The organism is Sinorhizobium terangae (assembly GCF_029714365.1).
Lineage (GTDB): Bacteria > Pseudomonadota > Alphaproteobacteria > Rhizobiales > Rhizobiaceae > Sinorhizobium > Sinorhizobium terangae.
This window is the reverse complement of sequence record NZ_CP121660.1, coordinates 1,832,530-2,062,647: the sequence shown is the minus strand read 5'-3', so window position 1 is coordinate 2,062,647 and position 230,118 is coordinate 1,832,530. Positions and strand designations below refer to the sequence as shown.

Genomic DNA, 230,118 nt, shown 5'->3' with positions numbered 1-230,118 from the left:
GCTTCCACATTTGCCAGCGGCCTGATGATTCCGATGGGGTTCGAATATGGCGCTGTCACGCCGCTCGATCCGATGCATGGCGATGGAACCGGCCTGCTTGGCCTTCGCAAGCAGGGCTCGTTCGATCTTTCCGACGATATCCGCACCGTAAACGGCTGGCCCAACAAGACGGCCGCCGGCTTCGCGCGGCAGCCACTCAAGCTGATCTCCGCCAGCCAAACGCCGGCCATCGCTCTGATGCAGACGGACGAGGCCGACATTCGCTCCTCGCAGAAAGTCCGCGTCGTTGTGCTCAACCGCGACCTCAGGCGCGTCGTCAATGCACCGTTCAACGTGTTGCGGGAGGCAGCGTCCCTGTTCCTCCCGCTCTCCGACCCGCAGGCCAAAGACGAGGTTCTTGATGCCAATCTCAAGCTGAAGCCGGGTGAACTGCGCATTTTCGAAGGACAGTCATCCGTTCCGATCATCGACGCGGTTCAAGTAACCAGTGCCGACGAGGCCGCCGCGTCTTCGAGATTGGCAATCGAAAAGATCACGCCAGCGGTCGATGACGGCCGTTTCGTCGTCAAGCGCGTTGTCGGCGAGACGGTGAAGGTCGAGGCAGATATTTTCGGCGATGGCCACGACCCGCTTTCGGCCGCCCTGCTCTGGCGAGCCGTCGACGAAAGCGGCTGGAACGAAGTTCACATGGAGCTGATCGAAAATGATCGCTGGCATGCGGAGTTCACGCCCAGGCGCCTGGGAAGGCACGAATTCGTGATTGAAGCCTGGCGCAGTCAGTTTCAGATCTTCCGCTACGAGTTCACCAAGAAGCACGAGGCGCGGCTCGACCTCCGGCTCGAAATCCAGGAGGGCATCAACCTCGTGGTAGACGCGCTCGACTACGCGCAAGGCCAGCTCAAGAGGCAGCTCAAAACCCTGTTTGACAGGCTGACTGCGGCGCAGGATGTCCAGCGCACCGAAATCCTGCTGGCGGCAGAAACCGCCGAGCTGATGGCGGCGGCGGATCGACGACCCCATCGTCTCAGGTCGCAGACCATCCCTCTCGATGCAGAGCGTCCGGCCGCCGCCTTCGCAAGCTGGTACCAGGTATTTCCACGCTCACAGAGCGGCGATCCGACCCGCCACGGCACATTCGACGACGTCATCAAGCGGTTGCCGGCCATCCGCGCCATGGGTTTCGACGTGCTCTATTTCCCGCCGATTCATCCTATCGGCAAGACCAATCGCAAGGGCAGGAACAACAGCCTGCGCGCGGCGCCGGAGGATCCGGGCAGCCCCTATGCCATCGGCTCGCCGGACGGCGGTCACGACGCGATCCATCCTGAGCTCGGCACGTTCGAGGACTTCCGTCGTCTGGTGGACGCCGGCAAGCACGAGGGCCTGGAGATTGCGCTCGATCTCGCCATCCAGTGCTCGCCCGACCACCCGTGGCTGACACAGCATCCGGGCTGGTTCGACTGGCGACCGGACGGAAGCATTCGTTACGCGGAAAATCCACCCAAGAAGTACGAAGACATCGTCAATGTGGATTTCTATAGCTGGGACGCGATCCCGTCGCTCTGGATCGAGCTGCGCGATATCGTGCAGAAGTGGATCGACACCGGCGTCAAGCTCTTTCGCGTCGATAATCCGCACACCAAGCCCTTCCCGTTCTGGGAGTGGCTGATCGCCGATATCAGGTCGCGGCATCCGGATGTCGTCTTCCTGTCGGAAGCTTTCACCAAGCCGAAGGTGATGTATCGACTCGCCAAGATCGGCTTTTCTCAGTCGTACACCTATTTCACCTGGCGCAACACGAAGTGGGAGCTCGAGCAATACATGCGCGAGATCACCACGCAGGAACCGAAGGAGTTCTTCCGCCCCCACTTCTTCGTCAACACGCACGACATCAATCCCGACTTCCTGCAAAACGCGCCGCGTCCGGCCTATCTGGTCCGGGCGGCACTTGCCGCGACACTCTCAGGACTTTGGGGTGTCTACAATGGCTTCGAGCTCTGCGAGGGTCGGCCGGACGCCAAGCGCAAGGAATATGCCGACTCCGAAAAGTATGAGATCCGCGCCTGGGACTACGATCGGCCGGGCAACATCAAATCCGAGATCACAATGCTCAACCGGATCCGAAAGGAAAACCCGGCCCTGCATTCACATCTCGGCCTTGAGCTTCTCACCGCCTGGAACGACAACATCATGTTCTATGAGAGGATCAGTTCCGGACGTGAGAACGCTTTGCTCATCGCCGTCAACCTCGATCCCTACAATGCGCAGGAAGCGGATGTGGAAATCCCGCTCCGGTCGTGGAACCTCCCGGACCATGGCACGCTCGACCTCGAAGACCTGATCACAGGTCGCACGTTCAGCTGGACCGGCGGGGTCCAGCACCTTCGGCTCGATCCGCATGCCGGTCTGCCGTTTGCGATCTGGCGCGTGAGATAAGGCAGGAGAAAGAAAATGGACATGGCGATCACAAGCCGCGACCAGGGGCAGGATCAGACCAGCCCGCAAGAACCCGATTCCCTGTGGTATAAGGACGCGCTCATCTACCAACTTCATATCAAGTCGTTCTTCGATGCCAATAACGACGGTATCGGGGACTTCAAGGGCCTTCACGAGAAGCTCGATCATATCGCTTCGCTTGGCGCCAATACCATCTGGCTCTTGCCCTTCTTTCCGTCCCCGCGTCGCGACGACGGATACGATATCGCCGACTACACCAATGTCAGCACGGACTACGGCACGGTGGAGGAGTTCACGGCTTTCGTGGAAGCCGCGCATCGACGCGGGCTCCGGGTGATCATTGAGCTCGTCATCAACCATACGTCCGACCAGCATCCATGGTTCCAGCGGGCGCGGCGCGCGCCCCCCGGCTCGCCGGAGCGGGACTTCTATGTCTGGTCGGATACCGATCAGAAGTTCCCCGAGACCCGGATCATCTTCCTCGACACCGAAAAGTCCAACTGGACATGGGATCCAGTCGCCGGCGCCTATTATTGGCACCGGTTCTATTCCCACCAGCCCGACCTCAATTTCGACAATCCGTTGGTGCTGGAGGAGCTTTTGGGTGTGATGCGCTTCTGGCTGGAGACCGGCATCGACGGCTTCCGGCTCGACGCGATCCCTTACCTGGTGGAACGAGAGGGCACGATCAACGAGAATCTGCCGGAGACGCATGCGATCCTGAAGAAGATCCGTGCGGCCCTTGATTCCACCCATCCCGGCAAGATGCTGCTTGCCGAGGCCAATCAATGGCCGGAGGACACGCGTGACTATTTCGGCGACGGCGATGAATGCCACATGGCCTTCCATTTCCCGCTCATGCCGCGCATGTACATGGCGATCGCCAAGGAAGACCGCTTCCCGATCACCGATATCATGCGGCAGACGCCGGAAATCCCTGAGACGTGCCAATGGGCGATCTTCTTGCGGAACCATGACGAGCTGACGCTGGAGATGGTGACCGATGAAGAGCGCGATTATCTCTGGAACATCTATGCCACCGACCGTCGCGCCCGCATCAACCTCGGAATTCGGCGCCGTCTTTCGCCGCTCATGGAGCGCGATCGCCGTCGCGTCGAGTTGATGAACGCACTCTTATTTTCCATGCCCGGCACGCCTGTGATCTATTACGGCGACGAGATCGGCATGGGTGACAATATCTATCTCGGCGACCGCGACGGTGTGCGCACGCCCATGCAATGGTCGCCGGACCGCAACGGCGGTTTTTCCAAGACGGATCCGGCACGGCTTGTGCTTCCGCCCATCATGGACCCGCTTTACGGCTTTGAGGCAGTCAATGTCGAGGCACAGGGCGCCGATGCTCATTCGCTGCTCAACTGGACACGGCGCATGCTGGCGCTGCGCAGCAAGCATTCGGCATTCGGGCGCGGTTCCCTAAGGTTCCTCTCGCCCGGCAACAGGAAGATTCTTGCCTATCTCCGCGAATATCGCGAGGACACGATCCTCTGCGTCGCCAACTTGTCGCGCCTGCCCCAGGCCGTCGAACTCGACCTTGCGAACTTTGCCGGCCGCACCCCCATCGAGTTGACCGGCATGTCGCCGTTCCCGCCGATCGGGCAGCTCACCTACATGCTCACTCTGCCCCCCTATGGCTTCTTCTGGTTCCTGCTCGCGAAGGAGGCGGACGGCCCCGCCTGGCGCGCCGAACCACCGGAACAGATGCAGGACATGGTGACTATGGTGGTACGCCGCAACCTGCAGGAACTGGTCGATGAGCCGCGGCTATCAGGCACGCTCTCGAACGAGATACTGCCAGCCTATCTTGGCAGGCGGCGTTGGTTCGGCGCCAAGGGCGAGAAGCTGAGGCATGCCTCGCTCGTCGTCGCCACGCCAATTCCCTTCGCCCGTGACCTCTCGCTTGGAGAGGTGGAAGCCGAACTCGACGGCCGCAAGGACACCTATTTGCTGCCACTTGCGGTGTCGTGGGATGACGGGCAGCCAACGGCGCTTGCGCAACAACTCGCGCTTGCCCGCCTCCGCCAGGGCCGCCGCGTCGGATTTTTGACCGACGGCTTTGCGATAGAGGCGTTGGCACGCAGCGTCATCCGCGGACTGCGCGAACGAGCGGTGATCTCCGACCGGGCGGGCACGCTCGAATTCCTCGGCACGGATCTGCTCGACCGCATGAGCATGAACGACGACCTGCCGGTGCGTTGGCTCTCAGCCGAGCAATCCAACAGTTCGCTCATCATCGGCGAGATCGCGATGGTGAAGCTCATCCGCCACGTCCTGCCGGGTGTCCATCCGGAGGTGGAGATGACGCGCCATCTGACGGAAATCGGATATGGGAACACCGCACAGTTGCTCGGCGAAGTGGGGCACACGACGCCGGACGGCTGCCGTTGCACATTGATCATCGTACAAGGAGCGATCCGCAATCAAGGCGATGCCTGGAACTGGATGCTCAGCAACCTGCGCCGCGCGATCGACGAGGTGATGGTGACCGGTGTCGAGGCAGACATGGCAGATGAGTACTTCAGGCCGCTCGTGGATTTCGCCGCGACGATTGGCAAGCGGCTCGGCGAATTGCATGTGGCGCTGGCACAACCGACCGAAAACGAGGATTTCAAACCGGTCCGCATGTCCAAGGAGGATGCCGGACGGTGGGGCGATGCCGTGAAGAAGCAAATTCAGGAAAGCCTCGCCCTCCTCGAGGAGATCCAGGAAAGCCTCGCTCCAGAAGTTGCCCAGCAGATCGGACCGCTCGTCGCACGACGCGAGGAGCTTTTGAAGTTGGCCGGGCACCTGTCAAAGGCCGCGGCAGGCACGCTGATGACCCGCAATCACGGCGACTTCCATCTGGGCCAGGTTCTGGTTGCGGAAGGTGACGCCTATATCATCGATTTCGAGGGCGAACCCGCCCGCGATCTCGCTGAGCGCCGCGCCAAGACCAATCCGCTGCGGGATGTTGCGGGGCTACTGAGATCGCTGAGCTATCTTGCAGCGGCCGCCAATCTCGAGCGGGAGCTGGTGAGCGAGGTGGACGATCGAAGACATGCCGCGCTCGTGGCGCGCTTCGTCGAAATGGCGGAACCTGCCTTCCTCGAAGGTTATCTCGACGCCATCGGCAAGACGCGAGAACTCAGCTTACGTCCGGTTTCGCGCGGTCGCATCCTCGACCTCTTCCTGCTGGAGAAGGCGGCCTACGAGATCGCCTATGAAGCGCGCAATCGCCCCACCTGGCTGCCGCTGCCGCTTGCCGGCTTCTCGGCTATCGCATCGAGACTCTTGGAGACGTCGCATGAGATATGAGCGCGCAGACCTGATGATCGGCACCGTCGCTGAAGGCCTCCAGGCTCTCGTCGAAGGCCGGCATGGCGATCCTTTCTCCATCCTCGGTCGTCATCGATATGACGATCTCAACGTCGTAAGGGCCTTGCTGCCCGGCGCCGTCTCCGTGGACGTGGTCGAGTCCGATACCAACCGCGCGCTGACGCGGCTGGAGCTGATTCATGAGGGCGGCCTTTTCGCCGGTGCTATCGGCAGCGTGGCCAGTTACCGCCTTCGCATCCACTGGCCTGATGCCGTGCAGGAGACGGAGGATCCTTATTCATTCGGCCTTTTGCTCGGCGACCTCGATCTGCACCTGATCTCTCAGGGCACCCACTACGATCTTGGCCGCACACTTGGCGCCATTCCGATGGACGTCGATGGTGTGCAGGGCGTGCGCTTTTCCGTATGGGCACCGAATGCGCGGCGGGTTTCCGTCGTCGGCGATTTCAACAGTTGGGATGGCCGCCGACATCCGATGCGACTGCGGCCGTCAGCGGGCATATGGGAAATCTTCATTCCGCGCCTCACGCATGGAGAGCGCTATAAATACGAGCTGCTCGACGCTCACGGCAATCTCCTGCCTCAGAAAGCAGACCCGGTTGCCCGCGCCAGCGAAGCCGCACCCTCGACGGCTTCGATCGTCGCGTCGTCCAAACCTTTCCGCTGGAGCGACGAGGACTGGATGCGCGCCCGCCGCGCCGAGCGATCGATCAACGGAGCAATCTCGGTCTATGAGGTGCATCCCGGGTCCTGGCTGAGGATCACCGAGGAGGGAAACCGGCCGCTCGACTGGGTCGAGCTCAGCCAGCGGCTGATTCCCTATGCGCGGGATCTCGGCTTCACCCACATCGAATTCCTGCCGATCATGGAACATCCCTTCGGCGGCTCCTGGGGCTACCAGCCGCTCGGCCTCTTCGCTCCCACCGGTCGTTACGGCACGCCGGAGGATTTTGCCTACTTCGTCGACCGCTGCCATGCCGCGGACATCGGCGTCATCCTCGACTGGGTGCCGGCCCATTTTCCCACCGATGTCTGGGGGCTCGCCCGTTTCGACGGCACCGCGCTCTACGAGCATGAGGATCCGCGTGAGGGCTTCCACCGCGACTGGAACACGCTGATTTACAATCTTGGCCGCAACGAGGTGAAAGGATTCCTGATTGCCAGCGCGCTGGAATGGCTGGAGCATTATCACGTGGATGCGTTGCGCGTGGACGCAGTCGCCTCGATGCTCTACCGGGACTACAGCCGTGAGGAGGGTCAATGGATACCAAATCAATACGGCGGTCGCGAGAACCTCGAAGCAGTGGAGTTCTTGAAGCACCTGAACAGCATCATCCATCAGCGCTTCCCCCATGCCTTCACCGCCGCGGAAGAGTCGACCGCCTGGCCGGATGTGACCAAGGCGCCCGAGGAGGGCGGCCTCGGCTTTGATTTCAAGTGGAACATGGGTTGGATGCACGACACGCTGCACTACATGCAGGAGGATCCAGTCTACCGCAAATACCACCACGGCGCGATGACCTTCGGCATGATCTACGCCTATTCCGAACGGTTCATGCTGCCGCTCTCCCATGACGAGGTCGTGCACGGCAAAGGTTCCTTGCTCGGGAAGATGCCCGGCGACCAGTGGCAGAGGCTGGCGAACCTGCGCGCCTATTACGCCTTCATGTGGGGTCATCCAGGCAAGAAACTGCTCTTCATGGGCGGCGAGCTTGCCCAGGAAGCCGAATGGAGCCATGACGGCTCCGTTCATTGGGACCTGCTCGACCGGCCCGATCATGCGGGCATTCAGCAACTGATCCGCGATCTTAATGGGCTTTATGTGCGAGAACCTGCGCTTCAGTTCGGCGACCTTGACCCGGCTGGCTTCGAATGGGCGGTTGCCGACGACGCGGAAAACTCCATCTACGGCATGCTCCGCAGCTCACAGGACCGCTCCTCGCATATCCTCATCATGTCCAACTTCACGCCGGTGCCGCGGCATGATTATCGCGTTGGCGTGCCGATAGAAGGACGCTTTGAGGTGGTGCTCAACACCGATGCCGCGATCTATGGAGGATCCAATCTCGGCCAGGCTGAAGCCTGGGCTGAACGCCATCCGGCGCATGGCAGGGACTTCTCCATCCTTCTTACACTGCCGCCGCTCGCGACGATCTTCCTGCGGTGGAAGCGGTAGGAGGTCCGACCGGATGGGCTTGCGAAAGTCATCACGCACTTCAGCGAGGGATCGTCAAACGCGCGTTCGGCGCATCACGCCTTGCTCCTGCACATCATCCCGTATTGGCGAATCGTCTACCTGAATTCGATCGCGGCCGCCCCGCTGGAACGGGCGGTGGGGGCAGCGGTCCCGTCGTCAGCGCTCGCGTGCTTTTTCAGTTCGCTCATGAGATCCCGCACAATCTTCGAAGGCCGCCCGTTTGGCGGCAACAGCAGGAGTGTACGAAAATAGACGGCCCGTTCAAACGGGCGAATGACGATATTTTTGCCGAGAAATGGTTCGGCCGTGATCGGGTTCACTACGCCGCAACCCAGCCCCGCATTCACCATCGCGCATATCGTCGTCGAGTAGGGCGTCTCAAGCACGATCTTCGGCTTCACCGCCTCAGCCTCGAAGATCGCGTCAATCTGCCTCCGGGTGGTGTCCTCCGGGGCGAGTGCGATGAAGGCTTCGCCATGCAGGTCCTGGGGACATATGACCGTCCGCTCCGTCAGGTGGTGATTGGCTGGCAATGCAATGGCCGTGCGATAGTTCGCGAAAGGCTGAGCGTCGACACCGGCCAAATCGATCTCATCGGCCGCCAGGCCGATATCGAATTGCCCGGAGCTAACGAGATCCTTCACCATCGAGGACATTCGGGCCTGGAATGTAATCGCCACTTCGGGGTGCCGTTTTTGAAACGCGTAGAGCGCCTTTGGAACAACATTGGTGCTGAGTGCCGAAAGACTGGCCAGTCGAATTTCCCCGGAGCCGAAATCGCGAATGCGTGCCGCTGCGCTGCGCAGATGAATAAGTCCCGTGAAGGACTGCTCGACCTCGCGAAAGAAAAGCTGCGCCTCCGAAGTCGGCACCAGCCGTCCATTGATCCGATGGAAGAGTGCAAGCCCGGTGCCGCGCTCGAGTTCCTGGATGGCTTTGCTGACAGCCGGCTGCGAAATCCTCAGGACTTCGGCGGCGCGTGAGGCTGTGCCATTGGTCATCACTGCATGGAAAACTTCGATCTGACGCAGATTCATGGATTTCCCTATAACCCACAAGAATAGACGGCATCGATCTTAATATTAGACGGAATAGATAGCCAACTGCTTAAATCCTCCTTGCAACGAAGAGGAGCAGACAGGAATGAAGGATCACACGACGTGTGTGGTGACGCCGAAGGTAAAGACCGATGGCTTCGATCCGCTCGGGGTCGCAGTCCATCGCGGCTCGACGATCACGTTCAGGTCCGCCGAGGAATACGCCAACCGCGCTGCGCGCGGCATGGACGGTTATTCCTACGGCCTGTACGGAACACCAACGACACGCACGCTGGAGCGAAAGATTACTCAATTGGAGCAGGGCGCCAGGACGTTCCTGACACCCTCCGGACAAGCTTCAAATGCAATCTCGATGGTCGCGTTTGTTGGGGCAGGGGACAAGGTTCTCATTGCAGACAACTGCTACCCTCCAGTTCGCGATTTCGCGACCAATGACCTGAAACGTCTCGGGGTGACTGCAGGCTTCTATGATCCCTCCTCGCCGCGCGATCTTGAGCGTCGCATCGACGATCGGACACGAATGGTCTGGTGCGAGTCTCCCGGCTCGACCACAATGGAAATCCAGGACCTGCCAGCAATCGTCGAGATCGCCCATGGTGCAGGTGCGCTTGTCGGATGCGACAACACGTGGGCGACGCCGCTCAACTACAAGCCGCTGTGTCATGGCGTTGATATCGTCACGGAGGCTTTGACGAAATACGTGTCCGGCCACTCCGACGTCCTCATGGGATCGATCACAGTGTCCACAGAGGCCCTCGCCGGTTCGATACGCGGGGTGCTGGGACGATACGGGATCGGGGTGTCACCGGACGACGCGGCGTTGGTGCTGCGCGGCATGGAAACCCTCCCTGTCAGGCTTGCTTATGCATTCGAGTCTGCGTTGGAACTGGCAGCGATTTTCCGTGACCATCCGCTCGTCGATCGTGTCCTGTTCCCGCCGATGCCTGGCTGCCCGGGACATGAACTCTGGAAGCGTGACTTTCTTGGCGCAAGCGGCGTTTTCAGCGTGGTGTTCAAGCCTGAAGTATCCGCCCACGTCGCCGCAACGCTAGACACACTGCAGGTCTTCGCGATTGGGGCATCCTGGGGCGGCACGCGCAGTCTTGTTGCGCCGATGCAGGTGCGGGCAAATCGAAGCGCAACCGAATGGACGGATGACGACCTGCTTCTGCGCGTCAGTGCAGGCCTTGAGGCGCGCGAGGACTTGCGCGCTGACATCGAGCGGATGCTTGCCGCCTTGGAGGAGAAAGCCGCCGTGCGCGGCGCCTGGTAACCGCGCTGGAGAGAGCGCAATACACACTCAACAACAAAAGAGGGGAATGAAGATGAGTAAGAGGATTTCGTCGTTCACAATAAACCGACGCCATTTCCTGGGCGGATTGTCAGGGATTGTCTGTGTCACGGCGGGTGCAAGCTTGCTTCCCCGCATCGCATCGGCAGCAGTGGAGGAGGGCACACTAAAGGTGGCCATCGCCAAGGCTGCCGGCGATCTCAATCCGCACAAATACACCGGCCTCTTTGCCGTGCAGGATCTCCTGTTCGAGCCGCTGTTCAAATACGCTCATGACGGGAGCATCGAGCCCGGCCTGGCGACGGAATGGTCGGTGGAAGACGGCGGCAAGTTGCTGAACATTACGCTTCGCGAGGGCGTGACTTTCCACGACGGGGCGCCTTTTGATGCCGCGGCGCTCAAATGGAATCTCGACCGTTGGATCGGAATCGAAGCCAACAACTGGATGAACTCGTCGCGTCTTTTCGCCGGCCTTGACATCGTCGACGACCATCATGTGCGAATTCTGTTCCGCGAACCGGTGCTTGGTCTCCTGCAGGAGTTTTCCTATGTTCGGCCCGTCCGCTTCCTGAGCCCGCATTCGGTCGGCGAAGATGGAAGCTACAAGGAGCCCATTGGAACCGGTCCATGGCGCCAGGGCAGCAGTAGCAACGAGGCAAGCCTCTTCGAGCGCTACGAAGACTATTGGGGTGACAAGCCCGCCTTCCCGAAACTCGAAGTTAGAGTTCTGCCGGACTCCCGCGGTCGCATGGCAGCGCTCAGAGCTGGTGATATCGACCTGATCGGGGGTGCGTTCGCGTCGCCGCTCACCGCTACGGAGGCGCAAACCCTGAGTGCAGCGGGCGTCCAAGTCGTGATCGATCCGGGCACCACGACGATGGTGATGGCTTTCAATCCCGATCGTGTAGACGCTTTGAAGGATCCCACGGTACGCAAGGCTATCAATATCGGCATCGATCGAACGGCGATCTCCCAGGTTCTTTATCGCGGCCTTGCGGCTTCTACTGGAAACCTGTTCTCGCCGAACGTGCCGATGTCGGGCAACCGCTACGAAACGCCGGTCCGCGACATCGAGGCAGCGAAGGCCCTCCTTGAGGAAGCAGGCTGGACCGGTGAACCGGTGCGTTCGAAGAACGGCCAGCAACTGGCGCTCGAACTCGTCGTCAGCGAGGAGCAGATTCCGGGCTCTCGGTCCGTGGCCGAGGTCATCCAGTCAGAGTTGATGGAGCTTGGCATCCAGGTGACGATCCGCTCGGTCGATCACGCGTCACGGCACAGCGATATCCCCGAACGCAAATTCGATCTCGCCTTCTTTCAGACCTTCGGCGCTCCTTACGAGCCGTTCGGTACGATCGTCGGGCTGTTCCTTTCGACTTACGACAATGGCGTCGACGGAAAGCTGTTCATCGATGCGGAGCATCTTGACCCGCTGGTGACGGCCGCAATGTCTGCGTCGGAAGACGAAATGGGTGCAGCGCTTCAGAAAGTCTACGACTGGCTGCACGATAATGACGCGATCGCACCGCTCCTGCTTGTACCGGGCATCTGGGCCCATTCGGACCGCGTCAGCGGCTTCGAGGGTCCAGCGACCGAATACGACATGCCCTACGAGCACATTTCGCTGGTGGAATGAGGAGGAGACGGTGATCCGCTTTATCGTCAAAAGAGCACGCAATGCCGTCATCCTTTTGTTTCTGGCATCGCTGCTCTGCTTTACGCTGGTGGTTTCAGCGCCAGGCAATGTGGCAATCCTGATTGCCGAGTTGAGGACGCCGACGGCCACCAAGGAGGACATCGCCAAAGTGGCAGAGGAGATCGGCCTCAACAAGCCGCTTCTTATCCGCTACGCCGACTGGCTGACGGGCGCGGCGCAGGGAGATTTCGGGATCTCTTATAAAACCGGCGAGGAGGTCGGTGCGTCGCTCAGAAGCCGGCTATCGGTGACAGCGACGCTCGTCGCCGGAGGGGCGGCCGTCGCCTTCGTGCTCAGTCTCGTCCTCGGATTTGCTGGCGCGCTCGCTGCCCACCGGCTTCCCGACCACCTGACGCGGGGGCTGGCGCTTCTCGGCGCCTCCACGCCCTCCTTCTTCGTGGGAGCGTTGCTGGTCTATGCCTTCTCGGTGTCGCTGCGGCTCTTTCCTACTTTCGGCTACGACGGGTTTGCAAGCTTCATTCTTCCATGGCTCACGTTGGGGTTTCTGCCGGCCGCGGTGCTCAGCCGCGTAATCCGCGTCGGGCTGGAAGAAGTCATGGCGCGTCCTTTTGTCCAGACGGCCATGAGCAAAGGCTTCAGCCGCCCTCGTATTCTCATTCGAGACGCGCTTCCCAACATCGCCCCCACCTACCTTAACGCGCTCGGCACACAAGTGGGCGTCATGGTGGTCGGAGCGGTAGTGGTGGAGCCGCTGTTTGCCTGGCAGGGAATCGCGGACCTGTTTCTTACCGGTGTGCGATTCCGCGACTTCATGGTGGTGCAGGCCTGTCTGCTGATCTTCATCACCTTCTTCATCATTTTGAACGTGATCGTCGACATTGCGATGATGCTTACCGATCCGCGTCAGCGTCGTCAGAGGACTTAACCATGAATATTGCTTCCACGTTCCTCGGAGCGCTGAAACGGATGCCGCGCGCAGCGGTAGTGGCCATCGGCTTCTTCGTTTTTGCAGGCGCTTTCGCGCCGTTCCTTGCGCCACACGACCCGAACGCTCAAAACCTGCTGATTGCGGGAGAGGGCCCGTCAACGGCGCATTGGCTAGGCGTCGACCATCTCGGACGCGATACCCTGAGCCGCCTCATAATGGCTGCTCGCACTTCGCTCGTCGGCGTGTGCCTGGTGCTGGCCCTGGCCCATTCGATCGGCATCGCCATCGGCACGATTGCGGGTTATCGGCGCGGCTGGACGGATGAGGTCCTGATGCGCATCGTCGACGTCGGTCTCGCCATCCCCAGCTTGATTGTTTCGCTGGCGGTGATTGGCATCTTCGGGGCGAGCTATTGGAATATGATCCTCGCGCTGGCGCTCGCGTGGTGGCCGGGCAGTGCGCGCATCAGTCGAGCAGTTGCCGTGAACGCCATGAACCGGCCGCACATGGAAGCGCTGCGGGTGCTCGGTGCCAGCCCCTTACGCATCTATTTCGTTCATTTGCTGCCGGCGACTCTCGGCGCAGTGCTTGTCTATGCCACGGCTGATGCCGGCGCCGTTGCGCTCGCCATTGCCACCTTGAGCTTCCTCGGGCTCGGCATCCAGCCACCGACTCCGGAATGGGGACAGATGCTGGTCGACGCGCTTCCGTATCTGGAGGCCGATCCAAGACAAGTGATGCTGCCCGGAATTGCGCTGACCTTCGCGGTTATCGGGTTCAACATTCTTGGCGAAGCCGTTGCTCTGAACCGTGTGCCGAAACCGCTTGGCTCCGCTCTGCTCGCCAGCCGCCGCCGTGTAACGGCACTCTGGACAAAGGAAACTGCCGTATGACCAAGCAACCGCTTCTCGAGGTCACGAACCTTACCGTCGATCTTTTGACAGCACAGACAGCCGTGCGTCCCGTCGATGGTGTCAGCTACAGTCTCAATCGCCGCGAAACCTTGGCAGTCGTGGGGGAGAGCGGCAGCGGCAAGACCGTGATGAATTTCGCCCCGCTCGGCCTTGCGCCTATCGGTGTGGTGGCGGATGTATCGGGTTCGATCCGATTTGATGGAATGGAACTCGTCGGTGCTGGCGAGGACAGCCTTCGAGCCTTGCGAGGCAAATCGGTCGGTTTCATCTTTCAGGATCCGATGAGTGCGCTCAATCCCGCTCGTGCCATCGGAAGGCAGATTGCCGAGATGGCGGAATATCATCTCGGCATGACCGCAAGGGCGGCCGAAGCGCGGGCGCTCGACCTCATTCGCTTGGTCGGAATTTCAGATCCGTCCGCGCGACTGAGGCAATATCCGCACGAACTATCCGGCGGTCTGCGTCAGCGCGTCATGATCGCGATTGCCGTTGCCGCGGAACCCAAGCTTCTGATCGCCGACGAGCCGACGACCGCACTCGATGTGACCGTCCAGGCCCAGATCCTGAAGCTTCTCAAGGAGATCCAGGCAAAACTGGAAATGGCGATGGTGCTGATCACCCATGACATGGGCGTGGTCGCAAGTGCGGCCGACCGCGTCGTGGTGATGTATGCCGGACGCAACGTCGAAACAGGGCCTGTCGAAAAGGTTCTGGTGAGCCCACGGCATCCCTATACGATGGGTCTGATCGACGCGATTCCAAGTCGGTCGGATCCGGTCGGAGCGCCGTTCCGCGGCTTGCCCGGAATGCCGCCGGTGCTTTCTGCGCCCATTCCAGGCTGCGCTTTCGAACCACGCTGTCCACATTCAGTGCCGGCGTGCCGCACACATCGTCCCAAACTCGAACGCACCGTTGATGCGGCCATATTCGCTGCCTGTCCGGTGCTCAACACAAGCTGCAAGGAACGCATCGGATGAAACCTGTTCTGGAAGTTGACCATCTTGTTACGAGTTTCACCGGAACCGTCAGGGGTAAGCCGGTAAAGGCGGTCGATGATGTATCGATCGCTCTTCATCCGGGCGAGATCGTTGGACTGGTCGGCGAATCGGGATGCGGAAAGTCGACGTTGGGGCGCTCTATCGTCGGTCTTGAAACGCCAAGATCGGGAAAGGTCGTCCTGGATGGCGTCGATCTTGGTTCCCTGTCCGGCAAGCGATTACGCGAAGCACGTCGTGCGATCCAATATGTGTTTCAGGACCCCTATGCCTCCCTCAATGACCGCCAGACCATCGGTGAAGCCATTGAAGAAGCACTCATCATCGGCGGGATGACCTCTGCGGAGAAGCGCATAGCACGTACAGCGGAACTGCTCGATCAAGTCGGACTCGCTGCAGCGGTGCGTGACCGGTTCACACGCGAGCTTTCCGGTGGGCAGCGGCAGCGCGTCGCAATTGCCCGTGCGCTCGCGGTAGAGCCGCGAGTCCTGATCTGCGACGAGCCGGTCAGCGCGCTCGATCTGTCAATCCGTGCGCAAGTTATGAACCTGTTCTTGAGTTTGCGGCAGGACCTCGGCGTGGCCTGCCTGTTTATCGCGCATGATCTGGCGCTCGTCCGGCAGGCGGCCACGCGCGTCTATGTGATGTACCTCGGCAAGATCGTCGAGCTTGGTCCCTCGGCAGAACTTTATGAGCGGCCGAGTCATCCGTACACACAGCTCCTTTTGGCGTCGGTACCAGACGCGAACCCGATCGTGGAACGACAGCGCAAGGTTCCACTGATAGCGGGCGAAATTCCAAGCCCGACTAACCCGCCGTCCGGCTGCCGTTTCCGGACACGGTGCCCGCTCGCGGTTGATGCTTGCGCGCAAACGCCGCCACTGCACACGACCGTGTCGCCGGCGCATACTGCCGCCTGCATTTTTGCCAAGGAACTTTACGCCGGCCACGTGAGTGCGATTCAACTGCCCGCGTGACGGGGATTGGCGAAAAACAGTGCCGGCCTCGCGGGGCCGGCGCTTTTTTCGCTCCTCTGCGTCAGCGCCTGCGTGCGGACGCGTGCGAGAGCATCGCGGTCGTCCCCCGTTGGACCAGCGGCCCATCGACCTTGATCGTCATGGGACGCGGCCTTTTTCCATGGATCGCCATATCGATCAGAATTTCCGCCGCCTTCTGGCCCATTTCATAGTTCGGCAGCACCAGCGTCGAGAGTGGCGGATGCGTGTAGCGCGCAAGTTCCTGATCGTCGTAGCCCATCACCGACAGGTCCTCTGGCACGCGCAGCCCGCGCTCGGAAGCTGCCTCCAGCACGCCGATCGCCATCAGATCGTTGCCGCAGAAGATCGCGGTCGGGGGATTTTCCATGGCGAGCAGATCGAGGCCCGCCTCGTAGCCGCGTAGCGGCAGCCAGTCGCCGTCGCGCACCAATGCCTCGTCGAAGGCGACGTCGGCCGTGGCGAGCGCCTGCTTGTAGCCCTTGAGGCGGTCGAACGCGGCGTCCATCCACGGTTCGCCGTTGATGAAGCCGATGCGTCGATGTCCGAGGGAGGTCAGATGCGCCGTTGCCGCGAAGCCGCCGGCGACCTCTCCCGGCACGATCGCCATATGCTGGCGCGGCTCGGCATAGCAGTTCAACAGCACAGTCGGAATGTTTGCGAGTTCGGGCGGGACGCTGACCTTGCGGGTGAAGATGGTCGCGTAGATGACACCGGCGATCGCCGGGTCACGCAAAACGGCGCGCAGCACCGCGCTCTCCAGGTCAGGGTTGGAACGGGTCGCGTGGGCGGAGACGAGCAGGCCCTGCTCGAATGCATAGTCGCGAATCCCGTCGAGGCTGACGACCGGATGCGGGCTCGTGGAGATCTCATCGACGATGAAAGCGATCGTATCCTTCTCGATCGCGGGCGCCTGGGCAAGATCCTGTCTTGTGTTGGGCAGCCTGTAGCCGATCTTTTGCGCTGCCTCGCGCACGCGCGCCCTGGTTTCAGCCGAAATGCGGGCGCCGGACATTTCGTTGAGAACGAGGGACACGCTCGATTGCGACACGCCGGCGATGCGCGCCACGTCCGTCATCGTCGGCCGGCCACCGCTCGCTTCCTTCCGCGTCACGTTGCGTCCGTTGTCTTTTGCCATTTCGGTCCCCTGCCGGCGCTGCAGCGCCGCATTGATTTTTTGCAAGTGCTAATAACTTTAGCCTTGACTGCTAATATTATTAGCGCAAGGTTTGCCCATGTGAAGCACAAAGTGCTCGCATCCGGTAGAGGAGTACCGGCAAACCGGGAGGAGAACTCACGATGAACAGGATTTCACGTCGCGCCTTCATGCTTGCCGCTACGGCGGCCGGCGCAATCGCCGTTGCCGGCACGGTCGCCTTCGCTGAGCTGCCGACGCTGGCACAGAAGGAAACATACAAGGTCGGCTTCGCACAGACGGAGTCCAACAATCCCTGGCGCATCGCCCAGACCAACAGCATGAAAGCCGAAGCTGAAAAGCTCGGCCATCAGCTGGTCTACACCGATGCCGCGGGATCCGCCGCCAAGCAGGTGGCCGACGTCAACTCGATGATCGCACAGGGCGTCGATCTGATCTTCCTCGCACCGCGCGAAGAAAAGCCCCTGATCCCGGCGGTCATGGCCGCCAAGAAGGCCGGCATTCCCGTCATCCTGCTCGACCGTAGCGTCGACCCGGCGCTTGCAAAGGCCGGGGAGGACTATGTCACATTCATCGGCTCGGATTTCATCGAGGAAGGAAAGCGCGTTGCCGAGTGGCTGGTCAAGAATGCCAACGGCAAATCCAAGATCATCGAGCTTGAAGGGACAACCGGCTCATCACCCGCCAATGACCGCAAGAAAGGCTTCGACGAGGCCATCAAGGCGGCAGGTGGTTTCGAGATTGTTGCCTCGCAGACGGGCGATTTCGCACGCGACAAGGGCAGGCAGGTCGCCGAAGCCCTGCTGCAGGCACATCCCGACGCCGATATCGTCTATGCGCACAACGACGAAATGGCGATCGGCGCCATTGCCGCCATCGAAGCGGCCGGCAAGGTTCCGGGCAAGGACGTGCTGGTCCTGTCGATCGACGGCGGCAAGGAGGCGGTTCAGGCCGTGATCGATGGAAAGATCGCGGCGGTCGTCGAATGCAACCCGCGCTTCGGGCCTAAGGCTTTTGAGACGATGCTGCGCTATGCCAAGGGTGAGAAGATCGATCCCTGGGTCATAAACGAGGACAAGTTCTACGACTCGTCCAACGCGGCGGCCGAACTCGCCAACGCTTACTGACACCTGCCTTATCCCGGCCGGCGCGGCAATGCCGCTCCGGCCATTGGCGCGATGCAACGAAAGCTCGGCGTGATACAATCAGCTATGCCCAGGCGGCAATTGTCGGCGGTCGGCGGCAGAAGACAGATCGGCATCCGGAGGGACTAATGCTTCTGTCCATGCAGGGCATTTCCAAGTCGTTCAATGGCATTCCCGCGCTGCGCTCGGCGTCGCTCGAAGTGGGCGAAGCCGAGGTGATGGCGCTTGTCGGGCAGAACGGCGCCGGCAAGTCGACACTGATCAAGATTCTCACCGGCGCCTACCGGCGGGACGAGGGGTCGATCGTCTTTGGCGGAAACGAGGTCTCTTTCTCGATGCCTGCGGAGAGCCAGGCCCAGGGTATCGCGACCATCTACCAGGAGATCAACCTCGCGCCGCAACGTTCCGTTGCCGAAAACATCTATCTGTCGCGCGAGCCGCGCCGGTACGGCTTGATCGATCGCCGGGCAATGCGAGAGGGTGCCACTGCGGTCCTTAGAACCTTCAACCTGGAGATCGATGTCGAGGCGCCGGTCGCGCGCTTCAGCGCCGCCACCCGTCAGATGGTGGCGATCGCCCGGGCCGTCACGCAAAACGCGCGGCTGGTCATCATGGACGAACCGACCTCGTCTCTCGATGAGCGGGAAGTGGCCATTCTTTTCGAGACGATCCGAACGCTGAAGCGCCGCGGCGTCTCGGTCATCTTCATCGGCCATCGTCTCGACGAGCTCTACCGGATCTGCGACCGCGTCACTATCATGCGTGACGGGAAGACCGTCGCCACGAGCGCAATGGCGGACATGCCCAAGCTGGCCCTGGTGCGGCACATGCTGGGAAAGGAGCTTGCGGCTTTCGAGGCGATCGCGAAGGACGCCGACGAGAGCACGCAGAGATCCGTGCGATTGTCGGTAGAGAATGCCGGCTCCGGCGTCCGTGTCCGCGATGTCAGCCTTACGGTTCGCGAAGGGGAAATCTCAGGCCTTGCCGGCTTGCTCGGCTCCGGCCGAACAGAAACCGCGAACCTGATCTTCGGCGCCGATCGGATGGAACGCGGCGAAATCCGCTACGATGGCGAACCGCGCTCGTATCGCCAGCCCGCGGACGCCATCGCCGACGGCATTGGGCTCGTTTCCGAAGACCGGAAGGTCGACGGCATCATCCCCGACATGAGCATCCGCGAAAACATGACGCTCGCGCTTTTGCCGAAACTGAACCGCGCCGGCATCATCGACCATGCACGCCAGGACGAAATCGTCGAGCGCTATATCTTGGCGCTCGGGATCAAATGCGCCTCGCCCGACCAGCCGATCAAGGAACTTTCCGGCGGCAACCAGCAGAAGGTCCTGCTGGGCCGATGGCTCTGCACGGATCCGAAGCTCTTGATCGTCGACGAGCCGACCCGCGGCATCGACATCGGCGCGAAATCGGAAATCCTCCGCCTCTTGCGTCGGCTCGCCGATGAAGGTCTGGGGGTCCTGATGATTTCGTCGGAACTCGAGGAACTGTTGGCCGCAGCCGACCAGGTTACCGTCCTCAGCGACGGAACCTCGGTTGCCGTCCTCCCGCGCAAGGACTTGAGCGAGGCGGCGCTTTTCGCCGCCATGGCGCACCAGGTGGAATAGCATGACGACGATCGAAACGCAGGCCGGCGCAAACACCGTCCCCTCGGGCAAACGTTTCTTCAGTTTGGCCGGGCGCTACGGCACATTCGCCGCCTTCCTTGCGCTGATCCTGTTCAACGTCGTCTTCACGCCGAACTCCCTGTCGCTGCAGACGCTCAACGTCAATCTCACCCAGGTTGCGACCATCGTGATCGTCGCGATCGGCATGACGTTGGTGATCGCCACCGGCGGCATCGATCTCTCCGTCGGCTCGCTGATGGCGATTGCCGGCGCCCTTGCACCGATGATCTTCATGGGAACGCTCTTTCCGATTGCCAACATGCCGGTCGCGGTGGCGCTTGCGCTCGTTATGCCGGTCGCCGTCACCGGACTGCTCGGTCTGTTCAACGGCTTTCTGGTCACCCGCTTTGCGATCCAGCCGATCATCGCGACGCTCGTGCTCTTTATCGCCGGCCGCGGCATCGCGCAGGTCATGACCAACGGCAACCTGCAGGTTTTCAGGAACGAAGGTTTCCAGTTCATCGCGATGGGACGCGTCGCCGGCATTCCCGCGCAGGTGATCCTGATGGCGGTGATCGCGGCGATAGCCTGGGCGGCGATCCGCTACACGGTCTTCGGGCGGCAGATCATCGCGGTCGGCGGCAACGAGAAGGCAGCCCGGCTAACCGGCATTCCCGTGCACCGCGTCAAGCTCTTCGTCTACATGATCAGCGGCGCGCTTGCGGGGGTTGCCGGCCTGATCGTCGTCGCGCGCAATTCCGCGAGCGACGCCAACCTCGTCGGTCTCGGCATGGAGCTCGATGCGATCGCCGCAGTCGCCGTCGGCGGCACGCTGCTGACCGGAGGCCGGGCGAATATCATCGGCACGGTGATCGGCGCGCTGGTCATCCAGCTCGTGCGCTACACCCTGCTTGCCAACGGTGTCCCCGACGCCGCCGCGCTGATCGTCAAGGCGGCTCTGATCGTGCTTGCGGTGTTCATCCAGCAGCGCGCCGGAAAGTCGTGAAGGAGGTATCGATGAACGCGTTGCTCAAGGCTCTTGCGCTCAGATCTCCCGGCGACATGGCTCGTCTCGGCGTCATCCTGGCGCTGCTCGGCCTGATCCTGTTCGGAGCGCTGCGCTACGACAATTTCCTGTCTCAATACAACATCCTGAGCTTCCTGCGTTACAACTCGATGTTCGCCCTGATCGCGCTCGGCATGGCCTTCGTCATCATGACCGGCGGCATCGATCTCTCCGTCGGCGGCGCGGCGGCCATGGCGAGCGTTATCGCGGCGCTGTTGTCGCCCCATCACTGGGCGGCAGGTCTTTTCGGCGGTATCGCGGCGGGCCTTGCCGTCGGCGCGCTCAACGGCTTCATCGTCACCGCCATGCGCATCCAGCCCTTTATCGCGACGCTCGCGACCATGCTTGCGGCCTACGGGACCGCCTTGCTGCTTGCCGGCAATCAGTCGGTTTCGGTTTCCTACGACAGCGGCTTCACGGAGATTGGCCAGGGCGATTTTTTGGGCTTTCCCATCCCGGCCTGGATTGGCCTTCTCGCCTATATCGCCGGATGGCTGGTGCTGGAGCGCCTGCCCATCGGCCGTCACATGCTGGCGATCGGCGGCGGCGAGGCGACGGCTGCGCTGATGGGTCTCAAGGTCAGGCGAACGCTCATCGCCGTCTATCTCGGCTCCGGCGCGCTGGCGGGGCTTGCCGGAGTCATACTTGCTTCGCAGTTCGGCGCCGGTCAGCCTACCGAAGGTGTCGGCTGGGAACTCTTTGCGATCGCCTCCGTGGTGGTCGGCGGCACGCTTTTGACCGGCGGCTCCGGCTCCGTCGGCGCGACGCTGGCGGGCGCGCTGCTGCTGGCGATGGTGTTCAACATCCTGAATTTCGAGAACGGCCTCGGGTGGATTTCGCTTTCCGCCTATTGGCAATCCGTCATCCGGGGCGGCTTTCTACTCATCGTCGTTGTCCTTCAGGCACGATTAATGTCGCGCCGAGAGGAAAAGGCATGAGGCGTGGTCGAGACCGACGCTCCGCGCCGGGGAGACCCGAAACGAAGAGGAGATGCAATGCAAACGGCAAATACACACGAAGCTGACTTTGATTTCGCTGCGGCCGTCGAAACCCTGCAGCGGGACGGCGTCACCGGGCTGAAAGGTGCCTTCTCGCGTGAATGGGCGGAGGCGATGCGCGAGGACATGATGACAGCGTTCTGGTCCGCCATTCAGCGGCCGGGCGGCGCCGTCGGTCGTGGCCCGCGGCGTTGGTATGTCGAGATACATCCGCAGGATTTTTCCGGCTTCGTCGATCTCGTTACCCACCCCTTTGTCGTCGGCATGTGCGAGGCGGTTCTCGGCCCCGACTACCAGATCGTCGAAATCGGTTTCGACGTGCCGTTTCAAGGCGCCAAATACCAGCCGTGGCATCGCGACTTCCCTTCGCCGCCCGACACCTATGTCGAGCATCGCATCACTTCGCTTGCCTTCAACCTGACGGGCGTCGACGTCACCGAGGACATGGGCCCGTTCGAGGTCGCTCCGGGCACACAATGGCTCGACGGTCGCGAATGGAAACACGAGATGTTTCCGCCCAAGGAAGAGTGGCCCGAGTTTCAGAAGCTCGCGACCCGCAAATATCCGAAGCTCGGCGATATTTCGTGCCGCTCCGCGCTCACCATCCATCGCGGGACGGAGCACGGCTCGCCGATCGCCCGCCCCGTCATGGTTCTCGGCGCCGACGCACCCGGCGCAGGCCACGCGGAATTGCACGACATGATGGTGACCAAGGACTATTACGACGCCCTGCCGGAGGCGGTGAAGAAACATCTGGTGTGCAGGGTTGTCGAAGAGTTGATCCCGGTCACTCAGAAGCATGATATCGAAGGTTTGGTGATGGGTTCGACACCGACCTGATCGCCTTGCAACACGCAGCGCCGCGCGCCTTATCAGACGAGCGCCTTGAGGGCTTGGCGACTTCAACGGGCGATCGCGTGGTGCCCGTTTACGGACGCTGCGCGCCGTTCGTCTTCACATAGATCGAATAGAGCGACTGGGTGGCGGTGATGAAGAGGCGGTTCTTCTTCGGGCCGCCGAAGGTGAGGTTCGATACCGTCTGCGGCACCAGGATCTTGCCGAGCAGCTTGCCATCCGGTGCAAAGCAATGGACTCCGTCGGCCGCGCTGCACCACAGGTTCCCGACAACGTCAAAGCGGAAGCCGTCCGGATTGCCGCTGTCGATGGAGCAGAAATAGCTGCCGTTGCCCAGTGTGCCATCTCCGGCCACATCGAAAACTCGGATATGGCTCGGGACCTCATGCTCGGCCGATCCGGAGTCGGCGATATAGAGCCGCTTTTCATCTGGCGAGAAGGCGAGGCCGTTCGGCTGGATGAAATCGGTGACCACGGCGACGATTGCGCCCGACACGGGGTCGATGCGATAGACGTTACGCGTCTCCTGTTCGGGCTCTGCCTTGTGGCCTTCATAGTCCGAGATGATGCCGTAGGTCGGGTCGGTGAACCAGATCGAGCCGTCGGAGCGCACGACAACGTCATTTGGCGAGTTCAGCCGCTTGCCCAGGTAGCTGTCGGCGAGCACGGTAATGCGGCCGTCATATTCGGTGCGCGTCACGCGCCGCCCTCCGTGTTCACAGGAGATCAGCCGGCCCTGAAGGTCACGCGTATTGCCATTCACATAATTGGAGGGTGAGCGGAAGACCGAGGCGTGCCCTTCCGGCGACCAGCGCATCATCCGGTCGTTTGGAATATCGCTCCAGATCAGACAATTGAGGTCGGAAAACCAGACCGGCCCTTCCGCCCAACGGCAGCCGCGATAGAGCTCTTCCAGCGCGGCGCTGCCAACGATCAGGGAAATAAAACGTTCGTCGCGGATGTCGTAAAGCGGGTTTTCGGCCAAAGCGCTATTCCTCCCACGTCCTGCTGCCATTTCGCAGCGTCAAATCACACGGGGCCCACCGGCCCGGCTGCGCACAGCGATTGTGTCTGAGGAGTATCAATCTCATTGCTGACACTCAAGCAAGCGCGCGTGCGCCGCGCTCACTCATGGATATCTTTTTCCCCAGATGGTCGTCATGACTTCGAAGCCAGAGCAGTCGCCTCCTGTCTGATGAGCCGCCAGCGTTCCAACTCGAGCATGGCATCGGGGAGGGCGCGGTGGGGCCTTGTCGCTGGCTGCGTACGCGCCGTGACCGCTGACACGATTTCAGCAACGACCGTCTCGGCTACGTCGCGACCAAGCACAGCTCTCGCGGCGTCGGCAAAGGCGTCATCGGACACGTTGAGCCGAAGAGCATGCCGCGGAAAACCCGCGGCTCGCAGGAGCACGCTGAGCCACTTGCCATCCCAGGACGGCGCGCTCGCATACAACCGGTGGCCGGACAGGCTCTCCACCATTTCGGCCGCGATGATGTCGACGGATACACCCTCCGTCTCGAGTTGGCTTCTCGATATCCCGTGCACGGCTTCAGCCTCCGCGGCCCAATCGTCCCATGCGGCAGCCGGGCGGATAAGGCTCGTCCGCGCGTCGCCATTCTCGAACACCCAGGCGACTTCAATCGGAAAGCTGTTTTTCGCAAGCGACGATGCTTCGAAGTCCAGGAACACGATCATTCAAGCTACCTAGAGCCGTCTTGGCGCATGCATCCCCGCATTAAGCCCAACCGGCGCGGCTCGGTCAGGGCACGCAACTGAGCACATCGCTTTCCGGTTCGATCAACCATTTCCGCAAATGATGGTGGCGAGGGAACCCAAGAGGCCATCAAATGGAAATGTGCTTCACGCCGGCTGTTGCAAGCGCTTGATCATCGACAGCATAGTCAAAGTAGTGCGCAGGATACGCGGCGAGCTGGGGAAGCACCTCCCGCCAGTCCCGGTCTTGCGTCGCTGCGATCAGCCAGCGCACGGCGCGCCCGACTCCTTCTGCATAGGTTGCTGTGCTCGGAACAGAAGAGGCGCAGACGATCGGCTTTTCGACCGACCACGGCGTTACGCCGCGGGTCGGAGGATAGGGCACGTCGGGAAGCCCCAGAAGATCGGCATGCCGGTCCATGGAATCCATGATCGCGCGAGCAATTTCAGCGACCGTCGGCGCGTCGGCGTCCACGACGTTCAGCACCTGCGACTGGTCGGAGTTCAGCGAGAAACACACCGCCTCAGCGATCGCCTGCGTCGAGGTCGTCTGAAACCGGCTACGCCCGCCATAGGCAAGCGGGATGCGCCTGCGACCATCGAGCAGACGCTTTACGAACCACCATTCCCTCGCGTGCTTGCTGTAAGGCCCGTGGATCGCGCAGGGTCGCAAGATCGTGACCTTAGAGCTCGCTCCATGCAGGATACGACGTTCGATCGCGGCTTTCTCGTTGAATAGGTCTGTGGTCCCGGTTCCACCGTGCGGTGATTCTCGTAGATCGGCACCGGAAAGGCGGGAAAGCCGCACTGACTTGCCTCGTCGAGCGTCCGGCCCTGCGCGTCGCAGTAAACGCTGGCGCTGGAGATCACAGCCAGGCGCCCGAAATTATCCTGTAGCTCCAGCAACTGATCGGCATGTCGTTGGTCAAAGGCGATGCAGTCGAGTAGAAGATCCGCTCCGCCCGAAAGCGCTTTGCGAAATGCATCGCGGTCCTCGCGATCTACGCCAACGTGCTGCCACGGACCAGAGATTGGCGGCGGCGCTCGACTGACCAGCCGAACCTCCCAACCGTCGCGGGCGAGGCGCTCCGCCACGGCAAGCCCGATCTGACCGGCCCCTCCGATGATGGAAGCAGTGGACATGACCATATGATTTCATACTGCGGGATTGGCGTCCATGCATGGTAGTTCCGATTGTCGTTATCATGCGGAAGCGGTCGTGAGCTTGCGCCGTGTTATCCTTGGACACGGCGCAGCACCCGCTCGAGCGCATCGGTCAGCACCCGTGTTCCGCCGCGGTCGAAATCTTCGAAAACCTGCTCGTTCAAGCCGCCTGGCGTCGAAAACTCACGCCTTAAAATGTCCAATGGCGTTTGATCGGCGCTGACCGCTGTCTGCGCCAGACTGGCAAAGAGCGGCGCCAGATAGCTACGTGCCTTCTCGCGGGCCATACCCTTCTCAGCCAGCCAATCGGTCGTGCGATCAAGGATGCCGAAGTAGGTTCCCATCAGGGAACTGGCGACGGCGAGCAGGTCATATTCGTCCTTCGTCTCGCATTCCACTGCACGGCCGATCGCGGCGAAGATCGCGGCAATCCGGGAGTTGGGCGGGTAGATCGCGGTAACGCCTTGCCGATCGGCGACGAAGGGGAGCGGGATCGCCTGGGTGAGTTCGACCTCTTCCCCGATCCAGGTCACGAGCTTCGAACGATCCGTTGCCGCGATGACGCTGACGATGGTCTGGCCCTGCCGGAACGCCAGTCCGCCGATAACCTCTTCCGCGATCTGCGGCCGGACGGCGAGAAACAGGATGTCGGTGTTATCGACGACTTCCTGATTGTTCTTGGCGATCCGCACCGACGGAAACCGGCCCGCGAGCCGCGCGGCGGTCTCGCGGTTGCGCGGCGAGACGAGGATCTCCGCGACATCAAGATCGGAGCCGGCGATACCCGTTACCATCGCCTCGGTAATCGCACCTGTGCCAACGAAACCGATACGCATCTATTCCGCTGCCTTTCGCCGCCCGAGTGAGACGCCCGTCGTGTAGTTCTCGCGCATGAAGTCGATGAAGTTCTGCTGGAATTGGCGCGTGTGGGCGTGGGCCAGCTCGTCGGCGAGGTCGACGTTCTTCGCCCGGATCGCCTCGAGCATCTGGTTGTGCTCGTCGGTCAGGAGATAGCCTTCATGTGTCCGCTCCAGATATTCGAAATGCAAGTGCAGCATGCGCTGGCCCTGGTTCAACAGCCGCTCGTAGAACGAAGCAAGGTAGAGATTCTTGCCGGCATGGGCGATCGCCAGGTGGAATTGCTTGTTCGCTTCCGACATCTGCAGGTGGTTGCCGGTTTTCACGGCCGCCTCGAATTCCTTCTGCCGCCTGGCGATCGCCTTCAGATCGGCGTCGGAGATGTCGGTGCCAAACACGTTACCTTCGAATCCACCTTTCCAAACGTCCTCCTTTTCAGCCCATTGAGCACGGTTCAGGAGTGCCGGTTTCTTTTGCATGCATGTTCCTCTTGATGTCTCGAAACCTCTTCAACATGACAATGCTTCCTAAAGGTACGTTGAGGTCAACGGCTGATTTCAACGTTCCGGTCACTTGGTCGGAATTCCAGTCGCTGCGTGCCTCCGCCGCCAATTTGAGGCTTCTGAGGTAAAGCCGAGTCCCACAGGAGCCGCCACCTGAGGTGAAGGTCCACATCGGGGCCTGGCTGCCGAGCGGTTGACAGAGGGGATGCAGGTGGGCGCGGGATGGCTTGAGAACTGTGGCTCCGCGGCGACCGCAAGATTTTATCAGGAAAGAGATCGGGTCGGGCGGAGCTCTTCACATCTTGATGGGGAGAAGGCCATCGCAGCTTCCAAGAGGCACCTGACGGCCTCTCAGGCGGGAAGTATCGCCGCAGCCGCAGGCGTCTCGAGATGCGTTCCATGCATTTCTCGCCCCGCTATCTCGGTCGAGAGCAATTGTTGTTGGACGAGTTTCGGAGGGGACTTACCACAGGACTCGCCACCCTCTGACTACAGCGCCGCGCGTCTTTTCAGACGCACAAAGGACGCTGTAGCCCTTTGAGAAATCATGCTGTCTCATGCATGTCGCCCAAAAGTATGCAGCCGTGTCGGGACAGCGACATGCAAGAAAGCCATGGCCTAACGCGTCGCATCAGTCCGATTGAACGCGACGCGCTTCAGGCATGCGACTGTGGGTGGCGATAGTCCCAGACAGCCCAGGCCGACAGTGCCGCGACGAGCACGCCAAGAATGACGTGTGTCCACATCGCGTTCATGTTTGCCATAAAGCCGAGCAGCCAGGGAGAAACGATCAGCCAAAGGCCGATCACCATGTTCACCCATTCCTCCCATTCTGCGAAGGCTGAAAGCGCAGCAATCGCCAGCGCGCCGAGTACGATGCCGGCGATCCAGGCATTCCAGGTCGGCACGGCGTCAACCGCAAAACCGATGACCCAGGGAGAGAGGAACAAGCACACCCCAAGGACCAGGTTGGCCCAGTCCTGAGCCCTTTTTCCCGCAATGAGAGTGTTTGGCATGACAACCTCCACGTATGAAGTTTGGCCAAAGCGTCACCCTCGCGTGCGCCTGACGTTTCAGCTCCGCTGCATCGGTCGCACGGTCGCTGTAACGCTTTGAATTGCTAGGTTAATTTTACGCTCAAATCGAGCTCAATTCAAGAATCCCGCAACCCACGGATTTTATGGATTGTTCACCCGAAACCCGCGGCTCAGTTCCCTGATACCGTGGTTGACGTGTTTGTCCCGGCGGATAACCATCGCCAGCGAGCACAGCGGCCGCACCGTTCAGAGACTCGCCAACTTCCTCAGGTCGTCGATCGCGCCCGGAGCCGCGGCGAGAACGGCGGCGCCCTTGGTCAGACGCTCGCCCGCGACGGGGAAGGACAGGTATCAGCCGCCCGCTGATGATGGCAATGCCGAACTCCTTGAAGCCGATTGACCACATCGCCCAGCCGGCCGAGCGATCGCCCGGGAGGCGGTGACATGGCTCGGCAAGGAGAGCGCGGAAGATCCTTCCGCGCCAAATCATCGGTTTGACTGAACGCCGATCTCGCCTGGCGCTCCTCCGTCTGTGGCGGGTAGGCTCCGCAAATTCCGAACGCGCCGGCTGGCAATCGCGATCTAACGGGCGCATGCTGGCCGCTATCGCCCTCGATGATTGGCGATGTGAGCGCGCCGTCGCACTCTTCGCTGCTCGAGGGCGGTCTTCGGAATACTGCGTGTTTAAATCGGAGCCGATTTAAACATGCAGCAATTCAGAGTGCTGCAGCGACCGTTCTGCGCCTGAAAAGGCGCACGGCGCTGCAGGATCAATCAGAACCCGAGGAGGTTGCTGTGAGCGGGCACGTCTACAAGAAGATAGAGTTGATCGGAAGTTCAGAGGCCTCGGTTACCGACGCCATCGAAACGGCGATTTCACGCGCCTCGAAAACCATGCGCAATCTCGACTGGTTCGAGGTCGACCAGATTCGGGGGCAGATCGTCAACGGGGAGGTGGCGCATTATCAGGTCGTTATGAAGGTGGGCTTCCGCCTCGATGATTGATGCGCGCGGCCGATGGCATCCGGTGCCGGCGACCCTTGCTTAAAAGAGGGCCCTCCCCAACCCAACAAGGGGGGAGGGGCTTACGATGCAGCGCCCGCTCCGTCTCGGCCCTGACGGTTCCATGGTTTGAGGGTGCTGGAAATTGGCACCTGCGTTGGCCGCGCGTGCCAAACTCCTCCCCCCTTGTGGCCCCTTGTGGGGAGGGGTCTCGATTTCGGACGTACCGTAGCCGGTCCCCTTCCTTTACATTTCGGCTTCTCATGCGCACACTCCCGCCCCAGGAAGGCGTTCCGTTGGGAGGCGGTCATGTTTTCACATTCCGACCATATCCGCGAAATCGAGCGCGTCGGCCGTGGCCTTCCGAGCAGTCGCGACGATATGGTCGTCAAATCCTGGCGGCGCTGCCTGGAACATCACCGCCTCGACCCGGCGCAGGCTTGCGAGGCCTATATCGTACCGGAGACGCGGCTCAAGGAGCATCGCCAGCAATCGGAAGACCTGATCACCATCGCCCGCTCCGGTCTCGAGCATCTGTTCCGGCAGGTGGCGGGGCAGAACTATGTGCTCCTGCTCTCCGACCGGCAGGGCGTGACCGTCGAGTTCCTTGGCGACCCGCTCTTCAACAACAGCCTTCGCAAGGCGGGCCTCTATCTCGGTTCCGAATGGTCCGAATGGCGCGCCGGAACTTGCGCCGTCGGCGCCTGCATCGAGACGGGCGAGGCGTTGACGATCCATCAGACCGACCACTTCGACAACACGCACACGCCGCTCTCCTGCACGGCGGCGCCGATCTACGACATCCACGGCGAACTTTCGGCCGTCCTCGACATCTCGCTGTTGAGCTCACCGATCCTGAAGGCAAGCCAGAACCTGGCGCTTCATCTCGTCACCGCCAGCGCAAGGCGGATCGAGCTCGCCAATCTCATGGCTCAGGCTCGGCACCAATGGGTGCTGCGTTTCTCGCGCTCGCCGGAATTCCTCGACGTCGATCCGGAGGCGGCGATCTCGATCGATGGTCTTGGGCGGATTGCCGGCATGACCCATGGCGGGGCGAAGATCCTCGCCCGATCGACCGGGCTTGACTGGCGTGATCCGCGCCAGCTCATCGGCGAGCCGGTATCGCGCTTCCTCGACCTGGAGATCGACGACCTTCCCGAGCTCACGCGCCGCCGGCCGACGCAGGAGCGGCTCGTTTTCGCCCGCGACGGCAATGCGCTCTTTGCCCATGCCATCGAGCCGCATTCCGGCATCCGCGCGCCGGGCGTCTCGCGCGCCCAGATCCCGCCGCCGCTGCGCCGGCTCGGCGGCGATGCGCCCGAAATCGTCGCATTGCAGGCAAAGGCCGCGAAACTCGCCCGCACGGGGCTGCCGATCCTCATCCAGGGCGAGACCGGGACGGGCAAGGAATACCTGGCGCGCGCCATCCACGAGGGCAGCGGCCTCAACGGCCGATTCGTCGCCATCAATTGCGCGGCAATCCCCGAGCAACTGATCGAGAGCGAGCTCTTCGGCTATCTGCCGGGCGCCTTCACCGGCGCGTCCGCCAAAGGCCGCAAGGGCCTGATCGAGCAGGCGGACGGCGGCACGCTTTTTCTTGACGAGATCGGCGACATGCCTCTTGGACTGCAAAGCCGCCTGCTCCGGGTGCTGGCCGAGCGCGAAGTGCTTCCGGTCGGAGGCACGGTGCCGCGACCGGTCCAGATCAGGATCGTTTCGGCCTCGCATCGGCCGTTGCAGGCGCTGGTCTCGCAAGGCGCCTTTCGAGAGGATCTCTATTACCGGCTGAACGCTGCAACGCTCTCGGTCCCGCCGCTGAGAGACAGACGGGATTTCGACTGGGTGCTGGAGCAGATCCTGAAGCGGCATTCCGGTGCTCAAGGTGATCTGGCGTTCTCTCCGGCCGCGTTGGTCGCCCTCAAGGCGCATGATTGGCCGGGAAACATTCGCGAACTCGACAACGCCGTCGCGGTTGCGGCGGCGCTAGCCGAAGGCTCTGTCATCGAAGTTTGCGATCTTCCGGACTATCTCGTAGCGAAGATCGAGCCGGACGAGGCTGGCAATGCGGGGACGGCGTTGAGCCTGATGCTCGACGCCTGCAACTGGAACATTTCCGAGGCGGCCCGCCGTCTAGGCCTCGATCGCTCGACGGTGCATCGGCAGATCAGGCGCTATCACCTGAAGCCGCATCGGTAAGAGTGGCGTCACCCGATCCTGGAGGGCACCTGCAACAGGTCGGGCGCCTCACTTGTGGCGACTGCATCGAGGCGTGCAACAGTCCTAATTCCTCCTGTTCCTGAAAACATTGCGGTTTTCCTGGCTGCGACGCTTGGCACGGCCATTGCACATCGCTGTTCGACTGCAGCGGCAGCGCTGCGCAGAAGCACCCTCGCCGGCGGATGAGGAGTCGCCCGCGAGCCAGGCCAAACGAAGAGGAGGAGATCTCATGCTTGAAGAAAGTCCCAGCACCCGCATCGACAGCGCGCTCGCCAAGCTCGGCAGGGCGATCGAACAGGGCGATATCGAGGCCGCCGTCAACCTGTTCCAGGCGGATTGCTACTGGCGCGACCTCGTCACGTTTACCTGGAACATCAGGACGATGGAGGGGCGGGACCAGATCCGCGACATGCTGACGAGCCAGCTCGCAGTGGTGAAGCCGGCGCAGTTTCGTCAGGACGCGAACGAACAGGCGAGCGGCGCAGACGGCGTAACCGACGGATGGTTCGAATTCGAGACGGACGTGGCGCGGGGCTACGGCCATATCCGGTTGAAAAACGGCCTGATCTGGACGCTTCTCACGACGATGACAGAGCTTAAAGGGTACGAGGAGCCGAAAGGCCTCAGGCGACCACTCGGCGCCGAGCATGGTCACGACCCCAATCGCCGGACGTGGAAGGAAAAGCGCGAGCGGGAGGCGGCCGAGCTCGGCTATGCGGCGCAACCCTATGTCGTCATCATCGGCGGCGGCCAGGGCGGCATCGCACTCGGCGCGCGGCTGCGGCAACTGAACGTGCCCGCGATCATCATCGAGAAGAACGAACGCCCGGGCGACAGCTGGCGCAGGCGCTACAAGTCGCTCTGCCTGCACGATCCGGTCTGGTACGACCATCTGCCTTACATCCCTTTCCCGGAGAACTGGCCGGTCTTCGCGCCGAAGGACAAGATCGGCGACTGGCTGGAGATGTATACCAGGGTGATGGAGCTCAACTACTGGGGCTCGACCACCTGCAAGTCCGCCAAGTACGACGAGGAGGCGAAGGAGTGGTCGGTGGTCGTCGAGCGCAACGGCGAGGAAGTCCTGCTTCGGCCGAAGCAGCTCGTGCTCGCGACCGGCATTTCGGGCAAGCCGAACATTCCGAAACTCAAGGGCCAGGACGTCTTCAAAGGCGAACAGCAGCATTCGTCTGAGCATCCGGGTCCGGATGCCTATCGCGACAAGAAGGTGGTCGTTATCGGCTCCAACAATTCCGCGCATGATATCTGCGCGGCGCTTTGGGAAGGCGGCGCCGATGTCACGATGGTGCAGCGTTCGTCGACGCACATCGTGCGTTCGGACACGCTGATGGATATCGGGCTCGGGGACCTCTATTCCGAGCGGGCGGTTGCCGCCGGCATGACGACGCGCAAGGCGGACCTGATCTTCGCATCGCTGCCCTATCGGATCATGCACGAGTTCCAGATTCCGCTTTACGAGAAGATGCGCGAGCGCGACGCCAAGTTCTATGCCGATCTGGAAAAGGCCGGCTTCATGCTCGACTGGGGCGCCGACGGTTCCGGCCTGTTCATGAAATATCTGCGCCGTGGGTCCGGCTACTACATCGACGTCGGCGCCTGCGATCTCGTCATCGACGGCAGCATCAAGCTGAAATCGGGCTCTGACGTCAGCCACCTGACGGAAGATGCCGTCGTCCTGAAGGACGGCACCGAAATTCCGGCCGATCTCGTTGTCTACGCCACCGGTTATGGTTCGATGAACGGTTGGGCGGCCGACCTCATCTCCAAGGAGGTCGCCGACAAGGTCGGCAAGGTCTGGGGCCTCGGCTCCGATACGCCGAAGGATCCGGGTCCCTGGGAGGGCGAGCAGCGTAACATGTGGAAGCCGACGCAGCAGGAGGCGCTCTGGTTCCACGGCGGGAACCTGCACCAGTCGCGGCATTATTCGCAGTATCTTTCACTGCAGCTGAAGGCCCGCTGCGAAGGCATTCCGACGCCGGTCTACGGTCTCCAGGAGCGTCATCACCTCGGTTGATTGGCGATGCTACAGCCTAACTGTCCAGATTGAGCGAAAGCTGTGCGCCGCCACGCTTCAGCACGGGCAGGGGCGGGCTCAATTGAATCCGCCCGAAGATCTGTCTGCGCCGTTCTTCCTCGCGCTCTCGCCGGACGCGAGAAGCAGCAACGACGGCCATGGCGCGGTTTATAACTTCTTCGGCATGGGTCATGATAGCACTCCGAATGTTCACGTTATGTTCTCATTCGGGAACCGCGTTGTCAACCGCCGTCTACAAGCCGCGCGTGAGAATGCCTATCCAGTGGAGCTTTGGTTCAACTTTTCTGGGCTGGTTCACAACCCGATTTACGGGTCCCGGCGAATCGCCGGGACCCGTCCCTCATATTTTTACGCACCGACCCGTACACCGGTACGGCCGATTCGACCCGGATCAGACGAGGTCGAAGCGATCGGCGTTCATCACCTTGTTCCAGGCTGCCACGAAATCGCGCACGAACTTCTTGGGCGAGTCCTGCTGTGCGTAGACTTCCGCGATCGCGCGAAGCACGGAGTTCGAACCGAAGACGAGGTCGACGCGGGTGCCGGTCCACTTCACCTCGCCGCTCTTGCGGTCGCGTCCCTCGTACACGCCCTGGGCATCCGCAGACGCCTTCCACTCCGTGCCCATGTCGAGCAGGTTCACGAAGAAGTCGTTGGTGAGCGTCCCGGGGCGGTTGGTGAAGACGCCGTGCTGGGACTGTCCGACATTCGCGTTCAGCACGCGCAATCCGCCGACGAGAACCGTCATCTCCGGGGCGGTCAGCGTCAGCAGCTGTGCCTTGTCGACCAGCAGCTCCTCTGCCGAAACGGCATATTGAGCCTTCTGGTAGTTGCGGAAACCGTCGGCGATCGGTTCGAGAACGGCGAAGGATTCCACATCGGTCTGCTCCTGCGATGCATCCGTGCGGCCCGGCGCGAAGGGAACTTCCACATCATGTCCGGCGGCTTTGGCTGCCTCCTCGATCGCGGCGGCGCCGCCGAGGACGATCAGGTCGGCGAGCGAAATCTTCTTGCCGCCGGGCTGCGCCTCGTTGAAGGTCTTCTGGATGCCTTCGAGAATCTCCAGCACTTTTGCGAGTTGGACGGGCTGGTTGACTTCCCAGTCCTTCTGGGGCTCAAGGCGGATGCGCGCGCCGTTCGCACCACCACGCTTGTCGGAGCCGCGGAAGGTCGAGGCCGACGCCCAGGCTGTCGAGACCAGTTCGGAGACGGAAAGGCCCGACGCGAGGATCTTGGCCTTCAGGCCGGAAATGTCCGCCGCGTCGACCAGGGGATGATCGACGGCGGGAACCGGATCCTGCCAGATCAGTTCCTCTGCCGGAACCTCCGGGCCGAGATAGCGCGAGCGCGGACCCATGTCGCGATGCGTCAGCTTGAACCACGCCCGGGCAAAGGCGTCAGCGAACTGATCCGGATTCTCGTAGAAGCGCCTTGCGATCTTTTCGTAGGCCGGGTCGGCCCTGATCGCAATGTCGGTGGTCAGCATGGATGGCGCGCGACGCTTCGAGGGGTCGTGCGCATCGGGTATCGAACCGGCGCCCGCACCATGCTTCGGTTGCCACTGATGCGCGCCGGCCGGGCTCTTGGTCAGTTCCCACTCGTAGCCGAACAGGTTCCAGAAGAAATTGTTGCTCCACTTCGTCGGCGTCGAAGTCCAGGTGACTTCAAGGCCGCTGGTGATGGTGTCGCCGCCTTTGCCGCTGCCGTAACCGCTCCTCCAGCCGAGGCCCTGCTCTTCGATGCCGGCGCCTTCGGGTTCCGGGCCGACAAGCGTGGCATCGCCCGCGCCGTGGGTCTTGCCGAAGGTGTGGCCGCCGGCGATGAGGGCGACGGTCTCCTCGTCGTTCATGGCCATGCGGGAGAAGGTCTCGCGGATGTCGCGGGCGGCCGCGATCGGATCGGGGTTACCGTTCGGTCCTTCCGGGTTGACGTAGATCAGGCCCATCTGCACGGCAGCAAGGGGATTTTCCAACTCGCGATCACCCGTGTAGCGCTTGTCACCGAGCCACTCGGTCTCCAAGCCCCAATAGATGTCTTCCTCCGGCTCCCAGACGTCGGCACGGCCGCCGCCGAAGCCGAAGGTCTTGAAGCCCATCGATTCCAGCGCACAGTTCCCGGCGAGAATCATCAGGTCGGCCCAGGAGATGCTGTTGCCGTATTTCTGCTTGATCGGCCAGAGCAGCCGCCGCGCCTTGTCGAGGTTGGCGTTGTCCGGCCAGCTGTTGAGCGGCGCAAAGCGCTGCGTGCCGGAGGACGCGCCGCCGCGGCCATCGCCGGTGCGGTAGGTGCCCGCGCTATGCCAGGCCATGCGGATGAGAAGCGGACCGTAATGACCGAAGTCGGCCGGCCACCAGTCCTGGCTGTCCGTCATCAGAGCATAGAGATCCTGTTTGACGGCATTCAGGTCGAGCTTCTTGAACTCCTCGGCATAGTTGAACGCCTCGTCCATCGGATCGGAGAGCGTCGAATTCTGGTGAAGAATTTTGAGGTTCAACTGGTTGGGCCACCAGTCGCGGTTCGACGTGCCGTGCACGACTGGGCAGCGGCCCGTTTTTTCGGCTTTTGCGTCCATCTTTGTCTCCCATTGCGATTGCGCGAATTTCGCTGGTTCGGTTTCATGGCCAGCGCGAGCGCCAGGCACATGGAATGTTCTCTGCTTGAGGCCCCTCTGGGAAAAGGCCCTCTGACAAAACAGCCTCGGGTACCTACGTTCTGAAGGGTCAGGACGCCGATAACCGTCCCGCCGTCGGAATTCGAGGCGGTGATGCGGCTGCATCTCCTCTGAAGCTTAATCACTCTAGCAAAAGGGTTCCATTAATTTAAGTTGGATTTCCTGATCGCTGCGATAAGGTGAAGTTATGATCAATTTCACACTCAAGCAGCTTCGCTATTTCGAGGCATTGGCGCGATACGGCCATTTCGGGCGCGCGGCGGATGCCTGCGCAATCTCTCAACCCGCATTGTCGGTGCAGATCAAGGAACTGGAGGAAGCACTGGGCACGGAGCTCTTTGAACGAGGCGCGCGCCAGGTGCGGCTCAGCAGTTTCGGAGAGGTGCTTGCCCAGCGCGTGCGCGACATCCTGCGCTTGGTCGATGAACTTGCCGACCTGGCGCGCGCCTCGCAGGACCGGCTGGCAGGACGGCTGCGGATCGGCGTCATTCCGACGGTCGCGCCCTACCTGCTGCCCAGGATTATAGGCAATCTCACCCGCATGTATGACGGGCTCGATATCAACGTGCGCGAGACGCTGACGTCGAAGCTGGTTCAGGACCTGTTGGAGGGCCGGCTCGACACAGCCATCGTGGCACTGCCGATATCCGAACCGTCCTTGACCGAGGTTGCGCTCTTCGAGGAGAATTTTGTGCTGGTTCGGCCGGATGACGACGATGGAAAGCCGGTGCCCAGTCGCGAAAGCTTGCGTGAAATGCGACTGCTTCTGCTTGAGGAGGGCCATTGCTTTCGCGACCAGGCCCTGTCCTTCTGCAATATGCGCTCGGCGCTGCCGCGGGAATTGCTGGACGGCAGCTCCCTGTCCACGCTGGTCCAGATGGTCAGCGCCGGCATCGGTGTCACGCTGATCCCGGAGATGGCCGTACCGGTGGAAACGCGCTCGGCGTCGGTGTCTGTTGCCCGCTTCGAGAGCCCCCAGCCCTCGCGCACGATCGGCATGATCTGGCGCAAGACGAGCCCCTTGGCCAAGCAGCTCCTGCAGATTTCAGAAGTCGTTCGCCAATGCGCGGATACGATGCCGGCGAGATCCGGATCGGCGATGAGAGCAGCGTCTGATTGAATCGTTGTTACGACTGCGATCACCGGGCGACGCCCCCTCTGCCCGGCAGGGCAGAGGGGGTGTCAACGCCGCCGCGTTCCAAATTTCCGCCGCTGCAGCATGATCCGATTGCGTTTGGATTGCGCCGATGCCCGGCCAGAGTGGCGGCCGGGCATCGGAGACTATGCGTTGAGCGATTTTGAGAACGGCATGACGCGGATCCGCTTGCCGAGCGCCTTGTAAGCGGCATTGGCAACGGCCGGGCCGATCGGCGGAACCCCAGGTTCGCCGATGCCGGAGGGCGGATTGGCCGAGGGCACGATATGAACTTCGACCTTCGGCATGGAGTCGATCCTGAGCGGCGTATAGACGTCGAAATTGCCCTGATCGACCTTGCCGTCCGTCAGCGTGATTTCCTCGCCCAGAATGGCGCCGAGCCCGAAGCCGATGCCGCCCTCGACCTGCGCGCGGACCTGGTCCGGGTTGATCGCCAGACCGCAATCAACGGCGGCGACCACGCGTTCGACCTTGATGCCGCCATTCCCGTCCGGCGATACCTCGGCGATCTGTGCCACCACGGAGCCGAAGCTTTCTGCGAGGGCGACACCGCGAAAGCGGCCTTCGGGCAACGGCTTCTGCCATTCCGCCTTTTCCGCCGCCAGCTTGAGCACGGTTGCGTGGCGCGACTCTGGCTCGAGCAAGGACAGACGGAATTCCACCGGATCGCGTCCCGCCGCTTCAGCTACCTCGTCGAGGAAGGTTTCGGCGGCAAAGGCGGTATGCGTGGAGCCGACCGAACGCCACCAGAGAACGGGAACACCGACGTCGGTGGTCGTGAGGCCGACTGTCTGGTTCGGGATGCCATAGGGCAGGTTGCTCGCCCCTTCGACCGACGTCGGGTCGACCCCGTTCTTGACCATCCCCTCGAACGCCGTCTTCGCCATGATGGACTGGCCGACGATGTGATTGTTCCAGGCGACGAGCTTTCCGTCCGCATCGATGCCAGCCTTGAGGGTGTGTACATAGGCGGGGCGATAGCGGCCCGCGCGCATGTCGTCCTCGCGCGTCCACTGCACCTTTACCGGGGCACGGAAGCCGATCGCCTTCGCCGCATGCACGGCCTCGACGACGACATCGCCGTCGAAGACGGCCCGTCGGCCGAAGCTGCCGCCCGACTTCATGACGTTCAGGCGGACCTTGTCGGGGGCGATCCCGGCGATCTCGCCGGCAAGCTTCTGGTAGACGTCCGGGAACTGGTGCCCGCCCCAGACCTCGAGCGTGCCGTCCTCATTCATGCGCGCGACGGCATTCAGCGGCTCCAGGGCGGCGTGCGCGAGATAGGGGAACTCGAAGCTCGCTTCGATGACCTTCGCAGCCTGGGCAAAGGCGGCATCGGCGTCGCCCTCCTTGCGGGCAACCGCCGCCGGGGTCTTTTTCGCGAGATCACGGTACGTGGACATGACCGCCTGCGTGCCGCGCTTTTCCGCAGCCGTGTCGTCCCACTCTACCTTGACCGCTTCGCGTCCCTTAATCGCCGCCCACATGTGTTCGCCAATCACCGCGATGCCCCGCGGGGTTTCGACGACGTCGACTACGCCCTTGATGCCGCGGGCGGCAGAGGGGTCGAAGGACTTCGCCTTCGCGCCGAAGAGGGGCGGGTGGATCATCACGGCCGTCAGCATGCCGGGCAGCTTGACGTCGATCGTGTATTGCTCCGTCCCGTTCGTTTTGCGGGCGCTGTCGAAACGCTTCAGGCCGGCATTGCCGATCAGCTTCCAGTCGCCCGGCTGTTTGAGCTTCACATCTGTCGGCGCCGGCATCGCCGCCGCCTTGGCGGCAAAGACGCCAAAGCCGCCGCTCTTGCCCGAGGGATGAGCAAGAATGCCGTTCTCGACGGTGATTTCCGCCGCATCGACGCCCCACTCGGAGGCCGCCGCAGCGACAAGCATGGCGCGGGCCGCGGCACCCGCCTTGCGATAGCGCTCCCACGAGGATGCCATCGAGGTCGAACCTCCGGTTGCCTGGATTGCACCGCCGAAGGCGAGATTGCCGTAGGCCTTGATATTGCCGGCGGCACCCTTCACGTCAATCGCCGACCAGTCGGCATCGAGTTCTTCCGCTACCAGCGTGGCGAGGCCGTTATAGGATCCTTGCCCCATCTCGAACTGCGACGAAAGGACGGTCACCTTTCCATCGCCGTCGATTATCAGATAGGGCGAAAAGGAATGCGCGCCCTCTGCCGACGTTGTCTCGGCGGCCGCCGCCGGCGATGCATGCAGGAGGTGGAAGCCGACGGCGATGCCGGTGCCGGCAGCGAGCGCGCCAATGAGGAACTGCCGCCGCGACGCCTCAACCCGTGCAGCGGGGAGGGTAACCGATTGCATCAGTCTCGGGATCATGGCTCAGCCCTCCAGGCGCTTTGCGGCTTCATGAATGCCGGCTCGGATTCGATGATAGGTGGCGCAACGACAGAGATTGCCCGCCATTGCGGCGTCAATGTCCTCGTCGCTGGGCTTCGGATTGCTGGTCAGAAGATCTGTCGCTGACATGATTTGTCCCGACTGACAGTAGCCGCACTGCGGCACGTCGAGATCGGCCCAGACGGCCTGGACCGCTTCCGCGACCTTGCCCTTGAGCCCCTCGATGGTGGTCACCTCGGCTCCTTCGATGTCGCCGATGAGCGTCTGGCAGGACCGGACTGGCGCGCCATCGACATAGACCGTGCAGGCGCCGCATTGCGCCATGCCGCAACCGAACTTCGTACCTGTCAATCCCACAAGGTCGCGGATCACCCAAAGAAGCGGCATATCCGCCTCGGCTTCGACCGAGTGCTTGACGCCGTTGATCGTCACAATTGCCATGGTGGTCTCCTCGCGTTGGGCGCAACTCTCGGCTTGGGAGATGCCGGTTCATGCGCCGCAGCCATTCGCCAGGCTGCGGCCAGAGCTTAGAAGACCATCCCGCGGCCCGGTAGAGTCGATCCTGTCGGATTGTTGCCTATTCCTGTCGACTTGACGCAATTGTGATCATGGTGACGCCGCCACGTCGAGCCAAGCGAATCGATTTGGGTGCCGCACCGCGCCGTTTCTAGTCGATCGAGTCGCGCCTGTTCGGCTCGCTTGAGTTCAGGATCGACCTGATGTCCCTTATCGGCGGATGGCCGAAAGCACGTCGATATTCCCGGCTGAATTGCGTCGGGCTCTCGTAGCCGACGCGTGTGGCCGCCGTCGCTGCGTCGACCGACTGCGAAAGCATCAGTTCCCGCGCGTGATGCAGCCGAAGGTGCTTCTGGAACTGCAGCGGACTCATCGCGGTCATCGCGCGGAAGTGGTGATGGAGCGTCGATACGCCCATGTTCGCGACTTCCGCCAACTCCTCGACGCGCAACGGCCGGGCATAATTTTCCTTCAGCCATGCCACAGCCTTTGCCACGCGGTTGCTGTTGGTGCCGGCGAGCGCGAAGCGCCGAAGCCGCGCCCCTTGCTCGCCGGTAAGCAGCCGGTAGAGGATCTCGCTATGAATATGATTGGCGAGGAAAGGGATGTCTGCCGGGGAGTTTATGAGCGAAATCAGCCGCAACAGGGCGTCGAACAATTCCGGTGTCGCTTCGCCGACGACGACGCCGAGGTCGCGCTCGGATGTATCCGCCGGCTGTATGTCGTGATCGGTGATGATCCGGCGAAGTTTTTCGAGATCGAGGCGCAGCGTCGCGGCGACATAGGGTTCGCCCTCGCTCGCCTCGCAGATCTGGCCGGTCATCGGCAAGCCGATGGCGGTCACGAAGAAGCAGGACTCGTCGTAGAGGAGCGTTTCGTTGCCGACCTTGACGCGCTTGCTTCCCTTGACGATCAGCGACAGGCTCGGCTCCGAGACACTGGAAAACGGCCCGGCCGGCTCGATGACGCGGTAGAGGACGAGCCCCGGAATCGGGTGGCTATAGCGAGAACCATCCCAGGGCAGTTGCGAGAGCTTGTCGAGAATTCGCGCGCGGAGGGGCGCCGTTTCCTCGCGCAGGTCGCGTTTATGCATGGTTGCGTCGCTCATTGCCGTATCTTTGTTGGGCCGTCTCTTCATTGGCTTTCGATCGTAAAGCTTATCACAGTATTTTGAACTCGACACGATTAGGCAACCGGCGCAAAACTGCCCGTATCGCTTCGGGGATCATCGGGCTTCAGGCGCGATTGTCCGACGGCGCCGGCCGCTCGACATAGTCGGCCCGGTTGATGCCGTGGCGCTGCAGCTTGTCGTAGAACGTCTTGCGCGGAATGCCGAGCGCTTCCAGCGTTTGCTTGACGTCGCCCCGATGCGCCGTCAGGGCTTCCTTCAGGATCTCGGCCTCGTATCGCTCCAGCCGTTCCGGAAGCGAGGTCCCGGCGTCGGCCGCAGGCGGGAGCGGGTTGCCGAGGTTTCCTTCAACACCAAGCGCCACACGCTCCGCAAAATGCGACAGCTCGCGCACATTGCCGGGCCAGGCATGCGACATCAGGTGCTGCTGGACAGCCAGAGACACCGACGGAACGTCACGCTCGAAACGTTCCGCCGCCCGGCTCAGGAAATGCGAGAAGAGCAGCGGAATATCCTCGCGCCGCTCGCGCAGTGGCGGGATCGAAAGCGTTACGACATTCAGCCGGTAGTAGAGGTCTTCACGAAAGTCGCCGCGCTCCGCGGGATCGCCGAGGTCGACCTTGGCGGCGGCAACGACCCGGATGTCGACCGGCCGCGTCTCGTTGGTGCCGAGCGGAGTGATCTCCCGCGCTTCGAGCACGCGCAGCATCTTTACCTGCGTTGCCGGCGGCATCGCCTCGATCTCGTCGAGGAAGAGCGTGCCGCCGCTTGCATGCTCGATCCGGCCGATCCGCTTTTTCACGGCTCCGGTGAAGGCGCCCGGCTCGTGACCAAAGAGCTCGCTTTCGATCACCGTTTCGGGGAGCGCGCCGCAGTTGAGGGCTACGAAATTGCCGTTCCTGCGTCGGCTCCACTGGTGAAGCAGGGTCGCGACCACCTCCTTGCCGCTGCCGGTCTCACCGGCGACAAGCACGTCGACGTCGGTGTCGGCAATGTGTTTCAGCGTCTGTCGCAATCGTTCCATCACCGCTGTCTGGCCGATCAGCGGCAGGCTGTCGGAGGCGGCTTCCGCCGCGCGGCGCAGCGCCCGGTTCTCCATCACCAGGCGGCGCTTCTCCTCGGCGCGGCGCGCGCTCTGGACCAGCCGATCGGCGGCAAAGGGCTTGGCGATAAAATCATAGACCCCATCCTGAATGGCCTGCACGGCCATCGGAATGTCGCCGTGTCCAGTGACCAGAATGACGGGAAGATCCGGGTCGAGGGCCGCCACCTTCTGGAAGAAAGCGAGCCCGTCGAGGCCCGGCATGCGGATATCGCTGATGACGACCCCGTCGAATTCGGGGTTGAGCGCGTCAAGCGCCTCGATGGCGCTGGCGAAGGGCGAGACCGTGAATCCGGCGAGCTCCAGGGTCTGCTGCATCGCCTTGCGCAGGTCGCGGTCGTCGTCGATGAGGAACACGGAAGCGGCGTCGCTCATTGCGCTTGAGCCTTCTTCAAATGGACTGTGAACGTGGTTCCGGAGGCGCTCGTCTCGACCGCGATGTCGCCGCCATAGTCGGCGACGATCTCCTTGGAGATCGCGAGCCCAAGGCCGAGGCCCTCGTCCTTCGAGGTGTTGAAGGGTGTGAAAAGCTCATCGCGGATATCCTCCGGAATGCCGGGACCATTGTCCGCGACCGTCAGTTCGATGCCACGCCCGGTTTCCGCGCACCGCACGCTGATCTCGCCGTTCTCGGCGCCGCCGAGCGCTTCCAGCGCATTCTGGAGAAGGTTGATCAGCACCTGTTCCAGGCGAATGCGATTGCCCATGGCTTTGAGCCCATTCGGGGGAAAAGAGATCCTGATCGTGTCCATGCGACCGGCAAAGCGGCTGCGAAGCAGAAGCATCGCCCCTTCGATGACGTCGCGCATCTCGGTCGGCTCGGCGACGAAGTTTCCCTTGCGGGCGAACCGGCGCAACTCGTCGGTGATTGTTCCGACGCGCTCGGTAAGCTCGGCGATGCTGGTGAGGTTTTCCGCCGCGGTCGCGCTTTGGCCGCGATCGAGAAAGGTGCGGGCGTTGTCGGCATAGGCGCGGATCGTGGCGACGGGCTGGTTGATTTCGTGCGCGACGCCGGCGGCGACCTGCCCGAGGATCGCCAGCCGGTTGGCCTGCACGAGGTCCTGCTGAACGGCCTGCAGCTTTTCGGTCGTCTGCCGATGATCGGCGATTTCCGTTTCGAGCCGATCGCGGGCCATGGTGAGGTCACGCGTCCGCTCCTCGACGCGCGCCTCCAGCTCGTTGCGTGCTGCGCGTTCCGTCGCCGAACGCAGAGCGATCGTCTGGCGCCGGCGCATGAGAAAGGCCGCCAGCGCAAGCAGGGGAACCAGGATCGCGAGCATTTCAAGCCTTGCATCGCGTGCGCCGGCCGACAGTGCCGGGGTAAGCGGCGACAATTGCTCCAGCCGCCAGTTCGTCGACGGCACCATCGTTTCGACGCGCAGGAACATCTCGGGGCGGCTGCCCGGGAGCAGGGCATTGAGGGTGGAGGAACCGTCGGCCTCTGCTTCGACCTGGCTGAAGGGTAGCGGCAGCAAGGGCGCATCGCCGAATTGCAGGCTTTCGCGGATCGATGCCAGACGCTCCTCGGGAATCTGCTTCGTCGTCATGAAGCGCCAGGAGGGGATGCTGGTGATGATGACGATTCCTCGCCGGTCGGTGACGTAGACGGGCTTGCCCGTGCCCGCCCAATCCGCTTCGACTCCGTCGAACTCGAGCTTGGCGACGATCACTCCGATCGGCCCCGCCGGCCCGTCGATCCGCCGCGAAATATAGAGGCCCGGCCGCTTGCTGACCGTACCCATGGCGAAATGCTCCGCCTGGCCATCGCGGATCGCCAGCCGGAAATAGTCGCGAAAACCATAATTGCTTCCGACGAAACTCGTCGGCTCCCGCCAATTGCTCGCGGCGATAGCGACGCCGTCCAGCCCGATCAGATAGACGACCGCTGCGCCGGCACTTGCGGCAAGCTCTTCGAGCTTGCGGTTGATCTGGTCGAGTGAGCGCGCGTCCGGCGTCAGAAGCGACTGGCGGATCGCCGTGTCGTCGGCGAGCACCAGCGGCAGCGCGCGCTGTTTTTCGACGACGGCACGCAGCAGCGATGCCTTGAGGCTGGCATCGATACGGCTTTGTTCAGCGAGCGCGCCGAGCGCATTTGTCCGGCCATATTCGCCTGCGGCGAGGAAGCCGAACGCAAGTAGCGCGACCGCGACGAGCGCGAAGATCGACCACGACCGCCGGGCGCGGCGCTGGAGATCGCCCAGATCATTTTTGAGGGGAATGGTCATGGCGACATTGTGCATCTTTTCGCCCAGCCTGCCAATTCATCTGTGCGGATTTCCGCCCACTTCAGTGTGGATTCACGGACGCTGAGAATTAAAGAGCTTAAGAATCAACAAGTTGTTCGCGCGCCTCCAATTTGGCACGCCCATTGCAGTTCCCTCCGCATGACAGCGGGTGCTGTCGTTCTTCGGAAAAGTGGCCTGGGAGGCCCGGCCCGTTGCCGGACTAGGCCCGTGGAGGATTATCATGATCGCAGAACATTCCGCGGAGGTCCGCGGCAAGACACCCCTTTATCGGCATCTCTATGTCCAGGTCCTCGCGGCGATCGCTGCGGGAATCCTGCTCGGGCATTTCTATCCGGACATTGGCACCGAGCTCAAACCGCTCGGCGACGCCTTCATCAAGCTGGTCAAGATGATCATCGCGCCGGTCATCTTCCTGACGGTCGCGACCGGCATTGCCGGCATGACCGATCTCGCCAAGGTCGGGCGCGTCGCCGGCAAGGCGATGATCTACTTCCTGACCTTCTCGACCCTCGCGCTCATTGTCGGTCTCATCGTCGCGAATGTAGTTCAGCCCGGCTCCGGCATGCATATCGATCCGGCCTCGCTCGATATGAAGGCGGTCACCACCTATACCGAGAAGGCGCATGAGCAGTCGGTCACCGGCTTTCTCATGAACATCATTCCGACGACGCTGATCAGCGCTTTCGCCGAGGGCGACATCCTGCAAGTGCTGTTCATCTCGGTCCTCTTCGGCATCGCCCTTGCGATGGTCGGCGAAAAAGCCCAGCCGGTCGTCGATTTCCTGCATGCGCTGACGTTGCCGATTTTCCGTCTGGTGGCGATCCTGATGAAGGCCGCCCCGATCGGCGCCTTCGGTGCGATGGCCTTCACCATCGGCAAGTACGGCGTGGCGTCGATCGCCAACCTCGCCATGCTGATCGGCACTTTCTACCTCACCTCGTTCCTCTTCGTCTTCCTCGTGCTTGGCGCCGTGGCACGCTACAACGGCTTCTCGATCGTCGCGCTCATCCGCTACATCAAGGAAGAACTGCTGCTCGTGCTCGGCACGTCCTCCTCGGAGGCGGCACTGCCGGGCCTGATGAACAAGATGGAGAAGGCAGGCTGCAAGCGCTCCGTCGTCGGCCTCGTCATCCCGACCGGCTATTCCTTCAACCTCGACGGCACCAACATCTACATGACGCTTGCCGCGCTCTTCATCGCGCAGGCGACCGATATTCCGCTCTCCTTCGGTGATCAGATTCTCCTGCTGCTCGTTGCCATGCTGAGCTCGAAGGGCGCTGCCGGCATCACCGGCGCGGGTTTCATCACGCTGGCCGCGACGCTTTCGGTCGTCCCCTCCGTACCGGTCGCCGGCATGGCGCTGATCCTCGGTATCGACCGCTTCATGTCGGAATGCCGGGCGCTCACCAACTTCGTCGGCAATGCGGTCGCAACGGTCGTCGTGGCGAAATGGGAAGGCGAATTGGATCAGGCGCAGCTTTCCGCCGCACTCGGCGGTGAGACGGCAACTGACACCATTCCGGCGGTCATCCAGCCCGCCGAATAAGTTGCCTCCCAGGGCAACGCACGACAAGTGCGGCTTGGCGCGGTCTGGTTTTCCAGGCCGCGCTCTTTTTGCGCAAGGCGGACTGTTGACGGCAAGCGACCGCCTCTGGAACGACCCCTCCAAAGGGTCCATGCAGCTTCCTCAAATCCCGTGCAGCACCTGCGTCGCCTTGACGGCGGCTGACGCGCGGTTTTCGACGCCGAGCTTCACGTAGATCTGTTCGAGATGCTTCGTCACCGTGCGGGCGCTTAAGCCCAGGATCTCGCCGATATCGCGGTTGGACTTGCCCTTGGCGATCCACGAGAGCACCTCGGACTCGCGCTGCGTCAGCAGGAAATGCTGGCGCAGCATCTCGTCGTCGCTGATGCCGTGCTCGGCGGTCAGGCGGAAGAGATATTCGTTCGCGCCGATGGCGCCGAGATAGGAAATCTGCAGGCCCGTCTGGCCCGCCTGCTGCAGCGTGAAACTACCCTGACCGGAGCCTTGCTTTTCCCGTTGCCGCATCCATTCGGCGATGCGGGCGGTCACGACCGCAAGCCCGTCGTCGCTTCCCGTTGCGGCGTTGACGAGTCGCGTCGCCTGCGGCGTCGACCAGCGGACGCCGCCGTCGCCGCGCACGGCAAGCAGGTGCCGCCCGGCCGCATCGAGCGCAACCCGTGCGCTCTGGGCGGAACGGGCATTGGAGAGATGGACGCGAATGCGGGCCCTCAGCTCGTCGATGTTGATCGGCTTGGTGAGATAGTCGACGCCACCCGCTTCCAGCGCCCGCACCACGTGCTCCGTCTCGGTAAGCCCGGTCATGAAGACGACCGGAACCTGGGTGACGGAGGCGTTTGCCTTCAGCCGGACGCAGGTATCGAAACCGTCCATACCGGGCATCACCGCGTCGAGCAGGATGATGTCGGGGGTGATGCGGTCGGCAATATTCAAGGCGGCGTTGCCGGAGGTGGCGATCAACACCGAAAAGCCGGATTGTTCCAGGGCTTCGGTCAGGAAGCCCAGCGCCTCTGGCGAATCGTCGACCAGGAGGACGATGTCGCGCGGATTGGTAGCTTCAGCCAGGTGCCTCGGCCTCCCCTGCCGTCATCTGTCTCAGGAAGGCATCGTAGCCGGAAAGGTCGAAGGCACGGACATAGGCGCGCACCGCTTCCGCAAAAGCCTCGTTCTCGGGGTTCAGGGCAATCTCCGTCAGCTTCGCCTCAATGCCCCGGACGTAGCCGATTTCCCCGAGCCGGATCAATTCCTCCACATGGTGGTGTCCGGGACTGGTCACGGGATCGGCCTTGCTATTAGTCTGTCCGTCGTCCTCATGAATCCATTCCAGGCCGAGATGGATCGCCAGCTTGTCGACGAGCTGGCGAACCCCAAAAGGCTTGGCGAGCGTGTCGTTGTGACCGCTTGCGGCACCGGCGGACGATCCGTCACCGATATTGGCCGACAGCATGATCGCCGGCGCGGTCTGGCCGCTCTCGCGCAATCGCGTCACCAGTTCCCAGCCGTTCATGCCTGGCATGGAGATGTCGATCAGGAACAGGTCGGGCGCGATGTCCTCGATCAGCGCCAGGCAGTCCCGGCCGCTCGCTGCCGTCAGCACGACGAAATCGAGCGGGGTAAGCACCTCGCGCATCAGATCGCGATGATCCTCGTTGTCATCGACGACGACGACAGTGCGGCGCGCGCCCTTGTAGGAGCGGATCCGGCGCACCGGGTCGTTGAGCGCCGCCGGCCGATCGACGGCGGAGAGCATCAGGCGGACGCGAAAGGCGGTACCCTTCTCCCTTTCGCTGGTGACGGAGATCTCGCCGCCGAGCGTCTGGGTGAGCAGGCGCGTGATGGTCAGGCCCAGCCCGAGCCCGGGCATGCGATGTTCCGCCTCGCCGCGCTGGAACGGATCGAAGATCCGCGGCAGGTCCTTGTCGCTGATGCCGCGGCCGCTGTCCTCGATCGTGAAGGTGGCAACCTGGTTGCGGTAGCCGATGTCGAAGCGGATGCGGCCGCGTTCGGTAAACTTCAGCGCATTCGAGAGGAGATTGACGAGGATCTGTCTCAGCCGCTTCTCGTCCGTCCGCACATATTGCGGTAGCGACGCTGCCCGGTCGTGTTCGAAGGCGATGCCCTTGGCCTGGGCTTGCGGGCGGAACATGTCGACGATCTGGTCGAGGAAATCGTGAATGTTGATCTCGTTGGAATAGACCTGCAGCTTGCCGGCCTCGATCTTGGATATGTCGAGCAGGCCGTCGATGAGACCCGAAAGGTGATCGGCGCTGCGCTTGATCACCTTGATCGCCCCCTGCCTTGAGGGCGGAATGGTTTCATCGCGTTCGAGGATCTGCGCATAGCCGAGCACGGCGTTGAGCGGCGTGCGCAGTTCGTGGCTCAAGCCCACGACATAGCGGCTCTTTGCCCGGTTCGCCGCCTCCGCCGCTTCCTTGGCGTTCTGAAGCGCCGCGTCGGTCTTCTTGTGGGCGGCGATTTCCTTCAGAAGCAGTGTGTTTTGGCGCGAGGACTCTTCCTCCGCCACGACGCGGCTGTCATGGGCGAGCACGTAGAACCAGCAGACGACGCCGGCGAAGATCGCGAAGACGAAGAAGACGATCGCCACCGTCCGCTCCACGACGGCGGCGGTTTCGGGCGAGGCGGCGGTTGTCTGATGGGCGATCATCGCGAGGACGATGCCGATGCCGGTGATCGACAGGAGGGCGGAGATCGCGTAGCGCCCGAGCCTCGTGGCGAGCTTTGCTGTCACCGCCTCCGGCAGAATCGTCTTTGCGATCGTCGCGATCTGCGTGTTCAGCCGCGCTTTTGGCTTGCACATGTCGTGGCAGCGGCTGTCGAGCGAGCAGCAGAGGGAGCAGATTGGCGCGGCATAGGCCGGACACCAGGCCATGTCTTCCGGCTCGAATGGATGCTCGCAGATCGAGCAGGCGATCTCGCTCTCCCGAAACCAGCTCTTGCGCGGCTTGCGGGCGAGATAGAATTTGCCTTCGGTCCACCAGGCGATCAGCGGCGATGCGATGAAGGCCGTGACGAGCGCGATATAGGGGGCGAGCGAGGCGGCGATATCGCCGAAGGCACCGAAATGAGCCGTAAGCGCGAGGACCGCCGAGATCCCCATGGTGCCGAGACCGACGGGATTGACGTCATAGAGATGTGCGCGCTTGAACTCGATTCCGGGCGGTGACAAGGCCAGCGGCTTGTTGACGAAGAGATCGGCCGAGATCGTGCAGAGCCAGGCCATGGCGATGATCGAGAAGATGCCGAGCGTCTCCTCCAGCAGACGGTAGATGCCGAGTTCCATCAGGAGGAGCGCGATTGCCACGTTGAAGACCAGCCAGATGACGCGACCGGGATGGCTGTGGGTGAGGCGGGAGAAGAAGTTCGACCAGGCAAGCGACCCGGCATAGGCGTTCATCACGTTGATCTTAAGCTGCGAGATGACCACGAAGGCGACCATCAGAAGCAGTACTGCCGTATCCGACGGAAAAATGTAGCCGAAGGCGGTGTAGTACATCTGTGCCGGGTCGGCGGCCCGCGTCGACGGCACGCCAGCGCTGAGCGCCAGCACGACGAGAAAGGAACCGGCAAGCAGCTTCGGCGCGCCGACGACCACCCAACCGGAACCGGCGAGAAAAATCGCGATACGATGGTGCAGCTTCCTCTGGCCATCCGGCGGCAGGAAGCGGAGGAAGTCGACCTGCTCGCCGATCTGCGCCATCAGCGCGAAGATCACCGCGGAGGCGGCGCCGAACTCCACGAGATCGAAGGGAGCGATGGTGCCGGAAGGACCGGAGGTGTGGTGGATGCCGGAATAGGCAAGCCACAGCCCCACCTTCTCCCAATCGGCGAGCGCAATAAAGGCGAAGGGCAGGATGTTGAGCACGATCCAGAAGGGCTGCGTCATCAGCTGGAACTTGCTGATGAGGCGCACACCGTGGGTAACGAGCGGGATCACCGCGACGGCGCTGATGATGTAGCCGATCCAGAGCGGCACGCCGAGGGCAAGCTCCAGCGCCCCGGACATGATCGACGCCTCGATCGCAAAGAGGATGAATGTGAAGCTCGCATAGATCAGCGAGGTGATCGTCGAGCCGATGTAGCCGAAGCTCGCGCCGCGCGTCAGAAGGTCGATGTCGACGCCGTGGCGGATCGCGTAACGACTGATCGGCAGGCCGACAACAAGGATCATGACGCTTGCCACCAGGATCGCGACGATCGCATTGGTGGTGCCGTAGGACATCGTTATGGCGCCGCCGATTGCCTCCAGCGCCAGGAAGGAGATGGCGCCGATCGCCGTTTGCGAGATGCGCTCGGAGGAAAAGCGCCGCGCGCTCTTGGCGGTAAACCGCAGCGCATAATCCTCGAGCGTCTGGTTGGCGACCCAGCGATTGTATTCTCGTCGAACGGGAATGATGCGCTGGCGTGCGGCCATGTTGCCTCGTCGTCTCTCACATTGCCGGCAGGCGTATGCCTCTTTTCACGGCACATTCGGCCAGTGCGTGAAATTTATGCAATGGGGAAAGGGCGAAAGCAAGCGTCAAACGGTCATCCGCTCTGGGCGGCCGTGTCGATGACGACAAAATCATGTGTGATCGTCGCGGTCTTGGCGAGCATCGCCGACGCCGAGCAGTATTTTTCGAGTGACAGGGCGATCGCCCGCTCCACTTTTTTCTCCGCGAGGCCGCGCCCCTTCACCACGAAGTGCATGTGGATGCGGGTAAAGACCCTTGGGTCGGTATCGGCTCGTTCCGCTTCGAGCTCGACGGTGCAGTCCTCGACTGCCTCGCGGCCTTTTTCGAGGATGTGAACGACGTCATAGGTCGAGCAACCGCCTGCCCCGATCAACACCAGTTCCATCGGGCTCGGTCCGGGTGTCCGCCCCTCCGACCCGGAAGCCGTTCCGAATACCAGTTTGTGACCGCTTCCGGACTCGCCGACGAACGTCCGTTCTTCAACCCATTTGATTCGTGCTTTCATGATTTTTTCCTTTTGTTGATGTGCCCATCATAGCCGCCGGCGCTCACGGATTTCCAATAACCGGAAAAATCATGCTGCGGCCAGACGGAATGTCTGATTCGCCGTCAATCGTCTTCGCGCCATGTTTCGCGCATCGCTGTCAACTCCGGCGCGACCTTGAGCGCTGCTTCCTCTCTCCGCCCGTTCGTCTTGGTCCGCTGGCGGAACTAACGCCTGTGGGTCGAGTTTTGTGTCCGTTGCTACTCGACCAAAGGAGTGCTGCGATGGCCAGGAAAGCCGCCAGGCCGAATAACGAAAGACCTGCCACCATTTCCGACCATAACGCCGGTTGCGGCAAAGCAGGCATCGCGGAATCCCTCGACCAGGAAACGACCGACTTCGCCGACCTTGCCAGCCGCGGCCTTCCTCTGGCAGCTTGGCAAGTCTCACGGCTGAGCGAAGGAACGCGGCGTCAGGCTGAACCAGCGGGGCTGGACGATGGCGCTGCGCACGCGTGAAAGACCAGCGAAGCGGGCCAAGGCATCGCGGCCAGCCCGAAAAGTAAGCGCCACCGGCGCAGTGTTACCTGTCGGCGGCTTCGTGTTGCCCGTCAGCACCGCGCCGATGGAGGCGCGTTCGGCTCAGGAGCTCCCGGCTGATGGTGCATGGCAGTACGAGCCGAAATGGGACGGGTTTCGCTGCCTTGCCTTCAAGTCCGGTGAAGAGGTCGATCTCCGCGCGAAATCCGGAAAGCCGCTCGGGCGCTTCTTCCCGGAAGTCGTCGCCGTGCTGAGGCAACTGGGCGCCGCGCAATTCGTGGTCGACGGCGAACTGGTAATCGAGGTCGATGGACGGCTTTCCTTCGACGCGCTGCAGATGCGCCTGCATCCGGCGGCGAGCCGCGTTCGAAAGCTCTCGCAGCAGACGCCCGCCAAGCTCATCCTCTTCGACGTGCTGGTTGGCGCCGACGGCGCGATCCTCACGGGCGAGCCGCTTGCTGTCCGGCGAGCTGCGCTCGAAGCCTTCGCAAGGGAGAACGCCATTACGGACAAGCTGGAGCTTTCGCCATTCACGCTTGACAGGCATGAAGCCGAGCGCTGGCTCACCGGGTGGGAAGCAGGCGCCACCGATGGCGTTGTCGCAAAAAACCGTGACGGCCCTTACGAATGCGGAGAGCGGGCAATGGTGAAGGTCAAACGCCTGAAGACGGCCGATTGCGTCGTTGGCGGCTTCCGGTACGAAAGCGACAGTGCGGAGGTCGGCTCGCTCTTGCTCGGCCTATACGACGCGGACGGAACGCTGAACCATGTTGGCTTCACCGCGACGATCTCCGACACGGAACGGCCTGCGCTGACGCGCCGGCTCGAGGCCTTGCGCGAGCCACCGGGCTTCACCGGAAAGGCTCCCGGCGGCCCGAGCCGTTGGAGCAGCGAGCGGAGCGGCGAATGGGAGCCGGTACGTCCGGAACTCGTCGTGGAGGTAAGATTCGACCACGTCAGCAACCGGCGCTTTCGCCACGGTACAAAGTTGATGCGTTGGAGACCGGACAAGGATCCGCGCCAGTGCACCTATGAACAGATCCTGCCGCGGTGAGGGCGGGGAAGCGCTCCTGTCCCGTGTCATCGTCTGAAGATGTGAATCGCACCTCCGGCGTCGTCGGAAACGAGGACGGAACCATCCGGCGCTTCCTTGACGTCCACCGGCCGGCCGACGTTTCTGAGGAAAGTCGTCGCCGAGACGGGCCGGCCGCCCCGGAAGCGCACCCGCACCACCTGATACCCGACCGGAACCGATCTGTCCCAGCTGCCGTGCTGGGCTACCAGAGCGTCGCCGCCGAGGCTGCGGAAGAAATGGATGCCGAGGGCGGCGACATGCGCCTGAAAGTCGAAGACGGGCGGAATCTGGCGCTCGGGCGGCGATGCGTCCTCAAACCCTTCGAGCCGCGTCTGGCCTCCGAAATACGGAAAGCCGTAAAAGCCGCCCGGCCGAAGCGCGTTGAGCTCATCGGGCGGGATATCGTCGCCCATTCCGTCGGCGCCGTTGTCGGTAAAGTACATGGTGCCGCCGCGCCAGTCGAAGCCGACCGAGTTGCGCACACCCCAGGCGACGCGCCGAAGGTCGGACCCGTCCTGGTTCATGCTGACGATCGTGCCCTGCAGCCCGCGCGGCCGGCAAATGTTGCAAGGCGAGCCGAACGAGACATAGAGCCGGGAATCGGGGCCAACGGCGATATAGCGATAACTATGGGCCCCCGAATTCGGCAGGCCGCGGCGAATATCGCGCCTGCCGGTCAGAGCGCCCCCGCGTCCGATGTCGAACGCGGTTACGCTGTCCCTCGATGCGACGAACAATCGATCGCCAGTGCATGCGACACCGTTCGCAGCGGAGAACCCGCGGGCGACTCGTCGGGCGCCGCCGCCGGACAACGGCACGGCATAGACCGAGGACCCCTTGGTTCCGACGAACACTGTGTCGCCGCAGACCGCCATTTCGCGCGCCGCGGGAACGCGGGCGAGAACGTCCGCGCGTGCCGGGCCGAGAGCGACGCCCGAGGCGAGCACCGCCAGCGCGAGAAACCGCATTCGACCAGAGAAAGATCCGGCTTTTGAGGAAAAGACGTCCATCGGCGCCCTCCGGATGCAGGCTGAACTTGCTGGAGGGAATTGGAGCGGCTTGCTCTCGATTCAAGCCGGAGCCTGCTGCACGGTTCCTTAGATCCAAGCCGATTAGAGGATAAAACATGCAGCAATTCAAAATGCTACAGCACGTCTCATTAGGCGCGGGGCGCCGTAGGCCTCACGGCGAAGTGATCCGGTGATGCTAGGCCCCCAATGATGCTAGACCCATTGTCGGATCAGCTGTCTACAGCGCCTGCGTCCTTTGGGACGCACAAAGGACGCTCTAACTCTTTGATTCCACGCATCGTGCTTTCCGAAAATCGGGTCCGATTTTCGGGCCGATGTGCCAGGAGGAGCAATGTGATGCCTGTCCCCTCGATAAGATCGATACTCGGATTAGAGGCCATACTGTTTGCAGCCGCCTCACTCGTCCACGCCGGCATTCTGTATCAAGGCTACGAGCATTCGCGCGCCGCGACCGCGGAGGGCGTGATTGCGGCAGTCCTGATCCTTGGCCTGCTGGCTTGCATCTTCGCGCCAAGGCGGACGCGCCTCATCGCCCTCGCGGTTCAGGGATTTGCGCTTCTCGGGACGTTGGTCGGCGCTTTCACCATCGCCGTGGGGATCGGCCCGCAGACCACGGCTGACAAGACATTTCACATCATCCTGCTCGTGGTTCTGGTCGTCGGTCTCGTTGTGATTTTCAGATCTCCACGCTCTGAACAGGGAGCTTCCTGAATTACTCGGGCAAATCTTCCTTCTTCCCCCCGCCACCTACGTAGAATGGCGTATGTGCAGCGCAGCACGAACATCGGATGATCGGTAAAGCAACGGCCAAGAACAAGCACCGCCCCGTTGCGGCGACCAGAACTAGAGGGGTTCAATCCGATGACTATCAGGGCACGCGTTTGCGGCGCATTCCTCGCTGCCGCCCTTGCGACGACCGCGTTTAATGGCGCCTTCGCCGCCGAGGACACGATCAAGGTCGGCATTCTTCATTCGCTTTCCGGCACCATGGCAATCTCCGAAACGACGCTGAAAGACGCCATGCTCATGCTGATCGATGAGCAGAACAAGAAGGGCGGCCTGCTCGGCAAGAAGCTGGAGGCCGTCGTCGTCGATCCGGCTTCCGACTGGCCGCTCTTTGCCGAAAAGGCGCGTGAGCTCATTTCCGTCGACAAGGTCTCGGCCGTCTTCGGTTGCTGGACTTCGGTCTCGCGCAAATCCGTGCTGCCGGTTTTCGAGGAATTGAACTCGATCCTCTTCTATCCGGTCCAGTACGAGGGCGAGGAAAGCCAGCGCAACGTCTTCTATACCGGTGCTGCGCCGAACCAGCAGGCGATCCCGGCCGTCGACTATCTGATGGAGAACGAAGAGGTCGAGCGCTGGGTGCTCGCTGGCACGGACTACGTCTATCCGCGCACCACCAACAAGATCCTCGAAGCCTATCTGATCTCCAAGGGCGTGAAGCCCGAGGACATCATGGTCAACTACACGCCCTTCGGCCATTCCGACTGGCAGACGATCGTTTCCGACATCAAGAAGTTCGGCTCGGCCGGCAAGAAGACCGCCGTCGTCTCGACGATCAACGGCGACGCCAACGTGCCCTTCTACAAGGAACTCGCCAACCAGGGCGTCAAGGCGGAGGAAATCCCGGTCGTCGCCTTCTCGGTCGGCGAGGAGGAACTCGCCGGCCTCGACACCGGGCCGCTCGTCGGTCACCTCGCCGCCTGGAACTACTTCCAGTCGGTTGACAATCCGGCCAATGCCGAATTCATCAAGACCTGGAAGGCCTATACCAAGAACGACAAGCGGGTCACCAACGACCCGATGGAAGCCCACTATATCGGCTTCAACATGTGGCTGAAGGCGGTCGAAAAGGCCGGCACCACCGATACCGACGCCGTGCTCGATGCGATGGTCGGCATCTCCGTGCCGAACCTTTCCGGCGGCTATTCCACGATGATGCCGAACCATCACATCACCAAGCCGGTGCTGATCGGCGAGATCCAGGCGGACGGCCAGTTCGAGACGGTCTGGGAGACCCCCGGCCTCGTGGTCGGCGACGAGTGGTCGGATTACCTGCCGGATTCGAAGGACCTGATCGCCGACTGGCGGGCGCCGATGTCCTGCGGCAACTTCAACATCGCCACGGGCAAATGCGGCGGCAAAGGCTCCTGATTTCATGACGAAGAACTTGTTCTCGGAAAAGACCATATCGGCCTTCTTCGACAACGTCGTTTCATGACGAACCGATAGATCGAAATACCCTCCGTCCGAAAGCGTCCATTCGGACGGAGGGGCATTTTCACCGATGCCGCGCTGCAAACCGACGCGAAACCATGCGAGGGGCGAATGTACCGCATCTTACAAACCGTCCTTGTGGCCCTGATCCTTTTGACCGTGATTCCGACTGCGGGGCTGAGGGCTGAGGAGCCGTTGCGCGATCTCGTGAACGCGCTCGGTACAGCGAAGCTCTCCGACATGGACGAACATATCGCGGCACTCGCGAAGAGCGGCGATCCCAAGATCGTGCCGGTCCTCGAAGCGCTCGGCGACGGCAATCTTTATGCCCGCAAGGCCGATGGCCAGGTGTTCGTGACGCATGAAAGCGGGGCGGACCTGGTGCTGACGGATCCGCTTTCCGGCGAGAGCGTCGGCGGGGCGCCGAAGAGCGCGCTGCAGAAGATCAAGGTCAACAACAGCGTGCGCCGTGCCGTGCGCACGGCGCTCGGCGGTTTGACGCTGCTGAGCCCCGATCGCGGTCAACGCTTCAAGGCCGCGCAATCGGTATTGCAGTCGCCCAATGCGGACGCGCTCCCGACCATCGAGAACGCGCTCGCTGCCGAGAAGGATGCGGCTATCCGCGGATTGCTCGAACGAGCGCGCGCGACGGCGGTCCTCGCTTCCGAGCGGTCCAGCGAGGAGAAGCGGCAGGCCGTTCAAACCCTGAAGCAAAGCGGTGGCCGCGAGGCGCTCTCGATTCTGTCGGCCGCTCTCGGCACCGCCGACAAGACCCTGAAGCCAGAGATCGAGGCGGCGCTTGCGAGCATCGAACAAGTCCAGGCGCTTTGGGCGGCCGGCCAGAACGTTTGGTACGGGCTCTCGCTCGGCTCGGTGCTGCTGCTTGCCGCAATCGGCCTTGCCATCACCTTCGGTGTCATGGGCATCATCAACATGGCGCATGGCGAAATGGTCATGCTTGGTGCCTACACGACCTTCCTCGTCCAGGACGTCGTGCGCACATCCTTTCCGTCCCTTTTCGACTGGTCGCTTGCGATCGCGCTGCCGCTTGCCTTCCTGCTCACCGGCGCCGTCGGTCTGGCGATCGAGCGGGGCGTCATCCGCTTCCTGTACGGCCGCCCGCTCGAGACGCTGCTCGCCACCTGGGGCATATCGCTGATCCTGCAGCAGGCGGTGCGTTCGATCTTCGGTCCGACAAACCAGGAGGTCGGCAATCCCTCCTGGATGTCCGGCGCCTTCGAGCTTGGCGGGCTGACGATCACCTGGAACCGTCTCTGGATCATCCTTTTCGCGCTCACCGTCTTTGCCGGCTTGCTCTTCCTCCTGAAGAAGACGCCGATGGGCCTTCAGATGCGGGCCGTGACGCAGAACCGGCGCATGGCATCTTCGATGGGCATCCGCACGCCCGTTGTCGATGCGCTCACTTTCGCGCTCGGCTCCGGCATTGCCGGCATGGCGGGTGTCGCGCTCTCGCAGATCGACAACGTCTCGCCGAACCTCGGCCAGGGTTACATCATCGACAGCTTCATGGTGGTGGTCTTCGGCGGCGTCGGCAATCTCTGGGGCACGCTGGTCGGCGCCTTCTCGCTCGGCATCCTCAACAAGTTCCTCGAGCCCTATGCCGGCGCCGTGCTCGGCAAGATCCTCGTGCTCGTGCTGATCATCCTCTTCATCCAGAAGCGGCCGCGCGGGCTGTTTGCACTTAAAGGTCGGGCGGTGGAAGCATGATCACCTCGTTCCTCGTCAAGTCGCTCGACCGCACCATCCTCATCGCCGTGGCGATCCTGATCGCTCTTGCCGTTCTGGTGCCGGCGTTGAACCTGCTGACCGCGCCGGACCATCCGCTGCACGTGCCGACCTATCTGGTCTCGCTCTTCGGCAAGTACCTGACCTATGCGCTGCTGGCGCTTGCGCTCGATCTCGTCTGGGGCTTCTGCGGCATTCTCTCGCTCGGCCACGCCGCCTTCTTCGCGCTCGGCGGTTATGCCATGGGCATGTACCTGATGCGCCAGATCGGCGCGCGCGGCTCCTACGGCAATCCGCTGCTGCCGGATTTCATGGTGTTCCTCAACTGGAAGGAACTGCCCTGGTTCTGGTACGGCTTCGACATGTTCTGGTTCGCGGCGCTGATGGTGGTGCTCGTGCCGGGGCTCATTGCCTTCGTCTTCGGCTGGTTCGCCTTCCGCTCGCGGGTCAACGGCGTCTATCTATCGATCATCACCCAGGCCATGACCTATGCCCTGCTGCTCGCCTTCTTCAGGAACGACATGGGCTTCGGCGGCAACAACGGCCTCACCGACTTCAAGGACATTCTCGGCTTCAACATCCAGGCGGACGGCACGCGCGCCGCCCTCTTTGCCGCCTCCGCCCTGGCGCTCGCCATCTCGCTCGTCATTACCTCGGGCATCGTGCGCTCCAAGTTCGGCAAGGTGCTTGTGGCGCTGCGCGACGCGGAAAGCCGCACCCGCTTTCTCGGCTATCGCGTCGAACACATGAAGCTCTTCGCGTTCACTGTTTCGGCGATGATGGCCGGCGTCGCCGGCGCGCTCTACGTGCCGCAGGTGGGCATCATCAATCCCGGCGAGTTCGAGCCCGGCAATTCGATAGAGGTGGTGATCTGGACGGCGGTCGGCGGCCGCGGCACGCTGATCGGCCCGATCATCGGTGCAATCCTCGTCAACGGCGGAAAGAGTATCTTCACCGCGGCCTTCCCGGAATTCTGGCTGTTTGCGCTCGGCGGGCTGTTCGTGCTCGTCACGCTCTTCCTGCCGAAGGGCGTGGTCGGCACCGCACAGCAATATCTTGCCCGCCGAAAGGCCTATCGCGAGGCCGCCCGAAAGGAAGGCGAGAACGACAAAGTGGCGAGCCTTGCCGCCGCCGAACCTATGGCCGCGGAGTGATTGTCATGACCGAGAAGAAGCCCAGGAGCCTCCTCTATCTCGACGGCGTCTCCGTCTCCTTCGACGGCTTCAAGGCGTTGAATTCGCTGTCCTTTGTCATCGAACCCGGCGAACTCAGGGCGATCATCGGTCCGAACGGTGCCGGCAAGACGACCATGATGGACATCATCACCGGCAAGACCCGGCCGGACGAGGGCGAGGTCTTCTTCAAGGGCGATATCGATCTGACACGCAAGGACGAGGCGGAGATTGCGCAGCTCGGCATCGGGCGGAAGTTCCAGAAGCCGACCGTCTTTGAGAACCACACGGTCTGGGACAATCTGGAACTGGCGCTGAACCGCAGCCGCGGCGTCTTCGCGACGCTGTTCTATCGCCTGACCGGCGAGGACAGGACCCGCATCGAGGAGATCCTTTCGACCGTGCGGCTCGCGGCGCGCCGCGACGACCTTGCCGCTAACCTCTCACATGGCCAGAAACAATGGCTGGAGATTGGCATGCTGCTCGCGCAGGAGCCGGAGCTCTTGCTCGTCGACGAGCCGGTGGCCGGCATGACCGATGCGGAGACGGTAGAGACGGCCGTGCTGCTCAAGGAAATCGCCAGGACCCGCTCGGTCGTCGTCGTTGAGCACGACATGGGCTTCATCCGTGAACTCGGCGTCAAGGTGACCTGCCTTGCGGAGGGCTCGGTGCTGGCGGAGGGCTCGATCGAATTCGTCAGCAGCGATCCGAAGGTGATCGAAAACTATCTCGGCCGATGATCGAGAGCACGTGGAAGGAACAACCCATGTTGAGCGTTGAAAACGTCAGCCTTCACTACGGCGCAGCACAAGCCCTGCGCAACGTCTCGATCAGGGCGGAGATGGGAAAGATCACCTGCGTGCTCGGGCGCAATGGCGTCGGCAAGTCGAGCCTACTCAGGGCGATCACCGGCCAGCATCCGGTGACGAGCGGCACGATCTCCTTCAGCGGCACGCGGCTCGACGGCCTGGCGCCGTTTCGTCGGGCAAAGCTCGGCGTCGGTTACGTGCCGCAGGGCCGCGAGATTTTCCCCTTGCTCAGCGTCAGGGAGAATCTCGAAACCGGCTATGCGCCGCTGAAGCGGGCCGAGCGCTCGATACCCGAGGACATCTTCAACCTGTTTCCGGTGCTGAAATCCATGCTCAGCCGGCGCGGTGGGGATCTTTCCGGAGGCCAGCAGCAGCAGCTTGCCATCGGTCGCGCGCTCGTCACCCGCCCCAAGATCCTGGTGCTCGACGAGCCGACCGAGGGCATCCAGCCATCGATCATCAAGGATATTGGCCGCGCGATCAGATACTTGCGGGATTCGACCGGCATGGCGATCCTCCTCGTCGAGCAATATCTCGACTTCTGCCGCGAGCTTGCCGATCACGTCTACATCATGGACCGCGGTGCTTTCGTGCACGAGGGACCAGCCGAGACGCTGGATACGCCGGAGGCGCGGCGACATCTGACCGTGTGACTGTTTTCCACTGGGTAAATTATTCCAAAAAATTCAGCTCCTTGTCCGTTCTTGAAGCATGCCTTGCCTTCGGAGACCGGGAAAAAATACAGTGTTTCAATCGATTGTGTTTGCGCTACCCGTTGCTTTGAACCATACTGCCGCTGCACTTTTTGTGAAGGCCCATCACAATCCGTTACTGCTGACAGAATTGGCCATTTCGCGTTTCCGGCCTATCCAATCGGAGGAGACCCTAATGACGAATTTCCTGCCCGCCCTTTACGAAGGGCACGCCCCCATCACCCTGCAGAATCTGTTTCGAGATGCACTCGAGGCCTATGACGACTGGGATGAGGGGATGCCTGAACCGACCGTACGCTTCGAAGGCAAGGTCCTGTCCATCAGCGAGGTTTTCGACTGGATGAAACCTTGCACCGATATCATGCCCGCCAACATGATCGGTATCGTCACCGATCGGCTTAGCAAGCCCTGGAGCGGCGATGGCCCGCTCGACGAGATGACCTTTTCCACCGCCGCCCGCGTCATGTCCGTTCTGGTCAGGCGCCGGCTGAGGCGCTTCGGGCGCGGTTCGATCGAAGCGTTTGCTGGTCGCTTCAAACCGTCACTTCACGCTGAGTGACAGTACCGACATTGGATCGCACAAACAGCGCGGCCGTCGTGCCGCGCTGTTTCGTTGTCCGGCTGTCGCTGCTTGACCAATGCCTACCGGCAAGGCGGTCGCCGCACGCCAGAGAGTTCTTTCTTTTGATGCCAAGCCGTAAGATAGTCGGATGAGGGGAGCGCTAGGCCATGCGCAATTCTCCCGCGCGGCAAGCATCGCCGATAGGCCAGATTGAGGCGGGGTGTGGCGTCGTCCAACGACAGCGAAGTCAGGAACCGATCGCGGCGTGGCAGCGGCCGTCCGACGCTCGCAGATGTTGCGGGTCTGGCCGGCGTCGGCAGCATCACGGTTTCGCGCGCGCTGCGCGATCCCGAGCGCGTATCGCCGGAACTGCGCCAGCGCATCGCCGCGGCCGTCAATGAACTGGGCTACGTGCCGAACCCGAGCGCGCGTGCGCTGGCCTCGGCGCGCGCCGATGTCATCGGTGTACTCGTTCCGTCGCTGACGAACAATGTCTTTTCCGAAGTCTTGCGCGGCATCCACGATGGTCTGGGGAATTGCCCGCTGCAGATCCAGTTTGGCAACACGCATTATTCCGATGAGGAGGAGGAGCGATTGCTGAGGGTCTTCCTCGGCCAGCGTCCGTCGGCGCTGATCGTTTCCGGCATCGATCAGGGGCCGACGACACGGCAGATGCTGCAAGAGGCCGGCTGCCCGGTTGTGCAGATCATGGAAATTGGGCCGGATCCGGTCGACATGATGATCGGCTTTTCCCACCTGGAGGCCGGCAAGGTGGTGGCGCGACACCTGATCGATGTCGGCTGCAAGCGGATAGGATTTCTCGGCGCCCGCATGGACCCGCGTTCGCGGCGGCGCCTCGCTGGCTACGAAGCGGTGATGCGCGAGGCCGGACGCTTCGACACAGTGCTCGTGACAACAACCATTTCGCCCTCGAGCGTGTCGATGGGCGTAAGTCTGTTCCACAAGGCGCTCGAAAAGACCCCTGATCTCGACGGCGTCATTTGCAACAATGACGATCTGGCGCTCGGCGTACTCTTCGCCTGCCATCGCGCAGGCTTGAAGGTTCCGGCGCAAATCAGCATCGCCGGCTTCAACGATCTGGAAATGATGGAGGTCGCGTCGCCTTCCATCACCAGCGTGCGCACCCCTCGATACGAGATCGGGCAGCGCGCCATCGCCATGGCGCGGGCCGCCATTGACGGCGAGCGGCCACGGCGAGCAGTCGTAGACCTCGGCTTTGAGTTGAAGATTCGCGAGAGCACCATGCGCGCGGCTGTACCTGCATTCTGACCGCCATGCGCCCAGAATGCGCCGCTTTACAACGCCTGTTGGTAGCGCTACCATCCCCGCTTGTGACGTTTCGGGAGGAGACCTGTCTGACGTCACTGGACTCGCGTATCGACATGTCGTGCCGGATTGGCAACGAGCGTAGGCGCTGTCTGCGGCGAATGCTCGACGTCTCGAGCCTTGTGCGTTCTACTCCATGTTTCCTTAAATCCTAGCCGATTTAAGGGTAAAAACATGCAGCACTTCAAAGGGCTACAGCGTCCTTTGTGCGTCCGGTAAGGCGCGCGGCGCTGTAGTGAACGTACCAGGACGCTTTTCGTGATTCCACCCAAAGCGGGATGTTCTAACGGCCCCTGTTTCGATGCCCTGTCCCGCATAACCACAAATGGGAGGGAATTCGATGACCAGAACATTCGTCAGCGGCATCCTCACGGCCGCTGCGCTCACGCTTCTATCGACGACAGCATATGCCGAACCCGAAATCGTCAGCGGTCCGGCGGCCGAACCGGATTGTTTCGTGCCCTGGACGCCCGAAACGAAGTTCTTCAAGTTCCCGAAGAAAGACGGTCCCTATCGGATCGCGCTCGCCAACGGCTTCATCGCCAATACGTGGCGCATCCAGATGATCCAGACGGCCAAGGCCTATGCCGCGCAACCGGACGTCGCGGCGAAGCTCAAGGAGTTCAAGGTCGTTTCCACCGGTGAGGACGTACCGGCGCAGATATCGGCGATCAACAACTTCATCGACTCCGGCTATGACGCGGTCATCGTCAACGCCCAGAACCCGACCGCCTTCGGACCGGTCATCAAGCGCGCCAAGCAAGCGGGCGTCGTGCTGGTCGCCTTCGACAACATTCTCGATACGCAGGACGCCATTAACGTCAATGTCGACCAGAAGGGCCTAGGCGTGCTCTGGGCAAACTGGCTCGCCAAACATCTTCCGGAGGGCGGCAAAATCCTTGAGGTGCGCGGCGTCGCCGGCACGTCGGTCGATACCGACCGCCACAACGGCATTCACGAAACCTTCGCGGCGACCGGCAAGAAATGGGACGTCGTCGAGGTGATCGGCAAGTGGGACGACCCGACGGCGCAGAAGGCGACCGCCGATGCGATCGCCGTGCACAAGAAATTCGACGGTATCACCGCACAGGGCGGCGACACCGGCGTGGTGCAGGCGATGATCGATGCCGGCCATCCCTTCGTCCCCTTCGGCGGCGAGACGGAGAACGGCTTCCGCAAGTTCTGCGCCAAGCATGCCGGAGAGGGGCTGAAGTGCTCGTCGGCCGGCACCGGCCCGGCTCAGGTGGCCGTTGCCATCAAGACGGCGATCGCCGCACTCGAGGGACAGGTGGTGCCGCAATCGATCAAGCTGCCGCTGGCGATCGTCGAGGATCCGAACTTCAAGGAAGGCCAGGATTTCTATCCCGACCAGTCGGACAACTTCTTCGTCGGCAACGCCTTCCCGACCTGCGGCATCAACTTCACTGCCCAGGAGATCATGGGACAGACGAAGGAAAACCAATAGAGGCCCTTCCTGATCCGCATGCCGCGCTCGGGCGCGGCATGCGCGAAAATTGCGGCAGCCGAGGCGACGGATGACAACGGCAGAGACACAGGCGACGTCCCCGCTCTTCCGGATGGAAGGGGTATCCAAGCGTTATGGCGGGGTGCGTGCCCTCGACAATGCCAAGCTCGACGTCGAAGCGGGCCATATCCACGCGATCCTCGGCGAAAACGGCGCGGGCAAGTCGACGCTGATCAAGATCATGGCAGGCGTGGTGGCAGCGGATGAGGGGCGTATGCTGCTCGATGGCCACGACATCACCTTCCGTTCGCCGGCGGCAGCCTCGGCCGCGGGCATCGCCTGCGTCTTCCAGGAGCTGTCCCTGATCCCCGACCTTAGCGTCGCCGATAATATCGCCATTGCCAATCCGCCGCGCCGCTTCGGCCTGATCGACCGCCGGGCTCAGCGCGCGATCGCGGAAGAGGCACTGGCGCGCGCCGGCGCCGAGGACATTCACCCGCGTGCGGCGGTGAAGGACCTGCCGCTCTCCCGCCGGCAGATGGTCGAGATCGCCAAGGCGCTGGCATCAAAGCCACGCATCCTGATTCTCGACGAGGCGACTTCGGCGCTGACGGCCGGCGATGTCGCCAAGGTGTTTGCGGTGCTGAAGCGCCTGCGCTCCGAGGGTCTGGCGCTCCTCTATATCTCGCACCGCATGCATGAGATCGCCGAACTCGCCGACACCTGCACCGTGTTCCGCAACGGCCGCAATGTCGCAAGCTTTCGCGCCGGCACCCGCAGCAACAGCGAAGTCGTCGAGATGATGATCGGGCGTGAATACAGCAACGTCTTTCCGCCGAAGCCGCAGCGTGCGGCCATCGCCAAGCCGCCCCGCCTCGAATGCCGGAATCTCGGCTGGGGCGACCGGCTGCGCGACATTTCGCTCTCGGTCGCCGAAGGGGAGGTGGTGGGCCTGGGAGGGCTCGACGGCCAGGGCCAGCGCGACCTGCTGCTCGCTCTCTTCGGCGTATTGCGCGGCACCACGGGCTCGGTGCTCATCGACGGCGCACCGATGACGATCGCCAGCCCCGCAGTCGCCCGCACCTCGCGCAGCGCCATGGCGCTTATTCCGGAAGATCGCAAGACTGAGGGACTGATGCTGCCGATGACCGTGCGGGAGAACCTCTCCTTCGCCGCACTCGACCATGTTTCGCGCGGCGGGATTATCGACCGCACTGCAGAAGAACAACTGATCGATGAAATGGTGCGGCTGCTGGTGATCAAGACGGCCGGGCTCGACATCCCGGTTGGCGCGCTATCGGGCGGCAACCAGCAGAAAGTGGTGATTGCCAAGTGGCTGATGCGCAAGCCGCGCATCGTTCTGCTCAATGACCCGACACGCGGTATCGATGTCGGCACCAAGCAGGAGATGTACCAGCTTCTGCGCCGGCTCGCCGACGCCGGCGCGGCGATCCTGTTCTATTCGACCGACTATGACGAGTTGATCGGCTGCTGCGACCGGGTCCTCGTTCTCTATGACGGCCGCATCGTCCGCGAGCTTGAAGGCCGGGATATCACCGAGCATGCGCTGATCGCGAGCGCTCTCAACGTCGACGACGGCGACCGGGAGGGAACGGCGGCATGAGCGAGTGGCGCTACTGGTTGAACGAGCAACGCGGGACACTCATGGGGCTCGCGATCTTTCTTCTGATGTTTGCCGTCTACATCGCGAACCACCCGGCCGGGCTGACGGCCAACGTGGCTCAGACCGCGGCCAACAAGGGCGTGCTGTTCGCCTTCGTCGCCATGGCCCAGACGCTGGTGGTGATCACGGCGGGCATCGATCTGTCGGTCGGCATGATCTTCATCCTGACCAATTGCCTGGCATCATGGATCGTCGTCGGCGAACCGCTGCCGACCGCCTTGGGTGTCCTTGCCGTCCTGGCAGTGGGCATGATTTGCGGCGCCATCAACGGGCTGTTGGTGATCTATGGACGACTGCAGCCGATCGTCGCGACGATCGCGACCGGGGCGGTCTATTTTGGCCTGGCGCTGCTGCTGAGACCCTTTCCCGGCGGCTCCGTCAACGAGGACCTCGCGGATGCGCTGACCGGTCGCCTCTTCGGCGTGATCCCCTCGAGCCTGGTGGCGCTGGCGGCGGCGGTTCTCCTGGTCTGGCTGCCCTTCCGGCGATCGAGACTTGGCAGGGCCGCCTATGCCGCCGGTTCGTCCGAGCAGGCGGCCTTCATGTCCGGCGTGCCGATCCGGCGCGGCAAGTTTGCAGCCTATACGCTCGCCGGATTGCTCGCGGCGATGGGCGGACTGTTCCTGACCTTCTTCACCTATACCGGCGAGGCGGCCTATGCCAGCGGCAGCGGCTACACGCTCTGGTCGATCGCGGCCGTCGTGCTCGGCGGCGTCTCGCTCTATGGTGGCCGCGGTAGCGCCGTCGGCGCGATCTTCGGTGCCTTCGCCGCCCGCACGACCGGTGATATGCTCTTTGTCTTCGACGTCGATCCGCTGTGGCAGCCGCTTCTCCAGGGTGTCGTCCTGATGATCGCGGTCAGCATCGGCTCCATCGCTCTGCTGCGGGTGCGCAACCGTCTGGACTGGTTCCAATGAGCGACACATCCGAGGACCGTATCTCGATCAGGACGCGCCTGCCGGCATTCCTCCGCCGCGCCGATCCGGCCGTGCTCACCGCCTTCGGCTGCATCCTCCTGCTGCTCTTCCTGAGCAGCCTTTATTCCAGCAATTTTCTGTCACTCGGCTACCTCCTGCAACAGCTCAAGGTCGCTTCATTTCTCGGGGTCGTGGCCGCCGGCGTCATGGTGGTGATTCTTCTCGGCCACATCGATCTCTCCATCCCCTGGGTGATGACGACCGGCGCGATGATGGCCTGTGCCGCCGCCAGCTTCGGAGGCATCGGACCGGTGATCGCCATTCCTTTCGGGATCCTCTGCGGCGCGGCCTTCGGCCTGCTGAATGGCTTTGGCGTCGCCTATCTGCGCATCCCATCGATGATCGTCACGCTTGCGAGCAATGTCGTCGCGCAAGGATTGATGGTCGTCTACACCGGCGGCTTCTCGCCGCAAGACTCCGCGCCGCCGGCGGTGCGCTGGCTCGCGACAGGGTTCGTCATCCCAGGCCTGCCGAATGCCATCCTCGTCTGGATCGCGATCAGCGCCATGATGGTGTTCCTGTTTACACGCACCTCCTTCGGCCGAGCGGTTTATGGTATCGGCAACAGCGAACGCGCGGCCTACCTTTCGGGGATCGACACGCGGCGCGTCGTCATGATCGCCTTTGCGATTTCGGGAGCGCTGAGCGCGTTCGGCGGCGTGCTGCTCGCCGGCTATTCCTCGAAGGCGGCACAGGCGATGGGCGACGCCTATCTTCTGCCGGCGATCGCCGCCGTCGTGCTCGGCGGCACCTCGATCCTCGGCGGTCGTGGCTCTTATCTGGGCACGGTCGCCGGCGTGATCCTGATCACGCTCCTGCAATCGATCCTCTCGGTGATGCAGATGCCGGAAGCCGGCCGCCAGATCGTCTACGGTGTGGTCATCATCCTCATGCTGCTCCTTTACGGCCGCACGCCGCCGAACCGGTGAAGCAACAGCAATTCCAGGAAAGCGCGTAGCGGCTTCCCGTCCGGCATTTTCCGAAATGGCTTGACGCGAATCAGAGGATGAATCACCTTCTAACGGAATTGATCGCATATCCCGCATTTCAGCGTAGTTCAGCGACGGGTCTGTAAGGAAATGTTGCGGCCGCATTTGCGCTGCCGCAAGACGGACACCGTTGATCGCCGCCGCAAATGCGATGCGAAACGCGAGAGGGTATTTGGGAATGGACATGGCGGGATCAACGGCGGCGATCGGAGAAGCAGGCGGCTTGAGCGGGGGCTATCGACGACCGGCGGATGAGGCGATCGCGGCGGATGCGCGGGCGCTTTCCGAGCAGTTGAAGGCGATGCGCGAGCGCCTGTTCGCGCCGACGGCGATGAAGACGCTCAGAAGCTTCACCTCCGGCGAGGCCGCCAAGCTGATTGGGGTTTCCGACGGTTATCTTCGGCAACTGTCGCTGGCGGGCGAGGGGCCCCAACCCGACACCGGGTCCGGCGGGCGGCGCTCCTATTCGCTCTCCGATATCAATGCCCTTCGTCGCCATCTCGCCGACCAGGCACTCGCCAAGGGCAATGGTGCCAAGGCGCGCAGCTACCTGAAATGGCGCGACAGTGCCAAGGGCGAACACCTGCAGGTCATCTCCGTCACCAACTTCAAGGGCGGCTCCGGCAAGACGACGTCGTCGGTCCATCTCGCCCAATATCTCGCCCTGACCGGCCACCGGGTGCTGGCGGTCGACCTCGACCCGCAGGCCTCGCTTTCGGCGCTGTTCGGCTATCAGCCGGAACTGGACCTGACCGGCAACGATACGCTTTATGGCGCCATCCGCTACGATGCCGAGGCGCGACCGCTGAAGGACATCATTCGCAAGACCTATTTCGACGGCCTCGATCTGGTGCCGGGCAATCTCGAACTGCAGGAGTTCGAGCACACGACGCCGCAGGCACTGAGCGCCCGCCAGAGCGGCGCGGATGCCGGTCCGCTGTTCTTCGCCCGCGTGCAGTCGGCGCTTGCGACCGTCGCCGACGAGTACGACGTCGTCGTCATCGACTGCCCGCCACAGCTCGGCTATCTGACGCTTTCGGCGCTCTGCGCCTCCACCTCGGTCATCGTGACGGTGCATCCGCAGATGCTCGACGTCGCGTCGATGAACCAGTTTCTCTACATGACCTCGGACCTCCTCGGCGTCGTGCGCGAGGCCGGCGGCGAGCTCAACTTTGACTTTCTGCGTTACCTCGTCACCCGCTTCGAGCCCAATGACGGACCGCAGGCGCAGATCGTCGGCTTCATGCGCTCGCTCTTCGGCGATCGCGTGCTGACGTCGGCGATGGTGAAATCGACGGCGATCTCGGATGCCGGCCTGACGAAACAGACGCTCTACGAGGTCGGCCGGGAGAATTTCACCCGCGCGACCTACGACCGGGCGATCGAGTCGCTGAACGCCGTCAACGGCGAAGTCGAGGCCCTCATTCATGCGGCCTGGGGGCGCTAAGACATGGCTGGCAACAACCGGAAGAACGAATTGCGGGCGCTGTTTGCGGGCGGTGCTCCTGCGGCGGAACAGAAGACCGAGAGCGAGTTGACACCTGTCAACGCGCGGACCGTCTCCACCCCGGATGCGCCGCGTGCCGCATCAGGAGCGGTCCGGGCGATGGGGCTTTCGCTCGGCAACATCACCCGCGAGGCGGAAGAGGCACGCGTGCTCAGGGAAGCTCTAACGCAGGGTGAGCGCGTCGTGGCTCTCGATCCGGCGTTGATCGAGGGCTCCTTCGTCGAGGACCGACTGACCGACGGCGAGGTGGACGATCCCGATTTTCTGGCGCTGGTCGAAAGCATCCGCGAGAACGGCCAGCAATCGCCGATCCTCGTGCGTCCGCATCCGGAAAAGCAGGGTCACTACCAGACAGCCTATGGCCATCGGCGACTAAAGGCCGTGCGCCGGCTCGAGCTGCAGGTGAAGGCGATCGTCCGGCCGCTTTCCGACAACGAGCTGGTGCTCGCCCAGGGCAAGGAAAATGCGGAACGGCGTAACCTATCCTTTATCGAGCGGGCGCTGTTTGCCGCCACACTCGCAGCCCGCGGCTTCGATCGCAAGGTGATCGGCGATGCGCTTGCGGTGCAGAAAAGCGAGCTCTCGCGCCTCCTCCAGGTGGCCGACAGCGTGCCGCACCATCTCGCCCGCGCCATCGGCCCGGCGCCGAAGGCAGGGCGGGAACGGTGGCTGGCGATCGCCGCGCTGCTCGAAAGGGAAGAGGCGCGCGGACTGGCGGATGAGGAAATCGGTTCGCCGCGGTTCCGCGCCGCAGACACCGACCAGCGCTTCCAGCTTGTCTTCAATCGCCTGTCCGAGGGCGACAAGCCGGAGCCGGAGAAGCCCGAGGAACTGAGAGACGAGGCGGGCCGTGTCTTCGCGCGGCTGCGGCTCGACGGAAAAGCCCCGAGAATCGAGTTCCTGCCCGGCACCCATCCAGCCTTCCTCAAGGAGGCGGTATCGATGCTGGCAAAATGGCACGCGACGTTTGTGAAGAACCAGAAGTTTTAGTTTCTCGACCGGCTTCCCCCGAAAATGCCCCTCGCCAACCCCTCCCCACAGGTGGGAGGGGCTTGGCGCGCGCTGCGATCGCGGCCTTCTTTTTCAGCCTTTGCGCTCGTGGAGGGGCTAAGACAGAGGCGGAAACGGTGCGACAGTTTAAGCCCCTCCCACCTGTGCGGAGAGGTTGGGGAGGGGCTTCCCACCGTACCGTCAGCCGCGTTTTATCACCCAGGACGAATACGGGCCGACACCAAACTCCGCGTCCGGAGCCTCGTCGAGCGTGGAAAGCATCTCAAGGCTGTGCCCATCGGGATCCTTGAAATAGACGGAAATGGCAGGCACCCATCCAAGCACCACGGGCTCCACAATCGGTTCCCCATTGAAACCGAGCGGTTGGATGCCGGCCGCGCGCAGGGTTTCGCAGGAAGAGACGATCGTCGCCGCGGGCGCTCGAAACGCGAAGTGCAATTTCATCTGCAGTGGTGCCGTGCCCGTCTCCCAGAGCCCCAGCATTCCTTCCGCTTTTGTGCCGACCCAGAAAAAGGCGCCCCTCCGTTCCGAGAAATCTTTCGCAAATTCGAGCCCCAGTTGGTCGCGATAGAATGCTACCGAGCGGCGCAGATCCCGTACCGGCAGGTGGGTCTCGTAAATGCCTGTTATCGCTGCGCCGATGCTCTCACCTGGATGAAGTTTCGTAGCCATGATGGTCGTTCCGCCCTCTTATTCGTTCGAACAGCATGACAGTGCTTCCTCAAGTATGGTTGAGGTCAAGGGCGATTTTGCCGGAGTTTTCGTCTGCCGATCAGGCGCTTAGCGGGCCTCTGACCAGGTCGCTCTCGACCCGCAAAGCCGACCCTTAAGGGCTCTACGCTTCGGGGTCGTTGAGGCTCGGAACATTTAGCCTTCGATGATGTTGTGCGTTAATTGGCCCGCATGATGGAGGTGCCAAAACAGACGCCGGGCGGGCTTCAAGGAGAAAGCCATGATACGTCCGCTTCCTTCGCTCTTTCTTCCGCGCCGTCGCGTCTTGCAGCTAGGCTTTGGAGCAACGCTTGCCTCGAGCGCAGGCCTCGTGCCAGTTTCTCGTGCCGACGAGCCGACCGACATTATGGACGAGGATATTTTCCAGTTCGCGCTCAACCTGGAGTACATGGAGGCCGAGTATTATCTGCGCGGTACGACCGGAAAAGGGATCGATGATTCTGATGCGGGCGCGGAAGCTGGCCCGGTAACGGGCGGCAAGCAAGTTTCCTTCGATACACCCGCGATCAGCGAGTTCATGCGCGAGGTGGCGGAAAACGAACTGGCGCATGTCCGATTCTATCGCAAGACTCTCGGAGATCAGGCGGTGCCCAGACCAGCCATCGATTTCGATGCGGGCTTTACGGCGGTCGCAAAAGCGGCGGGCCTCGGCGAGAACTTTGATCCATTCGGGAACGAGATGAACTTTGTGCTTGGCGGGATGCTGTTCGAAGATGTCGGCGTAACCGCCTATGCCGGTGCCGCCACAGTATTGAAGAACAAGGATTTTCTGGCCGCTGCCGCCGGTATCCTGGCTGTGGAGGCCTATCACATGGGGATGGCTCGATCCACGCTCTACAGAATGGGCGAGCAAGCCTGGGAGGCGGCGAATGCGGTTTCCGATGCTCGTGACAAAATCGATGGATCGGAAGATAAGGACCAAGGCATCCAGATGGACGGCAAGGCCAACTTCGTTCCTTCGACGCCGGATGCGATAGCCTTCACCCGGACTCCGCAAGAAGTGTTGCGTATCGTGTATCTCACCGACCAGGAAGGCGCGAGCAAGGGTGGCTTCTACCCGAACGGGATGAACGGAATGATCAAAAGTACCTGAACCGGTGCCGCTCAGGCACGAGCAAGATGGCTCCTGCCGTAGCGGCCTCTCGGTCCGGCTTCTGACGATTACGCCTGAGAACCTATCACGACTCTCCTCCGGCGGTTATGCCCCGGCCGGTTGCAGTTTTCGTCGGTTGATAAAGCGTTTGGCGAGCCTCTGCCCAGGTTTTTCGACCGCAAAAAACGTCATGCAGGCAGCCGCGTAGACCAAAGGCACCAGGATGGCGGTCACCACGGCAAACCGTGCAGCCGGTGTGAGAGTGTCGCCGAAAGCGGTGATGAAATAGGCCGCGATCGGTTGCAGGAAGATCAAGTGCCAGAGATAAGCCCCGAATGAAAGTTCGCCGAGCCAATGGAAGAACCTGTTGCCGAGCGACGAGGAAAACGCGCGAAGCCTGACGCCCACGGTGCTGCCGATCAGGCGATGATAGAGCAGCGCGAAGAAGACGGCGACGAGCGTGACGCGCATCACCATTTTAGTGATGGTCATATCGCCGCCGATCGGCAGAAGAGCAAGCGCCATGGCGGCCCCGCCATGGAGGAAAGCTTTCGACCTGTCCGCGTGAAGGCCAAGAGCCAGCAGCATTCCGCAAAGAAAGATATGCATCTTCAGCGGCAGGAACGCCGGCATTGGGAAGTGGACTCCTAGCAGGCTCGAGATCGACACGATCGCGAGGGCGATAATGGCTGTAAAGAGCGCGCCCTTCAGCCACCCGCCTTTCTTGAGCAAGAGCATGATGAAGGGAAAGGCCGCATAGAATTGCATTTCGAGCCCTATGCTCCAGTCCGGGAGCGGTGTCCGGTACGCGTAGTCAGGAGAGAGGCCGAAAAGAAAGCTCGCGTGCATCAGCCCGTTGGTCAATCCGTTGTCGAGATAGCGTTGCGGCGATTGCGGCGCTCTTCCGAGGAATTGGTCGATGACCATTCTCGAATCGAACAGCCAAGCGCCGAGCGCGAAGGCGACGGCCAGAAGAACGTAGTAGAGCGGTGCAATTCTGAGAAAACGACGGATCCAGAAGCGTCCCCAGGTCGAGGTCAGGTCCCACGGCTCCTTGGCGGCACGCAGCTGATAGTGAAACACCATCAGGAAGCCGGAAAGCATGATGAAGAGGTCAACACCGAGATCGGGTTCCGACAGTACCGGCAAGCGCCAACCCGTCAGCAACAGCGCATGGCCGATCATTACCCAGAGCGATGCGAGCCCTCGAAGTCCATCCAGGCAATCGATTCGGATTTTGCGGGGATCATAGTCAGCCATCAGCAATCTTCGTCCTTTTAGCAACTAAAGGTTACTGCCTGCGTGCTATGTTGCGACGCACAAGGGACTGCCTAGAGGCTGACTAAGGCGAGAGTAAGTAATCGGCGAGCGTTGAAAGACCGCCGCAGGCCGCCTGGCCCTGCTTCTGCTCAGACGCGGCTGGCGCGTCTGTCGAGGCTGAAGGCACCCGCGCCAAAGGCGGCGATATGCAGGAACCCGCCCGTGATGGCGAGATTTTTCATGAAGTGGATCATCTGGTTCTGGTCTGCGAAATTGGTGTGAAATCCGAGAGCCGATGCCAGGGTGAAGACCGCCATGGCGAGTGCCGCCAAGCGGGTCTGATAGCCGAGGACGAGAAGGATGCTGCCGCCGAGTTCCACCACGAGAGCGATTGCATAGGCTACCGTGGGCAGGGGCAGATTGGCTGCCCTTATATATTCGATCGTTCCCGCGGGATCCGCCAACTTTTCGAAGCCGGAAGAGAGGAAGATGGCGGCGAGAAGCAGACGACCGATGAAGGCCAGGGCGCTCTGAAGTGCGAGGTTGTCGGTCATGTCGGGTGCCTTTCTGAGATCAAGAGACCGGCATGCGGGCGGAAACCCTGCACACCTTTCCTCATTCAGCTATCGCGGCGGCAGGTGAAGCGGGTCAGGCGCCGGAGGATTTGCAACTGCCGCGCGTCACCGCCGCCATTGAGCCTTCCGCCGATCCTAGCAATCTGCGTTTGCAAAGATAGCGCGGACGCTTCGAAAATCTTCCCGGTCTGAAACAGAATTTGAACGCTGGCAAAACCCGCCGCGGAAGCCCTGAAAAGCCTCGGTTGCGGTCGGCTTGAAGGGCTCTCGCGGAGCTCCTCGGAGGGTGTGCGGCTCTTCCGGCGACGTGCCTGGAAGGGAGTTGTTAACCTTCATTTCCTATGCGCTTAAGGCAGCCCCTTCGATAATGAATTTCGAGTTTTCAGGCCATGCGTATTCCCCGGACAAATTTCTCGACGGCAGTTTTGTATGATGCAAACCAGGCGGACGAATTCGAGGCTCCGCATCCGGGTGCCCTGAGCAGTGCTCATGGCCACGCGGCAGGGCCAAGCGAACATGACCACCTGTTCGAGGCGCCGGTAGCGCCGCGGCGGGCGGTGAGCCAGGAAGCCCATGACACAGGCTATGCCGGGCGCGCGGCGCGGCTCTATGGGCAGGGCTCGGCCTATGCCCCGGCCCAGGTCACGGCCTCCACGCGCGATCCGCTGCCAACGCTTGCCGAAATCACCGGTCATGACGGTGATACGACCTGGGAAAGCCATTTCTTCCTGTCGCCCAATGTGCGTTTTACCCGCACGCCCGAGCGCGAATTCATCAAGCGCCGCGCCCCGGCGATCGAGGAGGGCGAAGCGGAAGCAGAGGTGGCGACCGAGGTCGCCTTGACGGATGTCGGGGCCATGGAGCAGGTCAGCGAGGCGGCGGTCGAAACGACCGCGGCGAACGATGTGCCCGCGGTCGAACCCGAGACGCCAAACCACAGTCCGTCCGAACTTCTGCGCGTCCTGATGCAGCAGCTTCCCTCGTGGAGTTCCCGGCAAGTCAACGACCCCGGCGCGCCCGAATCAGCGTTGGCTTCGGTGCCGGCCGCCGCACAGCGACAGACAGTCCCGGCAATGCAACCTGGATCCACACAGGAAGCAGTCGACGTGAAGTTTGGCGACGTACTGCCGGAGGCGCCAGCGGTCACTGTCGGTGCGGCTGCGGAGACAGGCGTTCAGCCCGACTCGCGCCTGGCCTATCTCTCCGATCACGCCTTCTTCGAATTCATGCAGCCCGAGGTCGTGGTCCCCGCCGCTCCCGCGGTTGCCGCGCCCATAGCCGTTGCCCCTGCCGTGGCAACCTCGCCTGAGGTCGCAGTGGAGCCGCAGATATCTGCGCGGCCTGTGGAATTCGCCGCGCAGCCGACGACCGCAATCACCTCGCTGTTCCGGGTCGTCGAATGCCGGCGTCCCGCGCTGGCCGCTGAACTGCCTGCTTCTGCTCCAACGCCTGACGTGATCGACCGGGTCCCGGCCGAGGAAGCTGCGGCGGCAGCCGCACTGGCAGCACAGGCATCCACGCCGGCACCTGCGGAGCCGATCGTGTCGACTGAGGTGCCGGAGACGGTTTCCGAGACGCCGGTGGCAAAAACCATGGTCACCATGCCGGCCGTCGTGCAGCGCTCCTCCCCGTCGCTGCCGCCGATTGGCGCAATCGAGCGGGTCCAGGCAACCGACGCATACGAGTTTCCGTCCGAAGAACTCCTGCAGGAGCCGCCGGAAGGCCGAGGCTTCTTCATGACGCAGGAGCAACTCGAGCAGAACGCCGGGCTCCTCGAAAGCGTGCTCGAAGATTTCGGCGTCAAGGGCGAGATCATCCACGTGCGGCCGGGTCCCGTCGTGACGCTCTATGAATTCGAGCCGGCGCCGGGCGTCAAATCCTCCCGCGTGATCAACCTGGCCGACGATATCGCCCGCTCGATGTCGGCACTGTCGGCCCGCGTCGCGGTCGTGCCTGGGCGCAACGTCATCGGTATCGAACTGCCGAACGCCACACGCGAGACGGTCTATTTCCGCGAACTGATCGAGTCCGCCGATTTCCACAAGACCGGTTACAAGCTGGCGCTTTGCCTCGGCAAGACCATCGGCGGCGAACCGGTGATTGCCGAGCTTGCCAAGATGCCGCACCTGCTCGTCGCCGGCACCACCGGTTCGGGCAAGTCGGTGGCGATCAACACGATGATCCTGTCGCTGCTCTACCGGATGAAGCCGGAGGAATGCCGGTTGATCATGGTTGATCCGAAGATGCTCGAACTCTCCGTCTATGACGGCATCCCGCATCTGCTGACCCCGGTCGTCACCGACCCGAAGAAGGCCGTGATGGCGCTCAAATGGGCGGTCCGCGAGATGGAGGACCGCTATCGCAAGATGTCGCGCCTCGGCGTGCGCAACATCGACGGCTACAACCAGCGGGCGGCCGTAGCGCGCGAGAAGGGCGAACCGATCCTCGCGACCGTCCAGACCGGGTTCGAAAAGGGGACCGGCGAGCCGCTTTTCGAACAGCAGGAAATGGACCTGGCGCCGATGCCCTATATCGTCGTCATCGTCGATGAGATGGCCGACCTGATGATGGTCGCCGGCAAGGAGATCGAGGGCGCGATCCAGCGGCTGGCGCAGATGGCGCGCGCGGCCGGCATCCACCTGATCATGGCGACGCAGCGCCCGTCGGTCGATGTCATCACCGGCACGATCAAGGCCAACTTCCCGACGCGCATCTCCTTCCAGGTGACCTCGAAGATCGACAGCCGCACAATCCTCGGCGAGCAGGGCGCCGAGCAACTTCTCGGCCAGGGCGACATGCTGCACATGGCCGGAGGCGGCCGCATCGCCCGCGTCCACGGACCGTTCGTCTCCGACCTCGAGGTCGAGCATGTCGTGGCACATCTGAAGACGCAGGGACGCCCGGAATACCTCGAAACCGTGACCGCGGACGAAGAGGAAGAAGAGGCCGAAGAGGATCAGGGCGCCGTGTTCGACAAGAGCGCGATCGCGTCGGAGGACGGCAACGAGCTCTACGACCAGGCGGTCAAGGTCGTGCTGCGCGACAAGAAGTGCTCGACCTCTTATATCCAACGCCGCCTCGGCATCGGCTACAACCGTGCCGCGTCGCTGGTCGAGCGCATGGAGAAGGAGGGCCTTGTCGGCCCCGCCAACCATGTCGGCAAGCGCGAGATCATCTACGGCCAACGCGACCATTCGGGCACGCCCGACAGCGACGATATGGAGTGAGGTGAAGCGTCGAGGACGTGGCGATCAGAAGTCGTTTGCGAATTAACATCTCGCCGGCCACAGCCTCGAAGCGGGGCATTGCTTGAAATCTGCCCACGGGAGTAATACCTTATTGACAGAGAGTATTACCGAGGTGCCCAGATGACCACGACGGTCACAGCAAAAGGCCAAGTGACGATCCCGAAACCTGTCCGCGATCTGTTGGGGATCGGACCCGGCAGCAAGGTCGACTTTCGCCGCGCCGCCGACGGGAGCATCGTGCTGATGCGTGCCGACAAGGAAAAACCGGCGAGCCGTTTTGCAAAGTTGCGCGGTCACGCAGGCAAGGGGCTCGATACGGACGCCATCATGGCGTTGACGCGCGGTGAGGCATGACGCTCATCGACACCAATGTCTTGTTGGACGTTGTCACAGACGACGCCAAGTGGGCAGATTGGTCGATCGCACAGCTTGAAGCGGCAAGCCTCACTGGGCCCCTGCTGATCAACGATACGATTTACGCCGAGTTGTCGGTTCGATACGACCGGATTGAGGATCTTGATGCGTTTCTCGACGAAGCTGGACTCGAGATGACGCCGATGCCTCGAGCGGCTCTTTTTCTCGCAGCTAAGGTCTTTACGCAGTATCGACGGGCGGGAGGATCAAGGACCGGCGTCTTGCCCTATTTCTTCATTGGCGCACACGCCGCGGTCAGCCAGATCCCGTTGCTGACCCGCGATACCGCACGGTACCGAACCTACTTCCCTTCGCTCGCGCTGATCACACCACGCGCATAGGCGACAATAAGGCATGCAGGAAACCGCCTCTCGCAGCGTCGAAGATCAGGCCTTTGTTCCTGATACCGCATGCCGTTGCGATCGGCCGGCGCGGCAGCAGCTCTTGAAGGTCTTGCCCGAACCGCACGGGCAGGGGTCATTGCCGCGCAGCTGCAACCGGCCGATCAGCGGCAGGAGGGCCGCGGACGGCAAAAGGCCGGCGACCAGGATCGCCAGCCTGGCGGAGATGCCCGGGATCACAAGACGCCGGCCCGCCTTGAAGCCGCGCCAGGCGCGTTCGGCCACGTATTCCGAATCCACTTTGGGCAGGATCTTGAACAGCGCCGCCCTGTTGGCGCCCGATTTTTCGAGGAACTCCGTCGATACCGGCCCCGGGGCGACGCAGGTGACGGTTACACCGGCCGGGCGCACTTCCTGATGCAGCGCCTCCGAAAAGGAACGGACGAAGCCCTTGCTTGCATAGTACAAGGCCATGAAGGGGCCGGGCGTGAAGCTTGCGACGGAGCCGAGATTGATCACGCCCCCCCTGCCGCGCGCGACCATTCCGGGCAGGAAACGGAGCGTGAGTTCGGTCAAGACGCGGATATTGAGGTCGATCATCCCCATCTGCTCGTCGAGCGGCAGCATTGCTGCCCCGCCGCGCAGACCATAGCCGGCGCTATTGACGAGAACGTCGCATATCAGACCCTCCTCGGAGAGGAAGTCTTCCAGATGCACCGCCGCATCGCCAGCCATGAGATCCAGAGCGAGCGTGAACGCCTCGCCGCCTGCCTTCCGCACGGAAGCCGCGGTCCCCTGCAGACCTTCTGCCGAACGCGCGACCAGGACGACGGTCGCGCCGTCCGTTGCCGCAGCCTCTGCGATCGCCTTGCCGATGCCGCGCGAGGCGCCGACCACGACGACGGCTGGCCGGAGCTCCTTGCTCGACGTCATGCTGCTGATCCCGATGCGGCCGCATTGGGGGTGGCTCCGCTCTCGGAAAGACCGGCCACTTCATCGGCGACTTCGCCGTTCAGGATTTTTTCGAACCGCTCCAGCGCTCGTGCGACATTGGCTCCGTCCATGACCCGGTGATCATAGTGGATGCGGACGGTCACCAATCCATCCGCGCTGATCGGGCCGTAATTGAAGATCGTCGTGAGCGGCGTCAGGGGATTGAGGGACTCCGCGCCAAGCCCGGAATAGACCGACAGCTGGAAGGTGCCGAAATGGCGTCCGCGCTGACGCCCGATATTGAGGCCGAGCCACATGAGCAGCCACCGGAGCGGCGCCGGTGCGCGGGCGAGCTTCAAGGCGCGGCGGAACTGCTTGATCTCCAGAACGGGCCGTGATCGCGCCGACTGGATCAGCGCGCACAATTCGGTGATCGAACGCTGCTCGGGGGTTTTGATCGTGCTCAAGAGCACGACCCGTTCACCTTCATATTCGCGCTCGTGCGCGATCGAGGCGACGCTTCCCGGATATTCGTAGAGCTGGGGTCTCGGGAATTTGACGTAGGCGCGGCGAAACTCCGGCGTCTCCTGGGAGAGGAGCGCATATCCTTTCAGGAAAAGCACTGTCCAGGACGGCCGGCTTGGCTGTGCCAATCTGGCTTTTTGCAGAGCGCCAAGGTCCATCTGGCGCTGCACCGTGACCCTTGGCACGCCGATCGAAAATCTCATCAGATCCCCGACAAGGCGTCGTGCCGCCGAAAGCTTGAGGGCTCGGCCTCGCATCATGCCACCTCTAGTAAAGATAGGGGATAATTCGCTTGGTCCGGTCCATGTAGTCGCGGTACTGAGAGCCGAAAATTTCCAGCATCATGCGCTCCTCCTTTTCCACTCGGAGGACAAAGAGGACGGCAAAGCCCACCAGACCCGCAAGGCCCGCCACCCAGTTCGACAGCAGAAAGGCCTGGCCGACGCCCATCAGCAGGAAGGACGTGTACATCGGGTGACGGACGAGGGCATAGGGTCCGCGGCAAATCAGCTCATGCTTGTCGCGAATCTCCAGCGAAATCGACCAGTTGCGGCCGAGTTCCTTGTGGGTCCTGCGGAAGACCCACATCGCCAAGGCAAAGGTCAAGGCGCCGACGACGACCGCCCATGCGTGCGCTGGATAGTCGGCTGCCTCGGGCTTGCCGGTGGCGACATAAAAGCCGGGCACGATCGCAAGGCCGAACAGCGCCGCTGCAAGGCCGATCGTCTCGGAACGCGAGCGGCGGTTGCTGACGACCCGCACGCGCTTTGCCCGACGCTCATAAGGACGCCGAATGAAGTACCAGGCGATGATGCCGAGGACCCAGATGATTTCGCCGACAGAAGCGACCGTTATGTTCACGCTAGCTCACCACGCTTCGTTGCGATCGCGGCGATCGCAACGGCTGTCAAACATGTGGCCGTACAGTTCCGCTCCGACCGATGAAAGTGCTGCGGCGGCATGATTCCAACCACCGGACGAGCGGCGGAAGGTGCCGGTAGCACTCACCCGCCGTTCATCTGCCGTAGCTTTGTAATGAATTCTTGCGGCCGGAGCCAGATGCCGGGCGTCTTATACCCCATTGAACGCGCAATCTCCGCCACGAAGGCGTTGCAGTTATAGAGGGACGCGTGCCAGAAGCGGGACTTCGCCTTGAGCTTGCGAATGTTCGCGACGACTTCCTGGTACTCGTCCTCCGTCAGCAGAACGCGCCAGCTTGCCGACCGGTATTCTTCTTCCAGGTCGCCGTCGCTCGCTCCGGTCTCGGCTGGGACCGGCAGGAAATGGCCCATGACGTACGGTGCGGTATCGAGCGTCGCCGGGGCGAGTCCCGCAACCTCCGGATTGATCATTGCTCCGGCCTTGTTCGTGCGCCCGAAAATCACATAGGAGTGACCATAACTGAGCGCGTAGCGGGAGCGGAATTCGATGAAGTAGCCGTGCTCGCTCTGCTGGGACTTTCGGGCCAATTTCGACCCGGTCGCGTCGATACTCGAAACAAAACGCGGTTGGGGAGCCTTGTCTTCGGTTTGACATGCTGCAGTGGCCATTGCGAGCAGGACCACAAGCGATATACGACCTCGTTTAAGCGTCATTACTACGCTCTATCTCCCGAGCTCTGATGAGCGCAAAGTTGAAAGCCAACTCCTGCGAGTCTGTGGCTTCCGCGCTGTAAATCTTAAGCCGGTGTGGCCATGAATAAAAACGTGGGAAGGGTCGCGAGACCCTCCCCGCGCAAAGATCAAATTTACTTATAGACTGGTGCCTGTTCTACCGGCGCTGCCGGTGGCGGGGCCTTCCCCTTGCCTTTGCCAATCGTCCCGCAAGCGCTCAGGCTGGCGACCGAAAACAACGCAATCATCACGATTAGAATTCTGCTCATCAAGAAGTCCTTTCCTCAATACTCGGAATGGGTTATCGAAGGCAACATTTGAAGTAATAGTGGCGATTTGCGACTCGGCCTAGTGCAGAAAGGACACAGTTGCCATCCGGTTTGTCGTTGTCGGACTTTCAACGGTGTCCCAAAAACACACAGCTTCATCATTTATACCGAAAATTGAGGGGAAACACCATCAGATGATCAATACCTCCGTGCCGACGGGCGTGCGGCTGTAAAGATCGACGATATCCTCGTTCGTCATGCGGATGCAGCCGTTCGAAACCGCGTGGCCAATCGTCCACGGCTCGTTCGTTCCGTGCACGCGGAACATGGTGTCCTGCCCGCCGCGGTAGAGATAAAGGGCCGAAGCGCCCAGCGGATTGTGGGGTCCGCCGGAGACGCCGCCTGCATATTGCGCCAGGTGCGGCTTGCGTTTGATCATGCTGGCGGTCGGTGTCCATGAGGGCCACTCCGCCTTGCGGCCGACGACCGCCCTGCCTTTCATCGTCAGGCCCTGTTCTCCGACGCCGATCCCGTAACGCGTAGCCCAACCGCCCTCTTCGACCGCATAGAGGTAACGCTCGTTCGTGTCGACGACGAGCGTTCCGGGCGCTTCGTATCCCTCGTAGCGGACGTGCCGCCTTCGATAGCGCGGATCGATGCCGGAGGAGTCTCCGAACAGGGATGGAACGGGCACCCCCATTCCTTGCCAGGTTGTACTACATCCAGAGGTCAACAGAGCCAGACCGCTCAAAACGAGCATCCGGCGCGTAATTTGGTCATTGTCCATCTTTACCTGCTGAGCAATTCGGTGCGCCCCGGATTCGTCTTTAACACCGCGGCGCGCGCCGGCCAAGTCTTGCGCATCGATTAAGGCGGCTGGAGAGGATAGAAAGTTGGAAAGGACTACATCTTTGCTTGCGGGCGAAAGCATATGTGGGGCAAGCGTGGTATATCTGTAACGGGGCCACTGGCTGCTTGCTTAAATCCGAGCCGATTTGAGGATAAAACATGCAGTAATTCAAAGCGCTAGAGCGTGCGTTGCGCGTCTGATTTGAGGCGCCACACTGCTGGTCGGGCGAATGTACGGGAGCGGGATCAACAGGCGTGTCTCCGGAGCTTGCCAGGATTTTCGGGTCGTTGAGGCGGATGCTGCTCTTCAGTGAAACGTCTTGCGGCGCTGTGCCTACTCGATTAGGTCGGGGCAAAACAACAAGGATAGAGAAATGAAACTTGGCTTCGAGGGGAAGGTTGCGGTCGTGACCGGTGCGGGTTCCGGAATTGGCGCGGCTGTTTCCCTGCAACTCGGTAGTGAGGGGGCTGAGGTCGTCGTTGCCGACCTGGATGCTGACGCCGCGCGCCGAACCGCCGCCGAGATTCGTTCGCATGGGGGCAAGGCCCACGACTTCGTCGTCGACGTGGCCGATGCCGAAGCGGTGGAAAACTTGGTGAAGTTCGCCGTCGAGAAATGCGGCGGCCTGCATCTGGCTGTCAACAACGCCGGCATCGATGGCATCCGCAAAGCGACGGCCGACTATCCGCTCGACGAGTGGCACAAGGTGATGAACGTCAACCTGAATGGCGTCTTTTACTGCATGAAGCACGAGATCGCCGCGATGCTGGCTGAAGGCGGCGGCGCGATCGTCAACATGTCTTCCATTCTCGGCTCGGTCGGCCTGCCGACCGCAGCCGCCTATACTGCGGCCAAGCACGGGATCGTCGGGCTGACGAAGGTCGCAGCGATCGAATATGCGCGGATGGGCATCCGCATCAATGCCGTCGGTCCCGGTTGGATCGAAACGCCGCTCCTGTCGGAACATGCCGACATCGCGAGCACCCGGCGCATGATGTCGCTGCAGCCGATGGGGAGGCGCGGCAAGCCGGAGGAGGTGGCGTCCCTCGTGTGTTTCCTCCTGTCCGAACAGGCGAGCTTCATCACCGGAAGCATCCATTTGGTGGATGGCGCTTACACCGCGCACTGAGGGGCGGCGCGGTTTCGGCCGTTCCGCCAACTTCTCAGTTGATGCGTACGACGCGAAGCAGCGAAGCGGACCTTGCCTCAATTTGATTGCCGGCTCCTGAGGCGACGGTGCTGACCGCGATTGCCATTCTGCTTTCTCCGACGGCGACCAGAACGGTGCGGCCACTGTGGGCCCATCGCGGTCGTCTCGCCGCCTCGTCATCAATAAAAACGTTTATATTTTCGTTGAAATCGTTTTTATTGCCTGCTAGTGATCATCGAGTTGCCAAGGTCGGGGGAGGAGCATGGCCGCGGACAATCGCACAGCGCGCCGTAGCGCGCCGCCGACCATCAAGACGCTCGCCGACATCACCGGCTATTCGATCGCCACCATTTCGAAGGCGCTGCGTGGGTCGCCCGTGGTCGCAGCGGCGACACGCGAGACAATCTTCAGGGCGGCGCGCGAGGTTGGTTACCAGGCCAATGCGCGCGGCATGGCGCTCAGAACCGGCAGGACCCGCCAGGCGGCGGTGCTGATGCCCGTAACCGCCGCGCAGAACTACGAATGGGACGGCGTCGAATATACCCAGATCCTGAGCGGCATCAGCCAGGCGCTGGAGGGCAGCGATTATCGCATGTCCGTCCATGTCGTCCGGGACGCGGCCGATGGCTGCGACGTAGCGCGCCGGGTTATTGACCAGGGCCTTGCCGACGGACTGATCTTTTCAGGCATCCTCGTCGACGATCCGCGCATCGATTTTCTGGTGGAGCGCGGCTTTCCCTTCGTGTCGCTCGGACGTTGTCGCAAGACGCTCGACTATGCCTCTGTCGATATCGACAACGAATGGGCCGCGCACGCCGCGACTGCGAGACTGATTGCCGGGGGGCATCGCCGCATCGCCCTCGTCAATCCCGAGCGGCGCCTTTCCTATGCCCTTGACAGGATAGACGGATTCGCGCGCGCCTTTTGCGAGGCGGGGCTGCGGGCGTCGAGCGACCTTGTTGTCGAAGGGGATCTTTCGACGCATTTCGGCAGGGAAAGCGCCGTTCGTCTTTTGCAGGCGGCGGAGCCGCCGACGGCTTTCGTCTGCATCAACGAATCGACAACGCTTGGCGTGCTCTCGGCGCTCGGCAGTCTCCGGCGGCAGGTCGGCGCCGACATCGACGTCATCGCCTATGACGACATCAATGTCAGCGTCTATTTCACCCCGCCCATCACCACCTTCTACCAGCCGATCGAGGTTCTCGGGCGTACGCTCGGCGAATTCCTGCTGCGGCGCATGGCGGGCGAGGAGCCGAACGCGCTCAGGCAGGTCTTCAGGCCGACGCTGATCGAGCGCCAGCCGGACAATCTCGGCGGGCGTCTCGTCGGGTAGGCAAATCAATTCACAACGGAGGAGAAAGACGTGAAGACATTTGTGATTGCGCTAGCGCTGTCGGCCCTGGCAACCGGCGCCGCTCATGCCGCCGACCTCGGCGGCAAGCTCCTGAAAATCGGCTCGGATACCACATCGCCGCCGATGGAAAGCGTCGACCCGGCAACCGGCCAGATCGTCGGCTTTGATGTCGACGTCGTCAACGCGATCTGCGCCAAGATCAACTGCCAGGCGGAATTCGTGACCACGGGTTGGGACGGCATCTTCGCGGCACTCGACCAGGGCAATTTCGACCTCGTCGCCTCCGGCGTCTCGATCACGGACGAGCGCAAGAAGGCTATGGATTTCTCCGAGCCCTACATCGTCAACAGCCAGGCCGTGCTGGTGCGCGTCGAGGATCAGGCCGCGTCCCTCGACGATTTCAAGGCCAATGGCAAAAAGCTTTCCGCCCAGGCCAACACCACCGACGCGCAGGTCGCCGAGGGTGTCGTCGGCAAGGAGAACGTCGTTGCCTATGACAGTTTCAGCGCGGCGATCATCGCGCTCAAAAACAGGGATGTGGACGGCGTCGTCATCAACGGCGCCAATGCGGCGGCCTACGAGCGTGAATTCGCCGGCGAGCTCGTCGTCGGCATCAAGGACCTCGAATCCGACCCGCTCGGCCTCGTCTTCCGCAAGGGCGACGCCAATGTCGCGGCCTTCAACGAAGGGCTGAAGATGATCAAGGACGACGGCACGTTGGCTCAACTGGTCGATAAGTACTGGGGCCTCAAGTAAGCAGGCCGCCGACACACCGTCCCGGAGCGCCTTTCCGCTCCGGGACCACCCACAACATCCCCCGGAGGAATGAATGTCGTTCCTGAGAAGCGTGCGGCCCAGCAACCTGATCATTCTGACCGCGCTGCCATTCATCATCTATCTCTTTGCTTCCTCCGGCGACTACCAGCGCTCGCTGAGGGCGATACTCGGCGTCGAGAATGGTTCCTCCGCCTTTGTTCCAGGCTTCCTGGCGTTGATGATTGCGTTTTCGTCCGGCGTCGCCGTCCTGCTCTTTTCGCGGGCGAAGGCGCGTTATGCGCGGCTGGCGACGGCAGCCGCCATTCTCAATCTTGTTGCCGCCATCGTCCTTGTCCTGAGCGGCGCCATTCATCCCTTTATTGCCTCCGTCGCCGCTAATGCCGTCGATCCCTTTACGTCGTCAATCGTGGTCAAGGGCGTCACGCCGCGCCAACTGACGGAGGCGGCCGATCTTGCGGTCCGCAGCGTCGAAGCCATGCTTTTTCCCGCCTATTTCGCGGTGACGCTGCTGGGGCTCGCCCTCTTCTTTGCCGGCATGCGCAAGAGCCTCGCTGCCGATAATCGCCTGCGGCGAGCCGGCGGCTGGATCCTCGGTCTCGTCAACGGCGCGGGTTTGATCTTCGTCCTGTTCTTCGCTCACATCGCCTTTGCCGCCGGCGTCGCGACGACGATCCGCGCAGCCATCACCGCCTATATTCTCGCGGCGATCATAGGGCTCATCTGGGTCGGCTTGCTGCAGCTGCACTATACCGCGCGCACCAGCCTGCTTTTCGCACTCGCGACGCTCGCCCTCGCCCTCGTCTCCGCCTGGTTTCTGCTGCAGCCGCGCCAGGCCTATGTGCTTGCTGGCTCGCTTGACGGCAAGGTAGCGATCGTCAGCAGGACGCCATCCAGCCTGATCACCGCCGTGCGCTTCGGCCAGTACCCGGGCGCACCCGAAAAGGAAAGCGCGGTCAGGACTTTCCTTGGGCCCGCCGAGGCGATCGCGGCGGCGGAAAACAAAGAAGTGACAGCAGCGCTTCTGCCGCGGGCGACGGTTCCGGCCGGCTGGCCCGTTCTCTGGGAGACCGAAACCCTGAACGACAGCGATCGATCGGCGGGCATCACACTTGCGGTGCTCGCGATCATCGTCGGCCTGCTCACCTTCGGCGGCTATCTGCATCGCCGCCACCCGCTGGCGATCGGCTCGGAATTCGTCGTCGACACAATTCGCGGCATACCGATGCTGGTGATCGTGCTCTATGTCGGCCTGCCATTGAGCGGAGCCCTCAAGGACGCCACGCAAGGGGTGCTCGATCCGCCCAACCTGATGCGCGGCATCGTCGCGATGGCGCTTGCCTATTCGGCCTATCTTGCTGAAATCTTCCGCTCGGGCATCAACGCCATTCCCATCGGCCAGATCGAGGCGGCCCGCAGCATCGGCCTCAACCGCTGGCAGACGGCGCGCCTCGTCGTGCTGCCGCAGGCCTTCCGGATCATCATCCCGCCCCTCGGCAACGAATTGATCGCCATTTTGAAGGACACGTCGCTGCTGTCGATTCTGTCGATCCGCGACATCACCCAACGTATGCGCGAGTTCCAGTCAGCGAGCTTTCTGCCGTTTGCGCCCTATAACTCGGCGGCGATCTTTTACATCTTCCTGACGCTGGGCGCCGCAAGTCTCGTCAACGTGATCGAGCGGAAATATGACATCAAGCACCGATAGAGCCGACCGGATTGCGGCGGGGAGGCGCGTGGCGTTACCCCCCTCTGCCCGGCAGGGCAGAGGGGGGTGCATCGGGCGCGAGCAAGGGAATCTCCCATGACCGGCCAACCCACCGTTCTCATCACCGGCGCCTCGCGCGGCCTTGGCCGCGAGCTGGCGCGGCAATATGCGGCGGCCGGCTGGCCGGTAATCGCCTGCGCCCGCGCGGCTACCGCGCCGGATGGCGAGGGGATCGAGCATCGGCAGCTCGATGTTGCCGACATGGGATCGATTGCCGCTCTCGCCGCCGGTCTCGGCGGACGGCCGATCGATCTCCTGATCAACAATGCCGGCATTCGCGGCGATACGGGCGGTCTCGCGACAATCGATCCGGACGACTTCCTCGAGGTCATGCGGATCAATGCGCTGGCGCCGCTTCTCATCGTCCAGGCGCTTCTGCCCAATCTCCTCGCCGGAGAACGCCCGATCGTCGCCAATATCAGCAGCCGGGCCGGCTCGCTCGCCGAGGGTACGCTCGACGATGACGACGGCGACTATGCTTATCGTTGCTCCAAGGCGGCGCTGAACATGGCGACGGTGAAGCTCGCCCAGGATCTGCGGAAACACGGAATTGCGGTTCTGTCGTTGCATCCCGGCTGGGTGAAGACCGACATGGGGGGCGAGGGCGCGAGAATTCGAGTTGCCGAGAGCGCGATCGGTCTCAAGGCGATCATCGATGGCGTCGGGCTCGCCGACAGCGGCAGCTTCCGAGCTTTCGACGGCAAACAGGTATCATGGTGAGAAGGCGAGCGGGATCATGACGAAAGAACTGAGCGGACAGGAGATCGCGGCAATCAACAAGCTGCTCACTGAGACCTATGGGATAGAAGGAGAAATCTCCGCGCTGCCGGGTGAACACGACCTCAATTTCCGTGTTCGCACGAACGACGGCAGCGCCTTTCTGCTGAAGCTGCACGCAGCGGGGGCGCCGGAAGAGCTCGACATGCAACTCGCCGTTCTCGAACACCTGGCATTGGCAGCGCAGGCCCTGCCCATCTCCCGCGCCCTGCCGGATCGCTCCGGCGCGCTTCTCAGGCCGGTCGACTTCAAGGGCGAGCGTCTCGCCCGACTTCTTACCTGGCTGCCGGGCGAGACCTGGGCGCATGCTTCGAACCGCAGCGCCGTTAGCGTCGAGACCTTGGGAGCATTGCTCGGCACGCTGGACCGCGCCCTGACGGGCTTCGATCATCCGGGCGCAAAGCGTGTTTATGGCTGGGATGTTGCCCGGGCCGATATGCATCTCGACCATGTCGGGCTGATTGACGACGAGGAAAAGCGCAATACGGTCCGCGGCATCCTCGATCATTTCGTTTCTGCCGTTCTGCCGCGCCTCGCAGCCTGCCCGCGGCAAATAATCCACAACGATGCCAACGACTATAACGTGCTTCTCGACGCCGAGGGCCGCGTCAGCGGGCTGCTCGACTTCGGCGACATGGTCGAGACTTTTCGCGTCATCGAGATTGCGGTCGCTTCCGCCTATGCGCTGATCGGCGCAGAGGATGCGGTGGGCACCATGGCTCGCCTTGCCGGTGCCTATCACGACGTCAATCCGCTCACGGAAACCGAAGTCGAACTGATCTTCGATCTCGTGCGCACCCGCTATGCCGTCAGCATGTCAATGGCAGCAAAGCAGATCCGCGAGAATCCTGAAAACACCTATCTGCTCGTCAGCCAGGAGGATGTCTGGAGCGAACTGCAGCGGATCGAGCGGGAAAACCGGGCAATCGCCGTCGCCCGCCTTCGCGATGCCTGCGGCTTTGCGCCCATTCCGAAAGCCGCGAGGATCGTGCGCTGGCTGGAACGCAATGCGCATGGTTTCTCGGGGATCATAAGACCGACTGTCCTGAAGCCGAAGGCGGCTGTCTTCGATTTCTCCGCAGGGGGGCCCGCTGCCAACGACTGGGCGACGCTCGACAAGGTCGAGGCGGAAGCGCGGATCGAGGCGCGTATCCGCGCCGAGGGCGCGGATTTTGGGCTCGGCCTCTATGGTGAGGACCGGGCGGTCTACAAGGGAGATGCGTATAGCACGACGGTCGCGAGCCAACGCCGCACCGTTCACCTCGGTGTCGATATTTTCGCGCCCGCCGGCGAGCCGGTGCATGCGCCGTTCACAGGCAAGGTCGCCTTCTACCATGATGACGCGGTCGCGCATGGCTTCGGTCCGACCGTGCTGATCGAACACGCAACCGGCGACGGCGACGTGTTCTGCACGCTCTACGGCCATCTGTCGCGAGAGAGCACGGAAAAGCTTGCGATCGGCCGGTCGATTGCCAAGGGAGAGGCTTTCGCGACGCTTGGTGCCCGCCACGAAAACGGCGGCTGGGTGCCGCATTTGCACTTCCAGATCGTCACCGACCATCTCGGTCTCGAAGGGCGCATGCATGGCGTCGGCGTGCGCGACCAATGGCAGGTCTGGCGGGAGGTCAGCCCGGATCCGAGTGTCGTGCTCGGGCTTTCGGTGCCGGCCTCGGTGATCGTTGCGCGCGACAAGGAATTCCTGGTGCGCGAGCGCCATCGCCGGATCGGCCGGTCGCTGAGCATCGCCTATGGCGCGGCGCCGCTGAAGATCGTCGGCGGCGAAGGCGCCTGTCTGATCGACGAGGAGGGCACGCGCTGGCTCGATATGGTCAACAACGTCTGTCATGTCGGCCATTGCCACCCGCGCGTCGTCAAGGCGGCCGAGACGCAGATCGCACGGCTCAACACCAATTCGCGCTATCTGCACGACAGCCTGGTCGAATATTCGCGACGGCTGACCGCACTCTTCCCCGATCCCCTGAACGTCTGCTTCTTCGTGAACTCCGGCAGCGAGGCGAACGATCTCGCGATCCGGCTCGCCCGCGCCTATACCGGCAACCGCGATATCATCACCGTCGATCACGCCTATCACGGGCACCTCACGAGCCTGATCGACGTCAGCCCCTACAAGTTCGCCGGCAAGGGCGGCGAGGGCAGACCCGCGCATGTGCGCGTTGCCGAGATGCCGGATCTTTACCGCGGCCGCTACCGCTATGGCGATGCCGATGCGGGCGCGAAATATGCGCAGGACGTGAAATGCCAGATCGAAGCGCTGGCAGCGGAAGGCCGCAAGCCGGCGCTCTTCTTCAGCGAGGGCATTCTCGGCACCGGCGGCCAATTGGTCCTGCCGGAGGGCTATCTCAACGAAGCGTACGCCCATGTGCGCGCCGCCGGAGGTCTATGCCTGGCGGACGAGGTGCAGGTGGGCTTCGGCCGCGTCGGCAGCCACATGTGGGCGCACGAGACGCAAGGCGTGGTTCCCGACATCGTCACCATGGGCAAGCCGATCGGCAACGGCCATCCGATGGCGGCGGTCGTCACCACCGAAGCGATCGCGGCCGCCTTCGCCAACGGCATGGAATATTTCAACACCTTCGGCGGCAATCCGGTTTCCGCCGAGATCGGACTTGCCGTACTCGACGTCATACGCGACGAGCGGCTGGTTCACCATTGCGCAGTCGTCGGCAAGCGTTTGATGAATGGCGCCCGCCGGCTTGCGGAGCGGCACCCGATCATCGGCGACGTGCGCGGCCACGGCCTCTTCAACGGCATCGAACTCGTGCGCGACCACGAGACCCTGAAGCCAGCCGCTGGCGAACTCGACTTCGTCATCGCCGAGATGAAGAGGAAGCACCGGATCCTGCTTTCAAGCGAGGGACCGCATCACAACGTGCTGAAGATAAAGCCGCCGGCGCCGTTCAGCGCCGAGGATTGCGACTATTTCCTCGATGCACTCGACGAGGTGCTGGCAAGGGTTCCGATGGGGTGATCTACTGCCTGTGAACGCCTCGGCCTACCTGAAAACGACGCGATTCTTCGTCTTCCGATCTAGGGTATGAGAGCTGGAGTAGGAGCGTGGAGTGACGATCTACCTGACCGGGAAACGGGATTTTCGGATCGCGCTGAGTTTAAAAAAGTCAGCCATCTAACGGGAACTCTTCACGTAGAGCTTTGTTTGGCTCAGCAACGGACGCATTGCGTCAAACAGCGAGCGAGAAGAACAATGTTGATACGTCTCATGGCAGCCACCGCCCTTCCCATTCTGCTGGCTGTGCCGGCATTTGCGGACTGCCGTCAAGAACTCGAGAAACTCGGGCCAGCTATCGTTTCCGCAGAAACGGGCGCAGCCGGCAGCGGGTCCGGCGCGCCTGTTACGAAGCACCAGGAAGAAGTCATGCCCGGCAAGCAGAAGAAGGCTGTCGGAACGGAAATAACGGGATCAACCGGCGCCCAGACGAAAGCGACTTCGCCTCATCAGGAGCAGGTCACCGGCAAGCGGACCGGTGAAAGTGGCGACAAGCCAAGCCAGCTCGAGGCAGAAGCCAAGAAAATGGCCGAAGCCGGCGATGAGCAGGGATGCATGAAGAAGCTGGGCGAGATCAAGGACCTGATTGGAGCAAAGTGAGAGCGTCTTCGTGGAAGGCAGCCTGTTCGACATGGAGGACCATCTCACGGCGAGCGGATCGCGGGCGGCAGCCATGGCCGTCCGGAGTCCTGGCTTATCGACATGCCGAAGAGGCTCTCGAGCAGTCGCGGGCCTCCTTCGCTTGGCGGCCATCAAGCCGGATCAAGTCTCGTCATCTTGCTGAGCATATCTCGGCAGGAGATGGCGTCCTCCCTGACGTGAAGAGCCACGCGAAAGCAAGAACACGAACAGGCACTGATCATTTAGGCGGCGCGTGAGCAACTCCCTGGCGCTCAAGCCGCGGTGGCGGGCTTACCTGCTCTTGCGCGGTATCGCTGGTTGTTCCGGCCGGAACATTTCCGGAAGCGGGAGGTTCGTTGGACGGGCCAAGCGTAAGAGAACGCTTGGAAGCAACAAATGGAGCTTAGATATGAAACTTGCCATATCGGCTGCCTTAGCGGCAGCGCTGTTCTCGGCGGCCAGCCTGACTGCTTCCGCGCAGTCCGGCACGAGCGCGACCGGGGATCAGCCTTCCATGAATATGGAAAAATGCGATCCGGGCAGCCCGAATTGCAAGGCGGGGCAACGCGGGGACAAGCCCTATTCCAGCGAGACCACCGGCAGCGTGAAGAGCAATGATAACAGCGCAGCTGGGGACGCTCAGGATGACGCCCCGAACAAAGATTGCCCGCCCGGTCTCGCCAAGAAAAAGATGAACCCCAGCGAGGGACGCGATACAACGGGCTGCTGAGGAGCCCGAACCAACGAAGAAGCCCCGCGTTGTTGCGGGGCAGCGTCGCATCCCTTTGGCGCGTAAGATGCGGTAAGATAGTTCCGAAAGGCACTGCCGCGGCCAACGGGGAAGGCCCGAATGCGCGTTCTGGCACGCCGCTGCGAAAAGTGCACGAAGGCCAGCCCACCGATCAGGTGCATGCTGCAGCCCGCATCTCCTGACACTGTCCACGCCTGAGTTCTTCACTTGAAGCCCGCCGATTCCATCGATCGGCCTTGTCTCCGCGCCAGGAACATCCCGTTGAATTGAGCATCCTTTTCTCAGCTCGCGCGTTCGGAATAGAACAGCCGAACGATTGAAGGCATCTGCGGCATGGAGGACGAAGCAGAGACCCATCACGAGGATGGTGATGGCAAGATCGGTGAGAATGTCAGCTTTCCATTCGATCGGATGACCGTCCAACGCTTTCGCGAAACGTTTCCGCGGGCTCGATGGAGCGAGGAGCGTAAGGCCTGGTTTGTTCCCGGGTCCACAGCGGGGCGCAGGATCAATCGCTGGCTCGCCAGAGAAGCGTCGAGAAGAGATCCCTACGCGGATCAGAAGGGCCGTGATGCCTACGCGTTCGAACCCATTCTCAGCCCTTACCTGAAGGTCGACAACAACGGCTTCCGGGTCCGCACGCCGTATTCACGGAAGATAGTCGATGAACTCCGTCAGGTGCCGTTTGCCCAATGGCAGCCGGAACTCAAAACATGGCGGGTGCCGTTCGCCTCCTACGACGACCTTCACCGGCATTGGCAGGTGATCGAGGAAGAGGCAAAGCGCAACGAACCTGAGGAACGGCGCAAGCGCGCCGTGGCGCGCAAGGGAACGGAGGAGGAGAGGGCGGCACGACGCCGATCTGCCGAGAGACGGCGTCGCCGTATCCCGCTGCCGGCCGACGATTTGCCACCAATCGGCAAGCCGGTCTCGACGACCAGCTATCGGATCATTGTCATCACTGAGGTCACCGGCGAAATCGTCGATCCAGATCGCGTCGCCGATGTCTATCGCGACGTCACCCGTGAGCACATCTGGGGAAGATGGCGCGCGCCCAATCTGGACGAGCTCGTTCGAACCTGGCCTTCGAAAACCGAGCCCGGAACCTACGAGGTTGAACGCGGCTGGTGGCAACCAACGATCGAGGAACTACGTGAGGCCAGGAGGAAGGCGAGGGCGAAGGAACGAAAAACTGGAACTCCGTAGCGGTGGGATAGGGTTTTCGAAATGGAAAGCTACGGAGTATTGACGGCGGTGCCAGATGGACCGCGACGTTTAAAGCCGGTCAAAGTCCGCCAGCAGGTACCCGCGACGTCCTGCACAGCCAACAGCGCGGCAGTCAATCTAAGGACGCGGCGGCTTCACATTGCCAAAGCGGATCTCTTCGCGCGATGGATTGTCGGCAATCGACTGCTCTTCCTCGTCGTCCGGAAGAACATCTTCAGGATCGATATTCGCCTCATCGGTGCTGCGGACCGGTGGTATCCGGCCCTGGTCCACCGGCTTCGCATCCTCCGGGCGCGATAAACTAGGCCCGGTCTCAGCGCTTTCCTCGTCGGGTGTCTCGGCCGTTTGGCGGACAGGTTCTTTCGGGCTTGCAATCATGGTTTTCCCTTTCGTCTCCGGAGAAAGCGAGTAGCGGCGTTTTGTTCCACGCCGTGTTCCCAAGTCTGCCGTCATCTTTTCGCGCAAAGTGAATGCTCGCGCGGGCATATAGCGTGAAGTAGACGACGTTGATCTTCCGGTTGAGGAACAATTGTCATCCACGACGATTGGGGTGCCTTTCGAAGAAGCAGGAAGCCACACCCTCTTTTTCCGTCAGTCTCCTGCTTCATCCCCCGGTACCGGGGGTGACCGTCGGAGGTATGATGTCCAAAGCAGTCACAGCGACGGTGATTTTCGTGCTGGTGGTGATCGCCTTGATCTGGGTGCTTTTTCCGATTGACTGGACGCCGGAAAACGGCCAACCGCCGCCTCACGCGATCGATCAATCCGACTAGCTTCTTCCCCGCGACGGTGCATCCCGTAACAGGTACGCGATGCGCCGGCTGACCCCTTACAGTGCCTGTGAAGGCGTCGTGCGCTGACGCCGGAACATGTTCAGCTTCTGCCGGTTCCTTCGTGACCTCGTTAGAGCGGGAGGATCCAATATGAAGAAAGCTTTGAGAGATGCGGTGGTGGTCATCACTGGTGCCTCGTCCGGCGTGGGAGAGGCCGCGGCTGAGGCATTCGCGCGATGTGGCTCGAAACTCGTCCTCGCCGCGCGCGATGCCGCCGCGCTTCAGCGTGTGGCGAAGACCTGTCGCGAATTGGGGGCCGAGGTCTTGGTCGTGCCGACCGACGTGACGGATGCGGACGCCGTCAAGGAGCTGGCAGAGAAGGCGATGAGTTTCGGCAAGATCGACGTCTGGTTCAGCAATGTCGGTGTCGGTGCGGTTGGTCGCTTCGTCGATACGCCGATTGCAGCCCATGAGCAGGTCATTCGCACCAACCTGATCGGCCATATCAATGATGCACATGCGGCCATTCCGATCTTTCTCAAGCAGCGCCACGGCACCTTCATCAATATGATTTCTCTCGGAGGCTTTGCTTCCACCCCTTTCGCTACTGCCTACAGCGCCAGCAAGTTTGGCCTTAGAGGCTTCTCCGAAGCACTCCGTGCCGAGCTCGCCGATGAACCCGACATCCACATTTGCGATGTCTATCCGACGTTTATGGATACGCCTGGCGTGGGGCATGGGGCGAATTATACCGGTCGGAAGCTCAGCGTTCCTCCGCCCGTCTACAACGCGCGTCGTGCCGCTCGCGCCATCGTCCGTCTCGCGGAGCGTCCACGCGCCTCGACTACCGTTGGCCTCGTCGCTGATCTTGCCCGCTTCGTCCATTTTCTCGCCCCCAACACCACGACGCGGCTGCTGGCGCAGCTTACGTCACGTTACCTGAAGCAAGCGCCGCGGGCGGAGAACAGCAACGGCAATCTGTTCAGAGCGCCGGCCGTGGCCGGTGGCATCGACGGGGGGCTGCGCTCATCCCACAGGATTCCCGTCGCAACTATGGCGGCTGTCGTTGTCGTCGGGTTCGCCATCGCTGCCCTGATCGCCGGCAAATCGCGTGTTTCATACAGAGGAGTCCTGAGATGAAGGCTTTGACGTGGCACGGCAAGGGCGATATCCGATGCGAGAGCGTGCCTGATCCGAAAATCGAGAACGATCGCGACGTCATCATCAAGGTGACTGCCTGCGCGATCTGCGGCTCGGACGTCCATATTTTCAACGGTCTCATCCCCTCCATGGAGCACGGCGACGTCCTTGGCCATGAAACGATGGGGGAGGTCGTCGAGGTGGGTAGGAGGGCGACCAGATTGAGCGTCGGCGACCGTGTCGTCGTCCCTTTCACCATCGCCTGCGGCGAATGTTTTTTCTGTCAGCGCGGCTTCTATTCGGGCTGCGAACGCACCAATCCCGATTGGGAAAAGGCGACGAAGTTGTGGGGGAATTCTCCTGCCGGACTGTTCGGCTATTCACACCTTCTCGGCGGTTACAGTGGTGGACAGGCTGAATATCTTCGCGTGCCCTATGCGGATGCGGGGCCGATCAAGGTTCCGGATGAACTCACGGACGAGCAGGTGCTGTTTCTTTCCGACATCTTTCCAACCGGCTACATGGCCGCCGAGTTCTGCGACATCAACCCTGCGGACACGATCGCAATCTGGGGATGTGGCCCTGTCGGCCAGATGGCGATCCGCTCGGCGTTCCTGCTCGGCGCCGAAAGAGTCATTGCCGTGGATACGGTTCCGGAGCGGCTAAGGCTCGCCGAAGCAGCCGGCGCGATGACCCTCGATTTCATGCAGGAGGATATCTATGAGCGGATCATGGAGATAACCCATGGTCGGGGAGCCGACGCCTGCATCGACGCGGTCGGCACCGAGGCCGATAGCCGGGCAAGCCTGGATTCCTTTGTCGACCGCGTGAAGGTGGCCACATTCATGGGTACTGATCGCCCGCACGTGTTGCGGCAAGCGATCCATTGCTGCCGAAATTTCGGAACGGTCTCCATTGTGGGTGTCTACGGCGGATATCTCGACAAAATACCGATGGGATCGGCAATCAACCGCGGACTGACCTTCCGTATGGGCCAGACGCCGGTCCAACGGTATCTTCCGTCGCTTCTCGATCGGATCCGAAAAGGGGAGATCGACCCGTCCTTCGTCATCACCCATAGGGGCGGCCTCGACGAGGGGCCGGCGCTCTACAGTACCTTCGGCGAGAGGAAGGATGGTTGCGTAAAGGTAGTTTTGAAGCCGTGAGAGGATTTGCAACGCAGGCTGACGCTGTCGCGGTCCGGGCCGCAGACCTCATGACCGTTGCTGCGTCAGCCGTGCGGTTCGCAATGCTGCCAAGGCTTCCTCCGCGGAATGGCACAGCAGGTTGAGTTCGGTCGGCCGGCGCAACGCTATCTGGATGTGATGAGGTCCGAACATCCGGATCAGGCCATATCCGGGAAAACGGCCGTTGCCGGCCGCGCGGTTGTTCCAGCGTGTGATCCTACCGTACGGCCATGGTGTATAGGAATGTTCCGCGTCAAGGATGCGGGCGCATTCCTCGTAGAATGTCTTTTTGCTGAATTCCGTGCCGGCGTCCATTTCGGGAGGTCCTCGCTCGCGGAGTCTCGGAACCGTTCCCGTCCCGATAATGTTCCCGATTCGTCGCAGTCCGCTGCGGAACAATCAAAAGCAACGGCGGTTCGAACCTCGTGAAGACATAGGAGGAAAAAAATCATGAGCGCTTCTGGTATCGCCGCCTTTGACAAGACACTTCAGGTCACCAACACATGGTTGGATGACATCATGAAACAGCAAGGGCCAGATCGCCAAGCCGCGTGGCATATCCTTGGCGCCGTCTTGCACACGATCCGAGATCGCCTGCCGGCAGACCTGTCCGCCCATCTTGCCGCCCAATTGCCACTGCTGGTGCGCGGTGCCTATTACGAGCAGTACCAGCCGTCCAAGCAGCCCGCGCGGTTGCATTCCCTCGATGAGTTTCTCACTCAGGTGAAGGAAGAACTCGCCTTCACGCGGCCAGTGGATGCGAAAGATGCGGTACAGACGGTTTTCGCCGTCCTCTCGCATTATCTCGATCCCGGTCAGGTCGCGAAGGTGCGGGAAAGCTTGCCCGAAGACATACGTGCTTTGTGGCCGGACCCCCGCTCCAGACATTGAACAAGTGATCGGAGTGTGACCGCTGGCGAAAGCGGAATGCTCGCAAGCGAACTCAGGGGCGGTCATCTATTCGAAGATCGCTGCAGCCGCGGCCGATCACCCGGCGCGGGATGAGGAAAAGTGTGTACGGTTTCCGCTCGCATCCCCGCTCTAACTGATTGGAATCGGTCGCGTTTATGATACTAGGTCGATCGGATCTAAAATCATCGTGATCTAGTCGTTCGCGGATGCCATCGGATGCATCGGCCGCGACTCGACGGTCGCAAAGTATGTGGCAAGCGCTGCGATGTCGTTGTCGGAAAGCGGTCTCGCTACCTCCCGCATCACGTGGCCATATCCGCTGTCTCCACGTTTTCCATCGCGGAAAAGGCGGAGTTGTTGCTCGATATAGGGAGCCGGCTGCCCGGCGAGCGACGGGAATGCCGGGTTGCGATCTCGGCTTGCATGGCAGACAAGGCAAGCGGGAATGCGCCTCGACGCGTCCCCTTCGGTCGCAAGTTTCTTGCCTGGTTCGAGAAGCGCCGTCGCGGCGCCTGCTCTCCCTCGTGATGCGGGCAATGATGCGAAGTGGGCTGCAAGGTCTCGCCAATGGCGACGATCGATGGCCTTCGCGACAACACTCATGACGCCACCCGGTCGGCGGTCCTCGGCGTACGCTGCGAAACTTTGGAGAAGATAGGACTCCCTTTGACCGGCGATGACCGGCGTCGCCATACTGCGGCCCCGGCCGTCAACTCCATGGCATCGCGTGCACTCCGCGAGAGCCTGTTGAAAGGTCGCGGGCCGGTCAACGAGCGAGCCCGCTGGGCCGTAGGCCAGGTCACGATAGGCCTCGGAGCCGAGCGCCGGCAACCGGCGCAGGAACGCGACCATCGCCCAAACCTCATCGTCGCGCCTTTGGCTGGGCCAGGCCGGCATTCCCGTAAACCGCACCCCATGCTTGACGATGCGAAAGAGTTCGGCGTCGCTCCAGCCGCTGACGCGCTCGGCGAGATCCGGTGGTTTCGGCAGCATGCGCAAGACGGCAGGCGAGCGCGGCTCTCCCGGCGCGCCGTGGCAAATGGCACAACCGCGCGCGAAATGGCCCGCCGCTGTCTGGACGGCGTGGTGCGGGAGTTCCCGCGGGACGTCGACTGCAAGCGCGTAGGTTCTGATCGCGGACTGCATCGCGAAGTGCAAGAACCAGTCGGTGATCTTCCAATGCCCGCTGGATGCGCCGACGTTGAAAAAGCCGATCCATGCGGCGAAAACCACCGCGAACGGAAGGATCGCGAGGGTGACGGCCACATGTTTCCAGTCGACGTGCATCAGGCCTCGGCCTCCCTCTGATCGCCTGGCGCCAGATGGCGAGCGAGAAGCGTCAATCCCCCAACGAGATAGGCCACCAAAAGCGTTACGCGTGAGAGGAGCGAAATTCGCCTCATCGCGAGCACTCCGTCATGAAGAGGACAGGCAGTGCGACGAAGATCACCGCAATGAAACTCAGGCCCGAGAGCAACAGCGTGGCGAAACCTTGGAAGAGGGTACGGTCATGGCGCGTCGGCTCGTCATGCGGTGGGTCGTGGGCGCCGAAGCCCCACTGACGCCAGGCAAGCCAGGCGGATGCAAGGATAGCGACAAGCGCGAATGCAGTCGCAATTCCTATCGCAATGCGAAGGGCATCGAAGCCGATCGAGAACCGCTCCTGCTTGGCGCAATAGATCGCCACGCTTAGATAACAGATCAGGAAATGGGCGGCCCAAACGACCGGAGCCGTGAAGAGTGTCCAGAGCGATTCCGGACCGCTCGGTCGGGGGAGCATCGTGCGCATCGCTATCTCCACCCTGCTTGCGGAAAGAGCCCAATCACCGGAAAAGTGACCGCGGCCGTGATGACGAGGAAATGCCAGAAGAGCACGACGTTGCTGAGATCAGCATCGTATCGATGCGTCAGCCGGCCTGCCGAACTGCGCGCCAGGCAATACGCCTGCATGACTGCACCGACCGCGGCATGAGCGAGGACCCATATGACCAGGATCCAGACAATCGCAGGATAGACATGCGTCGTCGGCTGCATCGCGTGCGTCCGCGGCCCCTCGAGGGCGGCGACGCTTGCGATGCAGGTCAGCGCGAAGGAGGCCGTAAGGCAAAGCCGCATGATGAGCACATAGCCCCTGGCGTTATATCGTCGCGCCAGAACAATCAGCGCCCATGCAAGCGCGAAGAATGCCAGCGCAAGCAGCGGCCAGAATACGCCGGGACCAGCCGTGCTGCCGGTGAAATCCGGGTGGATCGTCCAATAGAAAAAATATCCGAAGACGAGGCTTGCGAATGCTGTGCTGTCGCCGACCATGGTGATGAACATTGCCCACCAGCCGACGGAGGCCGGGCCTGAGGCATAAATGGGCAATGTGAGCCCCAGGCCGACGTCCTTCGCCGGTTTTTCCGGGATCTCGGCCGTTCCGGTCCAAAGCCACCAGATGATGGCTGTGAAGGCGGCCATCGCAGCCACAAAGGAAGCGACCCACCAATGAAAGGTGAGGGCGACGAAGGTTGCACCGAGCGACGCAGCCGAGATGATCGCGAGATAGGACGTCCCGCCGACGCGCAGGACTTGCAGGGGCCTGGCATCGAGGACGGAGGTGACCAGTCCCTCTCGCCGGCCCTCCTCTGCGTCGGGGAGATAGCCGCGGCCTTCGCTGATGTCGCGCATCAATGTTTTCTGGTCCCACAGCGGATAACGGCTCGTGATCGTAGGAATGGAGCGTACGCCCCAGTTCTCCTCGGGTTCCGAAATCCATTCGAGCGTGCCAGCCTTCCACGGGTTCAACTCGCCGCGACGATAGCGATGCTTGGGACGCAGCACGTCGAAGACGACAACCAGCACGCCGGAGGCAAAGACGAAGGCGCCTGTGGTGGAGGTTAGATTGAGCCAATCCCAGCCGAGTTCGGCTTGATAGGTGAACACCCTGCGCGGCATGCCGCGCAGGCCTGTCAGGTGCATTGGAAAGAATGCGATGTTGAAGCCGGAAAACATCAACCAGAAGGCTGTGCGTCCGAGTATCTCGGAAAGGTGCTTCGCGTCGATGAGAGGATAGTAATAGTAGATCCCGGCTGTGACCGGAAACAGCATGCCGCCGATCAGCACATAATGGAGATGCGCGACGACAAAATATGTGTCGTGTGCCTGCCAGTCGAATGGTGCGAGCGCCACCATGACGCCTGTGAAGCCGCCGATGACGAAGATGGCGATTCCGCCGGCGCCGAATAACATCGGGACCGAGAAGATGACTCGGCCGGCGAGCATGGTCGCGACGAAGACGAAAATCTGCACACCCGTCGGAATGGCCACCGCCTCCGATGCCGCCGAGAAAAAGGCCAGCGAGATCTGCGGCAGCCCCGTTGTAAACATGTGGTGGACCCACAAGCCGAAGGACAGAAAGCCGGTCCCGACCGCGGCGAGAACGATCCAGGAGTATCCGACGATCGGGCGCTGCGAAAACGTAGGTACGATCATGGCCATCAACGCAATCGCCGGCAGGAAGATGATGTAGACCTCCGGGTGACCGAATATCCAGAACAGGTGTTGCCATAGAAGCGGATCGCCTCCGCGCTCTGCATCGAAGAACGGCCAGTCGAACATTCGCTGCATCTCGAACAGGATGTCTCCGGCAATCAGCGGCGGAAAGGCGAACAGGATCATTCCCGCGACGATCAGCAGGTACCAGGCAAACAGCGGCATTAAATTGATGCGCATGCCTGGCGCGCGGCATTTCATGATGCCGACGATCAGCTCTACCGCGGCTGCTATCGATGCGATCTCGATGAACGAGAGGCCAAGCAACCAGATATCCGCGCCGATGCCCGATAATTTCGGATCGGTGGCGAGCGGCGGATACATGAACCACCCGGACGACGGCGCCGCGTTAAAAAAAATGGAGCCACACACAAAGACGCCGCCGATCAGGAAGCTCCAGAAACCAAACGCACCGAGCCGCGGAAACGGCAGTTCTCTGGCGCCCAGCATCGGCGGCAGCAGGAAGATCGCCGCAGCCTCGAAGATCGGCACGGCGAAGAGGAACATCATCACGGTTCCATGCAGCGTGAAGGCCTGGTTATAGAAGTCCGCCGAAAGCAGGCCGTTCTCCGGCGTCGCCAGCTGCAAACGTACCAACAGTGCCAGAACGCCGCCGAAGAGCATGAACGCGAACGCCGCAGAGGTGTACCATAAGCCGACCTGAAAGTTGTTGACCGAAGTCCAGTAACGCCAGCCGCTCGGATTGGCCCAAACGGCACGCAATCGTTCCTCTTGTGCCTTGAGGGTCTGACGCGAGTGTGTGTCGGGCCGAGCGCTCATCTGAGCTCCTTCAGATACCGGGCGATGGCTCGGATCTCTTCTGGTGGCAACATCGCAAAAGACGGCATTCCGGTTCCCGGCTTGAGGACCTCCGGCTCGGTGATGAAGCGAGCAATCGTCTCCTCGGTATTGGGGAGGATTCCGGCGCCAACGGTCTCCCTTCCGCCAAGATGAGACAGATCCGGTCCCACCAGTCCGCGCGCTTCCGTTCCGTCGATGCGATGGCAGCTTCCGCAACCATGTCTCATGAAAAGATCCTGGCCGGGGGCTGGCGCAGTCGCGGCGGGGCTTGACTGGGTGGCCAGCCAACGTTCGAAGTCGTCCGGCATCATCGCCACGGCTGAAAAGGCCATCAGCGCATGCGACGTGCCGCAAAACTCCGTACACGCGCCCCCATAGGTACCTGCCCTGTTCGCGAGGAGGGGGAGTGTATTCGTGCGCCCTGGTATCATGTCCATCTTGCCGCCGAGGGACGGTATCCAGAACGAGTGGATGACGTCGTCGCTGCGCAGGACGAATTCGACGCGCTCGCCCACCGGCAGCCTGACCTCGTTGGCCGAGATGGCCGGCGGCCCCGGCGACTTGTGATAAACGACACGCCACCAGAACTGAGTACCGGTTATTTCGATGCGCAAGGCGCTGCCAATTGAAGGGCGTAAGCCCGGCATCAACCAGAACGTGTAAGTCAGCAGCCCGAACAGCACCGTCGAGGAAAACACCGGTCCTCCCCACAGGATGAGCTTTCCAGCCGCATCTTCGCTCCACATGCGCCGGCGATCACGTATGGCGTAAACAAGCAGGCCGACCACAGCGAGCCATATGAGCGCACCGGTGCCCACAAGGATCCAGAACAGGAACGAAGTGGCGTCGGCTTCCGATCCGGCGGCATCGAGCGCAGATTGGTGCCCTGCGCATCCGCAGCAAAGAAGCGGCGAGCCCGTCGCAAAGCGCGCGAACGCCGAGGAGCGCTGGCGCTGCTGGAGATGGCGACCAAAAATCACGACGATGTCCGTCTTTCAACGCGTGAACCAATCCGCGAAGGAACCGCTGATTGCGTTCAAAGTTCCGCTACTAGCCTCGGAGCCGAAGGGGAATGTCTCCGGCACGCCGGTGCTTACATGGTCCGGCATCAGAGGGGTTACCGGCGTCGGGCGGCAGTTTTTGGCTCTCCGCGATCTTTCTTGGGAACCAAGCATCGTCGCATAGGTTTGTCGTTCGTCCCATTGCCCGATCTACGGAGAATTCCCATGGCCAAGAGAAATGCGCGCCCGGCAAACTCCAAGTCGGCCATAATCCACGAGCAGAAGCTGACGCGTGGCAACGGAGGGGAGCTTCACCAAATTGCCGGGGACGGCACTGCGATACTGACGACAGCGCAGGGAGGCCCGGTTGCGGACGACCAAAACAGCCTGCGCGTGGGCGAGCGGGGTCCGACGCTCATCGAAGATTTTCATTTCCGCGAAAAGCTCTTCCATTTCGATCACGAACGCATTCCCGAGCGCGTCGTGCATGCGAGAGGCTATGGCGCGCATGGCTATTTTGAAACCTATGAATCGCTATCTGCAATTACACGTGCGGATGTCTTCCAACGCGCCGGAGAGCAAACACCCGCCTTCGTGCGATTTTCGACCGTCGCTGGCAGCAAGGGATCTTTCGATCTCGCGCGCGACGTTCGGGGGTTCGCGGTCAAGATCTACACAAAGGAGGGGAACTGGGACATCGTCGGCAACAATATACCGGTCTTCTTCATCCAAGACGCTATCAAGTTCCCCGACGTCATCCATTCCGTAAAGCCGGAGCCGGACAGAGGTTTTCCGCAGGCGCAGTCGGCGCATGATAATTTTTGGGACTTTATCAGCCTCACGCCGGAAAGCATGCACATGATCATGTGGGTCATGTCAGATCGCGCAATCCCACGGTCGTTCCGGTTCATGGAAGGCTTTGGTGTTCACACCTTTCGTTTCGTCAATGCCAAGGACGAATCGACCTTCGTCAAGTTCCACTGGAAACCGAAGCTCGGACTTCAGTCCGTCGCCTGGAACGAAGCCGTGAAGATCAATGGCGCCGATCCCGATTTTCACCGGCACGATCTTTGGGAGGCGATACAGGGCGGCAATTTCCCCGAATGGGAACTGCAGGTCCAGCTTTTCGATCAGGATTTTGCCGACGCCTTCGACTTCGACGTCCTGGACCCCACCAAGATCATTCCGGAAGAGGTCCTGCCGCCGAAGGCGGTGGGAAGACTGGTTCTGGACCGGATGCCGGACAATTTCTTCGCCGAGACCGAGCAGGTCGCCTTCATGACCCAGAATGTGCCGCCGGGCATCGATTTCAGCAATGATCCGCTGTTGCAGGGGCGAAACTTCTCCTATCTCGATACGCAGCTCAAACGGCTTGGCAGTCCCAACTTCACGCACATTCCGATCAATGCGCCGAAATGTCCTTTCCACCACTTCCAGCAGGACGGGCACATGGCGATGCGCAACCCGGTCGGGCGCGTGAACTATCAGCCGAACTCCTGGGGCGAGGGGCCACGCGAGTCGCCCGAGGATGGATTCCGGCATTACGCTTCCGACGAACAGGGCGCCAAGGTTCGGCTTCGCGCCGAGAGCTTTGCCGATCACTACAGCCAGGCCCGCCTGTTCTTCGTCAGCCAGACGCCGCCTGAGCAACGTCACATTGCCGACGCACTCACATTTGAACTGAGCAAGGTCCAGACCCCGGCGATACGAGAACGTATGGTGTCGCATCTCCTCAACATCGACGAAACCCTCGGGAAAAAAGTTGCGCATGCGCTGGGCCTCAAATCGGTTCCGAAGCCGGCGGATGCCGCCATTCCGACGCGCCAGGATCTCGCTCCCTCGCCAGCGCTCAGCATTATCGAGCGCGGGCCAAAACGCTTCGAAGGCCGCAAGCTTGGCGTGTTGGTAACCGACGGGACCGATGCATCGATCTTGAAGGCCCTGACGACGGCGATCACGCAAGAAGGGGCCGTGTTCGAGCTCATCGCCCCGAAGGTCGGAGGCATTACTGCCTCGGATGGCAAATGGATCGAGGCGCACCAAATGATCGAAGGGGGCCCATCGGTCTTGTACGATGCGGTGGCCCTACTGCCTTCGCCTGACGTTGTCTCGGAACTGGTTAACGTTGCAGCGGCGCGGGATTTCGTTGCCGATGCCTTCGCGCATTGCAAGTACATCGGTTATGTCGAGGCAGCCGTGCCTCTGCTCGCGAGAGTCGGCATCACCGACGCTCTCGACGAGGGAACCGTTAGCCTCGGTGATGGCAAGAGCGCCGAGGCCTTTGTCAAAACTCTCGGCAGCTTGCGCGTTTGGGCGAGAGAGCCATCGGTCAAGCTCAAGTAGCCGCGCCCACCGGAAATGAGAGCAGGGGCGACGGTTGGTGCTCGTGACTGCTCTCGGATGCCAACAGCATGGAGAGAATGATGGAGGACTCGCAAGCGATTTCCCGTCCCCGGCAAACTTCCGACTATCCGGGCCGCCAGACAGACTGCATTGCGGCGTTGAGGCCGGCCGTATCCGATCTGGCCGCAACCTCTCAAGACAGCATTGTTGCCGCACTCGGCGGAGGGATGACCGACGAGTTGGTCGCGCTCGCCCATAGGGCGGAAGAGGCGGGCTGGACATTCGATGAGGCATCGGCAGCGATTGAGACGCTTGCTCGGGAATATGAGGGTGCCAAGGGCACGATCTTCGACTGAGATGGGGTTTGGCCCCGATCGGTTGCGCGGTGGAACCTCCCCTGGCCCGGCTGGTTAGACGAACCGAGAGGTAGAGGCCGTTGGCAAAGCTTGGTGTCCTGACGTTTCACCGCTGCATCAACTACGGGTCGTTTTGGCAGGCACACTGCCTCGTGCAGGGCCTTCGCTCGCTGGGCGCCAAACCTGTCGTCCTCGATCATCGTTCCGACCGCGTCAGCCGTGCCGAGTGGCGTTGCGCACTGCAGCCGCTGCTGCCCGCGAGGACTACCCGACCAGACAGGTCGCTTTACGCCTCCAAGATCAGGAAATTCGTGAACGCTTTCGCCTCATTTCCGCTCAGTGCAGCGTTTGCGCTTGACGAGCCGGTTGCGCTTGACGATTGCGACCTGGTCGTCGTCGGTAGCGACGAAGTCTGGAACTTTCGCCATCCCTGGTACGGCGGGGTCCCGCTCTTCTATGGGGAGGGGATATCCGCAAAGAAGATCGTTTCCTACGCAGCGACGTTCGGAAGTCATCCCGCCGCGAACGGGCTGGAGAGCTACTGGGCAGATAAACTGCGGAAATTTCATGCCATTTCGGTGCGCGACGAGAATTCAAAGACGATCATCGAAAGGGCACTTGGACGCGAGGCGACGCTTGTCCTCGATCCATGCCTGCAATTCCCAGAGACGCTCGCGACTTGGCCAGCCGTTACCCATCGCCGTCCCTACGTTGCCGTTTACGGTCACTCGTTCCCGTCCTGGTTTCAACAGGGGGTTCGCCGCTGGACAGCATCACGCTCGCTTCGTCTCGTCAGCATAGGCTATCGGAACGAATGGGCGGACGAACAGTGGCTCGATGGCGGACCCTACGAGTTCGCTGGTTTTATCGCCGGTGCTGACGCGGTCGCAACCAACTTCTTCCACGGCTGCGCATTCGCGCTTCTCAACGCCAAGCCGTTTGCCTGCGTCCTGTCCGACTACCGTTCCAACAAGGTTCGCGACCTCGCGCGCCTCGTCGGTGCTCAACGACACGTGGTGTCGCGGACGACCCCCTCAGCGCGCTACGACACCATTCTTGGCGACGTGCCGGACCCAGCCATCGCTGACCGACTTGCCGAGCTTCGCAGCCAATCGTGGAACTATCTGATCGATGTCCTCGACTGAACACCAAACGCCACCAAGTGGCACCGCGCTCGCACCGGGACAGATGCACGCATCGGGGCTGTGCATCGGCTGTGGCGCCTGCATGGCGCAATCTGACGCCGGCCCGGATGCGATGCGGCTGGACCGTTATGGGCAGTTCAGACCAGAGGCATCCCGATACCCGCGCGGCTTCGCCCAGCTATGCCCGTTCTCGCCCGATGCCTGGAACGAAGACGATATCGCTCGTGAACGGTTTGCGTCGGCAAGATATCGCGATCCGCGCATTGGTCGCTTCGAAGCCGCCTATGTGGGATATGTCCGTGAACGCAGCTTTCGGAACGTCGGCAGTTCCGGCGGTATGGCAAGCTGGACGGCGGTGGCGCTTCTGAAGGAGAACCTCGTCGACGGTGTCGCGCATGTCGTTCCTCGTTGCGAGGACGCCAAGCCCCTGTTTCACTATCGCATATCCCGTAGTGCAGAGGAGATATGCGCGGGCGCGAAATCGCGCTACTACCCGGTGGAGCTGTCCGAGGTCATCGATGAAATGAGACGCCGTCCCGGTCGCTATGCGGTCGTCGGGATCCCTTGCTTCATCAAAGCGCTGCATCTTCTGTGCTTGCAGGATCCGCTGCTGCGCGAGCGTGTTGCCTTCACGCTCGGGCTCTTCTGCGGACACATGAAGAGCGCTCGCTTCGTCGAGAGCATCGCCTGGCAGCTGGGAGAAAGAATCGAAGCTGTCGCGGATATCGATTTCAGGCTGAAGGACACCCGGAGGCCCGCGAACTGGTACACGGCGCACCTCGTCCTTAAGGACGGGAGCACCCGGAGCAGGGACTGGTGGCATCTGGCTGACGGAGACTGGGGAGCCGGCTTCTTCCAGAACGCCGCATGCAATTTCTGCGACGACGTCGTCGCCGAAACCGCCGACATCTCCTTTGGTGACGCCTGGGTCGAACCCTATGCGTCCGACGGTCGCGGGACGAATGTCGTCGTCGTTCGCTCTCCGCTGCTACGACGTCTCGTCGACCGCGCCCGTGAGGAAGGAAGGCTCGAGTTGCAGGAGGTCGACAGCGCATTCGTGGTCAGAACACAGGCTGCGGGCTTCAGGCAGAGACGCGAAGGTCTCGCCTTCCGGCTGAGCCGGCCTCGCCAGGGCGTCACGCCGAAAAAGCGTGTAGCCCCGCAACGAGCCGGTCTTGATGCCCGGCGGGTGGCGATTTACTGGTTGCGCAGCTTGGTCAGTGCGCAAAGCCACCGCGTGTTTCGACTTGCCAGGATATTGCACTCGCCGGCGGTCTATATCCGCTGGGCCTCGGCGATGCTCGCCTTCTATCAGGGCGTGACCTATTCGCGGGGCTGGATCGGAAAACTTGTCTCCCGCATCTGCCCGGACACGACCGACTCCGGCAAGCCTTCGAGCGATGAAGGACCGGGCGCATAGCGCGCCGTCATCTCCGCGCAGAAATCGGCAAATTCCTCCGGCACGATCGGCGCGCTCGTATGGTGCGGCGCGATGCCCCGGTGCTCGGGGGTGAAGCAGAACGTGACTGTGACCTCGAACTCTTCAAGAGCCGCCATTTGTCGATCGAACCAGGCCAACGCACTAGGCTGGAAGCGGTCGGCCCAGGACAGGCCGGTGCGCAGGTGCGTGACGCCGAGGCGCTTCATCCATGAAACGGCGTCGTCAAGCCGGGGATCCTCGAAATGGAACCATTGCACGAGTCCGATCTCAGGCGTGTGGCGGGCAAACTCGTCAACTGCCAGTTTTGGTGCGCCATCCTCACGCAGGAGACCCATATAGAAATGCCGGTAATAGGACGAGCCCTCGGCTTCCTTATGTCGCGTGGTCGCGCCCCAAGCGCGCGGCAGGTCGTAGAGGCTGTACCACTGGATCCGCTCGACTTTGCCTTTGAGCAACTCAGCCGTTTTCCGTAGTCCCCAAAGCTGCACTTCCTCGGCGCCGAAGGTCGAAACACCAACCTCACTGATCCACATCGGCAGATCGGTCACGGCGCGTATTTCCTCGAGCCTCAGTGGCCATTCCCCGATTTGCCAAAGGTTCCAGTCAAGCGGAAAGCCATGCACCGCCACGGCATCGATGTGGTCGAGGACGCCATAGGATTTCATTAAAGCCATGAAATCTGGATCGATCGGCGAAATTCCGCCAAGCACCCGCCTGAGGCCGGGATTGATATCTCGGATCGCATCCGCGGCCAGCTTCGCCATATTTGCAAAACGACTCCAGTCCGGGTCAATCTCCGGATCCCAATGCGACTTGTTGTTCGGCTCGTTCCAGATCATGGCCGCTTCTATCATCAGTGCCCTCCGTGCTTCTTCCGTTGCATCATCGTGCCGTGTCCTGGGTTTCGTTCAGTTGCAGGACCTTCGCGCCCCAGCCACCTGCCGACACGGCGGAGATGGAGGCAGGTGCGATATCGAAGCGCGCCCAGGCGTCAGTCGATAGGCCGAGCACTTGGCAGATCAGGGCCTTGATGACGTCGGCGTGGCTCACGAATACAACCTTCCCGCCGCCACTCTGCGGACACAGCGTTTCGACAAGCGCCATGATCCGTTGCTGGACGTCCAGCATCGTCTCGCCGTCAGGGGCGCGCACCAGGCTCCTTGTGTGATTCCATTGGCGCCAGAGCGGGTCTGTGTTGAGGACTTCGAAGGTCTTGCCTGACCAAGTGCCGAAGTCCACCTCGTCCAGCGCATCGACTGTGTTAATCTCGCCGAGCCCCGAAACGGCAGCGATAGCCGCTGCCGTTTCCTGCGTGCGTTTGCGGGGGCTGGCATAGATCGCGGTGATGTCCTCGCGCGCGAGACGCGCTGCCAGGCGCGTGGCCTGTTCGCGGCCGGCGCTGCCGAGCGGAACGTCCGCGGATCGTCCGGCGAGAAAGCTGCCAACACTATCGTGCGCGGCGTGCCGCACCAGCAGAAACGTGGTCGTCACTCTGCCGCCCCCAGGAGTGCGTCGCTATCTCCGTCGATGAACTCCTCCAGCCGCCTGCGCGCCTCGGCATCGGTGAATTGCTGTGGCGGAGACTTCATGAAGTAGCTCGACGGCGCAATCAACGGACCTCTGATGTCGCGGTCGATGGCCAGTTTCGCGCAGCGGATAGCATCGATGACCACGCCAGCCGAATTGGGTGAGTCCCACACTTCGAGCTTCAGTTCGACGTTAAGGGGGACGTTGCCGAATGTCGTGCCTTCGACGCGGATGTAGGCGAACTTGCGGTCGGCAAGCCAAGGCACGTGATCGCTGGGACCTACATGAATGTCGTTGGCGGCCAATTGAACGTCCATCTGGCTGACGACCGATTGCGTCTTCGAAATCTTCTTCGATTCCAATCGTTCGCGCTCCAGCATGTTGAGAAAGTCGGTATTGCCGCCAAAATTCAGCTGATAGGTCCGGTCGATGCGCACTCCCCGGTCGCGAAAGAGATTAGCGAGCAGCCGGTGCACGATGGTTGCCCCGACCTGGCTCTTTATGTCGTCGCCAATGAGCGGCAGGCCGCGCTCGGCGAATTTGCGCTGCCACGACTTGTCTGAGGCGATGAAGACGGGAATGCAGTTGATAAAACCGCAGCCGGCTGCGAGCGCCTGCTCCGCGTACCAGCGGGTCGCAACTTCCGAGCCGACCGGGAGATAGGAGACCAGGACGTCCGTTTCCGTCTGCCGCAAAATCTCCGCGACATCAGCCTCCGGCGCGTCGGATTCCGCGATTTCTTCGCGCAGATACCTCCCGATGCCGTCGAGTGTTCTGCCGCGTTGGACAACGATGCCGGTGGCGGCGACATCGGCGAAGCGAAAAGTGTTGTTTGGAGGAGCGTAGATGGCTTCTGCCACGTCACGTCCGACCTTTGCGGCGGCAACATCGAAAGCAGCGGAAACTTCGATGTCATGGACGTGGTAGCCGCCAAGACTGACATGCATCAGTCCTGGAACCGGCTCATCTTCCCTCGCTCCACGATAAAACGTCACCCCTTGAACGAGGGAGGACGCGCAGTTCCCGATCCCCACCAGCCCGACCCGAATTGATTTCGATCGCATCTGTCCGCTACTCCTGGTCAGTATCTACAATGCTGGCCAAACCAGCGCGCGACGGAATGGTTCCTTCTCTGTTTCCCGCGCCGTGGATCGAATTCGGTCTGCGGCGCGTTGAAGGGCGAATGTGAAGCAATGGGCGGAGTCATGCTTGTATACGGTGACGTCACGCGTATGGAACGCGCCGACGCTTTGTGCGCGGCTATCGCTGCACAGTTGCGAGGGCTCGAACATCAGCCGCCGGGGGTCGAACGCCACGCCGCCCTCGTCGGGATCCTGCTCAAGGCCGGCGAACTCGTACAGGGACTGTCGGACATCGAGTTCGAAAAAATGACGGCCGATGACCTCTCCGCGCGGCGCGACATCGGCAGCCTCCTTCTCCTCGACCTGGCACGGCTCGTCCTCCGGTCGTGGCGTCAGGGGCTGGCGGGTCCCTTGGCCGTGCCCCCGCGTGTCACGGCACTGCTACCGGACCTGCGGGCACCGTGTTCGCTTTGCGTCAAGGAGGCGGAAGGCTACAGCTTCTACGGTCTCTATCCGGAAAGCTACGCCGAAGCTGCGATGCGCTCCGGGCTTGCGGCAAACACGACGGTGATCGGCATACGAAGCATCGGAACGAGCCTCTCCGCAATGGTCGCCACCGCCATCGGAGCCCCCGGGCCGGTCACGCTTCGGCCGGCGGGCCCTCCTTTCCAGAGGCGCATTGCTGTCGCGCCACGGCTCTCGCACCGGCTGCTGCGCGATCCGGCGGCGTGTTTTGCGATCGTCGACGAGGGGCCAGGCCTTTCCGGCAGTTCGTTCGGAAGCGTAGCGGACTGGCTTGAAGACCATGGCGTCGGCGATAGGCGCATTCATTTTTTCCCCGGACACAAGGGAGGGCTTGGGCCGGAATCCAGCAGCTGCCACCGAAAACGTTGGGCCGCAAGTCCTCGCCATGTGCTCGACGTAGACCATCTCCTCTTCGAACGCTGCCACGGTCTTGCCTCCTGGGTCAGTGAGCTCATCGGCCCGCTCGAAAGGCCGCTCGAAGACATTTCCGCGGGCGCCTGGCGGAAGGCGCTTCTTTACGGTCACCATGCCTGGCCTGCGGTCGATCGCAGATTCGAGCGCAGAAAATTCCTCGCCCATACCGCCGATGGTACATGGCTCGTCAAATTTGCCGGGCTTGGCGATGTGGGCACGCGCAAGCTGCTCAAGGCGCGTCTCCTGGCGGAGGCCGGCTTCACGCCTCCCGTCGCAGGATTGCGCCACGGCTTTCTCGTCGAGAAGTGGGTAAGGGGGCGACCGGTTGCGCCAGGCGAGTTTCGTCAGAAGACATTCATCGAGCACCTTGGGCGGTATCTCGCCTTTCGGGTACGCCGCCTGCCGCCGCCGGCGACATCTGGAGCGCCGCTTTCGAACCTGTGCGAGATGGCGATGGTGAATACCGCGGAGGCCCTGGGCATGGCGGCGGCATTGCGGCTGAAGTGCCTGATCGGCAACGCGGAGCGCTATGAGCGCTTCCTGCAGCCCGTCGATACCGACAATCGTCTGCATCGCTGGGAATGGCTTGTGGCAGGCGAACGGAGCTTTCTCAAGGCTGACGCGCTCGATCATAGCGCCGCCCACGACTTGATAGGCCGCCAGGACATCGCCTGGGACATTGCAGGGGCGGGTGTCGAGTTCAGGCTATCGGCGCGGCAATCGGCCCATTTGCGTGCGGTTGTGTCGGAAGGATGCAAGCGCGCGCTGAACCCGGACCTCCAGGCCGTTCTCGAACTTTGCTATCTGGCGTTTCAGCTCGGCCTTTGGATTTCGGCAAAGCCGGCAGCGTCGCCGGAGGAAATTCCTCGGCTGGAGGCGACGGCGGCACGCTATGCGAAACTTCTGCTGCGCCGCATAGCAGGCGACAACTCGTGATCAGGCCGTGCGCGGACGCGTGCCTTCTATCGCCCATAAATCCTGTCGAGGACATCCGCCACCGCGACCAGGCGGCCGTTGTCCGGATCGAAACGCTCGCCTGCGGCAAGGCGCTTCGCCCAGGCGGCTGCCGCGCGTCCCCCCCAGGCGTCAGGAGGAAGCGTCAGCACCTCCCGTTGCGTCCCGCGATACCGTTCGGCCGAAAAATCGAGAAAGGACCCGTTCACGTTCCTGAAGCTGGCGCCGCCTCCGGTGCCGTGAAAGTCAGCGGTAATCACCGCATCGCAGCCAGCCTGCAAATGCCACGAGCACGCGATACGGGCGACAACGCCGTTAGCCAATTCGAGGGTCACGACGGCATAGTCCTCGACCTCGTCGCTGTCGCGGCGGACTGAGGCGCCTTTGCACATCAACCGGCTTTTGACCGAAACGACGTCCGGGAAGTCTAAAACCCAAAGGAGGAGATCGACCAGGTGCACGCCCAGGTCGATCACGCAGCCGCCACCTGAAAGCGCCTTGTCATAGAACCACGGCTTGCTCGGGCCATAGGCGTTGTGAAAGGTGAGGTCCGCCGCGAAAACGGTGCCGAGTTCACCGGAAGCGATCAGATCGCGGATCTGTTGCATCCCATCGGTGTGACGGTAGGAGAGGTCCACATCCAATAGCCGGTCAACGCGCCGGGCCGCGTCGACCACGGCTGCGGCCTCATCTCGCGTGCGGCCGAGCGGCTTCTGGCAAAAAACTGCCACGCCTTGCTCGAGAGCCACGATCGATTGGGCAGCGTGGAGTGCGCTTGGCGAAGCGATCACGATGCCTTCCAGCTGCTGGTCGAGCAAGGTCTCGAAGGAACTTACGACCGAGGCTTCGGGCGTCAATTCACGGGCCGCAGCGGCCATTTCCGGTGAGGGATCGAAGATCGCGGCGGTTTCGACGGCTCCGGTGTCGACGATCGCTCTCATGCGATGGAGGCCGATCCTTCCGACTCCGAGGAAGCCGACGCGGGGCCGGCTGACGGCATTTCGGGTCGTTGCAAGCGGCGTCGCGTCACTCATCGTAGATCACCAGCGCTTTGATGAAACCTTCCGGCCGGTCGCGGGTCATGTTCAGCGCCGCGCCGAGCTGCTCGAGCGGAAATCTGTGCGTGTAGAGCGGTGAGGGCGACATCCGCCCCGCGGCGGTCGCCGCGATCGCCTCATGGATGCCGCGTATGTATACGGCGGGATCACGCTCGTGTGCATTGATCACATCGAGGCCGCGCCAGTTCCACAGCTGCATGTTCACCTGCCGCGGGCCGTCCTGGTGATAGCCTGCAATGATAAGCCGCCCCCGCTCCTTTGCCAGTTCGCCTGCAAGGTCGAGTGGCCATTGCTTGCCGACGGCTTCGATAACGCAGTCGCAGAAACTGCCAGAGGTCAGGTCCTTCACTTCTTCGATAATTCGCCAATGATCGTCCATGGCAACCACATGGCTCGCGCCGGCGCGCTCTGCCGAAGCAAGCGATGAAGGTCTGCGCGAGATGGCGATGACTTGCGCGCCCGCAGCGCTCGCAAGCTCGGTCAGAAGGATTCCGAGAAAGCCGATGCCGACGATCGCCACTGTCTCCCCCGGCTTGATCGCGCTGCGCCGGAAGATGTTGAAGGCGCAGCCGAGCGGTTCGCCGGGAAACGGCTGATGCGCAAGTGCCGGAGGTAAGGGTGCGATCGCCGTCTGGTCAGCGATGTCGTGGGTGGCATATGCATGGTAGGAAAGTGCGGCGACACGGTCGCCCGGCGCGAAACCCTGCACGTCCTCACCGATCGCATCGATAATTCCCCACCCTTCATGGCCCAGTCCACCGGGTTCTGTCGGAAAGCGCATCCATTCCGGCCCCGCCCAGGGAACGAGGTTGGAGGCGCAAACACCGCAGCCTTCAAGGCGGATGCGAACCTCGCCGCGGCCCGGTCGTGGCAGCGGAAGAGTTTCGATGCGCACCTCGCCGGGTGCCGTGATTATCGCGGCGGACATCGTGTCCGTCTCCCCAGATACGCTGATGTTCATTCTGTTCCCTCCCGTGGTGAAGACCTATCCGGCCGCCGAGCATCGCGTTTCAGATACCGCGGACCCCGCGAAAGCCCCGGCAAAGCAGCCTTGATCCACGCTCAGCAGCCATCGCGCCCTTAACTTGATGTTGCAGCTTTTGTTCCTGCTGCTCTCGGTTCGCGTGGAACACTCACGCAAGTGAGAGGTTTGTACCTTCGGACGGACAACGTCCCGCTGCAAGGGATCAATGAAGAACAACAAAGAAGAAGAAGTCATGGATGAAGGAACATTTGCTACCGAGGCTTGTTGGAGCTTTGTCACTGTCTCCCATGGAACGTCGTCAGGTACGTCATGACAAAGATTCTTGTTACCGGCGGATGCGGCTTCATAGGCCAGCATGTGGTCGAGGAACTCCTCTCAGCGAACTACAGCGTGCGCGTGTTGGACGTTCTCAGTGAGCAGGTTCACGCGGATGCACAGGTCACGTTGCCATCGGACGTGGACGTACGACGGGCAGACGTTCGCGATGCGGTTGCGGTAAAAAGCGCGCTTATGGACGTCGACTGCGTCGTCCATCTTGCAGCTGAGGTCGGGGTCGGTCAGTCGATGTATGAAATCGCCCGCTACGTGGGCGTCAACGACTTCGGGACCGCCGTCCTGCTTGAGGCGATCATCGGAATGCCGATCCGGCGCATCGTCGTCGCATCGTCGATGAGCGTCTATGGCGAAGGGCTCTACGCAACGATAACGGGCGAGCACTGTGCCCACGTCCGCCGTTTCCCGGCCGCTATCAGGGCAGGTTCATGGGACCCAACCGGACCCGACGGGGAGCGTCTCAGGCCGGTTCCGACGGATGAGCAGAAGTCGGTCGATCTCGCGTCCATCTACGCGCTCACGAAGTTTGCGCAGGAACGCCAGGTGCTGATTTTCGGGGAAGCCTATGGCGTGGAGGCAGTGGCCCTGCGCCTGTTCAACGTGTACGGCGCCGGTCAGGCGCTTTCCAATCCCTATACCGGCGTGCTTGCCAACTTTGCCTCGCGGCTTGCCAACGGACAATCGCCGATGGTGTTCGAAGATGGCAGACAAAGACGGGATTTCGTTCACGTCCGCGATGTGGCGCGAGCCTTCCGTCTGGCGCTCGAACAGCCGGCAGCCGCCGGCCACGTCATCAATGTCGGCAGCGGTCAGGCCTATGCTATCGCCGATGTTGCTTTGCTGCTCGCCGATGCAATGGGAGTACCCGAGCTTATGCCGGAGATCATGAATAAGGCTCGCTCTGGCGATATCCGCAATTGTTTCGCCGACATTACCGCGGCACGGGATCTGCTCGGCTTCGAACCCGCGCATCAACTCCAAAATTCGCTCACCGATTTCGCGCAATGGGTCGCCAGCGTCGGCGCGATCGACCGCGGACCCGAGATGAAGCGGCACCTGGAAGCCCGGGGGTTGGTACTGTGAGCGCCGGTTCTCAGGGCAGGCGTGCTCGCCTGGCCACACCCAGCCTTTCCAGAAAGACGACAGTAATCGTCGTGGTGGGCGGCAGCGGCTTTGTCGGCTGCAATCTCGCCGATAGTTTCCTCCGGGACGGCGAGGAAGTGATCGTTCTCGACAACCTCAGTCGCGCCGGCGTCGAGCGAAACCTTGAATGGTTGGTGGACACTTACCGCGGCGCCGTTCACCCCGTACTCGCCGATGTGCGCGAGTTCACCGCAATAGAGCCGGTCTTCAAGGATGCCAAGGCGGTCTTTCATCTCGCGGCACAGACAGCCGTGACGACCAGCCTGCAGCAGCCGATCGACGATTTCGAGACGAATGCGCGCGGCACGCTCAATGTGCTCGAAGCCGCGCGTATGGCCGGGTGCCGGGCGCCTGTCATTTTCGCCAGCAGCAACAAGGTATACGGCGCGCTGGCGCACCTGCAGTTGAACGAGATCGGGGCACGACATCTGCCCACTGACCGGGCGTTGCGCAACCAAGGCGTCAGCGAGGCGCAGCCGCTCGATTTCTGCACTCCCTATGGCTGCTCGAAAGGTGTGGCGGACCAATACGTGCTGGACTACGCGAGGTCGTTCCGGCTTCCGACGGCCGTGCTACGGATGAGTTGCATCTACGGTCCAAGGCAGTTCGGCACCGAGGATCAGGGATGGGTCGCGCATTTCCTCATTCGCGCGCTCGCGGGTGAGTCGATATCGATCTATGGCGACGGAAAGCAGGTCCGTGACATCCTCCATGTCAGAGATGCGGTCGCCGCCTACCGAGCACTTCTCAACTCGATCGATCGTCTCAGTGGGCGGCCCTTCAATCTCGGCGGCGGGCCGGAGAATGCCGTCAGCATCTCCCAGGTCCTCAGCGAGATCGAACTCCTGGTGGGCCGCCCGCTCTCGACAGAGAAGCACGACTGGCGGGCTGGCGACCAACTGTTTTTTGTCGCCGATACGCGCGCGCTTGCCGATGCGGTCGGCTGGAAGGCTCGCACGCCGTGGCGCGCGGGACTGCGCGATCTGCATGACTGGCTTCTGGAAGATTGGGGCGGGGTTCGCAGCGCCCGCGATCAAACAAAGAGGATCACCGCATGAGCGATCGCGCCGGTTCCGCCCTCGGCACTCTCGGTCATGACGGCACCGGCGGTCGGCTGCCGCGGCGGATCATCATGAGCGTCGATGCGGTGGGCGGCGTGTGGCGCTACGCCATGGACCTCTCCGATGCCATTCGAGCTGCTGGGGTGGAAACGCTTTTCATAGGCTTCGGCCCAGAGCCTTCCACGCATCAGCGGCGCGAGGCTACGCGCATCGGCACGCTCGAATGGTTTGCTGCGCCGCTCGATTGGATGGCCGGCGAAGAAAGTGAGCTCGATGTGGTGGCGGACCTACTGACCGAACTTTCGCTCCGGCATTCGGTCGATCTGCTGCATCTGAATCTGCCTTCGCAGGCGGCCGGTCTTCCGGCGCAAACGCCTGTCGTTGTGGTCTCGCATTCATGCGTCGCCACCTGGTTCGATACCGTGCGTGCTTCCGGTTTGCCGCGGGAGTGGTTTTGGCAAAAACGGCTGAACCGGGTGGGCTTCGACCGCGCCGACGTGGTTCTGGCCCCGAGTTCCAGCCATGCTGCGGGCCTCGTGCGCTGCTATGGCCAGATCGACAATCTCAAGGTCGTCCATAATGGCAGCCGAAACTCGTATCCTGTCATGCCCAAGCAGAATTTTGTTTTTGCCGCAGGCCGGTGGTGGGACGAGGGCAAAAATGGCGCGGTGCTGGACCAGGCGGCTGCGTATATCCGCTGGCCGGTACTGATGGCCGGGGCATGCGATGGCCCAAACCGCGAGCGTTTGGCGATTCAACACGCCGATTATCGCGGAGAACTCAGTCACGATCAGACCTTGGCATTGATGTCGAAAGCCGCGATCGTCGTCTCACCGTCGATTTACGAACCGTTCGGACTTGTTGCGCTGGAGGCGGCGTGCGCCGGCGCAGCCTTGGTGCTTGCAGACATCGACACCTATCGCGAGCTTTGGGACGGCGCTGCCATGTTTGCCGATCCTGGTGATCCGGTTGCCATCGCGAATACGGTAAACGCTTTGGCGGAGGATGCGGTACTGAGGGCCGAGCTCGGGCAGCGGGCACGACTGCGGTCGAGCGACTTCTCCATCGAAGCCCATCGCGACGCGGTGCTTGCCGCCTACCGGCAAGCCATGCGCGGATCTCCTCGATTGACGGCTGCGGAGTGACCGATGCGATTTGTCTTCTACACCCATTCACTTGTTTCCGATTGGAACCACGGCAACGCCCACTTCCTGCGTGGTGTCATGCGGGAACTGCTGCAACGGGGTCACGAGGCGCTGGCGCTCGAACCGCGCGATTCCTGGAGCCGCCTCAACCTGATCGCGGATCAGGGTGTCGGGCCGATTGTAGCGTTCCGCAAGCACTTTCCCGATCTGCGCGTCGAGATCTATGGCGCCGATTTCGACCACGAGTCTGTTGTCAGCGAGGCCGATCTGGTCGTCGTGCATGAATGGTCAGATCCCGAGCTGATCGCCGGGCTCGGCCGCATCCGTCACGCGGGCGGCAGCTTCACGCTCGCCTTTCACGATACACATCATCGCGCGGTCACCGCCAAGCACGCTGTCGCCCGGCTCGACCTTTCCGGATACGACTTTGTCCTGGCCTTCGGCGAGGCGCTCCGCGAACGGTATCTCAGCGCGGGCTGGGGAAGACACGTCTTCACCTGGCATGAAGCCGCCGACACGTCACTGTTCCATCCAATTCCGCACGCCGACAAGAAAGGCGATCTCGTCTGGATCGGTAATTGGGGCGATGATGAGCGCAGCGCCGAGCTCTCGTCCTTCCTCATCGAGCCTGCGCGACAACTGAAGCTTACGGCAACCGTGCGGGGCGTGAGATATCCCGACGCCGCGCGCAAGGCGTTACGTGCGGCCCGAATAGACTATGGCGGCTGGCTCGCGAACGCTGCCGTTCCCTGGGCTTTCGCACAGCATCGGGCGACAGTGCATATTCCCCGGCGGCCCTATGTCGAAGCCTTGCCGGGCATACCGACCATCCGGGTCTTCGAAGCGCTTGCCTGCGGCATTCCGCTGATCTCGGCGCCATGGAACGATGTCGAAGGTCTCTTCCGCCCCGGCACCGATTTCCTTTTTGCCGGCAACGGCAAGGAAATGACCCGCCTGCTGCGCCAGGTGCTCTCAGAGCCAGCCTTCGCACAGGAACTGGCCGCCTCCGGCTTGGCAACGATCCGGGCACGCCATACCTGCGGCCATCGCGTCGACGAACTTCTCGACATCGTTGCTTTGTACCGGCCGAAAAAGGCCGAGGACGATCGCATCACATCAAGGGAGGTCGCGATATGAGGGTCGCTTTTTATGGATCGAGCCTCCTTTCGGCCTATTGGAACGGTGCGGCAACTTACTATCGCGGGTTGCTTCGTGCGCTTGCGGCGCGCGGGTATGAAATCACTTTTTATGAGCCGGACGTCTACGACAGGCAGAAATACCGCGATATCGAGGTGCCGGACTGGTGCAGGGTTGTGGTTTATCAGGGAACCGTCGCGGCATTGAAGCGTGTCGCGGCGGAAGCCGTCGATGCCGATGTCGTTGTCAAGGCAAGCGGTGTCGGCTTCGAGGACGACCTGCTGCTCGCGGAGATTATGGGGTCGGCAAATTCGGCTGCGCTGAAGATTTTCTGGGACGTCGATGCACCCGCCACACTTGCGGAGTTGAGGGTCGCGCCCGATCATCCTCTCCGGCGCGCGCTTTCGTCGCTGGATCTCGTGCTGACCTATGGCGGCGGCGATCCTGTGGTCGAGTCCTATCGTGCCATCGGTGCCAGGGACTGCGTCCCCATCTACAATGCCGTCGATCCCGAGACTCATCACCCCGTACCCGCGGATCCGCGTTTTGCTGCTGATCTTGCCTTCCTCGGCAACCGCTTGCCGGATCGGGAGACGCGGGTGGAAGCCTTCTTCCTCGATCCCGCTGGCAAGGTCGGAGATCGGCGGTTCCTGCTAGGCGGAGCCGGCTGGGACGACAAGCCCTTGCCTCAGAATGTCAGGCACATAGGCCACGTTCCTACCGCCGATCACAACGCGTTCAACGCGACGCCGACTGCCGTCCTGAACATTTCGCGCGCAAGCATGGCAGAGAATGGCTTCTCGCCGGCGACCCGCGTCTTCGAGGCGGCAGGGGCGGGCGCCTGCCTGATCACCGACGCATGGGAAGGCATCGAACTCTTCCTTACACCCGGAGAGGAAGTGCTGGTCGCCAGAGACGGACAGGACGTCGCCGAACTGATGCGCATGCTTACGCCCGCCGGCGCCAAAGAGATCGGCAAGCGGGCGCTTGGTCGCGTGCTCGCCGAGCACACCTATGCGCATCGCGCCGAGGAAGTGGACCGTGTTTTGCGGAATCGGGCACGCCAGATGGAGGCAGCCGAATGAACCGTCCGCTCGATATCGTCGTCCTCGGCCTCTCGCTGTCCTCGTCCTGGGGCAACGGTCATGCGACCACCTATCGGGCATTGCTTCGCGGTGTCCACGCAGCCGGGCACAAAGTGACCTTCCTGGAACGGGACGTACCGTGGTACGCCCGCCATCGCGACCTGGTTGCGCCGGACTTTTGCGACCTCGTCCTCTATAGGAGCATCGACGAACTGCTCGCGCGGCATGCTGGCACGCTGGCCGGGGCTGATGCCGTCGTCATCGGGTCTTATGTGCCGGAAGGGGTGAAACTCATCGACGCCGTTGTCGATCTCGCCCCCAAGCGATTGTGTTTCTACGACATCGACACGCCCGTGACGCTCTCCAAGCTCGCCGGCGGCGACGAGGAATATCTCGCCCGTCGGCAGGTTCCGCTCTTCGATCTCTACTTTTCCTTTTCCGGTGGCAGGACGCTCGATCGGCTGCGAGGCGAGTTTGCCGCGAGACGCCCGGTGGCACTCTACTGCGCCGTCGATCTCGACCTCTATCGCAACACTGGCGCGCCAAGGGAATGGGACCTTGGCTACCTCGGCACGTTCAGCCGTGATAGGCAGCCGACTCTCGAACGTCTGTTGTTCGAACCCGCGCGGCAATTGCCGGAGATGCGCTTTGTCGTTGCAGGACCAAGCTATCCCGCTGACATCCGCTGGCCGGAGAATGTGGTGCGTATCGAGCACCTGGCGCCTTCCGAGCACGCTGAATTCTACAGCCGCCAGCGATTCACCCTGAACATAACACGTGCCGACATGGTGGCGGCCGGTTGGTCCCCGAGCGTCCGGCTCTTCGAGGCGGCCGCGTGCCGGACGCCCTTGATCAGCGATTGGTGGGAAGGCATCGACAGCTTCTATCCGCCAGGAGAGGCTGTCGTCATCGCACAGGACAGCCGCGATGTCGTCGTGGCACTGACGCACCTCACAGAACAACAGCGCCAGGCGTATGTCGATTGTGCTCATCAGCGCGTCGTGCAGGCGCACAGCGCAGCGGCTCGCGCCACGACCTTTGTGGAAGCAATAGAAACCGTCGCACCCAAAACCAATCTCGCCACGAGACACTCCGAACGGAGATTTCCTGTCTAACACCGAAAGGAGAACGGCCCATGGCAAGAAGAAACCGAGCACGTCGAGGAAAGGTCATCCTCGTCGCCGGCGGGGCCGGTTTTGTCGGATCCCATCTCTGTTCAGCGCTTCTGGACGCCGGCAATCGGGTGATCTGCCTCGACAACTATCTCACTGGTTCCCCTGCCAATGTGCGCAGTCTCAACGGAAATCCCTATTTCACGGTAATCGAGCAGGATATCTGCGACGATATCGCGGTCGATGAGCCGCTCGACCAAATCTATAACCTGGCATGCCCCGCCTCGCCGCCGTCATATCAGGCTGATCCGATCCACACGATGATGACCAGCGTGACGGGAACGGGCAACCTCCTACGGCTCGCCGAGCGGCATGCAGCCGTCTTCCTTCAGGCGTCCACGAGCGAGATCTACGGCGATCCCGAGGAGCACCCGCAGCAGGAGGACTACTGGGGGCACGTCAACTGCACCGGGCCGCGGGCATGCTATGACGAAGGCAAGCGCGCGGCGGAGGCTTTGTGCTTCGACAATCTGAGGGTCGGAAGCGTGGACGTGCGTGTTGCTCGGATCTTCAATACCTACGGTCCGTATATGCAGCCCAATGACGGCCGGATCGTCTCGAACTTCATAGTCCAGGCGCTGAAAAACGAGCCGCTCACGGTATATGGCAGCGGTGAGCAGACGCGTTCGTTCTGCTATGTATCCGACCTCGTCGAAGGATTGATCAAGCTGATGAATTGCCAGCCTAATCCGGGTGTTCCGATAAACCTTGGAAATCCAGGGGAGTTTACGGTCAGCGAGCTGGCCGAACTGGTGTTGTCTAAGGTCGCGAGCGCCTCGACAATCGTCCATGCGCCCTTGCCTCCGGACGACCCGCAGCGCCGCCGACCGGATATCGCGAGGGCCAGAACGCTGCTTGGCTGGCAACCGAAAGTGGCGCTGCACGACGGGCTGTCACATACGATTGCCTGGTTCCAGAGGACGCTCGCGAAGCAGCGCGCCGTGCGCGGGCCAGGTCGCACTCGCCGCCGTCCGCAACAACCTGTCCTCTCACAGGATCTTTGATCATGGCCCAGATGCAAGACTGCATGACCATCGAGGATCAGATCGCAGCGTTGGGGCCCTGGTTTCACAACATGCGGATCAGTGGCGTCGAGACATCGCCCGACCACTTTCTCGGAGATTATCCCGCGATCAAATGGAAGGCTTTCAAACATATCGTTCCGGATGATCTCGAAGGCAGGAGTGTCCTCGACATCGGTTGCAATGCGGGGTTCTACGCGCAGGAAATGAAGCGCCGCAATGCCGGCCGCGTGGTCGGCATCGATTCGGATCCTCACTATTTGCGGCAAGCGAAATTCGCGGCCACACAGAACGGGATCGACATCGAATACAGGCTGATGTCAGTCTACGACGTTGCTCAATTGCGCGAGAAATTCGATCTGGTTCTCTTTATGGGTGTTCTCTACCATCTCCGCTATCCGCTGCTGGCTCTCGACCTTCTCTACGAGCACGTCGTCGGCGAGGAGATGCTCTTCCAGTGCATGCAGCGCGGCGCGGATGCTGTGGGGCCGGTGGAGGAAGACTACAATTTTCAGGAGTGGCAGGTCTTCAATCGCCCCGACTATCCCAAGCTGTTCTTTGTCGAACACCGTTTCTCGAACGATCCTACAAATTGGTTCATTCCGAACAGGGCTGGTGTGGAAGCGATGCTTCGCAGTTCCGGCTTCCTCATCGAAGCCAATCCCGAACGGGAGGTCTATCTCGTGCGGCGAGGGCAGCGTCCGTACATGAACGAAACCGTTCCACGCGTCGGCGCTCTTTAGATTGTTTCACACGCTGGAACAGCGAAGATCCGGGACATAGCGCAAGGCGGACGGGAAACCTGCATACTTATGCTGAATTACTCCCGGCTGGCGGATTCTTCGAAGCGAACTCACCCGTGCTGCCGAAGCTGTTTGGCCTCCTGCTCAAGCAGTTCGGCCACTTCGCTGAGCGTCATGTGGGTCACGCAGAGGTGAATGGCGCACTCGAGAAAACGGGTCGACGAACGGCGCAGATAGAGGGCTTCTTCCTGGGCTGCCAGCCTCGATAGCGGATTGCTTCTGTCGTTGTGGCGATCAGGCATTCGAAAACTCCTCCGCTTGCCTTGAGTTGGTTGTGCGGCAACGGGAGCATTTTCTCCGCGCGGCCGTTCGACCTTGCCGTCACCCGGCGCCGATCGCGAGAGCAAGCACACCGGCTATGACGACAATGCCTGCTATCAGGAGGACCAGACGATAGTTCGGCAATTGGCCTCGCTCGGCAGCGGACAGGGGACGCATGGCGTCTCCGTAATCCGTGGAAGTGTCAGGCCGCCCGTTCGGCCGCTGTCCGGTTCTCGCTGTTCCCGCCGCGTCCGGCGTCAGGGGCATGCCGGCTGCCTCGTCGTCCGTTTCCAACGGTGCCGCCGAAGGATCGAAGCCGCGCTTCTTGTCTCCTGTCCGCCCGTGCTGGATATCGCCGCGCACCTGCGCAGGATTGCTCTCAGGCAGTTTGGACATGATCGCTCCTTTCTACCGCAGCAGAACAACCGGCTTGCACTTCGTTTGTTCCGACAGTGTCGCCGGCGCACTCTGCAACAGTAGCCAATCTCAGGCAGGGAACATCGGCAACGCCGAAAAGTTCGGCCACAGAAGGCGGCTGGCAGAAAGTGAAGCCCATCCCGCAGACATCATCGCTCGACAGCACGCTGGCGCTGCTTCGCGAAGGTTACGCGTTCATCTCGAACCGCTGCGACGAGACAGCCAATCGAGAGAGGGCTCATTGGGACCGATCTTCCTGCGATTCCTCGTAGAGCTTACGGACCTTCCGATCCTGTGCTTCCTTAACAGCCGGTGGAAGCGGCCTCTGCCGCATGACCACGTAGACGAGAGCGGCCCCAAGAGCAAAAGCCCCGCCCGCTGTTACCACTAGCCAAAGATAGTCCATCACCATTGCTACGCCTCCTCAATAGGCGAACCGATGTGACCACCGAAGGTTCCAGCGCAGACCGCATTTCATCTGCGCGGTGTTCGCGCGTGGGGGATCGTGAATACCGATCGCCTGAAACCGGAACAATTCCGACGCTTGGCGATTAGCCAAACCGCGGCTTTGCAGGTTATCTGAATTGGCACCGCGTGGTGCGGAGGCAGCTCATGAAGGAAGAACTGAAAATATATCGCCTGTCGCCCCTGGCGAAACCCGACGATCCGAACTGGCAGAACGCCACGTATCAAGGCGAATTAATCGTAGTTGCAAGGTCGAGTGGGGATGCCCGAATTGTTGCCGCTGAAGCAGAACTCGATTTCCGCGAAATCGACGCGAAGCCCGCAGAAGGTGTTACGACCGACATGGCAAGCGCCTTCCGAAACGACAAGCTCTATACGGTTGTCGAGGAGGGGCCGGCACCTGCGGAGGCGAGGCGCGGAGTGATCGGCGGTAAGGTACGAGTCGACAACATCATTTCGACGCAGCTCTGAGCATCAGCCATCGGTGGCGTTCCGGGCATAGTATTTTCGGCAGCGGCTTACCGGCGTCAGACCGTACCGTCCTACCACGCCGTTACAGCAGCCTCGGCTGCTGCTGCGGCCGCGCAGAGCCGGATTGGCATCAGGGAACAACTTCGATCCTCCTTTGTTCGAATGGTCGCATAAAGGAGAAAAACCAATGCGAGAGATTGCTCTAATGGCCGCCGTTATGATGGTGGCGACATCTGCCCTAGCGCAGTCTGCGGCCGAGAAGTCGGGCGTAAACACCTTGGTTGGAGTGCCCCCCAAAACGGAGGACTTCGTAAAGGAAGTCTCCATGAGTGACATGTTCGAAGTCGAGTCCAGCAAGATCGCCGCTGAGCGAGCCGCCGGTCCGACAAAGACATTCGCTGAGCAGATGGTGCAGGATCACCAGAAAACGACGACGGAGCTTAAGCAGCTCATCGATGGCGGAAAGGTCAAAGCTGCGCCGGCCACAGCTATGTCTGAAGATCAGCAGGAGACGCTCAATGAGCTTAAAGGCCTGCAAGGGGACGAGTTCAACGAGCAATACCGTGATGACCAGGTTGAAGCGCATGAGGATGCTGTGGATGTCTTCAAACGCTACGCCGAGGAGGGGGATAACCCCGACCTAAAGGCGTGGGCGGGGAAGACGCTTCCGGCCCTCGAGCATCATCTTCAGATGGCGCGTGACTTGGCCAAGTAAGTTCGGACCGCGTCGTCCTTCGGTGTCCGACAAACGGCAGCCTGCCTTCCGGCATGGGCCGCGGCCGGGGCCGTTGCTGAGCCTGGGCTTCTTGTAATCCTGCCGAAATCAGATTGGATCGGTCCCGCTATGCTGCGACGCGCCTCCACAAGGAGGAGTGGATGTACTTTGGCGACGCCGCGATGCCATACACAGCAGACAGATCGAACTTGCGCCGACGGAATCGCACAATGTGATTGCGGCATTCGGCGGCAATCGTCGCAACTGAATGCGCCGCTGCGACCGGCCAAACGCCAACCATAAAAAGGAAACCCCGCCGAGGCGGGGTTTCCGACGATCTCCATTGAGGGCATCGTCAATTCCATGTCTGGCGGCGATACCAATCGTCAATATCTCGTCTTACAAGGTCCTTTTCGATGCCGTAACGTTCCTGGATCTTGCCCTCCAGTTGCTCGCGCTTGCCCGCGATCTCATCGAGATCGTCATCACTAAGCCGTCCCCATTGTTCCTTGATTTTCCCCTTGACTTGCTTCCAGTTACCTTCAACACGATTCCAATCCATGACTATCTCCTAGTCGTTTTGTTTGCCCAATGCTGGAACTCGCTACGGCGCATTTGGGTTCCTGCGGCCAGTGAGAGCTGCCTTCCTGCTGGAGAGGGGACGGTCGCCTGCGACAGGCCGCGTGTTGCGATCCTGCCTGCACCTGATCCCGGAACAATCATTTTGGTCGGTGGTTAGCCAGAAAATGCTGGAGGCAACTGATGGAAAATGCATCCGAGACAGAAGTGGCCCGGCGTTCGCCTGGGATTGAGGAAGCATTGCTAATTCTCATCGAACGGTTGGCTTTGCGCGGCGTGGTCAGCGCAGACGAGGCTGAAGGGATGCTGAAGGTGATAGCGAAGAGCTGCGACGCCTCGGCCGCTCGCGCGTCTAACCACTTTCAGCTTATCGACCAGCTTCGCAGGCTCCGGAGAGACGACGGCTCGTCAGCTATCGGCGCGCAATCATTCGATCCATCCTGAGCGCGCACAACACATGGAAAAGCGGTTCCAAACGGGTTCTCTTGGCAACTGGCGACATCTCTGTGTTGATATGCAGAAGATGTTCGCTGAAGACACGCCCTGGCACGTTCCGTGGATGGAAAGGGTATCTCCGGAGGTTGTTGAGGTGGCCGGGCGTCATTCCCAGCAAACAATCTTCACCCGTTTTATTCCCCCCGTGAACGCCGCTGGAATGCCTGGAACGTGGGGGGCATATTACACGAAATGGTGGATGATGACCGGCGAGCATCTGCCCGCCGGCATGGTCGAGTTGATTGAACCGCTCGCGGCGCTTGTTCCGCCAGCCGAAATACACGACAAGCGCACCTATTCACCGTGGGTTGACGGCACTCTCCACTTGAGGCTTCAACGCAATCGGGTCTCGACGCTCGTTATCAGTGGCGGTGAAACCGACGTCTGCGTTCTCGCCGCTACCCTCGGCGCAATCGACCTCGGCTACCAGGTAATTCTCCTAAAGGACGCCGTTTGCAGCAGCGCGGATGACACACATGACGCCTCGTTGGAGCTATTGGGCGAGCGCTTTTCGGTGCAACTGCAACTCATGACAACCGAGACGTTTCTCGCCGAGGCGAGCTAATGCGCGGCTTGATTGCCGCCGCCACTGTATGCCGACGATCGGCTGAGATCCGTTAGCGATGGATGCGGCCACGATCTTGCCTCCTGACGTCGCACGAAGCGGTCACTATCCCCGAAAGTGAGCAATGCTCGCCAGCATTGCCGTAAACTGCCCTGTCAAGAGAGGTAGCGTGTGAACCGGCATCTCACAAGCAACCTTTTCCAACCATGCCGGATGGTCCTACTGTTGAGGTCGAGTTGTCGGCCTGCTGGGGAGCGGCGCTCATAACGGAGCCGCCCGCTTGCTAAAGCGCGGGTTGTCACTCTTGATGTCTGTCGCCGTTGTCCTCGGCCGCTTGTTCGCCCGCAAGCGTGGGAAACACCGACCACGCCGCCAGGAACAGCGCGGCGATCACCGGACCGACGACAAAGCCGTTGGGACCAAACGTGGCGATGCCTCCGAGCGTCGAGATCAGCACCAGGTAGTCGGGGATCCTGGTCTCCTTGCCGATGAGCGTCGGCCGTAACAGGTTGTCCACAAGCCCAATAACCAGCATTCCGTAGACGAGCAGAACAACGCCCTGCCATATCGCCCCCGCGGCCAGCAGGTAGATCGCAATGGGTCCCCATACAAGACTGGTCCCCACCACCGGCAGAAGTGCGAAAATGACCATCACCGTGCCCCAAAGAACGGGGGCTCTGATATCGAGCATCCAAAGGATCAGTGCGCCGAGCGTCCCCTGCACGAGCGCCACCACGATGCTGCCTTTGACGATGGCGTTGATTGTCAACGCGAAGCGGCTGAACAGCGCTTGGCGGACTCCGCCACTGAGCGGCATCGCTTCGCCGACCAGCCGCAACAGTTCGCGCCCATCACGCAGCAGGAAAAAGAGCAGGTAGAGCATCACGAAGAAACTCGCGATGAGGTGGAACGTTGACTGTCCGATGTTGATCGCCTTACCCGCCACGAATTGACCGCTCTCCACAAGCGCATTCAGCAGCCGCGCGCGCAGCGCGGCAGCGTCAGGCAGCTCTATGCGGTTGAGGAGGCCGTCCAGCCAGTCTGGCAACATGTCGCGTAGCGCTTGGACGTCGATGTCGATAACGATCTGACCCGCTGCGATGCTCTGATAAACGGAGGCCGCCTCGCGGAAGATGAGGTTCGCGATGAGCAGAAAGGGCAGGATCACCATCACCAGAATGATCACCAAAGTGATGAGCGCAGCGATGTTGCGCCGGTCAGGAATTTGCCGAAGGATGCCGCGGTTCAGGGGCGCGAACAGCACGGCGAGTACGATCGCCCAGAGGATGGCGCCCGAAAATGTCCACAGCACCGACACGAAGGCCAACGATACCGCGGCGGTCAGCAAGATAAAGGTCTTGTATTCGACTTGCCGCACGATCAGCGTTCCGATTGCACCTGCACGATCGAGCATAGCTGAGCACGGGACGCTCTTGACCGCCTCATGAACCGCGCCTTCGGGACGGTCGGGACCTTGCCCTTGTTATAGCCGCTGGCCCGCTTTGATGACCCGAAGCCCATACTTTATACCTTTGTGCATCAGTCGTGTTTCTTGGAGAGATCGATCTCCAGTTCTGCGACGAGAGGTAGATGATCGGAGGCGACGCGCGCCAAGGCGGTATTGTGCACCTTGCAATGCGTCACGTCTATTTCTTCACCGACGAAGACGTGGTCTATCCGCAAGAGCGGCAATCTCGAGGGAAAGGTCGGTCGCGGCCTTGCATTGACCTGGAGTTGCACGTCCCTAAGCTGTCGAGCCACGAGCCTGTAGGACGCCGACCTCGCCGTGGCGTTGAGATCGCCGGCCAGGACCACGGGCGCCTCCCGCTGATTTATTCCGCCGAGCCAACCTGGTCCCAAAAGCGTCGTTGCCTGGCGCACGCGCTCGGAACCACGCAGTCCGAGGTGCGTGACGAAGACTTGAAGCTTGACGTCAGCCAGATCGACTTCCACCCAGAGCGCCCCTCGTGGCTCGCCGACGGACGGCAGGGCGGCGGCTTTGACCAGGCGCATGGGCAAGGCAGTCAACACCGCATCTCCGTACTTTTCGTCCTTCAGGTGGAGAGCCGGATGAAATTCCGCCTGCATCTGCAGATGCGCGGAAATCATGTGTGCCTGGTCAATTCCGCCGCTGCGTGCACGGCCGACATCCACTTCCTGCAGGGCGATAATATCCGGCCGGCATTCGTTGATGACTGCAGCGATACGGGCGGGGTCGAGCTTGCGGTCGGTGCCGAAGCAACTGTGCACGTTGTAGGTGAGGAAACGTATCCGCCGTCGCATGATCTCACTTCGGTGGTCTCGCGTTTTGGAACACGCGGGAGCTGCTTTTCGTTCCGGTGGAGGTGTAGGAACAGCACGGATGACCATGAAGCTTTTTGCAAGATTGATTGTCGTTGCCGCCATCATGCTTGCGGGCTGGTTGATCTATCGCACCCTCAGCAGGTATAGCGTTGACGAGATCACGACCTCGATCATGCAAATTCCTTCGGGACATCTGCTCACCGCTGTCGGCTTTGTCTTTCTGTCTTATTTTTGTCTGACGTTTTTCGATGCGCTTGCCGTGCGTTATGTCGGGCGAGAGCTTGCCTACACACAAGTCGCCGTCGCCTCGTTCACCAGCCTTGCGATCGGCCACAATGTCGGAGGCGCGGCTTTAAGCAGTGGAGCGGTCCGATATCGCTTCTATTCGCGCTGGGGGCTGAATGCCGAAGAAGTCGCAAAAATCATTCTCTTCTGCGGAGTCACCGTGGGTCTGGGTCTTATCACATTGGCTGGTCTTTGTTGTCTGGTCATGCCGGCGGGTCCCGCGCGGATCATCGGATTGTCCCAAACCGGCGTCCTCATCCTCGGCGCGACCTGCATTGCCGCCTCGAGCGGTTACTTGCTTCTTGCATGCTTTCTCAAAGGGTCGGTTCGGGTATTTCGCTGGAGCTTCGAAATGCCGTCGGTGCCGATCGCGGTCTGCCAGCTAATCGTTGGCACAGTCAATTTCCTTTTTGTCAGTGCGTGCCTGCATCAGTTGTTGCTCGCTTTCGGAGATCCAAGCTTCTTCGATACGGCGACAGCGTATGTAAGCGCCAATGCGGCTGCACTCGTCAGCCATGTTCCGGGAGGCATTGGTGTGATCGAGGCAACGGTGGCATTCCTGCTCGGCGGTTCGGCGAGCATCGGTGCTTTGATCGCCTTTCGGGCAATCTATTTCTTCCTGCCGCTGCCGCTCGGGTTGCTTTCGCTTTCGATTGCCGAGCTCGTCGTTCGTCGGGACGACGGGAGAAACCTGGCGAGCAAGGCGAAGACCTGACCTCCCCAGCGTCTTATCAATTTATGCATGCGGTAAAACGGTCGTATCGGCCTGCGCGGATCGACAAGGTCTGTACCCCAGACAAGGTTGGTCGCTCCACCGTTGTCGACGCCATCGAACGCCCGTATGCCACGACGGCGCGTGTTTAATCTATCGACAGCCGCGACCAGAGAGCCAGTGTCCCTTAACGTGCTCTCGATGTCGCTCGTGTCAACGCCGAGATGTTCCGCCAAAAGCCCGTTGCGAACACTGACGATTGCGGCACTGTGCTCTTCGTTCGTGGCTTCCACCGCGACGTCGCATTCCGTGTCGAGGCTTTCGGAGCGATGATTGAAATTCGATGAACCGACGCGGAGAAACCGGTCGTCGATCGCGACCACCTTGGAATGGATCAAGACCTCCTGTTCCGAACCATCGCCCGCAGGCACGACCGGGTAGCCGACCCGCAGCCTGCCATAACGGTCAGCCTGCTTCAGCCGTCGAATGAGGCGGTCGCGATTTCCCCCCATGAAAATCTTCTCGAGGAAGCCATGCGAATTGCGGGTGGTGACAATGACGATTTCAGGACCATCCGGCTCCTTCAGTCGTCGGCACAGCAATGCGCCGATCTTCCGCGAGGCAAAATATTGGTTCTCGATGTAAATGTGGCGTCGCGCGCTGCGTAGAGCGTCGAGTGTGAGGCGCAGCGCTTCTCGCCGACCTTTTCCCTTTCTGATCGCAGGCTCGGTGCGTGCAATCGCAACCGGACAGTTCTTCAGCATCGGGATTTCGCCGGCGGGCCACGCACCTCTCGCTGCGCGTGGCGCTTCAATTTCAGCGCCGGTTGACGCCTTCCAGCGGGAGCGGCAGAGGTCTCCAATCGCGCGGCTGGCGTCCCCATCCAGCACCACTTCGATGTCATGTACGGGATCGTAGGATTGACCGTCGGGATCGCGGCGGATCTCATTATCCGCCAGGTGAGCTGGTGTATCCCAGCGCCGCGCAGTCAGGTCGATGCCCCCGACGAAGGCGATGCCGTCGTCGATGGAGATGAGCTTCTGGTGATGCGAACCGCGGAGCGCACGATGGCTCGCGAAGCGAAGTTCGATCTGGGAATGGTCGGCCCATTTCTGCTTGCGAAACAGCCGCAGCGACTTTCCAGAATAGATCGGCCCCATCGCCCAGACGAGAATGCGAATCTTGAGGTTCGGCTTTTGAGCGGCCAAGCGCTCCAGCAGATTGCCGAGCGATTCCGCATGCGGATCGTCTGGGCGCAACTTGATGCGTGGATCAAAATCCCACCCGGTAATCCAGATTTGCTCTTCCGCGTCCTCGAATGTGCGCTCGAGACAAGCGTAGTAGGCAGCGGCATCGATGAGAAAGGATATGCGTCTTGCCGGCACGCTGCGCCAGGCATTTTCCGCCTCCTTGACAATTGGTTCGCCCGCCCGACCCTCTCGGTCAGTTTTCCTTCCGCTAAATACGCTTTTCCAAACCAAGATTTTGCATCCCGTCGGTTGCGCCTGCAAAGGAATTGATTTCAACCGCGATTTGTTCCTGCGGCGGCGGAACAAGGGGCGCTCAATAGCAAAGCCAAACGTCGCAAGATGTTATCGGAGCGATGTGGCGGGGCTTCAGAAGCAACTGGGAAGTCGAGTCCTGGACGAATGACGGAAAACTGCGTCACCCCTCGTTCGAGGGGATAGGGGAGGCGGCTGATGGTGCGAGCATGCGTCAGAAGAATACTTAGCCCGAACTAGATCTGCCTTCGCGCGTTAATGAGAGCACCTATGTATGGGAGAATTGATAGTGGATCGCTTCCTTTTCCGAACGGCCGATTTTCTTTCTCGCCCCCCGGCTTCTATTTCGTAATTGCCGCAATGGTTGTCAGCACCGCTTTGGTGCCCTTCGGCTTCACTAACGTCGTCACCTATGCATTGTCAGTCGCAGCAATAGTGATCACCAGCGTCGTTTTAATCCAAGGCTACCGTGACGCGGCGGCAATCCACGCCAAGCTTGACGAAATCATCGTATCGATGCGTGAGACCCGGAACGAGGCGGTCGGCCTCGAGCACGAACATCCAGAGTACATCGAGGCGACAATCGCGCGGCTCGAAGGGGAAGCTGAAAACCGTGCAGAGGCCGATCGAGAGACAACAACTCCATAGGGGAGTTTGTGTGTGCCCACGGCTGGCGACGTTGACCGTAATCGCGCCAGAGGTCGTGGCGACGACAACTGCTTTGATCGCTGCGCTAATGTCAGTGGAGGGTCTTGTGACTCTCACCAGCACTACGAAGCGAGGATACTCTTGCAAGCGAACGGCATTTACCAGGACTGGCGGTTGCACCAATCATTGACGTCCTGGCGCACCCGGTCGCGTTCGATGCCGTAGCGTTCCTGGATCTTGCCTTCGAGCTGATCGCGGTTGCCAGCGATTTGATCCAGATCGTCATCAGTGAGCTTGCCCCACTGCTCCTTGAGCTTGCCTTTGGCCTGCTTCCAGTTGCCTTCTACGCGGTTCCAATCCATCGTGGATCCTCCTGAACTCACTAAACCGTAGAGCCCAACCAGCAACAGACGATTTTGTTCTCCATAGCTCTTAAGCCGGCGTCCAAAGTGCTCAATCCGGCCGCCCGGCATGCCTTCGGAAACTTTTTTCGCTCGGAGACCGGCTCTCGGGCCAACGCCGGTCGACCCGTTCAAAGAACGCTAGCGTTCGACATGGACGTGCAGAAGGGAACGACGCGATCAGGACCGATACGCCGGGGAAGCTGCGGACGGGGCGGAGGGGTGGCCGAATACGTCGCCGCGGGCAGACTTGAGCGTGCGCTCGAGAATTGGTACGCCCCTGCCTCCATTATCCGCGCCGTCGCCAGACGCGTGCCGCGCGCCAGGCCTTCATCGATTTCTTCCGGGAGGTGGAGTGACGGCGACCGGCGTCTACAGCGCCGCGCGTCTTGTCAGACGCACAAATGACGCTGTAGCACTTTGAACCGCTGCATGTTTTTATCCTTAAATCGGCTACGATTTACGGAAACATGCAATAGCGCCGGCCGCCGCGAACGATCATGCGGCCTTCTTGTTCGCTTGCGCCATGGCGAGTTTCGTCAGGTTCTCGTCGGTCGCGAATTCTTCCTTCAGCGTCTTGTCGAGAAGCGATACGGCGTCCTTCAGACCGATCGTTTGTGCCCAGGTCTTCAAGGTGCCGTAGCGAGCGATTTCGTAATGCTCGACGGATTGCGCGGCGGAGATCAGGCCGGCGTCGAGTGCAGGAGTGCCCTTGAACTCCTCCATGATCTCCTCACCTTCGGCAATAATGCCTTCGATCGCCTCGCAGGTTTTACCCTGTGCGCGTTTGCCGATCATGTCGAAGACCTGCTGCAGCCGCTCGACATGGGTTTCCGTCTGTTCCCGGTGCTTCTCGAAAGCGGCCTTGAGTTCCGGTGTCTGTGCGCCGCGTGCCATCTTCGGCAAGGCCCTTAGGATCTTTCGTTCGGCGTAATAGATGTCTTTCAGGGTATCGTGGAAGAGGTCGTTCAGCGTTTTTTCCTTGGCCATTTTTCGGCGTCCTTTCGGGTCGTGATTTGCGGTAGCGCCAAGGAAACACCGTCGAACGGTGTTTGTTCCGGGCGGGCAGTTTGTCGCGGAGCTGCGCTCCTCACCTCGAATACCCGGAGGGACCGGGCCTGTCCAAGCCTCGGAAATCGGGTGGCCGCGTGGCGCCGGATCTGGGCTTCCTTTGTCGCGATCGAGAAAGGAATCCGTGATGCCAAGACGGCAGGCCGCGTTCGATGCGGGTGTCCTTGCCGTGGCAATGGTGTATTGCCGAACCAGCGCGCGGGCGGAGGCGATCGGACCCGCCCCATCCACATCAGATGCGACGGGTCGAGGTTCATCCCGACCGTCGGCCCGACCTCATTGCGCAGGCGGAAAAGAGTCTCGGGATTCCAGACGAGCATCGCCTCGAAGTTTTCGAGCGCGTATCTCTCGACGTCGATCAGTGGTGCCAAAGCGGGAAGGCAGGGCAGTGGGGGTGCCGGGCCTTGGCTGCGACTTCACCGGCCGTTCACAGTGATTTCTAAGATGGCTTAGTTTTCGCTTTACAAGGAAATTAAACGTTTTTATCGTGAATAAAAACGTTTAACAAAACACTGGTGGCGTCGATTTGCCTCATGCGTTCGGGGAGAGACTTATTTGGCAGCAATCCGCATCGAAAATCTTCGCAAGGGCTTCGGCTCGCTGGAAGTGTTGAAAGGCATCGACCTCGACATTGCCGATGGGCAGTTTGTCTGCTTCCTCGGGCCGTCGGGCTGCGGCAAGAGCACGCTGTTGCGCTCGATCGCCGGGCTCGAAAATCTCGATGGCGGCTCGATCCGTCTCGGCGAACGCGACATCACCGACCTGCCGTCGGCCAAGCGCGACATCGCGATGGTGTTTCAGAACTACGCGCTCTACCCGCACATGAATGTCCGAAAGAACCTCTCCTTCGGCTTGGCGCTGAACGGCATGAGGCGCGAGGAGATCGATCGGCGCGTCAATAACGCGGCCGAGATTCTCCGGATCGCTGAGCTCCTCAACCGCAAGCCCCGTCAGCTCTCCGGCGGTCAGCGCCAGCGGGTCGCGATCGGGCGCGCCATCGTACGCGAGCCGAAGCTTTTTCTGCTCGATGAACCGCTCTCCAATCTCGATGCGGGGCTGCGCGTGACGATGCGCGTCGAGCTCTCAGCGCTGCACGAGCGCCTCGGCGTGACGATGATCTATGTGACGCATGACCAGGTCGAGGCGATGACGCTCTCCGACCGCGTCGTCGTGCTCGACAAGGGCAAGGTCAGCCAGTTCGGCACGCCGCTGGAACTGTTCTACCAGCCGGCAAATCTCTTCGTCGCCGGCTTCATCGGGTCCCCCCGGATGAATTTCATTGCCGCCAATGTCGTGGGCGAAAGCGCGGCGGCCATCAGGCTTGCCGGTGGCGGGCTCGCGCGCGAGCTTTCGCTCGATACGCTTTCACCCCGGTCGATCCGCCGCGATCGCCCCGTGACGCTCGGAATCCGTCCGGACAAGCTGGAGCTGACTTCACCCGAGGAGGCGCACCTTGCCGGCAACGTCCGCCTCGTGGAGCGGCTCGGCAGCGAAAGCCACGTGCACATCAGCCTCGACGGCGGCGGCGAACTCACCGCAGTCGTGCGCGGCACACATCCGGTTTCGACCCGCGAGCGGGTCCATACCCGCATTCCTTCCGAGCATTGCCATCTGTTCGATGCCGACGGGAATGCGGTCGCGCGGCGGCTCGATGCCGAGACTCAGGCGCTCATCAATCAAGAAAAGGGAAGGGCCCCGCGTGGCCCGGTTTTGGAGGAGAGACATGCATAACGTGACGAAGTCGATGATCGGCTCGCTTTTGGCGCTGTCGCTGACCGGTGCTGCGGCCGCGCAGGCGGAGGAGACCCTGCGGTTCGCGACCTGGGACACGGACGAGAGCCTTGCCATCCAGCAGGCGATCGCCAAGAAATTCGAGGAGATGCATCCGGGCGTGAAGGTCCAGGTCGAGCCCTATGCTGACGGCTACGACCAGAAACTCGCCGCCGCCTTCGGTGCCGGCAACCCGCCGGACGTCATGTACATGTGGAATTTCCCGCAATATTACACGTCGTTGATGCCGCTCGACGACCTGATCGCGCGCGACGCCGCCGAGATCAAGCCGGACGATTTTCCTCAAGGCTTGATGAACACGACGCGCGTCGAGGGCAAGACCTATGGCATGCCCTCGGGCTTTACCACGCAGGTCGTTTTCTACAACAAGGAGATGTTCGCGAAGGCAGGCGTCGAGGAGCCGAAGGACGGCTGGACCTGGGACGATCTGCGCGCCAAGGCGGCAAAATTCCGCGATGAGGCGAACAAGGTTTACGGCTTTGCCGTCGACGCCAAGCCCGATCCCTACGACTTCGAGCAGTTCCTGTGGTCGAACGGCACCAAATACATCTCCGACGACGGCAAGGAAATCGACGGCTACATGAACAGCGACGCGGCCGCGCAAGTGCTCGACATGTTTGCCGATATGGCCAGGACGCAGGAGGCGGTGACGCTCAATCTCGGCGACGATACTTCGGGCGCGACACTCTTCAAGGGCGGCAAGATCGCCATGTTCCAGAGCGCCATGTGGTCGAAAGCGGGCATCGATGCGGCCGGCTTCAGCTATGGCGTGGCGCCGCTGCCGAAGTTCGGCGCTCGTGTCGCTCATTCGGCGCTTGGGGTATCGGCGATCTCGATCGCCAAGGACGCCGCCCATCCGGATCTCGCCTGGGAATTCGTAAAGTTCTTCTCGTCTCCGGAAGCGGTCGCCATGCGCACCAACGACCTGCCGGTGCGCACCAGCGTTGCCGAAGAGAAGGGCATGACCAAGGATCCGATCTACAAGCCGTTCTTCGACATCCTCGCGACGTCGAACACGGAGACCCATGCCTATTTGAAGAACGCCAATTGGGGCAAGATCCAGGACAATTTGGCGCGCGCCATCGAGGCGACGATGATCGACCAGGGCAACGCCAAGGCGCATCTGGACGATGCCGTGGCTCGCTCGAAGCGTCTGTTGAAATAAGCTGAGGAGCGCGGGGAAATGGACATGGCCTATGCCGGAACGAAGGCAGGAGTTGCGCGTCGTAAGCGAGTGACCGCCGGGCGTCATATGGCGCCTTATCTGTTCATTTCCCCGTGGATCCTCGGCTTTCTGTTCTTCACGCTCGGGCCGCTCATGTTTTCGCTGACGATGAGCTTCTACGACTGGCCGGTGGTCGGCGAGCGCACTTTTGTCGGCCTCGACAACTACCGTTCGATGTTTACGGAGGATCCGCAGTTCTGGGAAAGCCTCTGGATCACGGTGAAGTTCGCGGCGATCTACGTGCCGTTCAATATCGTGATGTCGTTCCTGCTGGCGTTGATGTTGCACCACGTGACCTTTGCCAGCGGCTTCTTCCGCACCGCCTTCTACCTGCCGAGCGTCATATCCGGTGTCGCACTGGTGACGATCTGGAGCTGGATCTACAGCAAGGAATACGGTCTCTTGAACTTCATGCTGTCGCTCGTCGGCATCGACGGCCCGAACTGGCTCGGCGATCCAAACCTTGCGATCGTCGCGATCATCATCGCCAGCCTCTGGGGCCTCGGCGGCACGATGCTTATCCTCCTGACCGGCCTCAAGGCGATCCCGAAGGAGCTTTATGAGGCGGCGACCGTTTCGGGTGTTCCCGGCTGGGCGCAGATGCTGTTCATCACCCTGCCGATGCTCGGGCCGATGCTCATCTTCACCTTCATCACGTCGATCATCTCCGCATTCCAGCAACTGACGATCGCGCTGCTTCTGACGAAGGGCGGCCCGCTCGGCTCCACTTATTTCTTCGCCATGTACATCTACGACAACGCCTTCAAGTATTTCGACATGGGTTATGCCGCGGCCGGCTCCTGGGTGATGTTCGTCATCGTGCTTGCCTTGAGCCTCCTGGTCATGCGCTGGTCGGCCGCCTGGGTCTACTACGAAGGCGAGATCCGCCAGACCGACGGAGAGCGCAATGCGTAAGACCTTCCTCTATTCGGCGCTGATCCTTGCCTCGGCGCTCTTCATCGCGCCGTTCTACTGGACCTTCATGACGGCGATCAAAAGTTCGGCTGAACTCTACCAGTTTCCGCCGGTCTTCTGGCCGTCCGAGTGGCACTTCGAGAATTTTGCCGCCGCCTGGAATAAGCAGCCTTTCGGTACCTATCTCTCGAATTCGGTAATCGTCGTCGTCCTCTCGACGGTCGGGCAACTCTTATCGAGCTCGCTCGTCGCCTTCGGCTTTGCCCGCTTCCGCTTTCCCGGGCGCGATGCGCTCTTCATCCTGCTGCTCGCGACGATGATGATCCCGTGGGACGTGAAGATGATCCCGCTCTACATGGAGTTCAACATGCTGGGCTGGATCAACACCCTCAAACCCTTGATCGTGCCCGCCTATTTTGCCGACGCCTTCTTCGTCTTCCTGCTCCGGCAATACATCATGACGGTGCCGATGGAGATCGACGAGGCGGCACGCATGGACGGGGCGAACAGTTTCGACATCTATTGGCGCATCCATCTGCCGCTCATGATGCCGGCGCTGGTGCTGGTCGGGACCTTCCACTTCATGAATGCCTGGAACGACTATCTCGGCCCGCTGATTTACCTCAACGACCAATCGAAATACACGCTGACGCTCGGGCTTTCGATGTTCAAGGGCCTGCACGAGGTGGACGTGACCTCGATCGCCGCGATCACCGTGATCCTCTGCCTGCCGCCGCTCGTGCTCTTCTTCCTGGCGCAGCGCTACATCATGGATGGCGCAGTCGGTTCGTCGGTGAAGGGATAAGCCATGCTTTTCGACATCGAGCATGTTCCCTTCAGCCGGAGGGGATGCTTCCTGACGCTTTCGATGATGCGGGTGCCGGGCCGCGAGGGTGACCGGGCGCTCTATCTGAGGCATGTCAGCGGTGGCGACGAGCGTGCCTCGCTCGGCCGGCTCTGCCGCGTCGAATTCCTGGACTTGGCAGGCGAGATCGCCGAAGCGCGGTTCGATCTCTCGCCGGACCAGCTCGTCGCGCGGATCGGCGGTGGTTGCGTTCGCTTCGTCATCGGCGAGGGGGAGCGACTGCATCTCCAAGGCGGGCGCGCGGGCGTTCGCTTCCGTCTCGAGGGTTCGCGCTACGACTACGTCTATCGCACGCCCGCCGGCGAGGATTGCCTCGTGGCGGCCGCTGAGAACGTAAAATTCATCCCCCGGGCAGTCTCGGGAGACCTCGCGATCTCCGGTGAATGGCAACGCGATCATTCGAGCGAAGTCTCCTTCACTTTCTCTGGTGATGGCGGGTTCGAGGGTAATGTGGATTTCTTCCGCGCCTTGCCGCCGGCGGAAACGCCAGGCAGCTTCGACGAGGCGCATGCGGGTGCGATGGCGGAGTTTGTCGCGTGGCATCGGTCCGTTCCCGCCGGTGTGCCGGGCGGGGAGGAGGCGCATCGGCTTGCCGCCTATCTGCTCTGGACGAACGGCGTGCCCGTCGGCGGTGCGCTGACGCGCCCGGCGATTTACATGTCGAAGAACCACATGATCAACATCTGGAGCTGGGACAACGCCTTCTCGGCGTTGGGCGTTGCAGCCTTCGACGAAAATCTTGCTTTCGACCAGTTCGCCGCGATCTTCGATCACCAGCATCCCTCCGGCCTGCTGCCCGACTATGTGAACGACCGCGACGTGCTCTTCGCCTTTACCAAACCGCCGGTGCACGGTTGGGCCGTGTCCTGTATTGCCGCGACGCAGCCGAATTTCCTGACGCCCGAGCGCAAAGTCTATCTCTCAAATGCGATCGGCCGGCAGGTCGCCTATTGGCTCACCTATGCTCGAGCCGCACAGCACGAACTGCCGAGCTATTTCCATGGCAACGACAGCGGCTGGGACAATGCCAGTTTCTTCGCCGAAGGCGGTCCGGTTCTTTCTCCCGACCTGCCGGTATTCCTGATTCTTGCTTGCGAGGCTCTCGCCACGCTTCTCGAGGGCAATCCCAGCCGAGCCGCCATTTGGTCCGAGACGGCGGACAGGCTGCAGGCATTGCTGATCGAGAAGCTTTGGACCGGTGAGACATTCGGCGCGCGGCTTGCCCGCGAGCCGGGACGCATTCTTGGCGGGGAAAGCCTGATCCAGTTCATGCCGCTGCTACTCGGCAAGCGTCTTCCGGCTGCGATACGCGACAAGCTTGTCGCGAGGCTCAGGAAGGGCGGGTTCATTACGGAATGGGGGCCGGCGACGGAGAGCCCGCAAAGCCGCTTCTACGAGGATGATGGCTATTGGCGCGGGCCGATCTGGGCGCCGACGACTTATCTCCTGTGGGACGGTTTGCGCCGGCAGGGCGAGCGTGCATTGGCGCGGGAAATCGCGCAAAAGTTCTGTGCACTTGCCAACAAAAGCGGTATGGCCGAAAACTTCGACGCACGGTCGGGGAGGGGCTTGCGCGACCGGGCGTTTGCCTGGACGTCGGCGGTCTATTTGCTGCTGGCGCAATCCCTCCACGACGAAAATCGGATCAAGAGCTGAACGCATGTCGCGACCGACGATCAAGACCATTGCGCAGGAAACGGGACTGTCGATCGCCACCGTATCCAAGGCGCTGAAACATTCGCCGCAGGTTCGCCCGGAAACGCGCGCGATCGTCTTCGATGCCGCCGAACGGATCGGCTACGAGCTCAACCTTCACGGCGTGCAGTTGCGTACCGGCAAGACCTTTCAGGTCGCGGCGATCATGACGGCACCGGGGCCGAAGCAGGACGAATGGGAGGGTGTCGAATACGCCCAGCTTTTGAGCGGCATCTCCTGGGCGCTGGAGGAAAGCCCCTATCGCGTCTCGCTCTACGCGGTGCGCGACTTCGAGGAAAGTCTTGCGACGCTGAAACAGATCGTTTCGCTGAAAAAGGCGGACGGCATCATCATTTCCGGCACGCGCGCCGACGATCCGCGCATTCGTGTGATGCAGGAGGCGGACTTTCCCTTCGTCACCTATGGCATGAGCATCGACAACGAGCCGCACGCCTATGTCGATGCCGACAACGAGCAGATGATCCGGGTGTCGATGGCACGGCTGATCGCGCGCGGCCACCGGCGGATCGCTCTGCTCAATCCGATGGAGCAACTGACTTACGGCATCGTCCGGCTGAAGAGTTACCGGGAGGCGCTCGAGACCGCCGGCCTGCCCTTCGATCCGGTCCTTGTCGCGCATGGTCGGCTGACGCCCGCTTTCGGTCGGGAGAACGTGATCGCGATGTCCGGTCTGGCCGACCCGCCTACCGCCTATATCTGCGCCAACGAAGCAACGGCGCTTGGCGCTTTTTCGGGCTTTCACGCGCGCGGCCTCGTCCATGGGCGCGACGCCGTGATCAACGCCACCGACGACTTGAACGTCAGTCAGTATTTCGCGCCGCCGATCACCACCTTTTACCTGCCGATCGGCGAGCCGAGTGCGCTGCTTGGCAAATTCATCCTGCGCCGCATGGAGGGGGAGCCGCCGGAGGCGCTGCAAACCTTGCTGATGCCCGATCTCATCGAGCGCTGCGACGATCGCCTGAGGCCGGAGCGCTGATTCATGTCGCGGGAAAGTGTGCAGCGGTTTTGGGAGAACGACATGCATAAAAGCAATGACCTGAAGCGCGTCGCATGAGTCCGATTGAACGCGACGCGCTTTAGGGAGAGAAGCGAGCAGCCGTTTTCCCGACCAGAAATGTAAACGTTTTTATTCCGGCTTCGGCCGGTCCGTACTGCGGCGAGGGTCCTGCCTGATGTCGCCCTATTCAGAGAAGTGACAAAGGAACTCACCTTGCATCTGCCGCTGTCCAAACCCAACCGCTTCAATCCGGACCATCAGACTTCCGACATGCTCGAACTCGGCGTCTGCTACTATCCGGAGCAATGGCCGCGCGAGAAATGGGAGCAAGATGCGAACCGCATGGTGGAACTGGGGCTCGCCTGGGTTCGCATCGGCGAATTTGCCTGGGCGCGAATCGAGCCGAGGCCGGGCGAATACCACTGGGAATGGCTGGACGAGGCGATCGACGTGCTTGGCGGCGCGGGGCTCAAGGTTATTCTCGGTACGCCGACCGCGGCGCCGCCGAAATGGCTGGTCGACCGTCACCCGGATATTCTGCCGGTCGATGCCCGCGGCGTCGTGCGCAAGTTCGGCGCGCGCCGGCACTATTGCTTTTCGAGCCGGCGCTACCGCGAGGAGGCGACCCGCATCACCGAAGCGATGGCTGCGCGCTACGGCGAAAACGCCTACGTGCATGCCTGGCAGACGGACAACGAATACGGCGATCACGACACGATCTACAGCTATTCCGATGAGGCGCTGCGTGCCTTCCGCCTGTGGCTCGCCGAACGCTATGAAACCGTCGACGAGCTGAATCGCGCCTGGGGTACCTCGTTCTGGGCCATGCATTACAACAGCTTCGACGAGGTGGAACTGCCGAACAATCTCGTCGAGGAGCCGAGCCCGACGCACATCGTCGATTTCATTCGCTTTTCCTCCGACCAGGTGAAGAGCTTCAACAGGGCGCAGGTCGATATCATCCGGGCGCATTCGCCGGGTCGCCCGGTGACGCACAACTTCATGTCGCAGAACACAGATTTCGACCACTACAAGGTCGGCGAGGACATCGACATCGCCTCCTGGGATGTTTATCCGATGGGCGGGCTGTTAAACGGCCGGCTCGCGGTGGAAGACAAGGCGCACTACATGCGCGTCGGCGATCCCGACCAGCCGGCGTTCAACCACGACCTCTACCGCTCCGTCGGCCGCGGCCGCGTCTGGGTGATGGAGCAGCAGCCGGGGCCGGTGAACTGGGCCGCGCACAACCAGTCGCCGGCCGACGGCATGGTGCGGCTCTGGACCTGGCTCGCCTATGCCCACGGCGTCGACATGGTGTCCTATTTCCGCTGGCGGCAGGTGCCCTTCGCGCAGGAGCAGTTCCACGCGGGGCTTTTGTTGCCGAACAGCGAAGCGGACCAGGGTTATCTCGAAGTGGCGCAAGTCGCCGAAGAGATGAAGGGGCTGCCGAAGGGCGAGAGGCGCGACAAGGCACAGGTCGCGATCCTGCTCGACTACAATTCCCGCTGGGCGACGCGGGCACTGCCGCAGGGCCGCAGCTATTCCGCAGCCGCCACGGCGCTCGACTGGTATTCAACCGTCTCGAGGCTGGGCGTCGATGTCGATTTCATCGGCCAGCATTCCGACCTCGACGGCTACCAACTGGTGCTGGCGCCCGATCTGGTCATTGCGGATGCGGCCTTTGTCGAGCGGCTGGCGAAATCGGGTGCAAAAGTTCTCTTCGGCGCGCGCAGCGGCAGCAAGACCGAGGATATGCACATTCCCGAGGGGCTGCCGCCGGGGCCGCTTTCAGCACTGATCGATGTCAGCATCGCCCGCGTCGAATCCCTGCCGGATTTCCACAAGGAAACCGTGCTCTATGGCAACGAGACCTTCGAGGCCGGCGTCTGGCGCGAGACCATCCGAACCAGCGAGATGGTGCTTGCCACGTTCGACGGCGAATACCGCAACGGCGCGCCGGCGCTTGTCGGCAACGACAAGGCGCGCTATCTCGCGACCGCCGCGCGTGGTGCCCTGCTCCAGAAGGTAATCGGCGACGCGCTCGGCTGGGCCGGGGTGGAAAGCCTGAGCGACCTCGGCGATCTGCGGGTGACACGCCGCGGACGGCTCCGCTTTGCCTTCAATTTCGGCAAGACGACGGCAGAGGTTCCGGCGCCAGAGGCGGCCACGTTCCATGTCGGCGGACGAAGGCTTGCGCCGGTCGGCGTGGCCATTTGGACGGAGTGAGAGGAGGCCGGGTGGCCCGGCACTCCTGGCGTGTGGTTTTCAAGGGCGTACGGTGATGTGCCCCTTCATGTTGGGGTGGTAGCGGCAGATATAGTCGAAGCTGCCCGGCTCCTGCAGCCGGAGGCGACCTGATTTCTTCGCGGGGAGGAGCACTTCCGCGCCTCCCGTCACCGTGGCGGTGTGAACGAGCGCATCCTTGTTGATCCACTCGACTTCATCTCCCACCTTGGCCTCGATCGCCGCAGGCGCGTAGGCGAGGCGGTCGATCGTCACCTCGATGGTTTCTGCCTGCGCGGGAACGGCGATGGCCGCCGTTCCCAACAACAGGGCGAGAAAAGCCGGTCTCACCGCGTTCGTTGCCGCGTTCATTTCAGCTCCGTCGCGATATGCTCGGCATGCTGCTGATGGCCCTGGAACAGCTTCAGCCCGGTCTCGAGCAGAGACTTGAGCTCGGCATTTTGCGCAGACGGGATCAGCAGGGTTTCCAGCGCGCCATTGACCTGCTTGTGATAGGCGACTTCGTTCTCGACATAGGCCTTGTCGAAGTCAGCGCCCGTCAGCTTCGCCAGCTCCGAACGCTTGGTTTCGGCCGCCTGCGACAGGGCCTTGCTGGTGCCGTTGTCCTCGGGCGTAACATTGAGCTTCTTGACGAGATCGAGTGCCTGCTTGTTCACCGACTCGTGGTCGCGCACCATGCTCTCGGCGAATTCTACGACGGCCTTGTTTTTCGACGTCGCAATGGCCTGTTTTGCCGCTTCGATATCGATCACACCTGCGGTGTAGGCGATATGCGCGATCTGTGGATCCGTCGGCTTGTCGGCGGCGAGCGCCCAATTGCCCCCGATCAACAGGGCGATCGCAGCGGCTGCGGTGGTTAGGCGGATGGTCATCGGATGTTCCTTTCCTCGAAGATCAAAGCGTGATGTGCAATTGACGTGCTTTGGATGCTTCGCGGGTCGAAACGTTCCCGATTACTTGCCGCCGCCCTCCGGTTCCTGTTGCGAGATGCGAGCGAGCACGGCCTCCGTCAGACGTTCACAACGTTTACCCGCGAAGGGGAAGGCATCGAGCAGAAGCGGACCGATCTGTTTCTCCAGTTGCTCTTTGATGAGGTGTCGCGCGCGAAAGAGCCGTGTTCGGACGGTTTCGGGGCGAAGCGCCAGCAACTCGGCGGTCTCTTCATTGCTGAGACCCTCGATCACCCGCATGACGAATACGGTGCGGTAGATGTCCGGGAGCTGATCGGTCGCCTTTTCGACAAGGTCGAGAATCTGTCGCTGTGCCATTGTCTTTTCCGGATCGTCCGTGTCTGCGTTGCGCGGGAAGGCGATGATCTCCGCCTGATGGGTCTGCAACATGTCTTCGGCAAGCCGCCTCCGTCGCCGCCCCTGGCGCAGCCGCCCCAAGGCCTCGTTGATCACGATGCGCGAGAGCCATGTGGTGATCGCCGAGTCGCCGCGGAAGTCGGAAAAATGCGTGAAAGCGCGGACATAGGCCTCCTGGAGAACGTCCTCGGCATCACTGTTGTTCTGCACAATGCTGCGGGCAATGCGGTAGAGCTTGCGATTGTGCGTCCGCATAATGGCGCGGAAGGCGTCAATGTCTTGCGGCGATGCCTCGCGTTTTCGGGATGGGATCTTCTTAGTGATGGGCATGGTCAGGCCTCCTTGTCGCACATTGGATGCCGGACCCGCTGAAACGTTCCCAGATGTGCAGCAGAGCCATCTTATCGCGATCGCCCGCGCGCTTCGACCCCACAGCGCCGGGCGCCGTCTCAGACGCGCAAAGCACGCGTCCAGCAGCCAGCAAAAAGAAAGCCCGGCGCGGGGGGAGGGGCGCCGGGCTTCCGAATCTGATCGGCAACTGGGAGGAGGATGGTTGCCGATCCCAAGACAGGGCCGGGAGGAGGAGGCCCTGTCGATGATTCATACAATGGTATTGCGATGCAGCGCCTTCAAGTCCGAGGGGGCAGATTTTCTGAACGGCAACGGTGTCGGGCATGACGGCGCGCACGCGCATGGCCACCGTTCACCCCAAGCGATCCGCTTGCATTCGCCGCCGTCTGCGCCAGATTCAGAGGACCGAACAAGGAAGGAGGCGACCATGGCGGAGGATCGCAAAGCGGCTCTGGTCCGGATCACTGGAAGGGTGCAGGGCGTCGCCTTCCGCGTCTGGACCCGCGACGAAGCGGTACGGCTCGGCTTGGCGGGCTGGGTCCGCAACGAGCGCGACGGCTCCGTCACCGCCCTCATTGCAGGACCCGCGGCGGCGATTTCGGCGATGCTGAGCCGGTTCTGGAAAGGTCCGCCCGCGGCACGGGTTTCAAACGTCGAGAGCGAAGATGCCTCGTCCGTGCATGAGCCGGTGGGGTTTCACATCACCGATTGACGCAGCGGCCTTAATATCGGCCCACTGCATGTTTCCCTAGGTCGGAGCTCGATTTATGGAAAACATGCAGCAAATCAAAGTGCTACAGCGCACTCCGTTCGTCTGAAAAGACGCACGCAGCCGTAGGCGCCGGCGCGGGTCATACCCGCTCCAGCGCGACGGCGATGCCCTGGCCGACGCCGATGCACATGGTCGAGAGCGAATAGCGCCCGCCGGTTTCGGCAAGTTCCAGCGCTGCTGTACCGGTGATGCGCGCACCCGACATGCCGAGCGGATGACCGAGCGCGATCGCGCCGCCATTGCGGTTGACCCGGGCATCGTCGTCGGCGATGCCGAGTTCGCGGAGTACGGCCAATCCCTGGCTCGCGAAAGCCTCGTTGAGTTCGATCACGTCGAACTGCTCCTGCCTCATGCCGAGCCGCGCCATGAGCTTGCGGGAAGTGGGGATCGGGCCGATGCCCATGACCCGCGGCGGCACGGCCGCACTGGCGCCGCCGAGGATACGGGCGATCGGAGTCAATCCGTGCTTTCTCGCGGCTTCCTCCGAGGCGATGATGAGCGCCGCTGCACCGTCGTTGACGCCCGAGGCGTTGCCGGCGGTGACCGTGCCGCCTTCGCGGAACGGCGCCTTCAGCTTGGCAAGGGCTTCCATCGTTGTTGCCCGGGGATGCTCGTCCCTGTCGACAATAATGGCCTCGCCCTTCCTCTGCGGAATGGTGACCGAGACGATCTCCTTGGCAAGGCGGCCGTTCGCCTGTGCTGCTGCGGCCTTCGCCTGGCTGCGCAGGGCAAAGGCATCCTGGTCCTCGCGGGAAACCTTGTAGTCCTCGGCGACGTTCTCTCCGGTCTCCGGCATGGAATCGACGCCGTATTGCTTCTTCATCAGGGGATTGACGAAGCGCCAGCCGATCGTGGTGTCGTGGATCTCGGCATGACGCGAGAAGGCACTTTCGGCCTTCGGCAGCACGAAGGGCGCGCGCGACATCGACTCGACGCCGCCGGCGATCATCAGTTCGGCTTCGCCCGACTTGACGGCACGGGCCGCCGTGATGACCGCGTCCATGCCCGAGCCGCAAAGGCGGTTGATCGTCGTGCCGGGAACGGAAAACGGAAATCCGGCGAGCAGCAGCGACATGCGAGCGACGTTGCGGTTGTCTTCACCCGCCTGATTGGCGCAGCCGAAGACCACGTCGTCGATCGCTTCCCAGTCGACCGAGGCGTTGCGCTCCAGGAGACTCTTAAGCGGGATCGCACCAAGATCGTCTGCGCGCACCGAGGACAGCGAGCCGCCGAAGCGGCCGATCGGCGTGCGGATATAATCGCAGATGAAAACGTCGCGCATCAGGCCGCCTCCTTACCCTTTTCGGTGCCCTGATGGGCCTTCTTGGTGCGGGCGTTGATGTCGCGCAGCACCGCAAGTTCCGTTTCCGTCGGCACCGGAGTCTCGATGACCGTATCGGCGAACTTGATCGCCCAGCCGCAGTTTTCGACGATTTGTTCGCGCGTGACACCGTGGTGGATGGAGACGACGGTCAACTCCTTCGTCTCGGGATCGGGCTCGAGGATGCAGAGATCGGTGATGACACGGGTCGGACCCTTCGTCTTCATGCCGAGGCGTTCGCGGTGGTTGCCGCCTTCGCCGTGGCCCATGGAGGTGATGAAAGGCAGCTTCTCGACGAAGCCGCGTTTCGAGAGCGCCATGGTGATGAAGATGCGGCCGCAATTCGAGGCGATCTCCGGCGCGCCGCCGCCGCCCGGCAGGCGGACCTTCGGGTGGTCATAGGGGCCGACGACGGTCGTGTTGAGATTGGCGAAGCGGTCAATCTGCGCGCCGCCGAGAAAGCCGGTCGTGATGCGCCCGCCCTGCAGCCAGTAGCGGAACATTTCCGGGACGGAGACGGTGAAGAGCGCGGTGTCGCAAAGCTCGCCGTCGCCGATCGACAGCGGCAGCACGTCCGGCTTGGTGCCGACGGTGCCGCTCTCGTAGATCAGCGTTATGTCCGGCGCATGCGTCAGCCGCGCGACATTGCAGGCGGCCGAGGGCGCGCCGATGCCGACGAAGCAGACGTCGTCGTTGGAAAGCGCGCGCGCTGCCGCGATCGTCATCATTTCCGTGGGGGTGAAATCCGTCATCGTCGCCTCCTTACGCGGCCTTTGCCGACTTTGCGGCATGTCTGGCGAAGTCCTCGGGCTTCGCGTCGAGCACGTTTTCCTTGATCCAGGCGGTGAACGTTTCCCTGTCGCGGGCGATCTCGTCCCAGGCGATATAGAAGGCGTTTGAGCGCGGATAATAGCCATGCGCATAAGAGGGGAAGGCGCCGCCCGGCACGTGGACGACTGCCGTCACCGCCCAGGTCGGCAGCACGACCGAATTCGGAGAGGGAGGGTTAAGCTCGTCGACGATCTCCTCGACGGTCACGATCGAGCGCTTGGCGGCAAGCACCGCTTCCTTCTGCACGCCGACGATGCCTTCGAGGAGTACATTGCCCTTCCGGTCGGCGCGCTGCGCGTGGATGATCGTCACGTCCGGACGGATCGCCGGCACGGCGGCAAGCACCTCACCGGTGAAGGGGCAGGTAACTTGCTTGATGTTGGCGTTCACCTTGGGCAGGTCGGCGCCGATATAGCCCCTGAGCGTTGCGAAGGGCAGGTTTGCGGCGCCCGCCTCATAGGCGTTCGCCATCGCCGCGTGGGAGTGTTCCTCGATTTCCAGCGGCCGCGGCCATTGATTTTCCACCGCATCGCGGAAGCGGTGCAGCGAGCCGACGCCGGGATTGCCGCCCCAGGAGAATTTCATGCCTCGTGCGGCGCCGACGCCGATCAACTGGTCATAGAGGATGTCCGGCGTCATGCGGACGAGGAAGAGATCCTTCCTGCCCTGGCGGATCACCTCATGGCCAGCGGCATAGGGAATGAGATGGGTGAATCCTTCCATGGCGACGGTGTCGCCATCCTTCACGTTTTCGGCGACCGCCTCGGCGAGCGACAATATGCGAGCCATCCTGGCCCTCCTCCGTTGATGTTGCCGAACTGTCGATCAGGGGACCCGCGGTCCCGCCTGGCTTTCGTCATCGGCGATGGCGGGAATAAGCGCTCGTTTGAGCCGCTCGTCAAACATTTTTGTGCGATATTTGACTTTTGTTCGCATATCGCACAAAATGGCCAAAAATAGACGAGGAGCGAATCATGCGGGAAACGGATTTCGTCAGCGGCTTCGCGCGGGGGCTGAAGGTTATCGAGGCCTTCGGGGAGGCGCAGCCGCGGCTGACGATTGCGGAGGCTGCGAAAATCACCCATCTTGACCGTGCGACGGTGCGGCGCTCGCTGCTCACGCTTTCCGAGCTCGGCTATGCCGACTACGACGGCAAATTCTTTACGCTGACGCCGAAAATCCTGCGGCTCGGCCACGCCTATCTGTCGGCGACACCCTTGCCGGCGCTTGTCCAGCCATATCTCGACCAGCTTTCGGAAAAGGCCGGCCAGAGCGCGTCGGCCTCAGTGCTAGACGGCACCGAGGTCGTCTATGTGGCGCGCGCCTCGCAGCGGCGGGTGATGTCGATCAACCTCATGCCCGGGTCCCGCCTTCCCGCCTATTGCGCCTCGATGGGCCGCGTGCTGCTGGCAGCACTTCCTGAAGAGGAAGCGCGCGAGATCCTGAACCGCACTGAGCTCAAGGCCAACACGCCGCGCACGAAGACCGATCCGGAAGAGTTGATCGAGGAACTGCGCCGGGTTCGCGAGCAGGGCTATGCGGTCATCGACCAGGAGCTCGAGCTCGGACTTTGCTCGATCGCGGTGCCCGTGATGAACGCGCGCGGGCAGGTGGTCGCGGCGCTCAATATCGGCGCGCCGGCCGCACACGTCGCGGCCTCGGAACTCGCAGAGCGCTACCTCTCCATGCTCAAGGAGACGCAAGGTGCATTGCGGCCGCTTGTGCAGTAGGCGCGGGTGAAAAATCTGGCGCTTTCAGGTCTGTCCGTTAGGAAGCCGGCCGCCACCGTGCTGGTGACCCGTCTTGATGGACGCACAAGTTGCGGGTTGCTTCACTGCGTAGTTCCAGGTGAAGCGAGCAAGCAAGGGAGTTGACCACGTCGAACGGTCATCAGCTTATTTTCAGCTTGGAATGAACTACTCTTTGAACCAACTCGTCTGCCGCTTCGAAGGACCGATCCATTCGGGCCAACTCCTCCAATATTCGGGACAGCGTATCAAGATCCAGATTCCTCGTCTTCATCCAGGTACCGACGTCTCCTCCCGGCACCTGTTCCAGGAAGAATTGGACGGTCTCACCGAGCGAACGAACCGGAACTGGGCCTTGAGTGGCCCGATCTATTGCCAAGGCGGCCGCGCTCGTGGCCCCGGATGCGTATACGGACGATAAACCCGCTCTCGTATCGGAACCCAATTGAATCAGCCTGTGGGCAACCTGGCTTCCCAGCGGCAATCCTGCCGCGGTGCATCGTACCAGTTGAGCGAATGCGTCGGTGAAGACGAATCCGATGCTCGAGTGCCCATGTTCACCGGGCGGGTGCAGGATATCGGCGGTCGCGCGGGCAAGGCAAGCCACTGCATCCATGCGCTTCTGGTCCAGCCTCCCACGCGGTAACCAGCTTGCGAACCTCGCCGCTTGCACGCGGTCTGCGTGTTGCTCCAAGTCGCGCAACAGGCGACCGAAACTGCGCTCCGGGTAAAAGGCCGCTATGGTCCGGTTGATCAGGGTCTCGGCAATCTCTCGATCGACAACTCCCGATTCCAAAGCGAACGACAGCGTCGATCGAATATTTACGAGAGGCTCTGAAAGCGGCTCATAGTTGACTTCCGCAGGTCCATGAACCAAGGCGACCTCATCGTCGCGTTCGAGCTCCCCCGACTCGAAAGCTTCGAAGATCTTTCCCACGCCGATCATTCCGAACGAGCTCAACTCCGCCGCTCGGAGAGCCCCGATGGAGGAGGCGCCGTACACGGCAATGCCCTTGTCAAGCGCCCATAGGATCTCCTTATGGTGCACTGCAGGCACATGTTCGAAATAGCCGTCGATCAAGACGATGGCTTTCGGACCGTCAACCGCGGCCGCCAAGAGGTCTCCTTGGGAAGCGGGCGGGCGATAGTCAACCTCGAGACCGTGGTAGGTAGGGCGATCACGTCCGAGCGACGGGCCCACGAAGACGGTTACTTTATCAGCCATGTTCGCCAACGCCATGTCGGTGGGCGGTTTGTCGCCTGGCACGCGTTCCTGCCATATAGCCCGGCGCATCGCACGAACCTTCAAGACCGGGCGCGATGACGCGCACCACGGCGGCAGGAATGCCACCATGCGATAGGTCAACGATAAGCGGTTCATCGATGCCGGCAAGGCGCATTCTGCTAAGGAGCTCGTCGAGCGCATCGTCGACGCTGGTGGACGCCAACGCACTGGGAATGTCGCTGAAGGCCTTGCCTGGGCAGATAGTCGGTCCCTCACGCGGCGATTGTGGAGGGCCGCGCACAAACATTTCGCGCGTCAAGTCATCCCGCGTTCCGGAAATCATCGTCAATCGGCTTTGGGCTGCCTCGAGCACAGCTTTCCCGAGCGCGATGCCACTTATCGGATGGCATGCACTACCGGCGGCGGGACCTACGCTCCGGAACGTGGAAGAGGCATCGGACCATATCTCGCAAAAGAAAGCGGGTACGCCGAGATCACTCGTCATGTCCCAAACTGCGGTTCTCACCCCGGACCGAGCGAGTGTGGTCAGAATCTCAGAGCACCACGGATCATTTACAGATTTCAGATCGACGGCCGTTTCCTGAATCCCGGTGCCTCTGGGTCGCCACAGAGTGAGCGCGTCCCTTTCGAGCAGTTCGCAGATCGCATGGACCGCAGCTTCCTTTATCGTGTTCCCGGATGCCAGTCCGCCGGAATTGATAAGCAGGCATTCAAGGTTTGGCGGCAGCGGAAGGGCATAGTCCAGGTGAACTGCCTCAAAAGGGACCCATACGCCTTCGCCGGTCATCATCCCCGTTGAGCGCGTCCAGAGCGTTCGGCGTGTCCGGCAAGGGGGTGCCTCAACAAACCTGGGGAGAATATCCACGTCAACCACGCGGCCTTCCTCCAGCAGTTCATTGAAGGATGCGTATCTCAAAGCCAATTTGGGGTTTTCGGCACAGTGGCGTTCAACTGCCTCCATGACAGCCGAAGTTTTCGCCTGGGTCAGCGTCACCCCCTTGCCGTGGCAGGTTGTCAGCGACCGAGCGTTCGGCCTGTACGCAACCGCGACGGGCAATCCGATGGAATCGAGGCCGCTGATGTCGGCGATGCGCGAAACGCCGATTTCGCGCAGGAAGGGGGCCATTCTGGTCAGAGTCTCAGCCGGGTTTAACTCGCGAATGAAACGAGGCCAAGACTCGACCTGTAAGTCTTCCGCCGTCACCGAACATGGAACTTCGTAGACTGCTTCAACCCTTCTATGTTCACGAGCCAGCAGGTGCCAAGTGGCTTTGGATCGTCCAGTGGCGATGGAAGCTTAGGAGGAACGGCTGCGAGCATTACGCCGCACTGCAGAAGCTGGCGAACAACCTTCCAGCCGTCATCGTTTTGGAACTCCGTCGCATCGACGACGTAGTCTTGGTGATCCCAGTATTCGCGTTTGATGTGGAGAATAGTTCCATCGTCTTTGGCGATTATAAGATCGTGGCGAAATTCCTCGCTGTTACCATCTTGGGGCATGGCGTCCCTCCCTCCGGTTGCAAACTTCTACGATATCACCTCAATGTTTGGTCTTTGACTTAAGCATCCCCTTGCGCGGCCACCGCATCGACGAAAGTCTTTCCGGCTGCAAGTTATAGGAGGTTCCGCCTTCTGCACGCAGAAATCAATAGCTGAAGTATAGATGATCGGTTGGCAGCGGAACTCGCCGCAAGCTTCTCTAACCCCGTGCGTACGACTTTTGGCAGCTCTTGTTGCGTGCTCTTAAGGAGACGATCGCATACTCGCTCGCAATCTTGATCGTCGGTCGCCAGCAGGATCAACAACGCCGTCCACTCGAATGGGTAGGCAATCTTGGACTTGTCAAACTCCCGCATGGCCCGTTCCGCTTCCGAGCGGGCGTCCCCCAGTCGACCTCGCCTCCAGTAACCCCATGCGAGGTTTGCACTGGCGAGTCCGACATACTCCGACATCGCCTCGATCCTGGCTGTCTCCGCCGCTTCCTTGGCTGTTTCAATGGCAGCCTCGACCTCGCCCTGCAGTCGGTAGGCCAAGCCTAGATATACGCGACAGCGAAGTTCAATCGCCTTGTGACCGGACCGCTGAGCAGCTTGCATCCCGCTTAACAGCGTGCGCGCGGCAGTCCGCAACCTGCCGCTATGAAGATAGGTAAATCCAAGAATGAACTTAGAAGATGAGATGGTCGCCAGATTGTGGGTTCGTTTGGCAGCCTTCACGTAGTCTCGCGCATGCTCGATTGTCGCCAATGAAGCACGATAGCGTTGAAGCCTCAGATCGCGAAGGACGCACTGGTTGAAGAATTCTGCCAGTTGCTCAGCCGAGCAGTCATCCAGATGAGGCGCGATCTGGTCCAGCAGAATGCTCATCTCGTTGCCGTTACCGCTCCAGTAATTTGCGTTGCATCTTGAGAGTTGAATTTCGATCCACTCTCCGAGCGCGTCCTTCGTCGACGTATCCCCGAGTTTCTTGAGCGCCTGCTCTGCTTCGTCGAGAACTTGCAGGGACCGGTCTCGGTCTTGCTGAAGCGCGACGCCTAGCTTCCGAAGCAGCCGGGCGCGTTGGAGAGGCTCATTGGGCGCGAGCTCCATAGCTTCGCGCAAGGCCGATTCCGCTTTGTCGATATTGTGCGAAAGAAACTGTACCTCGCTCAATTGCTCAAGCAGGGTTGTCTTCAGTTCGGCGGCTGAAGAATCTGATACATCCGCCGCCAAGCCCAAGTGATGAAGCGACGCACGGAAGTACGCGATGGCCTCCTTGTTTGCGAATTTCCCCTTTGCGAGGGTGGCGGCCTGCGAGTAGTACTCGAAGGCCTTGATGTCGTTTCCACCTGAAGCCCAGTGGTGTGCAAGGACGTGGGGTGATCCGGCTGCGGAATGTGTGTTCTCCAGGGCAACGGCAATCTGGCAATGCACTGTCTTTCGCGCCTTCGACAGCATACTTTCGTAAATAGCGTCGCGCATCAGTGAATGCTTGAAAATGTAGTGGTCCGGCCTTCCCGGATCTGCCTTCACGACTTGGGCACTGATCAATCGACGCAGTGCGTTCTCCACCTCGCTTCCACGATATCCGAGTGCGGTCTTCAACACGTGAGAAGAAAATTCCCGGCCGATCGCCGCGGCTGCCTGCGGGATCTCCATCTTTATCGCTAGGCGGTCTATCCTCGCGATGAGCGAGTCATGCAAGGTCATCGGGACAGATGTCAGATTGACTTCGCGTTCCTGTTTCGCCTCAGACAGGTGCTTGCCGTCCAATACCGATTTCGCCAGTTCTTCAACATAGAGAGGAACGCCGTCGGACCGGTCCGCGATGGCAGCCCGGACAGACCGAGGCAGCGCAGCGCTGCCTGTGATTGCTTCGATCAGTTGATTCACTTCGCCGTTTGAAAGGCGCGGGACGTCGACGATCGCATCGAAGCGCATATCCGACAGTTGCGACGTAGCTTCGCTGCGGCAAGTAAACACGGCGAGGGCGTTTCGTCTTGCCGGATCGTGAACGAACCGCTGGAAGAACTCGATCGTGCTTGGGTCCGCCCAATGGAGATCTTCCACGACTATTAGGAGCGTACGAAACAGGGAGAGGGTGTCGAGCACTGACTCTATGGCGGAGAACGTTCTTTCCTTCCGTCCACGTGCTGTAAGCCCTGCAAAATGACCGTGGGGATCACCCGACAGGAGAGCGATGAGGGCCTGGGCCGTGTCCCGGCGCTCCTGGCTCGTGTCTGTAACCAGCGCCTGAAACAGAGCCGACGTGCCAATAGATGCCTGTGGAAGGATCGCGCGTCGGAGTTGGTCCAGCACCGGAAATAGTGGCTCATGGCTGTGAAAGGGTGAGCACTGAAACTCCAACAGCACCGAGTCTTGGCCCGGTTCGGCGTGCGTCAGCACCTCTGCGACCAGGCGCGACTTGCCGATGCCCGGATCCCCTTGCACCAACACGGAGCGCCGCGCGCCGCACTTTGCCTCGTTCCACAGCCTCATCAAAGCATCGAGCTGTCCAACGCGGCCAAAAATGGGCGTGTCCCAGTGGGCGAAGTGCTTCACGGGTCCGCCCAGCCTCAGCCCATCGACGCGCCAAAGCCTTACCGACGATGCAATCCCCTTCATCGTTCGAAGACCGAGATCGCTATAGACAAACTCCTCGCCAGCCAGCTCCCGAGTCTCGCTTGAAACAACGATCGTGTCGGCTTCCGCTTCCACCTGCAGGCGGGCCGCAAGGTTTGGCGTCCGGCCCACGACTTGGTCCTTCAGCCTGAGGTTGTCGCTTTCGATGTCGCCAACCACCACAGGACCTGTGGCAATTCCAATGCGGCAGGACAGCCCTGATTCCTTGACCGCTCTGCCGAGTTCGAGCGCTGCCCGAACCGCACTTTCCGAGTTGTTCTCTCTCGCGCTGGGCCAGCCGAAGTAGGCCAACACGCCATCGCCCATGAACTGGCTTATCCTTCCGCCGTACTTCTGTACTACTCGGACGGCCGTTGATTGGTAGCCGGCAACGATATCGCGCAACTCTTCGGCGTCCATTTGCTCCGACATGTGTGTCGAGCCCACGAGGTCGCAGAAGAGAACCGCGAGGTTCCGTCGCTCTGCTCCACCGGTCCAGTTGCGCGACGCCTCTGCTTGATCCCTCCGATGTGACCCGGCGGACACCGCAGCCGCCTCGACACGGAACTGCTTCGCTGCAGCGATCAATCGCCTCCGATCGCCGACGGCTTTGATCCCGATCTCTCGAAGATCGCTGCTGGTCAGTTGGCTAAGCACTCCGAAATCAATGTTGTTTTCCTCAAACCGGTCCGCATATTCCTGCAAACCTATCTGTTTGAGCCATTGTCGGAGGGTAAGCGGCATGGGCGTCTCCAATCGGGAATACTGGGAGCCTTGGGCCTTAACAAACGGAGTCAGCATAGTACGAAAACGGATGCGCCCGTCACAGAATCTACTTGACCGGCGATGGCGGAGCGAACAATCTTCAACATGTTCAGCGATCATTGCGAGGCTGCTATGTCCGGCCCAACATTGACACTCTTGATCGTGGGTACGGGCAATGTCGGACGCGCCCTAGCGAAGCGGTTTGCAAAGACGTCGCATCAAGTCTTGCTGGGATCTCGAGACGACGAGACGGGCCGCCTTGCGGCCGAAGAACTCGGTGTGCGAGGCGGGGCCGCAAACTCCTTCGTGGCCGAGGCAGATGTGATTTTTCTCGCAGTTCCGTTTGTTAATCTGTCCGAAACATTGGACCGGTTGGGAAACCTGGACGACAAGATCATTGTCGATTGCACCAACCCATTAACTGCGGACTACATGCAGCTCACACTCGGGCACTCTGATTCGGCCGGAGAAACATGCCAAAGGCTTGCGCCACGCTCGAAGGTGGTGAAAGCGTTCAATGCTATCTTCGCAGATGTCGTGTTCGCCGAGTTGTCGTTCGGCAGCATTGCTCCTCAAGTCTTCCTAGCCGGAGACGATACTGAGTCAAAAAATCGGGTGGCGGCTTTGGTCCGCGACATCGGATACGATGCCGTGGACACTGGTGGTATCGAATGCGCTCGGTATCTCGAACCGTTGGCTGAGCTGATTATCCAGCTGGCTTACACTCAGGGCCAGGGGACTGTGGTCACGCCAGTAATCCTGACCGCAAGCGACGCTCGGGGCGACAATCATTGACAGCACGTCTTGTCCGACGGGACATCACTCGAACACCATGGGCGTATCGACCGATCTGACCGCGTTAATCGGGAAGGACACCTGCCCGCCGCAGAGGCATGTCCGACAGACGGAAAGCGCGAGCTTGTGCAAACTGCGTTCACGGACTCCATCGCTTCCGGTATTTCGACGAAAGCGGTACCTCGCTCAGCAAATCTCACTCATCATGAAGTCTGCTTCCTGGCTTCGCCGTGTAATGCTCGATGACCGCGCGCTTTTGAATCTTACCGGTCGGCCCCTTGGGAATCGTTGCCCAGACCTCGATCGACTCCGGTATCTTGAAGGCGGCAATCCTATCCCGGCAGAACTCACGCAGTTCGTCTGACGTGACGGTTCTTCCCGAAACAATGCTGACAACTGCATGGATGCGCTCGCCGCATCGCTCGTCCGGTAGGCCGACCACCGCTACCTCGTTGACTGCCGGATGCTCGGCCAGGGCATTTTCGACTTCTGTCGGAAACACGCTGTACCCCCCGGTCTTAATTCTGAACTTGACGCGATCTCTGAGATACACGTAGCCCGTCTCGTCGATCCTTGCCATATCCCCGGTATATATCCAGCCGCCCTTTACAACCTCGGCGCTTTTTTCTGGCGCGTTCCAGTAACCTGAGAACGACGTGTCGCTACGGACGATAAGTTCACCCGTCTCGCCGGAGGGAAGAGGACCGCCATTCTCATCCACCAACTTGACATCGACGAACGGGAGGGATTTGCCGGCGGAAGCCAGGATCTCCGGGCGAGCGGTGATGCCGAGTTCGTGGTCTGAGGGGAACAGCATCATCGACATGCCCATCAACTCCGTGGTGCCGAACATCTGGAGAAACGGCCTGGCAAAAACTCTCATCGCTTCCTTGAGCGTCTTCGGCGGAAGCGGAGAACCTCCGTAACCAAACAACCGCATCGAACTCATGTCCGTGCGTCCGATCATGCTCGATTCGAGCAGTGCATTCAGCATGGTGGGCACGAGGACGACATTGGTGGTACGCTCGCGCTCGATCAGAAGAAGCGCTTGCTCTGCAGACCAGGGGCCGACAATCACCGTGGCGGCAGCATGAAACAGGTTGCGGATCATGTGCATCAAGGGAGCTCCCGCCGCAGGCATCACGTGGAGCCAACGGCTTGATGGATCGATCCCCTCCAACAAAGCGGTATAAAGGATCGACTGAAGGAAGGCTCCGTGTGGGTAGACAGCCCCTTTGGGAAGCCCTGTCGAGCCGGTCGTGTAGGCAATCATCGCAATCGGATGTGGCGTCTGAACAAGCTCTGGCTGGTCGCTTTCGGCAAAGATGAGCTTTTCGTATTCGCTGGAAAGCGATCCGAACTCGATGACGCGCATTTCGCCACGAACATCTGGGGTCGGCACCGCCGCTCTTGCCGTCCGGTCAATCAGGGGAAGATGGTCGCAATGAGCAAAGATCACGGCAGGTGAGCAGTCCGCGACGAGCGCGGCGATCTCCGGCGGAGCGAGGCGCGGATTCAGCCCGATCCGCACGCACCCAACCTTCATGCAGGCACCGAATGTCTCCGCAACCTCGATGCGGTCGGTCGATAGGACAGCCACACGGTCGCCGGCAGTAACGCCAAGACGACGCATGGCGTGACCTAACGCATCGGTGCGCGCATGGAACTCACGCCAATTGCGACGTCGATCCATTTCAACGAATGCATCCTTGTCGCCCCAATTCAGGCCGTTGCGGCGGATCAGGTCTCCAAAAGTGAGCATGCCTTCCTCCCATACAAAGGCGAGGTTCCGCTTGGTCTCGCGTTGCCAAGGCACGACCAGGCGCGCCGATTGCCACGCACCGGCAGGCAGTGAGGCCGCAATCCCAGACCCGTAAACGGCGTCCGTGAGGCTCGATCCGGCCAATATTTCGATCGCCAGACTAAGCGGTTGGTTTGCCACCGCAACGGCCCAGAGCCATTTCCCGCTGCTTTCGAGTTCATAGTCGCTGCCCAGAGCCAGACTCCGTTGCCGTTAGCGCCTCAGGCCGCCGCCTTGTTATGAGGCCCACCCCTTATGCTGCATTGCGGCAGAAAACGCTTCCCCGGCCATGAATTCACCAAAACTTCGCGACAGAACGCCATTGCGGGTTGTCCGTCGGACACGGGCGCCGCTGCGAGCGGCAAGTCGGCCGACACTACCCTCCCATGTCTGGCGAGACTTTCACACGGGGATGACGGAACATGAAAGTTGTAGTCGAAAATACCGTCTGCTTGAACACGGGCGACGCGGCCATTCTTTTCGCGATCAGGCATATCCTGAAATCGATACTGGGCGAGAAGGTCGAATTCCTGGTGTTCGACAGCCAGCCGGAAGTCGCGGCGCGACTGTATCCGAAGGAGCAGTATCCCGACATCGAACTGCGTAAACTCCCCTCGGAATCGATCTTCAAGTACAAATACGACGACAACACCGTCAAGAATGCGCTGAAGCAGGTCTATAACCAGGCAGCCTTCCAGGCGCTCCGCCATCTCGGCAGCGGCAACTATCTCGACAGGCGCTTCTTCAGCGACGAGGACCGCAAGAGCCTTGCACTCTACAAGGACGCCGATCTGGTGATCACTACCGGCGGCACCTATCTCGTCGAGAACTATTCGCTCGAGCGGCGCATCAACCAGTTCAAGCTCGGTGAGATGCTCGGCAAGAAGACGATTTTCTTCACCCAGTCGCTTGGCCCGTTCGAGAAACCTTACAACCTCAGGATGCTGCCGCCGATTTTCGCCCGCAGCCCGCTGATTCTCCTGCGCGACGCCCGCTCACGCGACCATATCCTCGGTCTCGTCGACGATCCGTCGAAATGCCACGTGGTTGCCGATTCCGTCTTCGCGCTTGCGGACGTCGAGCGGATCAAGGCGCTGCTGATGATCGGCCGTCCGGCACCGACCGGCCGTGTCGGCATCTCCGTGCGGCACTGGCACTACGTCAAGGGCGGCGACGGCGGCATGGGGCGATATATCGATTCCGTTCGCGAGATGGCGACGAAGCTCGTGCGCAACCACGGCAAGAAGGTCACGTTCATTTCGACCTGTCAGGGCGTGCCGGAATATGCGCATGACGATTCGAAGACGGCGAACCTGATCGTCTCGGGACTGGCGCCGGAGATCGCCGAGCACGTGAGCGTCGACGCATCGTTCCACACGCCGGAGCAATTGATGGCAATCGCCAAGGACCTCGATTTCGTCGTGGCGACGCGCATGCACATGATGATCATGTCGCTTTGCACCGGCACGCCGGTTCTGCCGATCGCCTACGAGTTCAAGACCAAGGAAGTCGCCAAGCGCGTCGGCGTCGACGAAGTCCTGCTTGATATCGATACGGTGACGCCGCAAGAGGCGAGTGCGAAGCTCGACCGCTTCATCGGCAACCTCGACCTTTATCGCGAGACGAGCCTCAAGGCGGTGCTTGAGGAGCATGCCTCGGCGATGTCTGCCGCGGATCTCCTCCGTCCCATCGTCGAAGCCTTATCGGCGAATGGCGCTTACGGCCTTCGAAAGGATGTCGAACAGAACCTGGCGCGGCTGGCGTAGCACCAGCGCGAAGACGAGCGCCAGTCCGTAGTTGAGTGAGATTGCGGAAGCGAGGGCGAGGATGACCGAGCTTCCGGTCAGGACTTCCGGCAGCAGCCGATAGCAGATCCAGGCGGCCAGGGCCGATACGAGAAACAAGCCCTGGACGTAAAGGAAATCCATCGCCGAAACCGGTCCCACCCGCTGCAGCAGCCAGGCGAGTACCGGGAGACGCAGGACATAGCCGCTGATGGCATAGGCCGCCGCGACGCCGATCGCGCCCCATTGCAGGCCGACGACGAAGGAGAGCACCGTCGTCAGCGACGAATAGATGCCCCAGCGGAACATGGTCTGCGTCTCGCCCTGGCAGATGAAGATCCAGCCCGTGGTGCTCGAAACCGGCTGCATCAGGCTGGCGATCCCGAGCCAGGCGAAGATTGGCGCGACCGGCAGCCATTGCTCGCCGAAGAGAATGCTGACGGTCGGTCCAGCGGCCAAGGTCAGCGCCGCAATGCCGGGCATGGTGACGGCGGCGAGCAGCCAGTTGGTGCGCATGTAGATGTCGCGAAACCGAGGCTTGTCCTCCTGGATGCGGCTCATCAGCGGGATCATCACGCGCGACAGAGGCTGCGTGATGTTCTGCAGCGGGAACAGGAGAAGCTTGTAGGCGCGGTCGTAGTAGCCGAGCTGGATCGGCCCGGAATACTTGCCGATCAGGACGTTGTCGAGATTGCGCGAGAAGAAGTTGACCAGGTTGAAGCCGGTGAGATTGGCACCAAACGAGATGATGTCGCGGTCGATTGCAAACGCCGGCCGCCCCGGCATCCAGCGTGTGGCCCACCATGCGGCCAGGAGGGCGACTGCGGCGGAAGCCGCGGGCCCGATCACGAGCGACCAGTAGCCGAGGCCGAGATAGGCGGCCCCGGCGGTGACGAGAAGTCCCACGACCGCGGCATAAACATCGTTCAATGCCAACTGCCCGAACTTCAGGTGCCGGTTCATCAAGGCGAGCGGCAGCGCGGCCAGGCTGCCGAGGAGCAGCGGCAATGCCGCGGCAATCGCAATGGCCGTCATGCGCTGGTCGCCGTAGAAAACGGCAATGGCGGGCGAAAGCGCGATAACGACCAGCGTGCAGATAAGGCCGACAAGGGTACTGATCCAGAAGACGTGATTGAGCTCCCTCTCTCCGATTTCCTTGCGCTGGATGACCGCCTGCTGGAGCCCAAGGTTCTGAAAAAGCCCGACGAAGGCGACGACCGGGCTGACCGATGCGACGAGACCGAAGTCCTCCGGCGCCAGCAAACGTGCGAGCACGACGACGGAGACGAACTGGATGACCATGCGAATGGCCTGGGCGCCACCGGTTACCAGCCCGCCACGCAGTGCGAGCCGACCGAATTGGATGTTTTCTGCGTTCAAGCGACTTGCCTCGACTGGGGCAACTCCATCCGGAATTGCGTCGTTTCAACTGGTTAGAGCGGGAAGCGGGCGGAAGCCGCGCGCACTTTCCTCATTGCGCATCTGATAAATGCGGTGGCGCTGTAGCGCACCGGCTGACGATCTCGGCGAAATCATTGTCGAGCGCCTCCATGTCGAATTCGGCCTCGACCTTCTTCCTTGCCTGCCGCGCTACGCCCTCGCATTGCTCGGGATGCTCCGCGACGAAGCGCAGCCGGCTCGCAAGAGTTTCGACGTCTCTTTCGTCCGCGAGGAAGCCCGTCTTCTGATCCTCGATCAGTTCGGGAATGCCGGAATGGTTGGAACTCACCACGGTCAGACCGGCGGCCATAGCCTCCATGAGTGCCACGGGGATGCCCTCGACATCGCCATTCCTGGCGGTAACGCTCGGTAGCACGAAGGCGTGCGAGCGCCGCAGCCACTCCTTGACGTCCTTATGGGCGAGGCTGCCGAGGAAGGAAACGCGCTCTGCGATACCGAGTTTGGAGGCAAGCGCCTCCAGTTCCTGCCGCAGCGGTCCGTCGCCGATGATCGTGTACTGCCAGGCAAGGTCCGGCGCGTCGGCACGCAGCAGCGCGAGCGCGCGCAGCGCGTATTCCACGCCCTTTTTCTCGGCCAGCCGGCACACGGAAATCAATTGCAGCGGCACGCCGCGCCAGGATTTCCACTCATACGGGATCTTCTTGAGATCGATCCCCATGTGGTGCACGGCAACCTTGTTTTCCGGCGCTCCGGCTTCCACCAGGACGCGGCGAAAGAAGCCGTTCACGGTCAGGTTGAGCGCGCCGTATTCGAACAGATCATTGTATCGGCCGAGGCCCCGCTCGTGGAGCGGCACGCCGACGTCGTAGCCGTGGAAAATCGTGACGATCGGCGGCTTCAGCCGCTTCCATTTCTTCAGCCGAGCGGCGCGGGCGCCGTTGTGCCCGAAATGGGCGACGAGGACATCGCACTCGTTCAGGCGGCCGACCGACGACATGTCGAGCACGGTGGAGACCTTGTCGCGAAGTTTCGCCGGCAGCCGCTCGATCGCCGGACGCGTGCGGGCCGCAGCACCCCACCAGTCACGGGTTCGTGCCAGAAGGGTGGCGAGCGGCTCCTGCCGCCGATCCGCGAAATTGTAATCCGATATCCCGTTGCAGACGACATCGACCTCGAAGCCGCGACGCAAGAGGCCGGCCATCTGGCCGATGACGAAGGTTTCCGAAAGCGACGGAAACTGACCGACAATGAAACCGACGCGCATGCTTGCCGGTCTCAAGAGGCCTTGAGAGCAGAGACGCGGCTTGCGGCAGCGCGATCCAGAACATCAAGGAATGCCGCAAACTGACGGTCGGGCCGCATCAGCGGGCGCTCGGCGAACTTCGAGGCCGCTGCCGACAGCCGTTTGTATTCGGCATCGTCGCTCCACAGACGGCGGATCGCGCCGGTCCACTCCTCGAGCGGTCCATCGTGGTCGAGAAGGATGCCGCCTTCGCCGATTGCTTCCGGCAATCCTCCGCGCGTCGATCCGACGACCGGAATGCCGCTGCAATGCGCCTCGGACGCCACCCGCCCCCAGGCCTCTTCCCATTTGCTCGGCGCAAGCAGGATTTTCGTCCGTCCGTAGACGGTCTTCATGTCGCTGGTGCGGCTTTCGAGGCGCACGTTCTTCAGCGGCGCGATGATCTTCTCGATTTCCGCCCGGTGATCGTCGGCAAGCTTCCAGCTTTCGACGAACAGGAAGGGAATGTCGGGGCATTGCTCGGCAATGCGGACCGCCAGCTCGAATCCCTTCTCCTTATAGGGGTTGATGAAAGTCACGTACTCCCGCGTTGTCGGCGTCTTGTAGGTCTCGGGATTGATCGTCGGCGGGATGACCACCGAGTCGATGCCGTATTTCTGCCTGTAGGTCCGGGCCGTGAATTCCGAATTCGCGATGTAATGGGCGGCGGTCAGTTCCCTGAGATCGCCCGCGAGTTCGTGAAATTCGACATTTCTGAGATAGATCACCAGCGGCACGTTGTGCACCTGGAGCGCCTTTCCGATCGGGACCGATTTGTGGCACTGCACAACGGCGACGTCGGGGCGGAGCTTGTTGACGGCAAAGGTTGCCGCTTCCCAGGGGTGCCAGGCGCGAACGACGGGATAGCCGGGAAAGCTGTCCATGACGCCACGCTCGCCGGACAACTTAAGCTTGACGCGCGCCTTAAAGCCGAACATGCCGTCGCCGAACAAGGCGGCCAATACGCCGGCCTCGTGACCGCGGTCACGCAACTGCTGGACGAGGTGGTGCGTGCTCGACTGAACGCCGCCGCTGAACTCCGGATAATAACCGTTTCCGCCGGCAAACAGAACCTTCATACCGCTTCTCCTTCATACAGACATTTCGCCGTGACCACTACAGCGCCGGGCGTCTGACAATACGCGCAAAGGACGCTGCAGCACTTTGAATTGCTGCATGTTCCTATCCTTAAATCGGCTCCGATTTAGGGAAACATGCAGTAGGCTGGCACCTCACCCGAACCGGTGAGGAGAAAGGCATCAACTCCAGAATGACGGCAATTGTTGGGTCGGTCGCCTTTGAGGCGGCGCAACCTGCGATGTCAGGCCGCACCTAAGCAAAGGCCACGGGGCCGGCGCGTAGGCGCGCGTGTTTCCGAAAAAGTGTCGATCCGGCCGCAAGAAAACAGTCCTCCACCGAGCAGGTTGACCGTGCGAGACAGGGTGCAGCATTGCTGCACTGCAGCAGAGGCTGTCACGGCGGGAACAGATAGTCAATCGTCGCTCACCCTTTTGGTCTAGCTCGAACGGGTATCAACCCCGCCCCCGAACCGCTTGCTTGACGCCGCGGCCTTTCGAGCCTCAAATCGGTCCCACACGAAAAGAACGATGACGGGTGCATCATGGGCGATGACGAACCGCTACCGGAAACGAAACTGACGTCCACCAAGCGGCAATGGGCGGCGGGTGGAAAGTTTCTGACGGGGCGGGTCGGGCGCCCGGAGACCGACCGCCTGCCGCCCGGCCAGCATCTCGTCAACGACTGGCCGGTTCTGGATCTTGGACAGCAGCCGCACATTGCGCTGGAGACCTGGCGGCTTGACCTGACCGGCCTCGTGGAGAAGCCTTTGTCACTCGACTGGACGGCGTTCCAGTCGTTGCCGCAGAGCGACAGTCTCTCTGATATTCATTGCGTGACGACCTGGTCGCGTTACGACAATCGCTGGCATGGCGTGCTGACGCGCGAGCTGCTCAACCGGGTGATGCCGAAGCCGGAGGCAGAGTATGTCCTGCTGACCAGCTATGACGGCTATACCACCAATCTTCCGCTCGTGGACTTTGCCGCAGAGAACGCAATCCTCGCGACGAGTTGGGAAAGGGCCCCGATCAGCCGGGCCCACGGCGGTCCGATGCGCCTCATTGTGCCGCACCTCTATCTCTGGAAGAGCGCCAAGTGGCTGACGCGGATCGTTTTCTGCGCCGCCGACAGGGCCGGCTTCTGGGAGCGGAACGGTTATCACATGCGCGGGGACCCCTGGCTTGAGGAGCGGTATTCCGGCGATTGATGAGGAAACCTTCGGAAATGCAACCTGCGAATTTTGATGCTACAGTCGCCGGTTGAGGGCATCGTCTAGCGGGCAATCAGTTGCAGGAGGAAAGCATGCGCAGTCCGAGCTTGAAGAGCCTGTCCTTTGCCTTGATTGTCGCGCTTGGCACGGTTCCGCCGTGGACGGCGCAGGCGGCCTCGCCCGAGCCGGTCAAGGCCGAGCACGGCATGGTCGTTACCGCCCAGCATCTCGCCTCCGATATCGGCGTGGAAGTCTTGAAGAAGGGCGGCAATGCAATCGATGCGGCTGTTGCCGTCGGCTATGCGCTCGCCGTCGTCTATCCGACCGCTGGCAATATCGGCGGCGGCGGCTTCATGACCATCCGCTTCAAGGACGGCAAGACCACGTTTCTCGATTTCCGCGAACGCGCGCCGCTCGCTGCCACCAAATCCATGTATCTCGATGACAAGGGCAATCTTGTCAAAGGCTTGAGCACCAATGGCTATCTCGCCGTCGGCGTGCCGGGCCCGGTGATGGGTTTCGAGCACGCGCGCAGCCGCTATGGCACGCGCCCGCTCAAGGAACTGATCGCCCCGGCAATCAAGCTCGCCGAGGAAGGCTTCGTGCTGGAGCAGGGCGATGTCGAGTCTTTCGACGGTAGAACCGAGCGGTTGGCGAAGGATCCGGCGGCGGCGGCGATCTTCCTGAAGCCCGGCGGCAAGCCTTTCGCAGTCGGCGAGAAGCTGGTCCAGGCCGATCTTGCCGCCTCGCTGTCAAGCATCGCGGAGAAGGGGCCGGACGCCTTCTACAAGGGTGCGATCGCCGACGCGATCGTCAAGGCGAGTGCAGAGAAGGGCGGCATCCTCGCCAAGAAGGATTTCGAGCAATATGCCGTCCGCGAGCTGGAACCGGTCAAGTGCAACTACCGTGGCTATGACATCGTTTCCTCGCCGCCGCCATCGTCGGGCGGCGTGATCATCTGCGAGATCCTCAACATCCTCGAGGGTTATCCGCTCTCCTATCTCGGCTACGGTTCGGCCGAGACGGTGCACGCGATGATCGAGGCAATGCGGCATGCCTATGTCGATCGCAATACCGCGCTTGGCGACCCGGACTTCGTCGAAAATCCGGTCAGCAAACTCACCGACAAGGCCTATGCGAAGGAAATCCGCGACAAGATCGAACCGTTCAGGGCGGGCGTCTCGCAGGCGCTGATGCCGGCGGGCTTTGCGGAAAGCAAGGAGACGACTCACTACTCGATCATTGACGACGACGGCAATGCGGTTGCCGTCACCTATACGCTGAACGGCTCCTTCGGCGCGGGCGTGGTGGCGCCCGGAACCGGGATCCTCCTCAACAACGAGATGGACGATTTCACCGCCAAGCCTGGCGCGCCCAATCTCTACGGTCTCGTCCAAGGGGAAGCGAACGCGATCGCGCCCGGCAAGACGCCGCTTTCATCAATGAGCCCGACGATCGTCTCCAAGGACGGCAAGCCCTTCATGGTCATCGGCAGCCCCGGCGGCGCGCGCATTATCACGATCACGCTGGAAGCGATCATCAATGTCATCGACCACGGCATGAACATCCAAGAGGCGGTCGATGCGCCGCGCCTTCACCATCAATGGCTGCCGGACAAGGTGTTCATGGAGCCCTATGCGCTGTCGCCGGATACCCGCAAGCTTCTCGCGGCCATGGGGCATGACGTCCAGATCGACGAAAGCTGGAAGATCTGGGGACAGGCAACCGGTATCCTCGTCGGTGGCGAAAACCTGGAGGAGATCGGGGCCGGCGGCGGTGCCCGCTTCAACGGCGCCGTCGACAGCCGCATCGGGGCAGGCGCGGCGAGGGGGTATTAGTTTTCGGCGAGATCGCTGCGCAGCAGGCCGTAGATTGCGGTGTCCCAACGCTCGTCGCCGACTTTCACCGACGAGCGCCGCACGCCTTCTTCGATGAAGCCGAGGCCGAGATAGGTGCGGATTGCCGCCCCGTTGAAGGTGTAGACGTTGAGTTCCAGTCGCTCGAAAGCAGGAGCAGCAAAGACGCGGTGGACAACAAGCCTCAAGAAGGGGCGGGCGAGCCCTTGGCCGCGAAACAGGGGATTGACGGCGACACGGCTGAGCCGGGCGACGCCGTTTTGCCAGTCGAGGGCAACCTGCGCGTGGCCTGCAACGGCTCCTCTCACAAGACCGGAAAAGATCCAGCGCTTCGGCTCAGAGCCGGACGTCTCGGCGACCATCGCCTCGATCTGACCCGTGTCGAGCGGAAAGCGGACGTCCGGACCGCCCCATTGGATGAGCGATTGCAGCGTCGGGAACCAGGCCGGCAGCTCCCGAGCATGTTCTTTCGCAAAATCTTGAAGCTGCAGTTCTGCTTGGTGCATGACGTTCGGCGTGAAAATGGTTGGTTCTGCATTCTCGATATCGATCCGCGTATGTAAAGCGCCGAGTTCAGCCGTTCGCCATCGCAACCCCAGCCGCCTCGCGGATGGCCTGCATCAGGATCGACAGCGGCAGAGACTGGATCGCGTCGGTGCGCACGGTGAGGCCGACTGGGCCCCTGGTCTCGCTGGTGTCGATCGGCAGCGCCGCCAGGAGGCCGTCTTCGATATCCGTCGCGACGACGCCGTTCGAAATGATCCAGACCGCATCGCTCGAACGCACGAAGGTGCGGCCGAAGGCAGCGGAGACAGTCTCGATCTGGTTCGGCAGGCTGGCGATTCCGTTGGCGATCAGGAAGCGTTCTACGAAGGGGCGAATGATCGAATCGCGGGTGGGCATCAGCACCGGATAGTCCCCAAGATGGGCGAAGATCGACTGCCTGCCGGCGATGAGCGGATGGCCGGTGCGCACCGCAAACACCACCTGTTCGGAATAGAGGTGCTCGAACGAAAACCCGGTCATCTTGTCGGGCGCGGCCAGCCTGCCGACGACAAGATCAAGGTCACCGACCCGCAACTGCTCGAGGAGCACCGCATTTTCGCCTGTAATGATCTTCAGGCGGGCGCCCGTTTCCTCCTTGAGAAAGAGCGCTACGGCGTGCGGCATGATCCGCGTCGAAACCGTGGGAAGGGCACCTATCCGGATGAGCGGCCCGTTGCCGGAGCGTTCCTGCGAGACCGAGTCGAGGCCTTGCCGGAGCGCGGTCAGCGCCGCGCCGGCATGGCGGAAAAAAACCTCGCCGTAGCGGGTGATCCTGATGCCGCGCCCCTCGCGCTCGAACACGGCAACGCCCAGCACCTCCTCGAGCTCGCGGATCGTCTTGGTAACGGCCGGCTGGCTGACGTGTAAGAGTTCGGCCGCTTTCATCACGCTCTTCTGGCGCGCGACCTCGACAAATGTCTGTAGATGGCGAAACTTGACACGAGCGTCGATCATGAAACCCATAACCTATGAGTTATTGGAAAGCCATGAAATATCATTTTACCTAACCAGATCAAACATCCAATTTGGTGACGGAGGAGATCTGCCGTGCAATTCGCCCGCATCAACGACATCACGATTCATTATCAGGTGATTGGTGCGACGGGGGAAAAGCCTGTCCTTGTCTTCGTCAATTCGCTCGGCACGGATTTCCGCATCTGGCGCGATGTCGTCGTCCGGCTTGCCGGCGAGTTCGCGATCGTGCTCTATGACAAACGGGGCCATGGCCTTTCCGACGTTGGCCAGGTTCCCTATTCGATCGAGGATCATGCGACCGACCTTGCCGCCCTGCTCGACCTGCTTTCCGTCCGCCAGGCGATCGTCTGCGGGCTTTCCGTCGGCGGCCTGATCGCACAGTCGCTCTATCAGCGCCGACCGGATCTGGTGCGTGCGCTCGTGCTTTCGGACACAGCGCACAAGATCGGCACGGCGGAGATGTGGGACGCGCGCATCGCCGCGATTGAGGCCCACGGTATCGAGGCGGTTGCCGACTCTGTCCTCGAGCGCTGGTTCACCCCGGCTTTCCGGCGGCCGGAGAACGTCGCTTTCGCCGGCTACCGCAACATGCTGATCCGACAGCCGGTGGCAGGCTATATTGGCACCTGCGCTGCAGTTCGCGATGCCGATTACACGGAGGCGGCCAAGAAGATTGCCGTTCCCGTGCTGTGTGTCGTCGGAGAGGACGACGGTTCGACGCCGCCGGACCTCGTGCTCTCGATGGCTAGGCTAATCCCCGGCGCACGCTACGAGGTGATCAGCGAAGCCGGTCATATCCCCTGCGTCGAACAGCCGGAAATCCTCACCGCGATCCTCCGGCCATTCTTCGAACTCGTCATGCATGGAGACAAAGATGAGTGACGCCACAGCGCTCTCGAAGCGCTATCGAGAGGGCATGGCGACGCGCCGTGCCGTTCTCGGTGATAATCATGTCAACCGCGCGCAATCGGCTTCGACCGATTTCGACCAGCCCTTCCAGGAACTGATTACCGAAGCCGCCTGGGGCCATGTCTGGTCGCGCCCGACCTGGACGAAACGGGAGCGTTCGATCGTCACGATCGCGCTGCTGGCCGCGCTCGGCCAGGACGAGGAAATGGCAATGCACGTCCGCGCCACGGCAAATACCGGTGCGAGCCGCGAGGACATCTGCGAGGCGCTGCTGCACGTGGCGATCTATGCCGGCGTGCCGGCGGCGAACCACGCGATCAAGATCGCCAAGGACGTCTTGGCTGACATGGATCCCGGCAGGGCGGCCTGAGAGGAGCAACGACAATGTCGGACCGACAGAACCACAAGCCCGAGACGGGTGCGTTTTTCCAGCGTGACCGTGACTGGCACGCGCCGGCCTTCACCCCCGGCTACAAGACCTCCGTACTGCGCTCGCCCCAAAAGGCACTGCTTTCGCTCGACAACACGATCTCCGAGATCACCGGCCCTGTTTTCGGCCATTCGATGCTGGGCGAACTCGACAACGACCTGATCCACAATTTCGCCAAGCCCGGCGAAAGCGCGATCGGCGAGCGCATCATCGTGCATGGCCGCGTGCTCGACGAGCGCGGCCGTCCGGTGCGGGGTGCTTTGCTCGAATTCTGGCAGGCGAACGCGGGCGGGCGCTATCGACACAAGAAGGAAACCTACCTCGCGGCCATCGATCCGAATTTTGGGGGCTGCGGCCGGACCATCGCCGACGACGAGGGATACTATTTCTTCCGGACGATCAAGCCCGGAGCCTATCCCTGGCCGAACGGCGTAAACGACTGGCGGCCGGCGCATATCCACTTCTCGATCTTCGGGCACGGCTTCGCCCAGCGGCTGATAACCCAGATGTATTTCGAGGGCGACCCGATGATCTGGAAATGTCCGATCGTCAACACGATCCCCGATCGCCCGGCGATCGAGCAACTCATCGCGCCGCTCGATTGGTCCAATACGATCCCGATGGACGCCAGGGCCTATAAGTTCGACATCGTGCTGCGCGGCCGCCGCTCGACGTTCTTCGAAAACCGGCCGGAAGGCAACTAGGGGGCAACCGATGGTTCAGGAACTTGGCTACCTCAAGGAAACCGCTTCGCAGACCGCCGGGCCTTACGTCCATATCGGCCTGACGCCGAATTTCTGCGGCATTGCGGGCGTCTACAAATCCGACCTCGGTACCTCGATGGTCAACGACAAGACGCTAGGGCAGCGCATCACCGTCAGGGGTCGCGTGATCGACGGAGCGGGAATGCCGCTCAAGGACGCGCTCGTCGAGATCTGGCAGGCAGATGCCGGCGGCCTCTACAATTCGCCCGCGGAAATGCGCGGCACCGCCGACCCGAATTTTACCGGATGGGGCAGGTGCCCGACGAGTGCCGAGGACGGCGTCTTCACCTTCGAGACCGTCAAGCCGGGCCGGGTGCCCTTCAAGGACGGTCGCCTGATGGCACCGCACATCACCTTCTGGATCGTTGCGCGCGGCATCAATATCGGTCTGCACACACGGATGTATTTTCCGGACGAGGCGGCAGCGAACGCCGAAGATCCGCTGCTTGCCCGGATAGAGCATCGTCATCGCGCTGAGACGCTTGTCGCCGCGGGCACAGCGCCTAGTTATACATTCGACATTCATCTCCAGGGCGAGAAGGAAACGGTCTTCCTGGATATATGATCATCGCGTGGCGGCCTGCCCGTGTTGCTTCTGGCCTTTGACGCCGCCGTTCCCGCCGCGCGCGGGAAGACGGGATCCTGGAGATGTGGAATGACCTACTCGGCCTTTGATCATCCCTATCTTTCCGGTCTTCTCGGTGACGAGGCCGTGGCGGCGGAATTTTCCGCCGCGGCCGACATCCGCGCCATGCTTGCCTTTGAGGCAGCGCTCGCGCGGGCCGAGGCAGAACACGGGGTCATTCCGAGTTCTGCGGCCGATCGCATCACCGAAGCCTGCCGCGCTTTTTCGCCGGACGTCGTGGCACTGCGCCGCGCGACGGCGTCGGACGGCGTCGTCGTTCCGGAACTGGTCCGGCAACTGCGCGCGGCAGTCGGCGCCGAGGCTGCAAACCATGTGCATTTCGGAGCCACCAGCCAGGACGTCATCGACACCAGCCTGATGCTGCGCATGAAGGCGATCGCCGAACTCTTCGGCTGCCGTCTCCGCGATGTCGTGGCGGTGCTTGAAGAATGCGACCGGCAATGGGGGTTTCGTCCCCTGATGGGGCGCACGCGCATGCAAGCGGCGATCCCTATCACGGTTTCGGATCGCCTGCGTGCCTGGATCGAGCCGCTGCTCGATCACCAGGACCGCCTCGAGGCCATGGACCGCGACCTGTTTGCCGTGCAGTTCGGCGGCGCCGCCGGCACGCTCGAGAAGCTCGGGGACAAGGCGGAGGCCGTTCGCGAGACGCTCGCCGAAGAGCTTGCGCTGGTCGACTGTCCGCAATGGCACAGCCAGCGCGCGGCAGTGGCGGATTTCGCCAATCTGCTATCGCTCATTACGGGCACTCTCGGAAAGTTCGGCCAGGACGTGGCGCTGATGGCGCAAAACGGCGAGGAGATCGTGCTCGCCGGCGGCGGCTCCTCCTCCGCCATGCCGCACAAGCAGAATCCGGTTGCGGCGGAAGTGCTTGTCACCTTGGCCCGGTTCAATGCAACCCTGCTCGCGGGCGTGCATCAGGCGCTCGTGCATGAGCAGGAACGCTCCGGCTCCGCCTGGACGCTCGAATGGTTGATCCTGCCGCAGATGGCCGGAGCGACGGCGGCTGCTACCAGGCTTGCCACGCAACTGGCGAGCAATATCACGCGCCTGGGCGGAACGTGAGTCGTAGGACGATTCCAGACTCTTCGCGTATTCTTTCAGCCCCCGATCAGCCCCCGATGCTCGTCGCCATGCTTGCGGCGGCGCAAGGAGGGTCGGGGCGTGTCAGTGTAACACGGTCGCCAGAGCAATGGAGACCGTCAATGGGCACGAGGGATCGCGACCGCCGCTGGGGCTGTGAAGATGCAGCGCGCATTGCCGAACTCCTCTCCAATCCCCGCGGCCAGGGCTCGGACGACTTCCATCTGCTGGAATTTCTGGAGCTTCGGCGCAACCGGATGAATGCCCGCGAATCACACGTGTTCCCGTCCCGGCGACCCTCTTTTGAGTGATCATAGCCGCGATCACCGGCATTGCCCGTCACTCTCATGTAGTCCATGCCGGGCCTTTCCAAAATTGAGAATTTCTGTAGAAATAGTAGTCAAGCGACGAAACCTTTGCCGGTGATGCACGTTTTGTGACTTCGGTTCGGTCTTGGCGGACGCCTTACGCATTCGGGTACTGACAAGGGACAACGGATCAGGGAGACGCGTTTGCTTTACGATGTCGCTGTTGTCGGCTCAGGATTTTCAGCGATCGCGGTGACGATCAACTTGCTCCGGCTGCTACCAGCCTCCACCTTGATTGCCGTCGTTGGCGATGCCCCAGGGTTTGGAAGGGGCACCGCCTATCGCACGGAATTTTATATCCACCGGTTGAATGTTCCTGCCGGGCGCATGAGCCTTTTTCCCGAAAAGCCCGACGATTTTGTCGAGTGGCTCGCAGAGCATATGAGGCAGGTTTCCGCGGACGGCTTCGCGTCACGGGGAGACTACGGGCTTTACTTGCGCGACCGGCTGGCGTCCTTGTTGCGCGGCGACGAGCGGCCCGCGAGGGTTGATTTCGTCAAGGCGAAGGCGACGGACTGCGTCCATTGCAGCGAGGCCGGACTTGTCTTTCATCTCGACAACGGCGCGGAACTCCGCGCGCGAAACGTCGTGCTTTGTCTCGGCATCGGCAATGCCGATCTGCCGCTCGCGGCGGGGAAAATCGACACCTGCGTCGAAAGTCGCATCGTGCGCAATCCGTGGCGGCTGAGCTGGCTATCGAAGGTCGGCCCGAGCGACACGGTCTGCATCCTCGGATCCGGATTGACGATGATCGATCAGGTGCTGGCCTTGCGGGTTCACGGTCACCGGGGGCGTTTCCGCGTCCTGTCACGCCGTGGCCTGCTTCCGCATGCCCATCCGCCGGCTGACCGTCGGGCGCCGGCGATTGAGCCGGAGCTTGGATGTTCGCGAGAAATCAGCGCCCTGCTCGCGGGCTTTCGCCGGCAGGTTCGCAAGGGCGCCGACTGGCGCGGTCTGATGGACGGCCTGAGGCCAGTGACGCAAAAGCTGTGGCAGGAGTTGGCGAAAGAGCAACGTGCCCGGTTCCTCCGCCACGGCCTGGCGTGGTGGAACGTGCACCGCCATCGGATCGCCCCGCAGATATCTGCGCGTTTCGAGGCCCTGAGAAGAGATGGCATCGTCACCGTGCACACCGGCTTCCTGGAGACGATCGAGGAGGGGCCGCGCGGTGCATTGGTCACCTATCGGGAAAGACAAAGCCACCGACCTCGATCGTTCAATGCGGATTGGATCGTCAACTGCACCGGCATGGAGCGGGCCGGCGTCGCGCATTCGCCGCTGCTTCGGGAGATGCAGCGGCAGGGGCTGATCAGCCCCGCCGAACTCGGACTCGGCCTTTCTGTCGACAAGGACTCCCGCGTGCTTGATCTCAACAAGGAGCCGCAGCCAGGCCTTTACGCGGTCGGCGCTTTGACGGCGGGCCAGTTCTGGGAAATCACCGCGGTTCCGGATATCCGCGTCCAGGCGCAGAACGTGGCAAGCGCGATCGCTTCGACTTTGCGGGCATGATATCGACTAGCCCGGCAGCCGCTGACCAGTCTTCGGCTGTCGGGGATCGGCGAGCGGCGGCGCGCGGGCGATGATGAACGCTATCGCCAGGACCGTGATGCAAAGCCCGGCGGTAAACGCCGTGACCCCCTCCCAGCCCCAATTGCTCCACATCACCCCGCCGGCAGAGCCAAGCAGGCTCGAGCCGGCATAATAGCCGAAGAGATAAAGAGCACTCGCATGGCTGCGATTGTCGAAGGCTCTTCTGCTGACCCAGCTTGAGGCGACGGTATGCGCCCCAAAGAACCCCATCGTGACAACACCTATCGCTGAAATGATGAGCCAGAGCGGGGAGGGTGCGGTCAGCAGCAGGCCGATCAGCAGGACGACGACGGGCCGCCAGAACGTAGGGCGCACGCCGATCCGGCCCGCGAGCTTCCCGAACCAGGCCGAACTCGCCGACCCGAGCATATAGAGCAGGAAGATCGCGCCGATCTCCGCATGACCGAGACCGTAGGGTTCGACTGCCAGACGATACGGCACGTAGTTGTAGATCGTGACGAAGGCGCCCATCATGAGGAACCCGGTGCCATAGAGCATCAGTAGAACGCGGTCGCGAAGCACGTATGCATAACCGCCGAGGAAGCCCCGAAGGGAAAGGCGTTGTGGCTGAAATGCACGCGATGCGGGGGCGCTGGCACAAAAGACGATCGCGGCTGCCGCGCTGAAGAGCCCTATCGAGGCAATCGCCCAGCGCCATCCGAGCCACTCGGTTGCCACCGCGGCGCCAAGCCGCCCAATCATTCCTCCGAACGCCGAACCTGCGATGTAGAGTCCCATGGCGGGACCGATAGCAGGGGGCTCCACCTCTTCGGCAATGTAGGTCATAGCGACGGCAGGCACGCCGGCGAGCGCAATGCCGGACAGACAGCGCAACACGAGCAGGCTCTCCCACGTCGGCGCAACCGCCGCCAGGGTCCCGAAGAGCGCCGCGGAGATCAGCGAGTAAATCATCAATGTCCGACGCCCGATCCGGTCCGAGAGCCAGCCGGCAGCCAGAATCCCGATTGCCATCGGACCGGTCGCCAACGAGACGGCGAGGCTCGAATTCTCGGGCGAGATCCCGAACGTCGAGGAAAACTCCGGCAGAAGCGGCTGGACGCTGTACAACAGCGAGAAGGTGGAGAAACCGGCCATGACCATCGCCGTGGCGAGGCGCTGGTACTCCACCGTTCCGATCTGAATGAGGTCGTCGTTCGCCATTGATCATCCTCTGTCCGGGGCTGCTCCTGCTCAAAAGCACGACTTTGCCACCGAGGACAATGACATCGTGGCCGTCCTCACCTTGGAGAGCGGCCGACTGTGTGTTCCGGCCCCTGCAGAGCCGCGAGTGTTGTCAGGCGCGCAAAGGACGCTGCAGCCCTTTGAATTGTTCCTTCCTTAAATCGGCTTCGATGTGAGGAACCGCAGTAGGCTTCAAAGACGAATGATCACGGATTTGAGCTGAGTGTAGTGTGAAAGCGCGTCGATTCCTTGCTCGCGTCCATAGCCGCTGTACTTGAAACCGCCGCACGGGGTCTGCACGAAGCCGCCGCTGTATTCGTTGACGACGATCCGCCCGGCCTCGAGGCGAGCGGCGACGCGGTGAACCCGTCCGATGTTCTGGGACCAGATGCCGGCGGCCAGGCCGAGATCGGAATCGTTGGCGATGCGCACGGCATCCGCCTCGTCCTTGAACGGAATGACGCACAGGATCGGACCGAAAATCTCCTCGCGGGCGATCTCCATCTCATTTCGCACGCCGGTGTAAACCGTCGGCTCGATGTAGTTTCCGTTGCCGAGCTCGGAACCGGTCGCGACTTTGCCGCCGATCGCCGGCGTCAGGCCATCACGCTCGGCTATCGCGAAGAAGCTCTTGATCTTCTCGAATTGCGCCTCCGTGGTGATCGGGCCATTGGAAGCGTCGAACTGCGGGCCAAGACGAAGCTCGGCGACGTTGGCGACGAGTTTTTCGACGAACGCATCGTGAATGCTTTCCTGGACCAACAATCGCGTTCCCGCGGCGCACCACTGCCCGCTGTTCCAGGTGAATGCGCGCGTCGAGCCTTTCGCGGCGGCCTCGAGGTCCGCATCGTCGAAAACGATGTTGGCACTTTTGCCGCCGAGTTCGAGCGTCAGCGGAAGGACACGATCCGCTGCGATCCGCCCCAGTTCCTGGCCGGCCTTGAGGCCGCCCGTAAACGATATTTTCCGGATAGCAGGGTGGTTCGCCATCGCGGGTCCGATCGCAGCGCCCTTGCCGACGACCACGTTGAAGACGCCGGCCGGCAAGCCGTGCGCGACTGCGAACTTCGCGAATGCCACGAGCGAACCCGAAGTGTGCTCGGACGGCTTGGCGACGACGGTGTTTCCCGTGGCCAGCGCCGGAGCGATGGCGCGGGCCGCCTGGTGCAGCGGCGCGTTCCATGGAAGTATCACGCCGATGACGCCGAAGGGGTCCCTTCTGGTATAGACGTGATAATCGGGGCCGACATTGATGACCTCCCCGTCCATGACATTGACGATGCCGCCATAGAATTCGAAATACTGGGCGGTCAGATCCAGGAGCGAGGCCATCTCGCGGCCGGGCTTTCCGGTTTCCTGGCTTTCGATGTCGACAATGTGCTGGCCGTCCTCGCGAAGTCGTCGCGCGATGTCGACGAGGATCCGGCCGCGTTCCGACGGACGCATGTCGCTCCATGCAGGCAGTGCCTTGGAGGCCGCGTCGCAGGCGAGTGCGACGTCTTTTTCACCGCCGTTGCCGACGTCCGCGATCTTGGCTTTCGTGCGCGGATCCAGCTTGACGGAATAGTTGCCGTCGACAGGGTCGACATCCCTGCCGCCGATGTAACTCACAGTCCGGTCGCTCATCTCAGTCCCTCGCCATCTTGGTTCTGTTTCCTTGTTCCCCCGACTTCATTGGGACGGGGATCTTCTTGGTCATGCTTATGACGTTGCTCTCCAGCACGCCGTCGATCGCCTGTTCGCTGAAGCCATAGGAGCTCAGGATCGCGCGCGAGTCTTCGCCGAGTCCAGGCGCCACCTTGTGGTTGCCGGCGTTCATGGCAGCGCTGTTGATCGGAAAGCCCGGTACGGTGATCTCGCCATGTTGCGGATCGTGGAGCTTGAGCAACATCCCGCTCGCAGCAAGTTGTGGGTGATCCATCAAATCCTTGTAATCGGAGACGGGCGCGCAAAGTATGTCGGCCTGCTGCAGCAGCGCGAGCCATTCATCGCGGCTCTTTTGCCGGAAGCGCGGGCCGAGCAACTCCCTCATCAGCGCGCGATTGGCGACCCGCGTCGAAGAATCCGCGAGGCGCGGGTCGGCTGCGAGTTCCGGAACGCCGAGGACGTCGCACAATCTCTCCCAGCGGCCGCCGTTATAGGCGGCGACCATCAACCAGCCGTCTGCCGCTTCAAAGGCCTCGTTGGGAGCAGAGTAGGGAGCCGCGCTCCCGATGCGCTTCGGAGCCTCGCCGTCCGCGAGGTAGTTGGTGAGCGAGACCTGCTGAAGCGCGATTGCCGAGTTGAACAGATTGACGTCCAGTTGTGCGCCGAGGCCAATCTCCTCGGTCTTGCGCAATTGCGCCAGGATGCCCATCGCCGCGACATAGCCGGTAAAGACATCGATCACGGGAGCCTGCACCTTCGAGGGTTCGGCGTCTTCCGTACCGATCATGCTCATCAAGCCGCTGTCGGCCTGCAGGATGCCGTCGACGCCCGGCCGTTGAGCGTAGGGGCCGGACTGGCCATAGGCGGATATGGAACAATAGATGAGCCGCGGGTTCGAGGCCGACAGCGCCTTGTAGCCGAGCCCCAGCCTGTCCATGACGCCGGGCCGCATGCTCTCGACGACGATGCCTGCCTCGGCGGCCAATCGGTGTGCCGCGTCCAGACCGGCGGGGGACTTGAGGTCAAGTTTCAGGCCGAGCTTGTTTCGGTTGAAGCCATGAAAGAGTGCGCTGTCGCTGCCGATCCACGCCGGGCCGAGCTTGCGGCCCAACTCGCCTTCAGGCGGCTCGACCTTGATGACTTTGGCGCCCATATCGGCGAGCAGCATCGTGCATGTCGGGCCTGCGCCGATATGCGTGAAGTCGATGACTGTTAGTCCGCTCAATGCTCCGCTTAACATGGCTCCACCTCCTCAACTGCCTATAGGGTCCTGCTGAGCGCCGAAGCGCGCGACGGGCTTAGACCCGGCGCTCGATACTCACGCCGAATGCCTTCTCGAGTTCCCTGACGACCACCGTCATGTCCTGAGTGGCGTTTCCGTGGGCGTGCGCGAGTTCGTAAAACTGCTTGGCGAGCGCCGAGACCATCATCGGTGCCCCTGCGGCCTCGGCTTCGCTGACGCAAAGACGGAGGTCCTTGCACATGAGCTCAAGACGGAAACCGAAGTCGAACTGACGGTCGAGAATGCGCTTTTCCAGGAGGTCTTCGGTAACGAAGCTGCGTGCAGTGCTGGCATTGAGCATCTCGATGATCGTCTCGGCCGCCAGTCCGTACTTGATGCCGAACAGGATAGCTTCGGCGGCAACGACCAGGTTCGCCCCGACGATCATGTTGTTGATCAACTTGAGGGCTTGCCCTTGGCCGACGCGATCTCCCACATGCACCACGTTGCGACCGTAACAGTCGAAGACGTCCCTCAGGGCGCTGAAGGCTTTTTCCTCGCCGGAGATCATGACCGAAAGCGTTCCGGCTTCCGCACCCCTCATGCCGCCCGCGAGCGGGCCGTCGAGTGCGGTTATCTGCCGTTCTGCCAGTGCCTCGGCCACCTTTCGGGCTACGCTTGGCCCCGTCGTCGAGTGGTCGACATAGATCTTCGCCCTCGCGCCGTGGGCGATGCCGTTTTCACCGAGTGCAACGCGCTCGACGATATCCGGTGTCGGAAGGCAGACGAGCACCGCATCCGCGGCGTCGCCGACCGCCTTTGGAGTACTGCACACGCTCGCTCCCAGTGCTGCGAAGCGTTCGAGGGTTTCGCGGTTCGTATCGTGGACGTGAAGATTGAAGCCGGCTCCGGCGATGTGCCGGGCCATGTGCGCTCCCATCGCGCCGAGGCCAATGAAGCCAATGTCTCTAACGAACGGGCGAGTTGTGTGGCTTTCCATGGTCTCCTCCACCATCAGGTCAGGCGCGTAGTACGGTCCGTAAATGGCTGTTTCTTCAAGTGAGAATTCGGCGGCTACTGTTGACTAGAACTCAACGGTACGAACGCCGGCTCATTGTTGAATTTTAGTCAACAGCCAGGGGCGGAAAACTCGCTCACACCAGCCGGGGCTTTCTGGGATCGTTGTGCGAGGTCGAGACGACCATTCACTGACAGCACGAAGGAGGAGCGCGATGTCAGATACTCTTGGTGACACATCGAATATGCGCATTGACAACAATACGCAGCTTGCGGGCACGCTGACCTATGCACAGAAGAAGGCGGTCGTCGCTGCTACCCTTGGCACGATCGTCGAATATGCAGATTGGGTCATCTACGCGACCTTCGCATCGATCCTGGCGCAGCAATACTTCCCGGCTGGCGACAGCTTGACCGCATTGCTGCAGGTGTTCGCGGTGTTTGCGGTCGGCTTCGTGATGCGGCCGATCGGTGGCGCAGTGCTGGGTGCATTCGCCGACCGGTACGGACGAAAAGCGGGCCTGACGCTTTCCATTCTGCTCATGTCCGTTGCTTCTTTCGCGATCGGCGTCTGCCCCAACTATGAAACCATCGGCATTGCAGCCCCGATCGTCCTTGTGATCGCGCGGCTGGTGCAAGGATTCTCGGCCGGCGGCGAATTCGGCTCGGCTTCGGCGTTTCTCGTCGAGTCGGCACCTGCCGAGCGGCGTGCATTCTCAGGTTCCTGGCAATGGTTCGCCATCAATGCGGGAACGCTGGTGTCGTTTGTGCTGGGCTATGTCCTTGCCGCATTCGGCAGCGAAACCGGCCTGACCGACTGGGGCTGGCGTGTTGCCTTCGTGGTGGCCGCCCTTCTGGGATTGATCACGCTCTGGATCCGCCTCTCCGTTGGCGAGACCGAAATCTTCAAGAAACGGATCGCTGCCGAGGGTGTGCCCCAGAACCCGCTGAAGGACGTGATCTTCAAGCACCGCGGCGATGCGCTGCGCGTTATCGGCATCGCGATGTCGGGGAACCTCCTGAACTACGTCTGGATGGTGAACTACCCGTCCTACCTTCACATCGTAACCGAGATGTCGCGAGCGGACACGCTGCTTATCGGCGTCATCGCGGTGACGATCTCGCTCTTCATCATTCCGTTCGTCGGCAAGCTCGCCGACAATATCGGGCGGAAGCCCGTTCTGGTTGGCTTTGCGCTGTTGTCCGCTCTCTGGGCGTGGCCGAGCTTCGCTCTCCTTTACCCAGGCATGAGCTTCATCGAAGGACTGATCATGATGACGATTGCGATGGTGATCATGACGGGTTTTGCCGGTGCCGCCGCAGTGCTGATGGTCGAGCAGTTCCCGGCCCGGGTCCGCGTCACGGGCGTCGCCTTGCCCTATGCGCTCTCGGTGACCCTCTTCGGCGGCACGGCCCCCTACATCATCACCGCGATGAACGGGGCGGGATACGGTGGCTATACCTGGCTCTATCTAGCAGCGGTCTGCCTGGTGGCGGCGGCCGTCTATGCGAGCCTGCCCGAAACGAAGGGCCGGCCGCTGCGATAACTGTACTCTCGATACGGTCAGGAAGAGGCGCGTGGCCAATGACAGCCGCGCGCCTCTTACGTTCTCCGAGCTGTCACGCCTTGGCCAGTTCGGCCGTTTTCGGGCTGAAGCCGTCGCCGGACTCTGCCTGCTCGAGAAGCCATGCGCGGAAACGCCTGAATGCCGGGCTTCTCAGCCGGTTGCGGGGATAGATGAAGTAGTAGGTGAAGTCACCGCGATCGAGGGTGAAATCGACGGGCTGAACGAGCCGACCCGTACGGAGGTCATCCGCAAACAGCGCCTTTTGCGCGATCATGACGCCCTGGCCTTCGAGCGTTGCCTGATAGGCGAGCGTCGAGCTCGCGTACTTGTCCCCGGCATAGGCATCGATGTCCGATCCGCCTGCGGCTTCGAGCCAGTATCGCCAGTCATCCGGCCTGACGAACGAATGAAGCAGGGGCACCTGCTTCAGGTCGGCGACCTCGTTGATGCCATGCTCGGATGCGAATGAGGGCGTGCACAAGGGCACCAGCTCGTTTCTCATCACCCGGTCCACCTCGACGCCGGGCCAGTTTCCATCGCCAAGACGAATGGCTCCGTCGACGCTCTCCCGCTCGAAGTCCACCATTTCATTGGAGGTCGTCAGCCGCACTTCGGTCGTCGCATTCGACTGATGAAACGTGCCGAGCCGTGGAATGAGCCATTTCATGGCGAACGTTGTGTACGCCCGAACCCGCAAAATCTCGACGGACTTCCGCCCCGTCAACTTCTGGGTCTCTTCGCGGATTCCATCCAGGTGTCGACTTACAGCAGCGAGGTATCGTTCACCCTCGGCCGTCAGCACGATCTCGCGCGGATCGCGGCGGAAAAGGCGGACGCCAAGATAGCTCTCGAGGCGTTGAACCTGGCGACTCACGGCACCAGGCGTCACGAGCAGCTCTTCCGCCGCACGTCGGATGCTCTGCAGGCGGCCGGCAGCCTCGAAGGCTCTTAACGCATTCAGGGGTGGCAGCATATCCATGGCAGAAGATAGCGACACTGTTGCCTTTTAGTCAACGGTAGCGAGAGCCTTTGTCGTTCTGAGAAAATCCGCAGTTCGGCTAGCCTTCACCTACAGAAATTCAGTTCAATACGTGGAGGAACCCAATGACCTCGATCGAGGTGGCGAGCCGGGTGGAAACCGGATCTCGCGACGAAGCAGTGTGCCTGGATGCATCACGGGAGAAGGACACGGGGAAGGCGGTGTTTCCGCGCATACCGGGGACGTCGCCTTCAGCGGATCGTTTTTATCCGATCAGCCTCTCGCCCGAGGCAATCCTGTACAGCCACACGACGATCCATCCGAACCCGAAGACCGGCTTGAAGCCGTTCGTCCTCGTCTATGCCGATTTTCCGGAAGACGTGCGCGTCTTCGGACGCTTGGAGCTCGCCGACGGCGAAAAGCCGGAGATCGGTTCGCGGCTTCGCGTCGGCAGCAAAGGCGAGGGGGCCGACCCCAACGCCGCCTATTTCTTCACGGTTGCCAAGGGAGGAAAATCGTGACCAGCCAAGTCTATATCGCCGGGGCGGCAATGACGCCCTTCGGTCGTCATAACGCGCTTTCCATGCAGGATCTGGCGCAGGCCGCCGTTCTCGGCGCATTGAAGGATGCCGGCGTGCGGAAGGATGATGTCCAGGCAATCTATGCCGCCAATGTCTACGGCGGAATGGTGCTGGGCCAGGTTCTGATGCGCGACATGGGCATCACCGGGCCGGCTCTTTACAATGTCGAGAACGCCTGCGCCAGCGGCGCCACGGCTGTGCATCTCGCCTGCCAGGCGCTGAGGCTCGGACTTTATGAGACCGTTGTCGTCTTCGGCGTCGAGCAGCTGACGCAGCTCGGCGGCGGCACCATCCCGCTTCAGCGCAACGACTACAAGACCGAGCTCTATGCGTCCCACGGAATGACGCTGCCGACCGTCTACGCCATGAGAGGCACGCGCTACCTTCACGAGAGGGGCGAAACGGCCGAACTGTTAGCCCGCGTTGCCGTAAAGAACAGGGCTCATGGCGCCCGCAATCCCCTCGCCCAGCAGCGCAGCGAAGTGACGCTTGAGGAGGTGCTCGATTCGCGGCCTGTCGCAGAGCCGTTGACCTTGCTGCAATGTTGTCCGTCGGCGGTCGACGGCGCGGCGGCAGTCGTGCTCACGACCCGTCGCCCGACACAGCATTCGGCGGCGGTCCGTATCCTGGCTTCCGCGGTTCAGTCGGGGTACCAGGAGCTCGGTTGCGACGACATCCTCGATGCGGAGATCACCGCCCGCACGGCTCGTCTCGCCTACGAACAGTCGGGCGTCGATCCGAAGGATGTCAATCTCGTCGAGCTTCACGACGCCTTCACGATCGCTGAATTGCTCTACTACGAAGCGCTGCAACTCACCAAACCCGGCGAAGGTGGCGAACTGCTTCGCAGCGGTGCCACGGCACTCGGCGGCCGAGTTCCCGTAAATCCCAGCGGCGGCCTGTTGGCGAAGGGGCACCCGCTCGGCGCGACAGGCGTTGCCCAGATGGTCGAAGTCGTCTGGCAGCTCCAGAACCGCGCGGACGGGCGACAGATCGAAAATGCCAAAATCGGCCTGACACAGTGCACGGGTGGCGGCATCGCAGGTGTCGACCACGCCGCATCCTCAGTCCACATCCTGGGGGTTTAAGATGAGCGACAATCAGATTGCCATCGTGACCGGCGGCGCCCGCGGAATTGGTCTGGGCATTGCCGAGAAATTGTTGGAGGCGGGCAACGCCGTCGCCCTTGTGGACTTCGACGCTGAAACGCTTGAGGCGACTGTGGCGGCCCTGAAGAGCAGGCACGGAGACGGAAAGGTGCTCGGCGTGCAGGCGGACATCACCTGCCGCGAGCACGTCGAAAAAGCGGTCGCGAACGTGCAGGAGCATTTTGAGCGGATCGATATCCTCGTGAACAATGCCGGGATCGTCCGCGATCGCCGGCTGGTCAAGATGGAGGAAGACGACTGGGATAGCGTCATCGCAACCAATTTGAAGTCCCATTTTCTGACCTGCAAAAGCGTTGTTCCGCTGATGATCGAGCAGCGATATGGACGCATCGTCAATATCTCGTCGCGGGCCTGGCTTGGCGGTTTCGGCCAGGCCAATTATTCGGCCGCGAAAGGCGGCGTCGTCAGCCTGACCCGCAGCCTTGCGATCGAGCTGGCGTCTCAGGGCATTACCGTGAACGCCGTCGCACCAGGGATCGTGGAGACGCCGCTGTTTCAAACCTTTGCCGACGACGTACAGGAGCGCTTGAAGAAGAGCGTGCCGATGCAGCGCATCGGCACGCCGGACGACATTGCCCAGGCCGTGATGTTCTTCGCCGCCAAGGCGAGTTCTTACATCACAGGCCAGTTGCTCTACGTGTGCGGCGGCCGGTCCTTGTCGAGTCCTAGCGTGTGAGCTGAAGATGGCTATCAAGACGACAATCGAAAACCATGTTGCAACGATCTGCATCGACCGTCCGGACAAACTGAATGCGTTGGACGTCGAGCACCTCGTCGATCTGCGGATGGAACTGAGCCTCGCCAATGAAGACCGATCCGTCAGAGTGATCGTCTTGACTGGAACAGGGCGCGCCTTCTGCGTCGGTGCCGATCTGGGAGCCACGATCGACTCGGAGCATAGCTTCGTGGAAGCATTTAACCTTTCGCGCACCGAGGCCGCCGAGCGCGGCCTCTATGTAAAACTGTTTGATCTGAAATCCCTGGATATCCGCAAGCCGATGATAGCCGCGGTGAATGGCTTTTGCCTCGGCGGCGGCCTCGAGCTGGCACTCCAGTGCGATTTCATAATCGCATCCAGGAACGCAGCTTTCGGGTTGCCCGAGGTTGCGGTTTCGAGCCTGCCGGCTGGCGGCGGCGTGCCAAGCATCCTCAATGCGGTTCCAAGGAACATCGCAATGAGATTGCTGCTGACGGGCGAAAGGATCGATGCGGCACGTGCCTACGACATCGGCCTGGTGACAGAGGTCGCCCCCGGGGATGAACTGGAGGCAGCCGTTGCCAAGGTGGCGGCGACGATCGCCAGCAACGGTCCGCTGGCAGTTCAACTGGTGAAGATGCTCGCCACCGAGGCGGCCGACATGACGACCGCCCAGGCCTTCCGGCTCTCGGAACTCGCTTGGGGCGTACTCCGGGACAGCGAGGACCGGCGCGAGGGGCGGATTGCGTTCCGCGAGAAGAGAAAGCCCGTTTACGTGGGACGGTGAACGTATCGCACCGCGTCGGGGGGCTAGTGCAAAAGCCGCTCCCGCTCGCGTTCATAGTAGCGTTCAAGCGACGGCAGCTCTGACTTGAGCTGCTCGAACAACGGGTCATCGGCGGTAACCGCGCCTCGATACTTCGCTTCGACGAAGCGGTGGTGGTGTTCGAGGGCGGACTCGCTGGCCCCATCGGCGACCGTGAACACCGGCGAGACCTCGCTTCGGCCCTTGACGGTGATCCGGTCGATTTCGGCGGTCGGAAATTTCGCGGCCGCAAGCTTAGCCGTTCGCTCTCCGAGCAGCAGCGAGATGCCATAGTCCTTCGAGGCTCCCTCGAGGCGCGAGGCGAGATTGACCGCGTCGCCAAGCGCCGAATAGTCGAAGCGGCGCGCGGACCCCATGTTGCCGACGACGCATTCGCCGGTATTGATGCCGATGCCGATGCGCAATGTCTTTGGCGGGCGTCCTGCCGCGTTCGCTTCGGCCTCCAGTTCCGCGTTGAGGTTTGCAAGCGCGGTGAGCATGTCGCGTGCCGCCTGAACGGCGTGGACGGCGTGGTCCGGATCATCGAGCGGGGCGTTCCAGAAGGCCATCAGGCAGTCGCCGATATACTTGTCGATCGTGCCGCCCCGGTTGAGCACGGCCTCCGACAGCGGCGTCAGCAGCCGGTTGATGAGCGTCGTCAGCCCCTCCGGATCGTCCTTCATGTCCTCCGAAATCGTCGTAAAACCGCGAACGTCACAGAAGAGGATCGTAAGCGTACGCCTCTCGCCGCCGAGCTTCAGCTGCGAAGGATCCTGAGCCAGCCGTTCGACGAGCGCGGGCGAGAGATATTGCGAAAAGGCGCGCGTGATCTCGCGCCGCTGTCTGCGCTCCTCGGCATAGTCGAGACCCGCCTGTCCGACCGCAACGCCGAAGAAGGCCAGGCCGGGACCGAGCGGCGACACGAAGACATGGCCGAGACGCATCAGGACATAGCTCGCCAGGGAGATCAGGCTGAGGGCAATGGCGCCGTAGCCGAGTGTCCTCCAGCTTGTCGATCTCGAGACGGCCAGAGCCGCGGCCAAGCTGGCGAGGATGATCGCCGGTATCGCGATCGTCGCACCGGCTCGCTTGATGAACAGCCGGTGCACGAGATTGTCGTAGATCGTCGCCTGGACTTCGGCGCCGGCGACGAGACCGCGCGAAAAGACGGTGTCGGAGATGGCAAAGGCATCGATTCCTCCCTCCGCGAGCGTGGGAGCATTCTGCAGGCTCAGGCCGACGATGACGACGCGATCACGAAAAATACCCGCCGGCAGGAAATTCTCCGGATCGAGTGCCTGGTAATAGGAAACGGTCGGATAGGTGCGCGCCGGCCCGAAGGTCTGGACCAGCGCACCCGACGGCGGCGGCGCCGGATCAGCTCCGGCGACAGCTGCAAGCGTCACCGCGAAGCCGTCGGCATAGGGCGGAACCTGCCTGAGCGTACCGTCGCCGCTGAGATTGACCGAGGCGATGCCGACTTTCGCTCCCGTTTCCGTGAAAAGCGGCAGCGGTTCGGTGCGGACGAACTGGTCGGCCTGCGGCGTCTCGATCACCGACTGGTCACCCGCAAGCACGACGTCGGGCCCGAGAACTGCGGCCAGTGCCGTATCGTTTTCTGCAGCGGCTGCCGGCTCGGCAAAGATGACGTCGAGGGCAATCGCCCGCGCGCCGGCGCGCCTCAAAGATTCCACCAGGCGGGCGTGCAGGGCACGCGGCCAGGGCCATTGGCTGCCGATTTCCGCCATCGACGGCTCGTCGATCGCGACGATGATCGGACCATCTTCCGGAAGCGGAGGCCGGCCGATGATCGAAAGATAGTCATAGGCGCGCAGATCGACGAGCGACCAGGTGCCCGTCAGCGAGACAAGCGAGACGAGGGCGGCGACGAAGGCGGTCAAGACGGCAAGCTTCATCCGTCGCGTGGAGCGGCGAATTCGCTCGACTGCCGCGGCGAAGCGCTGGGGGACGAGCGCTGGAGCGGGCGTGTTCATCAGAATCGCACTTTGACAGTGCCCTTGACGGTGGGGCCCCAGCCGGGAAGGCCGTCGCGCACCTCGAATTCCTCGTCGAGCAGGTTGAAGCCGGCGAGTTCCACCTCGAACCGCTTGTCGAAGGGCTCCCATAGGAGGGATGCATCGAGGGTCCAGAAGTCGTCCAAGGTTGTCGCGCCGCCGAAGCGCTCGCCAATATAGTTTGCCGCCACGGTCGTCCTGACGTTGGCGGTACTAACCCATGTCAGCGCCACCTGACCCGAGCTTTCCGGCAGGAATGGGAGGTCGCCACTGGTGCCTGCCGAGAGGTTGTCGCTTTCGGTATGGGCAACAGTCGCCGACAGGCCGAGGCCATGTCCGAGCGCCAGGTTGGCCGTCAGCGCCACGCGGTCGACTCTGGCCTTGTCGAAATCGAACGCGTTCGGCGCGAACAGAATGGAAAACGGAATCGCGATTGAGCCGTTACGGATTTCCTGATGCTGATAATCGACCGCGGTGAAAAGCCAGTCGCTCCACTCCGCATCCCATCGCAGGGCGAGGGTATCGGCATAACCCTCCGTACCGATGAGGAACTGGTTCGGTTGGAGGCCGACGATGCCGATGGGCGCCAGGGTGGCGGAGCCGAAATTATAGCCCTCGCGCTGAATGGCTGCGCGCAGCCAATGGCCGTCGGCCGGCGCCCAGGCGATACCGAGCTTCGGTTCAAGCCGAATATTGTCGTCGTTAACGTCCTCGATATAACGGGCAAAGAGCGCGCTCTCGACCTTCAGGTCCGGCGTGATCTCGTACAGGCCGTCGACATAGGCCTTCATGACCCCTGTGGTGGCGGATAAACTCGTGGAGCTAAACGGCGTCGCAGGGGGGATAAGGTCGTAATACTCCGCCTTCGCTTCCGATCTAACGGCGCCGGCCTCAATGCCATAGCGCCACGTCAGGTCACCATCTCCGTAAAGGTGGTTCAACGCGCCGATGTAGCTCGTCTCCCTCTGCTCACTCTTCAGGTGCACAAGATCGGGGAAGGGGATGTCCGAGAAAACCAGCTGCGAGGCTTCATCGATCTCCCGGTCGCTGAAGAAGAACGCGGCATTGGCGATATTTTGATATCCAAACGTATGACTCCAGGCGACCCCGGAGATCAGGCTCGAACCGCTGTCGTTGTTCAGCTGGTCGGCGGTAAGTGGGAACAGGTCCGAATCCGGAATGTCGAAAATATTCCGGCTGTCATCCACTTCCGCCATGCTCAAGAAGGCGACCACCCGATCGTCGGGAGATGGGGTTGCGGTCAGATAGGCGCTGCCGCCGATCAGACGTGACTCATGATCGACCTCGAGGCTGCTTCCGAGGTCGACGGTGTCGTGCGGCTCCGTCCATTGCAAATTGCCGAACACGCTGATCGGGAATGGCGAGAAAGTGAAACCCCTGACTTCGGCTTCACCGATCCAGCCGGCGTGATCCTCGTCCGCCACGACACCGCCGCCGAGGTCGACTTCGAAGAAGGGGGTTTGAAACAGGTCGGCCGCGCGTGCGCGGTCGGCCAGCATATGCGGTTCAATCAAAAGCCCCTGGAAGAAGGCGGAGAAGCTCGATGGGTTTTGCGAATTGGCGACCGGACTGCCGTCAAAGTCATATGCATTGAACAGGGGATTGACGCTGCCGCGGATCGCCTGGTCCACATAGGCCGCACCAGCAAACGGATCGAACACTGCATCGCCGTAATATTGCCCCCAAGCGTCGAGGCCCTGCAGGCGAAAGGCGTTATTCAGCGTCGAGCCCGCTTCCTGATTGGCACCCAGGGCTGCCGTGTCGCCACCTTGGGCGCGGGTGCGCCGCATGGTTTCCTGAGCGTAGCGGATGGCCGCATCCGCATCGTACTCATCGATCGCAATTATTGTGCGCACCTGTGAGACAACAGGATCGTTCGGATCTAGTCTGTCGGCATTGTCGAGTGCCTGCGCCGCAGGTATCCGGTCGCCTTTTTCATACTGCGCCGCCGCGAGCAGGAGCTGCGCATTGGAATAGGCAGGATTAGCCGTCGAGCCGGCGAGCAGATCTGTGATCGCCTTATCCACGTCGCCGTTTTGCAAGTGATAGCGGCCGCGCGCGACGAGCACCAGATCGAAGGATGGATCGATCGCGAGTGCGGTATCGAGCTCGCGTTTGGCCTCCTGGAGGCGCAATTCGTCCATGTATTGCACCGCCAGGTTGGCGTGATAAAGCGGATCCTGCGGATCGAGCGCGATTGCTTTCTTCAGTGCGTTCTCGGTTGAGCGATTGTCGCCACGGTGACCCTGGATGAGCGCGAGGGAGTTCCAGACAGACGGAGAGCCCGGCGCTGTCTTCAGGGCACGCTCGACGTCTGCGAGTGCCCCATCCTGATCGTTGTCGATGTGGAGGCGGTAATTGGCGCGTGCTTCGAGTGCGGTCGGGTCATCCGGATCGATCGCAAGCGCCCTTTCGATCCCGTCGCGCACTTCCTCGCGCTCATCGAGCAGCATGGCGAAATGTGCGCGCGCGGCGGGTAACGTCGGATCGTCCGGGTGCTGCCGTTCCGCCTTCTTGAGTGTTTCGATGGCGGCGCGGATATCGGTGCGGAAACCCGCCGTCCAGGCTTCGGCCAGCGCGCCGTAAGCGCCCGCCGCCCGGCGAGGTGGGTTTTCGACGTGTTCGGGATTGGCGAGCGCACGGGCAAAGTAACCGCCATAGGCGGCAATGGAGCGGCGCTTGGCATCGAGGCCGCGCTCGGCCTCGGCGAAGAGCTTCGCAGCATCGCCGTAGCGGTTCTCGGAGCCGGCGATCAGCGCATAGACAAGCGTTGCACGTGCCGCCTGCTTTCGATCGAGGCCTTGCCTTCGCGCCTGCGCAAGCGCCGCCTGCGCCTTCTGCCGACCGTCGAGTGCCAGATAGATTTCGGCCAGGGTCAGCCAGTCTTCGGCCGCGCGGGAGGCTTCCGGCCGGCCTTCGATCCGTGCGCGCTGACGTCGCATCTCGGGCACTTTAAGCGATGTGGCAGGCATCCAAACGAAGGCGTCGCGCAACGACAGATGGAATAGCATCTGTTCGCGGTCCTTGGGCGTGACGATGACGATCTTCGTCGGGGCGCTGCCGATCGAGGCGACCGCGCCTTCGCCCTGCTTCACCGTCACACGTCCATAGGGATTGCTGAGTTCGACGACGCCTTCGAGAACGACAAGCGAGGTCTTGCCGTCGGCGCCGACGGTCAGCGTCCAGTCGGTGCCGCGGATCGCCGCCGCCGCGGCTGGCGTGTCGATGACCAGGCCCTGACCGCCGCGCTCGGCGCGAGCCCAGATGGTGCCCGACTGCAGTTCCAGATTTGTGTCGCCGGCACCGATCTGCTTGACGCGGAGCGCCGTGTTGCGTCCGAGCCGGATCTGGGTGTGGTCGCGGAAGAGCACGGCGAGCGCGCCGGTCGCGTTGGTGCGCAACACGTCGCCGGCAAGCAGGTCCTGGGCAAGATCGACCACGCGCCAGTTCGAAACGTCGACGAATCGCACTTCCTCGCCGGATTTGCGGGCGATGACCGAGCCGGCAACGGGCTCAGAGCGCGGCAAGGGCTCAGCAACCACCGACCACGGCGCAAAAAGCGCCATGGCGGCAAGCAACGCCCCCGTGCTTTTTCTCCGCATCTCCGGATATGCCCCTCGTTACAATGAATCCACTGGATTTTTGGGGCAAAAAAGTCAAGAGCCCAGTTTTGGGCGGATATTATTGTCGCCCTGGTGTAGTAAAGAGGTGACGAGAGGGAAGGGGATACCGCATGGACACAGGGGGAAGTCTGTACAAGCTCGATCCGCCAAGTGAGGACGCGGAACGGCGTGTCGCGTCTGGCGCCTATTACGATCATATCCAGAAGATCAACGATGTCTTCTATGATCAGATCAAGATGTCCGATCAGAAAGCAGCCTATATTTTCACATTTATGTTCGCGTTCCTTGTTGGCTCGGAGGAAGGGCGGAGCGTGTTTACTTGGAGCCGCTACGTCGGCGGGGACATACTCGCAGTGATACTATCCGGCGCCTTGGCGCTCGCCTCGGTCTTTTCGCTGGTAGCAGCGATCCTCGTGGTCCTGCCCCGCAAGGGCGCCACTTCCACCACGCTTTTCTGGGGCGCGTGGTCCACTCATCGCGAGGCCTTTTCGAAGGCTGCTGAGCATGGGGACGCGTCCTACCTGTTCCGCCAGTACGTCGAGAACGCCGATGCGCTTTCGGCAATCGCGTGCAGCAAGTACCGATTCGTCAACTTCGCCTTCCGCGGATTGCTCGTCACGGTGCTTGCCTATGTCTGCCTGTTAGTGGTGGGCTAGCGCAGACTTCCTGGCGATCGCGCGGGCCGCCTTTAAGCAATTTGAATAAAAGGCATGCCGGCGCGATAGGAAACTCGAAATCGATAGCACGTAATGGTTGTGCATGCGGTGGTTGCTCTGGACGAACAGACCGCAGCCGCAGCAACTGCAACCGTGATTCCTGAGGAATTAGCTTCGATGTTCAAATCAATCACCAATGTTGCCAGCTTCTCGCTTCAGTCCATGAAAATAAACCCCATTTTGTCCTCGAAGACTGCTTTTGGCGTCGGGGCAGGGAATTTGCTTGCGGGAACAAAGAGCAAGAATTTATCGCAGCTTCTGACAAGCGTGCCGCTGAGCGCGAGCGCTCGCGATCAGCTAAGCAAGAGCTTGTCTCAGCTTGCGACCAGTCCGGCACTCACCGCCAGCGCGAGAGACACGATTCTGGCCCTGCAAAAACAAATCGGCGCGGGAAACGCGAAGGCCGTGACGAACGCCTATTCGAAGTTCTGACATGTCGAGAAGCCCCTCCCGCTTAAGGGAGGGGCTGGCGCGCGCCGTCGGCAGCAGTCAGCCGTGCGAAACCCTTTCGCCGGCAGCGCGCAGAAGTCGTCGAGTGGCGCGGCCCAGCTTGGCAGGGTCCCAGCCCCGCCACGCAAGCCGTTCCATCGCTTCGCCGATCTTGGCATTGAAACACCTCCTCAAGCTCAGATGGCGTTGTGGAAAACGCTCTTGCATGCAGGCCGATAGCGCCTTTTCGTTATTCGGGGTTCGGGCGTGCCTTGGAAAAGCCCAATCGGGAACTAAGGGTGCGACTCCTACCATCTGCAACCTGCGCTTTGTTCGCTGGACGTACGAGCGCTGGCCACCGCTGCCGATCCCGAAAGGAGACCATCAATGAAGAAGAGTTTTGCCGTGAAGGCGTCCGTCGCGGCGCTGGTTCTCGCGGGGACCGTTGCCGCCAATGCCGCCGACGTCCCCAGCTATCCGGCTCAGGCACCGGCGCCGGCGCTGGAGCCGGATCTGCGTGGCGGTGTGAAGATCGGCTATCTCGACTGCAACGTCGGCGGCGGCGCCGGTTACGTTCTCGGCTCGGCCAAGGAGGTTGATTGCGTCTTCCGGTCCAGCCTCGCCGGCGAGGCTTCGGATCACTATCAGGGCGAGATCAGGAAACTCGGCGTCGATCTCGGGTTCACCACGCGCAGCCGGCTGATCTGGGCGGTGCTGGCGCCGACCGCCGGTTACCACCGCGGATCGCTGGGCGGCATCTACCAGGGCGCGTCGGCCGAAGCGACCGTCGGCGCCGGCGTCGGTGCAAATGTGCTCATCGGCGGCACGGCTGGCTCGATCCATCTGCAGGCGATCAGCGTCACCGGCCAGATCGGGCTCAATATCGCTGCTGCCGGCACGTCGATGACGCTCAACGCCGTCAACTAAACGCGCACCGGTGTCGTCCGGCACGGACCGATAGATGTCATATCGATTGTAGGGGGAAGTGCGTGGGGGCAGCCGTTCGTTCTTGTCTGTTGGCGGCGTGCGTGGCGGCATTGCCTGCCGTTGCGCGCGCCGAATGGCAGGCCGTCGAGAAGGTGCGGACCTACGCGATTTCGGGAGAAACCGGTGCCGAACTCTATGCGTCGATCGGCGAGCGGGGGCCGAAGCTCGGCCCCGTTCGCGCGATCGCGCATACGGATTTCAAGCTGACCTGGACGCGGAAATACGAGCCGCAGGGCGATGCCTGCGTCCTCTCTACCGCTCGGCCCAAGCTTACGATCACCTATATGCTGCCGAAGCCCGCAAAAGCATTGCCGGCGGGTGTGCGGGAGAACTGGGAGACATTCATCGCCGGCGTGCACCAGCATGAGCGGGTGCATGGCGATTTCATCAAGGACATGGTGCGCCAGATCGAAAACACGTCAGTCGGGCTGACTGTGCCCGATGATCCGACGTGCCGCAAAATCAGGACCGAACTGACCAAGCGCCTCGGCGCGCTTTCTCTCGCCCAACGGCAGCGCAGCCGCGATTTCGACCGGGTCGAGATGAGCGACGGCGGCAATGTCCACCAGCTCATACTCAAGCTGGTGAACGGGCATTAAATCATTTTGTTGTTTCACGGAAACAGCGAAATGATCTAACTCTTTGAAACGACGCAATTCCGGACGGAAAACACGTTTTTCCGGGAATTGCTGAGGTCAACCGTACCGAACCAGGAATTCCTCGGCGCTCAGGTGGCGGAAATCGTCGAGCGCGCGGCGCAGCCGCGTGTGGTCCCAATCCCACCAGGCGAGCCGATCCATGCCTCGGCCGACCTCGGCGGTAAACCGCTCGCGGATGAGCTTTGCCGGAACGCCACCGACGATCGTATAGGGGGCGACGTCCTTGGATACAACGGCGCCGGCACCGATTACCGCACCGTTGCCGACGGTAACCCCCGGCAGGATCGTCGCGCCGTGGCCGATCCAGACGTCATGGCCGATCGTGACCCGGTTCTGCCGCCGCCAGGCGAAGAGATCGTGGTCCAGGTCGGCGTCCTCCCAATAGTTCGGCGCGCGATAGGTGAAATGGTGCAGCGTCGCGCGCCAGGTCGGATGGTTGGTGGCATTGATGCGCACAGCCGCAGCGATGTTGACGAACTTGCCGATCGTCGCGCACCAGATCGAGCCGTCCTGCATGATGTAGGAATAGTCGCCGAAGTCGACCTCGGCGAGACGCGAGCGCTCCTGGACCTCCGTGTAGCGGCCGAGCGTCGAATTCACGACGCTCGCGGTCGGGTGGATGAATGGTTCGATCCCGAGTTTCTCGCTCATGCCGCCTGCTTCCTTGGCGAGAATTCGGAGACGTCGATGATGCGGTCGGCGACCGCGTCACGCACTTCCTCGTCGTGGAAGATGCCGATCAGAGCGGTACCTTCCGCCTTCTTCTTGGCGATCATTTCGACGACGACGGTGCGGTTCTTCGCGTCGAGCGAAGCGGTCGGTTCGTCGAGCAGCAGGATCCTGTGGTCGGTGATGAAGCCGCGGGCAATGTTGACGCGCTGCTGCTCGCCGCCGGAGAAGGTGGCCGGCGGCAAGGCCCAGAGCTCCTTCGGCAGGTTGAGCCTCGCAAGCAGTTCCGCTGCCCGTTCCCGCGCCTCCGTGGCGGTAACGCCCCGCGCTTGCAGCGGCTCGGCGACGATGTCGAGGGCGGAGACGCGCGGCACGACGCGCAGGAATTGGCTGACATAGCCGAGCGTCGTGCGCCGCACCTCGAGCACCATGCGCGGCTCCGCCGTCGCAAGGTTCACCAATCGGCCGTCATGCTCCATCAGGATCTGGCCTTCGTCGACACCGTAATTGCCGTAGAGCATCTTGAGGATCGAGCTCTTGCCAACGCCCGAGGGGCCACCGAGCACGACGCATTCGCCGGCCTTCACCGAGAAGGAGACATTGGCGACCACCGGCAGGCGGACGCCGTCGCGCAAGTGCATGGTGAAGCTTTTGGCGACTTCTGAAACAACAAGGGGAGTAGCCATGACTTTTACTTTCCTTTGCGCATGATCTTTTCCGAAAGCCGGATTCCAATTTTCGGGATCATGCGTCAGACCTGCAGAATCGAGGAAACGAGAAGCTGGGTGTAGGGCTCGCGGGGATCGTCGAGCACGCGGTCCGTCAGGCCCTGCTCGATAACGGCGCCGTCCTTCATCACCATCATCCGGTGAGAGAGGAGCCGCGCCACGGCAAGGTCGTGGGTGACGATGATCGCGGCAAGCCCGAGGTCGTGGACGAGCCCGCGCACAAGGTCGAGCAGGCGGGCCTGCACCGACACGTCGAGGCCGCCGGTCGGCTCGTCCATGAAGACGAGGCGGGGGGAGGTGACGAGATTGCGGGCGATCTGCAGGCGCTGGCGCATGCCGCCGGAAAAGGCGCGCGGCTGGTCGTCGATCCGATCCTCATCGATTTCGACACGGTTGAGCCAGTCTTTTGCGGTCGCGCGGATGTTGCCGTAGTGACGGTCGCCGACGGCCATCAGCCGCTCGCCGACATTGGCGCCGGCAGATACCGTCATCCTGAGGCCATCGGCCGGGTTCTGATGCACGAAGCCCCAGTCGGTGCGCATCAGGAAGCGCCGCTCGGCCTCTCCCATGCGGGCGAGATCGCGGTACTGGCCGTCGCGCATATGGTATTCGACGATGCCGGAAGTCGGCATCAACCGGGTCGAGAGGCACGACAAAAGTGTCGTCTTGCCGGAACCGGATTCGCCGACGATCGCCAGCACCTCACCCGGATAGAGCTCGAACGAGACGTTTCGGCATCCGATGCGGCTGCCGTAGAACTTCGAGACGTCGTTGACTTTGAGAAGCGGAACGGCGCTCATTCTGCGGCCTCCTGGCTTTCTTGCGTTGGGCGGGCGAGCATGTGTCCGGCATGGCCATGTGCGCGCCGGTCTTCGCAATGGTCGGTATCCGAGCAGACGAACATGCGCCCGCCCTTGTCGTCGAGCACCACTTCGTCGAGATAGACGTTCTCTGCGCCGCAGAGCGCGCAGGGTTTGTCGAATTTCTGGATCTCGAAGGGATGATCCTCGAAATCGAGGCTGACGACCTCGGTATAAGGCGGCACCGCGTAGATGCGCTTCTCGCGGCCGGCGCCGAAGAGTTGCAGCGCCTCCGATTTGTGCATCTTCGGATTGTCGAATTTCGGCGTCGGCGAGGGATCCATCACATAACGCCCCTCGACCTTGACCGGATAGGCATAGGTTGTGGCGATATGGCCGTTGCGGGCAATATCCTCGTAGAGCTTCACATGCATGAGCCCATATTCCTCAAGCGCATGCATCTTGCGTGTCTCGGTCTCGCGCGGTTCGAGGAAGCGCAACGGCTCCGGGATCGGCACCTGATAGACGAGCGTCTGGCCTTCCTTCAGCATCTCCTCGGGAATGCGGTGGCGGGTCTGGATGATCGTCGCCTCCTTCGTCTTGGTGGTGACGGCGACATCGGCGACCTTCTGGAAGAAGGCGCGGATCGAGACAGCATTGGTCGTGTCGTCGGCGCCCTGGTCGATGACCTTGAGCACGTCGTCGGGCCCGAGGATCGAGGCGGTCACCTGTACGCCGCCGGTGCCCCAGCCATAGGGCATCGGCATTTCGCGCGAGGCAAACGGCACCTGGTAGCCGGGAATGGCGATCGCCTTCAGGATCGCCCGGCGGATCATCCGCTTCGTCTGCTCATCGAGATAGGCGAAATTGTAGGTGGCAAGGTCGTTCATTCGGCGGCCTCCTTCATGCCGTCCTCGCCGCCTGTGCGGGCGGCCTCGTATTCCCGGCGCATGCGCCGCACCAGATCGAGCTCCGCCTGGAAATCGACGTAGTGCGGCAGCTTCAGATGCTCGACGAAGCCGGTCGCCTGAACGTTGTCCGCATGCGAGATGACGAATTCCTGGTCCTGCGCCGGGGCGACGATGTCCTCGCTGAACTCGTCGGTGCGGAGCGCCCGGTCGACGAGCGACATCGACATCGCCTTGCGCTCGCCCTGGCCGAAGACGAGGCCATAGCCGCGTGTGAACTGTGGCGGCTGCTTGGCCGAGCCCTTGAACTGGTTGACCATCTGGCATTCGGTCACGCGGATGACGCCGAGAGAGACGGCGAAGCCAAGTTCCGGCAGGTCCAGTTCGACTTCGACCTCGCCGATCCGCACCTCGCCGACGAAGGGGTGGGTGCGGCCGTAGCCGCGCTGGGTGGAATAGGCGAGGGCCAGCAGAAAGCCTTCGTCGCCGCGGGCGAGCGCCTGCAGGCGAAGGTCGCGCGCCATCGGGAATTCCATCGGCTCGCGCGTGAGGTCGCCCATCACGTGGCCTTCCGGCATCCGGCCGTCGCCCTCGATGAGGCCTTCGCCATCGAGAATGTCGGAAACGCGCATGACATGCTCGCCGGGCTCTTTCACAGCCGGCTCTGCGACCGCCTCGTCCGCGATCAGCGAAGGATCGAGCAGGCGGTGGGTGTAGTCGAAGGTGGGGCCAAGGAGCTGGCCGCCCGGCAGGTCCTTGTAGGTTGCCGAGACGCGGCGCTCGACCTTCATGTTCGCCGTGTCGACCGGCTCGGAATAGCCGAAGCGCGGCAGGGTCGTTCGGTAGGCGCGCAGGATGAAGATCGCCTCGATCATGTCGCCGCGCGCCTGGCGCACGGCAAGGGCCGCAAGCGAGCGGTCGTAAAGCGAGGCCTCGGCCATCACTCGGTCGACGGCGAGTCCGAGCTGTTCGACGACCTGCTCGATGGTGATCGAGGGCAGCGAACGGTCGCCGCGGCGGCGATCGGCGAGCAGGCGATGGGCATTGGCAATGGCGGCTTCCCCGCCCTTGACGGCTACATACATGATTATGCCTCCCTGGCGGAGAGTTTGGTCGTGCGCGGCAGGCAGAGCACCGCATCGCCCGCCGTCAGGATGAGATCGATACCGCGCGGGAAGATCGCCCTGTTGTCAGTCCAGAAATCGAGGAAGGGATCAGGAAGGCCTTGCGGCGCGACGATGGTTTCGTCCTTGATTCCCGGGCCTTTTGCGATGAGCTTCGAGCCTCCGGTCAGCGCTTCCACTTCGATCACCAGCGTCGTCGACCGGTCGGGATATTCCTGCGTGCCGAGCGCGAACTGATCGAAACTCGGCACGGCGCCGCCCTTCTCGATGAACGCGAAGCGGGCATCGTCCTTCGTTTCGGTCACCGGCGCACCGGTGTGGAAGGCGATCCATTGCGGCACGGCGGACTTTGTGAGTGCCAAGGAAAGCCACACGGGCGTATCGTGGTCACAGAGCGTCAGCGCGACGGCGCCGCTTGCCTTGCCGAGGGGCAAAGGCGGCGAGGCAGTTGCCGCGAGGCTGGTGATCGTGCCTGGACGAGCAAAGCCATCCATCAGGGTGCGAAATACGGACTGCGCCTGAAACACCGGGTCGGCGAAGGCGCCGGCATAGATTTGCGATTGTGCGGCCATCAGTCGTCCCCCCGGACCATGGTGAAGAAGTCGACGCGGGTCGCGGCGGTCTCTTCCGCCTTGCGACGATCTTCGGCATCGATGCGGGTGGCGATCAGCCGGTGCAGGGCTTCGACCGCGGGACGGTGCCTTTCGGTCTGGAAGAGCGCATCGAAGATCGCGGCAAAGCGGGCGCGGTCCTTGTCGGTGCCGAGCATCTGGCCATGGCCGATCTCGCCGCTGGCGAGCCTGACAGTAGCGCGTGACACGGTTGCCTCGCCGAGATTGAAGGCGTCGCCTCCGCCGCCGATCCGGCCCCGCACCATGACGAGACCCGTTTCCGGGCCGCGGACCGGCGCGACGTCCGGCCTGTCGGCGATTGCCTCCCAGGCCGCGGAAAATTCTGCGAGCGTGGCGCGGGCGAGAAGCCGCATGCCTTCTCGGCGTCGTGCGGCGGCCTCCGGCAGCGCCTGTTCTTGGATTGCGTCCATCGTTCACTCCAAAATGTCTATTGATCTAGACAACCATACATCTTATACCTTTCCTTAACCTCCGCAAATGACAGGCTTGTGACATTGGACGGAAAAGTTGGGCCGGAGAAACTGGTAGAGAGACGGGGACGAAGAGAAATGGCGTTGAAGAAAATCGTCGAACGGCAGACCGGCGTGGCGCTCTGGCGGCAGATCGCCGACCGCATCCGGCTTTCGATCAGCAACGGCGATTATGACACGACAGGCATGGTGCCGCCGGAAACGGCGCTGGCGCAGGAATTCGGCGTCAACCGACATACGGTACGCAGCGCGCTAGCCGCGCTTGCGGAGGAGGGGCTTGTCCGCGCCGTGCAGGGGCGAGGCACCATGATCGAGCGCAAGGATCGCGTCAGCTATCCGATCTCGCGGCGCACCCGTTTCTCGCAGGGGCTCGGCCGGCAGGTGAAGGAGATCGCCACCCGGCTGCTTGGCCATGCGGAAGTGCCGGCAAGCGGCGAGATCGCGGCGGCCCTGGCTGTTTCCCCCGGCTCCCTCCTCATAGAACTCAGGACGGTGAGCAGCGGCGACGGCCGGCCACTCTCAACCTCGGTCAGCTACTACCCCGCCGAGCGCTTTCCGAGGATGGCCGAGGAATATTCCCGTCTCGGCTCCGTTACCAAGGCTTTTGCCGCGCATGGACTCGACGACTATGTTCGCGTTTCGACGGAACTCGTCGCGCGGCATGCCGATGCAGGCGAGCTTTCGTTGTTGAAGCTGTCGCCCGGCGCGATCGTGATGGAAGCACTATCGGTGAACGCCGATCTCGATGGCAAGCCGGTCGAATATTCACGCACACGCTTTGCCGCCGACCGGATGAAGCTGAGGATTGAGACGTAGGCCGGAGGGGATGATTTCCGGGTTGAGCCGGCGGTGCTGCCCGTATGCGCCCCTCATCCGGCCTGCCGGCCACCTTCTCCCCGCAAGCGGGGCGAAGGAGACTCGCTGCGACGTTCTGCCCCCAAAGTCCCCTCTCCCCCCGTGCGAAAGAGGGTTAGGGTGAGGGGCAACGTCGAGAGTCGATGCGACCAGATCATCGGGAACGATCCTGCATCAACACAATCCGGATCGTCTGGCCGGCGGTCAGCTTCTCCTTCCGCCGAACGTCCGCCTTCACGGGCAGTAGAAATGAGCCGGAGGCCTTGTCGGGAAAGATCGACGTTGTCCATTCGGTTTTGCCCGTACGTGCGATCACCGCTTCGCTGCCGCAACCGCGCTTTCCTGGTTCGGCCAGAAACTTGATCTGCAAGGCGACGCCCCTTGGCAGCGTGACAAAGTGCCAACCGCCCCTTCCCGGATAGAGCCAAAGCTCCGCATCGAACTCGAATGCTTCCATCTGTTGCCTCGCCTGCTTCGTCGCCCGAATAAGGCGATGATGCCGCATTTCCGACGCGTTTTTGCCGCATCTACTAAGCTGCTTTGATGCGTGTCGTTTCCCAAAGCCGCTGCACACTTTTTGGGCGACATGCATTAAGCTTTCCATCAGGATCCACGCATTGTCTTCTCTGGGGGAGAAACGAAATGGCGACGTGGCGACCCGATCCTTCCTTCTATCCATCACCGCGCATGGCGGCAAAGGCCCCAAAGGAAACCATCGCCTATGTGGCGGCCTTCGATCCGGATCGACAGCGACCGGATGCGATCGCGGTGGTCGATGTCGATCCGACCTCCGCGAGCTATTCTCAGATCGTCGGGCAGGTCGATATGCCGAACGTCGGCGACGAGTTGCATCATTTCGGTTGGAATGCCTGCTCATCCTGCCTTTGCCCCAATGCGCCGCACCCGCATGTCGAGCGCCGCTATCTGGTCGTGCCCGGGCTGAGGTCGTCGCGGCTTCATATCATCGACACCAAGCCGGATCCTAAAAATCCGCGTATCATCCGCGTGATCGATCCGGCGGAAATTGCCGAGAAGGCAAACTACTCCCGACTGCACACGATCCATTGCGGACCGGAGGGCATTTATGTGAACGCGCTCGCCGACCGAGACGGCAACGCCCCTGGTGGCATCTTCCTCATCGACCACGACAGCTTCGACGTCCTCGGGCAATGGGAGATGGATCGCGGACCGCAGAAGCTCGCCTATGATTTCTGGTGGCATCTCGGTCACGACACGATGATCACCAGCGAGTGGGGTACGCCGGAGACATTTGAAAACGGCCTTGTCCCGGAGGTGCTGCTCGGCTCGAAATACGGCCGCAGGCTGCATTTCTGGGATCTCAACAAGCGCAAGCACGTGCAGGAGATCGATCTCGGCGAAGAGCACCAACTCGTCTTCGAATTGCGTCCCGCCCATGACCCGACCAAGGCCTATGGCTTCGTCGGCTGCGTCATCAGTCTCAAAGACCTCTCCGCCTCGATCTGGACCTGGTATCGCGACGGCAATCAATGGGCCGTGAAGAAAGTCATCGAGATTCCAGCCGAGCCCGCCGACCCGGACCTCCTGCCGCCGGTGCTCAAGGGCTTCAAGGCGGTCGCACCGCTCGTGACCGACATCGACCTCTCGATGGACGACCGGTTCCTCTACGTTTCCTGCTGGGGCACCGGCGATATGATCCAATACGACGTTTCCGATCCGCTCGCGCCGAAGGAGACCGGCCGGGTCAGGATCGGCGGGATCGTTTCCCGCGCGACACATCCGAAAGCGTCGAACGGCGCGCTCAATGGCGGGCCGCAGATGGTGGAAATCAGCCGCGACGGCAAGCGCGTCTATTTCACCAACTCGCTCTACGGCGCGATCGACCCGCAATTCTATCCGGACGGTATCGACGGGTGGATGGTGAAACTGGATGTCGGTGACAACGGCGGAATTTCCTTCGACGAGAACTTCTTCGTCAATTGGCCAAAGGGCCATCGTCCCCATCAGGTTCGGCTGGAAGGCGGCGACTGCTCCTCCGACTCCTATTGCTATCCCTGAGGAGTGCGGGGCTGTGCGGCCGCACCGGGGCAAATGACGGACCTCTGGCCGTGGCTTTCTCTCGCCGGCCTCGGTGCCTTCCATGGCATCAACCCGGCAATGGGTTGGCTCTTTGCCGTGGCGCTGGGGCTTCATCGACAAAGCTCTCGGATCGTCTGGCTGTCGCTTCTGCCGATCGCCGCCGGGCATGCCGCCGCCATCGCGGTGGTGCTGGCGGTTTTTGTAGCCTTCGGCACGGTCGTCGACCTGCGGAGCCTCAAGCTTTTCGCAGCCGCGCTCATTCTTGGCCTCGCCGGCTACTATGCTTTCTACGGGCACCGCCACCGGGTCCGGGTCGGCATGCGGACGGGAATGGCCGGGCTCGCCCTCTGGTCCTTCCTGATGGCGACGGGGCATGGCGCGGGGCTGATGCTGATGCCTGCAGTGCTGGGCCTCTGCCTCGCGGACCCATCAACCACCATCCCTCTCGGCAGTTCCCTGCCGATCTCGGTGGCGGCCGTCGCACTCCATACCGCAGCGACGCTCGCGGTCACAGCGGCGGTAGCCTTCGCCATCGTTGAATGGCTCGGTCTTGGAGTCCTGCGTACCGCGTGGATCAACTTCGACCTCATCTGGACGCTGGCGCTGGTCGCGACCGGCGTCATCCTCGTCGTCGTTTGAGATCCCGCACCACCGCTCAAATGTTCCGTCGTTTGCCCTCGATCAGGTCGAGCACCGCGCGTGCGGCGTCGAGCACATGTGTGCCGGGGCCGAAGACGGCGGCAACGCCGTTGTCCATCAGGTATTGATAGTCCTGTCGCGGAATAACGCCGCCGCAAACGACGATGATATCCTTGCCGCCGCGCTTCTGCAGCGCCTCGGCCAGTTGCGGCATCAGCGTCTTATGCCCAGCGGCAAGCGAGGAGACGCCGACGACGGTAACCTCTTCGGCAAGCGCCAGGTCGGCGGCTTCGTCCGGCGTCTGGAACAGCGGCCCGGCGACCACATTGAAGCCGATGTCGCCGAAGGCCGAAGCGATCACCTTGGCGCCGCGGTCGTGCCCGTCCTGGCCGAGCTTGGCGACCATGATCTTCGGCTTGTGGCCAAGCCGCTTGGTGACGTCGCTGAGCCGCCCGGCGAGCACGCCGAGTTCGGGGTCGCTTTCATAGGCCTTGCCGTAGATGTCGGTGACGACTTCGGGGACGGCCGTGTAGTCACCGAAGGCCTGGCGCATCGCATCAGAGATCTCGCCGACCGTGGCGCGCGCCCGCGCGGCTTCGATCGCGGCGCCAAGCAGATTGCCCTTGCGGCTTCGCGCCACCTCGGCAAGAGCTTCGAGCGTTTCCTTGACCTTTTGCGAGTCGCGGCGGCGTTTGGTCTCCTCGATCCGCTTGATCTGGGCCGTGCGCACGGCGGCATTGTCGATCTGGAGGATGTCGATCGGGTGCTCGTTTTCGAGCCGGTATTTGTTGACGCCGACGATCACCTCCTCGCCGCGGTCGACCGCCACTTGGCGGCGTGTCGCCGCCTCCTCGATCAGCCGCTTCGGCAGGCCGGCATTGACGGCCTTGGTCATGCCGCCGAGCCCTTCCACCTCCTCGATCAGCGCCCAGGCCTTTTCCGCTAGCTCGTTGGTCAGGCTCTCGACGTAGTAGGAACCTGCGAGCGGATCGACGACCTTCGTCACGCCGGTCTCGTGCTGCAGTATCAGTTGCGTGTTGCGGGCGATGCGGGCAGAAAAGTCCGTCGGCAGTGCGATCGCCTCGTCGAAGGAATTGGTGTGCAGCGACTGCGTGCCGCCGAGCGCCGCCGACATCGCCTCGAAGGCGGTGCGGATGATGTTGTTGTAGGGATCCTGCTCGGCCAGCGAGACGCCGGAGGTCTGACAGTGGGTCCTCAGCATCAGCGAGGACGCCTTCTTCGGCTCGAACTCCTTCATGACCCGCGTCCAGAGGAGCCGCGCCGCGCGAAGCTTCGCCGCTTCCATGAAGAAGTTCATGCCGATTGCGAAGAAGAAGGAGAGGCGGCCGGCGAAGTCATCGACATCGAGGCCCTTGGCGAGCGCCGCCCGCACATATTCGCGCCCGTCGGCAAGGGTGAAGGCAAGCTCCTGCACCAGCGTCGCGCCCGCCTCCTGCATATGGTAGCCGGAGATCGAGATCGAATTGAACTTCGGCATCTCCTTCGCCGTGTATTCGATGATGTCTGCGACGATCCGCATCGAGGGTTCCGGCGGGTAAATGTAGGTGTTGCGGACCATGAACTCCTTCAGGATGTCATTCTGGATCGTGCCCGACAGATCGGCACGCGCAACGCCCTGCTCCTCGCCGGCGACGATGAAGGAAGCGAGAATCGGGATCACCGCGCCGTTCATGGTCATGGAGACCGACATCTGATCGAGCGGAATACCGTCGAAGAGGATCTTCATGTCCTCGACCGAGTCGATCGCCACGCCCGCCTTGCCGACATCGCCCTCGACGCGCGGATGGTCGCTGTCATAGCCGCGGTGGGTCGCAAGATCGAAGGCGACCGACAGACCCTTCTGGCCGGCGGCGAGGTTCCTGCGGTAGAAGGCGTTCGAGGCTTCCGCCGTCGAGAAGCCGGCATATTGCCGGATCGTCCAGGGCCTGCCCGCATACATGGTAGCGCGGGGGCCGCGCACGAAGGGCTCGAAACCGGGCAGCGCGTCGAGGTGGCCAATGCCGGCGAGGTCGTCGCGCGTATAGAGCGGCTTGACGTCGATGCCCTCCGGCGTGTGCCAGGTGAGGCTTTCGGGCGAGGCTTTCAGCTCGCGTTCCGCGAGGCCTTCCCAGTCCTTGATCGTCTTCTCGGTCATTGGCCGCTCCATTCAAAGCGCATGGGCTTGCGGGGCCCCCCTCTGCCAGGCAGAGGCGCCGTCCTGCCCCACTCCTACCCTATGCAACGAGGTTACTGTTGTCGAAGAGAGGGAGTGCGGAGCCTGCGTCTTGCCGATCTCCCCCCTTGTGGGGGAGATGCCCGGCAGGGCAGAGGGGGGTATCAACGCTCCCTCGGGGAGTTCCGCCGCCATCACTCGAACTCCATGATCAGCTCGTCCACCGCGAGGCTGGCGCCGGCGACGATCGCCACGCGTTTGACCGTCGCGCGCTTCTCGGCCCGGAGGATGTTTTCCATCTTCATCGCCTCGACCACGGCGACCGCCTGTCCGGCCTCGACCGTGTCGCCCTCCTTGACCGCGATCAAGGTCACGACTCCCGGCATCGGGCAGAGCAGCATCTTCGACGTGTCCGGCGGCAGCTTCTTCGGCATCAGCCGCGCGAGCTCGGCAACGCGCGGGGTCCTGACGCGAGCGATCACGTCGATGCCGCGCCAGCGCAGCCGGATCCCGGTGCCGACGAGATCGACCTTCACGCTCATCGGCTGATTGTCGATGTTGAAGGTGGCGAGCGTACGGCCGGGCGTCCAATCGGTTGCGACCGTAACGGCTCTCTCGTCGGCAAACCGAACAAAGGCGCCATCGGCCGAGTTGCCGGCGGTCACGCGAAAGTCGCGGTCGCCGACGCTTGCTACCCAGTCGTGACCGACGACGCGGCGGTGGTTGCCGATCGTGCCCGAGATCTGGCTCGCGCGTTCCTGCAGCGCCTGGTTGATTGTCACTGCGACGGCCGCGAGCTTGCGGGCGTCCACCTCGTCCGGCACAACGCCCTGGAAGCCTTCGGCGAATTCCTCGGCGATGTAGGCGGTGGTGAGACGCCCTTCGCGGAAACGCTGCTGCTGCATGACCGCGGAGAGGAAGGGCAGGTTGTGCCCGATGCCCTCGACCTCGAACTCGTCGAGTGCGCTCGCCATTGCCTCGACGGCCGTGGCGCGATCCGGCCCCCATGTGCAGAGCTTGGCGATCATCGGATCGTAATACATCGAGATCTCGCCGCCCTCGAAGACGCCGGTGTCGTTGCGAATGACGGTGCCGTCGTCCTGCCTGCCTTCCTGAGGGGGACGGTAGCGCGTTAGTCGGCCGATCGAGGGCAGGAAGTTGCGGTAGGGGTCTTCCGCGTAGAGCCGGCTTTCGATCGCCCAGCCATTGAGCTTCACGTCCTCCTGGCCGAAGGAGAGCTTTTCGCCGGCGGCGACGCGGATCATCTGCTCGACCAGGTCGAGCCCGGTGATGAGTTCGGTCACCGGGTGCTCCACCTGCAGACGCGTATTCATCTCGAGGAAGTAGAAGTTGCGCTCGCCGTCCACGATGAATTCGACCGTACCGGCGGAGTGGTAGCCGACGGCTTTGGCGAGCGCGACCGCCTGCTCACCCATGGCGCGCCGCGTCTTGTCGTCGAGGAACGGAGACGGCGCCTCTTCGATGACCTTCTGGTTGCGGCGCTGGATCGAGCATTCGCGCTCGCCGAGATAGAGTGTGTTGCCATGCTTGTCGCCAACCACCTGGATTTCGATGTGGCGGGGATCGGTCACGAATTTTTCGATGAAGATGCGGTCGTCGCCGAACGAGCTTTTCGCCTCGTTCTTCGACGACTGGAAGCCTTCGCGCGCCTCGATGTCGTTCCAGGCGATGCGCATGCCCTTGCCGCCGCCGCCGGCCGACGCCTTGATCATCACCGGATAGCCGATGGCAGAGGCGATCCGCACGGCTTCCTCGGCTTCCTCGATAAGCCCCATATGGCCGGGAACGGTTGAGACATCCGCTTCGGCGGCGATCTTCTTCGAGGTGATCTTGTCGCCCATCGCCTTTATCGCACCGACCGGCGGCCCGATGAAGGCGACGCCTTCTTTCTCCAGCGCTTCGGCAAAGGCGGCGTTTTCGGAGAGGAAGCCGTAACCCGGATGCACGGCATCGGCACCGGTCTTGCGGATCGCGTCGAGGATCTTGTCGATGACGATGTAGGACTGGCTGGAGGGCGAGGCGCCGATATGCACCGCTTCGTCCGCCATGCGCACATGCATGGCATCGCGATCGGCATCGGAATAGACGGCGACAGTGGCGATGCCGAGCCTCCTGGCGGTGCGGATGACGCGGCAGGCGATTTCACCACGATTGGCGATGAGGATTTTCTTGAACATGCGTTTCTCTCTCAAATCCTTTCTGTCGCGTCAGCGCCTGAACTTTCGCCGGTAGGGTAGAAGCGCGATGGAGGAGGCCGCAACCGCGCCGCCGAAGAGGAAGGCGAAGGGGGCAACCACCATGGCCGCCGCAAGCAGCGGGTTTGCCGAGCGCGCGATATGGGTGCCGACCGCGCCGATATTCAGCCAGATCAGCGCGCCCGCGCTCGCGGCGCCAACGAGCACGCCGTAAAGGGCGTTCGTCGCCAGATAGCGCAGCATCTGCGAGTGATCGCTGCGCGCTGCCTCAGGCGTCATAACGGGGCCCGGCTCCGATTTCATGGCGTGCCTCGCTTAGAGCGGAATCGTGTCGTGCTTGCGCCAGCGTGTTTCCACCTGCTTGTTGCGGAGCGACGCGAAAGCGCGCGCGATGCGGCGGCGCGACGAGTGCGGCATGATCACCTCGTCGATGAAGCCGCGTTCGGCGGCGACGAAGGGATTGGCGAAGCGCTCCTCGTATTCCTTCGTGCGGGCGGCGATCTTTTCCGGATCGCCGAGCTCGGAGCGGTAGAGGATTTCGGTCGCACCCTTGGCGCCCATGACGGCGATTTCCGCCGTCGGCCAGGCATAATTGACGTCGGCGCCGATGTGTTTCGAAGCCATGACGTCATAGGCACCGCCATAGGCCTTGCGGGTGATAAGGGTCACCATCGGTACCGTCGCCTGGCTATAGGCAAAGAGCAGCTTGGCGCCATGCTTGATGACCCCGCCATATTCCTGGCTCGTGCCCGGCAGGAAGCCCGGGACGTCGACGAGCGTCAGGATCGGGATCGAGAACGCGTCGCAGAAGCGGACGAAGCGGGCGGCCTTGCGGGAGGAATCGATGTCGAGGCAGCCGGCGAGCACCATCGGCTGGTTGGCGACGACGCCGACAGTCTGACCCTCGAGGCGTATGAAGCCCGTGACAATATTGCGGGCAAAGCTCGCCTGAAGCTCGAAGAAGTCGCCTTCGTCGGCAAGCGCCAATATCAATTCCTTCATGTCGTAGGGCTTGGCAGCACTATCGGGGATCAGGCTGTCGAGACGCATCTCGACGCGCGCCGGGTCGTCGTGGAAGGGCCGGACCGGCGGCTTTTCGCGGTTGTTGAGCGGCAGGAAGTCGAAGAGCAGGCGCACATGTTCCAGCGCCTCGACGTCGTTCTCATAGGCGCCGTCGGCGACCGAGGATTTCGTCGTATGGGTGCGGGCGCCACCCAGCTCTTCCGCGGTGACGATCTCGTTCGTCACCGTCTTCACCACATCCGGTCCGGTCACGAACATGTAGGAACTGTCGCGCACCATGAAGATGAAGTCGGTCATCGCCGGCGAATAGACCGCGCCACCGGCACACGGCCCCATGATTACCGAGATCTGCGGAATGACGCCCGAGACTTCCGCATTGCGGCGGAAGACTTCCGCATAACCGGCGAGCGAGGCCACGCCCTCCTGGATGCGGGCACCGCCGGAATCGTTGAGGCCGATCACGGGCGCGCCGTTCTTCGCTGCCATGTCCATGATCTTGCAGATCTTCTCCGCATGGGTCTCGGAGAGCGAGCCGCCGAGCACGGTGAAATCCTGGGAAAAGACATAGACCTGGCGGCCGTTGATCGTGCCCCAGCCGGTGACGACGCCATCGCCGGCAATCTTCTGCTCGGCCATGCCGAAATCGACGCAGCGATGCGTGACATACATGTCGTATTCTTCGAAGGAATCTTCGTCGAGCAGCACATCGATGCGCTCGCGCGCAGTCAGCTTGCCCTTGCCGTGCTGCGCGTCGACGCGGCGCTCGCCGCCGCCGGCGCGTGCCTGTGCGCGGCGGGCCTCCACCTGTTCCAGTATGGCGCGCATGTGTCTCCTCCCGAAAGTCTTTCTCGCCGAGCTTTTGCTCGATTGTGCAGAGGCGATTGAGGCTTCGCAATAGCGTCGAAGGTCGGGTGGTAAAACGCCCGATCATGTGCGAATGTGGAATATAGAAAATCGTGAAATGCAAATTGCAAAGTTGCGAACATGGCGATCGGCAAACTCTATATCGGCCGAAAGGTCCGCGACCTCAGGGAAGCAAACCGGGCGACGCAAGGGCAGTTCGCCGAGCGCATCGGGATCTCCACGAGCTATCTGAACCAGATCGAAAATAATCAGCGGCCGGTCTCGGCGGCGGTGCTGCTGGCACTTGCGGAGAAGTTTCAGATCGACATCGCGGAACTCTCGACAGGGGAGGGCGACCGGCTCCTGTCGGCCCTGTCGGAGGCGCTGAACGATCCGTTGTTCGAAACCTATTCGCCGAGTTTGCAGGAGTTGAAGCTCGTCGCCCAGAACGCCCCTGGCCTCGCGCATGCGCTGATCACCTGCCATCAGGCCTATCGCCGCAACAGCGAACAGCTTGCCAGCATCGACGACACGATCGGCCGCGGCGCCTCCTTCGTCGAGACGACGCCTTACGAGGAGGTACGCGACTTCTTCCACTTCGTCGACAACTACATTCATGAGATCGACACGCTCGCCGAAACGCTCGCCGCCGAACTCGGTCTCGGGGAGGGGGACAATCACACGGCGCTCGCGGCGCACCTCGAGCAGCGCCATGGCGTGCGCGTCGTGCGCGGCGTCGCGGGCGACGAGGCGATCCGCCGCTTCGATCCGCGTGCCCGCATCCTGACGCTGAACCCATACGCGCCGGCGCCCACGCGTGATTTTCAACTGGCGCTGCAGATCGCCCAGTTCCATGCTCGCGAGGAGATCGACCGGATCGTCGGAAGTGCAGGCTTCCGCACCGAGGAGGCCTACGAAATCTGCCGGCTCGGCCTACAGAACTATTTCGCCGGGGCCCTGATCCTGCCGTACCAGCATTTCCTCAAGGCGGCGCGCGAATTGCGGCACGACATCGAGTTGCTTGCTGCCCGGTTCGGAGCTTCGCTGGAGCAGGTCTGCCATCGGCTCTCGACCCTGCAGCGCCCCGGGCAGAAGGGGATCCCGATCTTCTTTGCGCGGATCGACCGGGCCGGCAACATCACCAAGCGCCACAGCGCCGCCAAGCTGCAATTCGCCCGCTTCGGCGCGGCCTGTCCGCTCTGGAACGTACATCAGGCTTTCGAGACGCCGGGGCGGATCATTCGCCAGCTCGCCGAAACGCCGGATGGCGTGCGCTATCTCTGCCTCGCCACCCAGATCACCAAGGGCGGCGGCGGTTACCGTGCCAACCATCCGCGCTACGCGCTCGCGCTCGGCTGCGAGATCTCCTATGCCGACGCCTTCGTTTATGCCGACGACATGGACCTCGGCAACCGCACTGCTTTCGATCCGATCGGCATCTCCTGCCGCATCTGCGAGCGCACCAAATGCGCCAGCCGCGCCGTGCCGCCGCTGAAACGCAAGCTGATCGTCGACCATGACATGCGCGGCTCTCTGCCGTATCGTCTAAGCGAGAGTTGAATCCTTCCCTCTGTTCGTTTTTGAACAGAGTCTGTGAGAAGTTGCGTCTGTGCCTGTGCGAAATTTGGTGTAACTACAGCGCCGCGCGTCTTCTCAGACGCGCAAAGGTCGCTGTAGCACTTTGAGTGCTGCATGTTTTTATCGATAAATCGCCTTCGATTTATGGAAACATGCAGTGCGCCACATCGTCAGTATGCGGGTCAGGGAGGGCATGCATATGGATTTTCGCCTGTCGGAGGAACAGGAGGCCATCCGCGCGATGGCGCTCGATTTTGCCCGGGACGAACTCTCGCCCAATGCCATCGACTGGGACCAGCAGAAGCACTTTCCGATCGACAAGCTTCGCGCTGCGGCGGCGCTCGGGATGGCCGGCATCTATGTCCGTGATGACGTCGGCGGCACGGGGCTCACGCGTCTCGACGCGGCGATGATCATCGAGGCGCTGGCGACGGGCTGCCCGGCAGTCGCGTCCTTCGTCTCGATCCACAACATGTGCGCCGGCATGATCGACCGCTATGGCACCGACGAACAGCGGCAGCGGCTGTTGCCACAGCTCCTCACCATGGAGACGCTGGCGAGCTATTGCCTGACCGAACCCGGCTCCGGCTCGGACGCGGCGGCGCTAAAGACCAAGGCGGTGCGCGAGGGTGATAGCTATGTGCTGACCGGCCAGAAGCAGTTCATCTCCGGTGCCGGCGAGTCCGGCCTTTATATCGTCATGGCGCGTACCGGCGACGAGGGCCCGAAGGGCATTTCGGCGTTTGTCGTCGACAAGGAAGCGCCCGGTCTGAGCTTCGGCGTCAACGAGAAGAAGATGGGCTGGCATGCCCAGCCGACCCGCGCCGTGATGCTTGACAATGTCCGCGTTCCGGCTGCAAACCGGCTGGGAGCGGAGGGCGAGGGTTTCCGGATCGCCATGGCCGGGCTCGACGGCGGCCGGCTGAACATCGCCGCCGCCTCTCTCGGTGGCGCGCAGGCTGCTTTCGACAAGGCGCTTGCCTATGTCCAGGAGCGGCGCGCCTTTGGAAAGGCGATCGGCGAATTCCAGGCGCTGCAGTTCCGCTTGGCCGACATGGCGACCGATCTCGAGATTGCCCGCACCTTCCTCTGGCGGGCGGCTGCCGCGCTCGACGCCGGAGATCCGGAAGCGACCAAGCTCTGCGCCATGGCCAAGCGCTTCGTCACCGATCGCTGCTTTGCGGTCGCCGATGACGCGCTGCAGCTCCACGGCGGCTACGGCTATCTCGCCGATTACGGCGTCGAGAAGATTGTCCGCGACCTGCGCGTGCACCAGATACTCGAAGGCACCAACGAGATTATGCGGCTGATCGTCGCCCGCGCGATCATGGGACGGAAGTAGGAAGGATATTTCATGGAGATGCAGACCGCTCAACCGGAAGTCATCGTCGAGCGCCACGGCGCGATCGGCAGGCTCCGGCTCAACCGGCCGCGTGCGCTGAACAGCCTCAACCTGCCGATGATCCGCATGATCGACGCGGCGCTAACCGATTTCGAGGGCGACCCGGCGGTCGCCGCGGTGCTTGTCAGCGGCGAAGGCGAGCGTGGGCTTTGCGCCGGCGGCGACATCCGCATGATCTACGAGAGCGGTCGCGAGCGGCCGGAGGAAGGCGCGCAATTCTGGCGCGAGGAATTCGTGGTCAACAGCCGAATTTCGGCCTATTCCAAGCCCTATATTGCTATCATGGATGGCATCGTCATGGGCGGCGGTGTCGGTGTTTCCGCCCACGGCAGCCATCGTATCGTCACGGAGAGGACGCGGCTTGCCATGCCGGAGACGGGAATCGGCTATTTCACCGATGTCGGCGCGACCTGGCTCCTGCCGCACGCGCCCGGCGAATTCGGCACCTATATCGGGCTCACCGGACGCGACATCGGCGCGGCGAACGCGATCCACGCGCGCCTTGCCGACAGTTTTGTTCCGACGGACAGGCTCGGCGACCTGATCACCGCGCTCGCAACGCTTCCTGCTTCGGCGAAGGCGGATGATATTTCCGCCGCGATCCGCAGCGTTTCCGGCGAGCCGCCCGCGTCACCGTTGCACGACCATTTTGCGCTGATCGACCGCTGCTTTGCCTTCGACACGGTTGAAGAAATTCTGGACGCGCTCGGACGCGACGGCTCGGATTTTGCGCTCGAGACCTTGCAAATGCTGCGGACGCGCTCCGCGATCAGCCTGAAATTGACGCTCTCGCTGTTGCGGGCGGGGCGCGCGAGCGCCTCGCTCAACGAGTGCCTCGAGCGGGAATATGCCGCCACAATCGGCATGCTCTCCAATCCGGATTTCTACGAAGGTGTGCGGGCTGCGGTGATCGACAAGGATCGCAATCCGAAATGGTCGGTCGGGCTCTCGGAGGTGACGCCACAGGTGCTCGCGCGGTTCGAGACGCACGACGGTGCGCCGCTCTTCGGGTGAAGACAGCCATCAGACGAAAACACGCAGGTGCAGGAGGAGAGGCACATGACGAAGATCGCCTTTATCGGGCTTGGCAACATGGGCGGCCCGATGGCCGCCAATCTGGTGAAGGCGGGCCACGCCGTCACCGGCTTCGACCTGTCGGAAGCGTCTCGCAATGCCGCGGCGAAGACCGGCGTTTCCGTCGCTGGCTCGATCGCGCAAGCCGTGCGCGAGGCGCAATGTGTCATCACCATGCTGCCGGCAAGCACGCATGTCCTCTATGTCTGGGACGAACTGCTCGGTTTCGTCGATCCGGGTACGCTCATCATTGACAGCTCCACGATCGATGTCGAAAGCGCGCGAAAGGTGCATGACTTCGCCGACAAGGCCGGCTGCCCCTCGCTCGACGCGCCGGTTTCCGGCGGCACGGCGGGAGCCGCGGCCGGCACGCTGACCTTCATGGTCGGCGGCAGCGACGGCGCCTTTTCCCGCGGCAAGCACATCCTCGAGTCGATGGGCAAGAAGATCGTCCATTGCGGCGATGTCGGCGCCGGCCAGGCGGCGAAGATCTGCAACAACATGATTCTCGGCATCTCGATGGCGGGTGTTTGCGAGGCTTTCGTGCTTGCCGAGCGGCTGGGGCTATCACACCAGGCGCTCTTCGACGTCGCCTCCACTTCGTCTGGCCAATGCTGGTCGCTGACGACCTATTGCCCGGTTCCAGGCCCGGTTCCGACGTCGCCCGCAAACAACGACTACAAGCCCGGCTTCACCGCAAGCCTGATGCTGAAGGACCTGAAGTTGTCGCAGCAGGCCGCAAGCGCCAGCGGCGCTGCGACCCCGATGGGGGCACAAGCGGCGCAGCTCTACAGCCTGTTCGAAAAGCTCGGCCACGGCGGCGAGGATTTTTCTGCCCTGATCCGCCTGCTGCGCGGCAACGAGGAGGCGACGGCGGGATAGGGGACGGGTTGATAACCCCCTCTGCCCGGCAGGGCATCTCCCCCAAAAAGGGGGGGATCGGCCAGTAGCAAAGCCCTGCCCGACAGTGAACTCGAAAATGCCGTAGCCACAAAGTTTGGCAGTGGAGTAAAAGGCAATTGCTTGAACGAGAGGTTGCCGCTTGCCGTTCTCCCGCTTGTGGGGGAGATGCCCGGCAGGGCAGAGGGGGGGGTGCCTCCTTGTGGAAAACTCGGATATGCGCCGCAACGGCCCGATCAGAACCGGCTCCCGCTTTGATCGGCCCATCACATCTGCACCGTCATGCCGCCATCGACGGTGAGCGTGATGCCGTTGACGAAGCTTGCGGCTGGCGAGGCGAGGAAGACGGCGGCCGGGGCGATTTCTTCCGGTCGTCCCCAGCGTTTCAGCGGGATGCGAACATCGACGAAGGCCTTGAGCGCTGGGTCGGCGGCGAGATGTGCGTTGGTCTCGGTCGCAAACCAGCCAGGCGCAATGGCGTTGACGGTCAGGTTGTCGGCGCCGAGTTCGACGGCGAGCGACCGCGTCAGCGCGGAAAGCCCGCCCTTGGCCGCCGTGTAGGCCGGATCTCCGGAGCGTGCGGCGAAGGCGGCGATCGAGGTGACGAAGATGAGCCGGCCGGCGGTGGACTGCGTAAGATAAGGCAATGCCGCCTTCGCCATGGCGTAAGCTGCCGTGAGATCGGTATTGAGGAGCGCTGCGAACTCGTACGGCTCCATCGCCTCCGTGCTGCGGCGATCCCGCTCGCCGACGGCATGGATCAGGATGTCGAGCGCCCCGGTCTTTGCGGTGGCATCGACGAGAATGGCGTCGACATCCCGCGTAATGTCGCCCGGCGCCACCGCGACGGTGATGCCGTCATCGGCAAGCCTGGTCCTCGTCTCCTCGAGGCGATCGAGATTGCGGCCGTTGATCACGGTCCAGGCGCCGGCCCGTGCAAGAGCCTTCGCCATTTCAAGGCCGAGCCCACGCCCGCCGCCAGTCACCAGTGCGGTCTTGCCGTTGAGATCAAACATGGCTTCCTCGTTCGTCGCTACTGCATGTTTCGTTAGATCGTCGCCGATGTAAGGATAAAAACATGCAGCAATTCAAAGTTCTACAGCGCCGCGCGTCTTTTAAGACGCGCGGCGCTGTAGGTCGTTCGCAGAGATTTACCGCAACGTCAGCCATGGGCAAGCGTCGGTGATGCCGCCGGAAATGAAAAAGCCGGCCACCGCGCAAGCGGCAACCGGCGTTTTAAATCACGATAACTTTAGGTCGAATCGACCTAGAGTCATAAACGTGATCGATTCTAATAAGTTAGAGCGGGATGCGGGCGGAAAACCGCTCACACTTTTCCTCAACCCGCTCTAAGTCGCAGCCTGCCGGCTGGTCACTTCATCGTATAGACGTCGATAGTGAAGTACTTGTCGTTGATTTTCTGATAGGTGCCGTCGGCGCGGATTTCTTCGAGCGCCTTGTTGAGCTTCTCGCGCAGGTCGTTGTCCTCCTGCCGCACCGCGATGCCGACGCCGTCGCCGACGAACTTCTTGTCGGTGATCGGCTCGCCGATGAGTTCGCAGCAGCCCTTGCCGTCTTCGTTCTTGGTGACCCAATCGAGCATCGGCAGCATGTCGCCGACCTGCAGGTCGAGACGGCCGTTGACCATGTCGAGATTTGCCTCGTCCTGGGTCGGATAGAGTTTGATCTCCGCGTCCGGATAGACTGCGGCAATATAGTCGGCCTGGGTCGTGCCGGACTGGGCGCCGATCACCTTGCCCTTGAACGCCTCATTGCTGAACTCGGTGAGTCCTGCGCCCTTCGGGGCCACATGGGTCATTGCAGCAAGATAATAGGGGTTGGTGAACGCCACCTGCTTCTTGCGTTCCTCGGTGATGAACATCGAGGCGATGATCATGTCGTATTTCTTGGCGAGCAGGCCCGGAATGATGCCGTCCCAATCCTGGGCGACGACCTCGCATTCGACCTTCATGCGCTCACAAAGCGCAAGGCCGATCTCGACGTCGAAGCCGCCGACCTTTCCGGTGGAATCGACGAAATTGAAGGGCGGATAAGCGCCCTCGGTGCCGATCTTCAGTTTCTCTGCTGCCTGCGCCGTCGAAGAGAGCAGTCCGGCGCAGACGAGCGCCAATGTCAGAATCCGGTTTCTCATTGTTGGTTCCCCTTGGAATTTGTCCCTTTGCCAGGGCTTCGGTCGAACTCTATGGGCATACGCTGCATAAGCGAAATAGATAGACGCGATAATCGGTATTATTTCAATTTATCAGATATTCCGCGAAGCAAAGGAGCAGGCTGATCAGCGCCCACCGGCAGTTGCCTGCGGTTTTTTCGTGCCGGGGCGGCGGAAACGGCTTTACATCGGCGACGCTGTTTGATTTGTCAATCGCAGTGATTTTTCGATGGCTTGGGAGAAGCAGGATGAAGCTGTTGCGTTATGGACCCGAAGGGGCCGAGAAGCCGGGCGTGCTTGACGGTGCGGGCAGGATTCGCGATCTCTCCGGCGTCATCGCCGACGTCGGCGGCGCCGCGATCGTGGATTTTGGCTGGGCGAGCGGGCTCGACCTCGAAAGCCTGCCGGTGGTGGAGGGTACGCCACGGCTTGGCGCCTGCGTTGCCGGCACCGGCAAGTTCGTCTGTATCGGCCTCAACTATGCCGATCATGCCGCAGAATCCGGTCTGGAGGTTCCGCCCGAGCCGGTCATATTCATGAAGGCGACCTCGGCGATCGTCGGTCCGAACGACAATGTGATCATTCCGCGCGGCTCCGTTGCCACCGACTGGGAAGTCGAACTCGGCGTGGTTATCGGCAAGACCGCGAAGTACGTGTCCGAAGCCGAAGCGCTCGATCACGTCGCCGGCTATTGCGTTGTCAACGACGTCTCTGAGCGCGACTTCCAGGCGAGGCGCTCCGGCCAGTGGACCAAAGGCAAATCCTGCGATTCCTTCGGCCCCATCGGTCCATGGCTGGTAACCCGTGATGAGATCGGCAATCCGCAAAACCTGAAGATGTGGCTGACCGTCAATGGCGAGACGAAGCAGAACGGCACGAGCGAAACCATGGTTTATGGCGTCGCCTATCTCGTGAGCTACCTCTCGCAGTTCATGACGCTGCATCCGGGCGACGTCATTTCGACCGGCACCCCTCCCGGCGTCGGCATGGGCTTCAAGCCGCCGCAGTATCTGAAGGCCGGCGACGTGATCGAACTTGGCATCGAAGGGCTCGGCACGCAGAAGCAGAAGGTTGTTGCGGACGACTGAACCAGATCGCGGAGCGCCTCCGAGACCGTAAGAGGCGCTCCGACGGCTTAGCCCTTCAGCCGCCCCTGCCGCTTGAGCTGCTGTTCGCGGAAGAAGATGAAGAGGCCGGAGGCGACGATGAGGCCGGCGCCGAGGACCATCGACAGGCGTGGCGCGTCGCCGAAGATCAGCCAGCCGAAGACGATCGCCCAGAAGAGCAGCGTGTATTGCAACGGTGCGACCGTCGCGGTTTCGGCGAGCTTCAACGCCCTGTTGACGAGCACGTGCGCGAGCATGGCGACGACTCCAAGCAGGCCCAGCAGCGCCGTGTCGAGCGAGTTCAACGGTGTCCAGTCCAGGGGCGCCCAGACGAGGCCTGCGACCGCCGCCCCGACGATCTGCCAAAAGGCCAGTATCGTATCCGGGGTACCGCGCAGCGAACGACCGGAAACCATCATGAAGGCGAAGAACATGCTGCCGAGGATGGAGATCAGCGCCGGCAGGGTGAAGGCCTCGGAGGAGGGCTCGAGCGCAATCACGACGCCGACGAAGCCGATGGCGATCGCGGTCCAGCGCCGCCAGCCCACGTGTTCCTTGAGGACCAGCGGCGAGACCGCCGCGACGTAGATCGGTGCCGCCAGCCAATAGGTCATGACGTCTGCAAGCGGCAGATAGACCACGGCGAAATAAAAGGCGATGACCTCCGCCGTCGAGGCGACGACGCGCGCAAGCTGAAGCCATGGCCGTTCGACTGCGACAAGCTTTCGCAATCCGCCGGCCCAGAGGAAGGGCGCAAGCAGGACGGCGGCGGCAAGACTGCGGATCAGCACCACCTGGCCGACCGAATAGGTCGCGACCAGCCATTTGCCCATGACGTCGTTCAGCGAGAACATCAGCATGCCGAGAAGCATGAACAGGACGCCGGTGCGGGCGGTGCCGGAGGCGTGGGAAAGGGAGGAGGGAGTAGCAGCGTCTGCAGTCATGACTCGGGCCTTCGTCTTGGGACCCTGCCATTGGCACATTCCCGCGGCGCAATCCATGCTCCCTTTCTGATCAATTCATCAGCAATGCGAATGGGAGCCGCAAACCACGGCGGCCGATAAGATTTTCCTTGGAATTGCCTTATCCCGCTAAGCGTATATCGGGGGTCAGCACTCTGCCGTAAAGCTCCGCATATTGGGCGGCGCTTCGGTGCCAGGAGCAATCCGTCCTCATCCCCTGTCTGCGCAGACGTTCCCACACGCGCCGGCGCTTGAAAAGCCTGAAGGCTCGGCGGAGAGCCAGCCTCAATTCGTTCGCGTCGACGGGCGAAAACTGTATGCCGGTTGCCACTTGCGCATGCAGCGCGGCTTCGTTGGCGTCGATGATCGTCTCCGACAATCCGCCTGTACGGGCGACGATGGGTACGCAGCCATAGCGCAAAGCGTAGAGCTGTGTCAGGCCGCAAGGCTCGAAGCGCGAGGGAACGAGCATCGCGTCCGCTCCGGCGTGAATCTGATGGGCGAGTGGCTCATCGTAGCCGATCTCGACGCTGACGCTGTGCGGGAAGCGCCGCGCGGCCTCCATGAATGCGTCCTCGATCGCGGCGTCGCCCTGTCCATGCACGATCAGCTTGCCACCGCCTTTGACGATCTCGTCGACCACGCCTGCCAGGAGGTCCATGCCTTTCTGCCAAGTCAGCCGGTTGACCGCCGCGAAAACCGGTCCGGCTGTGTCCGACAGGCCGAACCGATCGAGCAGCTTTTGCCTGTTCGCCAGTCGGCGCAACGGCGCGCGGGTCGAGAAGTGATTTTCGATGTACGGGTCCGAGCAGGGATTCCATACCTCCATGTCGATGCCGTTGACGATGCCGATAACGTCGTCGTGACGCGCATTCATCACCCCCTCGAGGCCCATTCCGAAGGTCGGCGACATGATCTCGCGCGCGTAGGTGGGACTGACCACGGTGATGGCGTCGGCCGCCTGCAACCCGCCCTTCAGATAGCCGAGGTCGCCATAATATTCGAGGCCTTCGACCGAATAGGCCTCGTCCGGCAGCCCCAATTCGGTGAAGCGATGGGCAGGAAATTGACCCTGGAAGGCGAGGTTGTGAACGGTCAAGACGCGCGGAATCTCGACGCGAGAGGAGAATTTGAGGTAGACCAGACTCAGCGCCGGATGCCAGTCGTGGACGTGGATGATGTCTGGCCGCCAGTCCGCCACGCCGTGCTCGGCGATTTGTGCGGCGACGAAAGAAAAGGCCGCGAAACGCTTCCAGTTATCCGGGTAGTCGTTGCCGTGATCGTCGGCGTAGGGGCCGCCCTGCCTGTCGAAGAAGCCGGGGGCGTCGAGCACCAGGAGATCCAGACCGCCGGTCTGTCCTGCGACAAGGGTGGCGCGTTCGCCGAACAGGCGATCATATTGTGCGACCGGTAATGCCGCCGTAAGTGCCCGCATGACGCTCGGGTATCCGGGAACCAGGGAGCGCGTATGGATGCCGTGCGCCATCAGCGCCTTTGGCAGCGAGCCGGCGACATCGGCGAGGCCGCCGGTCTTTACGAGCGGGAAAATCTCAGCCGTGACGGACAGAATGTTCATCGCGTCTTTTCCGGAGATCATGTCATTGCCGGGGGTGAAGCGCAGCCGCAGTCTGCTTCCCTTCAACACAATCAAGCTACCAAAGTTCCGCCACATGTCGAGAATTTCGATGCGTGGATGCGCGGATTTGAACGAGGCGCCGCGAAGCCAGCCCAGGGTGCGGAATTCGGCCCCCGCGGGGTCTGCGACACAGCCAGGGATGGCGCAAAATTTATCCGCGGTCGTGGAACATTCCTTCGGGAATAATGTTTGATGTGTGGATCGCACGGAGCGCGTTCTCCGACCCAAAATCTGGAGGCTCCTCGGCGGTCTCTCCTATGCTGGTTCGTCTTATGAGCCTCGTCTCGACGAGGCTCCTTTTTTCGACAGTGTCCGAGGTGGAGTGGCGCCATAGCCTTTCGGTGCGCAGCAAGAAAGGAGCACGTGGATGACCTTCAGCCTGATCAGCCCAGCATTCGTAGATGGGCAACTCATCCCGCAGAAATATACGCGACTGGGCGAAAACCTCTTCCCGCCGCTGAAGTGGACGGGCACGCCCGAGGGAACGCAGAGCTTCGCCCTTATCGTCGAGGATCCGGACGCGCCGCGAGGAATGTTTCGTCACTGCGCGATCATCAACATTCCCGGCAGCTGGACGGAACTGCCGCAAGCGGTCGATACCGGACCGGAGCACGGCATAAAGTTCATCAAGAACGACTTCGGCAATGCCCGCTACGACGGACCGCAGCCGCCGGCCGGCACCGGCGTCCACCACTACTGGTTCAGGCTTGCTGCACTTGACGCCCCCAATCTTTCGATTCCGGAAGACGTCGGGGCGGAGGAAGCCTGGAAGAGGGCGCGCAAGCACTTGATCGACGAAGCCGCAATCGTCGGAACGTTCGGCCAGTAGCGCATTCGCAGGAAGACAAGCCCCGCTGTCCGTAACCGTGCGGCCGCCGTTCGGAACAATCGCGGGCGCGATGGATTAGAGGTGCAAACAAGCCACAGCGGGAGAGCTTCCAATGAGCGCTTCAAACACCACGATCGACCACGACACCATCCGCAACTGGGCCGAGGCCCGCAGCGGCCACCCGGCACGCGTCAAAGGCGCAACCGACGGCGGGCTGCTGCGCATCGATTTCGGCACACCGGAAGACACGCTGGAGGAAATTTCCTGGGATGAGTTCTTCGAGATCTTCGAGAAGAACAACCTGGCCTTTCTGCATCAGGACCTGACCGAAGACGGCCAGACCAGTCGCTTCTGCAAATTCATCCATCGCCATTGAAGCCGCAGCGTCAGCCGGTCCGACCGATCACCACGGAACCGTCGCGCCGTCGGTCAGTTTCCTCTTGATCGCAAGGAAGGAGATGCCGATGCCTATCAGCAAGGCGACGGACGCTGACAAGTTCAGGACCGAGCGGCGTCAAAAGCCAGTTGCAGACCGAGAGGACAAGCGCAAAGAAACGCGCAATAAGCTATGGGTGCGCGCCGATGAGGAAAACCTGCGCGATCGGGAGTCACTCCTTTGGCGCGGAATCTGGATGACTGTGTTCTAAGGCTATTTGCTTTTATGCATGTCGTTGCCGAAAACCGCTGCGCCTCTTGGGCGACATGCATTAGGCAGCCTCTCCCCGGTCGCGTCGACCCACGCATCGGAGCTTTAAGTAACCGTTTGCCCTACTCGGCAGCGATCGATCGCTCGATTTCCTGCAGGCGCGATTTCAGACGCTGGATTTCGTCCCGCTTCTCCGCAACCACATCCTTCGCCGTCTCCAGCCTGTCGGCACCCGGAACTGTTCCAACTGCCGTGTGGGCCTCCGTGGCGATCGCATCGATCTCGGTTTCGAGCTCGGCAATGCGCCCGCGCATCTCCTCGAGCTGGCGGCGGACGCTTCGATCGGGATTGCTGCGAGAACCCGCGCCCAAGGCATCGATCGGCTCATCAACGCCGGGATGGTCGAGCGGGCGAGCATGGATCGCACGCGATCCTTGATTTCCGCGTTTGGTCATTGGCTTGATCTCCCGTAGGGCACAAAACTCCTGATCGCGGCGTATGTTCCGCACAGATTTTCGAGACCGTGGACTTTTCGTCGGGCGGCTGGAACTTCTGCCCGCAACGGCCGTTCTTGCTGAAGCTGAACGAGGGAGGGCTTGATGCAATCGGAGGAAAACCTGCAGCTTCATTTCGATCTCCTGAGCCACCGGGCGTTGCTCTCATGCGGCGGCCACGACTACGTGCTGCCGGACTGCTATCCGACCAGGGAAATGGCCCAAATCGCCGCGCAGAAATTCGCATGGGAAACGCTCGGGCTGAAGGACCGTGCCCATGAATGCGCCCAGGCCTCGGATCTTCCGGTCTGGCTGCGCTAGAGCAATTCCAGGAAAAGTGCGGAACGGTTCTCCGTCCGGAATTGCGTAGTTTCAATGAGTTAGATCATTTCACTGTTTCAATGAAACAATGAAACGATCCAAACGTCAGATGTGGACCAGCCGATGAGGTGGAGACTTCTTTCAAGAGAGACATCAGAGGAGATATACCTCCTCGTACTCGACCCTGGGGAGGAAGCCTTCACCGCCATTTCGGAGTTCGCTGCAGCGCAGAAGGTCACTGCAGCTTCGCTGATGGCGATCGGCGCATTCGAGAGAGCAGTCGTTGGCTGGTACGATCTCGAAAAGCGAGACTATCGCCGCATCCTGATCGATGAACAATGCGAAGTGTTGAGCCTCATCGGCGACATTGCGCTCGGCGAGGATGGCAAACGCAGTCTGCATGCCCACGCGGTGCTCGGCCTTAGCGACGGGACGACGCGCGGCGGGCATTTTCTTGAAGGAATCGTCAAGCCGACCCTCGAAGTGACCTTGTCCGAAACGCCCGCGCATCTCCGGCGGAAGCATCATTCCGATCTTGGAATTGCCTTGATTGATATCTGATCCCGCTCAATGCGCCGCGCGCTGCCAGAGCGTCACCACCGGACCATCCGTGCCGAAGACCGGATCGAACTGGGGCAGCGGCACCGAGGCGATCGCCTGGCGATCCGCATTGCTCACCGGTCCGCGCTGAATGTCGGCGTGTTGCCCGGGAGGATAGCCGCCGATGACCAGGAAGTCGGCGCTCGCGGCAATACGACAGTGACCCGTGCCGGCGGGCAGCACGAGGACATCTCCCGCCATGACTTCCAGCTCCTTGCCCGCCGGCCCGCCGATCAGGAGGCGCGCCTTGCCTCTCGCAACGGCCAGGACCTCGTGGGCGCGCGTATGATAGTGCTGGAAGTCGAAAACGCCGTCTCGCCACACGCCCCTCCAGCCATTGGCGTGGAACCTGTCTTCGATGCGTGTCGCACCGTCTCCGCTGACGTCGACAGCGGCGTGATAGACGAGAACAGGCAGGTGCGGGTTGTTCGGTATGCCCTCGCTTTCGGCAAACATCAGATCATCGACGTGCATTAGCTCTCTCCCGGAACGATTTCCGTCCGCTCCCGTTGGAGATAGGTCACCAAGGAGAAACGGCTATGAGCAACGAGAGCAAGAAGAAGAAATGGTCGCAGGACGTGACCGAGAACAGCGACGCGCTCGATCTCGAGCAGGGCATATTCAAGTCGAAGGACCCGGCGAAGATTGCCCATTCTCTGAAGCGGTCGGCCGAGACCAGCGATCGGCGCAAGTCGAGTCCGTTCCGCTCTGCCATGTCGATGCTGACGTTCTATATTAACAGGGCGGGCGCGGGCCTGAGTAAAAAGCAGAGGCACGTCCTCGAAGAGGCGAAGGTCGAGTTGCGGAAAGATTTCGGGCGCCAGCCCAAGTGAGGGATCGTTCAATGGCTTACAAGCTTTATTACTGGGACGGGATCCCCGGGCGCGGCGAATTCGTTCGCCTCGCGCTTGAGGAGGCCGGAGCGGACTATGTGGACGTCGCCCGCGAGCCGGACGGGCAGGAGGGGGGCACGACGGCGATGCTGAAGCTGTTGATGGACGGCGAGGGAGCGGCGATCCCCTTTGCGCCGCCGTTCCTGAAAGACGGCGACCTTCTCATTTCCCACGTCGCCAATATCCTGTTCTATCTCGGTCCCAAGCTCGGCCTGGCGCCTGAGGAAGAGGACCTCCGTTTCGTCGCCAACGGGTTGCAACTGACGATCACCGATTTCGTCACTGAGATCCACGACACGCACCACCCGATCGGCGTCTCCCTCTACTATGAGGACCAGAAGCCGGAAGCGTTGCGGCGATCGTCCGACTTCCTGTCGGAGCGCCTTCCGAAGTTCCTGGGCTATTTCGAACGGGTCCTGCGCCAGAATGCGAAGGGAGCAGGACATATCGTCGGCGACCGGTTGAGCTATGTCGATCTTTCGCTCTTCCAGCTCGTCGAAGGGCTTCGCTACGCCTTTCCGAAAGCGATGCGCAGCTATGAGGCGAACATCCCGCGCTTGATTGCCCTCCACGACGCGGTCGCCATGCGGCCGAATATCCGCAACTACCTCGCTTCGGAACGACGGCTTTCCTTCAATGAGGCGGGAATTTTCCGGCACTATCCGGAGCTTGACCAGCATTCATGAACGGCGTTGCCCGCGTGCACTGTGATCCGCTTCAAAGGCGGCGACCTTTGCCAGGTCCTTGACAAAACGCGCACGTTCGCTTGCCGCGTCGCCCCCGTCCCGGATCCTGAGAAGATAGGATGGATGGATTGTCACAAGGACCGGATAGCCGGCCGGCGTGTCGATCAGATCGCCACGATTCTTGGTAACGGCGACGCTCCGACCAAGAAGCGTCATTACCGCCGTAGCGCCGAGCGCAACGACGAGGTCGGGACGAAGCTGTTCCAGCTCGGCACCCAACCACCAGGAGCAACGCTGGATCTCGCCCGCATTCGGCCGTGAGTGCAGGCGCCGCTTGCCGCGCTGCTCGAACTTGAAGTGCTTGACCGCATTGGTCAGATAGCAGCTCGAGCGATCGACACCGGCTTCGTGCAGGCATTCGTCGAGAACCCGGCCGGCCGGCCCGACGAACGGATGTCCCGCCAAGTCCTCTCGATCACCGGGCTGTTCGCCGACCAGAACAATGCGGGCGTCGACCGGGCCCTCGCCGAAGACGAGCTGTGTCGCGTTCTTGTAGAGGTCGCACCGTTCGCAGCTTTCCGCTTGTCTTCGCAAGGCCGCGATGGAGCGCGCATCCGCATGCTCGCCGGAAAGGGCTGGACCCGTTTTTGCTGCCACTCGCGACATCTGTTGTCGAGCCTTGTTCCTCGCTTCCATGCACGCCTGCCGCCGCGGCTGCGTCGACGTTCTAACCGCAAGGTCGGAATCATGTTCCGTTAAGGCGGTGCAACGGCGGCAACGATGCCCGGTCCCGGCAGTTCACCCGCCGTGAGAGAGCAATCACCCGCTGCCATGGTCGTGAAGATCGGCGCTCCGCTGTATGCGGGAACGGGCCTTGCCTGGTCGGTGAGATTGATCCGCAGCGCGAGAACGGCGCTTCCGAACAGCCAGTCGACCGCGACGAGTCCGTCGCCGGTCGGAAGTATACGGTGGTCGGGTACGCCGGGCTGCTTGAGCAGCGGCGCGATGTGCCGCTGGCGGATGTCGGCAAGCTCGCGGATGAAGGCAAGGTGCCGTCTGCCCGCTGGACTTTCCGCGCGATCCCAACGCAATTTCGATGCGGCGAACGTCCGCGGATCGAGCGGATCAGGCAAATCCGCTATGGTCTTGCCGCGCGGCATGCCGCCGAAATTCTCGGCCTCCCCCTGGCGTCCTGAGCGAACGGCCTCGGCGATCTCGCCCTCGTAGTCCGCGAAGAAGCAAAACGGCTGGGTCTCGCCATATTCCTCGCCCATGAAGAGCAGCGGAACCTGCGGAACGAGCATCAGCGTCGCGGTCAGGACCCGCATCAGATCCTCTCCGACGAGCGAGATGAGGCGTTCGCCGAAGGCACGGTTTCCGATCTGATCATGGTTCTGCAGGAAGTTGACACGGGCCTCAGGCGGCAGCCGGTCGCCCGTCCAGTGCGACGAAATCTCCGTTCCCTTGGCGGGTAGAGCGAAGCCTTCGGCCATGGCCTCGCGAATTTTCCGCCAAGTCTCCGCGGCAAAGGGTTTGTAGTGACCTTTCGTCTCTCCCGTGGCCACCACATGCAGCGCGTTATGCAGATCGTCGTTCCACGAGGCGGTGAAAAGTTCTGCAATCCCTTCCGGTCCTCGCCCCACAAGGCTCCTGCGGCGATGAGCGTCTTCGACGACGAGATGGACATGGCGTTCAGGAAATGTCTCGCGTATCTCGCGCGCCATCTCGACGAGGATGTGTGGCTTGCGGCTATCTCGGATCTGCTCGGTCGCGTCTATGCGCAGCCCGTCGAAGCGGAAATCGCCCAGCCAACAGAGCGCATTCTCGATGAAAAAGCGTCGGACGGGTTCCTGCTCGAAGGCAATCGAGGCTCCCCACGGAGTCGCGCTGTCTTTGTTGAAGAAGTCGGCCGCATAGCGCGGCAAGGCATTTTCTTCCGGGCCGAAGTGATTGTAGACGACGTCGAGCAGAACCATGAGACCCAGTGAATGGGCCCGATCGACGAGGGCCTTGAACTCATCCGGCGTCCCATAAGCATGGTGGGGCGCAAAGTGCAGCACGCCGTCGTAGCCCCAGCCCCGCATGCCGGGCGCTTCCGCAACGGGCATGATCTCGATCGCGGTGATGCCGGCATCGGCAAGATGGGCAAGGCGTTCGCCCGCCGCGCGGAACGTACCCTCCGGTGTGAAGGTGCCGATGTGCAGTTCTGAGATGATTGCTTCTTCCCACGGCCGGCCGCGCCACGAGGTTTCCTTCCAATCATATGCCGCCTGATCGACGAGGATCGAGGGACCGGAAGGTCCATTCTGCTGGGCCGAGGATGCCGGATCGGCAACCAGCGATCCGTCCGACAGCTGAAAACAGTACAGGTCTCCCGCACGCGCTGTCAGCGAATGCTCGAACCATCCGTCGTCGAGCGCCTTCATCTCATGCGCGGTCCCGTTGAGGATGAGGCGGACGGCTCGTTCATCGGGCGCCCACAACCTGAAGTATCCGGCATCCGCCGAAATCAAACTGGCGCCCCAGGTTCTTCTGAAAAGTCCTGGCGATTGCTGTTGCTGCATCGGCATGATCCTTTGATGAATGAAAGGAAACTGGCCGGCTCCGGCGAAAGTTCCACAGCCTGTCGCAGGGCGAAAGGCGTCTGGTAGGAACAATTTCTTGTCTTCCGCGTTGCACCATCGCCTCGAGCGGGCGCGGGTGGTAACGGCGATGAACGTCACTTTTTCCGAACTTAATTTCCTGAAGCCGGAACTCGGTGCCGAGTACACAGGCGAGGGTACGCATTTCGCGGTCTTTTCGGCCCATGCCGAGATGATCGAACTTTGCCTGTTCTCGGAGGATGGCAGCAGGGAAACGGCGCGCCTGCCCTTGCCGAAGCGTGAAGGTGATGTCTGGTCGGGCTATATCGAAGGCATCGGGCCGGGGACGCTCTACGGCTACCGTGCGCACGGGCCCTACGACCCGCACAGCGGACACCGATTCAATCCGAACAAATTGCTGCTCGACCCCTATGCCAAGCAAGTCGCCGGCACATTTGTCTGGGACGACGCACTGTTCGGATATACGATCGACGGCACCGGCAACGACCTTTCCTTCGATGAGCGCGACAGCGCGCCTCTCATGGTCAAGGGCGTCATCCAGGATCCGGCTTTCGACTGGGCCGGTGAGGAGGCGATCCGCCGCCCCTGGACGGACACGATCATCTACGAGACCCATGTTCGCGGCATGACCATGACGCACCCGGCAGTGCCGGAAGACCTGCGCGGCACGTTCCTCGGCATGGCAAGCGATCCGATCATCGACCATTTGACGAAACTCGGCGTGACCGCCATCGAACTCCTGCCGGTGCAGTATTTCCTCGACGACCGCCATCTGCTCGAGCGCGGCCTCAGGAACTACTGGGGATATCAGACCCTCGGCTTCTTCGCGCCACAGACGCGTTACATGAAGAGCAACCGCATCACCGAGTTCAAGACGATGGTGAAGCGGTTTCATGCCGCCGGCATCGAAGTCCTGATGGATGTCGTCTACAACCACACGGCCGAGGGCTCGGAGCATGGTCCGACCTTGAGTTTTCGCGGCCTCGACAATCTCAGCTACTACCGGCCATCTCCGGAAAACCCGCGTCACACCTTCGACATGACCGGCACCGGCAACACGCTCAACGTCGCCCATCCGATGGTGCTGCGCATGGTGCTCGACAGTCTTCGCTACTGGGTGCAGGTGATGCATATCGACGGCTTCCGCTTCGATCTCGCGAGCGCGCTCGGCCGTGAGGACATGGAATTCGATCGGGAAGGCGGCTTCTTCGACGCGATCAGGCAGGACCCGATCCTCGCCGGCGTCAAGCTCATCGCGGAGCCTTGGGATATCGGCGACGGCGGCTACCAACTCGGCGGCTTCCCGCATCCGTTCCGCGAATGGAACGATCGGTTCCGGGACGATGTCCGGCGGTTCTGGAAGGGGGACGACGGTATCGTGCCGGTGCTTGCCGAGCGTATCGCGGGCTCGCCCGTACAATTCAATCACTCCGACCGTGGTGCGACCGCGTCGATCAACCTGATCAGCGCACACGACGGCTTCACGCTGATGGATACGGTTTCCTACAACGACAGGCACAATGAAGCCAATGGCGAGGACAATCGCGACGGACACGCCGAAAATCATTCCGACAACATGGGTGCCGAAGGTGCCACCGATGACGAGCGGATCAACAGTGCGCGCGCACGCCGGCGCAGCGCAATGTTTACCACCCTGATGGTCAGCCAGGGGGTGCCGATGATCCTTGGCGGCGACGAATTCGGAAACAGCCAAGGCGGCAACAACAACGTCTATTGCCAGGACAACGAGATCGGTTGGGTTGATTGGGCTTCCGGAGACGAAGCCTTCCTGGCCTTCTGCCGAAAGATGGTGGAGTTCCGAAAGGAGAATCCATCGCTCCGCCAGGAACGGTTTCTCAACGGCGAACCGGGCGAGGGCGGTCACCTCGAAATCGCCTGGTACAAGGCCGACGGCCGCCCGATGGACGAAGAAGCGTGGCATGATGAAACGTTGCGTATCGTCGGCGTCTACTTCAGCCGCAACGGCGTCGCGGACACGACGCCAGCCAACGGCATTTTCCTGGTCTTGAATGCCGGCGCCGATTGCGAGATCTCGCTTCCCCGCGTGAATGAAACGGAGCGATGGCAGCGCGTGCTCGATACGGCCAGTTTCGATGCGGCAAGTGACGAGCCCGGCCCTCGCGCGGCGCAAGACCATGAGGTTGTCGCAGGACAAAGCGTCACCGTCTTCCTTCCGGGGGACCATGGCTAGCAACGGTGAGCCCGCGCTCGAGGAAAACGGGCTCGTCTACGTGAGCGACACGGAGCCGGGCATCAGGCGACAGCGCAAAGGTCGGGGCTTCGTCTACCGTCTGCCGGACGGTTCGGTACTTTGCGACCCCGTGGTGAAAGCGCGCATATCGTCCCTGGGCCTGCCCCCCGCCTATGAGAACGTCTGGATCTGCCTGGATGAGAGCGGACATCTCCAGGCGACGGGCTACGACGCGCGCGGTCGAAAGCAGTATCGCTATCACGAGAAATGGCAAGCGCTCAGAAGTGGCGACAAGTTCGGACAGCTTCCGATGTTCGGAAAGGTGCTGCCGAGGATCCGCCGCACGATCCGGCGCCACATGCAGGGTGCTCCTGAAGACAGCCGCACGGTTCTCGCGGCGCTCGTGGCGCTCCTCGACGAAGCGCACCTGCGTGTCGGTAGCCCGGCCTATGTCGAGGCCAATGCGAGCTACGGCGCGACAACCTTGCTCAAGCGCCACCTCAAGCTTTCGGATGGCTGCATCCAACTGAGCTTCATTAGCAAAGGCGGCAAGCGGGTGAGGCGCAGACTGCGTCATCCAAGATTGCAGCGGTTGCTCGAAGAGATTGCGGACTTGCCGGGGCGGCAGCTTTTTGTCTGGAAGGACGACAATGACACTGTGCGGCCGATCGATTCGGGGCGTCTCAATCGCTACCTCGCAGAGATATCAGGAGCGCCGATTTCCGCAAAAACGTTCCGGACCTGGGCCGGGAGCGTTGCGGCCTTTACGGTTGCGCGCGCGGCCGTCGGGAGGGGAGAGCGGCCGACCGTGAAGAAGATGAGCGAGG

205 protein-coding genes and 6 pseudogenes (2 of these 211 cut by a window edge) are annotated in these 230,118 nt (G+C 61.9%); 118 read left to right on the top strand and 93 right to left on the bottom strand.

What is annotated here, in order from left to right; genetic code table 11:
- The 3 genes in view from QA637_RS28305 to glgB are tightly spaced (at most 21 nt apart) and all read left to right on the top strand, a layout consistent with a single transcriptional unit that may run on beyond the window.
- Positions 1-2,436: the 3' portion of an alpha-1,4-glucan--maltose-1-phosphate maltosyltransferase gene (locus QA637_RS28305; RefSeq protein WP_283066130.1), read on the top strand. Its footprint begins 819 nt before the window's first position; only the last 2,436 of its 3,255 coding nucleotides appear in the window; its start codon lies off the left edge, out of view; its stop codon occupies positions 2,434-2,436.
- Between the two features lie 21 nt (positions 2,437-2,457).
- The gene (treS, locus tag QA637_RS28300; protein ID WP_283067375.1) at positions 2,458-5,769 is read left to right on the top strand and encodes a maltose alpha-D-glucosyltransferase; all 3,312 of its coding nucleotides are present in this window, start codon (positions 2,458-2,460) and stop codon (positions 5,767-5,769) included.
- A complete protein-coding gene (gene glgB, locus QA637_RS28295; protein WP_283066128.1) occupies positions 5,759-7,966 on the top strand; it encodes a 1,4-alpha-glucan branching protein GlgB in 2,208 nt (735 codons plus the stop codon). The genes treS and glgB overlap by 11 nt, the downstream gene beginning before the upstream one ends.
- Positions 7,967-8,082: 116 nt before the next feature.
- Here glgB and QA637_RS28290 read toward each other — a convergent pair whose 3' ends face one another.
- A complete protein-coding gene (locus tag QA637_RS28290; protein ID WP_153440690.1) occupies positions 8,083-9,024 on the bottom strand; it encodes a LysR substrate-binding domain-containing protein in 942 nt (313 codons plus the stop codon).
- A 106-nt stretch (positions 9,025-9,130) separates the two neighbouring features.
- Between QA637_RS28290 and QA637_RS28285 the strand changes: the two genes are divergently transcribed.
- From QA637_RS28285 to QA637_RS28260, 6 genes are read left to right on the top strand one after another with little or no spacing between them, the layout of a single operon-like run.
- Positions 9,131-10,318 (top strand): trans-sulfuration enzyme family protein, encoded by a 1,188-nt coding sequence (locus QA637_RS28285; RefSeq protein WP_153440691.1) that lies wholly within the window; start codon positions 9,131-9,133, stop codon positions 10,316-10,318.
- 46 nt (positions 10,319-10,364) lie between these two features.
- Positions 10,365-11,969, top strand: a complete 1,605-nt coding sequence (locus QA637_RS28280) for an ABC transporter substrate-binding protein (protein WP_327791003.1) — start codon at positions 10,365-10,367, stop codon at positions 11,967-11,969.
- A 10-nt stretch (positions 11,970-11,979) separates the two neighbouring features.
- Positions 11,980-12,915, top strand: a complete 936-nt coding sequence (locus QA637_RS28275; protein ID WP_184108484.1) for an ABC transporter permease — start codon at positions 11,980-11,982, stop codon at positions 12,913-12,915.
- A gap of 2 nt (positions 12,916-12,917) precedes the next feature.
- Entirely contained in the window at positions 12,918-13,811 is an 894-nt protein-coding gene (locus tag QA637_RS28270) for an ABC transporter permease (protein ID WP_283066125.1), read from the top strand.
- The gene (locus QA637_RS28265) at positions 13,808-14,809 is read left to right on the top strand and encodes an ABC transporter ATP-binding protein (RefSeq protein ID WP_283066124.1); all 1,002 of its coding nucleotides are present in this window, start codon (positions 13,808-13,810) and stop codon (positions 14,807-14,809) included. Before QA637_RS28270 ends, QA637_RS28265 begins: the two co-directional genes overlap by 4 nt.
- A complete protein-coding gene (locus QA637_RS28260; protein WP_283066122.1) occupies positions 14,806-15,804 on the top strand; it encodes an ABC transporter ATP-binding protein in 999 nt (332 codons plus the stop codon). The genes QA637_RS28265 and QA637_RS28260 overlap by 4 nt, the downstream gene beginning before the upstream one ends.
- A 61-nt stretch (positions 15,805-15,865) precedes the next feature.
- On the opposite strand, the gene QA637_RS28255 is transcribed toward QA637_RS28260, so the two are convergent.
- Complete coding sequence (locus tag QA637_RS28255; protein WP_283066120.1) at positions 15,866-16,960, bottom strand: LacI family DNA-binding transcriptional regulator; 1,095 nt, start codon at positions 16,958-16,960, stop codon at positions 15,866-15,868.
- Positions 16,961-17,121: 161 nt separating this feature from the next.
- On the opposite strand from QA637_RS28255, the gene QA637_RS28250 reads away from it, so the two are divergent.
- From QA637_RS28250 to QA637_RS28230, 5 genes are all read left to right on the top strand, one after another.
- Positions 17,122-18,105, top strand: a complete 984-nt coding sequence (locus QA637_RS28250) for an ABC transporter substrate-binding protein (RefSeq protein WP_153440697.1) — start codon at positions 17,122-17,124, stop codon at positions 18,103-18,105.
- A gap of 146 nt (positions 18,106-18,251) precedes the next feature.
- Positions 18,252-19,745 carry a sugar ABC transporter ATP-binding protein gene (locus QA637_RS28245; protein WP_283066119.1) on the top strand — a complete coding sequence of 498 codons (1,494 nt, stop codon included), beginning with the start codon at positions 18,252-18,254 and terminating at the stop codon, positions 19,743-19,745.
- Position 19,746: 1 nt separating this feature from the next.
- On the top strand, positions 19,747-20,751 hold the full coding sequence (locus QA637_RS28240) for an ABC transporter permease (protein WP_283066117.1): 1,005 nt from the start codon (positions 19,747-19,749) through the stop codon (positions 20,749-20,751).
- A gap of 11 nt (positions 20,752-20,762) precedes the next feature.
- Positions 20,763-21,749 carry an ABC transporter permease gene (locus QA637_RS28235; RefSeq protein ID WP_153440700.1) on the top strand — a complete coding sequence of 329 codons (987 nt, stop codon included), beginning with the start codon at positions 20,763-20,765 and terminating at the stop codon, positions 21,747-21,749.
- A gap of 57 nt (positions 21,750-21,806) precedes the next feature.
- Complete coding sequence (locus QA637_RS28230) at positions 21,807-22,649, top strand: phytanoyl-CoA dioxygenase family protein (protein ID WP_153440701.1); 843 nt, start codon at positions 21,807-21,809, stop codon at positions 22,647-22,649.
- Positions 22,650-22,737: 88 nt separating this feature from the next.
- Here QA637_RS28230 and QA637_RS28225 read toward each other — a convergent pair whose 3' ends face one another.
- The 8 genes and pseudogenes from QA637_RS28225 to QA637_RS31080 all read right to left on the bottom strand — a co-directional run.
- The gene (locus tag QA637_RS28225) at positions 22,738-23,649 is read right to left on the bottom strand and encodes an SMP-30/gluconolactonase/LRE family protein (protein ID WP_153440702.1); all 912 of its coding nucleotides are present in this window, start codon (positions 23,647-23,649) and stop codon (positions 22,738-22,740) included.
- Positions 23,650-23,822: 173 nt separating this feature from the next.
- On the bottom strand, positions 23,823-24,362 hold the full coding sequence (locus QA637_RS28220; RefSeq protein WP_283066113.1) for a transcriptional regulator: 540 nt from the start codon (positions 24,360-24,362) through the stop codon (positions 23,823-23,825).
- Between the two features lie 148 nt (positions 24,363-24,510).
- Positions 24,511-25,188, bottom strand: a complete 678-nt coding sequence (locus QA637_RS28215; protein ID WP_283067396.1) for an NAD-dependent epimerase/dehydratase family protein — start codon at positions 25,186-25,188, stop codon at positions 24,511-24,513.
- 149 nt (positions 25,189-25,337) lie between these two features.
- Positions 25,338-25,523: pseudogene (locus QA637_RS28210) on the bottom strand (NAD-dependent epimerase/dehydratase family protein); the annotation flags it as partial.
- 92 nt (positions 25,524-25,615) lie between these two features.
- Positions 25,616-26,380 carry a pyrroline-5-carboxylate reductase gene (locus QA637_RS28205; protein ID WP_283066112.1) on the bottom strand — a complete coding sequence of 255 codons (765 nt, stop codon included), beginning with the start codon at positions 26,378-26,380 and terminating at the stop codon, positions 25,616-25,618.
- Positions 26,381-26,782 (bottom strand): annotated as a pseudogene (locus tag QA637_RS28200) (GntR family transcriptional regulator); the annotation flags it as partial.
- A 779-nt stretch (positions 26,783-27,561) separates the two neighbouring features.
- The gene (locus QA637_RS28195; RefSeq protein WP_153440716.1) at positions 27,562-27,921 is read right to left on the bottom strand and encodes an SPW repeat protein; all 360 of its coding nucleotides are present in this window, start codon (positions 27,919-27,921) and stop codon (positions 27,562-27,564) included.
- Between the two features lie 267 nt (positions 27,922-28,188).
- Positions 28,189-28,293, bottom strand: a pseudogene (locus QA637_RS31080) (inositol monophosphatase family protein); the annotation flags it as partial.
- A 444-nt stretch (positions 28,294-28,737) separates the two neighbouring features.
- Between QA637_RS31080 and QA637_RS28185 the strand changes: the two are divergent.
- The 3 genes from QA637_RS28185 to QA637_RS28175 all read left to right on the top strand — a co-directional run bounded on the left by QA637_RS28185 (position 28,738) and on the right by QA637_RS28175 (position 33,193).
- Positions 28,738-28,947 (top strand): dodecin, encoded by a 210-nt coding sequence (locus QA637_RS28185; protein WP_184108481.1) that lies wholly within the window; start codon positions 28,738-28,740, stop codon positions 28,945-28,947.
- Between the two features lie 306 nt (positions 28,948-29,253).
- Positions 29,254-31,140 (top strand): sigma-54-dependent Fis family transcriptional regulator, encoded by a 1,887-nt coding sequence (locus tag QA637_RS28180; RefSeq protein ID WP_283066109.1) that lies wholly within the window; start codon positions 29,254-29,256, stop codon positions 31,138-31,140.
- A 250-nt stretch (positions 31,141-31,390) separates the two neighbouring features.
- The gene (locus QA637_RS28175; protein ID WP_283066107.1) at positions 31,391-33,193 is read left to right on the top strand and encodes an NAD(P)/FAD-dependent oxidoreductase; all 1,803 of its coding nucleotides are present in this window, start codon (positions 31,391-31,393) and stop codon (positions 33,191-33,193) included.
- A gap of 16 nt (positions 33,194-33,209) precedes the next feature.
- Here the strand turns inward: QA637_RS28175 and QA637_RS28170 are convergent, their stop codons facing one another.
- Positions 33,210-33,386: a hypothetical protein gene (locus QA637_RS28170; protein WP_283066105.1), complete on the bottom strand. Its 177-nt coding sequence runs from the start codon at positions 33,384-33,386 to the stop codon at positions 33,210-33,212.
- Positions 33,387-33,605: 219 nt separating this feature from the next.
- Positions 33,606-35,786: a catalase/peroxidase HPI gene (gene katG / locus QA637_RS28165; RefSeq protein ID WP_283066104.1), complete on the bottom strand. Its 2,181-nt coding sequence runs from the start codon at positions 35,784-35,786 to the stop codon at positions 33,606-33,608.
- Positions 35,787-36,072: 286 nt separating this feature from the next.
- On the opposite strand from katG, the gene QA637_RS28160 reads away from it, so the two are divergent.
- Positions 36,073-37,005, top strand: coding sequence for a hydrogen peroxide-inducible genes activator (locus tag QA637_RS28160; RefSeq protein ID WP_283066102.1), 933 nt, complete (start codon positions 36,073-36,075; stop codon positions 37,003-37,005).
- A 161-nt stretch (positions 37,006-37,166) separates the two neighbouring features.
- On the opposite strand, the gene QA637_RS28155 is transcribed toward QA637_RS28160, so the two are convergent.
- The 5 genes from QA637_RS28155 to QA637_RS28135 all read right to left on the bottom strand — a co-directional run bounded on the left by QA637_RS28155 (position 37,167) and on the right by QA637_RS28135 (position 44,391).
- Positions 37,167-39,383: a xanthine dehydrogenase family protein molybdopterin-binding subunit gene (locus QA637_RS28155; RefSeq protein ID WP_283066100.1), complete on the bottom strand. Its 2,217-nt coding sequence runs from the start codon at positions 39,381-39,383 to the stop codon at positions 37,167-37,169.
- A 3-nt stretch (positions 39,384-39,386) separates the two neighbouring features.
- A complete protein-coding gene (locus tag QA637_RS28150) occupies positions 39,387-39,845 on the bottom strand; it encodes a (2Fe-2S)-binding protein (protein WP_283066099.1) in 459 nt (152 codons plus the stop codon).
- Between the two features lie 226 nt (positions 39,846-40,071).
- Entirely contained in the window at positions 40,072-41,028 is a 957-nt protein-coding gene (locus tag QA637_RS28145) for an AraC family transcriptional regulator (RefSeq protein ID WP_283066098.1), read from the bottom strand.
- Positions 41,029-41,155: 127 nt separating this feature from the next.
- Complete coding sequence (locus tag QA637_RS28140) at positions 41,156-42,526, bottom strand: sigma-54-dependent transcriptional regulator (RefSeq protein WP_283066096.1); 1,371 nt, start codon at positions 42,524-42,526, stop codon at positions 41,156-41,158.
- On the bottom strand, positions 42,523-44,391 hold the full coding sequence (locus tag QA637_RS28135) for a sensor histidine kinase (RefSeq protein WP_283066094.1): 1,869 nt from the start codon (positions 44,389-44,391) through the stop codon (positions 42,523-42,525). Before QA637_RS28135 ends, QA637_RS28140 begins: the two co-directional genes overlap by 4 nt.
- Before the next feature lie 226 nt (positions 44,392-44,617).
- On the opposite strand from QA637_RS28135, the gene QA637_RS28130 reads away from it, so the two are divergent.
- Entirely contained in the window at positions 44,618-45,943 is a 1,326-nt protein-coding gene (locus QA637_RS28130) for a dicarboxylate/amino acid:cation symporter (protein ID WP_283066092.1), read from the top strand.
- Positions 45,944-46,084: 141 nt separating this feature from the next.
- Here QA637_RS28130 and QA637_RS28125 read toward each other — a convergent pair whose 3' ends face one another.
- From QA637_RS28125 to QA637_RS28115, 3 genes are all read right to left on the bottom strand, one after another.
- Positions 46,085-47,005 (bottom strand): response regulator transcription factor, encoded by a 921-nt coding sequence (locus QA637_RS28125; RefSeq protein WP_283067373.1) that lies wholly within the window; start codon positions 47,003-47,005, stop codon positions 46,085-46,087.
- Positions 46,998-50,372, bottom strand: a complete 3,375-nt coding sequence (locus tag QA637_RS28120) for a hybrid sensor histidine kinase/response regulator (RefSeq protein WP_283066091.1) — start codon at positions 50,370-50,372, stop codon at positions 46,998-47,000. Before QA637_RS28120 ends, QA637_RS28125 begins: the two co-directional genes overlap by 8 nt.
- A 113-nt stretch (positions 50,373-50,485) precedes the next feature.
- Positions 50,486-50,917, bottom strand: coding sequence for an OsmC family protein (locus QA637_RS28115; RefSeq protein ID WP_283066089.1), 432 nt, complete (start codon positions 50,915-50,917; stop codon positions 50,486-50,488).
- 263 nt (positions 50,918-51,180) lie between these two features.
- Between QA637_RS28115 and QA637_RS28110 the strand changes: the two genes are divergently transcribed.
- Entirely contained in the window at positions 51,181-51,414 is a 234-nt protein-coding gene (locus QA637_RS28110; RefSeq protein WP_283066087.1) for a hypothetical protein, read from the top strand.
- A 106-nt stretch (positions 51,415-51,520) separates the two neighbouring features.
- Positions 51,521-52,489 carry an ATP-dependent DNA ligase gene (locus QA637_RS28105; RefSeq protein ID WP_428843177.1) on the top strand — a complete coding sequence of 323 codons (969 nt, stop codon included), beginning with the start codon at positions 51,521-51,523 and terminating at the stop codon, positions 52,487-52,489.
- A 26-nt stretch (positions 52,490-52,515) separates the two neighbouring features.
- Here the strand turns inward: QA637_RS28105 and QA637_RS28100 are convergent, their stop codons facing one another.
- On the bottom strand, positions 52,516-53,520 hold the full coding sequence (locus tag QA637_RS28100) for a PQQ-dependent sugar dehydrogenase (protein ID WP_283066083.1): 1,005 nt from the start codon (positions 53,518-53,520) through the stop codon (positions 52,516-52,518).
- Between the two features lie 357 nt (positions 53,521-53,877).
- Here QA637_RS28100 and QA637_RS28095 point away from each other — a divergent pair, with 357 nt between their 5' ends.
- The 14 genes from QA637_RS28095 to repB all read left to right on the top strand — a co-directional run bounded on the left by QA637_RS28095 (position 53,878) and on the right by repB (position 69,719).
- Positions 53,878-54,252 carry a hypothetical protein gene (locus QA637_RS28095; protein ID WP_283066082.1) on the top strand — a complete coding sequence of 125 codons (375 nt, stop codon included), beginning with the start codon at positions 53,878-53,880 and terminating at the stop codon, positions 54,250-54,252.
- Positions 54,253-54,402: 150 nt separating this feature from the next.
- Entirely contained in the window at positions 54,403-55,695 is a 1,293-nt protein-coding gene (urtA, locus tag QA637_RS28090) for an urea ABC transporter substrate-binding protein (protein WP_283066080.1), read from the top strand.
- A gap of 174 nt (positions 55,696-55,869) precedes the next feature.
- Positions 55,870-57,486 (top strand): urea ABC transporter permease subunit UrtB, encoded by a 1,617-nt coding sequence (gene urtB, locus QA637_RS28085; protein WP_283066079.1) that lies wholly within the window; start codon positions 55,870-55,872, stop codon positions 57,484-57,486.
- Positions 57,483-58,658, top strand: coding sequence for an urea ABC transporter permease subunit UrtC (gene urtC, locus QA637_RS28080; protein ID WP_283066078.1), 1,176 nt, complete (start codon positions 57,483-57,485; stop codon positions 58,656-58,658). Before urtB ends, urtC begins: the two co-directional genes overlap by 4 nt.
- 5 nt (positions 58,659-58,663) lie before the next feature.
- Entirely contained in the window at positions 58,664-59,416 is a 753-nt protein-coding gene (gene urtD, locus QA637_RS28075; RefSeq protein WP_283066077.1) for an urea ABC transporter ATP-binding protein UrtD, read from the top strand.
- A gap of 26 nt (positions 59,417-59,442) precedes the next feature.
- Positions 59,443-60,138, top strand: a complete 696-nt coding sequence (urtE, locus tag QA637_RS28070) for an urea ABC transporter ATP-binding subunit UrtE (protein WP_283066075.1) — start codon at positions 59,443-59,445, stop codon at positions 60,136-60,138.
- Between the two features lie 235 nt (positions 60,139-60,373).
- Entirely contained in the window at positions 60,374-60,757 is a 384-nt protein-coding gene (locus QA637_RS28065) for a BRA0787 family protein (protein ID WP_283066074.1), read from the top strand.
- Between the two features lie 225 nt (positions 60,758-60,982).
- The gene (gene gntR / locus QA637_RS28060) at positions 60,983-62,050 is read left to right on the top strand and encodes an HTH-type transcriptional regulator GntR (RefSeq protein ID WP_283066073.1); all 1,068 of its coding nucleotides are present in this window, start codon (positions 60,983-60,985) and stop codon (positions 62,048-62,050) included.
- Between the two features lie 397 nt (positions 62,051-62,447).
- On the top strand, positions 62,448-63,572 hold the full coding sequence (locus QA637_RS28055) for a sugar ABC transporter substrate-binding protein (RefSeq protein WP_153440740.1): 1,125 nt from the start codon (positions 62,448-62,450) through the stop codon (positions 63,570-63,572).
- A 70-nt stretch (positions 63,573-63,642) separates the two neighbouring features.
- Positions 63,643-65,196 carry a sugar ABC transporter ATP-binding protein gene (locus tag QA637_RS28050; RefSeq protein WP_153440741.1) on the top strand — a complete coding sequence of 518 codons (1,554 nt, stop codon included), beginning with the start codon at positions 63,643-63,645 and terminating at the stop codon, positions 65,194-65,196.
- Positions 65,193-66,173, top strand: coding sequence for an ABC transporter permease (locus tag QA637_RS28045; protein ID WP_283066071.1), 981 nt, complete (start codon positions 65,193-65,195; stop codon positions 66,171-66,173). Before QA637_RS28050 ends, QA637_RS28045 begins: the two co-directional genes overlap by 4 nt.
- The gene (locus QA637_RS28040) at positions 66,170-67,162 is read left to right on the top strand and encodes an ABC transporter permease (RefSeq protein ID WP_153440743.1); all 993 of its coding nucleotides are present in this window, start codon (positions 66,170-66,172) and stop codon (positions 67,160-67,162) included. Before QA637_RS28045 ends, QA637_RS28040 begins: the two co-directional genes overlap by 4 nt.
- Before the next feature lie 238 nt (positions 67,163-67,400).
- Positions 67,401-68,669 carry a plasmid partitioning protein RepA gene (gene repA / locus QA637_RS28035; RefSeq protein ID WP_153440744.1) on the top strand — a complete coding sequence of 423 codons (1,269 nt, stop codon included), beginning with the start codon at positions 67,401-67,403 and terminating at the stop codon, positions 68,667-68,669.
- Between the two features lie 3 nt (positions 68,670-68,672).
- Positions 68,673-69,719: a plasmid partitioning protein RepB gene (gene repB, locus QA637_RS28030; RefSeq protein WP_283066068.1), complete on the top strand. Its 1,047-nt coding sequence runs from the start codon at positions 68,673-68,675 to the stop codon at positions 69,717-69,719.
- Positions 69,720-69,920: 201 nt separating this feature from the next.
- Here the strand turns inward: repB and QA637_RS28025 are convergent, their stop codons facing one another.
- Complete coding sequence (locus tag QA637_RS28025) at positions 69,921-70,412, bottom strand: VOC family protein (RefSeq protein ID WP_283066066.1); 492 nt, start codon at positions 70,410-70,412, stop codon at positions 69,921-69,923.
- 280 nt (positions 70,413-70,692) lie between these two features.
- Here QA637_RS28025 and QA637_RS28020 point away from each other — a divergent pair, with 280 nt between their 5' ends.
- On the top strand, positions 70,693-71,565 hold the full coding sequence (locus tag QA637_RS28020) for a ferritin-like domain-containing protein (protein ID WP_283066065.1): 873 nt from the start codon (positions 70,693-70,695) through the stop codon (positions 71,563-71,565).
- Positions 71,566-71,670: 105 nt separating this feature from the next.
- Here QA637_RS28020 and QA637_RS28015 read toward each other — a convergent pair whose 3' ends face one another.
- Both QA637_RS28015 and QA637_RS28010 read right to left on the bottom strand, forming a co-directional pair.
- Positions 71,671-72,825, bottom strand: coding sequence for an acyltransferase family protein (locus QA637_RS28015; protein WP_283066064.1), 1,155 nt, complete (start codon positions 72,823-72,825; stop codon positions 71,671-71,673).
- Between the two features lie 149 nt (positions 72,826-72,974).
- Positions 72,975-73,379, bottom strand: a complete 405-nt coding sequence (locus tag QA637_RS28010) for a DoxX family protein (RefSeq protein ID WP_283066063.1) — start codon at positions 73,377-73,379, stop codon at positions 72,975-72,977.
- Positions 73,380-73,411: 32 nt separating this feature from the next.
- Here QA637_RS28010 and QA637_RS28005 point away from each other — a divergent pair, with 32 nt between their 5' ends.
- The 4 genes from QA637_RS28005 to QA637_RS27990 all read left to right on the top strand — a co-directional run bounded on the left by QA637_RS28005 (position 73,412) and on the right by QA637_RS27990 (position 77,403).
- Positions 73,412-73,561, top strand: coding sequence for a hypothetical protein (locus QA637_RS28005; protein ID WP_283066062.1), 150 nt, complete (start codon positions 73,412-73,414; stop codon positions 73,559-73,561).
- A gap of 228 nt (positions 73,562-73,789) precedes the next feature.
- A complete protein-coding gene (locus QA637_RS28000; protein ID WP_283066061.1) occupies positions 73,790-76,627 on the top strand; it encodes a DNA translocase FtsK in 2,838 nt (945 codons plus the stop codon).
- Between the two features lie 141 nt (positions 76,628-76,768).
- Positions 76,769-77,002, top strand: a complete 234-nt coding sequence (locus QA637_RS27995) for an AbrB/MazE/SpoVT family DNA-binding domain-containing protein (RefSeq protein ID WP_153440751.1) — start codon at positions 76,769-76,771, stop codon at positions 77,000-77,002.
- The gene (locus QA637_RS27990) at positions 76,999-77,403 is read left to right on the top strand and encodes a type II toxin-antitoxin system VapC family toxin (protein WP_283066059.1); all 405 of its coding nucleotides are present in this window, start codon (positions 76,999-77,001) and stop codon (positions 77,401-77,403) included. Before QA637_RS27995 ends, QA637_RS27990 begins: the two co-directional genes overlap by 4 nt.
- A 45-nt stretch (positions 77,404-77,448) precedes the next feature.
- Here the strand turns inward: QA637_RS27990 and QA637_RS27985 are convergent, their stop codons facing one another.
- The 6 genes from QA637_RS27985 to QA637_RS27960 all read right to left on the bottom strand — a co-directional run bounded on the left by QA637_RS27985 (position 77,449) and on the right by QA637_RS27960 (position 81,530).
- The gene (locus QA637_RS27985) at positions 77,449-78,336 is read right to left on the bottom strand and encodes an SDR family NAD(P)-dependent oxidoreductase (RefSeq protein ID WP_283066058.1); all 888 of its coding nucleotides are present in this window, start codon (positions 78,334-78,336) and stop codon (positions 77,449-77,451) included.
- Entirely contained in the window at positions 78,333-79,118 is a 786-nt protein-coding gene (locus QA637_RS27980; protein WP_283067372.1) for a hypothetical protein, read from the bottom strand. Before QA637_RS27980 ends, QA637_RS27985 begins: the two co-directional genes overlap by 4 nt.
- 10 nt (positions 79,119-79,128) lie before the next feature.
- Positions 79,129-79,716: a protein-S-isoprenylcysteine O-methyltransferase gene (locus tag QA637_RS27975; RefSeq protein ID WP_283067371.1), complete on the bottom strand. Its 588-nt coding sequence runs from the start codon at positions 79,714-79,716 to the stop codon at positions 79,129-79,131.
- Between the two features lie 149 nt (positions 79,717-79,865).
- Positions 79,866-80,456, bottom strand: coding sequence for a hypothetical protein (locus QA637_RS27970; protein ID WP_283066057.1), 591 nt, complete (start codon positions 80,454-80,456; stop codon positions 79,866-79,868).
- 152 nt (positions 80,457-80,608) lie between these two features.
- The gene (locus QA637_RS27965; protein ID WP_153440755.1) at positions 80,609-80,743 is read right to left on the bottom strand and encodes an ABC transporter; all 135 of its coding nucleotides are present in this window, start codon (positions 80,741-80,743) and stop codon (positions 80,609-80,611) included.
- 190 nt (positions 80,744-80,933) lie between these two features.
- On the bottom strand, positions 80,934-81,530 hold the full coding sequence (locus QA637_RS27960; RefSeq protein WP_153440756.1) for a L,D-transpeptidase: 597 nt from the start codon (positions 81,528-81,530) through the stop codon (positions 80,934-80,936).
- A gap of 436 nt (positions 81,531-81,966) precedes the next feature.
- Here QA637_RS27960 and QA637_RS27955 point away from each other — a divergent pair, with 436 nt between their 5' ends.
- From QA637_RS27955 to QA637_RS27915, 9 genes are all read left to right on the top strand, one after another.
- Entirely contained in the window at positions 81,967-82,722 is a 756-nt protein-coding gene (locus QA637_RS27955) for an SDR family NAD(P)-dependent oxidoreductase (protein WP_283066055.1), read from the top strand.
- 283 nt (positions 82,723-83,005) lie between these two features.
- The gene (locus QA637_RS27950) at positions 83,006-84,076 is read left to right on the top strand and encodes a LacI family DNA-binding transcriptional regulator (protein ID WP_283066054.1); all 1,071 of its coding nucleotides are present in this window, start codon (positions 83,006-83,008) and stop codon (positions 84,074-84,076) included.
- Positions 84,077-84,106: 30 nt separating this feature from the next.
- Positions 84,107-84,853 carry a transporter substrate-binding domain-containing protein gene (locus tag QA637_RS27945; protein WP_283066053.1) on the top strand — a complete coding sequence of 249 codons (747 nt, stop codon included), beginning with the start codon at positions 84,107-84,109 and terminating at the stop codon, positions 84,851-84,853.
- A gap of 73 nt (positions 84,854-84,926) precedes the next feature.
- Positions 84,927-86,579 carry an amino acid ABC transporter permease gene (locus tag QA637_RS27940; protein ID WP_283066051.1) on the top strand — a complete coding sequence of 551 codons (1,653 nt, stop codon included), beginning with the start codon at positions 84,927-84,929 and terminating at the stop codon, positions 86,577-86,579.
- A gap of 96 nt (positions 86,580-86,675) precedes the next feature.
- Positions 86,676-87,359: an SDR family oxidoreductase gene (locus QA637_RS27935; protein ID WP_283066049.1), complete on the top strand. Its 684-nt coding sequence runs from the start codon at positions 86,676-86,678 to the stop codon at positions 87,357-87,359.
- A gap of 16 nt (positions 87,360-87,375) precedes the next feature.
- Positions 87,376-90,405 carry an aminotransferase class III-fold pyridoxal phosphate-dependent enzyme gene (locus QA637_RS27930; RefSeq protein ID WP_283066047.1) on the top strand — a complete coding sequence of 1,010 codons (3,030 nt, stop codon included), beginning with the start codon at positions 87,376-87,378 and terminating at the stop codon, positions 90,403-90,405.
- Positions 90,406-90,639: 234 nt separating this feature from the next.
- Positions 90,640-91,041 (top strand): hypothetical protein, encoded by a 402-nt coding sequence (locus QA637_RS27925; RefSeq protein ID WP_283066045.1) that lies wholly within the window; start codon positions 90,640-90,642, stop codon positions 91,039-91,041.
- Positions 91,042-91,471: 430 nt separating this feature from the next.
- Positions 91,472-91,792: a hypothetical protein gene (locus QA637_RS27920; protein WP_283066043.1), complete on the top strand. Its 321-nt coding sequence runs from the start codon at positions 91,472-91,474 to the stop codon at positions 91,790-91,792.
- Between the two features lie 354 nt (positions 91,793-92,146).
- On the top strand, positions 92,147-93,019 hold the full coding sequence (locus QA637_RS27915; protein ID WP_283066042.1) for a hypothetical protein: 873 nt from the start codon (positions 92,147-92,149) through the stop codon (positions 93,017-93,019).
- Between the two features lie 138 nt (positions 93,020-93,157).
- On the opposite strand, the gene QA637_RS27910 is transcribed toward QA637_RS27915, so the two are convergent.
- Positions 93,158-93,505 (bottom strand): hypothetical protein, encoded by a 348-nt coding sequence (locus QA637_RS27910; RefSeq protein WP_283066040.1) that lies wholly within the window; start codon positions 93,503-93,505, stop codon positions 93,158-93,160.
- Positions 93,506-93,681: 176 nt separating this feature from the next.
- Between QA637_RS27910 and QA637_RS27905 the strand changes: the two genes are divergently transcribed.
- The 3 genes from QA637_RS27905 (at position 93,682) to QA637_RS27895 (ending at position 96,119) form a co-directional block, all read left to right on the top strand.
- Positions 93,682-93,813 carry a hypothetical protein gene (locus QA637_RS27905; protein ID WP_283066038.1) on the top strand — a complete coding sequence of 44 codons (132 nt, stop codon included), beginning with the start codon at positions 93,682-93,684 and terminating at the stop codon, positions 93,811-93,813.
- A 150-nt stretch (positions 93,814-93,963) separates the two neighbouring features.
- Positions 93,964-94,953, top strand: a complete 990-nt coding sequence (locus tag QA637_RS27900; RefSeq protein WP_283066037.1) for an SDR family oxidoreductase — start codon at positions 93,964-93,966, stop codon at positions 94,951-94,953.
- The gene (locus QA637_RS27895; protein ID WP_153440416.1) at positions 94,950-96,119 is read left to right on the top strand and encodes a zinc-dependent alcohol dehydrogenase; all 1,170 of its coding nucleotides are present in this window, start codon (positions 94,950-94,952) and stop codon (positions 96,117-96,119) included. Before QA637_RS27900 ends, QA637_RS27895 begins: the two co-directional genes overlap by 4 nt.
- A gap of 48 nt (positions 96,120-96,167) precedes the next feature.
- Here QA637_RS27895 and QA637_RS27890 read toward each other — a convergent pair whose 3' ends face one another.
- Positions 96,168-96,455, bottom strand: coding sequence for a hypothetical protein (locus QA637_RS27890; RefSeq protein WP_283066036.1), 288 nt, complete (start codon positions 96,453-96,455; stop codon positions 96,168-96,170).
- A gap of 135 nt (positions 96,456-96,590) precedes the next feature.
- On the opposite strand from QA637_RS27890, the gene QA637_RS27885 reads away from it, so the two are divergent.
- On the top strand, positions 96,591-97,031 hold the full coding sequence (locus QA637_RS27885; protein WP_153440414.1) for a DUF2267 domain-containing protein: 441 nt from the start codon (positions 96,591-96,593) through the stop codon (positions 97,029-97,031).
- 213 nt (positions 97,032-97,244) lie between these two features.
- Here the strand turns inward: QA637_RS27885 and QA637_RS27880 are convergent, their stop codons facing one another.
- The 4 genes from QA637_RS27880 to QA637_RS27865 all read right to left on the bottom strand — a co-directional run bounded on the left by QA637_RS27880 (position 97,245) and on the right by QA637_RS27865 (position 102,133).
- Positions 97,245-98,339, bottom strand: coding sequence for a c-type cytochrome (locus tag QA637_RS27880; RefSeq protein ID WP_283066033.1), 1,095 nt, complete (start codon positions 98,337-98,339; stop codon positions 97,245-97,247).
- A gap of 112 nt (positions 98,340-98,451) precedes the next feature.
- Complete coding sequence (locus tag QA637_RS27875) at positions 98,452-98,841, bottom strand: hypothetical protein (RefSeq protein WP_283066032.1); 390 nt, start codon at positions 98,839-98,841, stop codon at positions 98,452-98,454.
- A 2-nt stretch (positions 98,842-98,843) separates the two neighbouring features.
- Positions 98,844-101,366: a cbb3-type cytochrome c oxidase subunit I gene (locus tag QA637_RS27870; protein WP_283066030.1), complete on the bottom strand. Its 2,523-nt coding sequence runs from the start codon at positions 101,364-101,366 to the stop codon at positions 98,844-98,846.
- Complete coding sequence (locus tag QA637_RS27865) at positions 101,363-102,133, bottom strand: cytochrome c oxidase subunit II (RefSeq protein ID WP_283066028.1); 771 nt, start codon at positions 102,131-102,133, stop codon at positions 101,363-101,365. The genes QA637_RS27870 and QA637_RS27865 overlap by 4 nt, the downstream gene beginning before the upstream one ends.
- Before the next feature lie 480 nt (positions 102,134-102,613).
- On the opposite strand from QA637_RS27865, the gene katE reads away from it, so the two are divergent.
- The 4 genes from katE (at position 102,614) to QA637_RS27845 (ending at position 107,652) form a co-directional block, all read left to right on the top strand.
- Positions 102,614-104,731, top strand: a complete 2,118-nt coding sequence (gene katE, locus QA637_RS27860; RefSeq protein WP_153440411.1) for a catalase — start codon at positions 102,614-102,616, stop codon at positions 104,729-104,731.
- A gap of 80 nt (positions 104,732-104,811) precedes the next feature.
- On the top strand, positions 104,812-105,087 hold the full coding sequence (locus QA637_RS27855; protein ID WP_153440410.1) for a hypothetical protein: 276 nt from the start codon (positions 104,812-104,814) through the stop codon (positions 105,085-105,087).
- Between the two features lie 80 nt (positions 105,088-105,167).
- A complete protein-coding gene (locus QA637_RS27850; protein ID WP_283066027.1) occupies positions 105,168-106,232 on the top strand; it encodes a polysaccharide pyruvyl transferase family protein in 1,065 nt (354 codons plus the stop codon).
- Positions 106,219-107,652: a Coenzyme F420 hydrogenase/dehydrogenase, beta subunit C-terminal domain gene (locus QA637_RS27845; RefSeq protein WP_283066025.1), complete on the top strand. Its 1,434-nt coding sequence runs from the start codon at positions 106,219-106,221 to the stop codon at positions 107,650-107,652. The genes QA637_RS27850 and QA637_RS27845 overlap by 14 nt, the downstream gene beginning before the upstream one ends.
- Here QA637_RS27845 and QA637_RS27840 read toward each other — a convergent pair.
- The 3 genes from QA637_RS27840 to QA637_RS27830 are packed head-to-tail and all read right to left on the bottom strand — an operon-like array spanning position 107,556 to position 110,264.
- Positions 107,556-108,527 carry a glycoside hydrolase 5 family protein gene (locus tag QA637_RS27840; RefSeq protein WP_283066023.1) on the bottom strand — a complete coding sequence of 324 codons (972 nt, stop codon included), beginning with the start codon at positions 108,525-108,527 and terminating at the stop codon, positions 107,556-107,558. The two genes, QA637_RS27845 and QA637_RS27840, sit on opposite strands and share 97 nt — an antisense overlap.
- A gap of 28 nt (positions 108,528-108,555) precedes the next feature.
- Positions 108,556-109,164 (bottom strand): histidine phosphatase family protein, encoded by a 609-nt coding sequence (locus tag QA637_RS27835; RefSeq protein WP_184108475.1) that lies wholly within the window; start codon positions 109,162-109,164, stop codon positions 108,556-108,558.
- Entirely contained in the window at positions 109,161-110,264 is a 1,104-nt protein-coding gene (locus QA637_RS27830) for an inositol-3-phosphate synthase (RefSeq protein WP_283066021.1), read from the bottom strand. The genes QA637_RS27835 and QA637_RS27830 overlap by 4 nt, the downstream gene beginning before the upstream one ends.
- A gap of 141 nt (positions 110,265-110,405) precedes the next feature.
- On the opposite strand from QA637_RS27830, the gene QA637_RS27825 reads away from it, so the two are divergent.
- Complete coding sequence (locus QA637_RS27825; protein WP_283066019.1) at positions 110,406-112,157, top strand: hypothetical protein; 1,752 nt, start codon at positions 110,406-110,408, stop codon at positions 112,155-112,157.
- 26 nt (positions 112,158-112,183) lie between these two features.
- Here the strand turns inward: QA637_RS27825 and QA637_RS27820 are convergent, their stop codons facing one another.
- Positions 112,184-113,209, bottom strand: coding sequence for a Gfo/Idh/MocA family protein (locus QA637_RS27820; RefSeq protein WP_283066017.1), 1,026 nt, complete (start codon positions 113,207-113,209; stop codon positions 112,184-112,186).
- Positions 113,202-114,194, bottom strand: a complete 993-nt coding sequence (locus tag QA637_RS27815; RefSeq protein WP_153440404.1) for an MDR/zinc-dependent alcohol dehydrogenase-like family protein — start codon at positions 114,192-114,194, stop codon at positions 113,202-113,204. Before QA637_RS27815 ends, QA637_RS27820 begins: the two co-directional genes overlap by 8 nt.
- Positions 114,195-114,527: 333 nt before the next feature.
- On the opposite strand from QA637_RS27815, the gene QA637_RS27810 reads away from it, so the two are divergent.
- The 8 genes from QA637_RS27810 to QA637_RS27775 are packed head-to-tail and all read left to right on the top strand — an operon-like array spanning position 114,528 to position 123,059.
- Entirely contained in the window at positions 114,528-115,634 is a 1,107-nt protein-coding gene (locus QA637_RS27810) for an NAD-dependent epimerase/dehydratase family protein (protein ID WP_153440403.1), read from the top strand.
- Positions 115,631-116,752 carry an NAD-dependent epimerase/dehydratase family protein gene (locus tag QA637_RS27805; protein WP_283066015.1) on the top strand — a complete coding sequence of 374 codons (1,122 nt, stop codon included), beginning with the start codon at positions 115,631-115,633 and terminating at the stop codon, positions 116,750-116,752. Before QA637_RS27810 ends, QA637_RS27805 begins: the two co-directional genes overlap by 4 nt.
- Positions 116,749-117,900: a glycosyltransferase family 4 protein gene (locus QA637_RS27800; protein ID WP_283066013.1), complete on the top strand. Its 1,152-nt coding sequence runs from the start codon at positions 116,749-116,751 to the stop codon at positions 117,898-117,900. Before QA637_RS27805 ends, QA637_RS27800 begins: the two co-directional genes overlap by 4 nt.
- 3 nt (positions 117,901-117,903) lie before the next feature.
- On the top strand, positions 117,904-119,037 hold the full coding sequence (locus tag QA637_RS27795; protein ID WP_153440401.1) for a CgeB family protein: 1,134 nt from the start codon (positions 117,904-117,906) through the stop codon (positions 119,035-119,037).
- Complete coding sequence (locus QA637_RS27790; protein ID WP_283066010.1) at positions 119,034-120,122, top strand: CgeB family protein; 1,089 nt, start codon at positions 119,034-119,036, stop codon at positions 120,120-120,122. The genes QA637_RS27795 and QA637_RS27790 overlap by 4 nt, the downstream gene beginning before the upstream one ends.
- Complete coding sequence (locus QA637_RS27785) at positions 120,119-121,237, top strand: CgeB family protein (RefSeq protein ID WP_283066008.1); 1,119 nt, start codon at positions 120,119-120,121, stop codon at positions 121,235-121,237. Before QA637_RS27790 ends, QA637_RS27785 begins: the two co-directional genes overlap by 4 nt.
- Before the next feature lie 20 nt (positions 121,238-121,257).
- Entirely contained in the window at positions 121,258-122,298 is a 1,041-nt protein-coding gene (locus QA637_RS27780; protein WP_283066006.1) for a UDP-glucuronic acid decarboxylase family protein, read from the top strand.
- A gap of 2 nt (positions 122,299-122,300) precedes the next feature.
- Positions 122,301-123,059, top strand: a complete 759-nt coding sequence (locus QA637_RS27775) for a TIGR04290 family methyltransferase (protein ID WP_428843153.1) — start codon at positions 122,301-122,303, stop codon at positions 123,057-123,059.
- Between the two features lie 110 nt (positions 123,060-123,169).
- Here the strand turns inward: QA637_RS27775 and QA637_RS27770 are convergent, their stop codons facing one another.
- Together QA637_RS27770 and QA637_RS27765 are read right to left on the bottom strand one after the other, a co-directional pair.
- Positions 123,170-123,361 (bottom strand): hypothetical protein, encoded by a 192-nt coding sequence (locus QA637_RS27770; protein ID WP_153440396.1) that lies wholly within the window; start codon positions 123,359-123,361, stop codon positions 123,170-123,172.
- 79 nt (positions 123,362-123,440) lie between these two features.
- Positions 123,441-123,776: a hypothetical protein gene (locus QA637_RS27765; protein ID WP_283066004.1), complete on the bottom strand. Its 336-nt coding sequence runs from the start codon at positions 123,774-123,776 to the stop codon at positions 123,441-123,443.
- Positions 123,777-124,409: 633 nt separating this feature from the next.
- Here QA637_RS27765 and QA637_RS27760 point away from each other — a divergent pair.
- Together QA637_RS27760 and QA637_RS27755 are read left to right on the top strand one after the other, a co-directional pair.
- Positions 124,410-124,733, top strand: a complete 324-nt coding sequence (locus tag QA637_RS27760) for a hypothetical protein (RefSeq protein ID WP_283066002.1) — start codon at positions 124,410-124,412, stop codon at positions 124,731-124,733.
- Between the two features lie 187 nt (positions 124,734-124,920).
- Entirely contained in the window at positions 124,921-125,448 is a 528-nt protein-coding gene (locus QA637_RS27755) for a DUF4142 domain-containing protein (RefSeq protein ID WP_283066000.1), read from the top strand.
- Positions 125,449-125,803: 355 nt separating this feature from the next.
- On the opposite strand, the gene QA637_RS27750 is transcribed toward QA637_RS27755, so the two are convergent.
- A complete protein-coding gene (locus tag QA637_RS27750) occupies positions 125,804-126,010 on the bottom strand; it encodes a CsbD family protein (protein ID WP_153440392.1) in 207 nt (68 codons plus the stop codon).
- 200 nt (positions 126,011-126,210) lie between these two features.
- Here QA637_RS27750 and QA637_RS27745 point away from each other — a divergent pair, with 200 nt between their 5' ends.
- Positions 126,211-126,471: a hypothetical protein gene (locus QA637_RS27745; protein ID WP_153440391.1), complete on the top strand. Its 261-nt coding sequence runs from the start codon at positions 126,211-126,213 to the stop codon at positions 126,469-126,471.
- Between the two features lie 13 nt (positions 126,472-126,484).
- A complete protein-coding gene (locus QA637_RS27740; RefSeq protein ID WP_153440390.1) occupies positions 126,485-127,087 on the top strand; it encodes a cysteine hydrolase family protein in 603 nt (200 codons plus the stop codon).
- Between the two features lie 298 nt (positions 127,088-127,385).
- Here QA637_RS27740 and QA637_RS27735 read toward each other — a convergent pair whose 3' ends face one another.
- Positions 127,386-128,501: an AI-2E family transporter gene (locus tag QA637_RS27735; RefSeq protein WP_283065999.1), complete on the bottom strand. Its 1,116-nt coding sequence runs from the start codon at positions 128,499-128,501 to the stop codon at positions 127,386-127,388.
- 125 nt (positions 128,502-128,626) lie between these two features.
- On the bottom strand, positions 128,627-129,370 hold the full coding sequence (locus tag QA637_RS27730; protein ID WP_283065997.1) for an endonuclease/exonuclease/phosphatase family protein: 744 nt from the start codon (positions 129,368-129,370) through the stop codon (positions 128,627-128,629).
- 79 nt (positions 129,371-129,449) lie between these two features.
- Between QA637_RS27730 and QA637_RS27725 the strand changes: the two genes are divergently transcribed.
- Entirely contained in the window at positions 129,450-130,391 is a 942-nt protein-coding gene (locus QA637_RS27725; RefSeq protein ID WP_153440387.1) for a lysylphosphatidylglycerol synthase domain-containing protein, read from the top strand.
- Here QA637_RS27725 and QA637_RS27720 read toward each other — a convergent pair.
- Positions 130,286-131,879, bottom strand: a pseudogene (locus QA637_RS27720) (phospholipase D-like domain-containing protein). The gene QA637_RS27725 and the pseudogene QA637_RS27720 sit on opposite strands and share 106 nt — an antisense overlap.
- 300 nt (positions 131,880-132,179) lie before the next feature.
- On the opposite strand from QA637_RS27720, the pseudogene QA637_RS27715 reads away from it, so the two are divergent.
- Positions 132,180-132,538: pseudogene (locus QA637_RS27715) on the top strand (low affinity iron permease family protein).
- A 158-nt stretch (positions 132,539-132,696) separates the two neighbouring features.
- Here QA637_RS27715 and QA637_RS27710 read toward each other — a convergent pair.
- The 3 genes and pseudogenes from QA637_RS27710 to QA637_RS27700 form a co-directional block, all read right to left on the bottom strand.
- Entirely contained in the window at positions 132,697-132,900 is a 204-nt protein-coding gene (locus QA637_RS27710; protein WP_153440384.1) for a CsbD family protein, read from the bottom strand.
- 537 nt (positions 132,901-133,437) lie between these two features.
- Positions 133,438-133,929, bottom strand: coding sequence for a YciE/YciF ferroxidase family protein (locus tag QA637_RS27705; protein WP_153440383.1), 492 nt, complete (start codon positions 133,927-133,929; stop codon positions 133,438-133,440).
- 220 nt (positions 133,930-134,149) lie between these two features.
- Positions 134,150-134,392, bottom strand: a pseudogene (locus QA637_RS27700) (sugar phosphate isomerase/epimerase family protein); the annotation flags it as partial.
- Between the two features lie 173 nt (positions 134,393-134,565).
- On the opposite strand from QA637_RS27700, the gene QA637_RS27695 reads away from it, so the two are divergent.
- From QA637_RS27695 to QA637_RS27665, 7 genes are all read left to right on the top strand, one after another.
- Positions 134,566-135,741 (top strand): ABC transporter ATP-binding protein, encoded by a 1,176-nt coding sequence (locus QA637_RS27695; protein WP_283065993.1) that lies wholly within the window; start codon positions 134,566-134,568, stop codon positions 135,739-135,741.
- Positions 135,734-136,966: an ABC transporter substrate-binding protein gene (locus QA637_RS27690; RefSeq protein ID WP_283065991.1), complete on the top strand. Its 1,233-nt coding sequence runs from the start codon at positions 135,734-135,736 to the stop codon at positions 136,964-136,966. The genes QA637_RS27695 and QA637_RS27690 overlap by 8 nt, the downstream gene beginning before the upstream one ends.
- An 18-nt stretch (positions 136,967-136,984) precedes the next feature.
- Positions 136,985-137,941: a carbohydrate ABC transporter permease gene (locus QA637_RS27685; RefSeq protein ID WP_283065989.1), complete on the top strand. Its 957-nt coding sequence runs from the start codon at positions 136,985-136,987 to the stop codon at positions 137,939-137,941.
- Positions 137,934-138,746, top strand: coding sequence for a carbohydrate ABC transporter permease (locus tag QA637_RS27680; RefSeq protein WP_283065987.1), 813 nt, complete (start codon positions 137,934-137,936; stop codon positions 138,744-138,746). Before QA637_RS27685 ends, QA637_RS27680 begins: the two co-directional genes overlap by 8 nt.
- 3 nt (positions 138,747-138,749) lie before the next feature.
- Positions 138,750-140,462: an amylo-alpha-1,6-glucosidase gene (locus QA637_RS27675; RefSeq protein WP_283065985.1), complete on the top strand. Its 1,713-nt coding sequence runs from the start codon at positions 138,750-138,752 to the stop codon at positions 140,460-140,462.
- 4 nt (positions 140,463-140,466) lie between these two features.
- Positions 140,467-141,501, top strand: coding sequence for a LacI family DNA-binding transcriptional regulator (locus QA637_RS27670; RefSeq protein WP_153440377.1), 1,035 nt, complete (start codon positions 140,467-140,469; stop codon positions 141,499-141,501).
- Between the two features lie 234 nt (positions 141,502-141,735).
- Positions 141,736-143,748: a beta-galactosidase gene (locus QA637_RS27665; protein ID WP_283067369.1), complete on the top strand. Its 2,013-nt coding sequence runs from the start codon at positions 141,736-141,738 to the stop codon at positions 143,746-143,748.
- Between the two features lie 39 nt (positions 143,749-143,787).
- On the opposite strand, the gene QA637_RS27660 is transcribed toward QA637_RS27665, so the two are convergent.
- From QA637_RS27660 to QA637_RS27650, 3 genes are all read right to left on the bottom strand, one after another.
- A complete protein-coding gene (locus QA637_RS27660) occupies positions 143,788-144,117 on the bottom strand; it encodes a cupredoxin domain-containing protein (RefSeq protein WP_283065983.1) in 330 nt (109 codons plus the stop codon).
- Positions 144,114-144,638 carry a DUF4142 domain-containing protein gene (locus QA637_RS27655; RefSeq protein WP_283065981.1) on the bottom strand — a complete coding sequence of 175 codons (525 nt, stop codon included), beginning with the start codon at positions 144,636-144,638 and terminating at the stop codon, positions 144,114-144,116. The genes QA637_RS27660 and QA637_RS27655 overlap by 4 nt, the downstream gene beginning before the upstream one ends.
- 81 nt (positions 144,639-144,719) lie before the next feature.
- Positions 144,720-145,403, bottom strand: coding sequence for an RNA polymerase sigma factor (locus QA637_RS27650; RefSeq protein ID WP_283065980.1), 684 nt, complete (start codon positions 145,401-145,403; stop codon positions 144,720-144,722).
- A gap of 448 nt (positions 145,404-145,851) precedes the next feature.
- On the opposite strand from QA637_RS27650, the gene QA637_RS27645 reads away from it, so the two are divergent.
- On the top strand, positions 145,852-146,136 hold the full coding sequence (locus tag QA637_RS27645; RefSeq protein WP_153440373.1) for an acylphosphatase: 285 nt from the start codon (positions 145,852-145,854) through the stop codon (positions 146,134-146,136).
- A 139-nt stretch (positions 146,137-146,275) separates the two neighbouring features.
- Here the strand turns inward: QA637_RS27645 and pcaF are convergent, their stop codons facing one another.
- Genes pcaF through QA637_RS27630 form a run of 3 tightly spaced genes read right to left on the bottom strand, consistent with a single transcriptional unit; the run spans position 146,276 to position 149,137 of the window.
- Positions 146,276-147,478, bottom strand: a complete 1,203-nt coding sequence (gene pcaF, locus QA637_RS27640; RefSeq protein WP_283065979.1) for a 3-oxoadipyl-CoA thiolase — start codon at positions 147,476-147,478, stop codon at positions 146,276-146,278.
- Complete coding sequence (locus QA637_RS27635; protein WP_153440371.1) at positions 147,478-148,269, bottom strand: CoA-transferase subunit beta; 792 nt, start codon at positions 148,267-148,269, stop codon at positions 147,478-147,480. The genes pcaF and QA637_RS27635 overlap by 1 nt, the downstream gene beginning before the upstream one ends.
- 10 nt (positions 148,270-148,279) lie before the next feature.
- Positions 148,280-149,137 (bottom strand): CoA transferase subunit A, encoded by an 858-nt coding sequence (locus tag QA637_RS27630; RefSeq protein WP_283065978.1) that lies wholly within the window; start codon positions 149,135-149,137, stop codon positions 148,280-148,282.
- Positions 149,138-149,322: 185 nt separating this feature from the next.
- Between QA637_RS27630 and QA637_RS27625 the strand changes: the two genes are divergently transcribed.
- A complete protein-coding gene (locus QA637_RS27625; RefSeq protein ID WP_283065977.1) occupies positions 149,323-150,078 on the top strand; it encodes an IclR family transcriptional regulator in 756 nt (251 codons plus the stop codon).
- 160 nt (positions 150,079-150,238) lie between these two features.
- On the opposite strand, the gene QA637_RS27620 is transcribed toward QA637_RS27625, so the two are convergent.
- From QA637_RS27620 to QA637_RS27605, 4 genes are all read right to left on the bottom strand, one after another.
- Positions 150,239-151,321, bottom strand: coding sequence for a TfuA-like protein (locus QA637_RS27620; protein ID WP_283065976.1), 1,083 nt, complete (start codon positions 151,319-151,321; stop codon positions 150,239-150,241).
- On the bottom strand, positions 151,314-152,468 hold the full coding sequence (locus tag QA637_RS27615) for a YcaO-like family protein (RefSeq protein WP_428843152.1): 1,155 nt from the start codon (positions 152,466-152,468) through the stop codon (positions 151,314-151,316). The genes QA637_RS27620 and QA637_RS27615 overlap by 8 nt, the downstream gene beginning before the upstream one ends.
- Before the next feature lie 74 nt (positions 152,469-152,542).
- Positions 152,543-152,842: a hypothetical protein gene (locus QA637_RS27610; protein WP_153440367.1), complete on the bottom strand. Its 300-nt coding sequence runs from the start codon at positions 152,840-152,842 to the stop codon at positions 152,543-152,545.
- 113 nt (positions 152,843-152,955) lie between these two features.
- Positions 152,956-156,186, bottom strand: a complete 3,231-nt coding sequence (locus QA637_RS27605) for an AAA family ATPase (protein ID WP_283065972.1) — start codon at positions 156,184-156,186, stop codon at positions 152,956-152,958.
- A 126-nt stretch (positions 156,187-156,312) separates the two neighbouring features.
- Here QA637_RS27605 and QA637_RS27600 point away from each other — a divergent pair, with 126 nt between their 5' ends.
- Positions 156,313-157,002, top strand: coding sequence for an NADPH-dependent F420 reductase (locus QA637_RS27600; RefSeq protein ID WP_283065970.1), 690 nt, complete (start codon positions 156,313-156,315; stop codon positions 157,000-157,002).
- A gap of 196 nt (positions 157,003-157,198) precedes the next feature.
- Here the strand turns inward: QA637_RS27600 and QA637_RS27595 are convergent, their stop codons facing one another.
- Positions 157,199-158,764, bottom strand: a complete 1,566-nt coding sequence (locus QA637_RS27595; protein ID WP_283065968.1) for a class I adenylate-forming enzyme family protein — start codon at positions 158,762-158,764, stop codon at positions 157,199-157,201.
- 461 nt (positions 158,765-159,225) lie between these two features.
- On the opposite strand from QA637_RS27595, the gene QA637_RS27590 reads away from it, so the two are divergent.
- Complete coding sequence (locus QA637_RS27590; protein WP_283065967.1) at positions 159,226-160,569, top strand: polysaccharide pyruvyl transferase family protein; 1,344 nt, start codon at positions 159,226-159,228, stop codon at positions 160,567-160,569.
- Here QA637_RS27590 and QA637_RS27585 read toward each other — a convergent pair.
- From QA637_RS27585 to QA637_RS27575, 3 genes are all read right to left on the bottom strand, one after another.
- Complete coding sequence (locus QA637_RS27585; protein ID WP_283065966.1) at positions 160,504-161,967, bottom strand: lipopolysaccharide biosynthesis protein; 1,464 nt, start codon at positions 161,965-161,967, stop codon at positions 160,504-160,506. The genes QA637_RS27590 and QA637_RS27585 overlap by 66 nt on opposite strands.
- A 91-nt stretch (positions 161,968-162,058) precedes the next feature.
- Positions 162,059-163,252, bottom strand: coding sequence for a glycosyltransferase (locus QA637_RS27580; protein ID WP_283065965.1), 1,194 nt, complete (start codon positions 163,250-163,252; stop codon positions 162,059-162,061).
- A gap of 11 nt (positions 163,253-163,263) precedes the next feature.
- The gene (locus tag QA637_RS27575) at positions 163,264-164,349 is read right to left on the bottom strand and encodes a glycosyltransferase (protein ID WP_283065963.1); all 1,086 of its coding nucleotides are present in this window, start codon (positions 164,347-164,349) and stop codon (positions 163,264-163,266) included.
- Positions 164,350-164,891: 542 nt separating this feature from the next.
- Between QA637_RS27575 and QA637_RS27570 the strand changes: the two genes are divergently transcribed.
- Both QA637_RS27570 and ggt read left to right on the top strand, forming a co-directional pair.
- A complete protein-coding gene (locus tag QA637_RS27570; RefSeq protein WP_283065961.1) occupies positions 164,892-165,554 on the top strand; it encodes a sulfite oxidase-like oxidoreductase in 663 nt (220 codons plus the stop codon).
- Positions 165,555-165,649: 95 nt separating this feature from the next.
- Entirely contained in the window at positions 165,650-167,395 is a 1,746-nt protein-coding gene (gene ggt / locus QA637_RS27565; protein WP_153440359.1) for a gamma-glutamyltransferase, read from the top strand.
- Here the strand turns inward: ggt and QA637_RS27560 are convergent.
- Both QA637_RS27560 and pcaQ read right to left on the bottom strand, forming a co-directional pair.
- Positions 167,392-167,919 (bottom strand): GNAT family N-acetyltransferase, encoded by a 528-nt coding sequence (locus tag QA637_RS27560; protein WP_153440358.1) that lies wholly within the window; start codon positions 167,917-167,919, stop codon positions 167,392-167,394. The genes ggt and QA637_RS27560 overlap by 4 nt on opposite strands.
- A gap of 67 nt (positions 167,920-167,986) precedes the next feature.
- On the bottom strand, positions 167,987-168,913 hold the full coding sequence (pcaQ, locus tag QA637_RS27555) for a pca operon transcription factor PcaQ (protein WP_283065959.1): 927 nt from the start codon (positions 168,911-168,913) through the stop codon (positions 167,987-167,989).
- Between the two features lie 93 nt (positions 168,914-169,006).
- Here pcaQ and pcaD point away from each other — a divergent pair, with 93 nt between their 5' ends.
- From pcaD to QA637_RS27520, 7 genes are all read left to right on the top strand, one after another.
- Positions 169,007-169,816: a 3-oxoadipate enol-lactonase gene (pcaD, locus tag QA637_RS27550; RefSeq protein ID WP_184108473.1), complete on the top strand. Its 810-nt coding sequence runs from the start codon at positions 169,007-169,009 to the stop codon at positions 169,814-169,816.
- Positions 169,809-170,213 carry a 4-carboxymuconolactone decarboxylase gene (gene pcaC / locus QA637_RS27545; protein ID WP_283065958.1) on the top strand — a complete coding sequence of 135 codons (405 nt, stop codon included), beginning with the start codon at positions 169,809-169,811 and terminating at the stop codon, positions 170,211-170,213. The genes pcaD and pcaC overlap by 8 nt, the downstream gene beginning before the upstream one ends.
- Before the next feature lie 14 nt (positions 170,214-170,227).
- On the top strand, positions 170,228-170,977 hold the full coding sequence (gene pcaH, locus QA637_RS27540; RefSeq protein WP_283065956.1) for a protocatechuate 3,4-dioxygenase subunit beta: 750 nt from the start codon (positions 170,228-170,230) through the stop codon (positions 170,975-170,977).
- 10 nt (positions 170,978-170,987) lie between these two features.
- Positions 170,988-171,602 (top strand): protocatechuate 3,4-dioxygenase subunit alpha, encoded by a 615-nt coding sequence (gene pcaG / locus QA637_RS27535; protein WP_283065954.1) that lies wholly within the window; start codon positions 170,988-170,990, stop codon positions 171,600-171,602.
- Between the two features lie 90 nt (positions 171,603-171,692).
- Positions 171,693-172,748: a 3-carboxy-cis,cis-muconate cycloisomerase gene (locus QA637_RS27530; RefSeq protein ID WP_153440353.1), complete on the top strand. Its 1,056-nt coding sequence runs from the start codon at positions 171,693-171,695 to the stop codon at positions 172,746-172,748.
- 140 nt (positions 172,749-172,888) lie between these two features.
- Entirely contained in the window at positions 172,889-173,077 is a 189-nt protein-coding gene (locus QA637_RS27525; protein WP_283065952.1) for a hypothetical protein, read from the top strand.
- A 201-nt stretch (positions 173,078-173,278) separates the two neighbouring features.
- Complete coding sequence (locus tag QA637_RS27520; protein ID WP_283065950.1) at positions 173,279-174,643, top strand: FAD/NAD(P)-binding protein; 1,365 nt, start codon at positions 173,279-173,281, stop codon at positions 174,641-174,643.
- A 6-nt stretch (positions 174,644-174,649) separates the two neighbouring features.
- On the opposite strand, the gene QA637_RS27515 is transcribed toward QA637_RS27520, so the two are convergent.
- The 4 genes from QA637_RS27515 to QA637_RS27500 form a co-directional block, all read right to left on the bottom strand.
- A complete protein-coding gene (locus QA637_RS27515) occupies positions 174,650-175,885 on the bottom strand; it encodes an MFS transporter (RefSeq protein WP_283065948.1) in 1,236 nt (411 codons plus the stop codon).
- A gap of 213 nt (positions 175,886-176,098) precedes the next feature.
- Positions 176,099-177,532, bottom strand: a complete 1,434-nt coding sequence (locus QA637_RS27510; protein WP_283065946.1) for an aldehyde dehydrogenase family protein — start codon at positions 177,530-177,532, stop codon at positions 176,099-176,101.
- 1 nt (position 177,533) lies between these two features.
- Positions 177,534-178,793: a CaiB/BaiF CoA transferase family protein gene (locus tag QA637_RS27505; protein WP_283065944.1), complete on the bottom strand. Its 1,260-nt coding sequence runs from the start codon at positions 178,791-178,793 to the stop codon at positions 177,534-177,536.
- 58 nt (positions 178,794-178,851) lie between these two features.
- Positions 178,852-179,775 (bottom strand): NAD(P)-dependent oxidoreductase, encoded by a 924-nt coding sequence (locus tag QA637_RS27500; RefSeq protein WP_283065942.1) that lies wholly within the window; start codon positions 179,773-179,775, stop codon positions 178,852-178,854.
- Positions 179,776-180,007: 232 nt separating this feature from the next.
- On the opposite strand from QA637_RS27500, the gene QA637_RS27495 reads away from it, so the two are divergent.
- A complete protein-coding gene (locus QA637_RS27495; RefSeq protein ID WP_428843151.1) occupies positions 180,008-181,339 on the top strand; it encodes an MFS transporter in 1,332 nt (443 codons plus the stop codon).
- 73 nt (positions 181,340-181,412) lie between these two features.
- Here QA637_RS27495 and gcvA read toward each other — a convergent pair whose 3' ends face one another.
- Entirely contained in the window at positions 181,413-182,333 is a 921-nt protein-coding gene (gcvA, locus tag QA637_RS27490; protein ID WP_346283791.1) for a transcriptional regulator GcvA, read from the bottom strand.
- Positions 182,334-182,464: 131 nt separating this feature from the next.
- Here gcvA and QA637_RS27485 point away from each other — a divergent pair, with 131 nt between their 5' ends.
- From QA637_RS27485 to QA637_RS27470, 4 genes are read left to right on the top strand one after another with little or no spacing between them, the layout of a single operon-like run.
- Entirely contained in the window at positions 182,465-182,860 is a 396-nt protein-coding gene (locus QA637_RS27485; protein WP_283065940.1) for a Zn-ribbon domain-containing OB-fold protein, read from the top strand.
- A 29-nt stretch (positions 182,861-182,889) separates the two neighbouring features.
- Positions 182,890-184,008, top strand: coding sequence for a thiolase family protein (locus tag QA637_RS27480; RefSeq protein ID WP_428843176.1), 1,119 nt, complete (start codon positions 182,890-182,892; stop codon positions 184,006-184,008).
- 1 nt (position 184,009) lies between these two features.
- A complete protein-coding gene (locus QA637_RS27475; RefSeq protein ID WP_283065937.1) occupies positions 184,010-184,765 on the top strand; it encodes an SDR family oxidoreductase in 756 nt (251 codons plus the stop codon).
- Positions 184,766-184,772: 7 nt separating this feature from the next.
- A complete protein-coding gene (locus QA637_RS27470; protein WP_153440343.1) occupies positions 184,773-185,573 on the top strand; it encodes an enoyl-CoA hydratase/isomerase family protein in 801 nt (266 codons plus the stop codon).
- A gap of 23 nt (positions 185,574-185,596) precedes the next feature.
- Here the strand turns inward: QA637_RS27470 and QA637_RS27465 are convergent, their stop codons facing one another.
- Positions 185,597-187,585 carry a CHASE2 domain-containing protein gene (locus QA637_RS27465; protein ID WP_283065934.1) on the bottom strand — a complete coding sequence of 663 codons (1,989 nt, stop codon included), beginning with the start codon at positions 187,583-187,585 and terminating at the stop codon, positions 185,597-185,599.
- The gene (locus QA637_RS27460) at positions 187,585-191,229 is read right to left on the bottom strand and encodes a FecR domain-containing protein (RefSeq protein WP_283065932.1); all 3,645 of its coding nucleotides are present in this window, start codon (positions 191,227-191,229) and stop codon (positions 187,585-187,587) included. The genes QA637_RS27465 and QA637_RS27460 overlap by 1 nt, the downstream gene beginning before the upstream one ends.
- 131 nt (positions 191,230-191,360) lie before the next feature.
- Here QA637_RS27460 and QA637_RS27455 point away from each other — a divergent pair, with 131 nt between their 5' ends.
- The 4 genes from QA637_RS27455 to QA637_RS27440 all read left to right on the top strand — a co-directional run bounded on the left by QA637_RS27455 (position 191,361) and on the right by QA637_RS27440 (position 193,981).
- Positions 191,361-191,906: a Pycsar system effector family protein gene (locus tag QA637_RS27455; RefSeq protein WP_153440340.1), complete on the top strand. Its 546-nt coding sequence runs from the start codon at positions 191,361-191,363 to the stop codon at positions 191,904-191,906.
- A gap of 93 nt (positions 191,907-191,999) precedes the next feature.
- Entirely contained in the window at positions 192,000-192,398 is a 399-nt protein-coding gene (locus QA637_RS27450) for a hypothetical protein (protein WP_283065930.1), read from the top strand.
- A gap of 384 nt (positions 192,399-192,782) precedes the next feature.
- Positions 192,783-193,322 (top strand): DUF992 domain-containing protein, encoded by a 540-nt coding sequence (locus tag QA637_RS27445; RefSeq protein WP_283065928.1) that lies wholly within the window; start codon positions 192,783-192,785, stop codon positions 193,320-193,322.
- Between the two features lie 62 nt (positions 193,323-193,384).
- Positions 193,385-193,981, top strand: a complete 597-nt coding sequence (locus QA637_RS27440; protein WP_283065926.1) for a DUF922 domain-containing Zn-dependent protease — start codon at positions 193,385-193,387, stop codon at positions 193,979-193,981.
- A gap of 96 nt (positions 193,982-194,077) precedes the next feature.
- Here the strand turns inward: QA637_RS27440 and QA637_RS27435 are convergent, their stop codons facing one another.
- From QA637_RS27435 to phnG, 7 genes are all read right to left on the bottom strand, one after another.
- Positions 194,078-194,692, bottom strand: coding sequence for a DapH/DapD/GlmU-related protein (locus QA637_RS27435; protein ID WP_283065924.1), 615 nt, complete (start codon positions 194,690-194,692; stop codon positions 194,078-194,080).
- On the bottom strand, positions 194,689-195,396 hold the full coding sequence (gene phnL / locus QA637_RS27430) for a phosphonate C-P lyase system protein PhnL (RefSeq protein ID WP_283065922.1): 708 nt from the start codon (positions 195,394-195,396) through the stop codon (positions 194,689-194,691). Before phnL ends, QA637_RS27435 begins: the two co-directional genes overlap by 4 nt.
- A gap of 65 nt (positions 195,397-195,461) precedes the next feature.
- Positions 195,462-196,238 (bottom strand): phosphonate C-P lyase system protein PhnK, encoded by a 777-nt coding sequence (gene phnK / locus QA637_RS27425; RefSeq protein ID WP_283065920.1) that lies wholly within the window; start codon positions 196,236-196,238, stop codon positions 195,462-195,464.
- The gene (locus QA637_RS27420) at positions 196,235-197,128 is read right to left on the bottom strand and encodes an alpha-D-ribose 1-methylphosphonate 5-phosphate C-P-lyase PhnJ (protein WP_283065918.1); all 894 of its coding nucleotides are present in this window, start codon (positions 197,126-197,128) and stop codon (positions 196,235-196,237) included. The genes phnK and QA637_RS27420 overlap by 4 nt, the downstream gene beginning before the upstream one ends.
- Positions 197,125-198,231, bottom strand: coding sequence for a carbon-phosphorus lyase complex subunit (locus QA637_RS27415; protein WP_153440333.1), 1,107 nt, complete (start codon positions 198,229-198,231; stop codon positions 197,125-197,127). The genes QA637_RS27420 and QA637_RS27415 overlap by 4 nt, the downstream gene beginning before the upstream one ends.
- Before the next feature lie 2 nt (positions 198,232-198,233).
- Positions 198,234-198,842: a phosphonate C-P lyase system protein PhnH gene (gene phnH / locus QA637_RS27410; protein WP_283065916.1), complete on the bottom strand. Its 609-nt coding sequence runs from the start codon at positions 198,840-198,842 to the stop codon at positions 198,234-198,236.
- Complete coding sequence (gene phnG / locus QA637_RS27405) at positions 198,842-199,312, bottom strand: phosphonate C-P lyase system protein PhnG (protein ID WP_283065914.1); 471 nt, start codon at positions 199,310-199,312, stop codon at positions 198,842-198,844. The genes phnH and phnG overlap by 1 nt, the downstream gene beginning before the upstream one ends.
- 138 nt (positions 199,313-199,450) lie before the next feature.
- On the opposite strand from phnG, the gene phnF reads away from it, so the two are divergent.
- Positions 199,451-200,188, top strand: coding sequence for a phosphonate metabolism transcriptional regulator PhnF (gene phnF / locus QA637_RS27400; protein ID WP_283065912.1), 738 nt, complete (start codon positions 199,451-199,453; stop codon positions 200,186-200,188).
- Positions 200,189-200,381: 193 nt separating this feature from the next.
- Here phnF and QA637_RS27395 read toward each other — a convergent pair whose 3' ends face one another.
- Positions 200,382-200,819, bottom strand: a complete 438-nt coding sequence (locus QA637_RS27395) for a DUF1905 domain-containing protein (protein ID WP_283065910.1) — start codon at positions 200,817-200,819, stop codon at positions 200,382-200,384.
- Between the two features lie 50 nt (positions 200,820-200,869).
- Here QA637_RS27395 and QA637_RS27390 point away from each other — a divergent pair, with 50 nt between their 5' ends.
- Positions 200,870-202,264: a selenium-binding family protein gene (locus QA637_RS27390; protein ID WP_153440327.1), complete on the top strand. Its 1,395-nt coding sequence runs from the start codon at positions 200,870-200,872 to the stop codon at positions 202,262-202,264.
- A gap of 33 nt (positions 202,265-202,297) precedes the next feature.
- Entirely contained in the window at positions 202,298-202,924 is a 627-nt protein-coding gene (locus QA637_RS27385) for a hypothetical protein (protein ID WP_283065908.1), read from the top strand.
- A gap of 16 nt (positions 202,925-202,940) precedes the next feature.
- Here QA637_RS27385 and scpA read toward each other — a convergent pair whose 3' ends face one another.
- The 4 genes from scpA to QA637_RS27365 form a co-directional block, all read right to left on the bottom strand.
- Positions 202,941-205,079 (bottom strand): methylmalonyl-CoA mutase, encoded by a 2,139-nt coding sequence (gene scpA / locus QA637_RS27380; protein WP_283065906.1) that lies wholly within the window; start codon positions 205,077-205,079, stop codon positions 202,941-202,943.
- 212 nt (positions 205,080-205,291) lie between these two features.
- On the bottom strand, positions 205,292-207,295 hold the full coding sequence (locus QA637_RS27375) for an acetyl-CoA carboxylase biotin carboxylase subunit (protein WP_283065904.1): 2,004 nt from the start codon (positions 207,293-207,295) through the stop codon (positions 205,292-205,294).
- 30 nt (positions 207,296-207,325) lie between these two features.
- Positions 207,326-207,616: a hypothetical protein gene (locus QA637_RS27370; RefSeq protein WP_283065903.1), complete on the bottom strand. Its 291-nt coding sequence runs from the start codon at positions 207,614-207,616 to the stop codon at positions 207,326-207,328.
- A gap of 12 nt (positions 207,617-207,628) precedes the next feature.
- A complete protein-coding gene (locus QA637_RS27365) occupies positions 207,629-209,161 on the bottom strand; it encodes an acyl-CoA carboxylase subunit beta (RefSeq protein ID WP_153440322.1) in 1,533 nt (510 codons plus the stop codon).
- Positions 209,162-209,320: 159 nt separating this feature from the next.
- Here QA637_RS27365 and QA637_RS27360 point away from each other — a divergent pair, with 159 nt between their 5' ends.
- From QA637_RS27360 to mmsB, 4 genes are all read left to right on the top strand, one after another.
- Positions 209,321-210,739: a helix-turn-helix domain-containing protein gene (locus QA637_RS27360; RefSeq protein ID WP_153440321.1), complete on the top strand. Its 1,419-nt coding sequence runs from the start codon at positions 209,321-209,323 to the stop codon at positions 210,737-210,739.
- Positions 210,740-210,956: 217 nt separating this feature from the next.
- On the top strand, positions 210,957-212,099 hold the full coding sequence (locus tag QA637_RS27355; RefSeq protein WP_283065902.1) for an isobutyryl-CoA dehydrogenase: 1,143 nt from the start codon (positions 210,957-210,959) through the stop codon (positions 212,097-212,099).
- Between the two features lie 12 nt (positions 212,100-212,111).
- Positions 212,112-213,173, top strand: coding sequence for an enoyl-CoA hydratase/isomerase family protein (locus QA637_RS27350; RefSeq protein WP_283065900.1), 1,062 nt, complete (start codon positions 212,112-212,114; stop codon positions 213,171-213,173).
- A 45-nt stretch (positions 213,174-213,218) separates the two neighbouring features.
- Positions 213,219-214,115, top strand: a complete 897-nt coding sequence (gene mmsB, locus QA637_RS27345; RefSeq protein WP_283065898.1) for a 3-hydroxyisobutyrate dehydrogenase — start codon at positions 213,219-213,221, stop codon at positions 214,113-214,115.
- A gap of 284 nt (positions 214,116-214,399) precedes the next feature.
- Here the strand turns inward: mmsB and QA637_RS27340 are convergent, their stop codons facing one another.
- Together QA637_RS27340 and QA637_RS27335 are read right to left on the bottom strand one after the other, a co-directional pair.
- Positions 214,400-215,149 (bottom strand): SDR family oxidoreductase, encoded by a 750-nt coding sequence (locus tag QA637_RS27340; protein ID WP_283065896.1) that lies wholly within the window; start codon positions 215,147-215,149, stop codon positions 214,400-214,402.
- Positions 215,150-215,505: 356 nt separating this feature from the next.
- Positions 215,506-216,285, bottom strand: a complete 780-nt coding sequence (locus QA637_RS27335) for an ABC transporter substrate-binding protein (RefSeq protein WP_153440316.1) — start codon at positions 216,283-216,285, stop codon at positions 215,506-215,508.
- 266 nt (positions 216,286-216,551) lie between these two features.
- Between QA637_RS27335 and QA637_RS27330 the strand changes: the two genes are divergently transcribed.
- Positions 216,552-217,391: a fumarylacetoacetate hydrolase family protein gene (locus QA637_RS27330; RefSeq protein ID WP_283065895.1), complete on the top strand. Its 840-nt coding sequence runs from the start codon at positions 216,552-216,554 to the stop codon at positions 217,389-217,391.
- Between the two features lie 47 nt (positions 217,392-217,438).
- On the opposite strand, the gene QA637_RS27325 is transcribed toward QA637_RS27330, so the two are convergent.
- Entirely contained in the window at positions 217,439-218,353 is a 915-nt protein-coding gene (locus tag QA637_RS27325) for a DMT family transporter (RefSeq protein WP_153440314.1), read from the bottom strand.
- A 139-nt stretch (positions 218,354-218,492) separates the two neighbouring features.
- On the bottom strand, positions 218,493-219,947 hold the full coding sequence (glgA, locus tag QA637_RS27320) for a glycogen synthase GlgA (RefSeq protein WP_283065892.1): 1,455 nt from the start codon (positions 219,945-219,947) through the stop codon (positions 218,493-218,495).
- Between the two features lie 427 nt (positions 219,948-220,374).
- Between glgA and QA637_RS27315 the strand changes: the two genes are divergently transcribed.
- The 3 genes from QA637_RS27315 to QA637_RS27305 all read left to right on the top strand — a co-directional run bounded on the left by QA637_RS27315 (position 220,375) and on the right by QA637_RS27305 (position 221,483).
- On the top strand, positions 220,375-220,836 hold the full coding sequence (locus QA637_RS27315; RefSeq protein WP_153440312.1) for a YbhB/YbcL family Raf kinase inhibitor-like protein: 462 nt from the start codon (positions 220,375-220,377) through the stop codon (positions 220,834-220,836).
- Between the two features lie 112 nt (positions 220,837-220,948).
- A complete protein-coding gene (locus QA637_RS27310) occupies positions 220,949-221,212 on the top strand; it encodes a hypothetical protein (protein ID WP_153440311.1) in 264 nt (87 codons plus the stop codon).
- A gap of 88 nt (positions 221,213-221,300) precedes the next feature.
- Complete coding sequence (locus QA637_RS27305; protein WP_283065891.1) at positions 221,301-221,483, top strand: hypothetical protein; 183 nt, start codon at positions 221,301-221,303, stop codon at positions 221,481-221,483.
- 121 nt (positions 221,484-221,604) lie between these two features.
- Here the strand turns inward: QA637_RS27305 and QA637_RS27300 are convergent, their stop codons facing one another.
- Positions 221,605-221,937, bottom strand: a complete 333-nt coding sequence (locus QA637_RS27300) for a hypothetical protein (protein WP_153440309.1) — start codon at positions 221,935-221,937, stop codon at positions 221,605-221,607.
- A gap of 144 nt (positions 221,938-222,081) precedes the next feature.
- On the opposite strand from QA637_RS27300, the gene QA637_RS27295 reads away from it, so the two are divergent.
- Together QA637_RS27295 and QA637_RS27290 are read left to right on the top strand one after the other, a co-directional pair.
- The gene (locus QA637_RS27295; protein ID WP_283065889.1) at positions 222,082-222,297 is read left to right on the top strand and encodes a hypothetical protein; all 216 of its coding nucleotides are present in this window, start codon (positions 222,082-222,084) and stop codon (positions 222,295-222,297) included.
- Between the two features lie 123 nt (positions 222,298-222,420).
- A complete protein-coding gene (locus QA637_RS27290) occupies positions 222,421-222,858 on the top strand; it encodes a PPC domain-containing DNA-binding protein (RefSeq protein ID WP_283065887.1) in 438 nt (145 codons plus the stop codon).
- Positions 222,859-222,864: 6 nt separating this feature from the next.
- Here the strand turns inward: QA637_RS27290 and QA637_RS27285 are convergent, their stop codons facing one another.
- Positions 222,865-223,371, bottom strand: a complete 507-nt coding sequence (locus tag QA637_RS27285; protein WP_153440306.1) for a cupin domain-containing protein — start codon at positions 223,369-223,371, stop codon at positions 222,865-222,867.
- Between the two features lie 65 nt (positions 223,372-223,436).
- Between QA637_RS27285 and QA637_RS27280 the strand changes: the two genes are divergently transcribed.
- Both QA637_RS27280 and QA637_RS27275 read left to right on the top strand, forming a co-directional pair.
- Positions 223,437-223,730, top strand: coding sequence for a DUF3175 domain-containing protein (locus QA637_RS27280; protein ID WP_153440305.1), 294 nt, complete (start codon positions 223,437-223,439; stop codon positions 223,728-223,730).
- 11 nt (positions 223,731-223,741) lie between these two features.
- On the top strand, positions 223,742-224,476 hold the full coding sequence (locus QA637_RS27275) for a glutathione S-transferase (RefSeq protein WP_283065884.1): 735 nt from the start codon (positions 223,742-223,744) through the stop codon (positions 224,474-224,476).
- Here QA637_RS27275 and QA637_RS27270 read toward each other — a convergent pair.
- Entirely contained in the window at positions 224,471-225,142 is a 672-nt protein-coding gene (locus QA637_RS27270) for a UdgX family uracil-DNA binding protein (protein WP_428843175.1), read from the bottom strand. The two genes, QA637_RS27275 and QA637_RS27270, sit on opposite strands and share 6 nt — an antisense overlap.
- A gap of 89 nt (positions 225,143-225,231) precedes the next feature.
- Positions 225,232-227,040: a malto-oligosyltrehalose trehalohydrolase gene (gene treZ / locus QA637_RS27265; RefSeq protein WP_283065880.1), complete on the bottom strand. Its 1,809-nt coding sequence runs from the start codon at positions 227,038-227,040 to the stop codon at positions 225,232-225,234.
- 148 nt (positions 227,041-227,188) lie between these two features.
- Between treZ and glgX the strand changes: the two genes are divergently transcribed.
- On the top strand, positions 227,189-229,291 hold the full coding sequence (gene glgX, locus QA637_RS27260) for a glycogen debranching protein GlgX (RefSeq protein ID WP_283067366.1): 2,103 nt from the start codon (positions 227,189-227,191) through the stop codon (positions 229,289-229,291).
- Positions 229,284-230,118 carry the 5' portion of a DNA topoisomerase IB gene (locus QA637_RS27255; RefSeq protein WP_283065878.1) on the top strand. Its footprint extends 215 nt past the window's final position, so 835 of the gene's 1,050 nt are visible here — the first part of the coding sequence; its start codon is at positions 229,284-229,286; its stop codon lies beyond the right edge, outside the window. The genes glgX and QA637_RS27255 overlap by 8 nt, the downstream gene beginning before the upstream one ends.

Bases quoted from the DNA above. Each gene is read 5' to 3' on its own strand.
- treS (WP_283067375.1), top strand. From the start codon at position 2,458: ATGGCGATCACAAGCCGCGACCAGGGGCAGGATCAGACCAGCCCGCAA.
- glgB (WP_283066128.1), top strand. From the start codon at position 5,759: ATGAGATATGAGCGCGCAGACCTGATGATCGGCACCGTCGCTGAAGGC.
- QA637_RS28290 (WP_153440690.1), bottom strand. From the start codon at position 9,024: ATGAATCTGCGTCAGATCGAAGTTTTCCATGCAGTGATGACCAATGGC.
- QA637_RS28285 (WP_153440691.1), top strand. From the start codon at position 9,131: ATGAAGGATCACACGACGTGTGTGGTGACGCCGAAGGTAAAGACCGAT.
- QA637_RS28280 (WP_327791003.1), top strand. From the start codon at position 10,365: ATGAAGATGAGTAAGAGGATTTCGTCGTTCACAATAAACCGACGCCAT.
- QA637_RS28270 (WP_283066125.1), top strand. From the start codon at position 12,918: ATGAATATTGCTTCCACGTTCCTCGGAGCGCTGAAACGGATGCCGCGC.
- QA637_RS28265 (WP_283066124.1), top strand. From the start codon at position 13,808: ATGACCAAGCAACCGCTTCTCGAGGTCACGAACCTTACCGTCGATCTT.
- QA637_RS28260 (WP_283066122.1), top strand. From the start codon at position 14,806: ATGAAACCTGTTCTGGAAGTTGACCATCTTGTTACGAGTTTCACCGGA.
- QA637_RS28255 (WP_283066120.1), bottom strand. From the start codon at position 16,960: ATGGCAAAAGACAACGGACGCAACGTGACGCGGAAGGAAGCGAGCGGT.
- QA637_RS28250 (WP_153440697.1), top strand. From the start codon at position 17,122: ATGAACAGGATTTCACGTCGCGCCTTCATGCTTGCCGCTACGGCGGCC.
- QA637_RS28245 (WP_283066119.1), top strand. From the start codon at position 18,252: ATGCTTCTGTCCATGCAGGGCATTTCCAAGTCGTTCAATGGCATTCCC.
- QA637_RS28240 (WP_283066117.1), top strand. From the start codon at position 19,747: ATGACGACGATCGAAACGCAGGCCGGCGCAAACACCGTCCCCTCGGGC.
- QA637_RS28235 (WP_153440700.1), top strand. From the start codon at position 20,763: ATGAACGCGTTGCTCAAGGCTCTTGCGCTCAGATCTCCCGGCGACATG.
- QA637_RS28230 (WP_153440701.1), top strand. From the start codon at position 21,807: ATGCAAACGGCAAATACACACGAAGCTGACTTTGATTTCGCTGCGGCC.
- QA637_RS28220 (WP_283066113.1), bottom strand. From the start codon at position 24,362: ATGATCGTGTTCCTGGACTTCGAAGCATCGTCGCTTGCGAAAAACAGC.
- QA637_RS28205 (WP_283066112.1), bottom strand. From the start codon at position 26,380: ATGCGTATCGGTTTCGTTGGCACAGGTGCGATTACCGAGGCGATGGTA.
- QA637_RS28195 (WP_153440716.1), bottom strand. From the start codon at position 27,921: ATGCCAAACACTCTCATTGCGGGAAAAAGGGCTCAGGACTGGGCCAAC.
- QA637_RS28180 (WP_283066109.1), top strand. From the start codon at position 29,254: ATGTTTTCACATTCCGACCATATCCGCGAAATCGAGCGCGTCGGCCGT.
- QA637_RS28175 (WP_283066107.1), top strand. From the start codon at position 31,391: ATGCTTGAAGAAAGTCCCAGCACCCGCATCGACAGCGCGCTCGCCAAG.
- QA637_RS28170 (WP_283066105.1), bottom strand. From the start codon at position 33,386: ATGACCCATGCCGAAGAAGTTATAAACCGCGCCATGGCCGTCGTTGCT.
- katG (WP_283066104.1), bottom strand. From the start codon at position 35,786: ATGGACGCAAAAGCCGAAAAAACGGGCCGCTGCCCAGTCGTGCACGGC.
- QA637_RS28160 (WP_283066102.1), top strand. From the start codon at position 36,073: ATGATCAATTTCACACTCAAGCAGCTTCGCTATTTCGAGGCATTGGCG.
- QA637_RS28155 (WP_283066100.1), bottom strand. From the start codon at position 39,383: ATGATCCCGAGACTGATGCAATCGGTTACCCTCCCCGCTGCACGGGTT.
- QA637_RS28150 (WP_283066099.1), bottom strand. From the start codon at position 39,845: ATGGCAATTGTGACGATCAACGGCGTCAAGCACTCGGTCGAAGCCGAG.
- QA637_RS28145 (WP_283066098.1), bottom strand. From the start codon at position 41,028: ATGAGCGACGCAACCATGCATAAACGCGACCTGCGCGAGGAAACGGCG.
- QA637_RS28140 (WP_283066096.1), bottom strand. From the start codon at position 42,526: ATGAGCGACGCCGCTTCCGTGTTCCTCATCGACGACGACCGCGACCTG.
- QA637_RS28135 (WP_283066094.1), bottom strand. From the start codon at position 44,391: ATGCACAATGTCGCCATGACCATTCCCCTCAAAAATGATCTGGGCGAT.
- QA637_RS28130 (WP_283066092.1), top strand. From the start codon at position 44,618: ATGATCGCAGAACATTCCGCGGAGGTCCGCGGCAAGACACCCCTTTAT.
- QA637_RS28120 (WP_283066091.1), bottom strand. From the start codon at position 50,372: ATGGCCGCACGCCAGCGCATCATTCCCGTTCGACGAGAATACAATCGC.
- QA637_RS28115 (WP_283066089.1), bottom strand. From the start codon at position 50,917: ATGAAAGCACGAATCAAATGGGTTGAAGAACGGACGTTCGTCGGCGAG.
- QA637_RS28110 (WP_283066087.1), top strand. From the start codon at position 51,181: ATGGCCAGGAAAGCCGCCAGGCCGAATAACGAAAGACCTGCCACCATT.
- QA637_RS28105 (WP_428843177.1), top strand. From the start codon at position 51,521: ATGGAGGCGCGTTCGGCTCAGGAGCTCCCGGCTGATGGTGCATGGCAG.
- QA637_RS28100 (WP_283066083.1), bottom strand. From the start codon at position 53,520: ATGGACGTCTTTTCCTCAAAAGCCGGATCTTTCTCTGGTCGAATGCGG.
- QA637_RS28095 (WP_283066082.1), top strand. From the start codon at position 53,878: ATGCCTGTCCCCTCGATAAGATCGATACTCGGATTAGAGGCCATACTG.
- urtA (WP_283066080.1), top strand. From the start codon at position 54,403: ATGACTATCAGGGCACGCGTTTGCGGCGCATTCCTCGCTGCCGCCCTT.
- urtB (WP_283066079.1), top strand. From the start codon at position 55,870: ATGTACCGCATCTTACAAACCGTCCTTGTGGCCCTGATCCTTTTGACC.
- urtC (WP_283066078.1), top strand. From the start codon at position 57,483: ATGATCACCTCGTTCCTCGTCAAGTCGCTCGACCGCACCATCCTCATC.
- urtD (WP_283066077.1), top strand. From the start codon at position 58,664: ATGACCGAGAAGAAGCCCAGGAGCCTCCTCTATCTCGACGGCGTCTCC.
- urtE (WP_283066075.1), top strand. From the start codon at position 59,443: ATGTTGAGCGTTGAAAACGTCAGCCTTCACTACGGCGCAGCACAAGCC.
- QA637_RS28065 (WP_283066074.1), top strand. From the start codon at position 60,374: ATGACGAATTTCCTGCCCGCCCTTTACGAAGGGCACGCCCCCATCACC.
- QA637_RS28055 (WP_153440740.1), top strand. From the start codon at position 62,448: ATGACCAGAACATTCGTCAGCGGCATCCTCACGGCCGCTGCGCTCACG.
- QA637_RS28050 (WP_153440741.1), top strand. From the start codon at position 63,643: ATGACAACGGCAGAGACACAGGCGACGTCCCCGCTCTTCCGGATGGAA.
- QA637_RS28045 (WP_283066071.1), top strand. From the start codon at position 65,193: ATGAGCGAGTGGCGCTACTGGTTGAACGAGCAACGCGGGACACTCATG.
- QA637_RS28040 (WP_153440743.1), top strand. From the start codon at position 66,170: ATGAGCGACACATCCGAGGACCGTATCTCGATCAGGACGCGCCTGCCG.
- repA (WP_153440744.1), top strand. From the start codon at position 67,401: ATGGACATGGCGGGATCAACGGCGGCGATCGGAGAAGCAGGCGGCTTG.
- repB (WP_283066068.1), top strand. From the start codon at position 68,673: ATGGCTGGCAACAACCGGAAGAACGAATTGCGGGCGCTGTTTGCGGGC.
- QA637_RS28025 (WP_283066066.1), bottom strand. From the start codon at position 70,412: ATGGCTACGAAACTTCATCCAGGTGAGAGCATCGGCGCAGCGATAACA.
- QA637_RS28020 (WP_283066065.1), top strand. From the start codon at position 70,693: ATGATACGTCCGCTTCCTTCGCTCTTTCTTCCGCGCCGTCGCGTCTTG.
- QA637_RS28015 (WP_283066064.1), bottom strand. From the start codon at position 72,825: ATGGCTGACTATGATCCCCGCAAAATCCGAATCGATTGCCTGGATGGA.
- QA637_RS28010 (WP_283066063.1), bottom strand. From the start codon at position 73,379: ATGACCGACAACCTCGCACTTCAGAGCGCCCTGGCCTTCATCGGTCGT.
- QA637_RS28005 (WP_283066062.1), top strand. From the start codon at position 73,412: ATGCGGGCGGAAACCCTGCACACCTTTCCTCATTCAGCTATCGCGGCG.
- QA637_RS28000 (WP_283066061.1), top strand. From the start codon at position 73,790: ATGCGTATTCCCCGGACAAATTTCTCGACGGCAGTTTTGTATGATGCA.
- QA637_RS27995 (WP_153440751.1), top strand. From the start codon at position 76,769: ATGACCACGACGGTCACAGCAAAAGGCCAAGTGACGATCCCGAAACCT.
- QA637_RS27990 (WP_283066059.1), top strand. From the start codon at position 76,999: ATGACGCTCATCGACACCAATGTCTTGTTGGACGTTGTCACAGACGAC.
- QA637_RS27985 (WP_283066058.1), bottom strand. From the start codon at position 78,336: ATGACGTCGAGCAAGGAGCTCCGGCCAGCCGTCGTCGTGGTCGGCGCC.
- QA637_RS27980 (WP_283067372.1), bottom strand. From the start codon at position 79,118: ATGCGAGGCCGAGCCCTCAAGCTTTCGGCGGCACGACGCCTTGTCGGG.
- QA637_RS27970 (WP_283066057.1), bottom strand. From the start codon at position 80,456: ATGACGCTTAAACGAGGTCGTATATCGCTTGTGGTCCTGCTCGCAATG.
- QA637_RS27965 (WP_153440755.1), bottom strand. From the start codon at position 80,743: ATGAGCAGAATTCTAATCGTGATGATTGCGTTGTTTTCGGTCGCCAGC.
- QA637_RS27960 (WP_153440756.1), bottom strand. From the start codon at position 81,530: ATGGACAATGACCAAATTACGCGCCGGATGCTCGTTTTGAGCGGTCTG.
- QA637_RS27955 (WP_283066055.1), top strand. From the start codon at position 81,967: ATGAAACTTGGCTTCGAGGGGAAGGTTGCGGTCGTGACCGGTGCGGGT.
- QA637_RS27950 (WP_283066054.1), top strand. From the start codon at position 83,006: ATGGCCGCGGACAATCGCACAGCGCGCCGTAGCGCGCCGCCGACCATC.
- QA637_RS27940 (WP_283066051.1), top strand. From the start codon at position 84,927: ATGTCGTTCCTGAGAAGCGTGCGGCCCAGCAACCTGATCATTCTGACC.
- QA637_RS27935 (WP_283066049.1), top strand. From the start codon at position 86,676: ATGACCGGCCAACCCACCGTTCTCATCACCGGCGCCTCGCGCGGCCTT.
- QA637_RS27930 (WP_283066047.1), top strand. From the start codon at position 87,376: ATGACGAAAGAACTGAGCGGACAGGAGATCGCGGCAATCAACAAGCTG.
- QA637_RS27925 (WP_283066045.1), top strand. From the start codon at position 90,640: ATGTTGATACGTCTCATGGCAGCCACCGCCCTTCCCATTCTGCTGGCT.
- QA637_RS27920 (WP_283066043.1), top strand. From the start codon at position 91,472: ATGAAACTTGCCATATCGGCTGCCTTAGCGGCAGCGCTGTTCTCGGCG.
- QA637_RS27915 (WP_283066042.1), top strand. From the start codon at position 92,147: ATGGAGGACGAAGCAGAGACCCATCACGAGGATGGTGATGGCAAGATC.
- QA637_RS27905 (WP_283066038.1), top strand. From the start codon at position 93,682: ATGTCCAAAGCAGTCACAGCGACGGTGATTTTCGTGCTGGTGGTGATC.
- QA637_RS27900 (WP_283066037.1), top strand. From the start codon at position 93,964: ATGAAGAAAGCTTTGAGAGATGCGGTGGTGGTCATCACTGGTGCCTCG.
- QA637_RS27895 (WP_153440416.1), top strand. From the start codon at position 94,950: ATGAAGGCTTTGACGTGGCACGGCAAGGGCGATATCCGATGCGAGAGC.
- QA637_RS27890 (WP_283066036.1), bottom strand. From the start codon at position 96,455: ATGGACGCCGGCACGGAATTCAGCAAAAAGACATTCTACGAGGAATGC.
- QA637_RS27885 (WP_153440414.1), top strand. From the start codon at position 96,591: ATGAGCGCTTCTGGTATCGCCGCCTTTGACAAGACACTTCAGGTCACC.
- QA637_RS27880 (WP_283066033.1), bottom strand. From the start codon at position 98,339: ATGCACGTCGACTGGAAACATGTGGCCGTCACCCTCGCGATCCTTCCG.
- QA637_RS27875 (WP_283066032.1), bottom strand. From the start codon at position 98,841: ATGCGCACGATGCTCCCCCGACCGAGCGGTCCGGAATCGCTCTGGACA.
- QA637_RS27870 (WP_283066030.1), bottom strand. From the start codon at position 101,366: ATGAGCGCTCGGCCCGACACACACTCGCGTCAGACCCTCAAGGCACAA.
- QA637_RS27865 (WP_283066028.1), bottom strand. From the start codon at position 102,133: ATGTGGAGCGAAGATGCGGCTGGAAAGCTCATCCTGTGGGGAGGACCG.
- katE (WP_153440411.1), top strand. From the start codon at position 102,614: ATGGCCAAGAGAAATGCGCGCCCGGCAAACTCCAAGTCGGCCATAATC.
- QA637_RS27855 (WP_153440410.1), top strand. From the start codon at position 104,812: ATGGAGGACTCGCAAGCGATTTCCCGTCCCCGGCAAACTTCCGACTAT.
- QA637_RS27845 (WP_283066025.1), top strand. From the start codon at position 106,219: ATGTCCTCGACTGAACACCAAACGCCACCAAGTGGCACCGCGCTCGCA.
- QA637_RS27840 (WP_283066023.1), bottom strand. From the start codon at position 108,527: ATGATAGAAGCGGCCATGATCTGGAACGAGCCGAACAACAAGTCGCAT.
- QA637_RS27830 (WP_283066021.1), bottom strand. From the start codon at position 110,264: ATGCGATCGAAATCAATTCGGGTCGGGCTGGTGGGGATCGGGAACTGC.
- QA637_RS27825 (WP_283066019.1), top strand. From the start codon at position 110,406: ATGCTTGTATACGGTGACGTCACGCGTATGGAACGCGCCGACGCTTTG.
- QA637_RS27820 (WP_283066017.1), bottom strand. From the start codon at position 113,209: ATGAGTGACGCGACGCCGCTTGCAACGACCCGAAATGCCGTCAGCCGG.
- QA637_RS27815 (WP_153440404.1), bottom strand. From the start codon at position 114,194: ATGAACATCAGCGTATCTGGGGAGACGGACACGATGTCCGCCGCGATA.
- QA637_RS27810 (WP_153440403.1), top strand. From the start codon at position 114,528: ATGACAAAGATTCTTGTTACCGGCGGATGCGGCTTCATAGGCCAGCAT.
- QA637_RS27800 (WP_283066013.1), top strand. From the start codon at position 116,749: ATGAGCGATCGCGCCGGTTCCGCCCTCGGCACTCTCGGTCATGACGGC.
- QA637_RS27795 (WP_153440401.1), top strand. From the start codon at position 117,904: ATGCGATTTGTCTTCTACACCCATTCACTTGTTTCCGATTGGAACCAC.
- QA637_RS27790 (WP_283066010.1), top strand. From the start codon at position 119,034: ATGAGGGTCGCTTTTTATGGATCGAGCCTCCTTTCGGCCTATTGGAAC.
- QA637_RS27785 (WP_283066008.1), top strand. From the start codon at position 120,119: ATGAACCGTCCGCTCGATATCGTCGTCCTCGGCCTCTCGCTGTCCTCG.
- QA637_RS27780 (WP_283066006.1), top strand. From the start codon at position 121,258: ATGGCAAGAAGAAACCGAGCACGTCGAGGAAAGGTCATCCTCGTCGCC.
- QA637_RS27775 (WP_428843153.1), top strand. From the start codon at position 122,301: ATGGCCCAGATGCAAGACTGCATGACCATCGAGGATCAGATCGCAGCG.
- QA637_RS27770 (WP_153440396.1), bottom strand. From the start codon at position 123,361: ATGCCTGATCGCCACAACGACAGAAGCAATCCGCTATCGAGGCTGGCA.
- QA637_RS27765 (WP_283066004.1), bottom strand. From the start codon at position 123,776: ATGTCCAAACTGCCTGAGAGCAATCCTGCGCAGGTGCGCGGCGATATC.
- QA637_RS27760 (WP_283066002.1), top strand. From the start codon at position 124,410: ATGAAGGAAGAACTGAAAATATATCGCCTGTCGCCCCTGGCGAAACCC.
- QA637_RS27755 (WP_283066000.1), top strand. From the start codon at position 124,921: ATGCGAGAGATTGCTCTAATGGCCGCCGTTATGATGGTGGCGACATCT.
- QA637_RS27750 (WP_153440392.1), bottom strand. From the start codon at position 126,010: ATGGATTGGAATCGTGTTGAAGGTAACTGGAAGCAAGTCAAGGGGAAA.
- QA637_RS27745 (WP_153440391.1), top strand. From the start codon at position 126,211: ATGGAAAATGCATCCGAGACAGAAGTGGCCCGGCGTTCGCCTGGGATT.
- QA637_RS27740 (WP_153440390.1), top strand. From the start codon at position 126,485: ATGGAAAAGCGGTTCCAAACGGGTTCTCTTGGCAACTGGCGACATCTC.
- QA637_RS27735 (WP_283065999.1), bottom strand. From the start codon at position 128,501: ATGCTCGATCGTGCAGGTGCAATCGGAACGCTGATCGTGCGGCAAGTC.
- QA637_RS27730 (WP_283065997.1), bottom strand. From the start codon at position 129,370: ATGCGACGGCGGATACGTTTCCTCACCTACAACGTGCACAGTTGCTTC.
- QA637_RS27725 (WP_153440387.1), top strand. From the start codon at position 129,450: ATGACCATGAAGCTTTTTGCAAGATTGATTGTCGTTGCCGCCATCATG.
- QA637_RS27710 (WP_153440384.1), bottom strand. From the start codon at position 132,900: ATGGATTGGAACCGCGTAGAAGGCAACTGGAAGCAGGCCAAAGGCAAG.
- QA637_RS27705 (WP_153440383.1), bottom strand. From the start codon at position 133,929: ATGGCCAAGGAAAAAACGCTGAACGACCTCTTCCACGATACCCTGAAA.
- QA637_RS27690 (WP_283065991.1), top strand. From the start codon at position 135,734: ATGCATAACGTGACGAAGTCGATGATCGGCTCGCTTTTGGCGCTGTCG.
- QA637_RS27685 (WP_283065989.1), top strand. From the start codon at position 136,985: ATGGACATGGCCTATGCCGGAACGAAGGCAGGAGTTGCGCGTCGTAAG.
- QA637_RS27680 (WP_283065987.1), top strand. From the start codon at position 137,934: ATGCGTAAGACCTTCCTCTATTCGGCGCTGATCCTTGCCTCGGCGCTC.
- QA637_RS27675 (WP_283065985.1), top strand. From the start codon at position 138,750: ATGCTTTTCGACATCGAGCATGTTCCCTTCAGCCGGAGGGGATGCTTC.
- QA637_RS27670 (WP_153440377.1), top strand. From the start codon at position 140,467: ATGTCGCGACCGACGATCAAGACCATTGCGCAGGAAACGGGACTGTCG.
- QA637_RS27660 (WP_283065983.1), bottom strand. From the start codon at position 144,117: ATGAACGCGGCAACGAACGCGGTGAGACCGGCTTTTCTCGCCCTGTTG.
- QA637_RS27655 (WP_283065981.1), bottom strand. From the start codon at position 144,638: ATGACCATCCGCCTAACCACCGCAGCCGCTGCGATCGCCCTGTTGATC.
- QA637_RS27650 (WP_283065980.1), bottom strand. From the start codon at position 145,403: ATGCCCATCACTAAGAAGATCCCATCCCGAAAACGCGAGGCATCGCCG.
- QA637_RS27645 (WP_153440373.1), top strand. From the start codon at position 145,852: ATGGCGGAGGATCGCAAAGCGGCTCTGGTCCGGATCACTGGAAGGGTG.
- pcaF (WP_283065979.1), bottom strand. From the start codon at position 147,478: ATGCGCGACGTTTTCATCTGCGATTATATCCGCACGCCGATCGGCCGC.
- QA637_RS27635 (WP_153440371.1), bottom strand. From the start codon at position 148,269: ATGACGGATTTCACCCCCACGGAAATGATGACGATCGCGGCAGCGCGC.
- QA637_RS27630 (WP_283065978.1), bottom strand. From the start codon at position 149,137: ATGGCTCGCATATTGTCGCTCGCCGAGGCGGTCGCCGAAAACGTGAAG.
- QA637_RS27625 (WP_283065977.1), top strand. From the start codon at position 149,323: ATGCGGGAAACGGATTTCGTCAGCGGCTTCGCGCGGGGGCTGAAGGTT.
- QA637_RS27620 (WP_283065976.1), bottom strand. From the start codon at position 151,321: ATGGCTGATAAAGTAACCGTCTTCGTGGGCCCGTCGCTCGGACGTGAT.
- QA637_RS27615 (WP_428843152.1), bottom strand. From the start codon at position 152,468: ATGGCCCCCTTCCTGCGCGAAATCGGCGTTTCGCGCATCGCCGACATC.
- QA637_RS27610 (WP_153440367.1), bottom strand. From the start codon at position 152,842: ATGCCCCAAGATGGTAACAGCGAGGAATTTCGCCACGATCTTATAATC.
- QA637_RS27605 (WP_283065972.1), bottom strand. From the start codon at position 156,186: ATGCCGCTTACCCTCCGACAATGGCTCAAACAGATAGGTTTGCAGGAA.
- QA637_RS27600 (WP_283065970.1), top strand. From the start codon at position 156,313: ATGTTCAGCGATCATTGCGAGGCTGCTATGTCCGGCCCAACATTGACA.
- QA637_RS27595 (WP_283065968.1), bottom strand. From the start codon at position 158,764: ATGCTCACTTTTGGAGACCTGATCCGCCGCAACGGCCTGAATTGGGGC.
- QA637_RS27590 (WP_283065967.1), top strand. From the start codon at position 159,226: ATGAAAGTTGTAGTCGAAAATACCGTCTGCTTGAACACGGGCGACGCG.
- QA637_RS27580 (WP_283065965.1), bottom strand. From the start codon at position 163,252: ATGCGCGTCGGTTTCATTGTCGGTCAGTTTCCGTCGCTTTCGGAAACC.
- QA637_RS27575 (WP_283065963.1), bottom strand. From the start codon at position 164,349: ATGAAGGTTCTGTTTGCCGGCGGAAACGGTTATTATCCGGAGTTCAGC.
- QA637_RS27570 (WP_283065961.1), top strand. From the start codon at position 164,892: ATGGGCGATGACGAACCGCTACCGGAAACGAAACTGACGTCCACCAAG.
- ggt (WP_153440359.1), top strand. From the start codon at position 165,650: ATGCGCAGTCCGAGCTTGAAGAGCCTGTCCTTTGCCTTGATTGTCGCG.
- QA637_RS27560 (WP_153440358.1), bottom strand. From the start codon at position 167,919: ATGCACCAAGCAGAACTGCAGCTTCAAGATTTTGCGAAAGAACATGCT.
- pcaQ (WP_283065959.1), bottom strand. From the start codon at position 168,913: ATGATCGACGCTCGTGTCAAGTTTCGCCATCTACAGACATTTGTCGAG.
- pcaC (WP_283065958.1), top strand. From the start codon at position 169,809: ATGAGTGACGCCACAGCGCTCTCGAAGCGCTATCGAGAGGGCATGGCG.
- pcaH (WP_283065956.1), top strand. From the start codon at position 170,228: ATGTCGGACCGACAGAACCACAAGCCCGAGACGGGTGCGTTTTTCCAG.
- pcaG (WP_283065954.1), top strand. From the start codon at position 170,988: ATGGTTCAGGAACTTGGCTACCTCAAGGAAACCGCTTCGCAGACCGCC.
- QA637_RS27530 (WP_153440353.1), top strand. From the start codon at position 171,693: ATGACCTACTCGGCCTTTGATCATCCCTATCTTTCCGGTCTTCTCGGT.
- QA637_RS27525 (WP_283065952.1), top strand. From the start codon at position 172,889: ATGGGCACGAGGGATCGCGACCGCCGCTGGGGCTGTGAAGATGCAGCG.
- QA637_RS27515 (WP_283065948.1), bottom strand. From the start codon at position 175,885: ATGGCGAACGACGACCTCATTCAGATCGGAACGGTGGAGTACCAGCGC.
- QA637_RS27510 (WP_283065946.1), bottom strand. From the start codon at position 177,532: ATGAGCGACCGGACTGTGAGTTACATCGGCGGCAGGGATGTCGACCCT.
- QA637_RS27505 (WP_283065944.1), bottom strand. From the start codon at position 178,793: ATGTTAAGCGGAGCATTGAGCGGACTAACAGTCATCGACTTCACGCAT.
- QA637_RS27500 (WP_283065942.1), bottom strand. From the start codon at position 179,775: ATGGAAAGCCACACAACTCGCCCGTTCGTTAGAGACATTGGCTTCATT.
- QA637_RS27495 (WP_428843151.1), top strand. From the start codon at position 180,008: ATGTCAGATACTCTTGGTGACACATCGAATATGCGCATTGACAACAAT.
- gcvA (WP_346283791.1), bottom strand. From the start codon at position 182,333: ATGCTGCCACCCCTGAATGCGTTAAGAGCCTTCGAGGCTGCCGGCCGC.
- QA637_RS27485 (WP_283065940.1), top strand. From the start codon at position 182,465: ATGACCTCGATCGAGGTGGCGAGCCGGGTGGAAACCGGATCTCGCGAC.
- QA637_RS27480 (WP_428843176.1), top strand. From the start codon at position 182,890: ATGACGCCCTTCGGTCGTCATAACGCGCTTTCCATGCAGGATCTGGCG.
- QA637_RS27475 (WP_283065937.1), top strand. From the start codon at position 184,010: ATGAGCGACAATCAGATTGCCATCGTGACCGGCGGCGCCCGCGGAATT.
- QA637_RS27470 (WP_153440343.1), top strand. From the start codon at position 184,773: ATGGCTATCAAGACGACAATCGAAAACCATGTTGCAACGATCTGCATC.
- QA637_RS27465 (WP_283065934.1), bottom strand. From the start codon at position 187,585: ATGAACACGCCCGCTCCAGCGCTCGTCCCCCAGCGCTTCGCCGCGGCA.
- QA637_RS27460 (WP_283065932.1), bottom strand. From the start codon at position 191,229: ATGCGGAGAAAAAGCACGGGGGCGTTGCTTGCCGCCATGGCGCTTTTT.
- QA637_RS27455 (WP_153440340.1), top strand. From the start codon at position 191,361: ATGGACACAGGGGGAAGTCTGTACAAGCTCGATCCGCCAAGTGAGGAC.
- QA637_RS27450 (WP_283065930.1), top strand. From the start codon at position 192,000: ATGGTTGTGCATGCGGTGGTTGCTCTGGACGAACAGACCGCAGCCGCA.
- QA637_RS27445 (WP_283065928.1), top strand. From the start codon at position 192,783: ATGAAGAAGAGTTTTGCCGTGAAGGCGTCCGTCGCGGCGCTGGTTCTC.
- QA637_RS27435 (WP_283065924.1), bottom strand. From the start codon at position 194,692: ATGAGCGAGAAACTCGGGATCGAACCATTCATCCACCCGACCGCGAGC.
- phnL (WP_283065922.1), bottom strand. From the start codon at position 195,396: ATGGCTACTCCCCTTGTTGTTTCAGAAGTCGCCAAAAGCTTCACCATG.
- phnK (WP_283065920.1), bottom strand. From the start codon at position 196,238: ATGAGCGCCGTTCCGCTTCTCAAAGTCAACGACGTCTCGAAGTTCTAC.
- QA637_RS27420 (WP_283065918.1), bottom strand. From the start codon at position 197,128: ATGAACGACCTTGCCACCTACAATTTCGCCTATCTCGATGAGCAGACG.
- QA637_RS27415 (WP_153440333.1), bottom strand. From the start codon at position 198,231: ATGTATGTAGCCGTCAAGGGCGGGGAAGCCGCCATTGCCAATGCCCAT.
- phnH (WP_283065916.1), bottom strand. From the start codon at position 198,842: ATGGCCGCACAATCGCAAATCTATGCCGGCGCCTTCGCCGACCCGGTG.
- phnG (WP_283065914.1), bottom strand. From the start codon at position 199,312: ATGGACGCAATCCAAGAACAGGCGCTGCCGGAGGCCGCCGCACGACGC.
- phnF (WP_283065912.1), top strand. From the start codon at position 199,451: ATGGCGTTGAAGAAAATCGTCGAACGGCAGACCGGCGTGGCGCTCTGG.
- QA637_RS27395 (WP_283065910.1), bottom strand. From the start codon at position 200,819: ATGCATGTCGCCCAAAAAGTGTGCAGCGGCTTTGGGAAACGACACGCA.
- QA637_RS27390 (WP_153440327.1), top strand. From the start codon at position 200,870: ATGGCGACGTGGCGACCCGATCCTTCCTTCTATCCATCACCGCGCATG.
- QA637_RS27385 (WP_283065908.1), top strand. From the start codon at position 202,298: ATGACGGACCTCTGGCCGTGGCTTTCTCTCGCCGGCCTCGGTGCCTTC.
- scpA (WP_283065906.1), bottom strand. From the start codon at position 205,079: ATGACCGAGAAGACGATCAAGGACTGGGAAGGCCTCGCGGAACGCGAG.
- QA637_RS27375 (WP_283065904.1), bottom strand. From the start codon at position 207,295: ATGTTCAAGAAAATCCTCATCGCCAATCGTGGTGAAATCGCCTGCCGC.
- QA637_RS27370 (WP_283065903.1), bottom strand. From the start codon at position 207,616: ATGAAATCGGAGCCGGGCCCCGTTATGACGCCTGAGGCAGCGCGCAGC.
- QA637_RS27365 (WP_153440322.1), bottom strand. From the start codon at position 209,161: ATGCGCGCCATACTGGAACAGGTGGAGGCCCGCCGCGCACAGGCACGC.
- QA637_RS27360 (WP_153440321.1), top strand. From the start codon at position 209,321: ATGGCGATCGGCAAACTCTATATCGGCCGAAAGGTCCGCGACCTCAGG.
- QA637_RS27355 (WP_283065902.1), top strand. From the start codon at position 210,957: ATGGATTTTCGCCTGTCGGAGGAACAGGAGGCCATCCGCGCGATGGCG.
- QA637_RS27350 (WP_283065900.1), top strand. From the start codon at position 212,112: ATGGAGATGCAGACCGCTCAACCGGAAGTCATCGTCGAGCGCCACGGC.
- mmsB (WP_283065898.1), top strand. From the start codon at position 213,219: ATGACGAAGATCGCCTTTATCGGGCTTGGCAACATGGGCGGCCCGATG.
- QA637_RS27340 (WP_283065896.1), bottom strand. From the start codon at position 215,149: ATGTTTGATCTCAACGGCAAGACCGCACTGGTGACTGGCGGCGGGCGT.
- QA637_RS27335 (WP_153440316.1), bottom strand. From the start codon at position 216,285: ATGAGAAACCGGATTCTGACATTGGCGCTCGTCTGCGCCGGACTGCTC.
- QA637_RS27330 (WP_283065895.1), top strand. From the start codon at position 216,552: ATGAAGCTGTTGCGTTATGGACCCGAAGGGGCCGAGAAGCCGGGCGTG.
- QA637_RS27325 (WP_153440314.1), bottom strand. From the start codon at position 218,353: ATGACTGCAGACGCTGCTACTCCCTCCTCCCTTTCCCACGCCTCCGGC.
- glgA (WP_283065892.1), bottom strand. From the start codon at position 219,947: ATGAACATTCTGTCCGTCACGGCTGAGATTTTCCCGCTCGTAAAGACC.
- QA637_RS27315 (WP_153440312.1), top strand. From the start codon at position 220,375: ATGACCTTCAGCCTGATCAGCCCAGCATTCGTAGATGGGCAACTCATC.
- QA637_RS27310 (WP_153440311.1), top strand. From the start codon at position 220,949: ATGAGCGCTTCAAACACCACGATCGACCACGACACCATCCGCAACTGG.
- QA637_RS27305 (WP_283065891.1), top strand. From the start codon at position 221,301: ATGCCTATCAGCAAGGCGACGGACGCTGACAAGTTCAGGACCGAGCGG.
- QA637_RS27300 (WP_153440309.1), bottom strand. From the start codon at position 221,937: ATGACCAAACGCGGAAATCAAGGATCGCGTGCGATCCATGCTCGCCCG.
- QA637_RS27295 (WP_283065889.1), top strand. From the start codon at position 222,082: ATGCAATCGGAGGAAAACCTGCAGCTTCATTTCGATCTCCTGAGCCAC.
- QA637_RS27290 (WP_283065887.1), top strand. From the start codon at position 222,421: ATGAGGTGGAGACTTCTTTCAAGAGAGACATCAGAGGAGATATACCTC.
- QA637_RS27285 (WP_153440306.1), bottom strand. From the start codon at position 223,371: ATGCACGTCGATGATCTGATGTTTGCCGAAAGCGAGGGCATACCGAAC.
- QA637_RS27280 (WP_153440305.1), top strand. From the start codon at position 223,437: ATGAGCAACGAGAGCAAGAAGAAGAAATGGTCGCAGGACGTGACCGAG.
- QA637_RS27275 (WP_283065884.1), top strand. From the start codon at position 223,742: ATGGCTTACAAGCTTTATTACTGGGACGGGATCCCCGGGCGCGGCGAA.
- QA637_RS27270 (WP_428843175.1), bottom strand. From the start codon at position 225,142: ATGTCGCGAGTGGCAGCAAAAACGGGTCCAGCCCTTTCCGGCGAGCAT.
- treZ (WP_283065880.1), bottom strand. From the start codon at position 227,040: ATGCAGCAACAGCAATCGCCAGGACTTTTCAGAAGAACCTGGGGCGCC.
- glgX (WP_283067366.1), top strand. From the start codon at position 227,189: ATGAACGTCACTTTTTCCGAACTTAATTTCCTGAAGCCGGAACTCGGT.